This is a genomic window from Arthrobacter sp. 10N410, assembly GCF_056394945.1.
In genome coordinates this window covers 389,080-611,170 of record NZ_JBFTIP010000001.1, presented here as the reverse complement: position 1 = coordinate 611,170, position 222,091 = coordinate 389,080, and the positions used below count along the sequence as shown (strand labels likewise).

Annotated in this window: 217 protein-coding genes and 4 tRNA genes (2 of these 221 running past the window's edge); 69 read left to right on the top strand and 152 right to left on the bottom strand. The window is 67.3% G+C overall.

Going from position 1 to position 222,091, the window contains the following annotated elements:
• The 7 genes from AC1DB8_RS02970 to AC1DB8_RS02940 all read left to right on the top strand — a co-directional run.
• On the top strand, nucleotides 1-799 hold the 3' portion of the coding sequence (locus AC1DB8_RS02970) for a pilus assembly protein TadG-related protein (protein ID WP_476892124.1). 179 nt of this gene lie to the left of the window's left edge; only the last 799 of its 978 coding nucleotides appear in the window; its start codon lies off the left edge, out of view; the stop codon is at nucleotides 797-799.
• Between the two features lie 2 nt (nucleotides 800-801).
• Nucleotides 802-1,578 (top strand): Flp pilus assembly protein CpaB, encoded by a 777-nt coding sequence (gene cpaB / locus AC1DB8_RS02965; RefSeq protein ID WP_441417051.1) that lies wholly within the window; start codon nucleotides 802-804, stop codon nucleotides 1,576-1,578.
• Nucleotides 1,575-2,768 carry a CpaE/TadZ family protein gene (locus AC1DB8_RS02960; protein WP_441417050.1) on the top strand — a complete coding sequence of 398 codons (1,194 nt, stop codon included), beginning with the start codon at nucleotides 1,575-1,577 and terminating at the stop codon, nucleotides 2,766-2,768. The genes cpaB and AC1DB8_RS02960 overlap by 4 nt, the downstream gene beginning before the upstream one ends.
• 225 nt (nucleotides 2,769-2,993) lie before the next feature.
• Nucleotides 2,994-4,283, top strand: a complete 1,290-nt coding sequence (locus AC1DB8_RS02955) for a TadA family conjugal transfer-associated ATPase (RefSeq protein WP_441417837.1) — start codon at nucleotides 2,994-2,996, stop codon at nucleotides 4,281-4,283.
• A 7-nt stretch (nucleotides 4,284-4,290) separates the two neighbouring features.
• Nucleotides 4,291-5,223 carry a type II secretion system F family protein gene (locus AC1DB8_RS02950; RefSeq protein ID WP_441417049.1) on the top strand — a complete coding sequence of 311 codons (933 nt, stop codon included), beginning with the start codon at nucleotides 4,291-4,293 and terminating at the stop codon, nucleotides 5,221-5,223.
• A 7-nt stretch (nucleotides 5,224-5,230) separates the two neighbouring features.
• Nucleotides 5,231-6,112 carry a type II secretion system F family protein gene (locus tag AC1DB8_RS02945; RefSeq protein ID WP_441417048.1) on the top strand — a complete coding sequence of 294 codons (882 nt, stop codon included), beginning with the start codon at nucleotides 5,231-5,233 and terminating at the stop codon, nucleotides 6,110-6,112.
• Nucleotides 6,113-6,254: 142 nt separating this feature from the next.
• Nucleotides 6,255-6,713, top strand: coding sequence for an Hpt domain-containing protein (locus AC1DB8_RS02940; protein WP_441417047.1), 459 nt, complete (start codon nucleotides 6,255-6,257; stop codon nucleotides 6,711-6,713).
• On the opposite strand, the gene AC1DB8_RS02935 is transcribed toward AC1DB8_RS02940, so the two are convergent.
• On the bottom strand, nucleotides 6,710-7,492 hold the full coding sequence (locus tag AC1DB8_RS02935; RefSeq protein ID WP_441417046.1) for a response regulator transcription factor: 783 nt from the start codon (nucleotides 7,490-7,492) through the stop codon (nucleotides 6,710-6,712). The two genes, AC1DB8_RS02940 and AC1DB8_RS02935, sit on opposite strands and share 4 nt — an antisense overlap.
• A gap of 247 nt (nucleotides 7,493-7,739) precedes the next feature.
• Here AC1DB8_RS02935 and AC1DB8_RS02930 point away from each other — a divergent pair, with 247 nt between their 5' ends.
• Nucleotides 7,740-9,428: a sensor histidine kinase gene (locus AC1DB8_RS02930; RefSeq protein WP_476892123.1), complete on the top strand. Its 1,689-nt coding sequence runs from the start codon at nucleotides 7,740-7,742 to the stop codon at nucleotides 9,426-9,428.
• Between the two features lie 121 nt (nucleotides 9,429-9,549).
• Here AC1DB8_RS02930 and AC1DB8_RS02925 read toward each other — a convergent pair whose 3' ends face one another.
• From AC1DB8_RS02925 to AC1DB8_RS02890, 8 genes are all read right to left on the bottom strand, one after another.
• On the bottom strand, nucleotides 9,550-10,440 hold the full coding sequence (locus AC1DB8_RS02925; RefSeq protein WP_441417044.1) for a tRNA pseudouridine synthase A: 891 nt from the start codon (nucleotides 10,438-10,440) through the stop codon (nucleotides 9,550-9,552).
• A 31-nt stretch (nucleotides 10,441-10,471) separates the two neighbouring features.
• Nucleotides 10,472-11,038: a 50S ribosomal protein L17 gene (rplQ, locus tag AC1DB8_RS02920; RefSeq protein ID WP_441417043.1), complete on the bottom strand. Its 567-nt coding sequence runs from the start codon at nucleotides 11,036-11,038 to the stop codon at nucleotides 10,472-10,474.
• Between the two features lie 75 nt (nucleotides 11,039-11,113).
• The gene (locus tag AC1DB8_RS02915; RefSeq protein WP_024366109.1) at nucleotides 11,114-12,124 is read right to left on the bottom strand and encodes a DNA-directed RNA polymerase subunit alpha; all 1,011 of its coding nucleotides are present in this window, start codon (nucleotides 12,122-12,124) and stop codon (nucleotides 11,114-11,116) included.
• A 126-nt stretch (nucleotides 12,125-12,250) separates the two neighbouring features.
• A complete protein-coding gene (gene rpsK, locus AC1DB8_RS02910; protein WP_018773682.1) occupies nucleotides 12,251-12,652 on the bottom strand; it encodes a 30S ribosomal protein S11 in 402 nt (133 codons plus the stop codon).
• Between the two features lie 52 nt (nucleotides 12,653-12,704).
• Nucleotides 12,705-13,079 carry a 30S ribosomal protein S13 gene (gene rpsM / locus AC1DB8_RS02905; RefSeq protein WP_024366110.1) on the bottom strand — a complete coding sequence of 125 codons (375 nt, stop codon included), beginning with the start codon at nucleotides 13,077-13,079 and terminating at the stop codon, nucleotides 12,705-12,707.
• A 184-nt stretch (nucleotides 13,080-13,263) separates the two neighbouring features.
• On the bottom strand, nucleotides 13,264-13,377 hold the full coding sequence (gene rpmJ / locus AC1DB8_RS02900; protein ID WP_009358722.1) for a 50S ribosomal protein L36: 114 nt from the start codon (nucleotides 13,375-13,377) through the stop codon (nucleotides 13,264-13,266).
• 69 nt (nucleotides 13,378-13,446) lie between these two features.
• Nucleotides 13,447-13,668, bottom strand: coding sequence for a translation initiation factor IF-1 (infA, locus tag AC1DB8_RS02895; protein ID WP_009358723.1), 222 nt, complete (start codon nucleotides 13,666-13,668; stop codon nucleotides 13,447-13,449).
• A 181-nt stretch (nucleotides 13,669-13,849) separates the two neighbouring features.
• Complete coding sequence (locus tag AC1DB8_RS02890; RefSeq protein WP_441417042.1) at nucleotides 13,850-14,851, bottom strand: P1 family peptidase; 1,002 nt, start codon at nucleotides 14,849-14,851, stop codon at nucleotides 13,850-13,852.
• Nucleotides 14,852-15,085: 234 nt separating this feature from the next.
• Between AC1DB8_RS02890 and AC1DB8_RS02885 the strand changes: the two genes are divergently transcribed.
• Genes AC1DB8_RS02885 through AC1DB8_RS02875 form a run of 3 tightly spaced genes read left to right on the top strand, consistent with a single transcriptional unit; the run spans nucleotide 15,086 to nucleotide 18,365 of the window.
• Entirely contained in the window at nucleotides 15,086-16,036 is a 951-nt protein-coding gene (locus tag AC1DB8_RS02885) for a carbohydrate ABC transporter permease (RefSeq protein WP_441417041.1), read from the top strand.
• The gene (locus AC1DB8_RS02880; RefSeq protein ID WP_476892122.1) at nucleotides 16,033-16,959 is read left to right on the top strand and encodes a carbohydrate ABC transporter permease; all 927 of its coding nucleotides are present in this window, start codon (nucleotides 16,033-16,035) and stop codon (nucleotides 16,957-16,959) included. The genes AC1DB8_RS02885 and AC1DB8_RS02880 overlap by 4 nt, the downstream gene beginning before the upstream one ends.
• 59 nt (nucleotides 16,960-17,018) lie before the next feature.
• A complete protein-coding gene (locus AC1DB8_RS02875) occupies nucleotides 17,019-18,365 on the top strand; it encodes an ABC transporter substrate-binding protein (RefSeq protein WP_476892121.1) in 1,347 nt (448 codons plus the stop codon).
• Between the two features lie 121 nt (nucleotides 18,366-18,486).
• Here the strand turns inward: AC1DB8_RS02875 and map are convergent, their stop codons facing one another.
• The 23 genes from map to rpsJ form a co-directional block, all read right to left on the bottom strand.
• Nucleotides 18,487-19,314, bottom strand: coding sequence for a type I methionyl aminopeptidase (gene map, locus AC1DB8_RS02870; RefSeq protein WP_441417038.1), 828 nt, complete (start codon nucleotides 19,312-19,314; stop codon nucleotides 18,487-18,489).
• Nucleotides 19,315-19,423: 109 nt separating this feature from the next.
• The gene (locus AC1DB8_RS02865) at nucleotides 19,424-19,993 is read right to left on the bottom strand and encodes an adenylate kinase (protein WP_441417836.1); all 570 of its coding nucleotides are present in this window, start codon (nucleotides 19,991-19,993) and stop codon (nucleotides 19,424-19,426) included.
• A gap of 5 nt (nucleotides 19,994-19,998) precedes the next feature.
• Nucleotides 19,999-21,309, bottom strand: coding sequence for a preprotein translocase subunit SecY (gene secY / locus AC1DB8_RS02860; protein ID WP_175321179.1), 1,311 nt, complete (start codon nucleotides 21,307-21,309; stop codon nucleotides 19,999-20,001).
• A gap of 187 nt (nucleotides 21,310-21,496) precedes the next feature.
• The gene (gene rplO / locus AC1DB8_RS02855) at nucleotides 21,497-21,991 is read right to left on the bottom strand and encodes a 50S ribosomal protein L15 (RefSeq protein ID WP_011692793.1); all 495 of its coding nucleotides are present in this window, start codon (nucleotides 21,989-21,991) and stop codon (nucleotides 21,497-21,499) included.
• Entirely contained in the window at nucleotides 21,992-22,198 is a 207-nt protein-coding gene (rpmD, locus tag AC1DB8_RS02850; protein ID WP_056626615.1) for a 50S ribosomal protein L30, read from the bottom strand.
• Between the two features lie 3 nt (nucleotides 22,199-22,201).
• Nucleotides 22,202-22,882: a 30S ribosomal protein S5 gene (gene rpsE / locus AC1DB8_RS02845; RefSeq protein ID WP_441417037.1), complete on the bottom strand. Its 681-nt coding sequence runs from the start codon at nucleotides 22,880-22,882 to the stop codon at nucleotides 22,202-22,204.
• Between the two features lie 26 nt (nucleotides 22,883-22,908).
• Nucleotides 22,909-23,292, bottom strand: a complete 384-nt coding sequence (rplR, locus tag AC1DB8_RS02840) for a 50S ribosomal protein L18 (protein ID WP_018773674.1) — start codon at nucleotides 23,290-23,292, stop codon at nucleotides 22,909-22,911.
• A 2-nt stretch (nucleotides 23,293-23,294) separates the two neighbouring features.
• Entirely contained in the window at nucleotides 23,295-23,831 is a 537-nt protein-coding gene (gene rplF, locus AC1DB8_RS02835) for a 50S ribosomal protein L6 (RefSeq protein WP_028269576.1), read from the bottom strand.
• An 18-nt stretch (nucleotides 23,832-23,849) separates the two neighbouring features.
• The gene (gene rpsH / locus AC1DB8_RS02830) at nucleotides 23,850-24,248 is read right to left on the bottom strand and encodes a 30S ribosomal protein S8 (protein ID WP_056737814.1); all 399 of its coding nucleotides are present in this window, start codon (nucleotides 24,246-24,248) and stop codon (nucleotides 23,850-23,852) included.
• Nucleotides 24,249-24,328: 80 nt separating this feature from the next.
• Nucleotides 24,329-24,910: a 50S ribosomal protein L5 gene (rplE, locus tag AC1DB8_RS02825; RefSeq protein WP_056425240.1), complete on the bottom strand. Its 582-nt coding sequence runs from the start codon at nucleotides 24,908-24,910 to the stop codon at nucleotides 24,329-24,331.
• Nucleotides 24,910-25,269, bottom strand: coding sequence for a 50S ribosomal protein L24 (rplX, locus tag AC1DB8_RS02820; protein ID WP_066436866.1), 360 nt, complete (start codon nucleotides 25,267-25,269; stop codon nucleotides 24,910-24,912). Before rplX ends, rplE begins: the two co-directional genes overlap by 1 nt.
• 3 nt (nucleotides 25,270-25,272) lie before the next feature.
• Nucleotides 25,273-25,641 (bottom strand): 50S ribosomal protein L14, encoded by a 369-nt coding sequence (rplN, locus tag AC1DB8_RS02815; protein ID WP_003803789.1) that lies wholly within the window; start codon nucleotides 25,639-25,641, stop codon nucleotides 25,273-25,275.
• Nucleotides 25,642-26,196: 555 nt separating this feature from the next.
• Nucleotides 26,197-26,505 carry a 30S ribosomal protein S17 gene (gene rpsQ, locus AC1DB8_RS02810; protein ID WP_056737811.1) on the bottom strand — a complete coding sequence of 103 codons (309 nt, stop codon included), beginning with the start codon at nucleotides 26,503-26,505 and terminating at the stop codon, nucleotides 26,197-26,199.
• Entirely contained in the window at nucleotides 26,502-26,831 is a 330-nt protein-coding gene (gene rpmC, locus AC1DB8_RS02805; protein WP_011692802.1) for a 50S ribosomal protein L29, read from the bottom strand. Before rpmC ends, rpsQ begins: the two co-directional genes overlap by 4 nt.
• Before the next feature lie 2 nt (nucleotides 26,832-26,833).
• Nucleotides 26,834-27,250, bottom strand: coding sequence for a 50S ribosomal protein L16 (gene rplP / locus AC1DB8_RS02800; RefSeq protein WP_138768571.1), 417 nt, complete (start codon nucleotides 27,248-27,250; stop codon nucleotides 26,834-26,836).
• Entirely contained in the window at nucleotides 27,251-28,084 is an 834-nt protein-coding gene (gene rpsC, locus AC1DB8_RS02795) for a 30S ribosomal protein S3 (protein WP_441417036.1), read from the bottom strand.
• Nucleotides 28,085-28,450 carry a 50S ribosomal protein L22 gene (gene rplV, locus AC1DB8_RS02790; protein ID WP_003803798.1) on the bottom strand — a complete coding sequence of 122 codons (366 nt, stop codon included), beginning with the start codon at nucleotides 28,448-28,450 and terminating at the stop codon, nucleotides 28,085-28,087.
• A 38-nt stretch (nucleotides 28,451-28,488) separates the two neighbouring features.
• Nucleotides 28,489-28,770 carry a 30S ribosomal protein S19 gene (rpsS, locus tag AC1DB8_RS02785; RefSeq protein WP_018773666.1) on the bottom strand — a complete coding sequence of 94 codons (282 nt, stop codon included), beginning with the start codon at nucleotides 28,768-28,770 and terminating at the stop codon, nucleotides 28,489-28,491.
• Nucleotides 28,771-28,782: 12 nt separating this feature from the next.
• Nucleotides 28,783-29,622 (bottom strand): 50S ribosomal protein L2, encoded by an 840-nt coding sequence (gene rplB, locus AC1DB8_RS02780; protein WP_024366131.1) that lies wholly within the window; start codon nucleotides 29,620-29,622, stop codon nucleotides 28,783-28,785.
• 29 nt (nucleotides 29,623-29,651) lie between these two features.
• Nucleotides 29,652-29,957, bottom strand: a complete 306-nt coding sequence (gene rplW / locus AC1DB8_RS02775; protein ID WP_018773664.1) for a 50S ribosomal protein L23 — start codon at nucleotides 29,955-29,957, stop codon at nucleotides 29,652-29,654.
• On the bottom strand, nucleotides 29,954-30,574 hold the full coding sequence (gene rplD, locus AC1DB8_RS02770; protein ID WP_441417035.1) for a 50S ribosomal protein L4: 621 nt from the start codon (nucleotides 30,572-30,574) through the stop codon (nucleotides 29,954-29,956). Before rplD ends, rplW begins: the two co-directional genes overlap by 4 nt.
• 4 nt (nucleotides 30,575-30,578) lie before the next feature.
• Nucleotides 30,579-31,229, bottom strand: a complete 651-nt coding sequence (rplC, locus tag AC1DB8_RS02765; RefSeq protein WP_003803812.1) for a 50S ribosomal protein L3 — start codon at nucleotides 31,227-31,229, stop codon at nucleotides 30,579-30,581.
• Between the two features lie 17 nt (nucleotides 31,230-31,246).
• Nucleotides 31,247-31,555 carry a 30S ribosomal protein S10 gene (gene rpsJ / locus AC1DB8_RS02760; RefSeq protein ID WP_038464699.1) on the bottom strand — a complete coding sequence of 103 codons (309 nt, stop codon included), beginning with the start codon at nucleotides 31,553-31,555 and terminating at the stop codon, nucleotides 31,247-31,249.
• A gap of 437 nt (nucleotides 31,556-31,992) precedes the next feature.
• Here rpsJ and AC1DB8_RS02755 point away from each other — a divergent pair, with 437 nt between their 5' ends.
• The gene (locus AC1DB8_RS02755) at nucleotides 31,993-33,432 is read left to right on the top strand and encodes a GH1 family beta-glucosidase (RefSeq protein WP_476892120.1); all 1,440 of its coding nucleotides are present in this window, start codon (nucleotides 31,993-31,995) and stop codon (nucleotides 33,430-33,432) included.
• Between the two features lie 12 nt (nucleotides 33,433-33,444).
• Here the strand turns inward: AC1DB8_RS02755 and AC1DB8_RS02750 are convergent, their stop codons facing one another.
• The 7 genes from AC1DB8_RS02750 to rpoB form a co-directional block, all read right to left on the bottom strand.
• Entirely contained in the window at nucleotides 33,445-33,570 is a 126-nt protein-coding gene (locus tag AC1DB8_RS02750) for a hypothetical protein (RefSeq protein ID WP_441417033.1), read from the bottom strand.
• Nucleotides 33,571-33,711: 141 nt separating this feature from the next.
• Nucleotides 33,712-34,902, bottom strand: coding sequence for an elongation factor Tu (gene tuf, locus AC1DB8_RS02745; RefSeq protein ID WP_003803827.1), 1,191 nt, complete (start codon nucleotides 34,900-34,902; stop codon nucleotides 33,712-33,714).
• A gap of 262 nt (nucleotides 34,903-35,164) precedes the next feature.
• A complete protein-coding gene (gene fusA, locus AC1DB8_RS02740; protein WP_138768566.1) occupies nucleotides 35,165-37,279 on the bottom strand; it encodes an elongation factor G in 2,115 nt (704 codons plus the stop codon).
• A 69-nt stretch (nucleotides 37,280-37,348) separates the two neighbouring features.
• On the bottom strand, nucleotides 37,349-37,819 hold the full coding sequence (gene rpsG / locus AC1DB8_RS02735) for a 30S ribosomal protein S7 (protein WP_026531948.1): 471 nt from the start codon (nucleotides 37,817-37,819) through the stop codon (nucleotides 37,349-37,351).
• A gap of 1 nt (nucleotide 37,820) precedes the next feature.
• Nucleotides 37,821-38,195: a 30S ribosomal protein S12 gene (gene rpsL, locus AC1DB8_RS02730; RefSeq protein WP_011692814.1), complete on the bottom strand. Its 375-nt coding sequence runs from the start codon at nucleotides 38,193-38,195 to the stop codon at nucleotides 37,821-37,823.
• Nucleotides 38,196-38,740: 545 nt separating this feature from the next.
• The gene (locus AC1DB8_RS02725) at nucleotides 38,741-42,640 is read right to left on the bottom strand and encodes a DNA-directed RNA polymerase subunit beta' (protein ID WP_476892119.1); all 3,900 of its coding nucleotides are present in this window, start codon (nucleotides 42,638-42,640) and stop codon (nucleotides 38,741-38,743) included.
• Between the two features lie 105 nt (nucleotides 42,641-42,745).
• Entirely contained in the window at nucleotides 42,746-46,261 is a 3,516-nt protein-coding gene (gene rpoB, locus AC1DB8_RS02720) for a DNA-directed RNA polymerase subunit beta (RefSeq protein WP_138768564.1), read from the bottom strand.
• A 399-nt stretch (nucleotides 46,262-46,660) separates the two neighbouring features.
• On the opposite strand from rpoB, the gene AC1DB8_RS02715 reads away from it, so the two are divergent.
• Together AC1DB8_RS02715 and AC1DB8_RS02710 are read left to right on the top strand one after the other, a co-directional pair.
• A complete protein-coding gene (locus AC1DB8_RS02715) occupies nucleotides 46,661-47,860 on the top strand; it encodes an acetyl-CoA C-acetyltransferase (RefSeq protein ID WP_476892118.1) in 1,200 nt (399 codons plus the stop codon).
• Nucleotides 47,860-48,372 (top strand): aminoacyl-tRNA deacylase, encoded by a 513-nt coding sequence (locus AC1DB8_RS02710; protein WP_476892117.1) that lies wholly within the window; start codon nucleotides 47,860-47,862, stop codon nucleotides 48,370-48,372. The genes AC1DB8_RS02715 and AC1DB8_RS02710 overlap by 1 nt, the downstream gene beginning before the upstream one ends.
• 108 nt (nucleotides 48,373-48,480) lie before the next feature.
• Here AC1DB8_RS02710 and AC1DB8_RS02705 read toward each other — a convergent pair whose 3' ends face one another.
• The 10 genes from AC1DB8_RS02705 to AC1DB8_RS02660 form a co-directional block, all read right to left on the bottom strand.
• Complete coding sequence (locus AC1DB8_RS02705) at nucleotides 48,481-50,313, bottom strand: bifunctional metallophosphatase/5'-nucleotidase (RefSeq protein ID WP_476892116.1); 1,833 nt, start codon at nucleotides 50,311-50,313, stop codon at nucleotides 48,481-48,483.
• A gap of 205 nt (nucleotides 50,314-50,518) precedes the next feature.
• The gene (rplL, locus tag AC1DB8_RS02700; protein WP_441417028.1) at nucleotides 50,519-50,893 is read right to left on the bottom strand and encodes a 50S ribosomal protein L7/L12; all 375 of its coding nucleotides are present in this window, start codon (nucleotides 50,891-50,893) and stop codon (nucleotides 50,519-50,521) included.
• A 75-nt stretch (nucleotides 50,894-50,968) separates the two neighbouring features.
• Nucleotides 50,969-51,568 carry a 50S ribosomal protein L10 gene (gene rplJ / locus AC1DB8_RS02695; protein ID WP_441417027.1) on the bottom strand — a complete coding sequence of 200 codons (600 nt, stop codon included), beginning with the start codon at nucleotides 51,566-51,568 and terminating at the stop codon, nucleotides 50,969-50,971.
• A 291-nt stretch (nucleotides 51,569-51,859) separates the two neighbouring features.
• The gene (locus AC1DB8_RS02690; RefSeq protein ID WP_476892115.1) at nucleotides 51,860-52,978 is read right to left on the bottom strand and encodes a GNAT family N-acetyltransferase; all 1,119 of its coding nucleotides are present in this window, start codon (nucleotides 52,976-52,978) and stop codon (nucleotides 51,860-51,862) included.
• Nucleotides 52,979-53,126: 148 nt separating this feature from the next.
• Nucleotides 53,127-54,239 carry a GNAT family N-acetyltransferase gene (locus AC1DB8_RS02685; RefSeq protein ID WP_476892114.1) on the bottom strand — a complete coding sequence of 371 codons (1,113 nt, stop codon included), beginning with the start codon at nucleotides 54,237-54,239 and terminating at the stop codon, nucleotides 53,127-53,129.
• 95 nt (nucleotides 54,240-54,334) lie between these two features.
• Nucleotides 54,335-55,042, bottom strand: coding sequence for a 50S ribosomal protein L1 (gene rplA, locus AC1DB8_RS02680; RefSeq protein ID WP_441417024.1), 708 nt, complete (start codon nucleotides 55,040-55,042; stop codon nucleotides 54,335-54,337).
• 188 nt (nucleotides 55,043-55,230) lie between these two features.
• Nucleotides 55,231-55,662 (bottom strand): 50S ribosomal protein L11, encoded by a 432-nt coding sequence (gene rplK, locus AC1DB8_RS02675; protein WP_003803853.1) that lies wholly within the window; start codon nucleotides 55,660-55,662, stop codon nucleotides 55,231-55,233.
• 130 nt (nucleotides 55,663-55,792) lie between these two features.
• The gene (nusG, locus tag AC1DB8_RS02670; protein ID WP_441417023.1) at nucleotides 55,793-56,599 is read right to left on the bottom strand and encodes a transcription termination/antitermination protein NusG; all 807 of its coding nucleotides are present in this window, start codon (nucleotides 56,597-56,599) and stop codon (nucleotides 55,793-55,795) included.
• A gap of 112 nt (nucleotides 56,600-56,711) precedes the next feature.
• Nucleotides 56,712-56,996: a preprotein translocase subunit SecE gene (secE, locus tag AC1DB8_RS02665; protein WP_056738571.1), complete on the bottom strand. Its 285-nt coding sequence runs from the start codon at nucleotides 56,994-56,996 to the stop codon at nucleotides 56,712-56,714.
• 79 nt (nucleotides 56,997-57,075) lie between these two features.
• Nucleotides 57,076-57,148 (bottom strand) — tRNA-Trp (locus AC1DB8_RS02660).
• 288 nt (nucleotides 57,149-57,436) lie between these two features.
• On the opposite strand from AC1DB8_RS02660, the gene AC1DB8_RS02655 reads away from it, so the two are divergent.
• The gene (locus AC1DB8_RS02655) at nucleotides 57,437-58,654 is read left to right on the top strand and encodes a pyridoxal phosphate-dependent aminotransferase (protein WP_476892113.1); all 1,218 of its coding nucleotides are present in this window, start codon (nucleotides 57,437-57,439) and stop codon (nucleotides 58,652-58,654) included.
• Between the two features lie 81 nt (nucleotides 58,655-58,735).
• Here the strand turns inward: AC1DB8_RS02655 and AC1DB8_RS02650 are convergent, their stop codons facing one another.
• Together AC1DB8_RS02650 and AC1DB8_RS02645 are read right to left on the bottom strand one after the other, a co-directional pair.
• Complete coding sequence (locus AC1DB8_RS02650; protein WP_441417021.1) at nucleotides 58,736-59,425, bottom strand: LuxR C-terminal-related transcriptional regulator; 690 nt, start codon at nucleotides 59,423-59,425, stop codon at nucleotides 58,736-58,738.
• Nucleotides 59,422-60,786, bottom strand: a complete 1,365-nt coding sequence (locus AC1DB8_RS02645) for an ATP-binding protein (protein WP_476892112.1) — start codon at nucleotides 60,784-60,786, stop codon at nucleotides 59,422-59,424. Before AC1DB8_RS02645 ends, AC1DB8_RS02650 begins: the two co-directional genes overlap by 4 nt.
• Before the next feature lie 125 nt (nucleotides 60,787-60,911).
• On the opposite strand from AC1DB8_RS02645, the gene AC1DB8_RS02640 reads away from it, so the two are divergent.
• From AC1DB8_RS02640 to AC1DB8_RS02620, 5 genes are all read left to right on the top strand, one after another.
• On the top strand, nucleotides 60,912-62,549 hold the full coding sequence (locus AC1DB8_RS02640) for a PspC domain-containing protein (RefSeq protein WP_441417019.1): 1,638 nt from the start codon (nucleotides 60,912-60,914) through the stop codon (nucleotides 62,547-62,549).
• A 1-nt stretch (nucleotide 62,550) separates the two neighbouring features.
• Nucleotides 62,551-62,811 carry a hypothetical protein gene (locus AC1DB8_RS02635; RefSeq protein WP_441417018.1) on the top strand — a complete coding sequence of 87 codons (261 nt, stop codon included), beginning with the start codon at nucleotides 62,551-62,553 and terminating at the stop codon, nucleotides 62,809-62,811.
• A 3-nt stretch (nucleotides 62,812-62,814) separates the two neighbouring features.
• Complete coding sequence (locus AC1DB8_RS02630) at nucleotides 62,815-63,069, top strand: PspC domain-containing protein (protein ID WP_441417017.1); 255 nt, start codon at nucleotides 62,815-62,817, stop codon at nucleotides 63,067-63,069.
• 187 nt (nucleotides 63,070-63,256) lie between these two features.
• Nucleotides 63,257-64,282: a 6-phosphofructokinase gene (locus AC1DB8_RS02625; protein ID WP_175321157.1), complete on the top strand. Its 1,026-nt coding sequence runs from the start codon at nucleotides 63,257-63,259 to the stop codon at nucleotides 64,280-64,282.
• 56 nt (nucleotides 64,283-64,338) lie between these two features.
• Entirely contained in the window at nucleotides 64,339-65,049 is a 711-nt protein-coding gene (locus tag AC1DB8_RS02620) for a GNAT family N-acetyltransferase (protein ID WP_441417016.1), read from the top strand.
• A gap of 35 nt (nucleotides 65,050-65,084) precedes the next feature.
• Here the strand turns inward: AC1DB8_RS02620 and AC1DB8_RS02615 are convergent, their stop codons facing one another.
• From AC1DB8_RS02615 to AC1DB8_RS02590, 6 genes are all read right to left on the bottom strand, one after another.
• Nucleotides 65,085-66,638, bottom strand: a complete 1,554-nt coding sequence (locus tag AC1DB8_RS02615; protein WP_476892111.1) for a DHA2 family efflux MFS transporter permease subunit — start codon at nucleotides 66,636-66,638, stop codon at nucleotides 65,085-65,087.
• Nucleotides 66,639-66,668: 30 nt separating this feature from the next.
• Nucleotides 66,669-67,085: an ankyrin repeat domain-containing protein gene (locus AC1DB8_RS02610; protein ID WP_476892110.1), complete on the bottom strand. Its 417-nt coding sequence runs from the start codon at nucleotides 67,083-67,085 to the stop codon at nucleotides 66,669-66,671.
• Complete coding sequence (gene ygfZ, locus AC1DB8_RS02605) at nucleotides 67,082-68,164, bottom strand: CAF17-like 4Fe-4S cluster assembly/insertion protein YgfZ (protein ID WP_476892109.1); 1,083 nt, start codon at nucleotides 68,162-68,164, stop codon at nucleotides 67,082-67,084. The genes AC1DB8_RS02610 and ygfZ overlap by 4 nt, the downstream gene beginning before the upstream one ends.
• A 22-nt stretch (nucleotides 68,165-68,186) precedes the next feature.
• Nucleotides 68,187-68,945 (bottom strand): flavodoxin family protein, encoded by a 759-nt coding sequence (locus tag AC1DB8_RS02600; RefSeq protein ID WP_476892108.1) that lies wholly within the window; start codon nucleotides 68,943-68,945, stop codon nucleotides 68,187-68,189.
• A 71-nt stretch (nucleotides 68,946-69,016) separates the two neighbouring features.
• Nucleotides 69,017-69,631: a nitrobindin family protein gene (locus AC1DB8_RS02595; RefSeq protein ID WP_441417011.1), complete on the bottom strand. Its 615-nt coding sequence runs from the start codon at nucleotides 69,629-69,631 to the stop codon at nucleotides 69,017-69,019.
• A gap of 177 nt (nucleotides 69,632-69,808) precedes the next feature.
• Complete coding sequence (locus AC1DB8_RS02590) at nucleotides 69,809-70,543, bottom strand: permease (protein ID WP_441417010.1); 735 nt, start codon at nucleotides 70,541-70,543, stop codon at nucleotides 69,809-69,811.
• Nucleotides 70,544-70,906: 363 nt separating this feature from the next.
• Here AC1DB8_RS02590 and AC1DB8_RS02585 point away from each other — a divergent pair, with 363 nt between their 5' ends.
• The 16 genes from AC1DB8_RS02585 (at nucleotide 70,907) to asd (ending at nucleotide 85,183) form a co-directional block, all read left to right on the top strand.
• A complete protein-coding gene (locus tag AC1DB8_RS02585) occupies nucleotides 70,907-71,605 on the top strand; it encodes a winged helix-turn-helix transcriptional regulator (RefSeq protein ID WP_175321149.1) in 699 nt (232 codons plus the stop codon).
• 269 nt (nucleotides 71,606-71,874) lie between these two features.
• Complete coding sequence (mshD, locus tag AC1DB8_RS02580) at nucleotides 71,875-72,894, top strand: mycothiol synthase (RefSeq protein WP_476892107.1); 1,020 nt, start codon at nucleotides 71,875-71,877, stop codon at nucleotides 72,892-72,894.
• A gap of 103 nt (nucleotides 72,895-72,997) precedes the next feature.
• Nucleotides 72,998-75,262, top strand: coding sequence for an RNA degradosome polyphosphate kinase (locus tag AC1DB8_RS02575; protein WP_476892106.1), 2,265 nt, complete (start codon nucleotides 72,998-73,000; stop codon nucleotides 75,260-75,262).
• Nucleotides 75,263-75,273: 11 nt separating this feature from the next.
• Complete coding sequence (locus tag AC1DB8_RS02570) at nucleotides 75,274-76,239, top strand: NUDIX hydrolase (RefSeq protein ID WP_441417007.1); 966 nt, start codon at nucleotides 75,274-75,276, stop codon at nucleotides 76,237-76,239.
• A gap of 79 nt (nucleotides 76,240-76,318) precedes the next feature.
• Nucleotides 76,319-77,977: a hypothetical protein gene (locus AC1DB8_RS02565; protein WP_476892105.1), complete on the top strand. Its 1,659-nt coding sequence runs from the start codon at nucleotides 76,319-76,321 to the stop codon at nucleotides 77,975-77,977.
• Entirely contained in the window at nucleotides 77,974-78,423 is a 450-nt protein-coding gene (locus AC1DB8_RS02560; protein ID WP_441417005.1) for a GntR family transcriptional regulator, read from the top strand. Before AC1DB8_RS02565 ends, AC1DB8_RS02560 begins: the two co-directional genes overlap by 4 nt.
• A gap of 9 nt (nucleotides 78,424-78,432) precedes the next feature.
• Entirely contained in the window at nucleotides 78,433-79,236 is an 804-nt protein-coding gene (locus tag AC1DB8_RS02555) for a thymidylate synthase (protein ID WP_476892104.1), read from the top strand.
• Nucleotides 79,233-79,826 (top strand): dihydrofolate reductase, encoded by a 594-nt coding sequence (locus AC1DB8_RS02550; RefSeq protein WP_441417003.1) that lies wholly within the window; start codon nucleotides 79,233-79,235, stop codon nucleotides 79,824-79,826. The genes AC1DB8_RS02555 and AC1DB8_RS02550 overlap by 4 nt, the downstream gene beginning before the upstream one ends.
• Entirely contained in the window at nucleotides 79,826-80,044 is a 219-nt protein-coding gene (locus AC1DB8_RS02545) for an NF038396 family protein (RefSeq protein ID WP_441417002.1), read from the top strand. The genes AC1DB8_RS02550 and AC1DB8_RS02545 overlap by 1 nt, the downstream gene beginning before the upstream one ends.
• 179 nt (nucleotides 80,045-80,223) lie before the next feature.
• On the top strand, nucleotides 80,224-81,306 hold the full coding sequence (locus tag AC1DB8_RS02540; protein ID WP_476892103.1) for a WXG100 family type VII secretion target: 1,083 nt from the start codon (nucleotides 80,224-80,226) through the stop codon (nucleotides 81,304-81,306).
• A gap of 14 nt (nucleotides 81,307-81,320) precedes the next feature.
• Nucleotides 81,321-81,974, top strand: coding sequence for a hypothetical protein (locus AC1DB8_RS02535; RefSeq protein ID WP_476892102.1), 654 nt, complete (start codon nucleotides 81,321-81,323; stop codon nucleotides 81,972-81,974).
• Nucleotides 81,961-82,380, top strand: a complete 420-nt coding sequence (locus tag AC1DB8_RS02530; protein WP_441416999.1) for a hypothetical protein — start codon at nucleotides 81,961-81,963, stop codon at nucleotides 82,378-82,380. The genes AC1DB8_RS02535 and AC1DB8_RS02530 overlap by 14 nt, the downstream gene beginning before the upstream one ends.
• 161 nt (nucleotides 82,381-82,541) lie before the next feature.
• Complete coding sequence (locus AC1DB8_RS02525; protein ID WP_476892101.1) at nucleotides 82,542-82,922, top strand: hypothetical protein; 381 nt, start codon at nucleotides 82,542-82,544, stop codon at nucleotides 82,920-82,922.
• A 110-nt stretch (nucleotides 82,923-83,032) separates the two neighbouring features.
• Nucleotides 83,033-83,449: a hypothetical protein gene (locus AC1DB8_RS02520; protein WP_476892100.1), complete on the top strand. Its 417-nt coding sequence runs from the start codon at nucleotides 83,033-83,035 to the stop codon at nucleotides 83,447-83,449.
• 82 nt (nucleotides 83,450-83,531) lie between these two features.
• Nucleotides 83,532-83,948, top strand: coding sequence for a hypothetical protein (locus tag AC1DB8_RS02515; RefSeq protein ID WP_476892099.1), 417 nt, complete (start codon nucleotides 83,532-83,534; stop codon nucleotides 83,946-83,948).
• 92 nt (nucleotides 83,949-84,040) lie between these two features.
• The gene (gene asd / locus AC1DB8_RS02510) at nucleotides 84,041-85,183 is read left to right on the top strand and encodes an aspartate-semialdehyde dehydrogenase (RefSeq protein WP_441416995.1); all 1,143 of its coding nucleotides are present in this window, start codon (nucleotides 84,041-84,043) and stop codon (nucleotides 85,181-85,183) included.
• A 15-nt stretch (nucleotides 85,184-85,198) separates the two neighbouring features.
• Here asd and AC1DB8_RS02505 read toward each other — a convergent pair whose 3' ends face one another.
• Nucleotides 85,199-86,314 carry a winged helix DNA-binding domain-containing protein gene (locus AC1DB8_RS02505; RefSeq protein ID WP_476892098.1) on the bottom strand — a complete coding sequence of 372 codons (1,116 nt, stop codon included), beginning with the start codon at nucleotides 86,312-86,314 and terminating at the stop codon, nucleotides 85,199-85,201.
• 109 nt (nucleotides 86,315-86,423) lie between these two features.
• Between AC1DB8_RS02505 and AC1DB8_RS02500 the strand changes: the two genes are divergently transcribed.
• A complete protein-coding gene (locus tag AC1DB8_RS02500; protein ID WP_476892097.1) occupies nucleotides 86,424-86,909 on the top strand; it encodes a hypothetical protein in 486 nt (161 codons plus the stop codon).
• A 37-nt stretch (nucleotides 86,910-86,946) separates the two neighbouring features.
• Nucleotides 86,947-87,429: a hypothetical protein gene (locus AC1DB8_RS02495; protein WP_476892096.1), complete on the top strand. Its 483-nt coding sequence runs from the start codon at nucleotides 86,947-86,949 to the stop codon at nucleotides 87,427-87,429.
• Nucleotide 87,430: 1 nt separating this feature from the next.
• Here the strand turns inward: AC1DB8_RS02495 and AC1DB8_RS02490 are convergent, their stop codons facing one another.
• From AC1DB8_RS02490 to AC1DB8_RS02475, 4 genes are read right to left on the bottom strand one after another with little or no spacing between them, the layout of a single operon-like run.
• On the bottom strand, nucleotides 87,431-88,498 hold the full coding sequence (locus AC1DB8_RS02490; RefSeq protein ID WP_476892095.1) for a UDP-N-acetylmuramate dehydrogenase: 1,068 nt from the start codon (nucleotides 88,496-88,498) through the stop codon (nucleotides 87,431-87,433).
• Nucleotides 88,499-88,551: 53 nt separating this feature from the next.
• Nucleotides 88,552-89,829 carry an MFS transporter gene (locus AC1DB8_RS02485; protein ID WP_441416991.1) on the bottom strand — a complete coding sequence of 426 codons (1,278 nt, stop codon included), beginning with the start codon at nucleotides 89,827-89,829 and terminating at the stop codon, nucleotides 88,552-88,554.
• 15 nt (nucleotides 89,830-89,844) lie between these two features.
• The gene (locus AC1DB8_RS02480) at nucleotides 89,845-90,282 is read right to left on the bottom strand and encodes a MaoC family dehydratase (protein ID WP_441416990.1); all 438 of its coding nucleotides are present in this window, start codon (nucleotides 90,280-90,282) and stop codon (nucleotides 89,845-89,847) included.
• A 3-nt stretch (nucleotides 90,283-90,285) separates the two neighbouring features.
• Nucleotides 90,286-90,756 (bottom strand): FAS1-like dehydratase domain-containing protein, encoded by a 471-nt coding sequence (locus tag AC1DB8_RS02475; protein WP_441416989.1) that lies wholly within the window; start codon nucleotides 90,754-90,756, stop codon nucleotides 90,286-90,288.
• Between the two features lie 149 nt (nucleotides 90,757-90,905).
• On the opposite strand from AC1DB8_RS02475, the gene AC1DB8_RS02470 reads away from it, so the two are divergent.
• Together AC1DB8_RS02470 and AC1DB8_RS02465 are read left to right on the top strand one after the other, a co-directional pair.
• Complete coding sequence (locus AC1DB8_RS02470) at nucleotides 90,906-91,283, top strand: ArsR/SmtB family transcription factor (protein ID WP_441416988.1); 378 nt, start codon at nucleotides 90,906-90,908, stop codon at nucleotides 91,281-91,283.
• Nucleotides 91,280-92,968, top strand: a complete 1,689-nt coding sequence (locus tag AC1DB8_RS02465) for a SulP family inorganic anion transporter (protein WP_476892094.1) — start codon at nucleotides 91,280-91,282, stop codon at nucleotides 92,966-92,968. Before AC1DB8_RS02470 ends, AC1DB8_RS02465 begins: the two co-directional genes overlap by 4 nt.
• Here AC1DB8_RS02465 and AC1DB8_RS02460 read toward each other — a convergent pair.
• From AC1DB8_RS02460 to AC1DB8_RS02440, 5 genes are all read right to left on the bottom strand, one after another.
• Entirely contained in the window at nucleotides 92,958-93,182 is a 225-nt protein-coding gene (locus AC1DB8_RS02460; RefSeq protein WP_441416986.1) for a DUF3188 domain-containing protein, read from the bottom strand. The genes AC1DB8_RS02465 and AC1DB8_RS02460 overlap by 11 nt on opposite strands.
• Nucleotides 93,183-93,234: 52 nt before the next feature.
• A complete protein-coding gene (locus AC1DB8_RS02455; protein WP_441416985.1) occupies nucleotides 93,235-94,185 on the bottom strand; it encodes a DUF2797 domain-containing protein in 951 nt (316 codons plus the stop codon).
• Between the two features lie 29 nt (nucleotides 94,186-94,214).
• Complete coding sequence (locus tag AC1DB8_RS02450) at nucleotides 94,215-95,078, bottom strand: HpcH/HpaI aldolase/citrate lyase family protein (RefSeq protein WP_441416984.1); 864 nt, start codon at nucleotides 95,076-95,078, stop codon at nucleotides 94,215-94,217.
• Between the two features lie 185 nt (nucleotides 95,079-95,263).
• Nucleotides 95,264-96,241 carry an aldo/keto reductase gene (locus AC1DB8_RS02445; RefSeq protein ID WP_476892093.1) on the bottom strand — a complete coding sequence of 326 codons (978 nt, stop codon included), beginning with the start codon at nucleotides 96,239-96,241 and terminating at the stop codon, nucleotides 95,264-95,266.
• On the bottom strand, nucleotides 96,238-97,944 hold the full coding sequence (locus tag AC1DB8_RS02440) for a glycoside hydrolase family 13 protein (RefSeq protein ID WP_476892092.1): 1,707 nt from the start codon (nucleotides 97,942-97,944) through the stop codon (nucleotides 96,238-96,240). The genes AC1DB8_RS02445 and AC1DB8_RS02440 overlap by 4 nt, the downstream gene beginning before the upstream one ends.
• Nucleotides 97,945-98,017: 73 nt before the next feature.
• Here AC1DB8_RS02440 and AC1DB8_RS02435 point away from each other — a divergent pair, with 73 nt between their 5' ends.
• The gene (locus AC1DB8_RS02435) at nucleotides 98,018-99,247 is read left to right on the top strand and encodes an ROK family protein (RefSeq protein WP_476892091.1); all 1,230 of its coding nucleotides are present in this window, start codon (nucleotides 98,018-98,020) and stop codon (nucleotides 99,245-99,247) included.
• A gap of 191 nt (nucleotides 99,248-99,438) precedes the next feature.
• A complete protein-coding gene (locus AC1DB8_RS02430) occupies nucleotides 99,439-102,297 on the top strand; it encodes a M43 family zinc metalloprotease (protein WP_476892090.1) in 2,859 nt (952 codons plus the stop codon).
• 24 nt (nucleotides 102,298-102,321) lie between these two features.
• On the opposite strand, the gene AC1DB8_RS02425 is transcribed toward AC1DB8_RS02430, so the two are convergent.
• The 7 genes from AC1DB8_RS02425 to AC1DB8_RS02395 all read right to left on the bottom strand — a co-directional run bounded on the left by AC1DB8_RS02425 (nucleotide 102,322) and on the right by AC1DB8_RS02395 (nucleotide 109,494).
• Nucleotides 102,322-103,893, bottom strand: a complete 1,572-nt coding sequence (locus tag AC1DB8_RS02425; RefSeq protein ID WP_476892089.1) for a Na+/H+ antiporter — start codon at nucleotides 103,891-103,893, stop codon at nucleotides 102,322-102,324.
• A 132-nt stretch (nucleotides 103,894-104,025) separates the two neighbouring features.
• Nucleotides 104,026-104,685 (bottom strand): SDR family oxidoreductase, encoded by a 660-nt coding sequence (locus AC1DB8_RS02420; protein WP_441416978.1) that lies wholly within the window; start codon nucleotides 104,683-104,685, stop codon nucleotides 104,026-104,028.
• A 161-nt stretch (nucleotides 104,686-104,846) separates the two neighbouring features.
• Nucleotides 104,847-105,698 carry a hypothetical protein gene (locus AC1DB8_RS02415; protein ID WP_476892088.1) on the bottom strand — a complete coding sequence of 284 codons (852 nt, stop codon included), beginning with the start codon at nucleotides 105,696-105,698 and terminating at the stop codon, nucleotides 104,847-104,849.
• Nucleotides 105,699-105,905: 207 nt separating this feature from the next.
• A tRNA-Met gene (locus AC1DB8_RS02410) sits at nucleotides 105,906-105,979 on the bottom strand.
• 62 nt (nucleotides 105,980-106,041) lie between these two features.
• Nucleotides 106,042-106,113: transfer RNA gene (locus AC1DB8_RS02405), tRNA-Thr, on the bottom strand.
• Between the two features lie 270 nt (nucleotides 106,114-106,383).
• Nucleotides 106,384-108,420, bottom strand: a complete 2,037-nt coding sequence (locus tag AC1DB8_RS02400; RefSeq protein WP_441416972.1) for a DEAD/DEAH box helicase — start codon at nucleotides 108,418-108,420, stop codon at nucleotides 106,384-106,386.
• Between the two features lie 426 nt (nucleotides 108,421-108,846).
• Nucleotides 108,847-109,494, bottom strand: a complete 648-nt coding sequence (locus AC1DB8_RS02395; RefSeq protein WP_441416971.1) for an MOSC domain-containing protein — start codon at nucleotides 109,492-109,494, stop codon at nucleotides 108,847-108,849.
• Between the two features lie 54 nt (nucleotides 109,495-109,548).
• Here AC1DB8_RS02395 and AC1DB8_RS02390 point away from each other — a divergent pair, with 54 nt between their 5' ends.
• A complete protein-coding gene (locus AC1DB8_RS02390) occupies nucleotides 109,549-110,736 on the top strand; it encodes an acyl-CoA dehydrogenase family protein (RefSeq protein ID WP_476892087.1) in 1,188 nt (395 codons plus the stop codon).
• An 87-nt stretch (nucleotides 110,737-110,823) separates the two neighbouring features.
• Here AC1DB8_RS02390 and AC1DB8_RS02385 read toward each other — a convergent pair whose 3' ends face one another.
• From AC1DB8_RS02385 to AC1DB8_RS02360, 6 genes are read right to left on the bottom strand one after another with little or no spacing between them, the layout of a single operon-like run.
• A complete protein-coding gene (locus AC1DB8_RS02385; protein ID WP_476892086.1) occupies nucleotides 110,824-111,633 on the bottom strand; it encodes an SDR family oxidoreductase in 810 nt (269 codons plus the stop codon).
• 22 nt (nucleotides 111,634-111,655) lie between these two features.
• Nucleotides 111,656-112,990 carry an MFS transporter gene (locus AC1DB8_RS02380; protein WP_476892085.1) on the bottom strand — a complete coding sequence of 445 codons (1,335 nt, stop codon included), beginning with the start codon at nucleotides 112,988-112,990 and terminating at the stop codon, nucleotides 111,656-111,658.
• Nucleotides 112,987-113,505, bottom strand: coding sequence for a winged helix-turn-helix transcriptional regulator (locus AC1DB8_RS02375; protein WP_476892084.1), 519 nt, complete (start codon nucleotides 113,503-113,505; stop codon nucleotides 112,987-112,989). Before AC1DB8_RS02375 ends, AC1DB8_RS02380 begins: the two co-directional genes overlap by 4 nt.
• A 55-nt stretch (nucleotides 113,506-113,560) precedes the next feature.
• On the bottom strand, nucleotides 113,561-114,838 hold the full coding sequence (locus AC1DB8_RS02370; protein ID WP_476892083.1) for a glycosyltransferase family 87 protein: 1,278 nt from the start codon (nucleotides 114,836-114,838) through the stop codon (nucleotides 113,561-113,563).
• Nucleotides 114,839-114,844: 6 nt separating this feature from the next.
• Nucleotides 114,845-116,059 (bottom strand): cystathionine gamma-synthase, encoded by a 1,215-nt coding sequence (locus AC1DB8_RS02365; protein ID WP_441416965.1) that lies wholly within the window; start codon nucleotides 116,057-116,059, stop codon nucleotides 114,845-114,847.
• 17 nt (nucleotides 116,060-116,076) lie between these two features.
• Nucleotides 116,077-117,462, bottom strand: a complete 1,386-nt coding sequence (locus AC1DB8_RS02360) for a cystathionine beta-synthase (RefSeq protein ID WP_441416964.1) — start codon at nucleotides 117,460-117,462, stop codon at nucleotides 116,077-116,079.
• A gap of 131 nt (nucleotides 117,463-117,593) precedes the next feature.
• Here AC1DB8_RS02360 and AC1DB8_RS02355 point away from each other — a divergent pair, with 131 nt between their 5' ends.
• On the top strand, nucleotides 117,594-118,727 hold the full coding sequence (locus AC1DB8_RS02355) for an SLC13 family permease (protein ID WP_476892291.1): 1,134 nt from the start codon (nucleotides 117,594-117,596) through the stop codon (nucleotides 118,725-118,727).
• Nucleotides 118,728-118,734: 7 nt separating this feature from the next.
• On the opposite strand, the gene AC1DB8_RS02350 is transcribed toward AC1DB8_RS02355, so the two are convergent.
• Complete coding sequence (locus tag AC1DB8_RS02350) at nucleotides 118,735-119,232, bottom strand: VOC family protein (protein ID WP_441416963.1); 498 nt, start codon at nucleotides 119,230-119,232, stop codon at nucleotides 118,735-118,737.
• Between the two features lie 114 nt (nucleotides 119,233-119,346).
• Between AC1DB8_RS02350 and AC1DB8_RS02345 the strand changes: the two genes are divergently transcribed.
• Nucleotides 119,347-120,327 (top strand): DNA-3-methyladenine glycosylase family protein, encoded by a 981-nt coding sequence (locus tag AC1DB8_RS02345; RefSeq protein ID WP_441416962.1) that lies wholly within the window; start codon nucleotides 119,347-119,349, stop codon nucleotides 120,325-120,327.
• 80 nt (nucleotides 120,328-120,407) lie between these two features.
• On the opposite strand, the gene AC1DB8_RS02340 is transcribed toward AC1DB8_RS02345, so the two are convergent.
• Both AC1DB8_RS02340 and AC1DB8_RS02335 read right to left on the bottom strand, forming a co-directional pair.
• Nucleotides 120,408-121,328 (bottom strand): hypothetical protein, encoded by a 921-nt coding sequence (locus tag AC1DB8_RS02340; protein WP_476892082.1) that lies wholly within the window; start codon nucleotides 121,326-121,328, stop codon nucleotides 120,408-120,410.
• Nucleotides 121,329-121,460: 132 nt separating this feature from the next.
• Nucleotides 121,461-123,137, bottom strand: coding sequence for an AMP-binding protein (locus AC1DB8_RS02335; protein ID WP_476892081.1), 1,677 nt, complete (start codon nucleotides 123,135-123,137; stop codon nucleotides 121,461-121,463).
• Nucleotides 123,138-123,249: 112 nt separating this feature from the next.
• On the opposite strand from AC1DB8_RS02335, the gene AC1DB8_RS02330 reads away from it, so the two are divergent.
• Nucleotides 123,250-123,528: a putative quinol monooxygenase gene (locus AC1DB8_RS02330; RefSeq protein WP_476892080.1), complete on the top strand. Its 279-nt coding sequence runs from the start codon at nucleotides 123,250-123,252 to the stop codon at nucleotides 123,526-123,528.
• Between the two features lie 106 nt (nucleotides 123,529-123,634).
• Here the strand turns inward: AC1DB8_RS02330 and trxA are convergent, their stop codons facing one another.
• The 8 genes from trxA to AC1DB8_RS02290 all read right to left on the bottom strand — a co-directional run bounded on the left by trxA (nucleotide 123,635) and on the right by AC1DB8_RS02290 (nucleotide 128,289).
• Nucleotides 123,635-124,042: a thioredoxin gene (gene trxA, locus AC1DB8_RS02325; RefSeq protein ID WP_175321340.1), complete on the bottom strand. Its 408-nt coding sequence runs from the start codon at nucleotides 124,040-124,042 to the stop codon at nucleotides 123,635-123,637.
• 79 nt (nucleotides 124,043-124,121) lie between these two features.
• Nucleotides 124,122-124,667 carry an acyl-CoA thioesterase gene (locus AC1DB8_RS02320; protein ID WP_441416957.1) on the bottom strand — a complete coding sequence of 182 codons (546 nt, stop codon included), beginning with the start codon at nucleotides 124,665-124,667 and terminating at the stop codon, nucleotides 124,122-124,124.
• A 49-nt stretch (nucleotides 124,668-124,716) separates the two neighbouring features.
• Entirely contained in the window at nucleotides 124,717-125,445 is a 729-nt protein-coding gene (locus AC1DB8_RS02315; RefSeq protein WP_476892079.1) for a Type 1 glutamine amidotransferase-like domain-containing protein, read from the bottom strand.
• A 30-nt stretch (nucleotides 125,446-125,475) separates the two neighbouring features.
• A complete protein-coding gene (locus AC1DB8_RS02310) occupies nucleotides 125,476-125,880 on the bottom strand; it encodes a VOC family protein (RefSeq protein ID WP_476892078.1) in 405 nt (134 codons plus the stop codon).
• 21 nt (nucleotides 125,881-125,901) lie between these two features.
• Nucleotides 125,902-126,459 (bottom strand): GNAT family N-acetyltransferase, encoded by a 558-nt coding sequence (locus AC1DB8_RS02305; protein ID WP_476892077.1) that lies wholly within the window; start codon nucleotides 126,457-126,459, stop codon nucleotides 125,902-125,904.
• Entirely contained in the window at nucleotides 126,449-127,612 is a 1,164-nt protein-coding gene (locus AC1DB8_RS02300; protein ID WP_441416953.1) for an EAL domain-containing protein, read from the bottom strand. Before AC1DB8_RS02300 ends, AC1DB8_RS02305 begins: the two co-directional genes overlap by 11 nt.
• Nucleotides 127,609-127,785 carry a DUF1059 domain-containing protein gene (locus AC1DB8_RS02295; RefSeq protein WP_441416952.1) on the bottom strand — a complete coding sequence of 59 codons (177 nt, stop codon included), beginning with the start codon at nucleotides 127,783-127,785 and terminating at the stop codon, nucleotides 127,609-127,611. The genes AC1DB8_RS02300 and AC1DB8_RS02295 overlap by 4 nt, the downstream gene beginning before the upstream one ends.
• 111 nt (nucleotides 127,786-127,896) lie before the next feature.
• On the bottom strand, nucleotides 127,897-128,289 hold the full coding sequence (locus AC1DB8_RS02290; RefSeq protein ID WP_441416951.1) for a DUF7793 family protein: 393 nt from the start codon (nucleotides 128,287-128,289) through the stop codon (nucleotides 127,897-127,899).
• A gap of 146 nt (nucleotides 128,290-128,435) precedes the next feature.
• Between AC1DB8_RS02290 and AC1DB8_RS02285 the strand changes: the two genes are divergently transcribed.
• Nucleotides 128,436-129,149 (top strand): alpha/beta fold hydrolase, encoded by a 714-nt coding sequence (locus tag AC1DB8_RS02285; protein WP_441416950.1) that lies wholly within the window; start codon nucleotides 128,436-128,438, stop codon nucleotides 129,147-129,149.
• A 98-nt stretch (nucleotides 129,150-129,247) separates the two neighbouring features.
• On the opposite strand, the gene AC1DB8_RS02280 is transcribed toward AC1DB8_RS02285, so the two are convergent.
• Nucleotides 129,248-129,329 (bottom strand) — tRNA-Tyr (locus tag AC1DB8_RS02280).
• Nucleotides 129,330-129,479: 150 nt separating this feature from the next.
• Nucleotides 129,480-129,734 carry a hypothetical protein gene (locus tag AC1DB8_RS02275; RefSeq protein WP_441416949.1) on the bottom strand — a complete coding sequence of 85 codons (255 nt, stop codon included), beginning with the start codon at nucleotides 129,732-129,734 and terminating at the stop codon, nucleotides 129,480-129,482.
• 200 nt (nucleotides 129,735-129,934) lie between these two features.
• Here AC1DB8_RS02275 and AC1DB8_RS02270 point away from each other — a divergent pair, with 200 nt between their 5' ends.
• Complete coding sequence (locus AC1DB8_RS02270) at nucleotides 129,935-130,426, top strand: YajQ family cyclic di-GMP-binding protein (protein WP_138768479.1); 492 nt, start codon at nucleotides 129,935-129,937, stop codon at nucleotides 130,424-130,426.
• 120 nt (nucleotides 130,427-130,546) lie between these two features.
• Here the strand turns inward: AC1DB8_RS02270 and htpX are convergent, their stop codons facing one another.
• Both htpX and AC1DB8_RS02260 read right to left on the bottom strand, forming a co-directional pair.
• Nucleotides 130,547-131,419 carry a zinc metalloprotease HtpX gene (gene htpX, locus AC1DB8_RS02265; protein ID WP_476892076.1) on the bottom strand — a complete coding sequence of 291 codons (873 nt, stop codon included), beginning with the start codon at nucleotides 131,417-131,419 and terminating at the stop codon, nucleotides 130,547-130,549.
• A gap of 49 nt (nucleotides 131,420-131,468) precedes the next feature.
• Complete coding sequence (locus tag AC1DB8_RS02260) at nucleotides 131,469-132,755, bottom strand: MFS transporter (RefSeq protein WP_476892075.1); 1,287 nt, start codon at nucleotides 132,753-132,755, stop codon at nucleotides 131,469-131,471.
• Between the two features lie 79 nt (nucleotides 132,756-132,834).
• Between AC1DB8_RS02260 and AC1DB8_RS02255 the strand changes: the two genes are divergently transcribed.
• Nucleotides 132,835-133,302, top strand: coding sequence for a Fur family transcriptional regulator (locus AC1DB8_RS02255; protein ID WP_476892074.1), 468 nt, complete (start codon nucleotides 132,835-132,837; stop codon nucleotides 133,300-133,302).
• Nucleotides 133,303-133,326: 24 nt separating this feature from the next.
• Nucleotides 133,327-134,835, top strand: a complete 1,509-nt coding sequence (locus AC1DB8_RS02250) for a catalase (protein ID WP_476892290.1) — start codon at nucleotides 133,327-133,329, stop codon at nucleotides 134,833-134,835.
• An 85-nt stretch (nucleotides 134,836-134,920) separates the two neighbouring features.
• Here AC1DB8_RS02250 and AC1DB8_RS02245 read toward each other — a convergent pair whose 3' ends face one another.
• The 7 genes from AC1DB8_RS02245 to exaC form a co-directional block, all read right to left on the bottom strand.
• The gene (locus AC1DB8_RS02245; RefSeq protein ID WP_476892073.1) at nucleotides 134,921-135,817 is read right to left on the bottom strand and encodes an ABC transporter ATP-binding protein; all 897 of its coding nucleotides are present in this window, start codon (nucleotides 135,815-135,817) and stop codon (nucleotides 134,921-134,923) included.
• A complete protein-coding gene (locus AC1DB8_RS02240) occupies nucleotides 135,807-136,580 on the bottom strand; it encodes an ABC transporter permease (protein WP_441416943.1) in 774 nt (257 codons plus the stop codon). The genes AC1DB8_RS02245 and AC1DB8_RS02240 overlap by 11 nt, the downstream gene beginning before the upstream one ends.
• The gene (locus AC1DB8_RS02235; RefSeq protein ID WP_476892072.1) at nucleotides 136,577-137,380 is read right to left on the bottom strand and encodes an ABC transporter permease; all 804 of its coding nucleotides are present in this window, start codon (nucleotides 137,378-137,380) and stop codon (nucleotides 136,577-136,579) included. Before AC1DB8_RS02235 ends, AC1DB8_RS02240 begins: the two co-directional genes overlap by 4 nt.
• A gap of 14 nt (nucleotides 137,381-137,394) precedes the next feature.
• Nucleotides 137,395-138,381: an ABC transporter substrate-binding protein gene (locus AC1DB8_RS02230; protein WP_441416941.1), complete on the bottom strand. Its 987-nt coding sequence runs from the start codon at nucleotides 138,379-138,381 to the stop codon at nucleotides 137,395-137,397.
• 273 nt (nucleotides 138,382-138,654) lie between these two features.
• Nucleotides 138,655-140,205 carry an amino acid permease gene (locus AC1DB8_RS02225; protein WP_441416940.1) on the bottom strand — a complete coding sequence of 517 codons (1,551 nt, stop codon included), beginning with the start codon at nucleotides 140,203-140,205 and terminating at the stop codon, nucleotides 138,655-138,657.
• Between the two features lie 175 nt (nucleotides 140,206-140,380).
• Nucleotides 140,381-140,788, bottom strand: coding sequence for a DUF779 domain-containing protein (locus AC1DB8_RS02220; RefSeq protein ID WP_175321362.1), 408 nt, complete (start codon nucleotides 140,786-140,788; stop codon nucleotides 140,381-140,383).
• Between the two features lie 87 nt (nucleotides 140,789-140,875).
• Nucleotides 140,876-142,399: an acetaldehyde dehydrogenase ExaC gene (gene exaC, locus AC1DB8_RS02215; RefSeq protein ID WP_476892071.1), complete on the bottom strand. Its 1,524-nt coding sequence runs from the start codon at nucleotides 142,397-142,399 to the stop codon at nucleotides 140,876-140,878.
• A 375-nt stretch (nucleotides 142,400-142,774) separates the two neighbouring features.
• Here exaC and AC1DB8_RS02210 point away from each other — a divergent pair, with 375 nt between their 5' ends.
• Entirely contained in the window at nucleotides 142,775-146,125 is a 3,351-nt protein-coding gene (locus AC1DB8_RS02210) for a lamin tail domain-containing protein (RefSeq protein ID WP_476892070.1), read from the top strand.
• An 88-nt stretch (nucleotides 146,126-146,213) separates the two neighbouring features.
• Here the strand turns inward: AC1DB8_RS02210 and AC1DB8_RS02205 are convergent, their stop codons facing one another.
• The 4 genes from AC1DB8_RS02205 to AC1DB8_RS02190 form a co-directional block, all read right to left on the bottom strand.
• The gene (locus AC1DB8_RS02205) at nucleotides 146,214-147,641 is read right to left on the bottom strand and encodes a GAF domain-containing protein (protein WP_476892069.1); all 1,428 of its coding nucleotides are present in this window, start codon (nucleotides 147,639-147,641) and stop codon (nucleotides 146,214-146,216) included.
• Nucleotides 147,642-147,754: 113 nt separating this feature from the next.
• On the bottom strand, nucleotides 147,755-148,030 hold the full coding sequence (locus AC1DB8_RS02200; RefSeq protein WP_476892068.1) for a hypothetical protein: 276 nt from the start codon (nucleotides 148,028-148,030) through the stop codon (nucleotides 147,755-147,757).
• A gap of 73 nt (nucleotides 148,031-148,103) precedes the next feature.
• The gene (locus AC1DB8_RS02195) at nucleotides 148,104-149,552 is read right to left on the bottom strand and encodes an amidase (protein WP_476892067.1); all 1,449 of its coding nucleotides are present in this window, start codon (nucleotides 149,550-149,552) and stop codon (nucleotides 148,104-148,106) included.
• A 116-nt stretch (nucleotides 149,553-149,668) separates the two neighbouring features.
• The gene (locus AC1DB8_RS02190; protein ID WP_441416935.1) at nucleotides 149,669-151,129 is read right to left on the bottom strand and encodes an FAD-dependent oxidoreductase; all 1,461 of its coding nucleotides are present in this window, start codon (nucleotides 151,127-151,129) and stop codon (nucleotides 149,669-149,671) included.
• 179 nt (nucleotides 151,130-151,308) lie between these two features.
• Here AC1DB8_RS02190 and rarD point away from each other — a divergent pair, with 179 nt between their 5' ends.
• Nucleotides 151,309-152,358, top strand: a complete 1,050-nt coding sequence (gene rarD / locus AC1DB8_RS02185; RefSeq protein WP_476892066.1) for an EamA family transporter RarD — start codon at nucleotides 151,309-151,311, stop codon at nucleotides 152,356-152,358.
• 29 nt (nucleotides 152,359-152,387) lie between these two features.
• Here the strand turns inward: rarD and AC1DB8_RS02180 are convergent, their stop codons facing one another.
• Nucleotides 152,388-153,260 (bottom strand): universal stress protein, encoded by an 873-nt coding sequence (locus AC1DB8_RS02180; protein ID WP_441416933.1) that lies wholly within the window; start codon nucleotides 153,258-153,260, stop codon nucleotides 152,388-152,390.
• A gap of 190 nt (nucleotides 153,261-153,450) precedes the next feature.
• Here AC1DB8_RS02180 and AC1DB8_RS02175 point away from each other — a divergent pair, with 190 nt between their 5' ends.
• A complete protein-coding gene (locus AC1DB8_RS02175; protein ID WP_476892065.1) occupies nucleotides 153,451-154,284 on the top strand; it encodes an AMIN-like domain-containing (lipo)protein in 834 nt (277 codons plus the stop codon).
• A 116-nt stretch (nucleotides 154,285-154,400) separates the two neighbouring features.
• Here the strand turns inward: AC1DB8_RS02175 and gabT are convergent, their stop codons facing one another.
• Nucleotides 154,401-155,756 carry a 4-aminobutyrate--2-oxoglutarate transaminase gene (gene gabT, locus AC1DB8_RS02170; RefSeq protein ID WP_476892064.1) on the bottom strand — a complete coding sequence of 452 codons (1,356 nt, stop codon included), beginning with the start codon at nucleotides 155,754-155,756 and terminating at the stop codon, nucleotides 154,401-154,403.
• Nucleotides 155,757-155,824: 68 nt separating this feature from the next.
• The gene (locus tag AC1DB8_RS02165) at nucleotides 155,825-157,255 is read right to left on the bottom strand and encodes a gamma-aminobutyraldehyde dehydrogenase (protein WP_476892063.1); all 1,431 of its coding nucleotides are present in this window, start codon (nucleotides 157,253-157,255) and stop codon (nucleotides 155,825-155,827) included.
• 160 nt (nucleotides 157,256-157,415) lie between these two features.
• On the opposite strand from AC1DB8_RS02165, the gene AC1DB8_RS02160 reads away from it, so the two are divergent.
• Entirely contained in the window at nucleotides 157,416-158,858 is a 1,443-nt protein-coding gene (locus AC1DB8_RS02160) for a PucR family transcriptional regulator (protein WP_476892062.1), read from the top strand.
• Nucleotides 158,859-158,958: 100 nt separating this feature from the next.
• Here the strand turns inward: AC1DB8_RS02160 and AC1DB8_RS02155 are convergent, their stop codons facing one another.
• On the bottom strand, nucleotides 158,959-159,495 hold the full coding sequence (locus AC1DB8_RS02155) for a hypothetical protein (RefSeq protein ID WP_441416928.1): 537 nt from the start codon (nucleotides 159,493-159,495) through the stop codon (nucleotides 158,959-158,961).
• A gap of 171 nt (nucleotides 159,496-159,666) precedes the next feature.
• On the opposite strand from AC1DB8_RS02155, the gene AC1DB8_RS02150 reads away from it, so the two are divergent.
• Both AC1DB8_RS02150 and AC1DB8_RS02145 read left to right on the top strand, forming a co-directional pair.
• Entirely contained in the window at nucleotides 159,667-160,533 is an 867-nt protein-coding gene (locus tag AC1DB8_RS02150) for a DUF1206 domain-containing protein (RefSeq protein ID WP_441416927.1), read from the top strand.
• A gap of 126 nt (nucleotides 160,534-160,659) precedes the next feature.
• Nucleotides 160,660-161,241, top strand: coding sequence for a hypothetical protein (locus AC1DB8_RS02145; protein WP_441416926.1), 582 nt, complete (start codon nucleotides 160,660-160,662; stop codon nucleotides 161,239-161,241).
• A gap of 27 nt (nucleotides 161,242-161,268) precedes the next feature.
• Here AC1DB8_RS02145 and AC1DB8_RS02140 read toward each other — a convergent pair whose 3' ends face one another.
• The 4 genes from AC1DB8_RS02140 to AC1DB8_RS02125 all read right to left on the bottom strand — a co-directional run bounded on the left by AC1DB8_RS02140 (nucleotide 161,269) and on the right by AC1DB8_RS02125 (nucleotide 165,636).
• The gene (locus AC1DB8_RS02140; protein ID WP_441416925.1) at nucleotides 161,269-162,258 is read right to left on the bottom strand and encodes a DNA topoisomerase IB; all 990 of its coding nucleotides are present in this window, start codon (nucleotides 162,256-162,258) and stop codon (nucleotides 161,269-161,271) included.
• A 159-nt stretch (nucleotides 162,259-162,417) separates the two neighbouring features.
• Nucleotides 162,418-163,872, bottom strand: a complete 1,455-nt coding sequence (locus tag AC1DB8_RS02135) for an FAD-dependent oxidoreductase (RefSeq protein WP_476892061.1) — start codon at nucleotides 163,870-163,872, stop codon at nucleotides 162,418-162,420.
• A gap of 41 nt (nucleotides 163,873-163,913) precedes the next feature.
• A complete protein-coding gene (cobA, locus tag AC1DB8_RS02130) occupies nucleotides 163,914-165,191 on the bottom strand; it encodes a uroporphyrinogen-III C-methyltransferase (RefSeq protein ID WP_476892060.1) in 1,278 nt (425 codons plus the stop codon).
• A 148-nt stretch (nucleotides 165,192-165,339) separates the two neighbouring features.
• Nucleotides 165,340-165,636: a putative quinol monooxygenase gene (locus tag AC1DB8_RS02125; RefSeq protein WP_476892059.1), complete on the bottom strand. Its 297-nt coding sequence runs from the start codon at nucleotides 165,634-165,636 to the stop codon at nucleotides 165,340-165,342.
• A 271-nt stretch (nucleotides 165,637-165,907) separates the two neighbouring features.
• Between AC1DB8_RS02125 and AC1DB8_RS02120 the strand changes: the two genes are divergently transcribed.
• Nucleotides 165,908-167,968, top strand: a complete 2,061-nt coding sequence (locus AC1DB8_RS02120; protein ID WP_476892058.1) for a hypothetical protein — start codon at nucleotides 165,908-165,910, stop codon at nucleotides 167,966-167,968.
• An 81-nt stretch (nucleotides 167,969-168,049) separates the two neighbouring features.
• Here AC1DB8_RS02120 and AC1DB8_RS02115 read toward each other — a convergent pair whose 3' ends face one another.
• From AC1DB8_RS02115 to AC1DB8_RS02100, 4 genes are all read right to left on the bottom strand, one after another.
• The gene (locus AC1DB8_RS02115) at nucleotides 168,050-168,988 is read right to left on the bottom strand and encodes an ABC transporter permease (RefSeq protein ID WP_441416921.1); all 939 of its coding nucleotides are present in this window, start codon (nucleotides 168,986-168,988) and stop codon (nucleotides 168,050-168,052) included.
• Complete coding sequence (locus tag AC1DB8_RS02110) at nucleotides 168,978-169,703, bottom strand: ABC transporter ATP-binding protein (protein ID WP_476892057.1); 726 nt, start codon at nucleotides 169,701-169,703, stop codon at nucleotides 168,978-168,980. The genes AC1DB8_RS02115 and AC1DB8_RS02110 overlap by 11 nt, the downstream gene beginning before the upstream one ends.
• A gap of 44 nt (nucleotides 169,704-169,747) precedes the next feature.
• Nucleotides 169,748-170,911 (bottom strand): ABC transporter substrate-binding protein, encoded by a 1,164-nt coding sequence (locus AC1DB8_RS02105; protein ID WP_476892056.1) that lies wholly within the window; start codon nucleotides 170,909-170,911, stop codon nucleotides 169,748-169,750.
• Between the two features lie 223 nt (nucleotides 170,912-171,134).
• Nucleotides 171,135-172,301, bottom strand: a complete 1,167-nt coding sequence (locus AC1DB8_RS02100) for an RtcB family protein (RefSeq protein WP_476892055.1) — start codon at nucleotides 172,299-172,301, stop codon at nucleotides 171,135-171,137.
• 161 nt (nucleotides 172,302-172,462) lie between these two features.
• Here AC1DB8_RS02100 and AC1DB8_RS02095 point away from each other — a divergent pair, with 161 nt between their 5' ends.
• Nucleotides 172,463-172,789, top strand: coding sequence for a GYD domain-containing protein (locus AC1DB8_RS02095; protein WP_441416917.1), 327 nt, complete (start codon nucleotides 172,463-172,465; stop codon nucleotides 172,787-172,789).
• Between the two features lie 49 nt (nucleotides 172,790-172,838).
• On the opposite strand, the gene AC1DB8_RS02090 is transcribed toward AC1DB8_RS02095, so the two are convergent.
• The 6 genes from AC1DB8_RS02090 to AC1DB8_RS02065 all read right to left on the bottom strand — a co-directional run bounded on the left by AC1DB8_RS02090 (nucleotide 172,839) and on the right by AC1DB8_RS02065 (nucleotide 179,701).
• Nucleotides 172,839-173,816 (bottom strand): GTP pyrophosphokinase, encoded by a 978-nt coding sequence (locus AC1DB8_RS02090; RefSeq protein WP_476892054.1) that lies wholly within the window; start codon nucleotides 173,814-173,816, stop codon nucleotides 172,839-172,841.
• A gap of 114 nt (nucleotides 173,817-173,930) precedes the next feature.
• A complete protein-coding gene (locus AC1DB8_RS02085; RefSeq protein ID WP_476892053.1) occupies nucleotides 173,931-175,370 on the bottom strand; it encodes a sulfate adenylyltransferase subunit 1 in 1,440 nt (479 codons plus the stop codon).
• On the bottom strand, nucleotides 175,370-176,440 hold the full coding sequence (gene cysD / locus AC1DB8_RS02080; protein WP_476892052.1) for a sulfate adenylyltransferase subunit CysD: 1,071 nt from the start codon (nucleotides 176,438-176,440) through the stop codon (nucleotides 175,370-175,372). Before cysD ends, AC1DB8_RS02085 begins: the two co-directional genes overlap by 1 nt.
• Entirely contained in the window at nucleotides 176,437-177,147 is a 711-nt protein-coding gene (locus tag AC1DB8_RS02075; RefSeq protein ID WP_476892051.1) for a phosphoadenylyl-sulfate reductase, read from the bottom strand. The genes cysD and AC1DB8_RS02075 overlap by 4 nt, the downstream gene beginning before the upstream one ends.
• Entirely contained in the window at nucleotides 177,144-178,889 is a 1,746-nt protein-coding gene (locus AC1DB8_RS02070; protein WP_476892050.1) for a nitrite/sulfite reductase, read from the bottom strand. Before AC1DB8_RS02070 ends, AC1DB8_RS02075 begins: the two co-directional genes overlap by 4 nt.
• 74 nt (nucleotides 178,890-178,963) lie before the next feature.
• Nucleotides 178,964-179,701: a sirohydrochlorin chelatase gene (locus AC1DB8_RS02065; protein WP_476892049.1), complete on the bottom strand. Its 738-nt coding sequence runs from the start codon at nucleotides 179,699-179,701 to the stop codon at nucleotides 178,964-178,966.
• Between the two features lie 60 nt (nucleotides 179,702-179,761).
• Here AC1DB8_RS02065 and AC1DB8_RS02060 point away from each other — a divergent pair, with 60 nt between their 5' ends.
• On the top strand, nucleotides 179,762-180,433 hold the full coding sequence (locus AC1DB8_RS02060) for a trimeric intracellular cation channel family protein (protein ID WP_441416910.1): 672 nt from the start codon (nucleotides 179,762-179,764) through the stop codon (nucleotides 180,431-180,433).
• 13 nt (nucleotides 180,434-180,446) lie between these two features.
• Nucleotides 180,447-180,875, top strand: a complete 429-nt coding sequence (locus tag AC1DB8_RS02055) for a hypothetical protein (protein WP_175321387.1) — start codon at nucleotides 180,447-180,449, stop codon at nucleotides 180,873-180,875.
• 122 nt (nucleotides 180,876-180,997) lie between these two features.
• Here AC1DB8_RS02055 and AC1DB8_RS02050 read toward each other — a convergent pair whose 3' ends face one another.
• The 4 genes from AC1DB8_RS02050 to AC1DB8_RS02035 form a co-directional block, all read right to left on the bottom strand.
• Nucleotides 180,998-181,432, bottom strand: a complete 435-nt coding sequence (locus AC1DB8_RS02050) for an endonuclease domain-containing protein (protein WP_476892048.1) — start codon at nucleotides 181,430-181,432, stop codon at nucleotides 180,998-181,000.
• 760 nt (nucleotides 181,433-182,192) lie between these two features.
• A complete protein-coding gene (locus tag AC1DB8_RS02045) occupies nucleotides 182,193-183,293 on the bottom strand; it encodes a polyprenyl synthetase family protein (protein WP_441416909.1) in 1,101 nt (366 codons plus the stop codon).
• Nucleotides 183,290-184,630, bottom strand: a complete 1,341-nt coding sequence (locus AC1DB8_RS02040) for a geranylgeranyl reductase family protein (protein WP_476892047.1) — start codon at nucleotides 184,628-184,630, stop codon at nucleotides 183,290-183,292. Before AC1DB8_RS02040 ends, AC1DB8_RS02045 begins: the two co-directional genes overlap by 4 nt.
• 12 nt (nucleotides 184,631-184,642) lie before the next feature.
• Nucleotides 184,643-185,434 (bottom strand): demethylmenaquinone methyltransferase, encoded by a 792-nt coding sequence (locus AC1DB8_RS02035; protein ID WP_441416907.1) that lies wholly within the window; start codon nucleotides 185,432-185,434, stop codon nucleotides 184,643-184,645.
• Nucleotides 185,435-185,521: 87 nt separating this feature from the next.
• On the opposite strand from AC1DB8_RS02035, the gene AC1DB8_RS02030 reads away from it, so the two are divergent.
• The 4 genes from AC1DB8_RS02030 to AC1DB8_RS02015 all read left to right on the top strand — a co-directional run bounded on the left by AC1DB8_RS02030 (nucleotide 185,522) and on the right by AC1DB8_RS02015 (nucleotide 189,595).
• Nucleotides 185,522-186,847: an isochorismate synthase gene (locus AC1DB8_RS02030; RefSeq protein ID WP_476892046.1), complete on the top strand. Its 1,326-nt coding sequence runs from the start codon at nucleotides 185,522-185,524 to the stop codon at nucleotides 186,845-186,847.
• 243 nt (nucleotides 186,848-187,090) lie between these two features.
• Nucleotides 187,091-187,897 (top strand): ABC transporter substrate-binding protein, encoded by an 807-nt coding sequence (locus AC1DB8_RS02025; RefSeq protein ID WP_441416905.1) that lies wholly within the window; start codon nucleotides 187,091-187,093, stop codon nucleotides 187,895-187,897.
• A 104-nt stretch (nucleotides 187,898-188,001) separates the two neighbouring features.
• On the top strand, nucleotides 188,002-188,793 hold the full coding sequence (locus AC1DB8_RS02020; RefSeq protein ID WP_056737689.1) for an amino acid ABC transporter permease: 792 nt from the start codon (nucleotides 188,002-188,004) through the stop codon (nucleotides 188,791-188,793).
• 4 nt (nucleotides 188,794-188,797) lie between these two features.
• Nucleotides 188,798-189,595, top strand: a complete 798-nt coding sequence (locus AC1DB8_RS02015; RefSeq protein WP_175321393.1) for an amino acid ABC transporter ATP-binding protein — start codon at nucleotides 188,798-188,800, stop codon at nucleotides 189,593-189,595.
• A gap of 100 nt (nucleotides 189,596-189,695) precedes the next feature.
• Here the strand turns inward: AC1DB8_RS02015 and AC1DB8_RS02010 are convergent, their stop codons facing one another.
• From AC1DB8_RS02010 to AC1DB8_RS01985, 6 genes are all read right to left on the bottom strand, one after another.
• The gene (locus AC1DB8_RS02010) at nucleotides 189,696-190,649 is read right to left on the bottom strand and encodes a hypothetical protein (RefSeq protein WP_476892045.1); all 954 of its coding nucleotides are present in this window, start codon (nucleotides 190,647-190,649) and stop codon (nucleotides 189,696-189,698) included.
• A gap of 214 nt (nucleotides 190,650-190,863) precedes the next feature.
• Entirely contained in the window at nucleotides 190,864-192,567 is a 1,704-nt protein-coding gene (gene menD / locus AC1DB8_RS02005) for a 2-succinyl-5-enolpyruvyl-6-hydroxy-3-cyclohexene-1-carboxylic-acid synthase (protein WP_476892044.1), read from the bottom strand.
• A gap of 20 nt (nucleotides 192,568-192,587) precedes the next feature.
• Nucleotides 192,588-194,339 (bottom strand): arginine--tRNA ligase, encoded by a 1,752-nt coding sequence (gene argS / locus AC1DB8_RS02000; protein WP_476892043.1) that lies wholly within the window; start codon nucleotides 194,337-194,339, stop codon nucleotides 192,588-192,590.
• A gap of 139 nt (nucleotides 194,340-194,478) precedes the next feature.
• Nucleotides 194,479-196,569: a PhoX family protein gene (locus AC1DB8_RS01995; RefSeq protein WP_476892042.1), complete on the bottom strand. Its 2,091-nt coding sequence runs from the start codon at nucleotides 196,567-196,569 to the stop codon at nucleotides 194,479-194,481.
• 158 nt (nucleotides 196,570-196,727) lie between these two features.
• A complete protein-coding gene (locus tag AC1DB8_RS01990; protein WP_476892041.1) occupies nucleotides 196,728-197,762 on the bottom strand; it encodes an o-succinylbenzoate synthase in 1,035 nt (344 codons plus the stop codon).
• A 9-nt stretch (nucleotides 197,763-197,771) separates the two neighbouring features.
• Nucleotides 197,772-199,052, bottom strand: coding sequence for a glycoside hydrolase family 32 protein (locus AC1DB8_RS01985; RefSeq protein ID WP_476892040.1), 1,281 nt, complete (start codon nucleotides 199,050-199,052; stop codon nucleotides 197,772-197,774).
• Nucleotides 199,053-199,183: 131 nt separating this feature from the next.
• Between AC1DB8_RS01985 and AC1DB8_RS01980 the strand changes: the two genes are divergently transcribed.
• Both AC1DB8_RS01980 and AC1DB8_RS01975 read left to right on the top strand, forming a co-directional pair.
• A complete protein-coding gene (locus tag AC1DB8_RS01980; protein ID WP_476892039.1) occupies nucleotides 199,184-200,107 on the top strand; it encodes a phosphatase PAP2 family protein in 924 nt (307 codons plus the stop codon).
• 182 nt (nucleotides 200,108-200,289) lie between these two features.
• Nucleotides 200,290-201,528 (top strand): aminotransferase class I/II-fold pyridoxal phosphate-dependent enzyme, encoded by a 1,239-nt coding sequence (locus tag AC1DB8_RS01975; protein WP_476892038.1) that lies wholly within the window; start codon nucleotides 200,290-200,292, stop codon nucleotides 201,526-201,528.
• Between the two features lie 4 nt (nucleotides 201,529-201,532).
• Here the strand turns inward: AC1DB8_RS01975 and AC1DB8_RS01970 are convergent, their stop codons facing one another.
• The 8 genes from AC1DB8_RS01970 to hisD form a co-directional block, all read right to left on the bottom strand.
• Nucleotides 201,533-202,747: an MFS transporter gene (locus AC1DB8_RS01970; RefSeq protein ID WP_441416895.1), complete on the bottom strand. Its 1,215-nt coding sequence runs from the start codon at nucleotides 202,745-202,747 to the stop codon at nucleotides 201,533-201,535.
• 58 nt (nucleotides 202,748-202,805) lie between these two features.
• Nucleotides 202,806-203,540, bottom strand: coding sequence for a GAF and ANTAR domain-containing protein (locus AC1DB8_RS01965; protein ID WP_441416894.1), 735 nt, complete (start codon nucleotides 203,538-203,540; stop codon nucleotides 202,806-202,808).
• A gap of 16 nt (nucleotides 203,541-203,556) precedes the next feature.
• On the bottom strand, nucleotides 203,557-204,819 hold the full coding sequence (locus AC1DB8_RS01960) for a MinD/ParA family ATP-binding protein (RefSeq protein ID WP_476892037.1): 1,263 nt from the start codon (nucleotides 204,817-204,819) through the stop codon (nucleotides 203,557-203,559).
• A gap of 259 nt (nucleotides 204,820-205,078) precedes the next feature.
• On the bottom strand, nucleotides 205,079-205,894 hold the full coding sequence (locus tag AC1DB8_RS01955; RefSeq protein ID WP_441416892.1) for an MBL fold metallo-hydrolase: 816 nt from the start codon (nucleotides 205,892-205,894) through the stop codon (nucleotides 205,079-205,081).
• A 136-nt stretch (nucleotides 205,895-206,030) separates the two neighbouring features.
• Entirely contained in the window at nucleotides 206,031-206,867 is an 837-nt protein-coding gene (locus tag AC1DB8_RS01950) for an amino acid ABC transporter ATP-binding protein (protein ID WP_441416891.1), read from the bottom strand.
• Nucleotides 206,860-207,513: an amino acid ABC transporter permease gene (locus AC1DB8_RS01945; protein ID WP_476892036.1), complete on the bottom strand. Its 654-nt coding sequence runs from the start codon at nucleotides 207,511-207,513 to the stop codon at nucleotides 206,860-206,862. Before AC1DB8_RS01945 ends, AC1DB8_RS01950 begins: the two co-directional genes overlap by 8 nt.
• Before the next feature lie 87 nt (nucleotides 207,514-207,600).
• The gene (locus AC1DB8_RS01940) at nucleotides 207,601-208,416 is read right to left on the bottom strand and encodes an ABC transporter substrate-binding protein (protein ID WP_476892035.1); all 816 of its coding nucleotides are present in this window, start codon (nucleotides 208,414-208,416) and stop codon (nucleotides 207,601-207,603) included.
• Nucleotides 208,417-208,443: 27 nt separating this feature from the next.
• Nucleotides 208,444-209,763 carry a histidinol dehydrogenase gene (gene hisD, locus AC1DB8_RS01935; protein ID WP_441416888.1) on the bottom strand — a complete coding sequence of 440 codons (1,320 nt, stop codon included), beginning with the start codon at nucleotides 209,761-209,763 and terminating at the stop codon, nucleotides 208,444-208,446.
• A gap of 171 nt (nucleotides 209,764-209,934) precedes the next feature.
• On the opposite strand from hisD, the gene AC1DB8_RS01930 reads away from it, so the two are divergent.
• Nucleotides 209,935-210,867 (top strand): LysR family transcriptional regulator, encoded by a 933-nt coding sequence (locus AC1DB8_RS01930; RefSeq protein WP_441416887.1) that lies wholly within the window; start codon nucleotides 209,935-209,937, stop codon nucleotides 210,865-210,867.
• Nucleotides 210,868-210,876: 9 nt separating this feature from the next.
• Here the strand turns inward: AC1DB8_RS01930 and AC1DB8_RS01925 are convergent, their stop codons facing one another.
• From AC1DB8_RS01925 to pdhA, 3 genes are read right to left on the bottom strand one after another with little or no spacing between them, the layout of a single operon-like run.
• On the bottom strand, nucleotides 210,877-212,493 hold the full coding sequence (locus AC1DB8_RS01925) for a dihydrolipoamide acetyltransferase family protein (RefSeq protein WP_441416886.1): 1,617 nt from the start codon (nucleotides 212,491-212,493) through the stop codon (nucleotides 210,877-210,879).
• 2 nt (nucleotides 212,494-212,495) lie between these two features.
• Nucleotides 212,496-213,608, bottom strand: a complete 1,113-nt coding sequence (locus AC1DB8_RS01920) for an alpha-ketoacid dehydrogenase subunit beta (RefSeq protein ID WP_476892034.1) — start codon at nucleotides 213,606-213,608, stop codon at nucleotides 212,496-212,498.
• Nucleotides 213,605-214,864, bottom strand: coding sequence for a pyruvate dehydrogenase (acetyl-transferring) E1 component subunit alpha (gene pdhA, locus AC1DB8_RS01915; protein WP_441416884.1), 1,260 nt, complete (start codon nucleotides 214,862-214,864; stop codon nucleotides 213,605-213,607). Before pdhA ends, AC1DB8_RS01920 begins: the two co-directional genes overlap by 4 nt.
• Before the next feature lie 159 nt (nucleotides 214,865-215,023).
• On the opposite strand from pdhA, the gene AC1DB8_RS01910 reads away from it, so the two are divergent.
• The gene (locus AC1DB8_RS01910; protein WP_441416883.1) at nucleotides 215,024-215,485 is read left to right on the top strand and encodes an Lrp/AsnC family transcriptional regulator; all 462 of its coding nucleotides are present in this window, start codon (nucleotides 215,024-215,026) and stop codon (nucleotides 215,483-215,485) included.
• A gap of 24 nt (nucleotides 215,486-215,509) precedes the next feature.
• Here AC1DB8_RS01910 and galU read toward each other — a convergent pair whose 3' ends face one another.
• The 7 genes from galU to paaA form a co-directional block, all read right to left on the bottom strand.
• Complete coding sequence (galU, locus tag AC1DB8_RS01905) at nucleotides 215,510-216,400, bottom strand: UTP--glucose-1-phosphate uridylyltransferase GalU (protein WP_441416882.1); 891 nt, start codon at nucleotides 216,398-216,400, stop codon at nucleotides 215,510-215,512.
• Nucleotides 216,401-216,493: 93 nt separating this feature from the next.
• Nucleotides 216,494-217,276 carry an enoyl-CoA hydratase/isomerase family protein gene (locus AC1DB8_RS01900; protein WP_476892033.1) on the bottom strand — a complete coding sequence of 261 codons (783 nt, stop codon included), beginning with the start codon at nucleotides 217,274-217,276 and terminating at the stop codon, nucleotides 216,494-216,496.
• Between the two features lie 24 nt (nucleotides 217,277-217,300).
• A complete protein-coding gene (paaE, locus tag AC1DB8_RS01895) occupies nucleotides 217,301-218,527 on the bottom strand; it encodes a 1,2-phenylacetyl-CoA epoxidase subunit PaaE (protein WP_476892032.1) in 1,227 nt (408 codons plus the stop codon).
• A 15-nt stretch (nucleotides 218,528-218,542) separates the two neighbouring features.
• The gene (gene paaD / locus AC1DB8_RS01890; RefSeq protein WP_476892289.1) at nucleotides 218,543-219,097 is read right to left on the bottom strand and encodes a 1,2-phenylacetyl-CoA epoxidase subunit PaaD; all 555 of its coding nucleotides are present in this window, start codon (nucleotides 219,095-219,097) and stop codon (nucleotides 218,543-218,545) included.
• 41 nt (nucleotides 219,098-219,138) lie between these two features.
• Entirely contained in the window at nucleotides 219,139-220,068 is a 930-nt protein-coding gene (gene paaC, locus AC1DB8_RS01885) for a 1,2-phenylacetyl-CoA epoxidase subunit PaaC (protein WP_441416879.1), read from the bottom strand.
• Entirely contained in the window at nucleotides 220,065-220,370 is a 306-nt protein-coding gene (paaB, locus tag AC1DB8_RS01880; RefSeq protein WP_028265291.1) for a 1,2-phenylacetyl-CoA epoxidase subunit PaaB, read from the bottom strand. Before paaB ends, paaC begins: the two co-directional genes overlap by 4 nt.
• Nucleotides 220,367-221,410, bottom strand: a complete 1,044-nt coding sequence (gene paaA, locus AC1DB8_RS01875) for a 1,2-phenylacetyl-CoA epoxidase subunit PaaA (RefSeq protein WP_476892031.1) — start codon at nucleotides 221,408-221,410, stop codon at nucleotides 220,367-220,369. Before paaA ends, paaB begins: the two co-directional genes overlap by 4 nt.
• Nucleotides 221,411-221,579: 169 nt before the next feature.
• Here paaA and AC1DB8_RS01870 point away from each other — a divergent pair, with 169 nt between their 5' ends.
• Nucleotides 221,580-222,091, top strand: partial view of an LCP family protein gene (locus tag AC1DB8_RS01870; protein WP_476892030.1) — the beginning only. 550 nt of this gene lie beyond the right edge of the window; 512 of the gene's 1,062 nt are visible here — the first part of the coding sequence; the start codon lies at nucleotides 221,580-221,582; its stop codon lies beyond the right edge, outside the window.

The following is a 222,091-nucleotide window of genomic DNA, read 5'->3' as shown; positions in this document are numbered from 1 at the left end:
ATGTGCCAAGAATCCGAATGATGTGGACTGCTCGGACACCATGACTTCGCCAGTGATTCTCGCCAGGACGCTTGCCAATGCGAACGCCGTTGACGGTCAGAGCAATGTCAAGACCATCGTCTTGGATAAGGCGAACCGCAAAGCCACGGTCACCACGAGCGCCAAGGACAGTGGGGGCGCCCTCAACTCCGTACCCGACCTTTTTGCCCGCGCACTGGGCTTTTCGAACTCTGAGGTCGCGACAACTTCGAATGTTCAGTGGGGGACGCCGTCCAAGGGCACCGTCATCGTCCCTTTGGCCATCGCCGAGTGCAAATTCTCCCCCGACCCCTCCTTCGTGCAGGTCCTCAATATGAGTGCGGGCGGATGCGCAGGGATCCCCGGAGGTTTTGGATGGATCACGGACCCCAATGCGGCCGATTCTGCGTGCAGCGTTGTGATCAGCGCCGGCGCCTCGAATGATCCGGGCATCTGGTTCAGCAGCGACACCGGCGCCTCCAGACCCTCGGTCTGTACGCCCGGGGACATCAGCGCTTTGAACGATCAGACCGTTCTCCTACCGCTCTACGCCGTGGCCACGGGCACCGGGTCAGGCGGCAAGTACTACATCAAGGGTTTCGCAGCCTTTCACGTCACCGGCTACCGCTTTTCGAGTGACACCTGGAATTCCAGCGGGCTGGCCAACAAGTCCATCCGCGGATACTTCGTGAAGTTCGTGTCCCTGTCACAAGCCCTCGAACTCGGAAGTACAGCCGATTACGGCGCGTCAGTCGTCCGCCTCACCATTGGAGCCCCCTAGTAATGAAGTCACGCCTATTGGCAGGACTGGCCGCAGTCGTGCTGGCCATCGTCGGCGCCGTCCTCGTCGTCAGCTATGCACAGGGCGCCGATACCCGTGCAGTCCAGAACCTCAACCCCGTCAGCGTCATGGTGGTGCAAACGGCCATCCCCGCCGGCACCCCGGTAGCGCAGCTAACAGCCTTCGTCACCGCCCAGGAACTCCCCGGCAAAGCCGTGTCCAAGACTGCGCTGAAGAATCTTGACGGCTTGGCCGGCAAGGTCACCGCCGTCGACCTGTTGCCGGGTGAGCAGCTCGTCGCCGAGCGGCTGGTCGAGCCGGAGGAGCTGAAGACGAGCGGATCCGTGGAAGTTCCAAAGGGGCTGCAGGAGGTGTCTTTCCAGCTTGAACCCCAGCGCGTCGTCGGCGGTCGCATCACGGCCGGGGACCATGTGGGCATCTTCATCAACCTCAAGGAGGGCGGCATCGAGGGAAAGCCTGACCAGCAAACCACGCAACTGACCGTCCACAAGGCCCTCGTGACGGCGGTGCAGCGCGCACCCGTTACCACCCCCACTCCGCAGCCCTCGGCGAGCGGCTCCGCCGCTCCCGCCGAGGACACCTCGCTCCCCGTCGGCTCGATGATTGTGACCGTTGCCGTCAACGACGTGGCCGCCACGAAGATTGTCTACGCCTCGAACTTTACGGACGTGGCGAGCATCTGGCTGAGCCGGGAACCGCTCGACGCAAAGGACAGCGGCCGCCCCGGAATTATTACCCGACCGGAGGTCTACAAGTGAGCCGCTTCGTCCTCATCACTCCCAACGCCGACTTCGATGCGCGCGTCCGCCAGGCGGTCGCGGGCGGGTTGCCCGGCGGCGTCCAGACCTTTGCCTTCATCAATCCCGCCAATCCCGGTGAACTTTTCGCCAACCTCAACCAGGAGCGTCCCGAGGTGCTGATCCTCGGACCCGACGTTCCGATTGAGGACGCCCTGCGGCTCGCCACGGTGTTCGACGTGCAGCTGCCAGAGTTAAGCGTGATCCTGGTGGGCGAGCCCGAACCGGAGTTTGTGCTGCTGGCGATGCGTGCCGGGATCCGCGACATCCTCAGCCCCGCATCTGACCCGGCCCAGATCCGGGTGCTCCTGGAGCGGGCCTGCCAGTCCTACGCCAGCCGGACCCGGGCCACGGCCGTCCAGCAGCCGGATAACAATCCCAAAGGCCTGGTGATCGGAGTCTTCTCCCCAAAGGGAGGAGTCGGCAAGACGACCATTGCCACGAACATCGCCATCGGTCTGGGCCAGGTTGCACCGATGGGCGTCGTCATCGTGGACCTGGACCTGCAGTTCGGCGACGTGGCCTCCGGCCTGTACCTGAATCCGGAACACACCGTCACCGACGCCGTCTCGGCGTCGGCCAGCCAGGACTCGCTGGTCCTCAAGGCGTTCCTCACCGTGCACCCCAGCAGCATCTACGCCCTCTGCGCGCCCCGGACCCCGGTGGAAGCGGACGACATCACGCCCCAGCAGGTCAGCCGGCTGATCGAACAACTCGCGGAGCAGTTCCAGTACGTCGTCGTGGACACCGCCCCCGGCCTGCCCGAGGTGGGCCTGGCCGCCATGGAACAGTGCACCGACGTCGTCTGGGTCAGCGCCATGGACGTGCCCAGCATCCGCGGCCTCCGTTCGGGGCTGGAAATCCTCCGCCGGCTCGACCTGCTTCCGGAAACCCGCCATGTGGTCCTGAACATGGCGGACTCCAAATCCGGGCTCAGCGTCCAGGACGTCGAGGCCACTATCGGCGCGCCAGTGGACGTGAGCATTCCGCGCTCCCAGGCGGTGGCGTACTCCACCAACCGCGGGATCCCGGTCCTGCAGGACGGCCGCAAGGATCCCGCAGTGAAGGGCCTGCGGCAGCTGGTGACGCGCTTTGATCCGGCCTGGCGGGCCACAGCGCAGAAGAAACTGCACCGACGGGTGGTGGTCTAAGTGAAACTCTCCGAACGTCTCTCCGCAGCGGAAGCCGGCCCCCAAACGCAGCCGGCACCGCCGTCGTCGGCCCCGCTAACGACGGCGACCGCCCCGTCGGCCCGGCCACCCCGGCTCTCCCCCCACCTCGAAGCAGCGCGCTCCGAGCCGTCGCGCCTCGCCGCGGCGGCCGCGCCGTCGTTCGCAGAACACCCCGACACGGCCCGCGCCAAGGGGCAGCAACCGGTGGATGCCTTTGCCGCGCTCAAAGAGCGGGCAGCCACCGCCCTGTTTGAGCGGATGGGCACCCGCTTCAACGATTCGGCGGTCAAGGAAGAAGAGCTGCGTGCCACCGCGCGCGACGAATTGACCCGCATCATCGACGCCGAACAGGTGCCGCTGTCCACCGAGGAGCGCACCCGGCTGGTCCGCGACGTCGCGGACGACGTGCTGGGGTACGGTCCGCTCCAGCGGCTGCTGGATGACCCCGCGGTTACCGAGATCATGGTCAACCGGATGGACCAGATCTACGTGGAACGAAAAGGCCAGCTCACCCTGACCGAGTCGCGCTTCAGCTCGGAGGACCACCTGCGCAAGGTGATCGAACGCATCGTCTCCAAGGTGGGCCGCCGGATCGACGAGTCATCCCCGCTCGTGGACGCCCGGCTCGAGGACGGCTCCCGCGTCAACGCCGTCATCCCCCCGCTGGCAGTCGGCGGCTCCTCGCTGACCATCCGAAAGTTCAGCAAGGTCCCGCTCACCGTGCGCAACCTGATCGATTTCGGCACGCTGACACCGGAAATGGCCGAACTGCTGAACGCCTGTGTCCGGGCCAAGCTAAACATCATCGTCTCCGGCGGCACCGGCACCGGCAAAACCACCCTGCTGAACGTCCTCTCCTCCTTCCTGCCGCACGACGAGCGCATTGTCACCATCGAAGACGCGGTGGAACTCCAGATCCAGCAGGAGCACGTGGTGCGGCTTGAAAGCCGGCCGCCGAACACCGAAGGCAAGGGCGAGGTCACCATCCGCGACCTGCTGCGCAACTCCCTGCGCATGCGGCCGGACCGGATCGTGGTGGGCGAGGTCCGCGGCGGCGAGTCCCTCGACATGCTCCAGGCCATGAACACCGGCCACGACGGCTCCCTCTCGACCGTCCACTCGAACTCGCCGCGCGACGCCGTTGCCCGGCTCGAGACCCTGGTGCTGATGGCCGGAATGGATCTTCCGCTGCGCGCCATCCGGGAACAGATTGCTTCGGCGGTGAACTTGATCGTGCAGATCTCCCGTCTGCGGGACGGAACCCGCCGGATCACCCACGTGACCGAGGTGCAGGGCATGGAGGGGGACATTGTCACCCTCCAGGATGCCTTCATCTTCGACTACTCGGCCGGGGTGGACGCCCACGGGAGGTTCCTCGGCAAACCGGTGGCCACCGGGATCCGGCCCCGATTCATCGACCGCTTCGAGGACATGGGCATCTACGTTTCCCCCAACGTCTTCGCGGCGCCGCTGGCACCGGCCGGCAAGGCGTGAGCCGGCCATGACACTGACTATCGGCGCCGCCTTCCTGGCCACCGCCCTCCTCCTGCTCGCCGTCGCGGTCCTCTTGCCGGGGACCGCCCGCGTTCCACTTGACCGACGGCGGCCGGTCCAGGCCGCACCGGACTCCTCGCTCAGCCGGTTCGCGGGATCCGCGGTCAACCTGGCGGACGGCTTCTTCGCACAACGGAAGGTCCGGCTCTTCAACCGGGAGGCTTTGGAACAAGCGGGACTGCGCATGGGCCAGGGCGACTTCTACGTGCTGCTGGCGGTCGGCGCCTTTGTGGGGGCCCTGGCCGGCTTCGTCGTCGGCGGCGTCCTGCTTGCCCTTCTGCTGGTCCTGCTCGCCCCGGTGGCCGGTCACCTGGCCCTCACGGTCCTGGCCGGAAAGCGTCGTGCCAAGTTCGACGACCAGCTGGGCGACACCCTGCAACTGCTTTCCGGCGGCCTGCGGGCCGGGCACAGCATCCTGCGCGCCATCGACGCCGCCGGGAGCGAATCGCAGAGCCCCACCGCGGAGGAAATGCGCCGCGTCATCACCGAAACGTCCCTCGGCCGCGACCTGCTGGCCTCGCTCAGCGACACCGCCGAACGGATGCGCAACGAGGACTTCGTCTGGATCGCCCAGGCCATCCAGATCAACCGCGAGGTGGGCGGCAACCTCGCCGAAGTGCTGGACCAGGTGAACGAGACCATCCGCGAGCGCAGCGAGATCAAGGGCCACATCAAGTCCCTCGCGGCCGAAGGCAAGTTCTCCGCCTACATCCTGATGGCCATGCCCATCGGCATCGTGGTCATGCTGATGCTGGTCAACCCCGGCTACATGAACGTGATGTTCACCAACCCGCTGGGCTGGGCCATGATGGCGGCCTCCGTGATCCTGATGACGATCGGTGGTCTGTGGATGCGCAAGATCATCGACCTGAAGTTCTGAGGCCCGGATGAACCCCCTGATCCTGTGCTCCCTCCTGCTGGTCAGCCTCCCCTCGGCGTACCTGACGTGGTCCGTCCTCTCCGTCGACCGGAAATCCCAACGCGCCATCCGGGAGATGCTTTCCCTGGGCACCGGACCCGCCGAGTCCGCCGGGCCCAAGGAGACGGCCCTGCTCGAGCGGATCGGCCACCGCCTGACGCCTCCCGCCTATGTCCGGAAACTCGACCGGCTGCTGTCCTTGGCCGGACGTCCCGCCTCGCTCCCGCTGGGTCGGGTTCTGGCCGCCAAACCGCTGCTGGGACTGCTGGGCGCCCTCCTGGGTCTCTGGCTCGCCGGCACGCCGGCCCCGCTCCTGAAGCTGGTGGGCTTGTTCGTGATGCTCCTGGGCTACTTCATCCCGGACCTGCTGCTCTACAGCAAGGGCCAGGAACGCCAGAAGATCATGCAGCTGGAACTGGCCAACACGCTGGACCAGATGCTGATCTCGGTCGAGGCCGGATTGGGATTCGAGGGGGCCATGGCGCGGGCCGGTGAAAACGGCAAGGGACCGCTCGCCGAGGAACTGGTCCGAACCCTGCAGGATATGCAGGTGGGACGCAGCCGGCGCGAGTCGTACCAGGCGCTGGCGGCACGAACCAACATCCCCGAGCTGCGCAGCTTTGTCCAGGCCGTGGTGCAGGCCGACACCTACGGCATTGCCATCAGCCGCGTGCTCCGAATCCAGGCCAAGGTGATGCGCGTCAAGCGGCGCCAGCGAGCCGAGGAGAAGGCCATGAAGCTGCCGGTCACCATCCTGTTCCCCCTGCTGTTCTTCATCTTTCCGGTGCTCTTTATCGCCATCCTGGGGCCCGCCGTGATCAATGCCATAGAGACCTTCAGTGGACACTAATCGGCCCATAAGTTTGCGGCGAACGGCCTGCACGGACGCCGCTAGTTGGCCCATAAAAGTGCCGGACAAGGATAGCCGCAAGGTTTCCGCAGGATACTCCGCCGCCTCCGGCGCCGGTCCGGACAGCTAGTACCGTAGAGCCATGTCTCTCTTAGCTGCCTGCCCCGACGACGCAAACGCGGGGTCCTTGCTCGCCGCCGATGCCCCCGCAGGCGGGGCCGGACTGACGGCGCCGTCCTCCGGCGCGGCCCCGCTCGTGGACCCCGCGGCCCTCCAGGACCTGGGCGAGCAGCTGAACAGCGCCGCCGTCGCCAAGGGCTTCGCCCGGGACTACGCAGAGATGTGGGACCAGCGCTATGACTCGCTGGCCGGGGCCCTGGAACGCCGAGACCAGGCAGCCGCGCTGGACGCCGTGCTGAGCCTCAAGACGTCCTCGTCGATGGTCGGCGGCCTGCGCCTGGCCGAACTCGCCGGCGAACTCGAGGAATCGATCCGGGGCGGGGACCTCGGAAGGGCCGCTTCCCTGCTGGACGATGTCGCCGCCCGCGGCAGCGAAACCGTGGACGAGCTGCAGTTCAGCTACATCCTCTGGGAGCGCTAGGAACGTTCAGCGTACTGGGAGCGCTCAGGCGCCAGCCGGTAGCCCACTCCGCGCACCGTCTGAAGCCAGCGCGGTTGCACCGAATCCTCCCGGAGCTTCCGGCGCAGGTTGCCGATGTGGACCTCAACGGCCCGTTCATCGGACTCGCTGATGTAGGCGTCGGCGCGGTAATACTCTCCCCGCACCACACGGACCAGCTCGGTCTTGGACTTCACCGCGCCGGCGCCGCGGAGGAGCGCATGCAGGAGGTCGAACTCACTGCGGGTCAGGGCGAGCGGTTCGCCCTCGACCGTCACCGAGCGCATGTCGGGATTCAGTGCCAGCCCGTTGTGGCGCAAAACATTGTCCGGCACGGCAGCGTCGCCGGCCGGCCGTGCCGACGCCGCAGTCAACGCGCCCTGGCCGTCATGCCGGGGCCGGCGCATCATCGCGGCCACCCGGGCCCGTAGCTCTCGGGGCCGGAACGGTTTGGTCAGGAAATCGTCGGCGCCGGTGTGGAGCGCAGTCAGCGTGTCGAGCTCGTCCGTCCGTGCGGTCAGCATGACGATGTAGGCGTCACTGAACTGGCGGATCCGGCGCAGCACCTCATAGCCGTCAATGTCGGGAAGACCCACGTCCAGTGTTACGACGCTGGCCTCCCGGCGCCGGACAACCTCGACGCCCTCCCGGCCCCCGGCCGCTGAATGCACCTCATAGCCGGCCTGCCGGAGCACTGCCTCCACGAGGTTGCGCACATCCGCATCGTCCTCAACAACGACGGCCACCCCAAGGTCAGTCATGCCACCCTCACATCCGATGCTGCTCTGCCGGCCGGCGATGACCGTGCATACGCCGCCGCTGTAAATCCGGGCCTCATGCCCCGATGCCCACGCCGTGCCCAAGGGACACGGCCTACACATGTCCTGCCACCATACCTACCAAGGGCCCCAATTTCGGTCTCCGGCGCAGTAACACGGGCAACAATAATATGTTTAGTGTCAAGTAGGTGTGACAGCAATGTAAACTCCAGTTGCGAGGAAGGGGCGCTTGTCATTGGGTGAACAGCGGCTGTTTCGTGGCGCGGGCGTGGACCGCCGCCTGGGCGCCCTGCACCCGCGCGCCCGTGTGCTGCTCAGCCAGCTACCACTCACCCTGTTGTTCGGCGCCGGCCTGACGGCCGCGCCGGCCGCTTGGAGCCTCCACTTGGCCAACGGCTGGGGCCAGATCTCCCTCGCCCTTCATGCCGCACTTCTCCTGGCCTGCCTCCTCGTGCCGTGGCAACGGTTCGGGCCGCTGGCGCCCCTGGCGATTCCGGTCCTGGACCTCGCCGCGATCGGACTCAGCCGGGTGGCGGCCGCCGAGGAACTACCGGGCCTCGGAGTGCTGTCAGTGCTTCCCGTCGTCTGGATCGCCGCCTCGCAGCTCTCCCCCGCCGTCATCGCGGCCGTCAGCTTCCTGGGGCCGCTGCTGGCAGGTCTGCCCTGGTATTTTGCCGCCGGCGCCGGGGACAGCCCGGGGCGCGGCGCCACCGTCGTGCTCCTGGCACTGATGACCCTGGCAGTCGCCCTGGCCATGCAGTTCGCCAGGGCGCAGCTGTGGCGCCAGCAGCGCAAGGTCGAAGCCAAGGAGGCGGAGTTGCAGGCCCTCCTCGCGGAAAGCCGGGAGCGTGAACGGCTGCTGAATACCATCCTGGACACGGTCGACGTCGGCATCGTCGCGATCGGCGCGAACGGCCGCCGACTGCTCACCAACAGCTGGCAGGCACGGCTCGAGGCGGCCGCGGCGATTCCCGGGCCTGCCGGGCCCGCGGATCCGGGCTGGGAAGACCAACTGCTGCTAACCGGGCGGGACCAGACCACGCTGCTCCCGCCTGCCCGGCGCCCGCTCCGCCGGGCGCTGGAGGGCGAGTCCTTCGCGGACCACCTTGTCTGTTTCGGGGAAGCGCCGGGCAGCCGGGTTGTGTCCACCGGGGCGAGGCCGCTGAAAAACGACGACGGCGGCTTCGGCGGCGCCGTCGTCGTGTACAACGAGGTCACCGGGCTGGTCAATGCCCTCGCTGCCAAGGAAGACGTGGTCGCGACCGTCTCGCACGAGTTCCGGACACCGCTGACGTCGATCATCGGCAACCTGGACCTGGTCCTGGGCGATGAACTGCCCCTGCCGGTGCTGCGCCGGATCGAGGTGGCGCAGCGCAACGCCGAGCGGCTGCTGGCGCTCGTCTCCGACCTGCTGATGTCCGCCAGCTCAGCGGTTCAGGTCCACCCAAGGAAAACCGACCTGGCCGGCCTGGTGGAGGCGAGCCTCGGCTCGGCCCAGGCGCATGCCCAGTCCTCGCGGGTGTCCCTGGCGATGCACGTGCCGGCGCCGCTGTGGGCGAATGTGGACCCGCTGCGGATCAGCCAGGCGCTGGACAACCTGGTCTCCAATGCCATCAAATACTCGCCGGATGGCGGCGCGGTGACTGTCTCGGCCTGGGCCGACGACGGCCGTGTGCTGCTGCAGGTGGAGGACAGCGGCATCGGCATGACCGCTGCCGACGCCGAAAGGGTCTTCACCCGCTTCTTCCGGAGTCCGGCCGTACGGGACGGCGCAATCCCCGGGGCCGGGCTGGGCTTGCCCATCACCAAGGCGATCGTGGAGGGCCACGGTGGCTCCATCACCTGCAGCACCCTCCCCGGCTGCGGGAGCACCTTTACCGTGGACCTGCCGGCAGACGGCCACCCTGCCGCTTTCTAGTGCCTCGGGTCAGTCGCCGGTCGGAACTCCCCAACTTCGGCGCCGTGGCCCGGCGTGTTGCGCCGACCCGCCGTCCTTGCCGGCTTTGGTGCCGTCAAAGACGGGGAAACTCGGCCGCGGGCTATTTGCGAAGGGCGCGCGTCAGCTCGGCCCGTGCCAGCAGCCCGCTAGCGGAGGGGTACGCCACCTCTTCAAGGACCAGCGGGTGCGGGGCGGCAAGGACGGACCGGGCATCCCGCTGGCGGGCGATCAGCCGCTCGTAGAGCCACCCGGGCTGCTCGACGCCGGCTCCGACGTAGAGCGCCGATCCCACGAGCGAACGGACCATGTTGTGGCAGAAGGCGTCAGCCTGGACCGTGGCGACGATGACGCCGTCAGCGCCCCGGGTGAACTCGAAACGCTGCAGTTCCCGGATGGTCGTGGCGCCTTCGCGGGGCTTGCAGTAGGAACGGAAGTCCTGCAGCCCCAGCAGCTGGGAGGCGCCTTCGTTCAGCAACGCGGTGTCCAGCTGCTCCTTGTGCCAGAGCGTCGAGTACCGGCCGAGCGGATCCCACAGGGCCGCCCCGTCCGCGATCCGGTAGCTGTAGCGCCGCCACAGCGCGGAGAACCGGGCATCGAAGCCTTCCGGCGCCAGGGCAACCCGGTGCACTTCGATCGCGCCGCTGAGCTCGCCCAGCCCGCGGCTCAGCGCGCCGCGCAGCCGCCGGAGCAGGGCCGCAGCAGGGTCGAGTTCGGCCCCGCGGTTCAGCCCCTGCCATTCCGCTTCACTCAGGTCCACGTGCACCACCTGTCCGCGCGCGTGCACGCCGGCGTCGGTGCGACCGGCGACGGTGACGCGGACCGGCCGGCGGATCAGCAGGGCGAGGGCCTCTTCCAGGACGCCCTGCACGGTACGGCGGCCGGGCTGCAGGGCCCAGCCGCTGAACGGGCCGCCGTCGTACGAAAGATCCAGCCGGATACGCAAAAACCCGCCGCCCCCCATAACGGGGGCAGCGGGTTTGAGCTCGTTCATAGACTTAAGTCTATAAGAAGGTTCTAGCGAATTACTTCGCGTCCTTCTCGGACTCTGCAGCAGCTTCCTCGGCGGCCGGAGCCTCTTCGGTCTCGGCGACCTCAGCTTCGGGAGCCTCTTCGGTCTCGGCAGCTTCAGTCTCGGCGACCGGAGCGGCTTCAGCCTTGTCAGCGTCCTTCTTGTCGGCATCGCGCTTCGCAGCGGAAGTAGCCTCGGCTACCACGGCCTGCTTGGCGGAAACCGGCTCGAGAACCAGTTCGATGACAGCCATGGGAGCGTTGTCGCCCTTGCGGTTGCCGATCTTGGTGATACGGGTGTAGCCGCCGTCGCGGTTCTCCACTGCCTGTGCAATGTCGGTGAACAGCTCGTGGACGATGCCCTTGTTGCTGATCAGGCCGAGTACACGACGGCGGGAAGCGAGGTCACCGCGCTTGGCGAAAGTCACCAGGCGCTCGGCGTACGGCTTCAGGCGCTTGGCCTTGGTCACCGTGGTGGTGATCCGCTTGTGCTCGAACAGTGCGGCGGACAGGTTCGCGAGCATAAGACGCTCGTGAGCCGCTCCGCCTCCGAGGCGCGGACCCTTAGCGGGGGTAGGCATTATAGTTTCTCCTCATATGGAAGCCGGCGGGCTGCGCACGCTGCGGTGCGTCCAGCCTGCTGGCCAAGATCTGTTTTAGAGCTCGTCGTCGCTGAAAGCGGCGTCGTCCTCTTCGATGGCTGCGGCGCGGGCTGCGAGGTCGAAACCGGGAGGGGAGTCCTTGAGGGACAGACCCAGTTCAACGAGCTTCGCCTTGACCTCATCAATGGACTTCGCACCGAAGTTACGGATGTCCATCAGGTCAGCCTCGGAGCGGGCAACGAGTTCACCCACGGTGTGGATGCCCTCACGCTTGAGGCAGTTGTAGGAACGGACGGTGAGGTCCAGATCCTCGATCGGCAGAGCCATGTCTGCTGCCAGGGCAGCATCCGTCGGCGACGGGCCAATCTCGATACCTTCAGCTGCGGTGTTCAGCTCGCGGGCCAGACCGAACAGTTCCACCAGGGTGGTACCGGCCGAAGCAACCGCATCGCGCGGGGCGATGGCCTGCTTGGTCTCAACGTCGACAATCAGCTTGTCGAAGTCAGTGCGCTGCTCAACACGGGTAGCTTCCACGCGGAAAGTAACCTTCAGGACCGGCGAGTAGATCGAGTCGACCGGGATGCGGCCGATCTCGGAGTCGCCGGACTTGTTCTGAGCTGCCGAAACGTAGCCGCGGCCGCGCTCGATGGTCAGTTCGAGTTCGAACTTGCCCTTCGAGTTCAGCGTGGCAATGTGCAGATCCGGGTTGTGGAATTCGACGCCGGCCGGAGGAGCGATGTCCGCGGCGGTGACGACTCCCGGGCCCTGCTTGCGCAGGTAAGCAACAACCGGCTCGTCGTGCTCGGAGGAGACCGACAGGTTCTTGATGTTCAGGATGATCTCGGTGACATCTTCCTTGACACCCGGAACCGTGGTGAACTCGTGCAGCACGCCATCGATCCGGATGCTCGTTACAGAGGCACCGGGGATGGAGGAGAGCAGGGTACGGCGGAGGGAGTTTCCGAGGGTGTAACCGAAGCCCGGCTCCAGCGGTTCAATGATGAAACGGGAGCGGTTATCGGAGACGACCTCTTCGGAGAGGGTGGGGCGCTGTGCAATGAGCACTTAGGTTTCCTTTCGGCGAGCATCCGCTATATGACGCAACACAGGTGGTGGAAAGATCGGTCTGAAGACTTAACGCGGCTGGGCTTGCCCGGACCGGCGAGGGTCCGGGCAAGCTCCGGCTAAGACTTAGACGCGGCGGCGCTTCGGCGGGCGGCAGCCGTTGTGCGCGCTGGGGGTTACATCCTGGATGGATCCAACCTCGAGGCCAGCGGCCTGCAGTGAACGGATTGCGGTCTCGCGTCCGGATCCCGGTCCCTTGACGAATACGTCAACCTTGCGCATGCCGTGCTCCTGAGCGCGCTTTGCGGCGGCTTCGGCGGCCATCTGGGCTGCGAACGGGGTGGACTTACGTGAGCCCTTGAAGCCAACCTCACCGGACGAAGCCCAGGAGATGACAGCACCGTTCGGATCCGTGATGGAAACGATGGTGTTGTTAAAGGTGCTCTTGATGTGCGCCTGGCCCAGCGCGATATTCTTCTTGTCCTTCTTACGCGGCTTGCGAACCGCGCCACGAGTCTTCGGGGGCATTATTTCTCCTACAGAAAGTTATCGGGGGGAAGACGAGCTAATCCCGAGGGATTTAGCGGGTCTTCTTCTTGCCTGCGACGGTGCGCTTCGGGCCCTTGCGGGTGCGCGCGTTCGTCTTCGTACGCTGTCCGCGCACTGGCAGGCCCTTACGGTGGCGAATACCTTCGTAGCTGCCGATTTCAACCTTGCGGCGGATATCTGCTGCTACTTCGCGGCGAAGGTCACCCTCAACCTTGTAGTTGCCTTCAATGTAATCACGCAGCTGGACGAGCTCGGCGTCGGACAGGTCCTTGACCCGAACGTCCGCGCTGATGCCGGTGGCAGCCAGGGTTTCGTGTGCACGGGTCTTGCCCACGCCGTAGATGTAAGTAAGCGCAATTTCCAACCGCTTTTCGCGGGGAATGTCTACGCCAGCGAGACGAGCCATAGTGGCAGTGCTCCTTGAATAAACCGGAGGTCGTAGGCAGTACACCCGTACAGTCCGTACGGCCCCAGCCTCCGACCGGGGGTTAGCTGTCCGGACTCGTTATTGCTCAGTGTCCCAGATCAGCTTGTGCTGCCTTTTTATTTACTTGCGTGGGTTAGCAACCCAGGGTTTCCGGTGAAGGAAATTAGCCCTGGCGCTGCTTGTGGCGCGGGTTCTCGCAGATCACCATGACCCGGCCATTACGGCGGATCACTTTGCACTTTTCGCAGATCTGCTTGACGCTCGGCTTGACCTTCATGGCGTTCCTTTGCGTGTTGCAGTTGGTCAGCTGGACCGGCCTTTGGCTAATGCCCTGGCCGGCCAGTGTTTACTTGTAGCGGTAGACGATACGACCACGTGTCAGGTCGTACGGGCTCAGCTCCACCACTACCCGGTCCTCAGGGAGAATCCTGATGTAGTGCTGGCGCATCTTTCCAGAGATGTGTGCCAGAACGATGTGCTTGTTGGTGAGCTCAACGCGAAACATCGCGTTAGGCAGCGCCTCGGTCACAACGCCCTCGATCTCAATGACCCCGTCCTTCTTGGCCATACCCTCCGCTAACTGTTGTTGCCACAGCCCCTCCGGCTTGCACCGACGATCACTGCGGACGATTTTAATTGCTTGTTTTGCTAGCTTGCCTGCTGCCACCAGGCCACAAAAGGGCACAACAGGGCAGACAACCAACAGTCAACACTACGGCATTGCGGGCCGAATGTTAAATCCAGCCATGCTAGCGCACTCCGTCCCCGTATGCACGAAAGCGCCCCGCCGGGGTCTCCACCTCCGCCGCCGCGGCGATCCCGTCCAGGATGGCCAGCCGGACGACGTCGGCTGCCGCGCTCTGCAGGTTTATCAGGCTCAACTGCCGTGCGGCGTCGGTACTGCGGTCCAGCGCGACGGCGCCAGTGGAGAGCGCGAACACCGTGTCGCCGTCGGCCAGCGTATGGCTTGGATTCAGCGCCCGGGCGAGGCCGGCGTGGGCTGCCGATGCTGTCCGCTTGCACTCGGCCTTGTCCAATACGGCGTTGGTCGCGACGACGACGAGGGTTGTGTTGAGGGGCGGCGCGGCATTCGCCGACGTGGAATCGGGAACCCGGAAGCGCGCGTCTAAGGGAGGAACGACCGAGCGCGCGGAGGGTTCGGGATTTCCCGTAGGCACCACAAATGGGAGTCCCAGCGCGTTGACTACAGCAAGCGCCCCGACGACGACGCCGTTTTCCAGGGTGATCGAGGCCGTGCCTACTCCGCCCTTGAATTGGCCCCGGCCGATAGCTGCGCCGGTGCCGGCTCCCACGTTGCCTCGTTCGACGTCGTGCCCCTCCTGGTGTGCGGCGGCATCGGCGGCGGCGGCATAGCCCATGGCCTCGTCCGGGCGGGCGGCGAAGTCGCCGCCGCGGCCTAGGTCGAAGATGGCCGCCGCGGGGACAATCGGCACCACGCCGCCGGGCACGGGGAAGCCCCTCCCCTGCTCCTCACACCAGCGCTGGGCGCCGTGGGCAGCCGCCAGCCCGAAGGCGCTGCCCCCGGTCAGGACCACGGCGTCGACGGCGGTGCTCAGCGTGGTGGGGTCGAGCGCGTCGGTCTCGTGCGTACCGGGACCGCCGCCCCTGACGTCCACCGAGCCTGCCGTCCCCGGGGGCGGCAGGACCACCGTGACACCGCTCTGCCAGCCCTCCCCGGTCCGGGCGGCATGGCCCACGCGGATTCCGGGCACATCCGTAATCGCCGTCATGGCTCCATTGTGCGCCCCGCCGCCGGGAAACCAGGCGCCGCGATCTCCCCGCCCGCAAACGAACGTTGTGGAATACTGCAACCAACAATAGGTAAACGGGCAAGGAAGCCTGACATAACAAAGCTCTGACAAGGCCTTGTGCGGGGTTCCGCCCACCCAGCGTGTGGTGAAGTGTTCTTGATCCCCCGCCCAACTGCCTGCCCTCGGCAGGCCCGGATCCGTTAGAGACGCCCTATGACTAGACAATTGACGGACAGTCCCGTGGCTACCGCCGGGACCGTCACGCGGGACCAGCGCCGGGGACGCTGGTCTGCCCGGACGCGCAGGGACTTCATCGTGTTCCTTGCGCTGGCCCTGCCGAACCTGGCACTGATAGCGGTGTTCACCTACCTCCCGCTCATCAACAACATCTACTACTCCACGCTGGACTGGACGCTGGGCTCCGCCTCCGCCACGGTCGTCGGCTTCGACAACTACATCAACTTCTTCACCAGCGCCGACGCCCCCAAGGTGCTGGGCACCACGGCCATCTTCACCGTCATCACGGTCGGCGGGTCCATGGTCCTCGGACTGCTGGTGGCCCTCGCCTTGAACTCCAAGGTCCGCGGCACCACCTTCGCCCGGTCCGCCGTTTTCGCCCCCTACGTGCTAAGCGGGGTCGGCGTCGGACTGGTCTGGCTGTTCATCTTCGACCCCGGCTACGGGGTGCTGTCCTGGCTGCTCCGCGGGATCGGCCAGCAGAGCCCGCAATGGATCAACGATCCGCAGCTCTCCCTGGTCATGGTGATCACGGTCTACATCTGGAAGAACCTCGGCTACTGCGCCGTCGTCTACCTCGCCGGCCTCCAGTCGCTGCCCCAGGACGTCATGGAAGCGGCGTCGCTGGACGGCGCCAACGGGTTCCGCCGCTTCGTCAGCATGTCGGTCCCGCTGCTCTCCCCCACCACGTTCTTCCTGCTGATCACCACGATGCTCAGTTCGCTGCAAGCTTTCGACCTGATCCGGATCATGACCCCGCTCGGCAACGGGACGTCCACCCTGATCTACGAGGCGTACCTGCAGGCCTTCGGGGCCTTCAACCGGGCCGGCTACTCGGCGTCCATTTCCGTGGTGCTCTTCGCCATCCTCCTGATCATCACCGTGCTGCAGGTGCGGTTCGTAGAACGGAAGGTGCACTACTCGTGAGCACACTCTCCCCCGTGAACCCCGATCCCGCTGCCAACGCCGGACCCGCCGCCGGCCCCGAGGTTCCACCGCAACGGCAGCGGCCGTTTTCCCGCGCAAACCTGGTCCAGACAATCGCCGCCGGCTACGTCCCGCTCATCCTCGCCACCCTCGTGGTGGTGCTGCCGCTGCTCTGGATGGTGCTGAGCTCCTTCAAGCAGCCCGGCGAGATCGTCACGACGGACCTGAAGATCCTGCCGGAAAGCGTGAACCTGGACAACTACCACGTAGCGATGACGACGGTGCCCTTCGCCAGGTTCTTCCTGAACAGCCTGATCGTCACCACGGTGGGCGCCACCGTGAAGGTGATCCTGGCCATCCTGACGGCCTACGCCCTGGTCTTTGTCCGCTTTCCGTTCAAGAACGTCATCTTCATCCTCATCCTGGTCGCGCTGATGGTGCCGCCGCAGGTGTCCATCCTGCCCAACTACATCCTGATCGCGGGCCTGGGTGGCAAGAACACTCTCTGGGGCATCATCCTGCCCGGGCTGGGCACCGCCTTCGGCACCTTCCTGCTCCGCCAGCACTTCATGACGCTGCCCGGCTCCATCCTGGAAGCTGCCGAGATCGACGGCGCGGGGCACTGGCGCCGGCTGTGGCAGGTCGTCGTCCCGGTCTCCGGCCCGTCAATCGCCACCGTCGCCCTGGTCACCGTCGTGAGCGAATGGAACGACTACATCTGGCCGCTCATCATCACCGACCGGCCGGAAACCATGACGCTGCCCGTGGGCCTGACCCTGTTGCAGAACTCTGAAGGCAACGGCTCCGGCTGGGGCATCCTGATGGCCGGCGCGGTCCTGGTGATTGTTCCGATCCTGCTGGTCTTTGCGGCGCTGCAACGCTACATCGTGGCCGGCCTCACCCAGGGCAGCGTCACCGGGTGACGCCGCCTCCGAACGCACCCCACCATCACAACAAGTCAACACTTTTGAGAGGATCCACCATGGCAACGAATCTTGGCCGCAGACACTTCCTTGGCCTGGCCGGCGCGGGCGCAGGGGCCGCGGCCCTGGCGGCCTGCGGCGGCCCGTCCACGGGAGGCGGCACCGGGACCTCCGGCGCGGCGGACATCGACTTCAGCGGCGTGAAGCCGGCCTCGTCGATCGATTTCTGGACCAACCACCCGGGCAAGTCCCAGGACGTGGAAAAGGCGATCATCGAGAAGTTCCAGGCCAAGTTCCCGGACATCAAGGTCAACCTGATCACCGCCGGCGCCAATTACGAGGAAATCGCGCAGAAGTTCCAGACCTCCCAGGCAGCGAAGTCGGCCCTGCCCGGCCTTGTGGTGCTCTCGGACGTCTGGTGGTTCCGGTACTACACCAACGGCAACATCATCCCGCTCGACAACCTGATAAAGCAGTTGGACATCAAGGTTGACGACTTCCAGAAGTCACTCGTCGCCGACTACCAGTACGCCGACAAGCAGTGGGCCCTCCCCTACGGCCGCTCCACCCCGCTGTTCTACTACAACAAGGACCACTTCAAGGCCGCCGGCTTGCCGGACCGGGCGCCCAAGACTTGGCAGGAGTTCGCCGAGTGGGCCCCGAAACTGAAGGCCAGCTCCGGCGCCCAGTACGCCTACATCTATCCCGCACTGGCCGGATACGCCGGCTGGACCCTGCAGAACAACCTCTGGGGCTGGGGCGGCAGCTGGTCCAACGAATGGACCATCAACTGTGATTCCGCCGAGTCGGTGGAGGCGCTCCAGTGGGCCCAGGATTCGATCTACAAGGACAAGTGGGCGGGTGTCTCCTCCAAGGAGGCCGCGGACGACTTCGCGGCCGGCATCACCTCCGCCACGATCGCCTCCACCGGCTCCCTGCTGGGCGTGCTGAGCTCCGCCAAGTTCAACGTGGGCGTCGGCTTCCTCCCGGGCGGCCCGAAGAAGGAAAGCGGTGTCTGCCCCACCGGCGGCGCCGGGCTCGGCATCCCCAGCGGTGTCAGCAAGGAAGTCCAGCTCGCTGCCGCGACATTCCTGAAGTTCATGACCGAGCCGGAGAACACCGCCGCGTTCTCCGCCGCGACCGGCTACATGCCGACCCGGACGTCCGCCGACATGACCGCGGTGCTCGCCAAGACGCCTCAGATCAAGACGGCCATCGACCAGCTCGCGGTTACCCACGTCCAGGACAACGCCCGGGTGTTCCTGCCGGGCGCGGACCAGGAAATGGCCAAAGCCGCCGCGAAGATCCTCACCCAGCAGGGCGACGTCAAGGCCACCATGACCGAGCTCAAGACCACCCTCGAGGGCATCTACACCAAGGACGTGAAGCCGAAGCTCAAGAGCTGACGCTGCGCTCACTGCCTGAGGATACGACGAATCCCTGGCGACGCTGGAATACCAGCGTCGCCAGGGATTCGTCGTATCACAAGCCGCCAAGCGCATCGCTAGGGAGCCGCGAAAGAAACGCTTAGGGAATCGGGACGGGGACGACGCCGAGCGGCGCCAGTTTCGCGGCTCCGCCGTCGGGCGCCGAAAGCACCCAGATGCCCTTCTCGTGCACCGCCACGGAGTGCTCCCACTGGCAGGAGCGCTTCCCGTCGGTGGTGACCACGGTCCAGTCGTCGTCGAGGGTGGCGGTTTCGATGCTGCCGCGGACCAGCATGGGTTCGATTGCCAGGCACAGTCCGGGCCGGATCTTGGGGCCGCGGTGGCCCGTACGGTAGTTCAGCACGTCCGGGGCCATGTGCATCTCGGAGCCGATCCCGTGGCCCACGTAGTCCTCCAGGATGCCCAGCGGCTTCCCGGGCACGGAGGAAACATAGTCGTCCACAGCGTTGCCGATGTCGCCGACGAACTTGCCGGTGGCCAGCGCCGCGATGCCGTGCCACATGGCCGCCTCGGTGACGTCGGAGAGCCGCTGGTCCTCGGGGTCCGCCGTCCCGACGATCACGGTACGGGCCGAGTCGGAGTGCCAGCCGTCCACGATGGCGCCGCCGTCGATCGAGATGATGTCCCCGTCCTGCAGGACACGGTCGCCGGGGATGCCGTGCACCACTTCCTCGTTGACCGAGGTGCAGATGGTGGCCGGGAAGCCGTGGTAGCCGAGGAAGTTGGACTTCGCTCCGGCGTCCTGGAGCACGCCGGCAAAGACGGCGTCGAGGTCGCGGGTGGTCACTCCGGGGACGGCTGCCGCCACGGCGGCGTCGAGCGCGCGGCTCAGCACCAGCCCGGCCTCGTGCATGGTCCGCATCTGGGCGTTGGTCTTGTATTCAATGCGGGTCTGGCCGAATGCCATGCTCAGCGTCCTTTCGGTGGTGCCGCAGCCGCCCTGCAGGGGGTGTGCGGACAAATGGCTGAGGCTCCTCCCGGCACTGCGGGAGGAGCCTCAATAGTCACGGGCCGGATCAGGCGGACTGCGCCGCTTTGATGGCCTGCATGACGCGGTCGGTGACCTCGTCGATGCCGCCGATGCCGTCGACCTGGGTGAGGATGCCGCGGTCGGCATACTTGGCCACCACGGCTTCCGTCTGGCCGTGGTAGAGGTCCAGGCGGTGGCGGATCACGGCTTCGTTGTCGTCGCTGCGGCCGGTGTCCTTGGCGCGGCCCAGGAGGCGCTTGACGAGTTCCTCGTCGTCGGCCGTGAGCTGCAGGACGACGTCGAGCTTCTGGTCGGCGTCGGCGAGGATCGCGTCGAGGTAGTCCACCTGCGCGGTGGTGCGCGGGTAGCCGTCCAGCAGGAAGCCGGCTTCGACGTCGTCCTCCGTGAGGCGGTCCCGGACCATCTTGTTGGTCACGCTGTCCGGGACGAAGTCGCCCGCGTCCATGTACTTCTTGGCTTCGATGCCGAGCGGCGTCTCACCCTTGACGTTGGCACGGAAGATGTCGCCGGTGGAGATCGCAACGACGCCGAGTCGCTCCGAAATGCGTTCCGCCTGCGTTCCCTTGCCGGAACCGGGAGGTCCGATAATCAACATTCTCGTCATCGCAAAAGCCCTTCGTAGTGACGCTGCTGTAGCTGAGCATCAATCTGCTTGACGGTCTCCAAACCTACGCCCACCATGATCAGGATCGAGGTGCCGCCGAACGGGAAGTTCTGGTTGGCGTTGATCAGGACCAAGGCAATCAGCGGGATCAGGGCCACAAAGCCCAGGTAGATCGCGCCGGGCAGGGTGATCCTGGAAAGCACATACTGCAGGTAATCCGCGGTCGGCTTGCCGGCACGGATACCCGGAATGAAGCCGCCGTACTTCTTCATGTTGTCAGAAACTTCCTCAGGGTTGAAAGTGATCGCAACATAGAAGTAAGTGAAGAACACAATCATGGCGAAGTACAGGGCCATGTAGATGGGGTGGTCACCGCGGGTGAGGTTGTTGTTGATCCACTCAACCCACGGCGCGACGGGCTCGCCCGGCGCAGGCCGGTTGAACTGGGAGATCAGGCCCGGCAGGTACAGCATCGAGGACGCGAAGATGACGGGCACGACGCCGGCCATGTTCACCTTGATGGGGATGTAGGTGCTGGTTCCGCCCACGGTGCGGCGGCCGATCATGCGCTTGGCGTACTGCACCGGGATCCGGCGCTGGGACTGCTCAACGAAGACGACCAGGGCCACGGTCAGCAGGCCGATGACGAGGACCATAAAGAAGGTGCCCGGGCCCTGCGCCTTCCAGATGGCGCCGAGGGACGTCGGGAAGCCGGCAGCGATCGAGGTGAAGATGAGCAGCGACATGCCGTTGCCCACACCCTTCTCGGTGACGAGCTCGCCCATCCACATGATCAGGCCGGTGCCGGCCGTCAGCGTGATGATAATCAGGATCGTGGTGATGATGCTCGCGTCCGGAATGATCGGCAGCTGGCAGTTCGGCAGCAGCTGGCCGGAGCGCGCCAGCGACACCAGCGTCGTGGCGTTCAGGAGGCCCAGGGCGATCGTCAGGTACCGGGTGTACTGGGTCAGCTTGGACTGGCCCGAGGCGCCCTCTTCGTAGAGCTGCTGGAACCGGGGAATGACCACGCGGAGCAGCTGGACGATGATGCTTGCCGTGATGTACGGCATGATCCCGAGCGCGAAAATTGAGACCTGCAGCAATGCACCGCCGCTGAACAGGTTGACGAGCTGGTAGATCCCGCCCGAGGTCTGACCGTTCTGCAAGCATTGCTGGACATTCTGGTAGTTCACACCAGGCGAGGGGATGAAGGCACCCAAGCGGAAGATTGTGATGATTCCCAGCGTGAACAACAACTTGCGTCGCAGATCAGGCGTGCGAAAGGCCCGGCCAAATGCGCTAAGCAAGCGTCCTCCTGAGTAATAAGTAAATTCGTGTGAGATAGGTCAAATAAACCCAACAACCGAGTCTAACGGGTGGATGCGCCCGGCGAACAATCGGCATGGCCGGGAAACAGAAAAAACTCCCGGCACCGGGGGCCTGAGCCCCACGGTGCCGGGAGTTTGAACAACGGGCAACTGCCCCGCCGCCTCTTTAGAGGGCGGTGGTGCTTCCGCCTGCTGCGGCAATCTTTTCTGCGGCGCTGGCCGAGAATGCGTGGACGGTGACGTCAACCTTGACGGTGATGTCGCCGGTGCCCAGCACCTTGACGGGCTGGTTCTTGCGAACGGCACCCTTTTCGACCAGGTTCTCCACGGTGACTGCGCCACCTTCCGGGAACAGCTCGTTGAGCTTGTCCAGGTTTACAACCTGGTACTCAACCCGGAACGGGTTCTTGAAGCCGCGCAGCTTCGGCAGGCGCATGTGCAGCGGCAGCTGGCCGCCGGCAAAGCCAGCCTTGATCTGATAGCGGGCCTTCGTACCCTTGGTACCGCGACCAGCGGTCTTACCCTTGGAACCTTCACCACGACCAACGCGGGTCTTGGCGGTCTTGGCACCCGGGGCGGGACGCAGGTGGTGAACCTTCAGTGCGTTCTGCTTCTCAGCAGCGGCGCCCTGTGCCTTCTCGGCGGTGTTCTTCTCTGCCATTTACTTCGCCTCCTCTACCTTTACCAGGTGCGGAACCGTGTTGAGCATCCCGACGGTCACGGCGTCGGCGGTGCGGACAACGGTGTGTCCGATCCGCTTCAGGCCGAGGGAGCGAAGGGTGTCGCGCTGGTTCTGCTTGCCGCCAATGGCGGACTTGATCTGAGTGATCTCCAACTGAGCGTCGGAGGGAATCAGGTTCTTAGCCATGACTCAGACACCTGCCTTCTGGTTCAGGAGCGCCTTCACCATTGCCGGCGGAGCGACCTCGTCGAGCGGGAGGCCGCGGCGTGCTGCCACTGCTGCCGGCTCTTCGAGGCGCTTCAGCGCATCAACGGTCGCGTGAACGATGTTGATGGCGTTGGAGGAACCGAGCGACTTGGAGAGGATGTCGTGGATGCCCACGCACTCCAGTACTGCACGGACCGGACCGCCGGCGATAACACCGGTACCGGCGGAAGCCGGACGCAGCATGACAACGCCTGCAGCGGCTTCGCCCTGCACGCGGTGCGGGATGGTGCTGCCGATGCGGGGAACGCGGAAGAAGGACTTCTTGGCCTCTTCAACGCCCTTCGCGATGGCGGCGGGAACTTCCTTAGCCTTGCCGTAGCCGACGCCGACCATACCGTTGCCGTCACCGACGACGACGAGGGCGGTGAAGCTGAAGCGACGACCACCCTTGACGACCTTGGAAACGCGGTTGATGGTTACGACGCGCTCTACGAACTGGCTCTTCTCGGCTTCGCGGCCGCCGTCGCGGCCACCACGGCCACCACGGTCGCCACGGCCCTGGCCGCGGTCGCCACGCTCGCCACGACGGGCGCCACCACGGCGGTCGTCAGTGGTAGCAGGCGCAGCGGTCTCAGTTGCCGGAGCAGCTACAGCTTCAGTCACCTGAATGTCCTTTTCGTTATTTTCGGTCACAGTGCCAGCCCACCTTCACGTGCGCCGTCAGCGACGGCGGCGATCCGGCCGTGGTACTTGTTACCACCGCGGTCGAAGACAACAGCTTCGATACCGGCAGCCTTGGCGCGCTCGGCGACGAGCTCGCCAACGCGCTTGGCCTTGGCGGTCTTGTCACCGTCGAATGCACGAAGGTCGGCTTCCAGAGTGGACGCGCTCGCTACGGTCAGGCCCTTGGTGTCATCGACAACCTGGACGAATACGTGGCGTGCGGAACGGTTGACGACCAGACGCGGACGTACAGCCGTACCGGAGATGCGCTTGCGGATACGAAGCTGGCGGCGGCTGCGCTGGGCAGACTTGCTCTTGTTCGTACGCTTCTTGTTAATTGCGATGGCCATGGTTACTTACCAGCCTTTCCGACCTTGCGGCGGATGACTTCGCCGGCGTAGCGGATGCCCTTGCCCTTATAGGGGTCCGGCTTCCGCAGCTTGCGAATGTTGGCAGCAACCTCGCCGACCTGCTGCTTGGAGATACCTGAAACAGAGAGCTTGGTCGGGGTCTCAACTGCAAAGGTGATGCCGTTCGGAGCCGAGACGTTGACCGGGTGGCTGTAGCCCAGAGCGAACTCAAGGTCAGAACCCTTGGCCTGGACGCGGTAACCGGTACCGACAATCTCAAGCTTCTTCTCGTAGCCTGCGGTAACGCCCTGGATCATGTTGGCGATCAGGGTGCGGGTCAGGCCGTGCAGCGAACGGGAGGCGCGCTCGTCGTTCGGGCGGGCGACAGTCAGGGTGCCATCTTCCAGGGTGACCTCGATCGGGCTGGCCACAGTGTGGCTCAGCTCGCCCTTGGAACCCTTGACGCTGACGACAGAGCCGTCAACCTTGACCTCAACGCCGGCAGGAACGGTGATGGGGAGACGTCCAATACGTGACATTATTCTCTTCCTTTCCCGTTACCAGACGTAAGCGAGGACTTCGCCGCCCACGCCCTTCTTGCCGGCCTGCTTGTCAGTCAGGAGGCCGGAAGAGGTGGACAGGATTGCGATACCCAGGCCACCCAGCACGTGCGGCAGGTTGGTGGACTTTGCGTAAACGCGCAGTCCCGGCTTGGAAATACGACGAACGCCAGCGATGGAACGCTCGCGGTTCGGACCGAACTTGAGCTCGAGGGTCAGCTTCTTGCCAACCTCCGCGTCTTCTTCCTTCCAGGAGGCGATGAAGCCTTCTGCCTTCAGGATGTCAGCAACGCGTGCCTTGAGCTTGCTGTAAGGCATAGACACGGAATCGTGGTATGCCGAGTTTGCATTGCGCAGACGCGTAAGCATATCTGCGACAGGATCTGTCATAGTCATGTGGGCTCTTGCCCTTCCTCATAACGGTTTCCGCTGTCCTGGAAACAAAGCCAGGCAGCCGGACCTTTTACGTAGCTAGATTAATCTTCGGTCTTGAACGGGAAGCCAAGCGCCTTGAGCAGCGCGCGGCCTTCGTCGTCGGTCTTGGCAGTGGTCACGACGGTGATGTCCATGCCGCGAACGCGGTCAATGGAATCCTGGTCGATCTCGTGGAACATAACCTGCTCGGTCAGACCGAAGGTGTAGTTGCCGTTGCCGTCGAACTGCTTGCCGCTGAGGCCCCGGAAGTCGCGGATACGCGGCAGTGCCAGCGTGACCAGACGGTCCAGGAATTCCCACATGCGGTCGCCACGCAGAGTTGCGTGCGCACCGATCGGCATGCCTTCGCGCAGCTTGAACTGTGCGATCGACTTGCGGGCCTTGGTTACCTGCGGCTTCTGGCCGGTGATCAGGGTCAGATCGCGGACAGCGCCGTCGATCAGCTTGGAGTCCTTGGCGGCATCTCCAACACCCATGTTCACAACGACCTTCACCAGACGGGGAACCTGGTTGACGTTCTCGTACTTGAATTCCTCAACGAGCGAGCTCTTGATGGAATCCGCGTACTTGGTCTTCAGACGAGGAACGATCTTGCTTGCCGGAGTCTCGAGAGTCTCAGTCATTAGATGTCCTTCCCTGAGCTCTTGGCCACGCGGACACGCACTTCACGCTTCACGCCATCGCGCTCAACGGTCTCGGTGCGGAAACCGACGCGGGTGGGCTTCTTGGTGGAGGGGTCAACCAGAGCCACGTTGGAGATGTGGATTGAAGCCTCAACGACCTCGATGCCACCGGTCTTGGTGCCGCGCTGCGACTGACCGACCTTGGTGTGCTTGGTTACGCGGTTAATGCCTTCAACCAACACGCGGTTGGTCTCCGGGAATACGCGCAGAACCTTGCCCTGCTTGCCACGGTCGCCGCCGCGCTCAGCCTTGGCGCCAGTGATGACCTGAACCAGGTCACCCTTTTTGATCTTAGCCATGGACTAGAGCACCTCCGGAGCCAGAGAAACGATCTTCATGAACTTCTTGTCGCGAAGTTCACGACCAACCGGTCCGAAGATACGGGTACCGCGGGGGTCACCGTCGTTCTTCAGGATCACAGCTGCGTTCTCGTCAAACTTGATGTAGGAACCATCCGCACGGCGGCGTTCCTTCTTGGTACGGACGATGACAGCCTTGACGACGTCGCCCTTCTTTACGTTGCCGCCCGGAATTGCGTCCTTGACGGTAGCGACGATCACGTCGCCAATGCCTGCGTAGCGACGGCCAGATCCACCGAGAACGCGAATGGTAAGGATTTCCTTAGCACCCGTGTTGTCGGCGACCTTGAGTCGCGACTCCTGCTGAATCACTATTTACTCCTTGCGTCGCGCCGGTTCTCAGACCGAAAATCTTCCTACGGAATGAGCCTTGCGGAACGGTTGATCGGGGTGTCTCTTGACCTGCCTGGATTTTGCCAGACCAGGCCTAAACGCCCGTGCCAAAAACAGTTGCTTCCCGGGAGCGCGAGGCGCGAGGGGGCACTATGCCGTGGCACGATTGTTTACGAGGTTGATGATGACGCACGAAAGGCGCCATACAAACTCAAAATCTTAGCACGTTTCCGGCGCATCCCCATATCACAGCTGCCGGCCCCCTGCCCACGGCGCGCGAAGGGACACTTAGTGGGCGCGGGCGGGGTGCGGCCGGCCCTCAGCGGCCGACGTCGTCGCTCACGGCAGTCTCTTGGCCCGCCTTCCGCCCCCTCCCCCGCGAACTGAGCCCGCCGGCGTCGGACACCCGCTGAAACTCTGCGCGGCGTGACGTGCCGGCGACGCCACAGGCCCCCGCCGGGAACGAGGAAACCCCCGCTCCCAGAAGGGAACGGGGGTTTCGGCGCAGATTCCCGGGCGGGGAAGCTGCAGGTGTTACTTGGCCTTCTCGAGGATCTCCACCAGGCGCCACCGCTTGGTAGCGGACAGCGGGCGGGTCTCGGCGAGGAGAACGAGGTCGCCGATGCCGGCGGAGTTCTCTTCGTCGTGAGCCTTGATCTTCGTGTTGCGGCGCATAACCTTGCCGTAGAGGGCGTGCTTCACGCGGTCTTCGACCTGGACAACGATGGTCTTTTCCATCTTGTCCGAGACGACATAGCCGCGCTTCGTCTTACGGTAACCGCGCTCGTCAGCCTTGGCTGCGTCGGAAACAGTTTCCGTCACGTTCTCGTCCTTTTCACTCACTTGGCGTCCTCCTCGGTCTCAACCGTTTCAGCCTTGTCAGCCTTCTTGGTTGCAGCCTTCTTGGACTTCTTTTCTTCCTTGGCTTCCACAACCGGTGCGGCAACCTCGGCACGAATGCCCAGCTCGCGCTCACGGAGAACGGTGTAGATGCGTGCGATGTCCTTCTTTACCGCGCGCAGACGACCGTGGTTCTCCAGCTGTCCGGTGGCGGACTGGAAACGCAGGTTGAACAGCTCTTCCTTGGCCTTGCGGAGTTCTTCAACGAGACGCTCGTTGTCGAAACCGTCCAGCTGTGCGGATGCAAGTTCCTTGGATCCTACTGCCATTTCTACTCACCACCTTCGCGACGCACAATGCGTGCCTTCAACGGCAGCTTGTGGATTGCCAGGCGCAGGGCCTCGCGAGCTACCTCTTCACTGACACCGGAGAGTTCGAAGAGAACCCGGCCCGGCTTGACGTTTGAGACCCACCATTCCGGAGAACCCTTACCGGAACCCATGCGGGTTTCGGCCGGCTTCTTCGTCAGCGGACGGTCCGGGTAGATGTTGATCCAGACCTTTCCGCCACGCTTGATGTGGCGGGTCATCGCGATACGGGCAGATTCGATCTGACGGTTCGTGACGTAGGCCGGGCTCAGAGCCTGGATACCCCACTCACCGAACGAGACCTCGGTGCCGCCCGTGGCAGCGCCGGAACGACCCGGGTGGTGCTGCTTACGGTGCTTTACTCGACGCGGGATAAGCATTTAAGCCTGTCCTCCTTCTACTGCCGGTGCAGCTGCTTCGACAGCCGGAGCGTCGGCAGCAGCGGGTGCAGCCTCGGCCGGGCGGTCGTTACGACGACGGCGGTCACCACGGTCAGCGCCACCCGGGCGGCCCGGACGATCGCTGGCACCACGGCCGCGGGACGGAGCAGCAGCTGCCTGCTGAGCCAGTTCCTTGGCGGTGACGTCACCCTTGTAGATCCAGACCTTCACGCCGATGCGGCCGAAGGTGGTCTTGGCCTCGTAGAAGCCGTAGTCGATGTTCGCGCGGAGGGTGTGCAGGGGCACACGGCCTTCGCGGTAGAACTCCGAGCGGGACATTTCTGCGCCACCCAGTCGACCCGAGCAAGCGATACGGATGCCCTTGGCACCAGCGCGCTGCGCGGACTGCATTGCCTTCTTCATTGCACGGCGGAAGGCCACGCGGGAAGTCAGCTGCTCTGCAACGCCCTGGGCAACAAGCTGGGCTTCCATCTCGGGGTTCTTGACCTCGAGGATGTTCAGCTGGACCTGCTTGCCGGTGAGCTTTTCGAGCTCGCCGCGGATGCGGTCTGCCTCGGCGCCGCGGCGGCCGATCACGATGCCCGGACGTGCCGTGTGGATATCCACGCGGACACGGTCGCGGGTGCGCTCGATCTCAACCTTGGCGATGCCGGCGCGCTCCATGCCCGTGGACATGAGCTGGCGGATACGGATGTCTTCGCGAACGAAGTCCTTGTACCGCTGGCCGGCCTTGGTGCTGTCGGCGAACCAGTGCGATACGTGATCGGTGGTGATACCGAGTCGGAACCCGTGCGGGTTAACTTTCTGTCCCACTTAGCGAGCCTCCTCTTTCTCCGGGGTAGCGACTACCACGGTGATGTGGCTCGTGCGCTTCTTGATCTGAAATGCACGACCCTGGGCACGCGGCTGGAACCGCTTCATGGTCGGGCCTTCATCAACAAACGCTTCGCTGATGATGAGGTCACCTTCGTCAAACGCCACGCCGTCGCGGTCCGCGAGGACCCGGGCGTTGGAGATTGCCGACTGAACTACCTTGAATACCGGCTCAGAAGCTGCCTGCGGGGCAAACTTCAGAATTGCCAGAGCCTCGTTCGCTTGCTTACCACGAACAAGGTTGACGACGCGCCGGGCCTTCATAGGCGTTACGCGGATGTGACGCGCAATTGCCTTGGCTTCCATTGCTTTCCTTCTCTCGTCTTTGACGTAAGTGCAGGCGCCTAGCGGCGCTTGCCCTTACGGTCGTCCTTGACATGGCCGCGGAATGTCCGCGTGGGAGCGAATTCGCCGAGCTTGTGCCCGACCATCGACTCAGTGACAAACACCGGGATGTGCTTGCGTCCGTCGTGCACGGCGATCGTGTGGCCGAGCATGTCGGGGACGATCATCGAACGGCGGGACCAGGTCTTGATGACGTTCTTGGTGCCCTTTTCGTTTTCCCTGGCTACCTTCACAAAGAGGTGCTGGTCAACGAAAGGACCTTTTTTCAGGCTGCGTGGCATGTGTCCAGGCTCCTATCGCTTGTTCTTGCCAGTACGACGGCGACGAACAATAAGCTTGTCGCTCTCTTTGTTGGGACGGCGGGTGCGGCCTTCGCGCTTACCGTTCGGGTTGACGGGGTGACGTCCACCGGACGTCTTACCCTCGCCACCACCGTGCGGGTGGTCGACCGGGTTCATGGCGACACCACGGACGGTCGGGCGGACGCCCTTCCAGCGCATACGGCCGGCCTTACCCCAGTTGATGTTCGACTGCTCGGCGTTGCCGACCTCGCCGACGGTTGCGCGGCAGCGCACGTCAACGTTGCGGATTTCGCCGGAAGGCAGACGCAGCTGGGCGAAACGGCCTTCCTTTGCAACGAGCTGGATCGATGCGCCGGCGGAGCGGCCCATCTTGGCGCCGCCACCCGGGCGCAGTTCAACTGCGTGGATTACGGTACCGACCGGGATGTTGCGCAGCGGCAGGTTGTTGCCGGGCTTGATGTCAGCGTCGGCACCTGCTTCCACGGTGTCACCCTGGGCCAGCTTGTTCGGGGCGATGATGTAACGCTTGGTGCCATCAACGTAGTGCAGGAGGGCGATGCGAGCCGTGCGGTTCGGATCGTACTCGATTTCGGCAACGCGGGCGTTGACGCCGTCCTTGTCGTGACGACGGAAGTCGATCAGACGGTACTGGCGCTTGTGGCCACCACCCTTGTGACGGGTCGTGATCTTACCGGTGTTGTTACGGCCACCCTTTTTCGGGAGGGGACGTACCAACGACTTTTCCGGCGTCGACCGCGTGATTTCGGTGAAGTCCGCTACGCTCGAGCCACGACGGCCCGGGGTAGTCGGCTTGTACTTACGGATTCCCATAATTTATTTCCTCGTTAAAGTGGTCTCCGCTACGAGAGCGGACCGCCGAAGATGTCGATAGTGCCTTCTTTGAGGCTCACAATGGCACGCTTGGTGTTCTTGCGGGTACCCCATCCGAATTTGGTGCGCTTGCGCTTACCGGCACGGTTGATGGTGTTGATCGATTCGACCTTGACGGAGAAAATCTTCTCCACGGCCAGCTTGATCTCGGTCTTGTTCGAGCGGGGGTCCACCAGGAAGGTGTACTTGCCCTCGTCGATCAGGCCGTAGCTCTTTTCCGAAACGACGGGTGCAAGCACGACGTCGCGCGGGTCTTTGATGGTGGCTGCGCTCACTTGGCATCCTCCTCGTTCTTTGCAGCCTTGTCAGCAACGAATGCTTCGTAGGCAGCCTTGGTGAAGACTACGTCGTCAGAAACGAGCACGTCGTAGGTGTTCAGCTGGTCTGCGTACAGAACGTGAACATCCTGGAGGTTGCGCACGGAGAGTGCAGCAACATCGTTGGCGCGGTCGATGACAACGAGCAGGTTCTTGCGCTCGGAGACGCCACGCAGCGTTGCCAGTGCGTCACGGGAAGACGGCTTGGTGCCTTCGACCAGATCAGCAACGACGTGGATGCGGCCGTTACGGGCGCGGTCAGAGAGAGCGCCGCGCAGTGCAGCAGCAATCATCTTCTTGGGGGTGCGCTGGCTGTAGTCACGCGGCGTGGGGCCGTGGACGATGCCACCACCGGTCATGTGAGGAGCACGGATTGAACCCTGACGGGCGCGGCCGGTGCCCTTCTGCTTGAACGGCTTGCGACCGGCGCCGGAAACTTCGGCGCGGGTCTTGGTCTTGTGGGTACCCTGGCGAGCAGCAGCGAGCTGTGCAACGACGACCTGGTGCAGCAGCGGCACGTTGGTCTGTACGTCGAAGATCTCTGCAGGCAGGTCAACCTTGACAGTGCTAGTCATTGAACTAGGCTCCCTTCACGGCGGTGCGTACGAGTACGACCTGGCCGCGGGCGCCGGGGACGGCACCCTTGATCAGGAGCAGCGACTTCTCGACGTCAACCGCGTGGACCGTGAGGTTCAGCGTGGTGTGACGAACGGCGCCCATGCGGCCGGCCATTTTCATGCCCTTGAAGACGCGGCTCGGGGTGGATGCGCCACCGATAGAACCGGGCTTACGGTGGTTCTTGTGGGCACCGTGGGAAGCTCCAACGCCGTGGAAGCCGTGACGCTTCATAACACCGGCGAAGCCCTTACCCTTGGTGGTGCCAACGACGTCGATCTTCTGGCCGGCTTCGAAGAGCTCTACGGAGAGCTCCTGGCCCAGCTCGTAAGAGTCAGCATCTGCAGTGCGCAGTTCTACGACGTGGCGGCGAGGCGTGACGCCTGCCTTTTCAAAGTGACCAGCCAGCGGCTTGGTGACCTTGCGGGGGTCGATCTGGCCGTAGCCGATCTGAACGGCGACGTAGCCATCAGTCTCTGCATTGCGCAGCTGCGTGATGACGTTCGAGTCAGCCTGGACCACAGTGACGGGGATGAGCTTGTTGTTCTCGTCCCAGACCTGGGTCATGCCGAGCTTCGTGCCCAGCAGGCCCTTTACGTTACGGGTTGCGGTCATAGTCTCTCAGCACCTCCCTACAGCTTGATTTCGATGTTCACGTCGGCCGGCAGGTCGAGACGCATGAGCGAATCAACAGCCTTGGGCGTGGGATCGATGATGTCGATAAGACGCTTGTGCGTGCGCATTTCAAAGTGCTCGCGGCTGTCCTTGTACTTGTGCGGAGAGCGGATTACGCAGTAGATGTTCTTCTCCGTCGGCAGCGGCACGGGGCCAACTACAGTTGCGCCTGCGCGCGTGACCGTCTCAACGATCTTCCGTGCTGAAACGTCAATGACCTCGTGGTCATATGACTTCAGCCGGATGCGGATTTTTTGTCCCGCCATGTCGCCTGACTCTCTTTCAGTCTGTGCTTCCCCTGTTTAGGGCTGCCCTGTTTACTTACTCGTTGTGTGGCTGCCGAAGCATTTGAAGTCGTAACTACCACCCGCCGCACAAGCTGAATCCGGATGAATCCGGGTTCCTCAACCTGCCGGCGCAACCGACCCCCGCGGTCGGGCGTGTCGCGCTTTGCACGCGTACTCGTCCGCAGTTCCTTGGGAAGTGGGTTATGTTTGGGCTCTTACTTGGACCCTGGCACCCGGCATTATCCGGATCGGGACGCGAAAGAGCGCTTGAACAACTCATCTAGTATGCCGGAATTAATCGGCAGAAGCGAATCAGCGCCGACAGGACCTGCCCCTGGCTCCCCGCTCCTCTCGACTCTTGGTCCTGCCGGCGCCCGGTCATTGCCTTCAGCAACGGTCGATACGAAGATAGGGGCATGACCGTGCAGGATTCCCCCGCCGTCCAGGCCCTCGCTGCCAAGCTGCGGCCGGGCTTCATGCTGGGGGTGGCCTCCGCCGCCTTCCAAATCGAAGGTGCCCTCGCAGCCGGGGGGCGAGGACCCTCAGGCTGGGACGCCTTTGCCGAGAAGCCCGGCAGCATCCAGGACGGGCACTCCCCCGCCGTCGCCTGCGATCACTACAACCGTACGGACGAGGACGTCCGGTTGATGCGCGAGCTGGGCATCGATTCCTACCGGTTCTCGATTTCCTGGCCGCGGATCCAGCCGGACGGCACGGGCCCGTTCAACGCCGAGGGCCTCGACTTCTACGACCGGCTGATCGACCGGCTCCTCGAGGCCGGAATCTCGCCGATGGCCACGCTGTACCACTGGGACACCCCGCTTCCGTTGGAGCACCGCGGAGGCTGGATGAACCGGACGACGGCGGAACGCTTCGCCGACTACAGCGCCGCCGCCGGCGCCCGGTTCGGGGACCGGGTGACCCAGTGGGTGACGTTGAACGAACCGGCCTCCGTCACCCTCAACGGCTATGCCCTCGGCGTGCATGCGCCCGGCCACGACCTGCTCTTCGACGCCCTGCCGTCGGTGCACCACCAGCTCCTGGCCCACGGACTCGCGGTCCAGGCCCTGCGGGCCGAGGGCGTTACCGGGGCGGTCGGCGTCACCAACCTGCACTCCCCCGTCCGGCCGGCCACCGGGTCCGTCACGGACAAGCTGCTGGCGAAGGTCTTCGATCTGGCACTGAACCGGATCTACGCCGATCCGATCCTGTTGGGGAGCTATCCGAAACCGCCGCTGCTGGCCAGGCCCTGGTTCCGTGCCCTCGCCAGGATCTCCGACGCGGACCTGCGCAATATCCACCAGCCGCTGGATTTCTACGGGGTGAACTACTACTACCCGGTGAAGGTGGCCACCGGCCGCGGCCCCGCGGACAGCCCGGTCGGCTCAGCGGAGGCGATGGTGAAACTGCCGTTCCACTTTGCCGCATTCCCGGAGTATGAAACCACCGGCTTCGGCTGGCCGGTGGCGCCGGACCACCTGGGTCCGCTGCTTCGGGAAATGAAGGACCGGTACGGCGAGGCCCTCCCCCCGCTCTACATCACCGAGAGCGGAGCGAGCTTCCCGGAACCGGACCATGTGGACGGGCCGATCGCTGACGCGGGCCGGATCAGCTACCTCGCCGACCATCTGGGCCACGCACTCGCCGCGACGGCCCCCGGCGGCATCGCCGACGACGTCGAACTCCTGGGCTACTACGTGTGGACGCTGATGGACAACTTCGAATGGGCGGCCGGCTACTCCCAGCGCTTCGGCCTGGTCCACGTCGACTTCGACACCCAGGCGCGGACCCCCAAGGAGTCCTTCTATTGGTACCAGGCCCTCAGCAGGGCCAGGCAGGACCAGTCCGCGCGCTAGATCACTGCCCCGCTACTTGTTCTTGTTGGCGCGGTCGATGCGTTTTGCACGCTCGATCTCGTGCCGGAAGTATTTCTTGGCCCACAGCCCGCCACCGACGCCGGCGGCAATTACCACCAGGAAAATGATCCATTCCATGCCGGTCTCCTCTCTTCACCTGCAACCGTAGCAGGAACTTAAAAGGAACAGCCCCGCTGCAGTGCAGCGGGGCTGTTCCTTTTCGTCACGGAGGCCGCCAGGCGGCCGCCGATCAGGAGTTCAAGCTCGGATCAGCAAGGACTACTTGATGATCTTGGTGACGCGTCCCGAACCAACGGTGCGGCCGCCTTCGCGGATTGCGAAGCCGAGGCCCTCTTCCATTGCGATCGGCTGGATGAGCGCAACGGTCATCTCAGTGTTGTCGCCGGGCATAACCATTTCCGTGCCTTCCGGCAGGGTGATAACGCCGGTTACGTCCGTGGTGCGGAAGTAGAACTGCGGGCGGTAGTTGGAGTAGAACGGGTTGTGACGTCCGCCTTCGTCCTTGGAGAGGATGTAGACGTTAGCCTCGAAGTCGGTGTGCGGGGTGATGGAACCCGGCTTGACGACAACCTGGCCACGCTCGACATCGTCGCGCTTCAGACCGCGGAGCAGGAGGCCACAGTTCTCGCCGGCCCATGCTTCGTCGAGCTGCTTGTGGAACATCTCGATACCGGTAACCGTGGTCTTCTGGACCGGGCGGATGCCGACGATCTCGACCTCAGAGTTGATCGCGAGGGTTCCACGCTCGGCGCGGCCCGTAACAACGGTGCCACGGCCGGTGATCGTGAAGACGTCTTCGATCGGCATCAGGAACGGCTTGTCACGGTCACGTACCGGGTCCGGAACGGACTCGTCGACAGCAGCCATCAGGTCCTCAACGGACTTGACCCACTCCGGGTCGCCTTCCAGAGCCTTCAGGCCCGAAACGCGGACAACCGGTGCTTCGTCGCCATCGAAGCCCTGCGAGCTCAGGAGCTCACGAACTTCCATTTCGACGAGGTCGAGGAGTTCCTCGTCATCGACCATGTCAGCCTTGTTCAGTGCCACCAGCAGGTAGGGAACACCAACCTGGCGAGCGAGCAGAACGTGCTCGCGGGTCTGGGCCATCGGGCCGTCAGTGGCGGCAACCACGAGGATTGCACCGTCCATCTGAGCAGCGCCGGTGATCATGTTCTTGATGTAGTCAGCGTGACCCGGAGCGTCTACGTGTGCGTAGTGGCGCTTCTCGGTCTGGTACTCAACGTGGGAGATGTTGATGGTAATGCCGCGCTGACGCTCTTCGGGTGCAGAGTCAATCGACGCGAAGTCACGCTTCTCGTTGAGAGTCGGGTACTTGTCGTACAGCACCTTGGAAATGGCGGCCGTCAGCGTCGTCTTACCGTGGTCAACGTGACCAATGGTACCGATGTTAACGTGCGGCTTAGTCCGCTCGAACTTTGCCTTTGCCACAGGTTCCTCCTAGAACGTTTTCAAATGACTTACCCTTCGACCGCGCTTGTCGCGGCTGAAACTCCAGTAAGTCTACTTGGGGGGCTTTGGATTGGTGAAATTGCAGATTCAGGAACTAATACTAGTCCCTCGAGCCTGTTCGTGCTGGCGGCCGGTGCCCGGCTGGACTGCGTCCGACCGGGGCCGGCCGCCAGCACCAGGTGAATCTCCTATTGAGGAAACGCACCCGAGTGTTTTCGCTGCTGCGGGAAGTCCTTGCGGACTACTCGCCGCGGCTCTTCTGGATGATCTCGTCGGCAACTGCCTTCGGGACCTCGGCGTAGCTGTTGAACGTCATGGAGTACACAGCGCGGCCCTGGGTCTTCGAACGCAGGTCACCGATGTAGCCGAACATGCCGGACAGCGGGACGTGCGCGCGAATGACCTTGACGCCCTGGGCATCTTCCATGGACTGCATCTGGCCACGGCGGGAGTTGAGGTCACCGATAACTTCACCCATGTATTCCTCAGGGGTGCGGACCTCGACATCCATCAGCGGTTCAAGCAGGACGGGGTTCGCCTTGCGTGCGGCTTCCTTGAAAGCCATACGGCCGGCGATCTTGAACGCCATTTCCGAGGAGTCAACATCGTGGTAAGCGCCGTCAATCAGCGTCGCCTTGATGCCGACAACCGGGTATCCGGCCAGGACGCCGTCGTTCAGCGCATCCTGGATACCAGCGTCAACGGACGGGATGTATTCGCGCGGAACGCGGCCACCGGTGACCTTGTTCTCGAACTGGTACATCTCGCCTTCGGACGTGTCCAGCGGCTCGATGGCGATCTGGATCTTTGCGAACTGGCCCGAACCACCGGTCTGCTTCTTGTGCGTGTAGTCGTGACGCTCTACAGCACGCTTGATGGTTTCGCGGTAGGCAACCTGGGGCTTGCCCACGTTTGCCTCGACCTTGAATTCGCGGCGCATGCGGTCCACCAGGATGTCCAGGTGGAGCTCGCCCATGCCGGCGATGATGGTCTGGCCGGTGTCTTCGTTGAGGGAGACCTGGAAGGTCGGGTCCTCAGCGGAGAGCTTCTGGATGGCCGTGGAGAGCTTCTCCTGGTCGCCCTTGGTGTTCGGCTCGATCGCGACCGAGATCACGGGCTCCGGGAAGCTCATGGACTCGAGGACGATCTGGTTCGAAGAATCGCACAGGGTGTCGCCCGTGGTGGTGTCCTTCAGGCCGATCGCTGCGTAGATGTGGCCAGCGGTAGCGCCGTCAACCGGCATTTCCTTGTTGGCGTGCATCTGGAACAGCTTGCCGATGCGCTCCTTCTTGCCCTTGGTGGAGTTGACCACCTGTGCGCCTGCTTCCACGTGACCGGAGTACACGCGGATGAAGGTGAGCTGGCCGAAGAAGGGGTGCGCGGCGATCTTGAACGCCAGTGCGGAGAACGGCTCGTCAGCGGAAGGCTTACGGGTCAGTTCCTTCTCTTCGTCGCGAGGATCGTGACCGATCATCGGGGGGACGTCGAGCGGGTTCGGCAGGTAGTCCACGACGGCGTCGAGCATCGGCTGGACGCCGCGGTTCTTGAACGCGGAACCACAGAAGACCGGGTAGAGCTCGGAGTTGATCGTCATCTTGCGGATGCCGGCCTTGAGCTCGTCGATCGAAATCTCTTCGCCCTCGAGGTACTTCTCCATGAGCTCTTCGGAGGACTCTGCAACGGTCTCAACGAGCGTTGCGCGGTACTCTTCGGCCTTTTCCTTGAGGTCAGCCGGGATCTCCTGGATCTCGTACTTGGCACCCATGGTGACGTCACCCTTGGAGTCGCCGGGCCAGACCAGTGCACGCATGTACAGCAGGTCGACGACGCCGATGAAGTCGTTCTCGGCGCCGATCGGCAGCTGCATGACGAGCGGCTTGGCACCGAGGCGGCTGACGATGGTGTCGACGGTGAAGTAGAAGTCAGCGCCGAGCTTGTCCATCTTGTTGACGAAGCAGATGCGCGGGACGTTGTACTTGTCGGCCTGGCGCCAAACAGTCTCGGACTGCGGCTCCACACCTTCCTTGCCGTCGAACACGGCGACTGCACCGTCGAGGACGCGCAGGGAGCGCTCAACCTCAACCGTGAAGTCAACGTGGCCGGGGGTGTCAATGATGTTGATCTGGTTGTTTTCCCAGAAGCAGGTCACGGCGGCAGACGTGATGGTGATGCCGCGTTCCTTCTCCTGTTCCATCCAGTCGGTGGTCGACGCGCCGTCGTGCGTTTCGCCGATCTTGTGGTTCACACCCGTGTAGAACAGGATGCGCTCGGTAGTAGTGGTCTTGCCGGCATCAATGTGGGCCATGATGCCGATATTGCGGACCTTGCTAAGGTCGGTAAGCACGTCCTGTGCCACGGTGTCTCCCTTTCGGATGGACTGCACGTTCGCCGCCGACTCGGTTGAGCCGGCGGCGTCCGGGAAGTATTACCAGCGGTAGTGTGCGAAGGCCTTGTTGGACTCGGCCATCTTGTGGGTGTCTTCGCGACGCTTCACAGCGGCTCCGAGACCGTTCGAGGCATCCAGGATTTCGTTCTGGAGGCGCTCGGTCATCGTCTTTTCGCGGCGGGCCTTGGAGTAGCCAACCAGCCAGCGGAGGGCGAGGGCCGTGGAACGGCCCGGCTTGACCTCGACGGGAACCTGGTAGGTGGCGCCACCGACGCGGCGGGAGCGGACCTCGAGGGAAGGCTTGACGTTGTCCATGGCCTTCTTGAGGGCTGCAACCGGGTCGCCGCCGGACTTGGCGCGCGCGCCTTCGAGTGCACCGTAGACGATGCGCTCTGCGGTGGACTTCTTGCCGTCAACCAGCACCTTGTTGATCAGCTGAGTGACCAGCGGGGAGCCGTAAACGGGATCTAGTACTAGCGGCCGCTTGGGGGCCGGACCCTTGCGAGGCATATTACTTCTTCTCCATCTTTGCGCCGTAGCGGCTGCGGGCCTGCTTACGGTTCTTCACACCCTGGGTATCGAGGGCGCCACGGACGATCTTGTAACGGACACCCGGAAGGTCCTTAACACGGCCGCCACGGACGAGCACAATGGAGTGCTCCTGCAGGTTGTGGCCAACACCGGGAATGTAGGCGGTGACTTCAACGCCGCCGTTGAGGCGCACGCGGGCAACCTTACGGAGAGCCGAGTTCGGCTTCTTCGGGGTCGTCGTGTAAACGCGGGTGCAGACACCGCGGCGCATGGGGCTGCCGTTAAGCGCGGGAGCCTTGGTCTTCTTGACCTTAGGCGTGCGGCCCTTGCGGACCAGCTGGTTAATCGTAGGCACTCTCGTGTTCTCCGTTTTATCCGGAGCGGTCGTTGACGGCCGCTCTCTTGTCGCTTCGCCTCGCCGCTCGAGCTTTGAAGTTCTCTCCAGAGCAGCTGAGGCGAAGCCTTAATAGTCGGACCGCATACCGGGCCTCCGGACTCTCATCCTGGACTGCCCCTAGGCATGCGAAAATGTGGCATACGTTGCACAAGAACCCTGCAAACCGGAAACGTCGTCCTGATTGAACCTTTCGGCTGCAACCGGCGCACTCATCCACTGCCACAATAACAATTAGTCTCAAGTCTAACACGGACGGCCCCCAGCCCTTAATCGGCGGGCTTTCGGGCCCATCCGCCGCCGGCCGCCTCCCGCCGTCGAGTGCTGAGATACGGCCGTTCCGGAGCCCGAAAAGGGCGGCATCGGAGCAACCGACTGACCAAGGGCCGGAGGCGCTGGCACCGGGGACGCGGCAGGCTGCGGGTTAAACGGGGATGGTCCCGCACCTTGCGGTGCGGGACCATCCCTGGCAGAGCTACGACGGCCCGGAGGGGCCGCCGTGGCGGTTAGCGGAAGTCGCTGCCCAGATCGTAGTCATCCAGCGGGATGGCGTGGAACTCAGGAGCTCCGTCGCCGCCCAGGGAGTCGTAGGAGAAGTCGCTGAACGCGCTCGGGCCGGTGAACAGATTGGCCTTCGCTTCTTCAGTCGGCTCCACCGTGACCTCGGTGTAGCGCGGGAGACCCGTGCCGGCCGGGATGAGCTTACCGATGATGACATTTTCCTTGAGGCCGAGCAGCGGATCGCTCTTGCCTTCCATGGCCGCCTGCGTCAGGACGCGGGTGGTCTCCTGGAAGGAAGCTGCGGACAGCCAGGACTCGGTCGCCAGGGACGCCTTGGTGATACCCATGAGCTCGGGACGGCCGGAGGCCGGCGTCTTGCCCTCGGAGACCACGCGGCGGTTGGCATCCTCGAAGCGGCTGCGCTCGGCGAGCTCGCCGGGCAGCAGATCCGATTCACCGGACTCGATGACCGTGACGCGGCGCAGCATCTGGCGGACGATAACCTCGACGTGCTTGTCGTGGATACCGATGCCCTGGCTGCGGTACACGCCCTGGACTTCGTCAACCAGGAACTTCTGCGCGGCACGGGGGCCCATGATGCGCAGAACCTGCTTGGGGTCGACCGGACCGTTGATGAGCTTCTGTCCGACACTGACGTGCTCGCCGTCTTCGATGAGAAGACGTGAACGGCGCAGCACCGGGTAGGCGATCTCTTCGGACCCGTCATCCGGGGTGATGACCAGGCGCATCTGGCGCTCGGACTCTTCGATGGTGATGCGGCCGGCTGCTTCAGCAATCGGTGCGACACCCTTCGGAGTACGGGCTTCGAAGAGCTCCTGGATACGGGGCAGACCCTGGGTGATGTCGTCGCCACCGCCGGCGGAGACAGCACCACCGGTGTGGAAGGTACGCATGGTCAGCTGGGTACCCGGCTCACCGATGGACTGTGCGGCGATGATGCCCACGGCCTCGCCGATGTCCACGGTCTTGCCGGTGGCCAGCGAACGGCCGTAGCACAGGGCGCAGGTGCCGACGCTGGACTCACAGGTGAGTACGGAGCGGACCTTGACCTCGGTAATGCCGGCTGCGAACAGTTCGGCAATGACGACGTCGCCGCAGTCAGTGCCGGCCGCCGCCAGGACCTTGCCCTTGGCGTCAACGACGTCCACGGCCAGGGTGCGGGCGTACGCGCTGTTCTCGACGTTTTCGTCCAGGACCAGCTCGCCGTTGGCGTCAGCCACCGCGATCGGGGTAACGAGGCCGCGTTCGGTGCCGCAGTCCTCTTCACGGACGATGACGTCCTGCGAAACATCCACCAGACGACGGGTCAGGTAACCCGAGTTGGCGGTACGCAGTGCGGTATCGGCCAGACCCTTACGGGCACCGTGCGTGGCGATGAAGTATTCCAGCACCGACAGGCCCTCGCGGTAGGAGGACTTGATCGGACGCGGGATGATCTCGCCCTTCGGGTTGGCCACCAGGCCACGGATACCCGCGATCTGACGGACCTGCATCCAGTTACCACGGGCACCGGAGGACACCATGCGGTTGATGGTGTTCATCGGGGACAGGCTGTCACGCATCGCCTGGGCGATCTCGTTCGTTGCCTTGTTCCAGATCTCGATCAGTTCCTGGCGACGCTCGTCGTCGTCGATCAGGCCCTTGTCGTACTGGCCCTGGATCTTGGCGGCCATGGTCTCGTAACCGGCGAGGATCTGCGGCTTGTCCGTGGGCACCTCGATGTCCGAGATGGCGACCGTGACGCCCGAGCGGGTTGCCCAGTAGAAACCGGCGTCCTTCAGGTTGTCCAGCGTTGCCGCCGTGACGACCTTCGGGTAGCGCTCGGCGAGGTCGTTGACGATCCGGGACAGCTCGCCCTTGTCGGCAACAGCCTCAACCCACGGGTAGTCCGCGGGCAGCGTCTGGTTGAAGATGACCTGGCCGAGGGAGGTTTCGACCAGTGCGGTCTGACCCGGCTCCCAGCCTTCGGGAGCTTCCCAGCCGGCGTAAGGAACGAAGTCCTCGAGCCGGATCTTGACCTTGGAGTTCAGGTGCAGCTCGTGCAGGTCGAACGCCATGATGGCTTCCGAAACGGAGGAGAAGATCCGGCCTTCGCCAGCTGAACCGACACGCTTGGTGGTCAGGTGGTAGAGACCGATGATCATATCCTGCGAGGGCAGGGTCACCGGGCGGCCGTCGGACGGCTTCAGGATGTTGTTCGAGGACAGCATCAGGATCCGGGCTTCGGCCTGGGCTTCGGGGCTCAGCGGCAGGTGGACTGCCATCTGGTCGCCGTCGAAGTCGGCGTTGAAGGCGCCACAAACCAGCGGGTGGAGCTGGATTGCCTTGCCTTCAACAAGCTGCGGCTCGAACGCCTGGATGCCGAGACGGTGCAGGGTAGGTGCACGGTTCAGCAGCACGGGGTGCTCGGTGATGATCTCTTCGAGCACGTCCCAGACCTGCGGGCGGTAGCGCTCGACCATGCGCTTGGCCGACTTGATGTTCTGTGCGTGGTTGAGGTCAACCAGGCGCTTCATCACGAACGGCTTGAAGAGCTCCAGTGCCATCTGCTTCGGCAGGCCACACTGGTGCAGCTTAAGCTGCGGGCCGACGACGATCACGGAACGGCCCGAGTAGTCGACGCGCTTACCCAGGAGGTTCTGGCGGAAACGACCCTGCTTGCCCTTGAGCATGTCGCTCAGGGACTTCAGCGGGCGGTTGCCCGGTCCGGTGACCGGACGGCCGCGGCGACCGTTGTCGAAGAGGCTGTCAACAGCTTCCTGAAGCATGCGCTTCTCGTTGTTGACGATGATCTCCGGGGCACCGAGGTCAAGCAGGCGCTTGAGGCGGTTGTTGCGGTTGATCACGCGGCGGTACAGGTCGTTGAGGTCGGAGGTCGCGAAGCGGCCACCGTCCAGCTGGACCATCGGACGCAGTTCCGGCGGGATCACCGGGACGGCGTCCAGCACCATGCCGAGCGGGCTGTTGTTGGTGGTCAGGAACGCGTTGACCACCTTGAGCCGCTTCAGGGCGCGGGTCTTGCGCTGGCCCTTGCCGTTGGCGATGATGTCGCGCAGCAGGTCCGACTCGGCCTGCATGTCGAAGCTCTCAAGACGCTTCTTGATGGCCTCGGCACCCATGGAGCCTTCGAAGAACATGCCGTAGCGGTCACGCAGTTCGCGGTACAGGCCCTCGTCACCTTCGAGGTCGGCGACCTTGAGGTTCTTGAAGCGGTCCCAGACCTGCTCGAGGCGCTCGATCTCAGCATCCGCGCGCTTGCGGACGTTGGCCATCTGGCGGTCGGCGGAGTCGCGGGCCTTCTTCTTGTCGGCGGCCTTGGCACCTTCACCCTCGAGCCGCGCGATCTCGTTTTCGAGGTCGCGGGCGATCGTGGCGATGTCGGAGTCGCGGTTGTCGATCAGCTGCTTCTTCTCGATGTCGTGCTCAACCTGGAGGTTGGGCAGTTCCTCGTGACGGGCATCAGCGTCGACGCTGGTGATCATGTAGGCGGCGAAGTAGATGACCTTTTCGAGGTCCTTCGGCGCCAGGTCAAGGAGGTAGCCCAGGCGGGACGGGACACCCTTGAAGTACCAGATGTGCGTGACCGGGGCGGCCAGCTCGATGTGGCCCATGCGCTCACGGCGCACCTTGGCACGGGTGACCTCAACGCCACACCGCTCGCAGATGATGCCCTTGAAGCGCACGCGCTTGTACTTACCGCAGTAGCATTCCCAGTCGCGGGACGGGCCGAAGATCTTCTCGCAGAAGAGGCCGTCCTTCTCGGGCTTGAGCGTGCGGTAGTTGATGGTTTCCGGCTTCTTAACCTCGCCGTAAGACCAGCCACGGATGTCTTCCGCGGTGGCGAGGCCGATCTGCATGAGGCCGAAGGAGGATTCGCTGGACATATGGTCCCTGTTCTCTCTTGTTCTCTAAATTCTGAAGTCTTGGGTTACGGGAAGAGGGAGGTGGCGTCCGACGGCGGGTGGTGACCCGCCGTCGGACCCCGCCTGCTAAACCTCTTCTACGGAACTGGGCTCTGCACGAGACAGATCGATGCCCAGTTCTTCCGCAGCCGTGAAGACTGCGTCATCAGAGTCACGCATTTCAATTGTGGTTCCGTCCGTGGAAAGAACTTCCACGTTCAGGCACAGCGACTGCATTTCCTTGATCAAGACCTTGAAGGACTCAGGAACGCCCGGCTCCGGGATGTTCTCGCCCTTGACGATGGCTTCGTAGACCTTCACACGACCGTGGATATCATCCGACTTGATCGTGAGGAGCTCCTGGAGCGTGTAGGCGGCGCCATAGGCTTCGAGCGCCCACACTTCCATTTCACCGAAGCGCTGGCCACCGAACTGTGCCTTACCACCCAGCGGCTGCTGCGTGATCATGGAGTACGGGCCGGTGGAGCGCGCGTGGATCTTGTCGTCCACCAGGTGGTGGAGCTTCAGGATGTACATGTAGCCGACCGAGATCGGATCCGGGAACGGCTCGCCGGAGCGGCCGTCAAACAGGCGGGTCTTGCCCGAAGAGTTGATCAGGCGGTCGCCGTCGCGGGTGACGTTGGTGGAGTCGAGCAGGCCCGTGATTTCCTCTTCACGAGCACCGTCGAAGACCGGCGTTGCGACAGTGGTCTGGCCACTCTCACGCGGCAGGTTCGGCAGCTGCTTGACCCACTCGGGCTCGCCCTCGATCTTCCAACCGGTCTTGGCAACCCAGCCGAGGTGCGTTTCGAGCACCTGGCCGACGTTCATACGGCCCGGAACACCCAGCGGGTTCAGGACAATATCAACGGGGGTGCCGTCGGCAAGGAAGGGCATGTCCTCGATCGGAAGGATCTTGGAGATAACACCCTTGTTGCCGTGACGGCCGGCGAGCTTGTCGCCGTCGGTGATTTTGCGCTTGGCGGCCACGTAGACGCGCACCAGCTGGTTGACGCCCGGGGGCAGCTCGTCGTCGTTGTCGCGGTCGAAGACGCGGACACCGATCACGGTGCCGGACTCGCCGTGCGGAACCTTCAGCGAGGTGTCGCGCACTTCGCGGGACTTCTCACCGAAGATGGCGCGCAGCAGGCGCTCTTCCGGGGTCAGCTCGGTCTCGCCCTTGGGGGTGACCTTACCTACCAGGATGTCGCCGGCTTCGACCTCGGCACCGATGTGGATGATGCCGCGCTCGTCCAGGCCTGCCAGGACTTCCTCGGACACGTTCGGGATGTCACGGGTGATTTCCTCGGCACCAAGCTTGGTGTCGCGGGCGTCGATCTCGTGCTCCTCGATGTGGATCGAGGACAGGACGTCCTCGGCCACGATCCGCTGGGACAGGATGATGGCATCCTCGAAGTTGTGGCCTTCCCATGACATGAATGCCACGAGCAGGTTCTTACCGAGGGCGAGCTCGCCCTGGTCCGTTGCCGGGCCGTCAGCGATGATGCCGCCGACCTCCAGGCGCTGGCCTTCGTTCACCAGGACACGGTGGTTGTAGCAGTTGCCCTGGTTGGAGCGGGCGAACTTGTTGATCCGGTAGTTGGTCTCCGTGCCGTCGTCGTTGAGCATGATGACGAGCTCGGCGGAAACCTCGGTGACCACACCGGCCTTCTTCGCGATGACTACGTCACCGGCGTCGACGGCGGCGGCGCGCTCCATGCCGGTGCCGACGAACGGCGCCTCGGAGCGGACCAGCGGGACAGCCTGGCGCTGCATGTTGGCACCCATGAGTGCACGGTTGGCATCGTCATGCTCGAGGAACGGGATCAGGGCGGTAGCCACGGACACCATCTGGCGCGGGGAAACGTCCATGAACTCGACGTCGGCGGCGGGAACCAGCACGGGCTCGCCTCCACCACCGCGGGCACGGACCAGCACGGTCTCTTCGGCGAAACGCTTGTTCTCGTCCAGCGGGGCGTTGGCCTGTGCGATCAGCACCTCGGCCTCGTCGTCGGCGGTGAGGTACTGGACCTCATCGGACACGACACCCTCGGAGACCAGACGGTACGGGGTCTCGATGAAACCGAACGGGTTGATGCGTCCGTAGGAAGCCAGCGAACCGATCAGACCGATGTTCGGGCCTTCAGGAGTTTCGATGGGGCACATACGTCCGTAGTGGGACGGGTGCACGTCACGAACTTCCATGCCGGCACGGTCACGGGACAGACCACCCGGACCAAGCGCGGACAGGCGGCGCTTGTGGGTGAGGCCCGAGAGCGGGTTGTTCTGGTCCATGAACTGTGACAGCTGGGAAGTTCCGAAGAACTCCTTGATGGCTGCCACGACGGGGCGGATGTTGATCAGGGTCTGCGGCGTGATGGCCTCGACGTCCTGGGTCGTCATACGCTCGCGGACAACGCGCTCCATGCGGGACAGGCCGGTGCGGACCTGGTTCTCGATGAGCTCGCCGACGGCGCGGATGCGGCGGTTGCCGAAGTGGTCGATGTCGTCGATCTCGACGCGCAGCTCGTGGTCCTGGCCGTCGCGCTTGCCCATGAGGGTCTTCTCACCGGCGTGCAGGGCTACCAGGAACTTGATCATGGCAACGATGTCTTCAACGTGCAGCACGGATGCTTCCTTGTCGCCAAGGGAGCGGTCGATGCCGAGCTTGCGGTTGATCTTGTAACGGCCAACCTTGGCCAGATCGTAGCGCTTGGAGTTGAAGTACAGGTTGTCCAGCAGGGACTGGGCAGCCTCAACGGTGGGCGGCTCGCCCGGTCGCAGCTTCCGGTAGATGTCCAGCAAGGCGTCTTCGCGGGTTTCGGTGGCGTCCTTCTCCAGCGTTGCGCGCATGGAGTCGTACTGGCCGAACTCTTCGAGGATCTGGCCTTCGGTCCAGCCGAGGGCCTTCAGCAGCACCGTGACGGACTGCTTGCGCTTGCGGTCGAGGCGAACGCCGACCTGGTCGCGCTTGTCGATTTCGAGTTCGAACCAGGCGCCGCGGGACGGGATGATCTTCGCGGTGAAGATGTCCTTGTCGCTGGTCTTGTCCGCGGTGCGCTCGAAGTAGGCGCCCGGGGAACGGACCAGCTGGGACACGACGACACGCTCGGTGCCGTTGACGACGAAGGTGCCCTTCTCGGTCATCAGCGGGAAGTCACCCATGAACACGGTCTGCTGCTTGATTTCGCCCGTGTTGTTGTTCATGAATTCGGCCTTGACGTACAGCGGAGCCGAGTAGGTAGCGTCCCGGTCCTTGCACTCGGCCATGGTGTACTTCGGATCAGCGAACTCCGGCTCGGAGAAGCTCAGGGACATGGTGCCCTGGAAGTCCTCGATCGGGGAGATCTCTTCGAAGATGTCAGACAGGCCCGAAGTGGTGGCGACGCTGAGGTCGCCTTCTTCGACGGCCTTCGCGACGCGTGCCTGCCAGCGTTCGTTTCCGACCAGCCAGTCGAAGCTGTCGGTTTGCAGGGCAAGCAGATTCGGAACGTCAAGCGGTTCGTGAATCTTTGCGAAGGAGAGCCGGCGGGTTGCACCGTCGGTGCTGTCGGCATTGATAGCGGTAGCGTTGTTTACATTAGAGGTGCTCGAGGCGACCAAGAGGGATCCTTCCACAGACCTTCAGGCGTTTTCAGATCTCCCCCGTTATGCACCCTGCGAAGTGACTTCGCAGTGCTACCAGTCCGGTTCCGCTATATGACCCGGGACCCGGCTGCCCATGCTGGTGCGCGTTGTAGACGGCACATTGATGGAGCAGCTGTCAGGCTAAGCCCACCGCTATATGAAGGCTGAAGGTAAACAGGGAAGACGCAAATATCTACGATACGGCAAAGCAACCTACTTGTCTACCCCACTTGCGGCGTGAATGCAAGCACGGCCCCCGCTCCCCCACGGCCTCGCCGCGGGCCCACCCACAGCCGGGACGATTCCGCGGAATGGCTCCGTGATGGGGCTCACGATAGCCTTGGAGGACATCGTTAGAGATCGGAAGAGATAACCATGAGCAACTCCGCGGACAACAATGATGTTGTCATCCTCGCCGCCGCCCGCACCCCGCAGGGGCGGCTCAACGGGCAGTTGGCCAGCTTCACCGCCGTCGAACTCGGCGCCCACGCGATCCGGGCGGCCCTGGCCGCCAGCGGAGTGAAGCCGGACCAGGTCGACTCGGTGGTCATGGGCCAGGTCCTGCAGGCCGGCGCGGGCCAGAACCCGGCCCGGCAGAGCGCCATCGGCGCCGGCATCGGCTGGAACGTCCCCACCGTCACCATCAACAAGGTCTGCCTCTCCGGCCTCACCGCCGTGATCGACGCGGCCCGGATGATCCGCAGCGGCGACGCCACGGTCGTCGTCGCCGGCGGCCAGGAATCCATGAGCCGGGCGCCGCACCTGCTGCCCGGCTCGCGGCAGGGCTGGACCTACGGCTCGGTCCAGGCACTCGACGCCGCCGCCCACGACGGCCTCACCGACGCCTTCGACGGGCAGTCGATGGGCCTGTCCACCGAGAGCAAGAACGTCACGCTCGGCATCGACCGCACCTCCCAGGACGAAGTGGCGGCGGCATCGCACCAGCGCGCCGCCACGGCGGCGAAGGACGGGGTGTTCGACGGCGAAATCGCCCCGATCAGCGTCAAGCAGCGCAAGGGCGACCCGATCGTGGTCGGCACCGACGAGGGGATCCGCCCGGACACCTCCGTCACATCCTTGGCGGCCCTGCGCGCCGCCTTCGCCACGGACGGCACGATCACCGCCGGCAACTCCTCCCCGCTCTCCGACGGCGCCGCGGCCCTGGTCCTCACCTCGCGGAAGTTCGCCGAGGACCACGGCCTGGACTACCTGGCCGTCGTCGGCAAGCCCGGGCAGGTCGCCGGACCGGACAATTCGCTGCACTCCCAGCCCTCAAATGCGATCAAGAACGCACTGGACAAGGCCGGCTGGTCCACCGGGGACCTGGACTTCATCGAGATCAACGAGGCCTTCGGTTCCGTGGCCGTGCAGTCGCTCAAGGACCTGGACTACCCGCTGGAACAGTGCAATATCCACGGCGGCGCCATCGCCCTGGGCCACCCGATCGGCGCCTCGGGGGCCCGGCTGGCCCTGCACGCGGCCCACGAGCTGAAGCGGCGCGGCACCGGCAAGGCCGCCGTGTCGCTCTGCGGCGGCGGCGGCCAGGGCGAAGCCCTGCTGCTGTACCGCGACTGATGAGCGAGCTCGTCTCGGGCCAGGACCGCGGCGGCGGTGCCGGCAGGAAGCGTTTCCTCGCCGACGCCGCCGCGCGCGGACTTGAGGTGGAGCTGGTTGAGCGGCTGGCCGCCAGCAGCCTGGAGGAGGCCGCCGGTATCCTCGGGATCGCCCCCGGCGACATCGTGAAGTCACTCGTGGTCAAACACAAGGACGGCAGCTTCCTCTTCGCCCTCGTTCCCGGCGACCGCCAGATCTCCTGGCCCAAGCTCCGCCAGCTGGTCGGCGTCAACAAGCTCTCGCTGCCTGGCGCCGACGTCGCCCCCGCGGCGACCGGCTACGAGCGCGGCACGATCACCCCGCTCGGCAGCACCTCCCCGTGGCCGGTCTACGCGGACAGCACCATCACCGGCCGGCGGATTTCGATGGGCGCCGGCGAACACGGCTACAGCGCGTTCGTCGACGCCGACGCGCTCACCGCGGCGCTTGGCGCCGTCGTCGCGGACATCACCGAGCCGATGCCGGCCGTCTAATACACCCGGGTTAAAACCAACGCGGGGTCACTTCCAGCCCATCCGAGGCCAAAGGATGGGCGAGAGGTGACCCCGCGTTGCTGTTTCCGGCGGAAGGGTCCGTAGGAATCAGGCGGTGACGGTCAGCGGCGCCCCGTTGACTGTGAGCCGCCAGTTGCTTTGGCTGAATACGGCCGCGTCCAGGGTGCCGAGGTCCACGACGTAGTCAATGATGCGCTGCCGGATTTCCTGCTGGCTGTTGGAGAGCACCGGCGCGGTCTTCACGGCCGGGAAGTTCCCTCCGCCGCTCTGCCGGTAGTTGTTGATCGCCATCGCGAATTCCTGGCCGGCCGGGACGGGCGCCCCGCCGTACGTCAGGTTCATGATCCGGTCCCCCACCGGGCGGGCGAGGTCGATCTCGTAGTCCAGCGGGGCGTCCAGGCCGTAGACGACGTCGTAGTTATAGTCCGGGGTGCCGTTCGGCGCCATCGCGGTGGCCGCGTTCGTGACGTCCTGGGCGCTGGCCGTTGTGCCGGAGACCGGCTTGAAGTACTGCGCGGACCATTCGAGGTAGGCCTTGACCTGGGCGCCGGTGACCTTGATGGACAACAGCGTGTTGTCGAAGATGTACAGCCCGGCCACGTCGCGGATGGTCAGCGGGCCCGCCTTGACGTCCACCGCCCGCGAGAACGCCGCCGCGATGGAGAGCACCGGGAGCCCGGCTGCCGGCCCGTTGGCCAGCTCCGCCTTGATAGTGCTCGCCTGGACATAGTTGATCGCGTCGATCGCGGCCGAGTCGCCCCAGCAGGCGGTCGCCGTGCTCAGCGGCGCGGTGGACGTGCCGATCACCTGGTTCACGTACTTCACGGTCGCCTGGTGGCCGGCCTGCACGGCGCTGACGACGGCGGCGTCGGCATCGACGGTCTTGGCGTCGAGGAGGTGGGAGTGCGCCGAGACGACGCTCCACTGCCCCCGGTCCTTGGCGAGCTGCAGGTCGATCACGGCGACGCGCATCCCCCACTTGAGGGGTTCAGTCAGGAGCACCTGCCGGCCGGTGGCCTTGTTGGTGACGAAGCGTTCCGGAATCTCCAGGTGGGCGTGCCCGACTAGGATCGCATCGATCCCGGGGACCTCCTCGGCGAGCTGGGTGGAGGCGTTCTCGGGGAACGGCAGCGCATCGCCGTAGGAAGAGCCCGGCGTCGCACCGGAGTGGCTGGAGACGATGACGACGTCGGCTCCGGCCGCCTTCATCTGCGGGATGACGGTCTTGGCCTCCTCGACGATCCCGTTGAAGTCGAGCTTGCCCTGGACGTTGTCGCGGTCCCAGAGCGCGCAGCCGGGGGTCACGAAGCCGACGAGTCCCACGGTCAGCCAGCCGTTCCCGGTCTTGACGCGCTTGAGGATGTACGGGGTGAAAGCGCGCTGGCCGGTGACGGCGTCGTGCACGTTCGCGCCGAGCAGCGGGAAATCCAGCTGCTTTTCCCAGGTCCGCAGCAACGGGATGCCGTAGTTGAATTCGTGGTTGCCGAGCGCGACGGCGTCGTAGCCCACGGCGTTCATGGCCAGTGCCATGGGGTGCTTGACGGTGTCGGAGATGGGGTTGACCTTGGCGAAGTAGTAGGCCAGCGGCGTGCCCTGGATCGTGTCCCCGGAGTCGATGGTGAGGGTGTTGCCGGCGCCGCGTTCTGCCCGGACCGCCTTGATCAGGGTGGCGGCCTGCGCGATGCCGATCTTGTTTCCTGCGTTGTCCGAATAAGGCACGTCCTTGAAGTAGTCCCAGTTGAAGACGTTGTTGTGCAGGTCGGTGGTGCCGAGCACGGTCAGCTGGAACTGCTTCTTCCCGTTGGCCGGCGCGGCCTGGGCCGCCGGGGCGCCGGAGAGGGCGGCAGCGGCAGCGCTGCCGCCGACGAAGGCCGCGGTGAGCATGGCGCGGCGGGAGAACGAAGGATTCGGATCGGTCATTGGGTGGACTCCTCAGGGTTTGGCGGCCGGTCGGCACAGAGCCAAAGTCTAGGGGCCGCGCACGCTCCTGAAAAGGAGAGCCCCCAATCATTTACAAAAGGTTCACCTGGGCCGTATCCGACCCGGAACGCAGGAAACCCCGCCCACCGGAGTGGACGGGGTTTCCCGAAGCTGGAAAGCTGAATGCCTTCCGGAGCTGAGAGTGTTACTTGAGGGTAACGGTGGCGCCGGCAGCCTCGAGCTGCTCCTTGGCCTTCTCTGCAGCTTCCTTGGTGGCGCCTTCGAGGACAGCCTTCGGTGCACCGTCGACCAGGTCCTTGGCTTCCTTGAGGCCGAGGGAGGTGATGGCGCGAACTTCCTTGATCACTGCGATCTTCTTGTCGCCAGCAGCTTCGAGGATGACGTCGAAGTCGGTCTTCTCTTCAACCTCTTCAGCGGCGCCGCCGGCGGGGCCAGCAACAGCAACCGCAGCAGCGGTAACTTCGAAGGTCTCTTCGAAGAGCTTGACGAACTCGGAGAGCTCGATGATGGTCAGTTCCTTGAAAGCTTCAATGAGCTCTTCGTTGGTGAGCTTCGCCATGGTTGGCGTCCTTCCTATAGTGGTGCTTGGCGGCCGGGGCCGTGCCTTCGCACCGGAGTCTGGTTTGAAAGAGAGTTAGTTCTCTTCGGCAGCTGCGGCTTCGGCCGGAGCTGCGGCTTCGGCGTTAGCCTCGGCTGCGGGGGCTTCTGCTTCTTCAGCGGCGGGCGCTTCGGCAGCTGCCGGTGCACCGTTCTCTTCTTCAAGCTTGAGGCGCAGTGCGTCGATGATGCGTACAGCAGCGGCAGCAGGAGCCTTGAGGACGCCTGCAACCTTGGCGAGCTGCAGCTCACGGGACTCGAGTGCTGCCAGGGCAGCAACTTCGCTGGCGTTCAGTGCCTTGCCTTCGAAGTAACCGGTCTTGATAACCAGCTGCTTGTTGGCCTTGGCAAAATCCGTCAGGCTCTTGGCAGCGGCAACTGCGTCACCCTTGATGAACGCGATTGCAGTGGGGCCGGCGAGCTGACCGTCGAATGCTTCGACACCAGCTTCCTTGGCTGCAATTGCGGTCAGGGTGTTCTTGACGACCGAGAACTTGGTTTCCTGGCCGAGAGAAACACGCAGCTGCTTGAGCTGTGCAACGGTGAGCCCACGGTATTCGGTCAGGACAGCGGCGTTCGATTCCTTGAAATCGTTAGTGATCTCAGCTACTGCTGAAACCTTGCTAGGCGTTGCCATAACCCTCCTTCCGGGGATAGTGCCGGTTTGTCCGGGTCCCCGCTCGGATGAGCTAAAACTAAAAACGCCCCGCGCAGATGCACGGGGCTTGGCTCAACGCGATCATGTCGCGGAGCTTTGCTTCGTTCACCTGCGCCGGCCGCCCTATGTCAGGGTCCTTCGTCTGGAGATCCACTGGCCCTCCCGGCGCAGCTGCAGAATTGAGCCTTGCTTGGGAGAGTGGATTTCCAACAACCGACGGTCTTTGGTCCCATCAGCTTACGGGAAGGGCACCGTGTGCTCCAAATCGGCTCAGCTGACACTGGGCCGGAAGTCCGGCAGCTCCTTTTGCCAGATGCCCGTCACGCCCGCGGTGGTGAACCCGAGCTGCTGGTTAACGGTGAGGAGGTAGCGGTTTTCCGGAGCGTTCCAGGTATAGAGCACACGCGCGTCCGGGAACTGTTCGGTCAGCCTTTCCATGTTCGCCACCTTAATCAGCAGGCCAAGCTTGTTGCCGCGGTGCTCGCGCAGCACAACGGTGTCGTCCTGGAAGACGACGTCGGGGCGCAGGGCCAGGACGCTGATGGTGGTCAACCCCACGAGCGTTCCGCTGGCGATGTGCTCGACGGCGGTGACCACCGTCCGACGTCCCTGCGCGATGGCGACGTCCTCCGCCTCACGGAGGATGCCGCCGTCGAACACCAGAGCCCCGTCGTCGGCGCCCGGGATACCATCCTCTCCGGCCTGGTTCTCCAGCGCGGCGACAGCCTCGAGCCACTGCTCCGGGCAGCGGTCCGTCCAGTGGTGCAGCCGGTAACGTCCGGCGTTGGCTTCTTCCGCCTCGGCCTGCAGCTCGGCGACCAGCTTGCTGTCCAGCGGAAGGGTGCAGGAGCTGAACTGTTCGATGTGCTGCAGGGTGTAGCCGGTGTGCTGCGCGAATTCCACCTCCCGGCTGTTCAGTGGCACGAACCCCATCCCGGTACCGGGAATCAGCTGCCCTGCCTTGCTGTCAGCGAGCGTCGCGCCGGGGTGGTTCGTGTCGATCAGGATGATGCGCCTGCCCTCCTCCCGGGCCAGGTGCTCCGCGGCTTCCAGCAACTGCCGCCCCACGCCGCGGCCCTGGAACTCCGGCAGGATGTCGAGGGTGAATTCGGCGAGGTCCAGGTTGTCCGCGAGCGGCAGGGCAATATCCACGGTTCCGACGATCTGGTTGTCGACCTTGGCCACCAGGATCACCTGGCGTTCATAGGGGTCCGCCAATTCCAGCAGCTTCTCCAGCGGCGCGTAGGCCAGGTCATCGCTCCCCCACGTCTGCATCCGGACTTTCCGCCCTACTTCGACGGCGGCAAGGAAATCTGCTGCATCCGGTCCGTCCAGCGAATCCGGGATCCAGAGCTGCTCGACCCGTACCTCGTGTGCCTTAGCGGGCATGTTCCCAGCCATCCTGCCGCCCAATGCTCTACCGCCCCATGCGTTGCCCGGCCCGCGCCGGGCTTTCAAGCGTCAGCATATGCCCGTTTGGGTCCGCATTCCATGGCCGGCACCGGGATGTTTGCGGGCAGCCTCGATGCAGGCGGGGTCACTCGGACGCCGCTGCTGTCCCGGACGTGACGGAGCGTTGCCATTCCCCGTCCCAGCCGGCCGGACGGAAGCCGAGGGCCACGTTGATGGCCAGCATGTGGTCGTTTTCGGCGGCGTTGAAGGTGGTGACGCGTTCGACGCGGGGGTAGTCCGCCAGACGGCGGAGGTTGGCGATCTTGACCAGCATGCCCAGGCGGTGGCCGCGGTGGTTGGCGGCCACCAAGGTGTCATCCTGCTCGGCAAGCCACGGCTTGCTGGGCGCCAGCTCGAGGACGGAGTAGGCGGCCAGTGCGCCGCTCTCCCGGTGCCGGGCCGCAGCCACGAGCGAGACGTTGCCGGCCTGTTTCCAAGTGTCCTCCACATGCCGGACGCGTGCGGCGTCCCAGGTTTCCTCGTCAAAGCTGAGGCCTCCCGTGGGCGCGTCCGTGCTCATCCGTGACATCAGCACGGCAAGCTGCTCCACGTGTTCGTCCGGGCAGCGGTCCGTCCAGGTCAGCAGCTCGTACCCGGCGGCCCTGGTCCGCGCGTCCCGCTCCAGGCCGTCCAGCGCCGGCGCCGCGGCAGCGAGGTCCAGGCTGCTGAACCGCTCCACCTGCTCGAGCTGGTAGCCTGCCGCCGCGGCGAAACGAACGCCGCGGGCCGCCGCCGGCAGGGCGCCGGTCCCGGTCAGCGGGGCGATCACGTCCGGGCCGTCGGCGTCGAAGTCCGCCGGGTGTTCCGTGAAACTCATCAGGACGCTGCGGCCGTCAGCGGCGGCCAGCTCCTCCGCGTGCTGCAGCAGCGCCCGGCCGATCCCGCGGCCGGCATACGCCCTGAGCACGGCGACGTGCAGGAGTGCCCGGCCAAGGTTCTCCTGCTGCTCGAAGCGGATCCAGGACTTCGCCGCCATCCGGCCGTCAACGCGGACAAAGAAGATCCGCATCCGGGTGTAGGCGTTGTCGCGCCAAAAGCGCAGCCGCGCCGGGGGCGCCGTCGCCCGGTCCAGGCTTCCCCAGGTTTCGAGGGTCAGCGCGTCACAGAGGCGACCGAATTCGTGGAAGTCCGCGGCGTCCGGGGCGTCGATGGTTTCCGGGAGGGTCAGGGGTTCGATGAGGTACGTCGCTGGAGTCACCGGGACAGCCTAACCGGGGTCCGGAATGCAGAAAAGACCGCCCCGCGGACGCGGGACGGTCTTTTCGCTGCTTACTACGGCAATCCGGGAGGGGATTAGACCTCGGTCAGGACCTTGGTGACGTTGGGGTCAACCGAGATGCCCGGGCCGAACGTGGTGGCGACGGTGGCCTTCTGGATGTAGCGGCCCTTGGAAGCGGACGGCTTGAGGCGAAGGACCTCTTCCAGAGCGGCTGCGTAGTTCTCGGCCAGCTTGATGGCGTCGAAGGAAACCTTGCCGATGATGAAGTGCAGGTTCGAGTGCTTGTCGACGCGGAAGTCGATCTTGCCGCCCTTGATGTCGTTGACAGCCTTGGCGACGTCAGCGGTCACGGTACCGGTCTTCGGGTTCGGCATCAGGTTGCGCGGGCCGAGGACCTTACCGAGGCGGCCAACCTTGCCCATGAGGTCAGGGGTGGCGACGGCGGCGTCGAAGTCGGTCCAGCCGCCGGAGATCTTCTCGATCAGGTCGTCGGAACCGACGAAGTCGGCGCCGGCTGCGATTGCGGCCTCAGCCTTGTCGCCCGTGGCGAAGACGAGGACGCGGGCGACCTTGCCGGTGCCGTGCGGCAGGTTGACGGTGCCGCGGACCATCTGGTCGGCCTTACGGGGGTCGACACCGAGGCGGAACGCGACCTCAACGGTGGCGTCGAACTTGGACGGGTTGGTGTCCTTGGCGAGGGTCACTGCCTCGAACGGCGCGTAGAACTTCTCCGCGTCGATCTTGGCGGCGGCTGCCTCATATGCTTTGCTGCGCTTTGCCATGCTGCTTATTCTCCTTGTGCAGTTGTGGTCTGCGGACCGCGCTGGGTCCTGCCACAGTCGGATGCCGAACGGTTGATCCGTTCCTGGTTCCCGACATTTCAATGTTTAGGTGGTGCCGGTCGCCCGGCGGTGCTGTCCGTCGTCGGTTTCGGTTTCCCGGACCCGGCGCCGCATCAGCGGTGGGGGAATTAACCCTCGACGGTGATACCCATGGAACGGGCGGTGCCGGCGATGATCTTCGCGGCGCCTTCCAGGCTGGTGGCGTTGAGGTCTTCCATCTTGGTGGAGGCGATCTCGTTGACCTGGGCCTGGGTCAGCTTCGCAACCTTGACGGTGTGCGGGGTAGCCGAACCCTTGGCGACGCCTGCAGCCTTCTTGATGAGCTCTGCAGCCGGCGGGGTCTTGGTGATGAACGTGAATGAACGGTCTTCGTAGACGGTGATTTCAACCGGAATAACGTTGCCGCGCTGGGCTTCCGTCGCAGCGTTGTACGCCTTGCAGAATTCCATGATGTTGACACCGTGCTGGCCAAGCGCAGGACCGATCGGCGGGGCCGGGTTAGCGGCACCTGCCTGGATCTGCAGCTTGATGAGGCCGGTGACCTTCTTCTTGGGAGCCAATGTAGGGTCCTTCTCTCAATTACGTCCTGGGACACAGGAGCGTGCCTCAGGTTGTTGGCCGCCATGGCGAGGCGGCCTGCCGCTCCAAGGCTGCTAAGCGGGCAGCCCGGGGCGAATTCTGTCGGTGTTGCTAGATCTTGCTGACCTGGTTGAACGCCAGCGTGACCGGGGTCTCGCGCTCGAAGATGGAGACCAGCACCACGAGGGTCTGCGAATCCACCTTGATCTCGGAGATCGTGGCGGGGAGGGTCTCGAAGGGACCTTCCTTGACGATAACGGATTCGCCGACCTCGAAGTCGACGTCGACCGCGGCGGCTGCGTGCTTGACCGGCTTGCCCTTCTCGGCCTGCTCTTCTTCGAAGACCGGGGCGAGCATGGAGAAGACCTCGTCGAGGCGCAGCGGCACGGGGTTGTGGGCGTTGCCCACGAAGCCGGTGACGCCGGGGGTGTGGCGGACGGCGCCCCACGAGGCGTCGGTCAGGTCCATGCGGACCAGTACGTAGCCGGGGATGCGGACGCGGTTGATGACCTTGCGCTGAGCGTTCTTAATCTCAACGACTTCCTCCATCGGGACCTGGATTTCGAAGATGTAATCTTCCATGTCCAGGGTCTGGATGCGGGTCTCAAGGTTTGCCTTGACGCGGTTTTCGTAGCCGGCATACGAGTGGATGACGTACCAGTCACCCTCCTGGCGGCGCAGCTTGGCCTTGAATTCGTCGGCGGGGTCGACCTCGGCCGCGGCGGCGGCAGCCGCGAGGGCGTCGCCTTCCTCGCCGGTTCCGGTTTCCTCGGCAGCTACGGCCTCGTCAGCAGTCTCATCGGCGGCGTCGGATTCGGGCGCAGCAGACACAGCCTCGGACTCTTCCGTGGCTTCCGCCGCGGCGTCCTGGCTCTTATCCAGCTCAGTCTCAGTTACCTCGAGCTCCTGCTCAGACACTTGGTCTCCTGCTTCCTCATTGCCTAACATGCCTATTTAAATGACTCAATTCCGCACACCCCGCGGAAGCTCCGGTTTCCCGGAGGTCCACGCAGTCTGCGGACCGGTCGCCTTAGCGGTCCGTGGCGCCTGTTCCGCCGAATACCCAGCTCACTCCGGTCCCGAAGGCCAGGTCCAGCAGGGTGACGATCACCATCATGATGACCACGAACACCAGCACCACGAGCGTGTAGTTGATCAGTTCCTTGCGGGTGGGTGCAACGACTTTCTTCAGTTCACCGATGACCTGGCGGACGAAGAGTGCAATCCGAGCGAAGAATCCTGCCTTAGGGGCATTCTTGGCGGGGCGGCCTTTGGAGCTGCTGGCAGCTGTTTCGGTCACCTGATCCTCACTCATCCTCGCGATGTCGGATACCCGGCTCTGGACTGAACCATGGTTGCTGCGCTGGTTCCGATAAACCCCGGAACAGCTTGCGCAGGGCAGACAGGACTCGAACCTGCAACCTGCGGTTTTGGAGACCGCTGCGCTACCAATTGCGCCACTACCCTATGGATCGAAAACCGGTCAGACCGCGCATTTCCGCAGGCTTCCCTGAGGCGCACGCCATCATCGTGTTTTCAACACCGGAGAACCAGTCTACGCAACAACTGCGTCCACGTCGAACCGGCTCCGTCCGGACCCCTGGCTGCCTGCGGAAACGGCGGACCCGAAAGCCGCTTTCCCGCTCTGGGTCACATTCATACCCGGCACCCCGGAGGATCCGCTGAACAGCATAGAGTAGATTTCGTCGAATCCCCTCATCCAGCCACGAGCTGAACGCGAAGAACGGACCCGCAATGCCTGCCGCCCGCATTTCCCAGCGCATTTCCGCCATAGCCGAATCCGCCACACTGGCTGTCGATGCCAAGGCGAAGGCGTTGAAGGCGGCCGGCCGGCCGGTGATCGGCTTCGGCGCCGGCGAACCCGATTTCCCGACTCCCGGCTACATCGTCCAGGCAGCCATCGAGGCCGCGGGCCAGCCGAAGTACCACCGGTACTCCCCCGCCGGCGGGCTGCCCGAGCTGAAGCAGGCCATCGCGGACAAGACCTTCCGGGACTCCGGCTACAAGGCCGAGGCATCCCAGGTGCTCGTCACCAACGGCGGCAAGCAGGCTGTCTACAACACCTTCGCCACGCTGCTGGATCCGGGCGACGAAGTGATCGTCCCTGCGCCGTTCTGGACCACTTACCCGGAGGCGATCCGGCTGGCCGGCGGCGTTCCGGTGGAGGTCTTCGCCGGCCCGGAACAGGGCTATCTGGTCACGGTGGAGCAGCTGGAAGCGGCCGTCACGGACCGCACCAAGATCCTGCTCTTCGTCTCCCCGTCCAACCCCACCGGCGCTGTCTACTCCCCGGAGCAGGTCCGCGAAATCGGCCAGTGGGCGGCCGCCAAGGGCCTCTGGGTGGTCACCGACGAGATCTACGAGCACCTGACGTACGACGGCGTGCCTTTCACCTCGATCGCCACGGCCGTCCCCGAGCTCGGCGACAAGGTGGTCATCCTCAACGGCGTCGCCAAGACCTACGCCATGACCGGCTGGCGGGTGGGCTGGATGATCGGCCCGGCCGACGTCATCAAGGCCGCCACCAACCTGCAGTCGCATGCCACCTCCAACGTTTCCAACATCATGCAGATCGCTGCCCTCGCGGCAGTTTCCGGCCCGCTCACGGCGGTCGATGAGATGAAGGTGGCCTTTGACCGCCGCCGGAAGGCCATCGTGGCCGGGCTCAACGCGATCGAGGGCGTGGACTGCCCCACGCCCAAGGGCGCCTTCTACGTCTACGCCGACGTCCGGGGGCTGCTGGGCAAGGAGTTCCCCACCGCGAACGGCCCGGTCCGGCCTTCGACGTCGGCCGAACTCGCCGCGCTGATCCTCGACGAGGTGGAAGTCGCTGTCGTGCCCGGCGAGGCCTTTGGCCCCTCCGGTTACCTGCGCTTGTCCTACGCACTGGGCGACGAGGACCTCGCCACCGGCGTCGGCCGCCTCCAGGACTTCCTCGGCAAGGCCAAGTAGCGGCCCGAACCTCTGATGCTCTCTCACATAGGGTCCCCAAGCCGCCGGCTTGGGGACCCTATGTGACGGAGCATCTTAGGGTTAGAGGAGGCGGCGCTCCGCGGCCCAGCGGGTCAGCTCGTGCCGGCTGGAGAGCTGGAGCTTGCGCAGTACCGCCGAGACGTGGGTTTCTACTGTCTTGATCGAGATGAACAGCTCCTTGGCCACTTCCTTGTAGCTGTAGCCCCGCGCGATCAGCCGCATCACCTCAAGTTCGCGGGCCGACAGCCGGTCCAGTTCATCGTCGGCGATGTCCGCCGGGGCGGTGCCGAAGGCGTCGAGGACAAAGCCCGCCAGCCGGGGTGAGAAGACGGCGTCGCCGCCCGCCACGCGGCGCACCGCGTCGCTGATCCCCGCCCCTGAAATGCTCTTGGTGACGTAGCCCCGCGCTCCGGCGCGGATTACGGAGACGACGTCCTCGGCGGCATCCGAAACGCTCAGCGCAAGGAACCTGGTGCTGCCCAGCAGCGCCGCGGAGCCGGCCAGGACCTCGCGTCCGCCGCCGCCCAGTCCGCCAGGAAGATGGACGTCCAGCAGCACGACGTCGGGACGCGCCTCGGCGATGACGGCGACGGCTTCTTCTACGGTGCCCGCCTCGCCGACCACGAGGATGCCGGGATCCAGGTCGGCCTTCAACCCGGAGCGGAAGATGGCGTGGTCATCGACGATCACCACGCGCGTGGCCACGGGAGGGGTCCCGGCCCCGCTGCTGGCCAAGGGCTGGGTGCTCATGGTTGGTCCTCTCCGTTGGTTCTGGTGCCGTTGCCGGCGGCTGTGTTGTTGGTGGTGGCAGCGAGCGGCAGCCTGAGCCGCACCTCGGTACCGTCGGGGCCGCTGGCGATGGCGGCGGTGCCTCCGTGGCGCCGCATCCGGCCGATGATGGATTCCCGGACGCCCAGGCGGTCGGCGGGGATCGCGCCCGGATCGAACCCCGGCCCCCGGTCCTTGACGAAGACCTCGGCGGCGTCATCGGTGACTTCCAGGTACACCGAGACGGCGCCGCCGCCGTGGCGGGCCGCGTTGAGCATGGCCTCGCGGGCTGCCTGGACGAGGGCCTCGCGGCGTTCTGTCATGGCGCAGTCCCCCACGGTCACGACTTCCACGGCGTGCCCCAGGGAGTCCTCGACGTCCGCGGCGGCAGCCTTGAGCCCGGCGGAGAGCTGGCCCGAGTCCGGCCCGGGGTCGCGGTAGAGCCAGCCCCGCAGCTCCCGTTCCTGGGCGCGGGCGAGGCGGACGACGTCGTGCTCGTTGGCGGCGCGACGCTGGATCAGCGCCAGCGTTTGGAGCACGGAGTCGTGCAGGTGGGCGGCGATCTCGGCCCGTTCGGTGGCACGCACCCGGCCGGCGCGCTCGGCCTCCAGATCACGCCAGAACTTCAGGCCCCAGGGCAGCAGCACCAGCGCCACGCCGCCCAGGACGGCCACGGAGGCCAGCAGCGCGAGCCAGGTCTGCTCCCAGGAGCCCGAGCCGGACACCATCAGCAGCACCCCGGCCACCACCAGGGCGAGCCCGGCCGCGAGCCTTGCCCAGCCCCCGGCTTGGTCGGCCTTGGTCTTGTCCACGAGGCCGGCCCGCCGCGTTTCATCCAGCTGCATCCAGGCGATGGCCGCGCCGCCCAGGATCGCGGCAACCGGGATAAGTGTGCCTAGCGGCACGTCCAGGCCAAAGAGCCGGGCGATCAGGATGCCGGCCGCCAGCAGCAGCCCGGCGCCGAGCAGGATTTCCTTGCCGTACGGCATGCCCGGGAACCGCGTCCGCCAGGCCCCTGCCGGGACGCCGGCGCCGGCATCCACGCCGACGCCGCTCCCCCCGCCTACCGCGGGACCGCCTACCGCGGGCGCGCTCACCGCGGGAGCGATCGGCGACGCCGGCTGACGGGCGTTGCGCTTAGAGTTCTCGTCCGCGGTGGGCACCATGATCCAAAGCCAGGCATAGAACGCGACCCCGGCGCCGCCCGCGAGCGCCGCCACCACCATGCCGATCCGGACCATCCGCACCGGCCAGCCCAGATGATGGGCCAGGCCCGCGCAGACGCCGGCGATCACGCGGTCGCTGCTGCGGACCAGCGGCGGGCGGGAAACGGCTGTCGTCATGGGTCAATCCAAACACGGACCGGGGTTTCCCGGAGCCGTTTTCGGTCGGAACCGGGGACCGCTCAGGGGCCGTTCAGGGTCTTCCCCAGTAGAGCGCCGGGCCCCCTGGGCGGGAGGATCGAGGTATGAACCCGCACACTCCGCACCCAGATGAGGACCCGAACGCTTCGGGCCGTCCGGATAGCACTCCGGACGCCACTTCCGGCGGCCCCGCCGACACCACTGCGGCGGCCGGCGAACCAGCGCAGGAGGCTCCGCCGCTTTACCCGCCGGGCGGCCCGTACCCGTCCGGCCCCGGGGCCACCCCTCCCCCGTACACCGGCGCCCCGCCGGCCCCGGGCGTGCCGCCGCAGAACTTCTTTGACTGGATCCGCAGCCACGGGATCTACCGCGGCCGTCAGCGCTGGGTCGGCGGCGTCGCCAGCGGCATTGCCCAGCGGCTCGGCGTCGACCCCTTGATCGTGCGCGGCATCCTGATCGTTCTGACCGTGTTCGCCGGCGTCGGCGTCCTGTTCTACGGCCTGGCCTGGGCGCTGCTGCCGGAGCCGGACGGCCGGATCCACGTCCAGGAGGCGGCCGCCGGCCGCTGGAGCTCGGGCATGACCGGCGCCCTGATCACCACCATCATCGGGTTCCCCAGCCTGGGCAGCGGCGTCTGGGGCTGGGACCGCTACGGCTTCGGCGCCTTTGTCTGGACCGTGTTCTGGGTGGGCGGCGCCATCTACGTCATCTACTACCTGACGCAGCGCAACAAGGCCCGGGCCGGCGGACCCCCCGCGTCCCCAAGGCCGGGGACGGGAGGTGCCGGCTGGAGCGCGGCGGGCGCCGGCACCTACGGCACCATGTCCGGCACCGGCACCGGCACCGGCCCGGGCAACCCCGCCACACCCGGCGACAGCGCCCTCGACGGCACCTACGAGAGCACCTACGAGAGCACCTACGGCGGCACCGGACCGAACCCCACCGGCACCAACCAGACCCTCCCGCTGGAAGGACTCCCGGCGCGGAATTGGGAGGACCATTCCGGAGCTGCCCCCGGCTGGGCGGTACCGCCCGCCGCCGGCCTCACCCCGCCCTACGGCGGCGGTTACGGACCCGTGCCGCCGGCCGCGCCGGTGCCGGCCCCCAAGCCCCGCAACCTGGGCCCCGGCGCTTCTGCCGTGGCGGTAACCGCCGGCATCGCGCTCCTGGTCGGCGGCGGCATCAAGGCCCTCGACGCCGCCCACGCGATCAACCTCGGCACCGCGGGCAACGCCGTCGTATGGGCCAGCGCCGCGGCGGTGCTGGGTCTGGGGATCCTGGTCTCCGGGCTCCGGGGCCGGACGGCGGGCATCCTGGGGTTCTTCGCCGTCGTGGCACTGATCATCGGCGGGATCTTCAACCTGGTGCCCAACGCCGACCGGGCCCGCTTCCAGAACATCGACTGGGCCCCGGCGAGCATCGAGCAGGCCCGGGACGGCTTCGACATCACGGGCGGGACCGGCACGGTGGACCTGACCAAGCTCAACCTGAACCCGCCGCTGGGTTCCGACGTCGTGGTCCGGCTGGATGCCACGGCGAGCAATGTCACGGTGGCCATCCCCACCAGCGTCCCGGTCCAGGTCCAAGCGGACATGACGATGGGAAACCTCAGCGACAGCCGCGGCAACCACGGCGGCATGACCACCCAGCAGAACGACTACAACACGGACAAGCCCGGCAGCCGCCTGATCGTCAAGATCTCGGGGACCCTGAGCAACGTCACCGTGAAGGAAGGGAACTGACATGAGCAGCTACGACCCGGCGGACACGCCGGCGGGGCCCTCGACCGACGGCGGTCCGCGGGCCCGCGTGGGAACCGTGGTTTGGGGGCTGATCGTGCTGGCGCTGGCCGCGCTGATCATCATCTCCCGGCTGGGCCTCGTCGCCCTGAACGGAACCTATGTGCTGATCGGCCTGATGATCGGGGCCGGCGCCGCGCTGGTGGTCGGCGGATTACTGTCCGCCCGCAGACGTGACAAAGACACTACGACAGGGAAGTCTTGAACCATGGATAAGTTCTTCAGCATCGTCCGGGGCCTAGGCCTGAAACGCGGCCCGCAGCGCTGGCTGGGCGGCGTGTGCGGCGGGATCGCCGCCAAGCTGAACGTCGACGTCGCGTACGTCCGGATCGGATACCTGCTTTTCGCCCTCATCCCCGGCCCCGCCTTCGTGTTCTACCTGGCAGCCTGGCTGATCCTGCCGGACCAGCGGAACGCGATCATCCTCGAGTCCTTCCTGGAGAGGCGCGCCGGTCGGCCCTGAGCCGGCCCTGAGCCGCGGCGGCAGCCGCCTGCCCCACCACGAACGCGCAGTGCCCCCGCCGACTCCGGCGGGGGCACTGCGCGTGGGTCACCGTTTGTGTGCTGCCCCACATCCGCGATTACACTTCTAGGTGAGCTCAGCGTGGCGCTCTGCCTGTACCCCTTCGAACCAGGATTTGAGCCGAGACATGAAAATTGGAATCCTCACCAGCGGCGGAGACTGCCCCGGACTGAACGCCGTGATCCGCGGTGCCGTCCTGAAAGGCATCGCCGTCCACGGCCACGAATTCGTGGGGTTCCTGGACGGCTGGCGCGGCGTGGTCGAAGGCGACATCATCGACATCCCGCGCGCGCTGGTCCGCGGCATCGCCAAGCAGGGCGGGACCATCCTCGGCACCTCCCGGACCAACCCGTTCGAGAACAACGGCGGCCCCGAGGTCATCAAGGCGAACATGGACCGCCTCGGCATCGACGCCATCATCGCCATCGGCGGCGAAGGCACCCTCGCCGCCGCGAAGCGCCTGACCGACGCCGGGCTGAAGATTGTCGGCGTGCCCAAGACCGTCGACAACGACCTCGACGCCACCGACTACACCTTCGGATTCGACACCGCCGTCGAGATCGCCACCGAGGCCATCGACCGCCTGCGCACCACCGGGGAATCCCACCACCGGACCATGATCGCCGAGGTCATGGGCCGCCACGTCGGCTGGATCGCCCTGCACGCCGGCATGGCCTCCGGCGCCCACGCCATCCTGATCCCGGAGCAGAAGGCCTCCATGGAACAGATCACCGAATGGGTCATCTCGGCCCGCGACCGTGGCCGCGCGCCGCTGGTCGTCGTCGCGGAGGGCTTCGTCCCCGAGGGTCAGGAGTCCCCGCACTCCGAGCGCGGACTGGACACCTTCGGCCGGCCGCGCCTCGGCGGCATCGCCGAACTGCTGGCCCCCGAACTGGAGGCCCGCACCGGCATCGAGACCCGGGCCACGGTGCTGGGGCACATCCAGCGCGGCGGTGTCCCCACGGCTTTCGACCGGGTGCTGGCGACCCGCCTCGGCATGGCGGCGATCGATTCGGTGGTGGAGCAGCGCTGGGGAACCATGGTGTCGCTGAACGGCACCGACATCGTCCATGTCGGCTTCGACGCCGCCTTGGGCAACCTCAAGAGCGTGCCGCAGCACCGCTACGAGGAAGCGGCCGTTCTCTTCGGCTGAGGCGTCCCCGGGCTGGGCTTTCCCGGCTGGGCGTTGCCGCTGGGTAGGGTTGAGGCATGACTCTTGCGCCCGGTTCCGCTGAAATCATCCAGCTCGCGTGGGCCCGCCGGCTGGGGCTCGACGACGGCGCTTTTGCCACCGCCGCGGGTCGCCGCCTCACCCGGGTGGACGACGCGGCCCGTTCCCTGCAGTTCGTCCGCCTGTTCGGCAGCTCCGCCCTGGTCGGGCCGGGATGGGCCATCGACGCCGCGGCCGGGTACTCCGAGGAGGAGCTGGCGCAGCACGTCACGCTGCTGACCATCACGCGCGGGCACGGCGGCCACGGCCTGGGCGCCGCCGCACTCTTCTTCGCCGACGACCTGCCGCTGCAGCAGCCGGCCGAGGAGCTGACCGTCTCGCAAGGGAACCCGGAAGCGATCGAACTCGAAGCACTGTGCCCGCCGGACGACGTCAACGAGGTCGGCCTCGCGGACCTCGAACACCGCTTCACTATCATGCACGTCGAAGACGGCCGGCGGACGCCCGTGGCCTGCGGCGCCTACACCGAATGGGAAGGCATCTTGGCACAGCTTGGCGTGCTGGTGGCCCCCGAGTGGCGGCGCCGCGGCGTCGGCACCCTGGCCGCCTCGATTGCGGCCCATGAGGCGCTGGCCTCGGGGTTGACGCTGCAGTGGCGCTCCGATGTCAGCAACAAGGGCTCGCTGGCCCTGGCCCGGAGCCTGGGCTTCACCGCCGGCGGCATCCAGACCAGCGTGCTGCTGGGCTAGTCGGGCCGGGTCCGGTTGCGCCCGGCCGCGTTGCCCTAGCCCCGCTGGGCGTCGGCGTCCTCCGTGACGGTGGCCTCCGTGACGGTGGCCCCGCCGGTTGCTGCCGCCGGAACCGTGCCGGGGGTTCCCCAACCCTCGTGCGGCTGCGGCTTGGCGAAGAACAGCGCCACGGCAGCGCCGAGCAGGATCACCGCCGCGGGCAACAGGATGGACTGGCCCATCGCCGTCGAGAATCCCTCGTGCAGCGCCTCGGGCAGCCTGCCGCCGAACGCCATCGGGTTTGACTCCCCGGACGCACCCGGGGCTGCCGGGAGTTCCGCGGCAAGCCGGGCCTGGATCAGCACGGCGATGGCAGCGCTGCCCAGGACCGCACCGATCTGGCGGGTGGTGTTGTAGACGCCGGAGCCGGCCCCGGCCTGGCGCGGCGGCAGGTTCCGGGTGGCGGTGGAGCTCAGCGGCGCCCAGATGCCGGCGTTCGCGAATCCCAGCACGGCGCTGGGCAGCAGGAAGAGCCAGATGGGGGTGTCCGGGTGCATCAGCGAGGCGTTCCAGAACAGCGCCACTGACATCAGGACCAGGCCGCCGGCCGTGATGAACTTCGGGTTGACCCGGTCGATGATCTTGCCCACGACCGGTGCCAGGCCGCCGGAGATCACGGCCATCGGAACCATCATGAGCGCGGACTGCGTCGGGGTGAGGCCCCGGACCACCTGGTAGTAGAAAATCAGCGGCAGGCTGAAGGCGGTCACGGTGAAGCCAACCGTGGTGATGCCCACGTTGGCCAGCGAGAAGTTGCGGTCCTTGAACAGGCCGAGGGGCAGCAGCGGTTCGCCCTTGTTGAACCGCTGCCAGGCCACGAAGGCGACGAGGACAACGACGCCGCCTATGATCAGGCCCCAGACGGTGATGGGGCCGGTGATGGTGCCCCAGTTGTAGGTTTCGCCTTCTTGGATCCCGAACACCAGCAGGAACAGTCCGACGGCGCTGAGCAGCACGCCGGGGATGTCGAACTTGTGCGGGTGCGTACTCAGGGCCGGAACGAAGCGCAGGGCCAGGATAAAGCCGGTGATGCCGACCGGAATGTTGATGAAGAAGATCCACTCCCAGCCCAGGCCGTCCACCAGGACCCCGCCCAGGATCGGCCCCACCAGGGTGGCAACCCCGGCCGTGGCACCCCAGATGCCCATGGCGGCGCCGCGGCGGTCCGGCGGGAAGATCCGCGTGATGACGGCCATGGTCTGCGGTGTCATCATCGCGGCCCCGAGGCCCTGCAGCACCCGGGCCTCGATCAGGGTGTGCACGTCGCCGGAGAGCCCGCACCACAGCGAGGCAAGGGTGAAGACCACCAGTCCGGACAGGTACAGCTTCTTCGGACCAAAGCGGTCGCCCAGCCTGCCCGTGATCAGCAGCGGGACGGCATAGGCCAGCAGGTAGGCACTGGTTACCCAGATCACCGAATTGATGTCAGCGTTCAAGCCCTCCATGATCCGGGGGTTGGCCACCGAGACGATGGTGGTGTCGATCAGGATCATGAAGAATCCGATCACCAAAGACCAGAGGGCGGCCCACGGCCTCGCTACGTTTTCCATTCGGTTCCTTAGGGTGCGTGGGTGGCCGGTTCAGGCGAGGAGCGCCAGAATATCGTTCCGGGCAAACATTTGGGCGGCTGCCCGGGCGGAGGGACTTCCGGCGTCGGGGTCGGCGCCCGCGTCCACGAGGACCTGGACCACATCCGGGTAGCCCTTGAACACGGCCCCGGCCAGCGGTGTCTGGCCGCGGTCGTTGGCTGTGTTGGCGGCGCCGCCGTGCGCCAGGATCAGCCGGACGGAGTCCGCGTGGCCATGGTAGGCGGCAAGCATCAGCAGGGTATCGCCGGCCGCGGTGGTCAGCGTGGCGGGCGCCCCGGCGGCGAGGTAGCTGCCGAGCAGGGCGGAGTTGCCGTCGCGGGCGGCGTCGAACAGCGCGTGGGCGAGGGCGAGGGTCTCCTCGTCGGGGGCGGCCGGCTCGGAAGCGGCCGCTTCCGGCCCGCCGCTCACCGGGTCCCCCGGAGGAAGCCGGTCTGGCGTCCCACGACCTGACCGGCGTCGGGCGCCACAATGAGTTCCTGGGCGGCGGTGTACGCTTCGTCGCCGTCCATCACGGTGAGCACCTCGTCCGGGGCGACGGAGCGCTTGATGACGGCCAGGGCCACCGGACCCATTTCGTAGTGCTGCGCCACGGAAGTCAGCGTGCCGACCTTCCGCTCGCCGGCCCGGACTTCGCTGCCGACGGCGGGCAGCGTGTGCTGGGACCCGTCCAACTGGAGGAACACCAGCCGCCGCGGGGGATGACCCAGGTTGTGCACCCTGGCGACTGTTTCCTGTCCCTTGTAGCAGCCTTTCGCCAAGTGCACTGCCGTGCGCAGCAGGTCCAGTTCGTGCGGGATGGTCTTGTCGTCGGTCTCCGACCCCCAGCGGGGGCGCCACGCGGCGATGCGCAGCGCCTCGGCCGCCAGGACACCGGCCAGCGGGCGTTCCGCCACGGTGGCCTCAAGCTCTGCAGCCGGCACGAGGTATTCGAACCACGGCCGTTCCAGGCCAGGGTGGGTGTCCTCGCCCACCACGGCGTAGGAGTACCCGCCGGCGCCGACGTGCGGCCAGGGATCTTCCCAAACACGGAGACCGGACCACTCCGGAACCGGCCGGGTGGCGCCCAGCACAGCCCAGTCCGCCGAGACGTCGGCGACCTCGACCCGGAGCATGAACTTCATCCTGGTCAGCCATTCGGCCAGCGGCGCGGCCTCGGCCGCCTCCACGATCAGCCAGGTGGTCTCGCCGTCGTCCAGCACCCGCGCGTCGAACTCGATCCGGCCCTGCACGCTGAGCAGCAGCAGTTCGGTGGACTGGCCGGGGGCCAGGGCCGTGAGCTGCTGCGAGGACAGGGTGTTGAGCCAGCTCAACCGGTCCGGCCCGCTCACCGTGACCACGCCGCGCTGGGACAGATCGACGACGGCGGTGCCGGCAGCCAGGGCGCGCTGCTCGCGCAGCGGTTCGCCGTAATGGGCGGCGACGCCGGCGTCGGCACCGGCCGCGTCGACGGCGCCCGGGCGCGACAGCAGGGGGCTCTTGGTAGTCATATGAAGTAGAAGTCCTCAGCGCTCAGCGGTATTCCGGATTTTCGAAGTCGAATCGGGTGCCGGCTTTCCAGCCTTCGGGCAGGTTGCCGTACGCGGGGATGCCGCCGGCATCCTTGAGCATCCGGGCCAGGTGCAACAGGTTCCACGTCATGAAGGTGGTGTTGCGGTTGGTGAAGTCACTTTCCGGGCCGCCGGAGCCTTCGTCAAGGTAGCTCGGCCCCGGTCCCACAGCACCGATCCAGCCCGCATCAGCCTGCGGCGGGATGGTGAAGCCGATGTGCTGGAGGCTGTAGAGCACGTTCATGGCGCAGTGCTTGATGCCGTCCTCGTTGCCGGTGATGAGGCAGCCGCCCACCTTCGGATAGAACGCCCACTGGCCCTTGGAATTCAGCTCGCCGGAGTGCGCGTAGAGACGCTCGATCAGTTTTTTGGTCTGGGACGAGTTGTCCCCCAGCCAGATCGGGCCCGCCACCACCACAATGTCCGCTTCCTGCACCGCCGGGTACAGCGCGGGCCACTCGTCGCTCGCCCAGCCGTGCTCGCGCATGTCCGGGTAGACGCCGCTGGCAATGTCGTGGTCCACCGTCCGGATGACGCTGGTGGCGACGCCCTGCTTCTCCATGATCCTGCGGCTGATCTCGATCAGGCCCTGCGTGTTGGACGTCTCCGGGGATTTCTTCAGGGTGCCGTTGAAGAAGACTGCCTTGAGGTCGCCGTACGTGCCGGGTCTCGCCGCGTCAGTGCCGGTTTCATTTGCGGTGCCACTTGCTGTGTCGTTCACTGTGGTGCTCCCTGCGTTCGCTGCGGACAACGGAAATCCAGTGAGACCCCGGCTTCGGCCGGACGTGCGGTTCAGCCGACCTTGCTGAGGATGGCGGAGGCGTGCGCTTCCAGGCCGCCGCCCGGCGTCGAGCCCTTGCCGGCGGCGACGTCCCAGCGCCAGAGCAGCTTGCCGTCGACCAGGCCGAAAATCCGTGTTGCCGCGGTGTACTCCTTGGAGTGGCTGCCGCGCATCACCATGTCGGTGCTGAGCTGGATCTGCGGTCCCTTGATCTGGCCGTAGTAGAGCTCGGAGATCCCGCCCGGATGCGAGATGGAAACGGAAATGTCGAAACCGCCCTCGCTGTTGCGCAGTTCCTCGACCTCGTCGGCGCTCTTGAGCACCGGGACGATGTCGGCCGGAATGAGCCCGGGGCCGCCGTCCTCCTCGCGCTGCTTGCGCTCAAGGGCCCAGAAACCGGTCTCCACGGTCAGCGGCCGGAGTTTGGTTCCCTCGTCGTCCGTCAGCCACGATTCGGCCCGGTACTGCAGGTACGGCAGGCCGTTGTGGGTGAAGGAGACGTGCTGGAGGAAGTGCTCCGAGTCCTCTTCCCCGGCGCCGAGCCGGCCGCGGCCCTCCCACTCACCAATGAGCCAGGACAGCGGAACAAGTTCGGGGGTCAGATCTGTAGGAATTTCAATCGGCACAGCAGCTACCTCTGGAAACTACGGGTTCTGGACGCTTAGCGGCTTTTTACTTCTGGCCCTTGAAGAGCCGGTACACCACGAAGCCGGCAAACCAGGCCATGGAAAGGCCGGCGACGGCAAGCAGGACAAGGAAGAAGATCTCAAATGCAAGTACGGACATGATGCCATCCTAACGCGTTAGTGGAGGAGTAGTTTGTCTATGAAGTAAGCCAGCGAACCGACCGCGGAGACGGGCGCCAGGCCCATGCTCAGCACGGCCGGCAGGTTCAATGTAGCGCCCCGGATGATCACCAGCCGGCGGAAGCTGACCAGGACGGCCCCGACCACGATCCCGACGAGGGCGGCCGGCAGCACGGCGATGTCGGAGAGCACGAGGCCGGCCAGCGGGCCGGCAAGCCCTGCCCCGACGATGCCGAGCGGAGCGACGATCCGGTCCGGCCAGCGGATCAGGCCCGCCATCAGGGCGATCGCCGCGCTGATGGCGGCAACGAGCAGCATTTCCCTGACCCCGTTGAAACGCGAGCAGGCGATCCAGCCGGCGCCGAGGCAGGACAGCAGCACGCCGGCGCTGGACCCCAGGGTGGACTCCAGCCGCTGGGCCTGGCCCGTGCCGCGGATCAGCTGCATGACGAAGATGGCCATCACCCCGGCCGCCACGAATGCTGGCGTCCAGTTCAGGAACCCCGGCGCGGGCAGGTAGGTGGCGGCCACAGCGGAGCCGATTCCGGGGAGGCCGATCAGGGCGGCGAGGGTCTTCTTGGCCGGGATGCCGAGGAAGTGCGGCCAGCCAATGCCGACGCAGGCCGCGGTGAGCACCGCGACGGCCAGCAGGACCTCAGGCGCGGAGTAAGCCCCGGCAATGATCGCGGCGAGTCCGGCCAGGCCGATGACGCCGACACTCCAGGACTTCACAGTTCCCCCTCCAACGTCTGTCTCAAAGCCCTCCCCAGCAGGGCACCCGGAACGCGGTCCCCCACGATCAACTTAGCCACGATCAACCGGTACCTTCGCTCACTGCGGACCCGTTGGGCCTGCTCGACTCGCCGGGCTGGAGGCCCTGACGGATCAATCCTGCCCTATATGAACGTTTTGTGTCGCAAAAGGGCCAAGCTGGAGCGGCGGAACAGTGCCTGTCGGGGGCCGTTTGGGTATACTCAAAGCTCAGCTACGCTTCCTCCGGCAGCCGCAGGCAGGTCACCGTCCGGAAGCTCAGTACCGGCCGGTGAGAGCCCGGCTCAGACGCCCAATGATGCGCGGACACCCCTTGGAGGAACCATGTCGCACATCCTGCTACTGACGAACAGCACCGGGTCATCGGTGGATGTCCTGCCTGCGCTGGAACTGCTTAATCACCGCGTCCACATTCTTCCCGCCGAGCCCACGGCCCTGCTCGAGACCGACCCGTGCGACATCGTGCTCCTCGACGCCCGCAAGGACCTGGTCGGCGCCCGCTCCCTCACCCAGTTGCTCAAGGCGACCGGGCTGAGCGCACCCCTCATGCTGATCCTGACCGAAGGCGGCATGGCAGCGGTCTCCTCGGCCTGGGCCGTGGACGACATCCTGCTGGAGTCGGCCGGGCCCGCGGAAGTCGAAGCCCGCATCCGCCTCGGCGTCGCGCGTGCCCTGCCGGACCAGGACGACACCCCCACGGAGATCCGGGCGGCCGGCGTCGTCATCGATGAAGCCAGCTACACGGCCCGGGTCAACGGGGCGGCGCTCAACCTGACGTTCAAGGAATTTGAACTGCTCAAGTACCTCGCCCAGCACCCCGGCCGCGTCTTCACCCGGCAGCAGCTCCTGACCGAGGTCTGGGGCTACGACTACTACGGCGGCACCCGCACCGTGGACGTCCACGTCCGGAGGCTGCGGGCAAAGCTCGGCGCCGACCACGAGAACCTGATCAGCACCGTCCGCAATGTCGGATACCGCCTGACGCTGGTCCGGCAGCCGGATGAGGAACTCACCGAGGCCTGAGCGGCTCCGCCCACCGGGCTGGCCCGTTTCGGACAAAGAAAAGCCCCGGACTCAACAGTCCGGGGCTTCCTTACGCCGCTTGGCGCTGCAGTGGAGGACATACGGGTCGAACGTATCGAGGCCACCCCAGTGGTGGATCCCCCTCGCATCCATTCAACGTTTCGAACCGTTGAGCCGGATGAGATAACGACTATACGTGCCCCGAACGGATGCATCAAATCGACGCGGCCCCCACCCGCCGGCGGGCAGCGGACGTATAGCCTTGCATCATGAGTCCTGCGCATCCGGAAAACTGGCCCGTACTCACCCTGCAGGGAGCTGTGGACGAACAGCTGCTGCGGGACGTCAAGACGCTCGTGGCGGCCGCCGAGGAGTCCGACGGCAACCCGCCGCTGTCCGAGCAGACCCTCGTGACGCTCCGCGCCGCGGGCGCGGGCCCGCATTCCGTGCTGGCCTTGGCCCTCTACTCCCCCGACTATTCCCGCGAGGACTCCGGCGTGGATGCCGCTGCCCCCGGCCACGCCGGATCACCACACCCGGGCCGGGGCAACGACTTGGCGGGCTTCGCCGTCGTCGTCGAGGAGGCGGACGGCACCGGGGTGCTGGAGGTGGCCGTCCATCCGAGCTACCGCAACCAGGGCGTCGCAGACCGGCTGGTCGGGGAACTCCGGAAGGTGCGCGGCTTCGCGGGCCTGAAGGCGTGGTCACACGGCAACCATGAGGCCGCCGCTGACCTGGCCGCCCGCTACGGCTACGCCCCGGTGCGCGAGCTGTGGAAGATGCGGCTCGCCACCGCGGCCTCGGAACTGCCCGACGTCGCCCTGCCCGACGGCGTGTCGCTGCGCAGTTTCGTGCCCGGCCGGGATGAGGAGGCCTGGCTGGCGGTCAACCGGGCCGCCTTCGCCCACCACCCGGAACAGGGAAACATGAGCCGCGCGGACCTGGACGCCCGTATGGCCGAGCCGTGGTTCGACCCGGCCGGTTTCCTGCTCGCGGTCGACGCCGACGGCCGGATCCTCGGCTTCCACTGGACCAAGGTGCACCCCCGTCACGGCGAGCACCCGGCAATCGGCGAGGTCTACGTGGTCGGCGTCGCCCCCGAGGCGCAGGGCACCGGCCTGGGCAAGGCCCTGACCGTGGCCGGCATCAAGCACCTGCAGCAGCAGGGCCTGCACGCCGTGATGCTCTACGTCGACGCCGACAACATTCCCGCCGTCGCACTGTACCGGCGTCTGGGCTTTTCACGCTGGGATGTGGACGTCATGTATGCCCCGCTGGAAGGGCAGTAGCCGGGCCGGCGGCCGGGCACCCGGCCGGGGTCGAAACCTGGGCTCATCCGGATCTGATTCCTTGTAAGGTTGAAGCTAAATCGCGCCAGCATTAGGAGAGACCATGCAACGGGAATCTGCCCGGACAGCCACGTCTGAAGCCGCTACGCCGGACAAGGCTGCGCGTCCCGTGCGGGCGCGGTTCGGTTCCTCCGAAGTGCCCGCCTCCCGCGCCACCCAGGACCGGATCGACATCCCCGAGTTCGCCCCCAACCTGGAACCGGAAGGCGACATCAGCCCGGACCGCTTCCTGGACCGGGAGCTGAGCTGGCTCGCGTTTAACTCACGCGTCCTGGAACTCGCCGAAGACCCCAACCTTTACCTGCTGGAACGCGTCAGTTTCCTCTCCATCTTTGCCTCCAACCTGGACGAGTTCTTCATGGTCCGCGTCGCCGGCCTCAAGCGCCGCATCGCCACCGGCCTGGCGGTGCCCTCCCCCGCCGGACTGAGCCCCATGCAGGTCCTGGAACAGATCGGCGACGCCGCCCACCGGCTCCAGCAGCGCCACGCCAGGGTCTACGCGGAACAGATCCGCCCCGCGCTGGCCTACGAGCACATCCACCTGATGCACTGGGAAGAACTCGACGGCCAGGCCAAGGACCAGCTCAGCGCCATGTTCGCGGAAAAGGTCTTCCCAATCCTGACGCCGCTGGCCGTGGATCCGGCCCACCCGTTCCCGTACATCTCCGGGCTCTCGCTGAACCTCGCCGTCGTGGTCCGCAACCCGGTCAGCGACAAGGAGCTCTTCGCCCGCGTCAAGGTCCCGGACCAGCTGCCGCGGCTGATCTCCATTGACGGCCCGCGCGCCGGCTCCGTGCCCGGGCGGGTGGCCCGCTTCATCGCGCTTGAGGAAGTCATTGCCGTCCACCTGGACCAGCTCTTCGCCGGAATGGAGGTGCTGGAACACCACACCTTCCGCGTTACCCGCAACGAGGACGTCGAGGTCGAAGAGGACGACGCCGAGAACCTGCTGCAGGCCCTGGAGAAGGAACTGCTGCGCCGCCGCTTCGGCCCGCCGGTCCGGCTCGAGGTCACCAACGACATCAACCCCAACATCCGGGCGCTGCTGATCCGCGAACTCGGCGTGGAGGAATCCGAGGTCTACTCCGTCCCGGCCCCGCTGGACCTGCGCGGGCTCTCCGTGATCGCGGGGATCGACCGCGCGGACCTGCACTACCCCAAGCATGTGCCGCACACGTCCCGGTACCTCAACGAGTCGGAGACCTCCAAGGCAGCGAACGTCTTCGCGGCCATGCGGCGCCGGGACATCCTCCTGCACCACCCCTACGATTCCTTCTCCACCTCCGTGCAGGCCTTCCTCGAGCAGGCCGCCGCGGACCCCAAGGTGCAGGCCATCAAACAGACCCTGTACCGCACCTCCGGCGACTCGCCCATCGTCGACGCCCTGATCGATGCCGCGGAGGCCGGCAAGCAGGTGCTCGCCCTTGTGGAGATCAAGGCCCGCTTCGATGAGCAGGCCAACATCTCCTGGGCCCGGAAGCTGGAGCAGGCAGGGGTGCACGTGGTCTACGGCATCGTGGGCCTCAAGACCCACTGCAAGCTCTCGCTCGTGGTCCGCCAGGAAGTCGACGGGCTGCGCCGCTACTGCCACATCGGCACCGGGAACTACCACCCGCGCACCGCGCGCTATTACGAGGATCTCGGCCTGCTGACGGCCAACGAGCAGGTGGGCGAAGATCTGTCGAAGCTGTTCAACCAGCTTTCCGGCTATGCACCCAAGTCCACCTTCAAGCGGCTGCTGGTTGCTCCAAGGTCGGTGCGCTCCGGGCTGATTGACCGGATTGAAACGGAAATCCGGAACGCCCGGGCGGGAATCGCCGCCCGCGTCCAGATCAAGGTGAACTCGATGGTGGACGAAGCCATCATCGATTCCCTCTACCGTGCCTCGCAGGCCGGGGTGCAGGTGGACGTCATTGTCCGCGGCATCTGCTCCCTGCGTCCCGGCGTCCCCGGACTCAGCGAGAACATCACTGTGCGCTCCGTCCTGGGCCGATTCCTGGAACACTCCCGCGTCTTCGCCTTCGCCAACGCCGGAGACCCGGTGGTCTACATCGGCTCGGCGGACATGATGCACCGCAACCTGGACCGACGGGTGGAGGCCCTGGTGCAGCTCAGCAGCGGGGACGACACCTCGTATGTCCTGGACATGCTCCGCCGCTACATGGATCCGGGTACCGCCAGCTGGCATCTGGACAACAGCGGCGAATGGGTCCGCCACCACCTCGCGGAGGACGGCACCGCCCTGCAGGACGTCCAGTCATGGCTGCTCGCATCGCGTTCGCGGCAGCGCTCGGCGAGCCTGCGCTAGGGCCTCCGGTTGTGAGCAGCGATTCACTGGTCGCGGACCAGACCGACCATCCCGGCGAGGCCATAGCCGTCGTCGCGGCCGGCGCCCTGCCGTGGCGCGTCAACAAAGACAAGCTTGAGGTCCTGCTGATCCACCGCCCGCGCTACGACGACTGGTCCTGGCCCAAGGGCAAGCTTGATCCGGGCGAGACCGTTCCCGAGTGCGCCGCCCGCGAGGTGGAAGAGGAAATCGGCCTCAAGGCTCCCCTGGGCATCCCGCTCCCGCCCATCCATTACCACGTGGCAGCAGGCCTGAAGGTGGTGCACTACTGGGCGGTCGACGTCGACGGCGCCCCGCTCCGCCCGGATGGCAAAGAGGTGGACAGCGTCATGTGGTGTTCGCCGGAGAAGGCCGCCGGCCTGCTCAGCAACCCCAGCGACCGGGCCCCGCTGGAGCACCTCGCGGCAGCACACTCCCGCGGCGAACTGGACACCTGGCCGCTGCTGGTGTTGCGTCATGCCAAAGCCAAGCCGCGCTCGTCCTGGTCAAAGGCCGAGGGCGACCGTCCGCTGGCTGCCACCGGGACACGCCAGGCCCAGGCCGTGGGCCGGCTGCTCCAGGCCTGGAGCCCGTCGCGGGTGGTGACGAGTCCCTGGCTACGCTGCGTAGCCACGGTCGCGCCCTATGCCAAGGCCGTCGACGCCAAGGTGAAGCTGCATGAATCACTGACCGAGCACCTGCACGGCCGGAGCCCGCACAAGACCGCCAACGTCGTCGAATCCCTGTTCGACAAGGGGCGCCCGGTGGCACTGTGCACGCACCGCCCCGCACTGCCCACGGTCTTTGCGCAACTGGGCAAGCACATGAACTCCCGGCTGCGGGCCCTGCTGCCCTCAAACGATCCATTCCTCTCGCCCGGGGAAATCATCGTCTGCCATGTCTCGCACAGCAAGGGCAAGGTCGTGGCCGTGGAGCAGTTCCGGCCCTTCGACGACTAGGGTCCTTGACCCCGGCGCCCCCCGGCCCTAGTTTGTATCAAGTACTTGGTACATAACTGCGGGATCTTTGGGGGATTTCATGCCGGGCGAGTTCTACTTTCCATCGATGCTGCTGTTCGGCCCGATCATCGCCGCCGTGCTGGTCTACGCCGTGCTGCGCTGGGTAATCTGGGCGCCGGATACAGGCACCTCCCCGGCATCGGTGTCGGAACACGCATTGTGGGTGGGGGTCATCGGCTGGCTGGCGAGCTCGCTGCAGGGCGCCATGAATCTGGGCATCATTCCGGCCGACCCTTCCGCCGGCGGCGCCATGACGACCCCCGCGACGATCCTGCCGGCCCTTACCTGGCCGATCCTGGGTTGCCTGGGCGTACACGCGCTCGGCCAGGTCAGCTATCCGGGGCCGCGGCGAATGCGGCGGCAGACCGTCCTGTCGGTCCGGCGGATCCGCGACTTCCTGCCGCACCGGCTGGCCGCGGTCACGGCGGCCGTCTTTGCCGCCGCCGGCGCGCTCATCGCGTGGACCGCCACGCTCCCGGGGTTCGCACCCGTGCCGCCCACAACCGGGGCGGACGGCCCGTACACCCGGCAGACGCTGGGCGTTGACGGCCGTATTCCCGGGGTTGAGCTAGCCGCCTGGCTGGGCGGAGCCCTGGCCGTCCTGGCCGCCGGGACGATGCTGGTGCTGTGGCTGATTGCCAGCCGCCGCCAGCTGGAGGCCCTCGACGCCGGCGACAATGCGGTGCTGCGCACCATCGCCATGAACCGCCTGCTGCGGACCGCTTCCATAGTGGCTGCGGGGCTGGGCGTGATCGCAGGCAACTTCGCAGCGCGGCCGGACCCGTCAACCGGCGTCTCGTCCTGGACGAATGCGGCCGGCCTGGCGGGCATGGGTGTCCTCTTGATGATGTGGTTTTGGGGGCCGCCGCGGCTCGCGGCCGCCGGGCTGGGCGCGCGCAACCGGCCGCCTGCAGGACTGCAGGCCGGCGGCCAGCACCCCGCGGCCCGGCTGGTCTCGTCGCTGGGTCCGCTGCTGGGACTCGCGGCGGCGGTGCCCCTGCTGGCGGGGGTCTTCATCGTCCCCGGATTGACCGCCGCCGCGGCGGGCTTCGGAATGGCGGGCTTCGCTACCCTGATGGCGGCCGCGGTGCTGGCGGTCATTGCGGCCGGCGAGCTGCTCCTGCAGCGCAACTACGGCGACCCGGGAGCGCCGCGCAACTGGCCGCGGCAGCCGGTTAGCCCGGCAATGCTGACCACCGCCGTCCTGGCCCTGCTGTCGTTCCTGCTGGCCCTGGCAGTCACGGCGGTCGGTCAGGAACGGCTCTATGGCGAGCCGGACTGGGTTCCGCCGGCCCTCCTCGCGGCCGGCGGCGCGCTTGCCTCGGTGCCGGCTTTCCTCGCCGCCAGGCACCGGCAGGGGGTCCCCGGTCTTGCCGCCGGCATGGACGCCGCGCTGCGCGCCGTCGCGATCCACCGGACCGTGCGGACCCTCGCGGCCCTGTTCACCGCCCAGGCCGCCGTGTTGCTGCTGACCCAGGGGCCCGCGTGGGCTGCCTTGTTTGCCGCCGAATCCTTCGGGGGACCATTCAATCCCGACGCCAACACGTGGTGGCCGGCGACCCTGGCCGGAGCGGTCCTCGGCACCCTTGCCACCATCATCGCCGTTATCCCCGTCGCCGGCCCCGCGCGCAGCCCGGCCGGACCCGTGCCGCGGCGGGACAAGGAGCCCGCCGCGTGACCGCGGGAATCTCCATCGACCTCCGCTCGGCCACACCGCCGTACGAGCAGATTCGGGCGCAGATCGCCTCGCTGATCGTCATCGGGGCGCTGCCGCCGGGAACCCGGTTGCCGACCGTCCGGCGCCTCGCCGCAGACCTCGGCATTGCGGCCGGAACCGTCGCACGTGCCTACAAGGAGCTCGAACAAGCCGGGCTGATCCAGACCGGGCGCCGCAACGGAACCGTCGTCGCCGGCCCGGTCGGCGGGGACGGCCCGGGTGGCGCCCTCGGTGATGCTGTCCCGGCGCGGCCGGCGGCCGGACCGAACGCCGCGGTGATCGCCGCCGTCGACCGCTGCATTGCCGCAGGCCGCGCGGCCGGCCTCGACGACGGCGCGTTGCTCGCCGTGATGCGCGCCCGGCTCGGCCAAAGCCATGAATACGGCGAGCAAGACTCTTCTCAGTAGACTGGGAGCGTGAGCATCCCAACGCCCTACGAAGACCTGCTGCGCGATGTCTTCGAGCACGGCACCCACAAATCGGACCGCACCGGGACGGGCACCCGCAGCGTGTTCGGCCGGCAACTCCGCTTCGACCTGGGCAAGAGCTTCCCGCTCATCACCACCAAGCGCGTGCACTTCAAGTCCGTCGCCGTGGAACTCTTGTGGTTCCTGCGCGGGGACAGCAACGTGAAGTGGATGCAGGACCAGGGCGTCACCATCTGGAACGAATGGGCCGACGCCGACGGCGAACTCGGCCCGGTCTACGGCGTCCAGTGGCGCTCCTGGCCCACGCCCGACGGCGGGCACATCGACCAGATCGCGGAACTGGTGGAGAACCTCAAAAGCAACCCCGATTCACGCCGCCACATCGTCTCGGCCTGGAACGTGGCGGAGCTCAAGAACATGGCCCTGCCCCCCTGCCACGCCTTCTTCCAGTTCTACGTCGCCGACGGCAAACTCTCCTGCCAGCTGTACCAGCGCTCCGCGGACACCTTCTTGGGCGTGCCCTTCAACATCGCCTCCTACGCCCTGCTGACCTGCATGCTGGCCCAGCAGACCGGGCTGGAACCGGGCGAATTCGTCTGGACCGGCGGCGATGTCCACATCTACGAGAACCACCTGGACCAGGTCCTCACGCAGCTGGGCCGGGAGCCCTACGAATATCCGCAGCTGAGGATCACCCGCCAGCCGGAGTCCATCTTCGACTACACCCTCGAGGACTTCGAGGTCGTCGGCTACCAGCACCATCCAACGATTAAGGCCCCGATAGCCGTATGAGCAACGAGACCAGCAACCCCACGGATCCCGTCGATTTCACCGAGCAGCTCCGCGGCACCGTCACCGGCCTCGGCCTGGTGTGGGCGCAGACCAGCACGGGAGTGATCGGCCAGGCCGGGACCATGCCGTGGCACCTTCCAGAGGATATGAAGCACTTCAGCCGGCTCACGGCCGGGCACCCCGTCATCATGGGGCGCAAGACCTGGGATTCCTTCCCGGACAAGTACCGGCCGCTGCCCGGCCGGACGAACATTGTCATCACCCGGCAGGAAGGCTGGGGCGGGACGCCGGAGGCCGACGGCGCCTTGGCGGTCAAATCCCTCGACGACGCCTTGCTGGAGTCGCAGTTCGCGTCCGGTCCCGAGATGGTCTGGATCATCGGCGGCGGCGAGATCTTCACGCAGTCCCTCGACCTCGCCGACGTCGCCGTCGTGACGACCATCGACACCGCGACGGAGGGCGACACCTTCGCCCCGGAACTCGGCTACGACTGGACCGCGGAGGCCAGCCTCCCGCCCGACGGCTGGCTGACTGCCGCGAACGGCACGCGGTACCGCATCACCCTGTGGCGGCGGACGGAGGCCAAATAGTGCTGCGTAAACCGGAAATCCTCTTTGTCCTCGGCTACATGCTGCTGCCCCTGCTGGCGCTGCTGTCCGCGATCGTGGGACTGACCATGATCCTCGGCGGCAACAAGATCGCGGGCGCGATCGTGCTCGTCGTCGTCACGCAGCTGTTCGCTTTCGGCGCCATGTTCGCCCTGCGCCGGCGCAAGAGCGCACTGCTGGCGGAGCCCGACGGCGAGTAGCGGCACCGGCCGCGGCTCCCGCCGGTGCCGGCGGATGGGGAGACCACCCCATCGCGCGATCCCGGCGGCACGGCTAGATTGGGGCCGGTCAGATTCTTTGGTCTGGCTGTAATGAGCTGGAATGCACTTGGTCTTGGCAGTGGCCCGTTAGGCTGTTGCCCGTAAGGGGGGATGCCATCATGGCAGGTAACGTGTGGGGCGCCGACGTCGCCCAGCTTCGGTCGCTCGCGCAGCACTTCGGCAAGACGTCGGAAACGCTACTGCAGCAGTCCTCGGTCCTCACGTCCACGATCAACAACAACACCTCGTGGAAGGGCGCCGACGGCGCGCGCTTCAAGTCCGACTGGAACGACACCCACCGTGCCTTGATCCAGCAGACCGCCCGGGCGCTGAAGCAGCAGTCCAAGGCACTCCTGACCCAGGCCGACGAGCAGGAGAAGGCCAGCAACGCCGCCCCGGGCTCCGGCGGCGGCCCGCTGGGCCCCCTCGGCCACGGCGCCGGCCCCGGGGCGTGGGCCGTGGCCGGCGGCATCCTCGCCGGCGGAGCCGCCCGCCTCAAAATGTTCATGGGGATCCAGAAGAACTTCAAGACCCCGCTCACCCTGGCCAAGCACCTCGGACAGTACGGCTGGGTCTTGAAGAACGAGCGGGATGCACTGTCCAAGGCGTTCTTCACCACCGGCCGCCACCGGTTGGGGGGACCCGGATTCACCGCAAGCAACCTCTTGCGCAGCGACCCGCTCAAGGAGCTGCTCACGGCATCGACGAAGTCCAGCAGGGCCCTCGGCCTGATCGACAAGGCCTCGGACATCGCGTCGCTCAAGGACCTCAACAAGCACATACCCGGGCTGTCACGTCTGGCGCCGCTGCTCGAAGAGCGGCAGCTCTTCGGGGCCAACAAGAGCTGGGACTGGCTCGGGAAGTCCGGACTGTCCCGCACTCTCGGCTGGGCCGGAGTCGGATTCAACGCCGTGGACACAGTAAAGAGCTTCGCGGACGGCGACCTCAAGGGTGGTGCCGCCAGCCTTGGCAAAACGATGCTCGGCGTCGGATGCTTCATGCCGCCGCCTGCCGGGACCATCTGCCAGGTGGCGAGCGTGGGCGTAGCCGTTTACGAGAACTGGGACACCATCAGCAGCGTCGGCAAGAACGTCGGCGAAGGCATCGTCGACGCCGTCAAGGATCCGGGCAAGTTCGTCAGCGATGCCGCTGACAGCGTCAAGGATGCCGGCGAATCCGTGGCACACTTCTTCGGCTTCTAGATTAGGAGAATCACATGACAGTTCAGGATGAAACTGCCTACGAGCCCCGGCTCGGCGTCGATGTCATCGGCTTCGGCATCGGGGAAATCGCGTACCTGCTTGATGTTTTCGAGGGACCGGCCCGTGACCGTTCCGTCAGCGTCTTCCGGGCTGAAGAGATGGTGGACGACGTCACTCTGGCGACCGCCGGCGCCTCCTCGCTCCTTGCACGGGACCTGGCCACGGTCAACGAGGAGGGAGAGCTCGGCGTGACCGGTGTCGCCGCCGCCGTCGCGTCCGCTTTCGGCCACGCAACCCACTGGACGGAGGTGTCCCTCCTGGCACCCGAGTCGATGGACAACGTGTTGCTCATCGAAGCCCCCGACGTCGCGCTGATGCTGCAGCCCCGGCTGCTGGGCACCTGGTTCGTGTTCGCGCAGGACCCCGCCATCAGCTCGGCCGAGGCTACGCTGCGGCTGGTCAAGCAGCACGCCGCAGAAACCCCCGGCGGCTCTGCCTATTTCGTGTTCAAAACCCTCACTGCCGAGACCCGTCTGCTGGTGCGCCGGGAAGGCGAAACGTGGACGACCGGCGTGCCCGACTTCGAGACGGATGAGGTCGTGGAAACCGCAGGCCTGGACGACGCCGCGCTGCTGCGGGCGATTGAGGAGTCCCGTGGACAGGCATAATCAGAACACCCCCCAGGATCCCGCCCGCGACGGCGCGCAAGGAGAGCCTGAGCGGGGAGCCGGGCCAGAGCGCCCGATCCGCCGCAGGGCGGACAACGGGGATCTTGTCGCTTACAGCGCCGAAGAGTACGGGGTCCGCAAGGATGAAGGCCTCGGCGTGATCAAACCCGTCAATAGCGCCAACGGCATTCTCTTCCTGGCTATCCTGCTGACGATCGGAATGGGAGGGCTGGTCTACTTCGTCGTCCAGATCATCAGGCAGGACGCCTGGCACATCGCCGGCGAGGTCTGGTGGGTCTTTCCCGCCTGCATCTTCCCCTTCGCCGCTGCCTGGTTCAACTACTTCAAGGAACGCAAGGCCGAAAAGCTCCGCAAGGCCGGCAACCTGCCGCGGCCGGTCGAGTAGCGTGACGGAGGCACCGCCGCTCCCCTTTCAGTCGCGGAGCATGCTGAATTTTCCCGACGTCGCCGAGGGTCCGACGATCTCGTCGAATGCTGCGCAGGCCTACGGCACCGGAGGTAATCTCCTGAAGCCGCGAGGGTCCCGTGGCGAGGCGTAGCCGGGACGTGCCCCAGGAACGCGGTTACACACCGCCGCCGGCCCCGGAGGCGCCCGTGAAGCACCGGATGGCCGAAAATGGCGAAATTGTCAGCTATACCGACGAGGAATACGGCGTACGCAAAGACGACGGGCTGGGCATCATCAAGCCGTTGAACGCCTCCGGCGGCCTGCTGTTCCTGGCCCTGTTGATAACCGCCTTCTTCGGACTGATGCTCTACGGCGTGGTCCAGATGGCCGTCACCGACCAGTGGCACATCATGGGCGAGATCTGGTGGATGTACGTGCTGGTACTCTATCCACTGTTCGCCGGCTGGACCGGCTACTTCAAGGAACGCAAAGCCGAGAAGCTGCGTAAGGCCCGCAACCTGCCGAGGCCGGTCAAGTAGCTTCTCCGCAGGTAAAAAGTTCCGTGGCCCGGTGGGCGCGACGGCGTCATCTGAAGGGCCGCTGGCAACCGTCTTCCCGAGCAGATCCGCACCGTTAGTCAGGACGAACTGTGAGCTTCGATCGCGAGCGTGAACGCCGCAACGACGACGTCAATGCCGAGCACAAGGAGGCGCTCGCGCGGGGCGAGAAGCGCGTGCTGCGAAAGACCGACACTGGCGAACTGCACAGTTACCCCGCGGACGAAATCGGGTTTTCCCCCGGCCGCGGCCAGGTGCAGGTCCGGTCCTGGTGGGGCATGGGAATCCTTACCGCCGTCATGGGGCTCTTAGTCATTCTTTCCGGGGTGATCCTGCTGGCCCCCGTGGGCCGCGGTGAGCAGCCTTTCTGGGGAGCACTGTTCCTGACGGCATTCGGCGGTTTCGGAGCCTGGTATACCTTCGGCATGGCAAGTGACGAGTACCGGGCCAAAAAGCTACGGACGGAGCGGCAGGCGCCCGAGCCTGGAGCCGGGCACATCTCGCAGTAGTTCGCAGGGCCGGGCATCGCTCGCTCGCATAACGTACCCGACTGCGAATGCGTCATCCACACCATCCAGAAGGTAGAACCACGTGCCTACAGACACTGACAACCACCAGCACGACGAAGAGATCCGGGCCCGCCATGAACGGGCAGTGGCTGCCGGGGAGAAACGGTTCCTGACCAGGACCATGGACCACGGGCGACTGCAATCCTACGCCGCGGACGAGATCGGCTTTGCCCGCGCCGGGTCCGGCCCGATCGTCGCCACGGCGTCCGGGATGGTCCTTCTGGCGGCCGTGTTCGCCGCGGTGACCGTGTTCTCGATTTTCCTCGTCGCCGCCCCTACCTCGCGGGGCGAAAGCCCGCTGTGGGGCGCTCTCGTGCTGACCGTGATCGGCGCCTCGGGTGTGCTCTACGCTGTTCGGCTCGCCGTCTCCGAATTCAAGGCCAGGCGCATCCGCCGCGAGCGCGGCCTTCCGGAGCCCAGCCCGCGCCAGCTGAACTGATACGGGACGTTGCCGAGCCCTGCGGGAGGGCCGACGTACCCACGTGACGTAACCGGCTGCGGGCCAGGCACCGCAAAGTCTAAACTGGCCCAATGACTACAGCAGCTACCCCGTCCGTCGGACTGGTCGGTTGGCGTGGCATGGTCGGCTCCGTCCTGATGCAGCGTATGCAGGACGAGGGCGACTTCGCCAACATCAACCCGGTCTTCTTCTCCACCTCGAACGCCGGAGGTGCCGCCCCGGCCATCGCCGGTGCGGCGGCAGGCGCTGCCGGCAAGCTCGAGGACGCGTTCGACGTCGAGACGCTGGCGAAGCTGCCGATCATTGTGACCGCCCAGGGCGGCGACTACACCAAGCGGGTGCACGGCGAGCTGCGCAGCCGCGGCTGGGACGGCCTGTGGATCGACGCCGCTTCCACCCTCCGCATGAACGACGACTCGATCATCGTGCTGGACCCGATCAACCGCGACGTCATCGACGCCGGCCTCTCCGGCGGCGTGAAGGACTACATCGGCGGCAACTGCACGGTCTCCTGCATGCTGATGGGCCTCGGCGGCCTGTTCAAGAACGGCCTCGTCGAATGGGGCACCTCGATGACCTACCAGGCCGCGTCCGGAGGTGGTGCCCGGCACATGCGTGAACTGCTGAGCCAGTTCGGCACGCTGAACGCCGAGGTCAGCAGCGAACTGGACGACCCGGCGTCGGCGATCCTGGAGATCGACCGCAAGGTCCTGGCCCACCAGCGCACCGACATCGACGCCACCCAGTTCGGTGTGCCGCTGGCGGGCTCCCTGATCCCCTGGATCGACGCGGACCTCGGCAACGGCCAGTCGAAGGAAGAGTGGAAGGCCGGGGTGGAAACCAACAAGATCCTGGGCACCACCGGCGCGGACCGCGTCATCATGGACGGCCTGTGCGTCCGGATCGGCGCCATGCGCTCCCACTCCCAGGCGCTCACGCTCAAGCTCCGCGAAGACCTCTCCGTCCCCGAGATTGAGAAGCTCCTGGACGCGGACAACGAATGGGCCACCGTGGTGCCCAACACCAAGGAAGCCTCGATGGCGGACCTGACCCCGGTGGCGGCGTCCGGCACCCTGGATATCCCGGTGGGCCGCATCCGCAAGCTCGAAATGGGCCCGGAGTACATCAGCGCGTTCACCGTCGGCGACCAGCTCCTCTGGGGCGCCGCGGAGCCGCTGCGGCGCATGCTCAAGATCGCCACCGGCACGCTCTAGGAACTGCGGGTCCGGTCAGGTTCGGTCGAGGCCGAGGAACCGGCGGTACTTCGCGGCCTGCAGCTCAAAGGATTTCCGAGCCGCAGGCCGCAGCCCGTTAACGCCGTCGAACGGTTCGGGCACGACGGCGCCGGACCGGCCGTTGCCGGGCGCCGCCCAGGTCCCGACCACGGCGCCCCCGGCCACGATCGTCTTCTTGAACACGCCGTTGCCGCCGGGGACGATCTTGTCCGCGTGCTGCGCGTGCAGCGCGATGGACCGGTCGGTGTAGCCCAGGAGGAACTCGTCGAATCCCGGCAGCGCCAGCACGGTGCGCTGGCCGGGGACGGCGCAGTCGAGCAGGGCCGCCGTCTGCGGGGAGAGCCAGTAGGTTTTTCCGTCAAATTCCAGCTCCGCCAGCCGGTCGCGCACGTCCGCCAGCGCAGCCCGGACCTCGGTCAGCGGGACGCCGGACCACCAGGCGAAGTCACGTTCGGTGGCAGGGCCGTGGCTGTAGAGGTAGCGCAGCAGCCACTCGGCGATCCCTTCCTCGCGTCCCAGCCGCCGCGAGTCCTTGATCCAGTCGTCAAACGCCACCACCAGCTGCTGGTTGCCGGCGAGCGGGCCCAGCACCAGCAGGCCGCGCTGGCACAGGGTCCCCAGGAGATGGATGCCGCGCTGGCCTGCCGTGGACTGGCCGGCTTGTTCGAAGGCCTGGAACAGCTCCGCCCGGCTGGCTGCTGCCCCGCCGGCGACCCGCTGCAGGGCGGCATCCGCGGCGGCGTCGACGTCCGCGGCAGAGATGCCCAGTTCCCGGTGCCGCCCCGCCAGGCCTTTGATGAGGCGGGCGGAGGTGATGTCCAGGACCCATTTCAAGTCCTCGGGCGCCAACAGGTGCAGCGTGCCGCGCATCGGCCAGGACCGGACGATTTCGCCGCGGTCCAGCGAAGCGCGGACATCGGCCGCGCGGGAGCCCGGCACGCGCTGTCCCACCGCCCACAGCGCAGCCTGGAGGTCCTGCGCCTGCATGGCGGTCATGCCCCGGACGGCGCCGGGAACAGACTCGAAAGCCGGGCCGGCAAGCCCTTGGGAGACCAAGCGGAGCCGGCCCATGACGCTCCGGCTCAGACGCGTGCGCACCACTGCTGCCATGACAACATCCTAGGCCGGGCTCAGCCGCCCCGGTGGAATCCGGCCGGTGCGCGGCCACCGCCCGGTCCTCTCCCAGCCTGCGTCCAGCCGGCTTCATTACCGTGGATGCATGACTTTGGGTGATGTGTGGCCTCTCCTGCGGCCCCTGTGCAGGAGGCTGGCCCTGCTGGGCTGGGCCTCCAGCGCGGCCGGCATGGCGGCAGGCCTGGCCGTCGCCATCGCCAGCGGCACCCGTCTCTCCCCCATGATGACAACGTTCCAGACGGTGTCCGCCGCGTCCATGGCGGTAGCCGTGGTCAGCTTTGTCACGGCTGCGATGATCCAGCCGCGGTCTCCGGCGTTGCAGAACGCCGACCGCGGGGAAGCCGACCCGGATCCCGGCGCGGAGTTTCCCGCCACGGTGCACAGTTTCCTCCTCGGTTCGCTGGCACTGCTGGCCGGGGCGGTGGCTTTCGCCTGCGCCGGGCTCCTGCTGCGGAGCGGGCCCAGCGCCCAGTCCGTGGCGTTCTGCCAGGTCTTCCTGCTGGGCGCCGCGGCGTCCGGCTTCACCTTCATGCTCTTCAGCAAGGTGGTCCCCCGCCGCGGGAGGAGCTAGTCCACAAGCACCGGACAGCCTCCGCTAGGCTGGCCGGATGACTTTGGGGAGTTTACTGAAAGTGCTGGACCGGGGCCGGCTCCGCTGGATGCTGCTGGCAAGCTTGGCTGTGCTGGCCGGAACTGCATCGATGGCGGGGGCCCTCCTCAGCCAGGCGACGGGCAAGGACGCCGAGCCTTACCTGACGGGTGGAGTCCTGGGACTAGCGGCCGGCTACGCAGTGTCAACCTTGGGAGCCCTCGCGGCAAGCAGCCTGGGAGTCAGGGTACGGCTGCTGCGCGACTGGGGCCGGTACCCGGCTGTCGTCCGGCTCGCGGTGGTGCTGACGGCCGTGGGGGCCCTGGCGTCTGCGGCATCCATGCTCATGTCGGCGACCGGCGTGCTCGGCCCACTGCGGCCCACGAGCCTGGCATCGGCCTTTTTCTATCCGACCATGGCCACTCTGGGTTGGGCCCAGGCGCTGGCCGCAGCGGCACTGCGCCAATCGGCCTCCGCCGTCAAGGCCTCCGTCGGCCCCTGACTTAGAGCTCGACGCCGATCAGCAGCGGCTCGGGGTGCAGCTCAATACCGAAGCGTTCGACGACGCCGCGGCGCACCTCGCGGGCAACCGCCAGGAGATCTGCCGCGCTGGCGCCGCCCCGGTTGGTGATGGCCAGGGTGTGCTTGGTCGACAGCGAGGCCCGGCCGCCGGAGACGCTGCCCGGCTCAAGCCCGAAGCCCTTTCCGTAGCCGGCATGGTCGATCAGCCAGGCCGCGGAGAGCTTGGTCAGGCCCTCGGCGCCGCCCGGGTAGCGGGGGGCATCCTCGGGCAGCCCCGCGGCAACCTCGACGGGCACGATCGGGTTCGTGAAGAAGGATCCGGTGGAGTACGTATCCCGGTCCGCCGCATCCAGCACCATGCCCTTGGAGGCCCGGAGCCGGAGCACCTCGCGCCGGACGTCGTTGGAGTAGGCCCGCTGGCCGGTCTCGACGCCGAGAGCCCGGGCCAGTTCGGCGTAGCGGATCGGAGCGCTCATCCGGCCCAGCGGCAGCTGGAATTCGACCGTGAGCACCACGTACCGCGGAGAGCCGTTGGTGGTGGTCTGTTTCAGCACGGAGTCCCGGTAGCCGAACTTGAGCTCCGAATTGGTGAACGTCTGGACGGCATTGCGTTCCCGGTCCCAGGTGCGCACCGCGGCGATGGTTTGCGAGACGTCGGAGCCGTAGGCTCCGACGTTCTGCACCGGCGTCGCGCCGGTGGCGCCGGGGATCCCGGACAGGGCCTCTACGCCCGACCAGGCATGCTTGACGGCATGCTCCACGAGGGCGTCCCAGTTGTGCCCGGCCTGGACCACGACGGCGACTCCGCCGCAGGAATCCTCAGCATTGACGGTGAATCCTTCCGACGCGATTTTCACGACGGTTCCAGGGAAGCCTTGGTCGCCGACCAGCAGGTTGGAGCCCCCGCCGATGATCAGCAGCGGCTCGCCGGCGGCGTCGGCCGTGCGGACAGCGTCGATGATCTCCGCTTCGGTGCGGGCTTCGACGTAGTTGGCGGCGGGGCCGCCGACGCCGGCCGTGGTCAGGGCGGAAAGCAGTGTCTGGGTCACCCCACCAGCCTAGCCGGGTTCGGCGTATGCCCGGAAAGGCGGCAGGGCCGGGCCTAGGCAGCCTTGCGCGCCACCGGGGAGAGCAGGAAGCTGACGACGAGCATCACCATGACGGCCAGCAGCGAGTGCAGGATGCCGACGTGCTCGGCCAGCAGGCCGAGCAGGGGCGGTCCGCAGAGGAACGCCCCGTAGCCGATGGTGGAGACCACCGAAACGCGTGCGGCGGCCTTGACGGGGTCGTCCGCGGCGGCGGACATGCCGACCGGGAAGCCCAGCGAGGCGCCCAGCCCCCAGACGGCCAGGGCGACGTAGGCCAGCCAGGGAACCGGCGCGAAGACGAACAGGCCCAGTCCCGCCACGGCCAGCGCCGCACACCAGCGCATCACCGGGACCCGGCCGTAACGGTCCAGCACCAGGGTGCCGGCGAAACGGCCCACGGTCATGAAAGTGACGAAGAGGCCGTAGCCGGCGGCTCCGGCGGCGTCGGACTGGCCGTGCCCGTCGGCGAGCGCCAGCGCCACCCAGTCCCCCGCCGCGCCCTCGGCCAGGGCGAGGCCGAGCACCAGGACGCCGAGCAGCAGGGTCCGGCGGTCCCGCCAGGCCTGCGCGATCTGCCGTTTGTTATCCAGCGGTTCTTCCGGGCCCTGTGTGGCCTGGCTGATGATGGGCAGCGGACCGGTGGAGGGATCCTCAAAGGTGTCCGGCCCGGACGGGGTGAAATCCTTCTCGGCCTCGACCGGGGTGATGTCGGCGCGGAACCAGCTGGCGGCCGTGGCCACGGAACCGGCGACGAGCAGTCCCACGGCGGCCAGGTGCCAGAAGACCGGCACGCCGGCGCCGGCAGCCCAGGCCCCCGCGCCCGCGCCCGCGACGGTGCCCAGGCTGAACGCGCCATGCAGCCGCGGCATGATGTGCCGGCGCACCGCGCGCTCGACGGCGGCGCCTTCCACGTTGGACGCCGTGTTCCAGCTGGCCGTGCCGAGGCCAACCACCACGAGCCCAGCCGCCACCGCCAGCGGGTTGACCAGGACCGACGTCCCGAACCCGGCGAGGACCAGCCCGGCGCCCACCATGATGCTGCCGATCCGGATGGTCTGCTTGGAGCCGAAACGCAGCACGATCAGCCCGGACGCGGAGACCGAGACGAAGGAGCCCAGCGTCATGCAGAGCAGCAGCAGGCCGACGTTCCCGGGCGTGAGGTCGAGTCCGTCACGGATGGCCGGAAGCCGGGACACCCAGCTGGCGAAGGCTATCCCGCTGAAGGCATAGGCCACCACGACGGCGTTGCGCCACCGGGTCACCTCGGCGGACTGGGCCACACGGACCCTCACGGCTGGATCATTCGGTCAGGCCAGCCTGACGACGGCCTGGGCCTTCATGAGGACCTTCTGCCCGCCTGCGACGACGGTGAGGTCCACGCGGGCGGTGCCCGCGTCGGCGTCGAGCGCCCCAATGGCGCCGCTGACCTCGATCACCGCGCCGGCGTCCGGGGTACCGGTGGTGTCGGCCACCGGGACCGGCTTGCTGAAGCGGGTCTGGAAGTCGACGACGGCGGCCGGGTCACCGGCCCAGTCGGTCACGAGCTGGACGGCGGCGCCCATCGTGAACATGCCGTGGGCGATCACGCCGGGGAGGCCGACGCCGGTGGCGAAGGCCTCGTTCCAGTGGATCGGGTTGAAGTCACCGGAGGCGCCGGCGTACTTGACGAGGTCTGTGCGTGTGACCTCGATGCTTCGGCTGCCGAGGTCCTGGCCGACCGTGAGTTCTGAAAATGTGGGGGCCATGGCTTACTGTCCCTCTCCGCGGACCAGGATGGACGAGGTGGTGGTGGCGACGGCTTCACGCGGGGCGGCCGCATCGCTGCCGGCGAGGGCGAAGATCTCGGAGCGGGTGGTGATCATGGCGCCTCCCCCCATGGCGCGGACGCCGTCGACGTGCAGTTCGGCCACGAGCCGGTCCCCGGCGACGATCGGGCGGTGGTGGACGAAGCGCTGGTCGGCGTGGACCACGCGGGAGAAGTCGATGCCGGAATCCGGGTCCTCGATCAGCTGCGCGTCGGCGCGCTGCGCGACGATGATCGCGAAGGTGGGCGGGGCCACGAGGTCGCCGTGGCCCAGGGCCCTGGCGGCGTCCACGTCGAAGTGGGCGGGGTGGGTGGCTTTGACCGCGCGCGCGAACTCGCGGATCTTCTCGCGGCCGACGTCGTACACCTCTGCGGCAGGGTAACTGCGGCCCTGCAGATCCGGATTGATAGTCATGGTTCCAGCCTAGCGCCCTGCCTTCGGATGGCTTTCCCCGTTACACGGCCCCGCGGCGCTTGCACCCGAACGATATGATGGAAACATCAATTCATAAATCCACGGTGTGGGCGGTGCCCGTCCGCAGGCCAAGAGAGCGCAGGACCGCCATGATTTCCGCAGCGCAGACCCCCTTGTACGAAATCAAGGCCAACCTGTTCAAGGCCCTCGCCCACCCGGCGCGGATCCGGGTGCTGGAACTGCTGGCGGCGGCCCCGGACGGCTCGGCTCCGGTCAGCTACCTGCTGGCCGAGACCGGCCTGGAGGCCTCGCACCTGTCCCAGCACCTGGCCACGCTGCGCCGGCACCGGGTGGTGACCTCGGTCCGGACCGCCAACGCCGTGACCTACCGGCTGGCCCACCCGAAGATTGCCGAGCTGCTCGCCATTGCCCGGATCTTCCTGCTGGACAGCCTGGCGGATTCGGGCGAACAGCTCCGGCTCGCGCAGGAACTGCCGGTCGCGCACCTCCAGGGGTCCGCCTCGTGACCGCCGCGACGGCAACGACGGCGGCCCGCGGCGTCCGGGGCTACCTCGCCCGCTTCCTGCCCTCCCGCCGCGACTACGACGGGCTGCGCGGGTCGTGGCGGACGGACTTGCTCTCCGGCATCACGGTGGGCATCGTGGCCCTGCCGCTGGCCCTCGCCTTCGGGGTGAGTTCCGGGGTGGGTGCCGAGGCGGGGCTCATCACGGCAGTGGTCGCGGGACTGGTTGCCGCCGTCATGGGCGGCTCCCACGTCCAGGTTTCCGGGCCCACGGGCGCGATGGTGGTGGTCCTGGCCCCGGTGGTCGCCGCGCACGGCGCCGGCAGCATCGCCCTGGTCTCCGTGATGGCCGGGCTGCTGGTCATCATCCTCGGCGTCAGCGGCCTGGGCCGGGCGGTCGCGTTCATCCCGTGGCCCGTCGTGGAGGGCTTCACCCTGGGCATTGCCGCCATCATCTTCCTGCAGCAGGTGCCGATGGCCACCGGCACTGAGGGAGTACCGGGCCACAACACCGTGCTGGCCGCCGTCGAGAGCGCCGCCACGGCGACGGCCCCCACGGTGCTGCAGACCCTGGCTATCGTGGCGGGCGTCGCCGCGGTGATGTTCCTGCTGCCCCGGCTGAACAAGGCCATCCCCGCCAGCCTGGCCGCCGTGTTGCTGGCCACCGTGGCCGCCGAACTCCTGGACCTGCAGATCCCGCGGATCGGCTCACTGCCGCATTCCCTCGCCGCACCGTCCATGCCGGCACTGGACCCGTCGGTGCTGGGTGGCCTGCTCATGCCCGCCGTCTCCATCGCCACGCTCGCGGCCATCGAATCGCTGCTGTCCGCGCGGGTGGCCGCCGGCATGGTCGGCCCCGACGGCCGGCCCACCGGGACCTACAGCCCGGACCGCGAACTCACCGGCCAGGGCCTGGCGTCGGTAGCGGCGGGTTTCTTCGGCGGCATGCCGGCCACGGGCGCGATCGCCCGGACCGCCGTTAACGTCCGCTCCGGGGCGAAGACCCGGCTCGCGGCGATCGTCCACGCCCTCGTGCTGCTGGCCATCATCTACCTGGCGGCGGGCCTGGTGGGCAGGATCCCGCTGGCGGTCTTGGCCGGGATCCTGATGGTCACGGCCACCCGCATGGTCTCACGGCAAACCGTGGCGGCGGTGATGCGCTCCACCCGGGCCGATGCCTTCGTCTTTGTCCTGACAGCACTGATCACCGTCGCGTTCGACCTGATCGTGGCGATCGAGATCGGGCTGGTCGCGGCGGCGGTGTTCACGCTGCGCAAGTTCGCCTCGCTCAGCGGGGTGCAGCGCGAAGACATCCCGGGCCCGGCTGTACCCGGTGACAGGCACATCGCCATCTTCCGGCTCGACGGCGCCATGTTCTTCGGGGCTGCGGAACGGGTCCTGCAGGAGATCAGCCGGGTCAAGGACATCCAGGTCGCGATCATCCGGCTCTCGCAGGTGCGGATGCTCGACGCGACCGGGGCCCACACGCTGGTGGACGTCATCTCGGCGCTGGAGCTGCGCGGAGTCACGGTGCTGCTCAAGGGCGTCCAGCCTCAGCATCTGGACCTGGTGACCAATGTCGGCGTGATCCGCTCGCTGCGGCACCACAAGCATTTGTTCGCCAGCCTGCCGGACGCCGTGGAGCACGCCCGCAGCCACGTGGTGCGGAACGCCGCCGCTAGCGCTTGAGGTTTTTCCGGATTGTCTGGCCGCGGACCACGATCCCGGCGATGTGCAGGATGAGACCGACGCCGATGACGGCCAGCGAGGCCAGGGCCAGGCCTTGGTTGCCCGTGTTGTTGCCGACCAGATTGAGGATGATGCCTGTGGCGATCAGGCCCATGGCGCTGAAGACGAGCACCTTGTAGGTGGTTGACGCGGTGGCCCAGAATTCGTTCAGCACCGTGCCAGTCTACCGGGGACCCCTGCACCCGCCGTCGTGGGCGGACCCGGGCTCAGAACAATGCCTCCTGGACAGCGGGGACCTCGGAGCCGTGGTCGCCAAGCTCGATGGTCCGCGCTTTCAGCTCGCCGAGGTTGACGACGAATTCAAGGTCGGCGCCGTCGAGCCTGGCCAGCGCGACGCTGCCGCTCAGCGACGCGAGCCGGAAGCCGTGGGCGTCCGAGCCGAGGTCGTGGGGGTAGGCGTGCCGGGCGCCCGGGGTGCAGGCCGCGTCGGCCAGCGCGGGACGCAGCCACCGTTCGTCCACGACCTCAAAGCCGTCCGTATTGGCACCGCCCAGCAGGTTCCGGACTCCGGCTGCGAGCCGGCTGTTGAGGGCCTCCAGTGCTGCGGCGGGCGGCGGCGCGGTGAGCCCGGCGGCCTTCGCCGCCGAGCGGACCTGCTGCGGCAGCCCGGCGTCGCGCGTGACCAGATCCTCCAGCACCCTGACCACCCGCCCGTCGTCGGCGCGGGCGACGTAGCGGGCCACGACGGCACCCTGCTCGGCAAGCCGGTGCCACTTGCGCAGGTTCGAGGCGGTGCCCACCTTGCTGGCGCCATTGGCGAAAGTCGCGACATAAAGCCAGTGCGGCTGCATCAGGTAGGCGCGCAGCCCCGGCGGGACCCGGCCGCCGCGGTGGAAGTCATGGATCAGCCGCGAATCGTCGACGGCGAAGCACGGCCCGCACTGCTTTCCTCGGGCGGCCGGGGCACGGTCCGGGCAGACCATGTGGTCCCGGTCCGCGGGTCCGTGCACTTTGTGGTGGCCCAGGCAGTGCTTCCCCCGCGAGGCGAGCCGGAAACCGAGGCGCGTACCGGCGTCGAGCACCAGTTCGGTGAACGCACCCGCGGGGTCCTGCAACCGCAGGACGGCCCGGCCGGCGTCGGGCTGGCCAGGAACCGGCGAGGCCGGCTGCAGACCATCCCAAAAGACCCCGTGGACCAGATAGCGGGTATCGGTCACGGGGTCTCCTTGCTTGGGCCGGGAACCGGCTACAGTGCCGGCTGCACCCCAAAGGCTACAGCGAGCTTCATGATCTTTTCGGCTCGGCCCAGGCGCGGCAGGTCGGAGCCGTCCCGGATGACGCGGCCGTTGGCCTCGAAGTCGGCCATGAAGTCGGTGGCCCAGGCGACGTCGGACGGCGTCGGGCTGATGACCTCATTGATGACGCTGGTCTGGTCGATCGCGAGGCAGAGCTTGCCGGTCATGCCCATCATCACGGTGATGCCGGTCTGCTCGCGCAGGATCGGGTGGTTGGTGCCGACGGTGGGGCCGTCGATCGGCCCGGGCAGGTTGCCGACGCGACTGGCGACGACGAGCTTGGCGCGCGGGTAGGCCATGGCCTCCGGGGTGGCGGCCATGCCGGTGTCGCGGCGGAAGTCACCGGAGCCGAAGGCCAGCCGGAACGCGCCCTGGGCCTTGGCGATGTGGTTGGCTTCCTCGATGCCGACGGCGGACTCGACCAGCGGGATGACCGGGGTCTTGCCGTCCATGCGGTGGTAGCTCTCGGTGACCTGGTCCGCGGACTCGGTCTTGGCGAGCATCACGCCCAGCAGTCCCGGAGTGCCGCGCAGGCCGGCGAGGTCATCGGCCCAGAAGGGGCTCGTGGCGTCGTTGATCCGGACCCAGGCGCTGCCGCCGGCGGTCAGCCAGTCCACAACGTGCTCGCGGGCGGCATCCTTCTGCGAGGGATCCACCGCGTCTTCGATGTCCAGGATGATGGCGTCCGCGCGGGACTCCGCCGACTGGCCGAAGAGTTCCGGCTTCATGGCGTTGACCAGCAGCCAGGAGCGGGCGATTTCGGCCGGGACATTGCGCTGGGGCCGGACGATCCCGGCGGTGGTGGTAGAGGTCATGCCTCTACGCTAGCCGCCCGGGGCCGCCCGCCGCCAAGTAATACCCCTGTTTAGGGCGACCAATACGACCAAAATCACCCCGGCGCGCGAAACTGGCTCGCAGTTGTTGTCGTTTGAAGCGCTCATAACGACAACAACTGCGAGCCAGTTGGGCGGGCACGACGGCCGGCGCGGCCGGTGCGTGCCTAGGGGATGTTGCTGCCCCGGGCCGTGATCCAGAGCCGGTACCACTCGGTGCGCGTCATGGCCGAGGCCACCTTGGCGGCGCCGGCGCAGGCCCGGATCCGGTCCGGCTTGGCGGTGCCGATCACGGGGGCGATTCCGGCCGGGTGCTTCATCAGCCAGCCCAGCAGCACTGCCTCGCCCGTGGTGCCCTTCTCCGCGGCCAGCTCGGCGACGAGTGCCGCGGCGGCCTCCTCCGCGGCACTCGGGCTCGCCGCCGGCGCCCCGGTATAGAGCCCGCGGGAGAGCGCGCCGTAGGCCTGCAGGGTGATGCCGTGCCGGACGCAGTGCTCCACGGTACCGTGCGGGAAGCTGTAGTCCGTGCCCTCGGCGTGGTTGACCAGCACGGTGCTCTCCAGCCAGGCCCGCGCGGAGAGGCTCATTTCCAGCTGGTTGGCCACCACAGGCACCTCGAGCCGGTCCTGCAGCAGCTCGATCTGCGGGGCCGACATGTTGGAGACCCCCACCGCGCGGACCTTGCCCTCGGCCATGAGCTGCCCGACGGCGGACGCCACCTCGGCAGGGTCCAGCAACGGGTCCGGGCGGTGCAGCATCAGCACGTCCACGTAGTCCGTCCGCAGCCGGTCCAGGCTGTCGTTGACCCGGTCCAGAATGCCGTCCCGGCTCAGGTCGTAGAACGCATCGAGGCCCTCTTCGCCCAGCCGGATGCCGCATTTGGTCTGCAGCCGGACCCGTTCCCGCAAGCCGGGCGTCTGCGCCAGCACCTCGCCGAAGACCGCCTCGGACTTGCCGTTGCGGTAAATGTCGGCGTGGTCGAACAGGGTGATGCCGGCGTCCAGGGCGGCGTCGACGGCCGCGGCCGCCTCGTCCACGTGCGCGGACGAGTACGGTTCCGCCGACCAGCTGCCGCCCAGGCCCATGCAGCCATAAATCAGTTCCTGGGTGGGGAACCCTCCGGGCTTAGGGGGCGCGGAACTCACCGAAGCCAGACGGTGGTGTTGCCCGGGAGCAGCTGGCCGTCCAGCGGGCCGCTGCTGACCAGCATCTCGCCGGCGGGCAGTTCGACGGCGTCGTCCCCGAAGTTGGTGACGGACTGCCAGCCGCCGTGGCGGCGGAAGTGCAGCACGTCGGCGCGGCCGGTCTCCAGCCACTCCAGTTCCTCCGAGGTCTGCAGCTCGCGGCGCAGCTTCAGGGCCTTGCGGTAGAACTCCAGCGTGGAGCCTTCGGTCCCGTCCTGGGCTGCAACGGCGTAGCGGCTGAACCATGCCGGCTGCGGCAGGTGGGCGCCGCCGTCGCCGAAGCCAAAGGAGGAGCCTTCCGGGGCCCAGGGCAGCGGCACCCGGCACCCGTCGCGGCCGATCTCGACACCCTTGTTGCGGAAGAAGGTGGGGTCCTGGCGTTCGGCGTCGGGGATCTCAGCGACCTCCTGCAGGCCCAGCTCCTCGCCCTGGTAGAGGTACGCGGAACCGGGGAGGGCCAGCATCAGCAGGGTCGCGGCACGGGCGCGGCGCAGGCCCAGTTCGACGTCGAGTTCCTCGGCCGGGGCGCCGGCCAGCAGCCAGCCCTTGCCGTCCTGGCCCTTGGCGTGCCGTCCGCCGCCCTTGGGCAGGCCGTAGCGGGTGGCGTGCCGGACGACGTCGTGGTTGGAGAAGACCCAGGTGGAGGAGGCGCCGGACTCGGTGGCCTCGGCGAGGTTGCGGGTGATGATTTCGCGGAACTCGTCGGCGTCGAAGTCGGCCTGCAGCAGGTCGAAGTTGAAGGCCTGGCCGAGCCCCTCCGGGCTGGCGTAGCGGGCGCGGCGGGACGCGTGCACCCAGGCCTCGGCGACGGCGGTGCGCGGCGGGTTGTACTCGTTGAAGACCTCGCGCCATTCGACGTAGATCTCGTGCACCTCGTCGCGGTCCCAGAACGGGTGCGAGCCGTCGTCGAAGCCGTCGGTGCCGGAGTTGGCCTCGCTCAGCTCGACCTTGGACAACAGCGGCTCGGTGAGGTCCTTGGTCAGGGCGTGCGCGACGTCGACGCGGAAGCCGTCCACCCCGCGGTCCGACCAGAAGCGCAGGGTCTTGAGGAAGTCGTCGCGGATCTCGCGGTTGGACCAGTTCAGGTCCGGCTGTTCCTTGGCGAAGATGTGCATGTACCACTGGCCGGGGGTGCCGTCCGGCTCGGTGATGCGCTCCCAGGCCGGGCCGCCGAAGACGGACTCCCAGTCCGACGGCGGGAGCTCTCCGTTTTCGCCCTTGCCGTCGCGGAAGATGTAACGCTCGCGGGCGGCCGAGCCGCGCGGGGAGGCGAGGGCTTCCTTGAACCATTCGTGCCGGTTGGAGGAGTGGTTCGGGACGATGTCGGCGATCAACTTGATGCCTGCGGCATGCAGCGCGGCGGACATCTCGTCGAAGTCTTCCAGGGTGCCGAGCTTGGGGTCGACATCGCGGTAGTCATCGACGTCATAGCCGCCGTCGGCGAGGGCCGAGGGATAGAACGGGGAGAGCCAGACGGCGTCGATGCCGAGTTCCTTGAGGTACGGGACCTTGGCGGTGATGCCCTTGATGTCGCCCAGGCCGTCACCGTTGGAGTCGGCGAAGCTGCGCGGGTAGATCTGGTACACGGAGGCCTGGCGCCACCAGTTGGGGTCTGCGGCGAGGTCGGAACCGGACAGGGTTGCCAGCGTGGCGGTGTTCGACAAGGTGAATCCTTCGGGGCTGGGGAGCGGTGTCTGACAAAAGCGGGTCTGATAATTTAGATACAAGCTAAATCTATTGCAGGTTCAATTATGGGTCCGCACTTACAGGGAGGTCAAGATTCCGAAGCCGCAGGCAGCCGCCACCCCCCAACTGCTGCGCCGCGTCAACGCCCAGGCGGTGCTTGCCGCTATCCGGGGCACCGAGGTGGCCACCGGCACGGAACTGATGGCGGGAACCGGGCTCACCCGGGCTTCGGTGATTGCCGTCTGCGAGGACCTGATCCGGCGCGGCTGGATCCGCGAACTGGACGCCCCGCGGAAGGACGCTCCCGCCGCCGGACACCCGCAGAAGGGACGGCCTGCCCGGCGTTTCGAGCTCCGGGCGAGGGCCGGCGTCGTACTCGGCATCGACATCGGCGCCGCCACCACCACCGCGGCCGTCGCGGACCTCCGGGGCACAGTCCTGGGCCGCGCCAGCGGGAGTTTCCGTGCCGCGGACATCCCCGCCGCGGAGCGGATCGGCGTCGTCGACCGGGCCTGCCGAGAGGCGCTGGAGGCCGCCGGCGAGGCCCCGGGCAAGATTCTGGCTGTGGGTGCCGGCATTGCCGCTCCGGTGGACCGCGGCGGCAATGTGCTGGCCGCCCAGCACTTCTGGAGCCTGTTCGACGTCGGGCTCCGCTCGGCCCTGCAAGACCTCCACGGCTGGACCGTGCTGCTGGAGAACGATGCCAACCTGGCAGCACTCGGTGAACGCTGGCGTGGATCCGGCGCAGGCGTGGATGACCTCGTGGTGCTCCTGGCCGGCGAGCGGCTCGGCGCGGGCGTGCTGGAGTCCGGACGGCTGTTGCACGGCCGCGGCGGCGGCGCCGGTGAAATGGGCTTCCTGGACATGGTTGAGGGCGTCGGCTCCAGCGACGGCATCGCGAGCCTGGCCCGGCAGTGGCAGTCAGCGGGCGGCGGCCCGGCCGACGGCGGCGAAGCGAGCGCCCGGCGCGTGTTTGAGGACGCCGCCGCGGGGGACGCCGCGGCCCTCGCGATCCTGGGCCGGCTCTCGGAGCGGATGGCCCGGGTCATCGCCGCCATCGCAAGCTTGATCAACCCGGAGCAGGTGGTGATCGGCGGCGCCGTCGCGGATTCGGCCGGCGCACTGGTGCCCGGCATCACCGCCGCGCTGCCGCGTTTCACCGCCACTCCCCCGCGTGTCACGGTCTCGCCGCTGGGCGACAAGATCGTTACGGTGGGAGCCATCCGGCACGCCTTGGATTTCGTCGAGGCCAACGCCCTGGAAGTGGAACTGGCCGGCTGACGGCCGCCCAAGCAGGCCACTTTTCCAAGGAGCCGAATCTCAAGATTCGGCAACGATTGGATACCCAAGTCGAAAGTTTGACGCAGGTTTCCTTTTATTCTTCTCTCTCATCCGTAGACTGGCGTCACTCTGGTCACTTGCGGCCGTCCAGCTGACCCGTCGGCCGGGCGGCGGTCTCATGAAAGATAAACGTGAACTCTTTACGGATGAAGGCCGCGTTCTTTGCCGCGCTTGTCCTTGCCCTGGCGTCGGTCCCAACAACCGGCACGGCACCTGCACACGCTGAGCTGACGCCGGCACCTGTCGCGACCGCCACGGCAACACCGACTCCTAGCGCTCCGGCCGCGGCAACGCAGACGGCGACCGCCACCCAGACGGCAACACAGACGCCGACGGCGGCGCCCACCGCGGAAGCCCCGGCTCCGGGCGCGGACGCCGTCCAGCCGGCGCCGACCCCCTCCGCTACTGCCGGCACCAGCCCGTCCCTCACGACGGTCGAATCGCTGCCCCCGGAAAACTCGGGCGAGCCCTTTGTGGCACACACCTTTGAGAATCCGCCCCCGGCCGGCGTGAAGGGGGCACCGGCCACGGCCAGCGCGGGCATGCTGTCCACGGAGTCCTATTCGCTTGCCCGCCAGGGTGACATCAAGGTTCGCCTCGTCCTGGTCCAGTTGGCCGACAAGAAGGCCACCATCTCGCAGACAGCGGCTAAGGCCTCCATCACCACCAGCAGCAATTACTGGAAGACCATGTCCAACGGCCGCCTGTCGATGAGCGTGGCGACGGTGGAGAGCCGCACCAGCAAGGCCACCTCGACGCAGCGCTACCCGGACATGATGAACACCATCGCCACCGAGCTCAAGTGGACGCCGAATCCCTACACCGCACTCGTCGTCTTCGTGTCCACGCCCACGCTCTCCGACGGGGCGTACGGCGCAGGCTGGAGTTACAGCGGCACGAGCGGGCGGGTCATCATGCCGCTCCCGGCCACCCTGACCAACAGCGTGCTGACACACGAATTCGGGCACGTGCTGGGCCTGATGCACGCCAACAGCTTGCAGTGCGGCAGCGGCGCGCAGGACGTCGCCACCAAGTCGGACGGAACGTTCGCCGACTCCACCTGCAGCATCCGTGAATACGGCGACAGCCTGGACCTGATGGGCGTCTCCCAGACCACGCAGCCCGCCATCAGCTCGACCCTCTGGACCTATGGAGGATTCGGCCGCGGGGACGAGGTTCTCGACGCCGGGATCCTCAAGGACGTCAAGAAATTCACCTTGAAGGCCTGGGCCGGCACCGATGCCAGACGCGCCGTGAAGTTCACCGACCCGGTGAGCGGCGAAGTCTATTTCCTCGAGTTGCGCCTGCCGGTCAGCTACGACACCGCGAAGGCCGTGAACCTCAACAGCGGCGTCAAGATTGTCCAGCAACTGGGGGCGGGCTCGCTGATCCTGCTGCCCGACTCACGACCCTTCTCCGGGTACTACAACCCCAGCCAAACCTGGCAGGCCGGCCAGACCTTCAGCACCCATGCCGGCACCCGGGTGAAGATTGATTCCATCTCGGCTACCGCCGCGGCCATCACCATCACCGCCGCCAACGCCGTGACCGGAGTGTTCCGGGACGCCTGGCTGCAGGCCGGCGGGGAAACCAGCCTGGGCTACAGCACCAGCGACGTGACCTGCCCGTACGGCGCGGCGGCCACCACCACTTGCCACCAGACTTTCCAGCGCGGCGTGGTCTACAGCACCCCGGGCGTGGGCACCTATGCCGTCTCGAACACCTACATGTCCGGGTGGAAGGACGCCGGCTGGCAGCAGGGCATCGGCTACCCCACCGGGACCGCGAGCTGCGGCCTGTACGGCGGAGGCTGCTACCAGCCCTTCCAAAAGGGCAACATCTACTACTCCACAGCGTCGGGCGCCCACGCCGTCGTCGGCGTCTATTGGAATGCCTGGCGGGACGCCGGCTGGCAGCCCGGCATCGGCTACCCCACCGGAGCACCAAGCTGCGGACTCTACGGCGGCGGATGCTTCCAGCCCTTCCAGAAGGGGAACATCTACTACTCCACCGCATCCGGCGCCCACGCGGTCATCGGCGCCTACTGGAACGCCTGGCGGGAAGCCGGCTGGCAGCCCGGCATCGGCTACCCGACAGGCGAACCCGTCTGCGGGCTCGCCGGCAGCGGCTGCTCCCAGTCGTTCCAAAAGGGCAATGTCTACTTCACCACCGCCACCGGCGCCCACGCCGTGAGCGGTGTTTACGCCACAGCCTGGGCAGCGGCCGGACTCCAGCCGGGCCTCGGCTACCCGACCGGCGCACCGGCGTGCGGGTTGTACGGCGGCGGCTGCTACCAGCCCTTCCAGAAGGGGAACATCTACTACTCCTCCGCCTCCGGCGCCCACGCGGTCATCGGCGTCTACTGGAACGCCTGGCGGGAAGCCGGCTGGCAGCCCGGCATCGGCTACCCCACGGGCGAACCCGCCTGCGGGCTCGCCGGCGGCGGCTGCTCCCAGCCGTTCCAAAAGGGCAACGTCTACTACACGCCCACCACCGGCGCCCACGCCGTGAGCGGCGTCTACGCCACGGCCTGGACGGCGGCCGGACTCCAGCCTGGCATCGGCTACCCCATCGGAGCTCCCAGCTGCGGGCTCTACGGCGGCGGCTGCTACCAGCCTTTCGAAAAGTCCAACATCTACTACTCCGCCGCGTCCGGCGCCCACGCCGTCACCAGCCGGTACTTCAACTCCTGGCGTGCGGCCGGATGGCAGAAGGGCGTGGGGTACCCCACGGGCCCGGAAAAGTGCGGGTTGTGGGGCGGCGGGTGCTACCAGCCCTTCCAGACCGGCAACAGCTATTACACCGCCGCGACCGGCGCGAACATGATCGGCCAGCCCTACCGGGAAGCCTGGCGGCTGGCCGGCTGGCAGTCCGGCGGACTGGGCTACCCGCTCGGCGCAGCTGTGGCCTACAACGGCTACCGGACGGTGCCGTTCCAGGGCGGTTCCATGATCTACAGCTCGACGGGAGTCAAGGTCGTCCGTAAGTAACGGACTTACCGGTGGGCCGGTGCGTCACTCCGGCATGATCATGGTGCGCAGATCCAGCTGCCGCAGCACCCGGTCCGCGACCTCCGGGTCCATCTCGGGTTCGTTCCGGGCCGCCACAACCTCCTGACGCGCGGCGTCGAGGGCGATGGTCTGGACGGCAATGGCCAGCTCGCGGCCGCGCTTGCGTTTTTCGGTGACGCTCTCGTTCCGCAGGCTGCCGTCCAGGAGTTCGGCGTGTAGCCGGGTCATCTTCTCCTTGACCAGGGCCACCTTTTCCTGCGGCAGCTCCTTCATAAGCTCGTGGTCCTTCAGCGCCGCAATGGCCGCCTGCTGCGCGCGGGAGGCCAGCAGCCGGGCGGCGTCGCGCTCCACGGACCCGTCCTCCGAGGCCCTCAGGACCCGCATCAGCCACGGCAATGTCAGACCAGGCAGCACGAGCGTGGCCAGCAGCACGGCGCACGCAATCACCAGCAGCTCGCTGCGGGCCGGGAACGGGGTCCCGTCGGCCAGCGTGGCCGGGAGGGCCAGCGCCAGCGCCAGGGTGGCCAAGCCGCGCATGCCGCACCACGTCAGGATCAGGACCTCTTTCGTGGAGGTGGGGCGCAGCGTGTTTTTCTTGCTCCGCGCCAGGCCCGACATCATCGCCAGCCAGCCGAACCGCACGGCGAAAACCAGCACGCAGACCACGGCGGCTGTTCCGGCCATTCCGATCACCGCGGTGCCCTCGTCGTGGATGACCTGGCGGATCTCCAGGCCCACCAGCCCGAAGGCGAGGCCCGTGGCGAGCAGCTCCACCACGTCCCAGAACGCCGTGCGGGTGACCCGCTCGGCGGCCTCCTGCGGCCGTGAATGCCGCTGGATCTCCAAGGCCGTGACGACGACGGCGATCACGCCGGAGGCGTGCACCTCCTCAGCGAGGATGTAGGCGGCAAACGGGACCACTAGCGTGACCGCGCTGCGGGCCACCATCGAGTGCACCAGACGCGTGATGAGGCGCGTGAGCCAGCCCATCCCGATCCCGACGCCGACGGCAAGGGCCGCCCCGACGGCGAACTGGAGCACGACGTCGGGCCCCACCCTGCTGCCGGCAACGGAGGCCGCGACGGCCGCCTGGAAAATGACGATGGCGGCCGCGTCGTTGAACAGGCCCTCGCTCTGCAGGACCGTGATGAGCCGGCGCGGCATGTGGACCCTGCCTGCGATGGAGTCCACCGCCACGGGATCGGGCGGGGCCACCATGGCACCCAGGGCGATCGCGGCCGGGATGCCGATACCCGGGATCATGAGCCAGGCGGCGCCTGCCACGACGGCGGTGGAAACCACCACAAGCGCTACGGCGAGCATCAGCAGCGTCCGCCAGCGCACCCGGAAGACGGCCCAGGAACTGCGCTGCGCGGTCGCGAAGAGCAGCGGCGGCAGGAAGATGGGCAGGATCAGTTCCGCCGGAATGTCCACCTCCGGAAAGCCCGGGATAAACGTCAGCGACGCGGCGAGGATCAGCATCAGGACCGGGTATGGCAGGCGGAGCCGGTCGCCCAGGCCCACCGCCACCACGGTGGCCAGAAGAAGTCCGATGATGAGGGCCAGCTGGTCCATGTGCACTCTTTCCCCGGGGTGACGGCGACCAGTCCCCGGCCATCGACGCGCCAGCCGCCCCCACCACCCTATCGGGGCACTGGTTCGCCGGGGCCGGCCCGGCCGACTACCTCACGGGTCCAGTTCGCCGGTTTAGCTCACGGGACCGAGGGCCGCGGCGAGCGGCAGGGTTCCGTCGCGGAACTCGATTGTCCGCCCTGCGGTCTGCGGCAGACCCAGCACCGCGGCGGCGACGAGCGCCACGTTGGAGCGCGAGGTGCCGGTGCCGTCAGAGGTATCGGTGGGGTTGACGTCCAGCAGACCGTTGCCGGGGCCGTCGGTCAAGGCTCCCGGGCCCAGGATGGTCCACTCCAGGCCGCTGCCACGCAGGTGGGCGTCCGCGGCAGCTTTGGCCTCGGCGTAGGCGTGGAAGCTGTTGTCCGCGGGGACGCCATGGTCCGGCCCGGCCCCGAGGTAGGAGACCATAACGTAGCGCCGGACGCCGGCGTCGCCCGCGGCGTCGATCGACCGGATGGCCGCGTCCCGGTCCACGGCATAGGTGCGTTCCGGGCTACCGCCGCCCGCGCCGGCGGACCATACCACGGCGTCGTGGCCCTTCAACGCTTCGGCGATTTCCGCCGTCGTCGATTTCTCCACGTCGAGAACCAGCGGTGTGGCGCCGGTGGCGGCGACGTCGTCGCGATGGTCCGGGTTGCGGATGATGGAGGTCACCTCGGCCCCGTCCTTCGAGAGGATGCCGGACAGTTCCATAGCCACTTTTCCGTGGCCGCCGATGATTGCGATTCGCGTCATCGTCCCATTCTGTCCCACGAGTGCTGTCCCCGCACCCGGTACGTGGCCATTCGAGCGCGTTGCGCTATCACTTCGGGCGGTTGTGGGCGCGGCAGAACAGCCATAAGTGACAGAGCAACGGCGGAACCCGGACCGCCCCAACCCGGGTGGCCGCGTAGTAGTTACCCGATGGTGTAGCCGTTGAAGCCGTGGCCGATCTGCACGCGGTGCTTGAGTCCGCGTTCACTCGCGTAGAGCCACAGCCCGCCGTGGTTGTCCGTGGCGACGAAGTCGATGTAGCCGTCCACGTTCACGAAGTCGCCGTCCTCGACTATGCTCCTGTACTTGCCCCAGCCGGAACCGTAGTTGAACGGCGACCGGTGGACGTGCGGCCCGTAGTGGCTGTCGTAGGTGAAGTAGTAGGGCCAGAGCGTGCCGTGCGTGTCCCGGGCCAGGAAGTCCGAGTCGTTGTACCCGCGCGAGGCGACCAGCATGTGTCCGGCCCATCCGGCGCCGAGCCGCTGGCGGGTCAGCCAGTGGATGCTGTGCGATCGGACCTCATACGGATACCGCCACAGCGTGCCGGAGCGGTCGATTGCCAGGAGCGCGGGTTCGTGTGAGGCGGGGATGATGCTGGTCATCTGGTTCCAGCCGCCGCCGGTGCGTATCCGTTTGAGCCAGCCGCCGTGGCCGTTGCTCGGGATCGCCCAGAGGGTTCCTTCGCGGTCCCGGGCGAAGACGCCCGTATATTGGGCCGGACCGGGCACCACCCCTTCCAGAATGGGGGTGTAGTGCCACCCCGTGCCGGACCTAATACGCGGTTTCAGATGGCCGTCCCCTTCGTTGGGGTAAAGCCAGAGTGTGCCGTGGCTGTCCTGCGCGAGCAGGTCCGGACGGCCGTCGCAGGTGAAGTCGCGAACACCGGACCCACACGGCGCCGGTTGCAGTGCGGCCTGCGCCGGGGCGGCGAAGATGCCCGCGGCCAGGAGCAATGGCCAGGTGATGCTGATCAGAAGACGCAGGCTTGCTTTCATGGCCCGGAGCCTAGACCCGTGTGCCATTGTGCACACGAGTATCAAAACCCGTGACTAGTACGACCCGTACGCAAGTAGCGGCTGCCGCCCTCGGCGCTCACCTGGTTCCGCGGATATGAAACGCAGCTAGCAGGATCCCCACGAGCTGCTTCTTCGTGGCGGTTAAGACAAAACGACCCCGCAGGCCGGGCCTGCGGGGTCTTTCTGTAGCGGCGGGGAGGCTCGATCTCCCGACCTCACGATTATGAGTCGTGCGCTCTAACCAACTGAGCTACGCCGCCACGAATGAGAAAAACCTGCGCCAAGCCGGTCAAAAACCGCCTTGACGCAGGCCCTCATTCAGAGCCCCCCACCGGAATCGATCCGGTGACCTCGTTCTTACCAAGAACGCGCTCTACCACTGAGCTAGGGGGGCAACGAGTAAATACTCTACCGGAAGATTCGGCTCCCAACAAATCGGCCGGCCTCCCCTGCCGGCGGTGCCAAAATCCGCGCGATTTCGGGGGTATCCCGGGCCTTCGGGCATCCCCCGCGGGCCCATTCCGGCCGGTCCGCACCCCGGATGTGACGAAGGCGACTCACGGGTCCGGAGCGTGCCAGGAACTGCGCACGCTCCGGACCTTAAAGCAGGACGGGCCGGCTCAAAGAGAGCCGGCCCGTCCTGGCACTGCCTAGTAACTAGGGGTTACCACTTGTTGCGGGGCTTGAAGCCGCCTTCGGTGCGGGGCTTGCGGGTGTCGGTGCCGACGCTGCGCTCGTTGCGATCGCTGAAGGAGCGGCCGCCGCGGTCAGCCGAGGAACGCTCGCCGTCGTTCTTGCGGAACTCGCGCTTGAAGCCGCCGTTGCCCTTGAAGTTGCCGCTGCCACCGGAGTAACCGCCGCGCTCGCCGCCACGGTTGCCCTGGTAGGCGCCCCGGTCGCCGGAGGGCTTGCGGCCGTTGTCCAGCTCGAGGTGGATCAGCTCGCCGCCGATCCGGGTGCGGGACAGTGCCTTCAGCTGATCCGGGCTCAGGTCCGCCGGGAGCTCCACGAGGGAGTGGTCCGAGCGGATGTCGATGCCGCCGATCTGGGCCGAGGAGATGCCGCCTTCGTTGGCAATGGCGCCCACGATGGAACCCGGCATGACGCGCTGGCGGCGTCCGACGGCGATCCGGTAGGTGGCGTTGCCCTCGGTCAGGGTGCGGGTCGGGCCACGGGAGCCGAACCCGTCCTTGGAGCGCTCGCGCTTCTGGAATTCCGGCGCGGCGGGCAGTTCCTTGACCAGGAGCGGCTGTCCGCCCTGCGCCATGACGGCCAGTGCGGCGGCAATCTCGGCGGCCGGAACGTTGTGCTCTTCCTCGTAGGAAGCGATCAGGTCGCGGAACGCCGAGACGTCCTCAGATTCGAGGGTTTCGGTGATCTTCTCGGCGAACTTGCCCAGGCGCAGGGTGTTGACCGTTTCCGCGGTAGGCAGGTGCATCTGCTCCACCGGCTGGCGGGTGGCCTTCTCAATGGAACGCAGCAGGTACTTCTCCCGCGGGGTCATGAACAGCACGGCGTCGCCGGAACGGCCCGCGCGGCCGGTGCGGCCAATGCGGTGCACGTAGGACTCGGTGTCGTGCGGGATGTCGTAGTTGATCACGTGGCTGATGCGCTCGACGTCAAGGCCGCGGGCGGCAACGTCGGTGGCGACGAGGATGTCGATCCGGCCCTCCTTCAGGGCCTCGACCGTGCGCTCACGCTGCTGCTGCGGGATGTCGCCGTTGATGGCTGCGGCCTGGAAGCCACGCGAGCGCAGCTTGTCGGCCAGGTCCTCGGTGGCCATCTTGGTGCGGACGAAGGCGATGACGCCGTCGAACTCTTCGACCTCGAGGATGCGGGTCAGTGCGTCGAGCTTGTGCGGGCCCATGACCTGCAGGTACCGCTGACGCGTGTTGGCGCCGGTGGTGGTCTTGGACTTGACCTGGATCTCGGCCGGGTTGTTCAGGTACTGCTTGGAGAGGCGACGGATCTGGCTCGGCATGGTGGCAGAGAACAGTGCAACCTGGCGGCCCTCGGGGGTCTGCTGGAAGATCTGCTCCACGTCATCGGCGAAGCCCATCCGCAGCATCTCGTCAGCCTCGTCCAGCACAAGGTACTGGAGTTCGGACAGGTCCAGGGAACCCTTGGCGATGTGGTCGATCACACGGCCGGGGGTACCGACGACGACCTGGGCGCCGCGGCGCAGGCCGGCCAGCTGGGGTCCGTAGGCGGAGCCGCCGTAGACCGGCAGGACGGTGAAGTCGTCGATGTGCTTTGCGTAGGAGGTGAAGGCCTCCGCGACCTGGAGCGCAAGCTCGCGGGTCGGAGCCAGGACCAGGGCCTGCGTCTTGCGGGAGGGGCCGTTCAGGTCGTGGAGTTCGGCCAGCCGGGACAGTGCCGGTACTGCGAATGCTGCAGTCTTACCGGTACCGGTCTGGGCCAGGCCCACAACGTCGCGGCCTTCAAGCAGCACCGGGATGGTCGCTGCCTGGATCGGGGACGGCTTCTCGTAGCCGACGTCCTGCAGGGCGGCAAGGACGCGGGCATCAATGCCGAGGTCGACGAAGCGGAGACCGGTTTCGTCGTCACCGGCATCGTTCGGGGTGTTTTCGGCCGCGGTTTCCACCGGCGTGGTGGCTGCTTCGGCGGCAGGGGTTTCGGTGATCTCGACGTCGGCCTGGGTGTTTTCAGTGTCGACGGAGTTGTCCTGATTTTCGGGCATAGGGGAATCTTCCTCATCCATAGGGGCCAGGCGGCACAACCCGAGGTGAGCGGAGCCGCAGTACACGTGCCGTAATTGCCGGGCATACGTTGACCGGCCGGTCACATAGAAGCCCGGCGCTTTCGCAATCCCGTGGCAGGACTTCCCGCTGCAACTCTTGGCTGCTATCCCAGCAGTCTGTACAGCGTTTTCTTTAGCCGGCTCTCCCTATGAAAATGCCCGCATCACAGTAGCGGGCCCCAACACTTGCCAGTCCTGCCTCAAAAATTGGGCAGGAATAAGGGATTTCCGGAGTGGGGGATATTTCAAGTGTAAGGCATGCACACCTGCAGGTGGTAACGCAGGGGCCGACGGCGGCGGTGAGCTTGCGCACATGCCGCACCGCCCGGGCCTGTGCGGGCCCCGGACCGCGCTCCGGCGGGCGTGCTAGTCCGCCGGCTGCAGCTTCGCAAATTCCTGGTGGTACTCCGGCTGCAGCCGGATCAGGCCATCGGCGTCGGCATCCCGCAGCGCCTCCATGTCCTGGACCGTGGGGTCGGAGAACCATTTGCCGATCGTCACGCCGTGCGCCGGGACGTAGAGCCGGTGGATGTGGTCCCCCGCCTGGATGCTGCCGGTGCGCACCACGCGCAGATAGGTGCCTACAAGTCCGGCCTCGGTGAACCGCTTGACCCAGTGGGGTTCGTTCACGCGCCGCTGGAAGGTGCTGCACGGCCGGCGGGGCGAGGTGACTTCCACTTCGACGTCGAGCCCGATCTTCCAGCGTTCGCCGATCACCGCGTTGGTGGCGTCGATGCCGGCAACCCGGAGGTTCTCGCCAAAGTATCCGGGCGGGATGTCCCGTCCAAGTTCCGCGGCCCAGTAGTCGGCGTCGGCCTGGGAATAGGCGTACAGCGCCTGGTCTTCGCCGCCGTGGTCGATCCGGTCGGCCTGGATGTCACCGCGGAGGCCCAGCCGGTGGACTTTCACGGGTCCGTCCACGGGACGCTTGTCGATGGCGGTCACGCCCAGTCGTCCCTCGTCGCTGAGCAGCTGGTGCACCCGGCAGACGGCAAGCACAGAAGCGGTGTTCATGGCACCAGTGTAGGCCTGGGGCAGCGTCCGGGCGGCGGAACGTAGGATGCTCCCATGAGCAGTGTTGGAGCAACAGACGTGTCCGATGTCCTGGCGATCGATTCCCTGCTGAGCGCCGAAGAGCTGGCTGTTCGGGAAAGGGTCCGCGATTTCACCAGCCAGCGGATCCGGCCCGGGATCGCAGCCTGGTATGACGACGGCGTCTTCCCGCTCGAACTGGCAGCGGAACTGGGCGAGCTGGGCGTGCTCGGGATGCAGCTGGAGGGCTACGGCTGCCCGGGCCGCTCCGCCGTCGAGTACGGCCTGGCCGCGATGGAGCTCGAGGCCGGCGATTCCGGCATCCGCACCTTCGTCTCGGTGCAGGGTTCCCTCGCCATGACCGCCATCCACCTGTGGGGCTCGGAGGAGCAGAAGCAGGCGTGGCTGCCCCGGATGGCCGCGGGCGAAGTGATCGGCTGCTTCGCCTTGACCGAGCCCACCGCCGGGTCGGACCCGGCGGCGATGCAGACCTTCGCCCGGCGGGACGGTACGGGCGATGACGCCGGCTGGATCCTGGACGGGGCGAAGCGCTGGATCGGGCTCGCCTCCGTCGCGGACGTGCTGGTGGTGTGGGCAACGACCGACGACGGCGTGCGCGGCTTCCTGGTGCCTGCCGGCACGCCGGGGGTGACTGCCACGCCGATCGGGCAGAAGCTTTCGATGCGCGCCTCGATCCAGTGTGATGTGGGCTTCGACGGGGTCCGGCTGGGCCCCGAGGCGCAGCTGCCCGCCGCCCGCGGGCTGCGGGGACCGTTCAGCTGCCTGAACGAGGCACGCTACGGGATCGCCTGGGGCGCGATGGGCGCCGCCCGGGACTCCTACGAGGCTGCGCTGCGGTACTCGCAGGAGCGGCTGCAGTTCGGCAAGCCGCTGGCCGGGTACCAGCTCACCCAGGAGAAACTGGTGAACATGCTGCTGGAAATCCAGAAAGGCACCCTGCTGGCGCTGCAGCTGGGCCGGCTCAAGGACGCCGGGAAGCTGAGGCCGGAGCAAATTTCGCTGGGCAAACTGAACAACGTGCGGGAGGCCATCGCGATTGCCCGCGAAGCCCGCACCATCCTGGGCGGGAACGGGATCACGCTGGACTATTCACCGCTGCGGCATGCCGCCAACCTCGAGTCGGTGCGCACCTATGAGGGCACCGACGAGGTGCACACCCTGGTCCTGGGCCAGCACATCACCGGGCTGGCCGCCTTCCGCTAGCGGCGCGGGGTGAGATGACAGTTCGCGGCAGTGTTGCCGCACCACACTGCCGTGAACTGTCATCTCGACGGCGGCGATGGCGCGGCCTCAGGCGGAGAAGCCTCCGTCTGCCTTGACCAGCTGCCCGGACACCCAGCGGCCCTCGGGTGAGAGCAGGAACGCCACCGTCCCGGCCACGTCCGCGGGGGTGCCGAGCCGGCCGCCGGGATGCCGGCGGGCCAGGTCCTCGCGCAGTTGCGGGTCCATCCAGCCGGTGTCCACCGGCCCCGGGTTGAGCACGTTGGCGCTGATGCCCTGCGGGCCCAACTCCCTCGCGGCCGCGATCACGATCCGGTCCAACGCGCCCTTGGACGCCCCGTACGGCAGGTTGAACGCGGTGTGGTCGCTGGTCAGCGCCACGATTGCACCGCCTTCAGCCGGCGCCTGCCGGGCAAATGCGGCGATCAGCTGCCAGCTGGCGCGGGTGTTGACGGCGAAGTGGCGCTCAAAGCTCTCCAGGGACGTGTCCAGGATGCCCGAGTCCACGGATTCGGCGTGGCTCAGCACCAGACCCTGCAGGGTGCCAGCCTCTTCCGCCACTGCGGCCATCAGCCGGTCCACGGCCTGCGGATCCTCGAAGTCGGCGGGCACGGCCAGCACGGCGGCGCCGGTCGCCTGCAGCTCGGCGGTGAGGCGTTCGACGTCGTCCGGCTGCACGCCCCAGGGCATCCGGGTGTCGTAGTCCTGCCAGTAGGTGAGCACCAGGTCCCAACCGTCCGCTGCGAGCCGCCGCGCAATGCCTGCACCGATGCCGGCGAGCCTTCCGACGCCGGTAACCAGGGCCGTCTTGCGCTGCACCGGCGGGGCATCGGCGGCCGGCGTGTCCGGGTTATCTGGCCTGGGCGGGGTGGAAACCATGGTGCCCAGCCTAACGTCCGGCCTAGGCCGGGACCGGGACGGCCGCCTGCTTTCCGGTGTCCTTGCGGATGGTCGCGCTGATGACGGCGGCGATGGTGCACATCGCCGCGGCGGCGAACCAGGCGTACGTGTACTGGCCGGTGGCGTCCCGGACGGCACCGGCCGCCAGCGCTGCCGCGGCGGCGCCGAGCTGGTGCGCGGCGAAGACCCAGCCGAACACGACACTGCCGTCCGCGCCGAACACCTGGCGGCAGATCGCGGCCGTCGGCGGGACGGTGGCTACCCAGTCCAGGCCGTAGATGACCACGAAAACGATCATGCTGGGCTGGATCTCGGCGCTGAGCAGCAGCGGCAGCACCAGCAGCCCGATGCCCCGGAACTGGTAGTAGACGGCGAGCAGGATCCGTGGATTGAAGCGGTCCGTCAGCCAGCCCGAGGCGATGGTGCCGAGAATGTCGAAGATGCCGACGACGGCGAGCAGGCCGGCGGCCGTGGTTTCGGCCATGCCGTGGTCGTGGGCGGAGGGGATGAAGTGGGTGCCGATCAGTCCGTTGGTTGTGGCTCCGCAGATGGCGAAGCCGGCCACGAGTGCCCAGAACGTCCGGACCCTGCTGGCCCGCTTGAGCACCTGGAGCGCCCGGACGGCGGCATTCCGGCGGGGCCCGGCCGGGACGGCCGGCTCCCCCGGCGTTGCGGTCCCGCCGGCTGTAGCCTCACCCTCCGCGGACTCGGTCTCGGCGCCATACGGCAGCGCACCGACGTCGGCCGGTGAGTTCTTCAAGAACTTCAGCACCAGCGGCACCACCGCCAGGGCACCGGCGGCGATCAGCAGCGAGGCCTGCCGCCAGCCGGGGCTCTGCGCGAGGGCGGCGATGAAGGGCAGGAACACCAGTTGCCCGGCCGCGCTGCCCGCGGTGAGGATGCCGATCACCAGCCCGCGGCTCTTCACGAACCAGGTGTTGGCGACCGTGGCGGCGAACACCAGTGCCATCGATCCGGTGCCGAGTCCGATCAGCAGCCCCCAGGTCAGCAGGATCTGCCACGACTGGTTGACCAGGACGGTCAGGGCGCTGCCTGCCCCGATCAGCACCAGCGCCACGGCGGTCACGGCGCGGATGCCGAAGCGCTCCATCAGGGCCGCGGCGAACGGTGCCGTGAGGCCGAACAGCACCAGGTTGATGCTGACCGCGGCCGAGAGGACAGTGGTGGACCAGCCGAACTCGGTCTGCAGGGGCACCATGAGCACGCCCGGGGCGGCCCGGAAACCGGCAGCGCCGACCAGTGCCAGGAACGCGACGACGGCGACGATCCAGGCCGGATGGATGCGTCGCCGGGTGGAGAGGCGGGGCTCACTCATGCTGCGGTTCCGTTCTTCCGTGTCGCCGGAGCGGTGGCGAGGGGGACCGGGCCGGCGGTCCGGGTGAGGCTGTGCCAGCTGGTGTTTTCGGCCGTGAGCCGTTCGCCGCAGGCCGTGCAGCTGTCCGCAGAGGAGGTGCGCTGCCCGCAGCCGCTGTGGACCACAAACATGTGCGCCTGTTCGGACGGCGCGGCCAGGTGCTTCTCGGACCAGATCACGACGGCGTTGAGCACCGGCAGGGCGTCCTCGCCTTTGGCGGTGAGCACGTACTCCTGGCGGCGGCGGCCGCCGTCGTCGTCGTAGGGGCGGCGGGTGAGCAGGTCGGCGTCGACGAGTGCTGCCAGCCGCCGGGTGAGGACCGAGTCAGCAGCGCCCAGCCGGGCCTTCATGGCGTCGAAGCGTCCGTTGCCGAAGAAGACTTCGCGCAGGACCAGCATGCCCCACGGGTCGCCGAGGATGTCCAGGCCGCGGGCCATGCTGCAGTTGCGCCGGGACCAGTCGGATCGAAGTGCCATACCGGCAGATTAGCTGGCTTTCTTCAAGATAGCTAGAGGCCGCAGCTGGCGGGATCTAGAGGTGCGGGCGCAGCCCGGCGCGGGACGGCCGGTAGGCCAGCGCCCAGTACGCCAGCATCGCCATCCCGCAGACCACGCCGAGGCTGGCGACCGTGAGCTGCCACTGCGTAGTGGGATCCTTGCCCCACTCGTGTGCCCCGGCCATCACCGCGAGGTACTTGGGGGTGAGGTAGAAGGCGACGGCGGAGGCGGCGACGATGGTCCAGCCGGCCAGCCGCATTTTGCCGTCGCGCGAGGGGACTCGGTGGATGGCGAACCCCATGCACGGCAGCGCCACGGCCATCCAGACCCAGTGGTGGGACCAGGACACCGGGCTGATCAGCAGCATCAGCAGCGCGGTGGCGGACACAGCCACGAAGTTCTCCTCCGCGTCAACCGCCCACTTGATCACCAGCGCGGCGACGGCGGCGAGGCCCAGCGCGAGCACCAGCCAGACCACGGAGGTCAGGGACGAATCCGGCATCCCCAAGTGCAGCAGCAGGCCCTTGACCGAGAGGTTGTCCACGTAGGCCGGCCCACCGATCCGTCCGGTGTCCGGCAGGATCTTGGTCCAGAACGTCACCGAAGCGGTGGGCAGCATGGCCCAGGCCAGCGCGATCGAGCCGAAGAACCCCGCGGCCATCCAGCCCAGGGCCTTGAAGTCGCGGCGGACCAGGAAGTACAGGCCGAAGGCGAGCGGGGTCAGCTTGATCCCGGCCGCGATCCCGATCAGCAGGCCCGCCGGCCAGCGGAACTCGCCGGCCCGGGATTTTCCGTAGAGTGCGAAGTCGGCCAGGATCAGGCCCATCAGGATGATGTTGATCTGGCCGAAGTCGAAGGTATCCCGCCACGGGCCCATCAGCAGGATCGCCGCGGTGCCGGCCAGGGCGACGGCCCGGAACCGCCAGTCCGCGACGGCGTCGCGCCAGCGGCCCAGCCCGAAGTAGTGCCGGGTCAGCCAGGCGGACACGACGGCTGCGCCGAGCAGCGCGGTGGCAGTGAAGACAAAGCCGCCGGCGCTTTGGCCCAGGGTGGCGAGGGCGGCGAAGATCAGCGCGGCGAACGGCGGGTAGGTGAACGGAAGCCCGTCGCGCGGGGCGTAGAGCTCGTTCACGCCGGCTTCGCCGGTTTGCAGCACCCGGTTTCCGCCGTAGAAATAGACCTCGAAGTCGTTCAGCAGCGGGATGTAGGCCGAGTACAGCACCACCAGGGCGGCGACGACGGCGGCCGCGCCGGCCGCCGTCGCGATCCAGCCGCGGATGGTGGAGCTGGCTGCCCTGGAAGTGCTGGTCACCGGAGGCTAGCTGCCCGTCTCAATGCGCGCGAAAGCCTGCTCGAGGTCCGCAATCAGGTCCTCGACGTCCTCGATGCCGCAGGAGAGCCGGATCAGGTTCTCCGGGACTGCCAGTTCGGTGCCCTTGACCGAGGCGTGGGTCATCTCGGAGGGGTAGTTCATCAGCGATTCGATGCCGCCCAGGGATTCCGCCAGCGTGAACACGGAGGTGGATTCGGCCACCTTGCGTGCCGCGGCCTCGCCGCCCTTGAACTGCACGGAGATCATCCCGCCGAACTTCTTCATCTGCTTCTTTGCCAGTTCGTGGCCCGGGTGGGAGGGCAGGCCCGGGTACAGCACGGCCTCCACCTCGGGGCGCTGCAGCAGCCATTCGGCCACGGCCTGGGCGTTGTCGCTGTGCCGGTCCATCCGCACGCCGAGCGTCTTGAGCCCTCGGGTGGTGAGGAACGCGTCCATCGGCCCGGACACGGCGCCGACGGCGAACTGCACGAAGCCGATCTTCTCGGCCAGCTCGGGGTCGTTGACGATGATCGCGCCGCCGACGACGTCGGAGTGCCCGCCGATGTACTTGGTGGTGGAGTGCACCACGACGTCGGCGCCGAGGGCCAGCGGGTTCTGCAGGTACGGCGAGGCGAAGGTGTTATCCACCACGAGGAGGGCGCCGGCGTCGTGCGCCACCTTGGCGAGCGCCTCGATGTCGGTGATCTTCATCATCGGGTTCGACGGCGTCTCCACCCAGACCAGCCGGGTCTTGCCGCCGGCCGCGCCGCCGTTCGATCCGCCTGCGGCGACGGCCTTCGCGACGGCGTCAAGATCGGACATGTCCACCGGGGTGTTGCCGATCCCCCACTCGCCCAGGACGCGACTGATCAGCCGGTACGTCCCGCCGTAGGCATCGTTGCCGAGCACGATGTGGTCTCCGGGCCGGGTGAGGGCGCGGATCATGGAATCCTCGGCGGCCAGGCCGGAGCTGAAGGAGAACGCCGCTGCGCCGCCCTCCAGCGCGGCGAGCTGCTCCTGCAGGGCGTCGCGGGTGGGATTGGTGCCGCGGCCGTATTCGTAGCCTGCCCGGAGGCCGCCGATCCCGTCCTGCGCATAGGTGGAGGAGAAGTGCACCGGGGGCACCACGGCGCCGGTGCGCGGCTCGAAGGCCTGGCCGGCGTGCACGGCCCGGGTGTTGAAGCCGGCGTTGGCCGTGGAAGAGCTTTCTGGCTGGGACATGGGACTCCTTGAACTGGTCAGTTGCTGAGGTAGGCGAGGAGGTCGTGGCGGGTCAGGATCCCCACCGGAGCGCCGACGAACGTCACCATCAGGGTGTCGGTGTCGGAGAGGAGTTCGCGGGCCGTCGAGATCGATTCGAGCGAACCGATCACGGGCAGCCGTGCCTCCATGTGTTCGGAGATCTTGTCGGTGAGGTTCGCCTCGCCGCGGAAGAGCTTGGCGGTCAGGGTGCGCTCGTCGACGGCTCCGAGCACCTCGCCCATCACGACCGGCGGTTCCTGGGACAGCACCGGGATGTGGGAGACGCCGTACTCGTTCATGATGTTGATGACGTCCCGCACGCTCTCGTTCGGGTGGATATGCACCAGGTCCGGCAGCTCGCCGGTCTTGGACTTGAGCACTTCTCCCACCGAGGCTTCGTCGCCGCCGGCGAGGAAGCCATAGGAGCGCATCCACTGGTCGTTGAAGATCTTCGCCAGGTAGCCCCGGCCCGAATCGGGCAGGATCACCACGACGACGGCGTCGGCGGGCAGGTCCTTGGCGGCCTGCAGCGCGGCGACGACGGCCATGCCGGAGGAACCGCCCACCAGCAGGCCCTCTTCCCGGGCCAGGCGGCGGGTCATGGCGAAGGACTCGGCGTCGCTGACGGCTATGACCTCATCCGGAACGGCCTTGTCGTAGTTGGCGGGCCACATGTCCTCGCCGACGCCCTCGACGAAGTACGGCCGGCCGGTGCCGCCGGAGTAGACCGAACCGGCCGGGTCGGCCCCGATGATCTTGACCACGCCGCCGTCGGCCTCGGGCCGGTCCGCGGAGACTTCCTTGAGGTAGCGGCCGGTGCCGGTGATGGTGCCGCCGGTGCCGGCGCCGATCACGCAGTGCGTGACTTTGCCGTCCGTGTCCTTCCAGATCTCCGGGCCGGTCGACTCGTAGTGGCTGGCCGGCGCGGCCGGGTTGGAGAACTGGTCCGGCTTGTAGGCGCCCGGGATTTCAGTGACCAGGCGGTCCGAGACGCCGTAGTAGCTCTGCGGGCTGTCCGGCGCGACGGCGGTGGGGGTAACCACCACTTCGGCGCCGTAGGCCTGCAGCACGGCGCGCTTGTCTTCGCCGACCTTGTCCGGGACCACGAAGATGCAGCGGTAGCCCTTCTGCTGCGCCACGAGCGCCAGGCCCACACCCGTGTTGCCGGACGTGGGCTCCACGATGGTCCCGCCGGGCTGGAGCTTGCCGCTGCGTTCGGCCTCTTCGACCATCTTGGCGGCGATGCGGTCCTTGATCGAACCGCCGGGGTTCAGGTATTCCAGCTTCACCAGGACCGTGGCGGCGATGCCGTCGGTCACGTGATTGAGTTTGACGAGCGGCGTGTTGCCGATGAGGTCCAGGACGGACTGGGCGTACTTCATAGGTACAAAGTTACCGTCTCCGGGACGGCGGGCACGTCGCGTCGCCGGCGCCGCGGTCCGGGTGCGACGATAAGGCAGTGAAGCGAAGGACCTGGTTGAAGACGCTGAGGAGCTACCTCGTCCCCGGCGGGATGCTCCTCGCCGGGGTGGCGGTGCTGGGCACCGGGCTGTTGCCCTGGCCCGCATTCGAGGAGCTCACCGGCCGCACGGTGCCCGTACTGGGCTTCGTGGTGGCCATGTCCCTGGTGACGGAACTGGTGGATGACGCCGGGCTGTTCCGGGCCGTCACGGACCGACTGGCCGCACTGGGCCGGGGCAGCGTGCTGCTGCTCTGGCTGCTGGTGATCGCGCTGGCAACGGTCTCCACCGTGTTCCTGTCGCTGGATACGACGGCGGTGCTGGTCACGCCCGTCGTCGTACTTCTGGCCGTCCACGCCCGGATCCCGCCGCTGCCCTTCGCGCTGACTACCATCTGGCTCGCGAACACGGCCTCGCTGCTGCTGCCGGTGTCCAACCTGACCAACCTGCTGGCCCAGTCCCGGCTGGGTCTCAGCCCGGCCGCCTTCGCCTCGCTGGTCTGGGCCCCCGCGCTGGTTGGGATCCTGCTCCCCCTGGCTCTGCTCTGGCTGGCCTTCCGGAAGGATCTGCGGGGCCGCTACGGCCCCCAGCCGGTCCACCGGGTGCGTGACAAGGTGCTGCTGTACGCCTCGGCTGGCGTGATGCTGCTCCTGCTCCCGGCCCTGGTGTCCGGAGTGCCGGTACAGATTCCCGCCGCTGCCGCGGCCGCGGTCCTCCTGGGGCTGTTCCTGTGGCGGCGCCGCTCGGCCCTCCGCTGGGCCATGGTCCCGTGGCGGCCGCTTATGCTCACCGTCGGCCTGTTCATGGTGGTCGAGGCGTTGCACGCCAACGGCCTGACCAAGGTCCTGGCGGGCGTCGCCGGGTCCGGGGAGAGCCTTCCCGCGCTGCTCCAACTGGCGGGGCTCGGCGTGGGAGCCGCGAACACCGTCAACAACCTGCCGGCCTACCTCGCGCTGGAACCGGCGGGCGGCTCGCCGGTGAGGCTCGCGGCCCTCCTGATCGGCGTGAACCTTGGCCCGCTGGTGAGCCCCTGGGCGTCCCTGGCGACCCTGCTCTGGCACGAGCGCCTGCGGGCCCTCAACGTCGAGATCCGCTGGGGCGGCTTCGCGCTGGCCGGCCTCGCCGCCGTCGTCCTCACGGTTCCCCTCGCGGTCGTGGCCCTCTGGCTGGCCAGCGGCATGCACTAGGCGCGGGTCAGGCCCCGATGTCGTTTCCGGCGGTTTCGCCGCTGCCGCCGGCCGGAGCCGGTGCCGCGGGCGCGGCGTTCTGCCACAGCCCCACTACGTTGCCCTCGGTGTCCGTGAAATACGCGTTCCAACCGGACCCCGGCACCTCCATCTTTGCCCGCTGCACCGAACCGCCCCGGGCCACGATCTGCTCCAAGGCGGCGTCGATGTCGTCGACGTCGACGGTCACCACCGGGGCGGTGAGCTCGCCGCGGCGGAACAGGCCGCCGTTGATCGACCCGGAGACCGCGGGCCGGCCCTCCTCGTCCATCGGGGTGGTCAGCGCCAGGCTGTATTCCATCTCCGGCATGACCTGGAAACCCCAGCCGAACACCGAACTGTAAAACTCACGCGCACGGTTCTCGTCGTCCGCGGGAAGCTCGAAGTGCACCACTCCACCAGCCATCACACTCTCCTGACCATCAAGGGATCCGATCCCGGGGCGGGCGCGGGAAGTCCGGGCCACAGCCGGAGTCTAGTCCCGTCCGGGGCCGCGGATAAGGGCCGTCCGGTTGCGCGCATCCCTCCGCCCAACAGCCCGGATGTGCCCGCCGTCGGCCGGGCGTGGGAACATATTCGAGTGACCACCGCAGAGCTCCCCGCCGGCGTGCCCGCCGCGGCGGACGCCTCGCTGCGGTGGCACCCGGGCGGCCCGTTCGATCTCCTGCAGACCCTCGGCACGCTCCGCCGGGGCCACGGCGATCCGTCCATCCGGGTCACTGCGGACGGCTTCTGGATGGCGTTCACGACGGCGGCCGGTCCGGCCACGCTGCGCCTGGCGTCCGCGGGTCCGGCGGCCGCGCCCTGGATCGAGGCGCGCGCCTGGGGGCCCGGGGCAGCCGCGGCGATCGAGGCCGTTCCGCGAATGCTGGGACGCGACGACGACTGGACGGCCTTCGACGAACCCGGCTTCCACGCCACGCTCCCCCGGATGGTTGTCGACGCACGACGCCGCAACCCCGCCCTCCGGCTGCCGGCCACCGGGCGGATGATCGATTCCCTGGTGCCTACGGTGCTCGAGCAGAAGGTCACGGTGATCGAGGCACGCCGCGGCTACCGCTACCTGATGTACCGCTTCGGGACAGCGGCGCCCGGCGCCGGCACCGTGGCCCCCGCCAACCTCCTGGTCCAGCCCACGCCCGAGCAGTGGCTGCGCATCCCGTCCTGGGAATGGCACAAGGCCGGAGTCGGCCCGCAACGATCGGACACCGTCATGCGGGCGCTGCGTTCCGCGGCCGCGCTGGAACGGCTGGCGGCGCTGCCGGCGGCCGAAGCGGCCGCGAAGCTGCAGACCCTTCCCGGGATCGGCGTCTGGACGGCGGCCGAGGTGGTGCAGCGCACGCACGGCTGTCCGGACTCGATCGCGGTGGGCGACTACCACCTCGCGGCCTACGTCGGCGCGGCCCTGACCGGGCGGCGGACCGACGACGCCGGGATGTTGAGGCTGCTGGCGCCCTGGGCCGGGCACCGCCAGCGGGTGGTGCGCATGATCGGCCTCAGCGGGTTCCGCAAGCCGGTTTTCGGGCCGCGGATGACCATCCAGGACCACCGCGGCCACTGACCGGCGCCGCTGAAGCAACGCGGGGTCACATCCGGCCCATCCGGGGCGCCTTTATAGGCGCGATCTGACCCCGCGTTGCGTTAGACCGAGCGGAGCCGGGTCTTCTTGATCCGGCCAACGAGGGCTTCGAAGCCATCGGCGAGGTCATCGGCGTTGGCCTTGAAGTACGCCCAGCCAGCGCCGCGGAACGCTTCGTCCCGCCGGATGTCCCTGGATTGTTGTTCCCGGGTGAGGTGGTGGGCGCCCTCGTACTGGATGGCGATGCGGTACCTCCGGTAGCCCAGGTCTGCGGCCGGCGAGCGCCGGTCGTCAGGGTCCAGCCTGATCTGAAGCTCCGGCTCCGGTAATCGCGCGTCCATCAGCGCCAGCCGCAGAAAGGTCTCCGGGAACGAATCCGCCCCCACCCGCATCTCGTCCAGGGCCAGCCGGGCTTTCTCGACGCCCTTCATGTTGGGATGCTGGCGGATGAGTAGCCGCAGTCCGTCCTTGTACGCGTAGGGCTCTGAGCGCTGTTCCAGTCCAGGCCGGGGTATCCGAATGATCTGGTCGCCCAGGGCGATGAGGTAGTTGAGAGGCAGGCCCGAGGCGAGATCCAGCCAGGTCCGCGGCGGTGCCGTCACAGGGACGCCGTCGACGTCGGTCAGCTCGCCGGGGATACACCGCACGCGGTGTCCCGTAACCCCGGCCCGGCGGACGCGAGGCAGTTCGTGCGGCTTGCTGAGATGGATGGTGGAACACCCGCCCAGCCACGGCGGCAGTCCGAGCCGGGTGAGCACGGCGGCGGTCTCGTGGGACACCCAGGCGCCGGGCGTGGCTGCGCTGAGTACCCGGGCACGTTCGAAGATCTCCAGGTGCCTGCCGGCCGGCAGATAGATGAGACGGCCGCCGTCGGACAGGTCCTTCGCCCGGAGCCGCTTGGACGTAACGCCGACCGCACGGGAATCGTAGACCGTGAACGGCGTCTGGAAGAGACTTTCGGGGAGCGGCACAATGCGGACCATGGGCACCATTGTGGCCGCGGATTAGGCTCGCTGCCTGAGTTATCCACAGGCCTGCCCAATTCGAAGCATCGCAGGGTCACTTACGGCCCATCCACGGCCCCGCGATGGGCCGTAAGTGACCCCGCGTTGCGGTCAAAGATGCAGTCTGGCGACGGCTTCCTGGCGCATGTCCACCTTGCGGATCTTGCCGGACACGGTCATCGGGAAACTTTCCCGGACGTCCACGTAGCGCGGGATCTTGTAGTGCGCCAGCTTGCCCCGGCAGAATTCCGCCAGCCCCGCGGCGTCCAGCCTGCCGGCTCCGGGCTTGAGGATCACGCACGCCATCAGTTCCTCACCGTACGTGGCGTCAGGGACACCGATCACCTGAACGTCCTGGATATCCGGGTGCGTGTAGAGAAACTCCTCGATCTCGCGCGGGTAGACGTTCTCGCCGCCGCGGATCACCATGTCCTTGATCCGGCCCTCGATCACCAGGTAGCCGTCCTCATCCATGCGCGCCAGGTCGCCGGTATGCATCCAGCCTTCGGCGTCGATCGCCTCGGCCGTCTTGTCCGGCTGGTTCCAGTAGCCCTGCATCACGGAGTACCCGCGGGTGCACAACTCGCCGATCTCGCCGCGCTGCAGCACCTCCCCGGTCACGGGGTCCACGATCCGGTTCTCCAGCTGCGGCATGGTGCGGCCGACGGTCTGCGTGCGCTGGGCCATGGTGTCCCCGTCGCGGGTCATGGTGGAGACCGGAGAGGTCTCGGTCATGCCGTAGCAAATGGCCACGTCGCGCATGTTCATTTCCGAGATCACCCGGTTCATGACCTCGATGGGGCACAGCGACCCGGCCATGACGCCGGTGCGCAGCGTCGAGAGGTCGTAGGAGGCGAAGTCCGGCAGCGCGAGTTCGGCGATGAACATGGTCGGCACGCCATAGAGCGACGTTCCGCCGAAGTCCTGCACTGCCTCCAGCGCGGCGGCCGGCGTGAACCCGCGGCCCGGAATGATGGTGGCGGCGCCGTGGCTGAAGGCGGCCAGGTTGCCGATCACCATTCCGAAGCAGTGGTAGAACGGCACCGGCAGCACCACCCGGTCGTGCTCGGTGTAAGCCAGCAGCTCGCCGATGGCGAAGCCATTGTTGAGCAGGTTGTGGTGGGTCAGGGTGGCGCCCTTGGGAAAACCGGTGGTGCCGGAGGTGTACTGCAGGTTGATCGCGTCGTGCGGGTCCAGTTCGGCCATCCGCGCCTTCAAGCCGGCGTGCGCGACGTCGTCGGCCCGCCTCAGCAGCTCGGCGAATGTCCGCTCCGCCTCATTTTCCGGGACCCCGGCGGTGAGGCCGGGCTGGCCGGAATCGGGCAGGAACACGACTTCGCGCAACTCGGGACATTCCGCCAGCGCCTGCCGGGCCATCACCGTGTAGTCGCTGTTCCGGTCCGACGGCGCCGCCACCAGCATCCGCATGCCGTTCTGCTTGACGACAAACTCCAGCTCGTGGCTGCGGTACGCCGGATTGACGTTGACCAGGATCGCCCCGATCTTCGCTGTGGCGTACTGCAGAATGGTCCATTCGGCGCAGTTCGGGCTCCAGATTCCGATCCGGTCTCCCTTGGCGACGCCGAGCGCCAGCAGCGCGCGGGCCAGCCGGTCGACGTCGTCGTTCATCTTGGTGTAGCTCCACCGCCGGGCCTCCCCGCCGGGAACCGCCGCGGCCTCGATCAGCGCGTCGTGGTACGGGAACCGGGCGACGATCCGCTCAAAGTGGTCGCCGATGGTTTCATCGATCAGCGGGACGTCAGTGTCCCCGGCTGTGTACGCAAGCATGGTGTGACGCTACCAACAGGCCGCCGGCAAGAGAAGGGCAAAGCGTGGAAGTCCTAGGAAATCTTCAGGACATCTTCCGACGCCGGGTCGGCCGCCCGGTAGGGTAAAACCCATGAGCGCACCCATTGACCTGCAGGCCACTTTCATTCCCAACGAGGGCGAATTCTTCCGCGTGAAGCTTGCCCTCGAAATCGCGATCGACGAGGTCGTCAACGAACCCGGCTGCATCCGATATGAGCTGACCGAGGCGAGCGAGGACAAGCTGGTGCTGACCGAGCAGTGGGCTTCCCAGACAGACTTGGACAAGCACTCCAAGGGCACCGCGGTCCAGGACCTGAACGAGTCCCTGAGCGCCTTGCTGGCCGAGCCGGTCAAGCTGGAAAAGCTCTAAGCCCGCCCCGCCTCCGAACACAAACGCGGGGTCACCTCGCGCCGGTAATCCCTCAAGGGATGGGCGCGAAGTGACCCCGCGTTGCTGTTTGTTGCGGCAGTCCGGCTTAGATATCCGGAATCTGGCTGCCGTCCTGCTGGGTTGCGGCGGCCTCGGCCTGGGAACGGGCCACGTGCGCGTGGACCTCCTCCATGTCGAGGGCCTTGACGGCGTCGACCACCTGCTCCAGCTGCTGGGCGTTCAGCGCACCGGGCTGGGAGAACACCAGTACCTTTTCGCGGAAGGCCATCAGCGTGGGGATCGAGGTGATACCGGCCTCGGCGGCAAGCTGCTGCTCCGCTTCGGTGTCCACCTTGGAGAAGACCACGTCCGGGTGCTTCTCCGAAACGGCCGAGTACGTGGGGCCAAACTGCTTGCACGGGCCGCACCATTCGGCCCAGAAGTCTACGAGGACAATGTCGTTGTCCTCGACGGTCGATGCGAACTGTTCACCTGTAATGTCTACGGTAGCCATGCGTCAACGGTACGCGAGCCGCCCGCGAAAGTCCCCTGCGTTTCGCTGATGGCACATCCCGGCGGGCACGGCGCGGAGGTCACGCCCAGACGTGCGGGGCGGGGCGGCGGGCGCCCGGCAGCGCGTTCGTTTCCCGCCACTCGTGGATCCATTCGGGCAGCTCCAGGTCCGCCGGCGGCGCCCCGAACTCGCGGATGATCTCTTCCTGGCTGACCGGCTTGCCCTTGCTGACCAGCCGGGTGGCGATGTGGGCGCGGGCGTAGATTTCGCCGTCGACCACCATGCGCTGCTCAAAGTAGATGGCCTTCTCATCCAGGCCGATGACCTTGGACTCGATGGTGTACTGCTGCCAGAGCTGCAGGGAGCGGCGGAAAGCGATCGTCTCCCCCGCCACCACTGGCGTCCAGCCGCGCCGGCGCATGGCCTTCCAGGTCCCGCTGCGTGCCATCAGGTCGAAGCGGCCCAGGTCCATCAGCGAGAGGTACATGCCGTTATTGACATGCATTGCGATGTCGATGTCTGTCGGGAGCACGCGGAGCGGCAGCGAGGACGTGTCCCAGATGCTCAGCGGCGAGCGCCGGGCGGACTTGATGAGCAGGAGGAGGGTGCGGAGCAGCAGGTGCATGGGACTATGTTACCCGCGGGTAACAAAGGTGCCAAGAAGGGTCGGCCGCTCAGCCGGCGGACAGCACCGCCACCGTGGCCTTGCGGCCGGAGCCGCGGATGGTCCAGCAGTTCCCGGTGCCGAGCACCTCAAGGTCCTCGAGGCCCGCGTGGCGCAGCACCAGCGCGGTGTTCTCGTCCACGGCCACGGCCCGGTCAACCAGGCCCTCCGCCACCGCCGCGACCGCGCGGCTCAGGGTTCCGGCCTGCGCGGTATGGACGTCGACGGCGAACGGCACCAGGCCCAGACCGTCGCGGACGTCGAGTTCGTCAAGGCCTTCGGAGCATTCCTCCGAGCACACCTCGATGCCCCGGACCCGGTATCCGCCCACAAGCGCCCGCTGCGGCGCGATCATCGCCCCCGCGGAGAACCCCAGATAAGGCACGCCCGAAGCGACCGCCTTCCGGATTGCCGCGGCCGAGGCCTGCAGGCCGGCCAGATAGTCCGGGGCGGGGCCGCCTCCGACGAGGATCCCGTCGACGTCGTCGAACGCCCCCGGGTCCGCCGGCTCGTGGGAGCGCAGCAGGATCGGTGTCAGCTGGCAGGGCGTGCGGCTCTGCAGCGGCTCCAGGTACGCGGGGAGGAAATACTCCGAGCTGCCTTCGCGGTCGAACAGCACGACGACGATCCGGGGAGGCCGGCTTCCCCCGCCGCGGTTCCGGACATCCTTGACGAAGCGGTCAAAGATAACCGGGGTGGTGACGGTATCGGGGCCCCCGCCCACCAGGATGATGCTCATGGGTATCACGGTACCCGCCCGGCCGCCGGGTCAGCCGGTGGCGACCAGCTCGACTTCGAAACCGTCCGAGTTCACCAGGTAGGCAGCGTAATGTCCGGGGCCGCCGGCGTGCGGATATTTTTCCGGAAACAGCTCGGTCCAGCCGTTGCCGGGGCCGTCCGCGGCCAGCGCGTCCACGTGCTCCGGCGTTCCGCCCCGGAACGCCAGATGGTTCAGCCCGGGCGCGGTGCGGTGGTGGTTCCGGCCGTCCAGGTCGGGTGACTCCTCGACGACGATGTACGTGGCGCCGCGCCGCCAGCTCCGCCCGCGGGGCCAGTCCTGGAACTGCCCGTAGCCGAGCCTGGTCAGCAGCCAGCCCCATTCGTCCCGGGCCCGCGCAAGGTCCGGCACCCAGAGCTCGACGTGGTGCAGGTCGCCGAAGGATTCGTCAGTCACTGTGTGAGTCTCGCACGTGCCTCAGTGCAGGATGCGCTGGAACAGGAGATGGTCCTGCCAGGCGCCCGCAATCTGCAGGTACTCCGGGGCATGTCCGATCTGCTGGAACCCGGCCCGCTGCAGCACCCGCTGGGAAGCGGCATTGTGCGGCAGCGTGGCCGCCTGGATCCGGTGCAGGCCCAGCGCGGTGCTGGCGGCTCCGACAACATGGGCGACGGCGGCCGATCCGATGCCCCGCCCGTTGAAGTCCTGATCCACCCAGTACCCGAGGTTGGCGCTGAGGAAAGGCCCGCGCACGATGCCGCTCAGCGTCATCGTCCCCACGGCCTCCCCGCCGGCCAGCAGGACCCACGGAACGCCGGTTCCGGCGCCGAACATGGCGAGTTTGCCGCCGATGTTGGCGCGCTGCCCCTCCGTGGTGAAGAACTCGGCGCTCCGGGCCGGTTCCCAAGGCGCAAGATGATCCCGGTTCCGCCGGTACGCGGCCCCCAGCCGTTCGGCGTCGGAACCGCGAAGCAGCCTGATGCGGAGACCGCCGGGCAGCTCTCCCGCCAGCGCGCTTGGGGCGTCAGTCGTCACGTGCCCCTGCCGTCCCGGTGAGCGCAATGATCATCCGCTCCATCCTGGCAACGCCGGCGAAACGCCCCGCGTTGTCCGTCACCAGGAGCGAGTCGAACCTCTGGTTCTTGGGCCTCGTCATGGCCCGGGCCAGGGCCTGGCTGAGCGGGGTATCGAGGTTCACGCGCATCCCGGGGCTGACCACGCCCAGTGCGGACGCTCCGGCGTCCAGCACCGCGACCGGCCGCAGGTGCTCGCCGAGCAGCACGACGGCCTCCAGCGCCGGGTTGGCCGCGAAGGCGTCAGCGGCCTGGGTGACGCTGCCGGCCGTCGTCGCCGGTTCGACGACGTCGCGGATGACCGTCTTGTGTGCCACCGGACGGGCGCTGGCGAGGCGGTGGGCCAGGTCAAGATCAATGCCGGCCCAGGGCGGGGCGGGCCGGGCGAGGTAGTAGCCCTGCACGAGCGGGACGCCCAGCGAGACCAGTGCCTCGAGCTCCTCCGCCCGTTCGACGCCCTCGGCCAGGATCCAGGCGTCGACCTGACTCGCAAACGCGCCGAGCATCCCGATGAGGGCACGCTTCGCCTCATCACGGTCGACGTCCTGGATCAGGTCCCGGTCGATCTTGATCAGGGCGGGGCGCAGGGCCAGCAGGTGGCGCAGTCCCGCGTAGCCGGCTCCGGCGTCGTCGACGGCGATCAGGGCACCGGCGGCGCGCAACTGGTTGAGGTCCGGTTCCAGCTCCACGTACGAGTCGATCGGTGTTTGCTCTGTCAGTTCGACGATCAGGCCGCCCAGTTTGCCCTCGTCGCGCCAGACGCTGCGGATGCATTCCGTGGTCAGCAGCTCCGGTGAGACGTTGAGGGTCAGGAAGCAGTTGGCCGGCAGGGCGGCGCGGGCCTTGAGCGCGGTGCGCAGCGCGGCCGCTTCGAGTTCAGCGGCTTTCCCGTGTTGACGCGCAGCGGCGAACCAGACTTCGGGGTTCTTCTCGGCATAGCCGGGAAACCTGGCGAGGGCTTCATAGCCCACCACCGCTCCCCGCGCGGTATCAACGATGGGCTGGTAGGCAGCCGCCAGGCCTTCGCCGCGGCAGGCCGAGGCCAGCAGCCCATCCCAGTCCGGCGGTGCAGTGGCGCCGGACCCGGAAGGTGGACCGCCCGCCGCAGGAATCAACTAACCGGGTGGATTGCTTTGTGCACCGAGTCGACGAGCTCGGCGGGAAGCTCGGTCAGGCCGTGCACGGACGCGGCATGGGCGCCGACCTGGACCAGGATTTCGTCATCGGTGCTGCAGACCCAGCGGGCTTCACAACCGGGAACAACGTCACCACATGCAAACGATTTCATGTCAACTCCTCAGGCTCATTCGATCAACGCGCCTAACCCTACTCCGCAGTAATGCCGGATCGGCCGATTATCCGCCCGGGTGTCGCCGGAGCCTCCGGTGCCGCGGAAGGATCAGCCGGCGACGCTCTGCGGTTCGTCGCTGGCGGCCAGCTCACCCAACCACTCCAGGGCGTCGGCGCGGGAGGTGAAGTAGCGTTGCGGGCAGTCGTTTCCGCGGCGCATCCACGCGGCGACAACCCGGTCCACGTTCGATTCGCCGACGAGTGCCACGGAGGAAACGAAGCGGCTCTCCAGGTAATGGTTGCGGGCTCCGGCGGTCAGCTTGACGTCGCTGATGTCGATCAGCAAGGGCAGCATCCGCCCGGCGCTGATTTTTGAAATGGCAACGACGGAATCGACGGCGTCCGCCGTATCGAGCATGGACCCGGAGGCCCAGGCCAGCCGAAGAATTCCGCTCTCATCCAGGTTGAGCGTCCCCTTGCCAGCTGCCAGGACTATCTCCATGTGATTCCCCCTCCTGCGACAGAGTAGCGCCTCAGCGGGCCAAGATGTGACGCCGGGCACGTTTTCGACCGGAAAATGACGTTCGACGGCGGAAACCCCCTGCGTTGCGCGCCTTCGCCAGCGGCCGGACCGCGTAGGGTGCCGTCATGGACATCATCCTGGTTCCCGGTTTCTGGTTGGACGCGTCGTCGTGGTCGGAGGTCACGCCGCCGCTGGTCGCCGCGGGGCATCGGGTCCACCCGCTCACGCTGCCCGGGCTGGAGTCGGCTGACGCACCGCGCGCCGGCATCGGCTTGCGCACCCACATCGACGCCGTCGTGGCCGCCGTAGACAGGGTGGATACCCCGGTGGTCCTGGTGGGCCACTCCGGCGGCGGGGCGATCATCCATGGCGCCGTGGATGCGCGACCGGACCGCGTTGCCCGCGCCATCTACGTGGACAGCGGCCCGCTGGGGGACGGCGGCGTCGTCAACGACCAGCTGCCGGCCGACGGCGACGAGGTGCCGCTGCCGCCATGGGAATTCTTCGAGGACGAGGACCTCGTTGACCTGGACGAGGAGCTCCGGTCCGCCTTCCGGGCCCGCGCCGTCCCGGAACCCAAGGGCGTTGCCTACGACCAGCAGAGGCTCCACGATGACCGCCGCTACGACGTTCCGGCAACTGTCATCGCCTGCGAATTTCCGACGTCGGTGCTGCTCGAATGGATTGCCGCGGAGCAGCCGTATGTCGCGGAGCTGGCACGGATCCGCGACGTCGAATACCTGGACCTGCCGACCGGGCATTGGCCGCAGTTCACCAGGCCCGCGGAACTGGGTGCTGCCATCGTCGCCGCCGTGGACCGAACGCCGATTGCTCCATAACTGCCGTTTTCACGTCCCGTAACGGCACCTACGGAGCAGTCGCGCAATAAAACAAAAAAGCCTCCGGAACCGTTTGGTTCCGGAGGCTTTCTCGAGGGTGGCAGATGAGGGATTCGAACCCCCGTAGGCGTTGCCAGCTGATTTACAGTCAGCCCCCTTTGGCCGCTCGGGTAATCTGCCGAACTTCAAAAGAAGATCACTCGCGGCTTCCATCTGCCGAACGCCTGTTTCCAGTCCGTTCCGCTTCCAGCAACCGCGGGCAAGACAACTTTACAGAACTTCCGCCGAAGAATCGAATCGGCGCCGCGTGGCCCCGGGTGGCCCGGAATATCAGGCTTCTCCGAGGATGCGGCCGGCGAGTTTGGCCTCGAACTTCGCCGCCTGCTCGGCGGTGACCTGGTTCAGCTGCACCGCCCGGGCCAGGTCCGCCTGCACGCCACCGAGGCGGGCGGAAGCGTCTGCGGCCGGGCTGAGGATGATGGAGGCCGCCAGGGCCGCGGCGGCCACCGACGTCACCGCCGTCGTGATGGAACCCGCGGCTGCGGCGGTGGTGCTGCTGACGTTACGGATGGCCCTGCGGTTCATGTGCCCTGCCTTTCAAGCGGCTCTTCCAACGGTCCCAACTCTCCCGGGCCAAGCTTCGTTCCCCCCGGGGTTCAGCTTTGAGCCAACTGTGAAGACCGGCCGCCCCGCGGCACCTTCACATCCGGAGCATCCGTACTAGGCTGGAATGCAGAAAACACCGCCCTCCAGCAGGGCGTCCGGACAACATCAGGAGGACAGTCATGGCAGGCGAATCCACATTCGACGTCGTCAGCAAGGTCGACAAGCAGGAAGTCGCCAACGCGCTGAACCAGGCGCAGAAAGAGCTGGCGCAGCGGTACGACTTCAAGGGCGTCGGCGCCGAGGTCGACTTCAGCGGCGAGAAGATCCTGATGAAGGCCAACTCCGAGGAGCGGGTGCTGGCCGTCCTCGACGTGCTGCAGTCCAAGCTGATCCGCCGCGGCATCTCGCTGAAGTCCCTCGACACGGGCGAGCCCTACCCTTCCGGCAAGGAATTCCGCCTCGAGGCCACCATCAAGGAAGGCATTGCCCAGGACCTCGCGAAGAAGATCAACAAGTTGATCCGCGACGAGGGCCCCAAGTCGGTCAAGTCCCAGATCCAGGGCGACGAGCTGCGCGTGACGTCCAAGTCCCGCGACGACCTCCAGGAAACCATGAACCTGCTGAAAGGCTTCGACGAGGCCGATCTCCAGTTCGTGAACTTCCGCAGCTAGCTGCGCTCCGCGTCGGGCACTACCCTGCGACGCACAAAAGGGCTGGCGCCACCGGTATTCCGGCAGCGTCAGCCCTTTTGTGCGTCATGGAACCAGGTGCGCGTCGTCGGGCCGGCGGGCCTAGCCCAGCTGACGCCCCGCCATCCGCTCAAGCCGGCCGATCCGTTCGCTCATCCGCGGGTGCGTGGAGAACATCCGCGCCATGCCGCCGCCGCGGAACGGGTTGGCGATCATCAGGTGCGAGGCGTTGACCAGCCGCTGGTCCTGCGGCAGCGGCGCGAGCTGGACGCCCTGCTCGATCTTGCGCAGGGCCGAGGCCAGCGCCAGCGGGTCGCCGGTGAGCGCCGAACCGTCCTCGTCGGCGTCGTACTCGCGGGTCCTGGAGATGGCCATCTGGATCAGCGACGCGGCAAACGGCGCCAGCAGGGCCATCGCGAGGAGGGCGAGGGGATTGCCGTTGCGGCGGTCGCCGCCCCCGCCGAAGAACAGCAGCATCTGGCCCACCGAGGTGATCACGCCCGCGACGGCGGCGGCCACCGACGAGGTGAGAATGTCCCGGTTGTAGACGTGCATCAGCTCGTGGCCGAGCACGCCGCGGAGTTCGCGGGCGTCGAGCAGCTGCAGGATGCCCTGCGTGCAGCAGACCGCGGCGTTTTGCGGATTCCGGCCGGTGGCGAAGGCGTTGGGTGCCATGGTCGGTGAGATGTAGATCCGCGGCATCGGCTGGTTGGCGCGGGCGGAGAGCTCCCGGACGATCTGGTGCAGCTCCGGCGCCTCGGCCTCGGTCACCGGATAGGCCTGCATGGACCGGATCGCGATCTTGTCGCTGTTCCAGTACCCGTAGGCGGTGGTGCCGACGCCGATCAGGGCCATGATCCAGATGGGCGCCGAACTCCGCATCCCGGATCCAATCACCGCGCCCAGGCCAAGCAGCACCGCCCAGAGCACGCCGAACAGGGCCGCCGTCTTCAAGCCGTTGTGATGGTTATGCACTGATCCTCCCAAGCCATGCCGTCGATCGGGTGTCCCACGGGTCACCCATCTAAGAAACGAACCGATAGGGAACCGGGTTCCGCGCGTCGTACTTCAGGAACCCGGACTGCCAGCGCGCCACGAGCCAGGCCACCACCGCGCACAGCACCCCGCCGGCGAGCAGAACCCAGCCTTCACTGAGCAGCTTAGTCGCGCCGCCGGCCAGCATGTCCCCCACCCGGGGGCCGCCCGCGACGACGACCACGAAGACGCCCTGCAGCCGGCCGCGCAGGTGGTCCGGGGTGGCCGATTGCAGGATGGTGGTGCGGAAGACCGCGCTGACGGAGTCGGCGATACCGGCGAGCGCGCAGCACACGGCGGCAGGCACCAGCCAGGGGGTCACGCCCGCGGCGCCGGACCGGCCGGCGAGCACGACGACGAGGCCCATCCCCGCGATGGAGGCGCCCCAGCCCATGACAGACCAGACCACCGCCGTGCCCTGCGCCCGGACCGCACCGAGCGGGCCGGAGAAGAGCCCGGCCAGGAACGCGCCGACGGCAGTTGAGGCCAGCAGCACGCCGACCGTGGCTTCGCCGCCACCGATCATGAGTGCGGCGATGGCCGGCAGCAGCGCCCGCGGTTGCGCCAGGATCATGGCCACGAGGTCGATCACGAAGGTCATACGCAGGTTCGGCCGCGTGCCGAGGAAGCGGAAGCCCTCGACGACGGAGCGCAGGCCGGCCCGGTGCGACTCATGCCCTGGCGGCATGGGCGGCAGCTTCAGCAGGGCCCAGACGACAAACGCGAAGCTGGCCACATCGATCGTGTAGGTCCAGGCGAAGCCGACCGTGGCCACCAGCACGCCGGCCAGCAGCGGACCGGCGGTCATGGTCAGGCCGAAGATCATCATGCTCAGGGCATTCGCCGCGGGCAGGAGCTCTTTCCGGACCAGGACCGGGATGATGGCGCTGCGGGCCGGCTGGTTGATGGCCTGCGCGCCGCTCTGCACCGCGACGAGCAGGTACAGCAGCCAGACGTTGCCCAAGTGCAGCCACGCCTGCAGCGCCAGGCCGACCGTAGTCAGCCACAGCACCGCGGAGGCGAGCAGCGCGACCTTGCGGCGGTCGTGGGCATCCGCGATGGAGCCGCCGAGGAGGCCGCCGAACACCAGCGGGACCAGGGCAAAAATGCTCAGCAGCCCCACGTACAGGCTGTCCTGGGTGAGCCGGTAGACCTCGAGGCTCACGGCCACGAGGGTGAGTTGGCTGCCCAACGCCGAGGCGGCGGATCCCAGCCACAGACGGCGGAAGGCCGGGCTTTCGCGTAACGGCGTGATGTCCGCCAGGAATTTCCCCACCCGGCAACTCTAGTGGGCCACAAAGGAAATAAGCCGAACCTTATTGTGACCAGCTCAAAATAAGTGCTTGAATGGGGCCATGACGGATTCGGTGGGCGGCAGCGAGGCATGGACCGCCGCCCTGCATGCCCACGGCCGCCGGGTCACTAAGCAGCGGCTGGCCGTGCTGGCCGCCGTCGAACGCCACCCGCATTCGCCGGCGGAGAGCATCCTTGCCGCAGCCCGCGAGGAGCTGCCCGAACTTACGGCGCAGTCCGTCTACGTGGTCCTCGGCGACCTGACCGAGCTGCAGATGCTGCGCCGCTTCGAACCCCCGCACTCGCCCGCGCTGTATGAGACGCGTGTGGGGGACAACCACCACCACGCCGTCTGCATCAGCTGCGGCCGTGTGGAGGACGTTGAATGCGCCGTCGGCCACGCGCCGTGCCTCACCCCGCACTGGGAGTCGGGCTCCAAGCCCATGACCATCCAGATCGCGGACGTCCTGTACCAGGGCATCTGCGAGGACTGCCAGCGCACCCAAAAACTCCCCGCCGACCGTAACTAAGTTAGAAACAGAAATAGGAGAATGATGACTCAGAACATCTCTGCGCCCGCAGTGTCCACGACACAGTCCGGTGCCCCCGTCACTTCCGACGCCCACTCGCAGTCCGTCGGTGCTGACGGCGCGATTATCCTGACCGACCACTACCTGGTGGAGAAGCTCGCCCAGTTCAACCGCGAGCGCGTGCCGGAGCGTGTCGTGCACGCCAAGGGCGGCGGCGCCTTCGGCACGTTCACGACCACGGGGGATGTCTCCCAGTACACCAAGGCCGCGCTGTTCCAGCCGGGCGCCGAGACGGACATGCTCATCCGTTTCTCCTCCGTCGCCGGCGAGGCAGGCTCCGCCGACACACTCCGCGACCCGCGCGGCTTCGCCGTGAAGTTCTACACCACCGAGGGCAACTACGACCTCGTCGGCAACAACACCCCGGTGTTCTTCATCCGCGACGGCATCAAGTTCCCGGACTTCATCCACTCGCAGAAGCGCCTCCCGGGCACCCACTTGCGGGACGCCGACATGCAGTGGGACTTCTGGACCCTCTCCCCCGAGTCCGCCCACCAGGTCACCTGGCTCATGGGCGACCGCGGCCTGCCGGCCTCCTGGCGTGAAATGCAGGGCTACGGCTCGCACACCTACCAGTGGATCAATGCAGCGGGCGAGCGCTTCTGGGTCAAGTACCACTTCAAGTCCAACCAGGGCGTCAAGTCCCTGACGGGCGACGAAGCGGAAGAGCTGGCCGGCGCGGACGCGGACTTCTACATCCGCGACCTGCAGGAGAACATCGACGCCGGCAACTTCCCCTCCTGGGACCTGCACGTCCAGGTGATGCCGTACGAGGACGCCAAGACGTACCGCTTCAACCCGTTCGACGTCACCAAGGTATGGCCGCACGGCGACTACCCGCTGGTCAAGGTCGGCACCATGGAGCTGAACAAGAACCCGGAGAACTACTTCGCGCAGATCGAGCAGGCCACCTTCGCGCCGTCGAACTTCGTGCCGGGCATCGCCGCCTCCCCGGACAAGATGCTGCAGGCCCGCATCTTCTCCTACGCCGACGCGCACCGCTACCGCGTGGGCACCAACCACGCCCAGCTCCCGGTGAACCTGCCCAAGAGCCAGGTCAACAACTACAGCCAGGACGGCGCGGCGCGGTACCACTTCAACGCCCCCTCGGTCCCGGTGTACGCGCCGAACTCCTTCGGCGGTCCCGCCGCCGTGGAACCGCAGAACCCGGCCGGCGGCTGGGAGAACGACGGCGAGCTGACGCTCTCCGCGCACTCCCTGCACGCTGAGGACGGCGACTTCGGCCAGGCCGGCACGCTGTACCGCGAGGTGTTCGACGACGGCGCCAAGGCCCGCCTGCTGGACACCCTCACCGGTGCGGTGGGCGGCGTCAAGGACGCTGGCATCAAGGAGCGCGCCATCCAGTACTGGACCAACGTCGACGCCGAGCTCGGCGCGAAGCTTCGGGCCAACCTGGGTGCCGCCGCCGGTGCTGCCACTTCGGACGCAGAGGCTGCCAACAAGATCGGCTAGCCTTTCCCGGCAATGAAAGAACACCCCGCCGCGGAGAACCGCGGCGGGGTGTTCTTTTCGTCCGGCGCCCGGACCGGCGGGACAGCTAGGCGCCGCTGGCGCCGGGGTCCGCCGCCGGGGCCGCCGGCGCCGACGCTGCCGCGGTAGCTGCTGCCGGCGCGCCCGCCGCTGCGGGGCGGTGGCCCCTCTTGGCGAGCTGGATCTGCTCGTAGACGTGGTGGCGGAGCTCGGTGAACCGGGGCAGGGAACGGGTCTCCAGCTGGTCCCGCTCGGCCGGAAGGTCGATCACGATGTCCTCCTGCACCACGGTCGGGGAGCTCGAGAGGATGATGACCCGTTCACCGAGGTAGACCGACTCGTCGATGTCGTGGGTCACGAAAAGCACGGTCACGCCGAGCTTCTTCCAGACCACCCGGATCAAGTCCTCGAGGTCCGCGCGGGTCTGCGCGTCGACGGCGGCAAACGGCTCGTCCATCAGCAGGACCTCGGGCTGGTATGCGATGGCACGGGCGATCGCCACGCGCTGCTGCATGCCGCCGGAAAGCTGCCAAGGGTAGGAGCGCGGCACGTGGGCCAGGCCCACGGCCTCCAGGGCCTCGTCGACGAGTCGGTCGCGTTCGGCCTTGGGCACGCCCTGGTTCTTCAGCGGCAGTTCCACGTTGTCCCTGACCCGCATCCAGGGGAACAGCGAGCGTCCGTATTCCTGGAAAACCACCGCCATCTTCTTCGGCGGCCCGGACACCCGCTTGCCGTCCAGGAGCACTTCCCCCTCGGTGGGGGTCATCAGGCCCGAGATGCACTTGAGCAGGGTGGTCTTGCCGGACCCCGAAGGGCCCACGAGGCAGGCCAGTTCACCGGCGCGGAGATCGAAGGTGAGGTTCCGCACCGCTTCGACGTCGCCGCCGTCGGTCTGGTAGACCTTCTTCAGTCCGCGGACGGAGAGCATCGCCTCCGGGGCCGCTTGCGCTGCACTAGGCTGCATTTTCTACCTCTTTCTGGCCGTGGTACCAGCGCAGGATGTTCCGCTCGGCCCACTGGAAGATGAATGACATGGCCACGCCCAGCAGTCCGAGGACCACGATGCCGGACCACATTTCGGGGATGGCGAAGGACCGCTGGAACTGGACAATCGTGAAGCCCAACCCGGAGGACGAGGCGAACATTTCGGAGATGACCATCAGGATCAGCCCCAGGGACAGCGACTGGCGCACGCCGGCGAGGATCTGCGGGCTGGCCGAGGGCAGCACCAGGTAACGCACACGGGCCCAGCCGTCGATGCCGTAGGTGTGGGCCGAATCCGAGAGGACCCCGTCCACGGCGCGGACGCCCTCAATGGTGTTCAGCAGCACCGGCCAGACACAGCCGGAGATGATGACCGCGATCTTCATCGAGTCGGTGATGCCCATCAGCAGGATCAGGACCGGGACCAGCACGGGCGGCGGGATGGCGCGGAAGAATTCGAGCGTCGGTTCCAGCAACGCCCGGAGCCATTTGACCGAGCCGATCAGCACCCCGCCCACGACGCCGATCACGATCGCCGCGACCACGCCGATCAGGAGCCGGGCGATGCTGGGCAGCACATCCGAGAAGAAGCGGGGGCCGAACCAGACCTCGCCGAACTTGTTGACCAGGGCGGCCGGGGTGGGGACGAAGAAATTGACCGTTCCGAGGGTGGAGGCCCACCAGGCCAGGACGAGCAGAACTGGCAGCGCGAGCAGGTAGGCCGCCGTTTTCAGTGCTTTCATACGATCACCTCAGAACGGACCGAGGAATGCCAGGACAGGGTCTTCTTTTCGATGAAGCGCATCAGGACGTTGATCAGCACACCGATCAGCCCGGTGGCGAGCACCAGGGCGTACATGCCCGAGATGGCGCCGCCGGATTGCGCGAGCGCGATTTCACGGCCTAGCCCCGGCGAACCGATCACGAGTTCCGCCGTGATGGCCAGGACCAGCGCCACCGTGGCTGCGAGCCGGACACCGGTCATCAGGTAGGGCAACGCGGTGGGGAACACGACGTAGCGGATCCGCGCCATCCACCCCAGCCCGTAGGTCTTGGCGGTGTTGTTGGCGACCATGTCGACGTCGGCCACCCCGTAGAGGACCTGAATGAGGACCTGCCAGAAGGCGGCATAGGTGATCAGCATCAGTGACGACTCGATCTTCACGCCGAAGAGCAACACGGCCAGCGGGATGAGGGCCACGGACGGAATCGGGCGCAGGAACTCGACGGTGGAGTTGGTGGCTTTGCGCAGGAAGCTGCTGGATCCGATGATGAAGCCCAGCAGCACGGCGAGGGCAACCGCGATGATGAGGCCCAGGAACCAGGCCTTCATGGTTTCACCGACCGAGACCCAAAACGCCGTCAGGCCGAAGTCGAGGGCCAGGGCGGAAATGACCTCGCTGGCGGGCGGAAGGTAACGTTCGTCGATAATTCCCAGACGCGGAATGAGCTCCCAGGTTCCCAGGAACCCAATTATCCCGACCACACCGAGCAACTGCTTCACCGGAAGTTTGTGGCCGGACGCCACAGCGTCGGAACTCATGGAACTTACGGAACTCACGGGAGGAGGTCGCCTGCGTTCGGGGCCTTGGACAGCGTCCCGTACTTGGCGGCAGCATCACCGAGGGTCTTGAAGGCGTCCTTGTTGAACTCCACACGGTAGCGGGGCAGGACAATCTTGGCCCGGGTGGCTTCGTCGATCTTGGTGTAGGTGCCCACGATGTCGCGGACTTCCTGCGGGTGCGCCTGGGCATATTCGAGCGACTTGTTCATGGCCCGGGTGAACTTCTGGGTCAGCTCGGCCTTGCCCTTGATGGTGTCCGCCTTGGTGAAGTAGCCGGCGATGTCCAGCTCAGGGCTCATGTCCACGAAGTTGGAGGAAATGATCTTGCCGCCCTCTGCGACGGCCTTGGACAGGAAGGGCTCCAAAATCCAGGCCGCGTCCACCTGCTTGTTGGCCAGCGCGGCGGGGGCGTCCGGGAAGGCCACCTCCACGAACTTCACGCTCGAGGGGTCGCCACCGGCCTTTTCGACGACCGACTTGATGGTGGTGTCCCCGATATTGGAGAGGTTGTTCACCGAGACGGTCTTGCCCGCAAGGTCCTTCGGGGACTGGATGCTGGACCCGGCCGGGACGACGACGCCGCCGATGTCCTTGCCCTTCTCGCCCGTGGTTGAGGCGCCGTTGGCGACGAATTTCAGGTCAAGGCCCTTGTCCTTCGCCACCATGACGGAGATCAGGTTGGAGAAGGCGAAGTCGAAGCTGCCGCTCACCACGCCGGGGACGATCGCCGCACCGCCGGTGGCCGTCTGGATGTCCAGCTGAAGGCCTTCGTCTTTGAAGAATCCCAGCTTGTTGCCCAGGTAGATGGGGGCGCAGTCGACGATCGGGATGACGCCGACGCTGACCTTGGTCAGATTTCCGCCGCCCGTTGCACCGCCGGATGCGCTGCCCCCGCCGGTGGAACTCGGCGATCCGCTGCCGCAGGCCGAGAGGGCCAGGACCGATGCGGCCGCCAGCACGGCGATAATACGACGTTTCATGTTCACTCCTATGTGCGCATTGGCGTGGGCGTGACAAGCTCCCAAGCCCCAAAGTTCGCTCTCCGAACAAGCGTTCAAAATCAAGTCTGACCTAAGGCTACTGTGAGGTCAACCACATTAGGCGCATTGTTACAGCTCCGAGACGAGCGCGGAAGAGGCCGCGGCAATACCTCCCGCAACGCAGCAACGCGGGGCCCCTACGCCCGTCCGGACAGGCCGGACGGGCCGTAGTGACCCCGCGTTGACTAACCGCGTGGAAGTGCAGCGTTGCAGCTACGAGCGGGTGAGCGACTCCGCATCCTCGTCCGCAACCGGATCGGCGGCCGGGCCGTTGACGGCGGCCCTTGCCTCGGCGAACTTCTCGTTGAGCCGGGAGTGGCGCTGGCCGTAGGCGAAGTAGATCGCGATGCCGATGACCAGCCAGATCGCGAAGAAGATCCAGGTCTCCACCGCCAGGTTCGTCATCAGGTACAGGCACAGGACGGCCGAGACGACCGGGAGCACCTTGCCGAACGGCACGCGGAAGGCCGGCTTAAGGTCCGGCCGCTTCCGGCGCAGCACCAGGATGCCGAGGCTGACCATCACGAACGCGGAGAGCGTGCCGATGTTGATCATTTCCTCGAGCAGGTCCACGTTGGTCAGTCCGGCCACGACCGCCACGGCCGTGCCGCAGATGATCTGCAGGCGTGCGGGGGTCGCCCGGATGGTGCCGGTCTTGGAGAGCGAGCGCGGCAGCAGGCCGTCGCGGCTCATGGCCAGGACCACACGCGAGAGGCCCATCAGCAGCACCATGATCACCGTGGTGAGGCCCACGAGGGAGCCGAAGGCGATGACCTTTGCGGCGTCGGTGTTCCCCACGGCCTCGAAGGCAGTGGTCAGCGTCGGGTTCTTCGCCTCGGCCAGCTTGGTGTAGGACACCATGCCGGTCAGGGCCAGCGAGACCAGGATGTAGAGCACGGTGACGATCGCCAGGCCGCCGAAGATGCCGCGGGGCAGCGTCTTCTGCGGGTTCTTGACCTCCTCGGCGGAGGTGGCGACGACGTCGAAACCAATGAAGGCGAAGAACACCAGGGCGGCGCCGGCGAAGATGCCGAGCGTGCCGTACTGGGCCGGGGCCGCGCCGGTGAGGAAGCCGAAGAAGGACTGCTTGAGCACGTCCGTGGCGCCGGTACCGCCGGTGGGTTCGGAGGCAGGGACGAACGGGGCGTAGTTCTCAAACTTCACGTAGCTGAAGCCGACGACGATGACGAAAAGCACGACGGCGATCTTGATCAGCGTGAACACGTTGCCGACACGGGCGGACAGCTTTGTCCCCAGCACCAGCAGCACGGTGAACACGGCAACAATCAGGAAGGCGCCCCAGAAGAGGTCGACGCCGGCCACGGAGATCGACGGCGGGACGTCCAGTCCCATCAGCGCGAACACTTTGCTGAGGTAGATGCCCCAGTATTTGGCGATCACGGCGGCGGCGGTGAAGAGCTCGAGGATGAGGTTCCAACCGATGATCCAGGCGAGCACCTCCCCCATGGTGGCGTAGGTGAAGACATAGGCTGAGCCGGCCACCGGGATGGCGGTGGCGAATTCGGCATAGCACATGATCGCCAGGGCGCAGGTGACGGCTGCGATGGCGAACGAGATGGTGACGGCGGGGCCGGCGAAGTTGGCGGCAGCCTTGGCCCCGACCGAGAAAATGCCTGCGCCGACCGCAACGGCGACGCCCATGATCATCAGGTCCCAGGTGCTGAGCGAGCGTTTCAGCTTGCGTCCGGGCTCATCGGCGTCGGCGATCGACTGCTCGATGGATTTGGTCCGGAAAAGGTTCATAGGAAAGTCCAAAATCTCGGTAGCTGGTTGGAAACAGACCTATTAATAGTAGTGTCCATCCACTGGACGGCCGCTTTTATCCCACATCGTGAGACGCAAAAGAGCGCGAACATACCCTTGGGGGCCCCGGCCGCGGGGCCCCCAAGTGAACGTTCGCGCCCAGGGCTTCAGTGGCTCAGGCGGGCCAGTCCATCAGCGTCGAGCGGATCAGGAAGCGCTTGCCCTCGGGAGCCTCGACGGAGAAGCCGCTGCCGCGGCCGGGGACGACGTCGACCGTCAAGTGGGTGTGGCTCCAGTAGTTGAACTGCTCCTTGGACATCCAGAATTCCAGCGGCTGCGGCTGCAGGCCGTCCGAGATGTCGAACAGGCCCAGCAGCACATCGGAGTCTCCGGTGAGGAACTCCCCCGCCGGGTAGCACATGGGCGAGGAGCCGTCGCAGCAGCCGCCGGACTGGTGGAACATGAGCGGGCCGTGCTGGAGCCAGAGCTTGCGCAGCAGCTCAACGGCTTCGGGGGTGAGCGCCACGCGGGAAAAGTCCTCGCCGGCCTGTGTCACGGCGGCGTCGAGCCTGGTCTGGGTCATCGGAGCTTCTCCTGCAAGTAGGGACGGCTGTCACGGGCGGGACGGGAAGGCGGGGCGGACCGGTCCGGTCCGCCCCGCCGCAACGGCTTAGAAGAAGCCGAGCTTGTTCTCGCTGTAGCTGACCAGCAGGTTCTTGGTCTGCTGGTAGTGGTCCAGCATCATGGCGTGGTTCTCGCGGCCGATGCCGGAGGACTTGTACCCGCCGAACGCGGCGCCGGCCGGGTAGGCGTGGTAGTTGTTGACCCACACCCGGCCCGCCTGGATTTCGCGGCCGGCGCGGTAAGCGACGTTGCCGTTGCGGGACCAGACGCCGGCGCCCAGGCCGTAAAGGGTGTCGTTGGCGATGCCCATGGCGTCGTTGTAGTCGCTGAAGCGGGTCACCGAAACCACCGGCCCGAAGATCTCCTCCTGGAAGATCCGCATCTTGTTGTGTCCCTCGAAGATGGTGGGCTGGACGTAGTAGCCGCCGGCGAGGTCGCCGGACAGTTCGGCGCGGGCGCCGCCGGTAAGCGCTTTGGCGCCCTCCTGCTTTCCGATGTCGATGTAGGAGAGGATCTTCTCGAGCTGGTCGTTGGAGGCCTGCGCGCCGAGCTGCGTGTCGGTGTCCAGCGGGTTGCCCTGGATTATCTTCTGGGTGCGGGCCAGCGCGTCGGCCATGAAGGAGTCGTAGATGCCTTCCTGGACCAGGGCGCGGGAGGGGCAGGTGCAGACCTCGCCCTGGTTGAAGGCGAAGAGCGTGAAGCCCTCAAGAGCCTTGTCGTAGAAGGCGTCGTTGTTATCCGCGACGTCGTTGAAGAAGATGTTGGGGCTCTTGCCGCCGAGCTCCAGGGTGACCGGGATCAGGTTCTGGGACGCGTACTGGCTGATCAGGCGGCCGGTGGTGGTCTCGCCGGTGAAGGCGATCTTGCGGATTCGCGGGCTGGAGGCGAGCGGCTTGCCGGCTTCGACGCCGAAGCCGTTGACGACGTTGATGACGCCCGCCGGCAGCAGGTCGCTGATCAGCTCCATCAGCACCAGGATCGAGGACGGGGTCTGCTCGGCCGGCTTGAGGACGACGGCGTTGCCGGCGGCGAGCGCGGGGGCCAGCTTCCAGACGGCCATCAGGATCGGGAAGTTCCACGGGATGATCTGGCCGACGACGCCGAGCGGCTCGTGGTAGTGGTAGGCGGTGGTGTCGTCGTCGAGCTGGGACAGCCGGCCCTCCTGGGCGCGGACGGCGGAGGCGAAGTAGCGGAAGTGGTCCGCGGCGAGCGGGATGTCGGCGTTGAGGGTTTCGCGGATCGGCTTGCCGTTGTCCCAGGACTCGGCGACGGCGAGCATCTCGGTGTTCTCGTCGATCCGGTCGGCAATCTTGTTCAGGATGGCCGCGCGCTCGGCGACGGAGGTCTTCCCCCACGACGGGGCGACCTTGTGCGCGGCGTCCAGGGCCAGCTCGATGTCCTCGGCGGTGCCGCGGGCGACCTCGCAGAAGGCCTTGCCGGTCACCGGGGTGATGTTCTCGAAGTACTGGCCCTTGACCGGGGCAACCCATTCGCCGCCGATCCAGTTCTCGTAGCGGTCCTTGAAGGTGACCTTCGAGCCCTCGGTACCGGGCTGTGCGTAGACAGTCATTGGTAGCTCCTTTGCTGTGCAAGATTGGTGGCGGAAGCGGCCAGGATCTCTGCGGCCGCCGCTGGCACCAGCCTAGGAGCCGGGAGGTTGCGAGCAGGTTGCAACCATGTGAGCCGGATCACGCGGACTCTCATTGCGCTGGGCTCGTTCAGGAATGCGGCCACTATCCAGGCAATGGGCCCGTGTTCTGGTACTTACCTCCACCCCGCAATACCTATGGACACCGCTGGAGCCCCCTCCGATACTCAGCGTGACGCCGCAGGCTGTTGCGGCGTGGGCGTCCAGCTGCTCACCAACGGCGCTCACACCTTCATTGAGGGGGCTCTTGGCATGGTGGTAAAAACGGCAACAAAAGCAGGAGGAAGAGGCTGGCGGATGGCGTCGGCCATTGCATTGGCTTCGGCGATGGCCAGCACCTTCGTGGTCTCGCAGGCTGTCCCGGCGAGTGCGGCGACGTCGGGCGGGATGGTGATCTCAGAACTCAACTACCATTCCGGATCGGATCTGGATACCGACGACTTCCTGGAACTGACCAACACATCAGGCGCTCCGCTGGACATCTCGGGATGGTCCTTCACCGCCGGCGTCACGGCCGTCTTCGCTGCGGGCACCGTGGTTCCCGCCAACGGCTACTTTGTGGTGGCGAAGGATGCCGCCCAGTTCCAGACCACATACGGGTTCGCCCCGAACGCCGTCTACGGCGGAAACCTGAGCAACGGCGGCGAAGCGGTCACGCTGGTCGATGCGGCGCTGAACGTCGTGGACACCGTCACTTACGCGGACGTCGCGCCCTGGCCATCGACGCCTGACGGGACGGGCCCCACCCTCGAACTGCGCGACCTGACCTTGGACAACACACAGCCCGACAGCTGGGGCGCGAGCCTGGCAGCGGGCGGCACCCCCGGGGCCAAGAACTCGCTCGACGGGACCGGGCCGGCGCCGGTCGTCGCTGAGCTGAAGGCGACCCCGGCGCGGCCGGCCGCCGGTCAGCCGGTGGCCGTTACGGCCCGGCTCCGGACCGGCTCCACAGCTCAGCTCACCTACAAGGTGATGTTCGGCGCCGACGTCGTGGTTCCGTTCGTCGATGATGCGGCCAGCCCCGGAGGGGCAGGCGACGGCGTGTATTCCGGAACCATCCCGGGTCAGAGCGCGGGCAACCTGATCCGCTACCGGGTCGATGCCTCCGCGGGCGGTACCGGCTACTCGGAACCTGCGGCAGGTGACTCGGTGCGCTACCGCGGCGTGGTCGTCCTGAACTCCGCGGTCAGCAGCTCGCTTCCTGTCATCGAGTGGTTCATGGATGACGCCGTGTACAACGACATTCTGGCCAACCACCGCTACGACGACTACCAGGGCGCGGCGGTCTGGGCCTACAACGGCCAGGTCATCGACGGCGCCCTGATGAACGTGCGCGGCAACACCTCCCGGAGCAATGCGAAGGTGAGCTGGAAGGTCGAGCTGCCCAAGGGTTACATCTTCGATCTTGGCGGCAAGCTGCCCTATCCGCTGGACGAATTTGCGCTCCAGAACTACGCGGACAACTTCGCAGACGTCGGCTGGGCGACCGTGAAGGCCGGCGGCGACCGGGCCCTGAACATCGTCCCGGTCCGTACGCAGCGCAATGGCACCTTCTGGAGCCTGGGCCGGATCATGGAGACCGAGGACGGCCGCTGGCGGGATGACCAGGGCGTGTCCAACTGGGCGATCTACAAGGGCGACGGCGGCAGCGTGGGCGCCACGTCGTCTCCGGCCGCGCTCCAGGCCTCGGGCTGGCTGGACAAGAAGACCCGCAAGGACGAGGACTTCTCCGACGTCTGGACCCTGTCCAACTCGGTCGACGCCTCGCCCTCAGCGGCGCAGCAGGCCTGGATCTACCAGAATGTGAACATGCCGGAGCTGGTCAACTATATGGCGATCAACTCGATCATCCGGCACCAGGACAGCGGCTGGTACAACTGGTGGCTGGCCCGCGACACCGACGGGACCGGCCGGTGGGAGATGTGGCAGTGGGACCTGAACTGGATCTTCACCACTCCCTCCTCGGACGGCAAGGGCGTCTTCCTGACCCCGGACACCTCCAACAATTTCACTCAGGCCATGCTGAGCTACCCGGAGATCAAGGAAATGTTCTACCGGCGGCTGCGTACCCTGGCCGACCAGTTCCTTCCGGCCGGGCAGTACGAGGCGCAGTGGGACGCGATATCGGCCCAGACCACGCCGGACTGGAACCTGGACCGCGCTAAGTGGGGCGGGTACACGCCGGCGTCGGCGCGGACCGCGTTCCTGGCCGGCCTGGCGGATCGCCGCAACACGATCAACGGCAACACGGGCCCGGGCCTGCCGGTGCCCACCACACAGGCGGCCGACGCGAACGTGGTGGTCAATGAGATCCAGTACCACCCGGCCGGAAGCGGTGGGGAGTACATCGAGCTGGCGAACCCCGGCAGCACGGCCGTGGATATCTCGGGCTGGACGATCGATGCGGTCGGCCTGAAGATCCAGCCCGGCACGGTGATCCCCGCCGGCGGACGCGTGGTGTTCGTGGCGAATGACAAGGCGTTCCGCCTCGCTTACACCGGGGCGAACCGCTTTGTGGGCGGCACGTTCACGGGCACTCTCGACGACGCCGGCGAAGCCATAGTGCTGCGCGACGGCAGCCGGGTGGTGGACTCCGTGACCTACTCGAACGCGGCGCCGTGGCCGACTGCAGCAGACGGCGCCGGCCCTTCGCTGGAGCTGACCTCGCCGACGGCGGACAACTCCGTTGCGTCGAACTGGACCGCGGTGTCCACCACCGGCGGCACACCGGGACTGGCAAACACGAAGGGGACTCCGCCGTCRAATGTGGCGCCTGTTGCGGCGTTCACGAGTGGGGTGAGCGGGTTGACGGCGAACGTGAACGGGGCCGGTTCAACGGACTCGGACGGCACGATCGCCTCGTACGCCTGGGACTTCGGTGACGGCGGGACCGGGACCGGGGTGACGGCGAGCCACACCTACGCTGCCGAGGGGACGTATACGGTCACCCTGACCGTAACGGATAACGGCGGCGCCAAGGGCACGGTCAGCCATTCGGTAAGCGTTGCCGCGCCGCCGGCGGGCAGTGTCCTGGCTCAGGACACGTTCACCCGCACGGTCACCGGCGGTCTGGGGACGGCGGAAACGGGCGGGCCCTGGACATTGTCCGGGACAGCCTCGAACTTCGCCGTCAACGGCAGTGCGGCCACGATTGCCAGCCCCGCTGCCACCAACCGCTACGCCTACCTTGACGGTGTCTCCTCCACYGACACGGAGGTGCGGGCAACGATCGGCTTCAACCGGCCGACCGCCAGCAGCATCTACACCGGCCTGATCGGCCGCCGGGTGGGTGCGGATACCTACGGTGCACGGGTGGTGGTTAATTCCGCCGGCGCGGTGAGCCTGCACCTGACCCGCAGCACGAATACGAACATGAGTGCCGCGACAGTGTCCGGGCTGACCTTCAATACCGGGGACCGGCTTCAGTTCCGGCTGCAGGTTACCGGAACCGCACCGACCACCATCCGGGCGAAGGTCTGGAAGGTGGGCACCGCGGAACCGGCGAACTGGCAACTGAGCACAACCGACAGCACGGCCACGCTGCAGAGCGCCGGTGGAATCGGCATCTACAGCTACCTCAGCACCACCGGAACGCCGACCCCGTTGACCGTCAGCTTCGACGACCTCTGGGCCGGGCGCACCAACTAGCGATACTCGGCAAAGAAGTCCCCGCCGGCGCAGACGACGCCGGCGGGGACTTCTTTGTGCGCCATGCAGCGCCGAGAGCGCGTCCTGCTCAGGCGCCGAATTCGGCTTCGAGCCGCTCCAGGTCCGCGACGACGGCGGCGCGCCTGGGCGAGCGCGGCGGCAGCAGCTTCAGCGCGGCGGTGCGGACCTCGACGTCGTCCCGCGCTTCCGGCAGTTCGGCATATTTCAGCAGCGATTCGGCGCTGCCGTCGGTCAGTACGGCCTCGCGCAGCAGGGACGAGACGCGGCTGCGGAGCTCGGTGATCCCCGGCGCCTCGGAGCGCGGCAGGACTGCGCCGCGGTAGATTTCCAGCGCGATCCGGTGCGCGCCGCGCTGCAGGCAGCTGAGGACCTGGCCGGAGTCCGGCACGAGGTCCACCGGGAGGCGGTACGGCCTGGACTCCGGGACGGCGTCCGGATTGAGCTGCTGCAGGACCTTGCGCAGCCGCACCATCTCGGCGCGCAACGTCATGGTGGAGCCGTCGCGCGGGTAGAGCAGCGAGCTCAGCTCCTCGGCGTTGAGGCCTTCCGGATGCGTGCTCAGCAGGGTGAGGATTTCGCTGTGCCGGGCCGAAAGCGTGACGGTGCGGCCGTCGATGCTCAATACGGCCTGATCGCGGCCGAGCAGCTGCAGGCTGTTGCGGTACAGGCTGCCGGGCGCCCTGGAGCCCGCCCGGGCGGGCCGCGCTCCGCCGGACGCGGCGTCGGACCCGGCGTCGGACCCGGCGCGAGACGCGGCGGCGGTCTGCCGGCGTCGAACCGGGGCGGCCTGCCGGGCGGCGGCAAGCTGGAGGCGCTCCACCCGCAGGTGCGCCTGCGCGGCGGCGACGGTCGCCTCGACGAGGGTCAGGGTGTGCGGCGCGACGGCGGATTCGGTGCCGGTGATGTCGACGACGCCCAGCAGGGCCCCGGAATCCGGGTCGTGGAACGGCACGGCCGTGCAGCTCCAGGGGTGGACGGAGCGTTTGTAGTGTTCGGCGCCGGCGATCTGGATGCCGCGGCCAAGGGCGAGCGCGGTGCCGGGGGCGCTGGTGCCCACGGTGGCCTCGGACCAGTCTGCGCCGGGGACGAACATCATCCCCTCGGCGCGGCGCTGCATGGCGGGGTCCCCTTCGACCCAGAGCAGCCGGCCCACCTCGTCCCCGACGGCCACCAGCATGCCGCTGTCGTGGCTGGGCAGGACCAGCAGTTTGTGGATCACGGGCATGATCGCGGCCAGCGGGTGCTGCCGGCGGTATTCCTCGAGTTCCTCGCGGTCCATGGCCAGCGGGGCTTCGGGGTTGTCCGGGTTGGCGTGCAGTTGCGCGGAGCGCTGCCAGGATTCCCGGATCAGGCTGCGGAGCCCGGGCGGCTGCTCACCGGCCAGGCCTATGGAGTCCAGTTGCTCGTGCCCCGCGTAGGCATACTGCTGGCGCAGCTCCGGGCTCAGGCCGTGGCCGGAGCCGCGCGGGGCCGTCTGCTCGACTGGATTCCTCATTGAACTCCCACCTGGCTGGCGCGCTCTTGAGCGCGCGACGGCGTGCCGGAGGCAGCGTCGTCCGGCCCAGTCTAGTTCCGTGCCGGGAGATTGGGAATGCACCCGCCCGGGCCTCAGCCGGTGGCGTCCGACGGCAGAACGTAGCTTTGAATCTCGCCAAGAGCCCGGATCTCGGGGCTGGGCAGGCCGGCGTCGGCAGTCATTTTCCGAAATTCCGCGCTGCTGCTGAAGCCGTCAAAAACCTCCCTGCTAGGGCAGGTATCCAGGACAGCGATGCCTTCATCGGTCTGCACGCAAAGATGTAATTCCAGTTGGCCGGCGGGCAAGAGCGCCAGCATCCGGTCGTGTGCTGCAAGGAGCTCCGCCGGGTTCCCGCGGAAGCTGTACATTCCCAGATACATTGCCTGTCTCCTTTGCATTGATTGCGGTGTTTGGTTTCTCCGGCGCGGTCCTCGCGGAGGCTCACCGCGCAGTGGTTGCGGGCCGTCGCCCGGCCCAGGGTCTGGCCTGTTCAAGCTGGGCAGCAAGCCTGAAGAGACTTGCTTCGGCGCCGAAACCCGCGAGGAAAGACATCCCGACGGGCAGCCCGGCGGAATCCGTGCCCAGCGGAATGGACATGGCCGGGTTGCCTGTGACGTTTGCGTACTCGCCGTCGAACATCAGGAAACGGCCGGCCTCCTGCTCCCCGCGGAGGGGGTTCTCCGGAGTCGCCGTGAGCGTGCCCAGCGGAAGCGGCGGCCAGCCGACCGTCGGCGTCAGCCAGAGATCGTACAGCTCGAAGAAGCCGGCAACGCGGCGGCTGAAACGCTGCAGTTCCTCCACGCCCTGCAGGTAGTCCCCCGCGCCGACGTTCCGGCCGCGCCCGAACAGGACTTCGGTGTAGAGCTCCAGCTCGCCCGGTTCGGGCCCCCGCCCCAGTCGCCGGGTCCAGTACCCCTCGATCCAGGCCGCTGCAGCAGCGTACACGTCGCGGAGGGCCCGGCGTCCGGCCCGGTCCAGCGGCGCCGGGCGCCCTTCCTCGAGCTCGTGACCGAGGTCGCTCAGCAAGTCCACGGTCGCGTCGAAGACCCGTAGATAGTCAGGATGAACCGGCTGGCCGCGGTTGGGGGTAGCAGTGGCCGCGATCCTCAGCCGTCCCGGTGGTGTCGCGGTTTCGGCCACATAGGGACGGAGCTGCGGCGGGGCCCGGTAGGGGTCCCCCGGAGCCGCACCCGCGACGGCGTCGAGCAGCGCCGCCGCGTCGCGGACCGTGCGGGTCAAGGCGAATTCGGCAGCGAGGCCGCCAACAACGTCGCCGTATTCCGGCCCCAGCGGCACACGGCTGCGGGTCGGTTTGAGACCGAACACTCCGCACCATGCCGCCGGATAGCGCAGCGACCCGCCGAGGTCGTTGCCGTGGGCCATCGGAACGATCCCCGCCGCGACTGCCGCTGCCGACCCGCCGCTCGATCCGCTCGTGGACAAGGACAAGTCCCACGGGTTGCGTGTAGCCCCGTGCAGGAGCGGTTCGCAGTGCGGGCTCAGGCCGAACTCACAGGTGTTGGTCTTGCCGATGACGGCCAGTCCGGCGCGGCGGAAGCGGCGTGCGAGCTCCTGGTCGTGGCGGGAGACGTTCCCCGCAAGCCAGCGGGAGCCTTCGGAGAAGGGCGTTCCGGCAATTTCCAGCGCCAGATCCTTGACGAGGAACGGCACGCCGGGGAAAGGAAGAGCATCGGAGAAGACGTCACCGGGCTGGGCGCTGCCGGTGTTGGGAGCGTCCCCGTCCAGCTCGACAATCACGGCATTCAGGGCTGGGTTCAGTACCCTGATCCGTTCCCTCGCCTCGGCGAGGAGTTCTGCCGCACTAACCTGGCCGGAGCGGACCAGATCGGACTGCCCTGTCCCGTCCATCCACCGAAGTTCGTCATCCACGGCTGCCTCCCGGAGGGGGACCCGGGGCTATGAGCGAGCCGTTGCAGTCCCCGCGGGTGAATTCTACGTCCGGGCGCAGCGCAGGAACAGGTCAACGCCTACTGCGGTTCGGCGGTTCAGTCCCGGGAAATCCGGATCATCTCTTCCCGCGGCACGACCTTGATGCGTTCGCGCACCACGCCGTCGTCCGGATGGGAAGCGGTCCACGCCGCGCCGAGGGCCAGCTCGTGGGCGTCCAGCTTGTTCCAGCCTTCCCAGGTGGTGTACTGGATGCCGCGCTCTTCGAGCAGGTCGATGATGGCCTGCGGATCCGGGTTCTGGGCCGGCGGAAGGGTCAGCCGGTCCTCGAGCAGGAAGCCGATGGTCTCCAGCGCATCTCCCTTGGTGTGGCCGATCAGGCCGACCGGGCCGCGCTTGATCCAACCCGTGGCGTAAATGCCGGGCACGGGCTTGCCGTCGGCGCCGAGCACGCGGCCGCCTTCGTTGGGGATGACGCCGCGCCGCGCGTCGTACTCCAGCTCGTCGAGCTGGGAGCCGTGGTACCCGATGGCGCGGTAGACGGCCTGGACCGGGTAATCGACGAACTCGCCGGTGCCCTTGACGTTGCCCGTGCCGTCCAGCCGCATGCGCTCGAACTTGATGCCCGTCACCTTGCCGGGATGCGCAGCGTCGCCTGTTTTTTCGCCGAGGATCTCGACCGGATTGTGCAGGAAGTGCAGGTGCAGCCGGCGGGAGGACGGTTCCTCGGCCTCGGCGTGCTCCTCGACGAGCCAGTTGCCAAGGGTGCTCACCATGGTCTTGATCTGGTTGTTCGTGCGGATGGCCTCGTCGGAGGCTTCGTCGAATTCGAAGTCCTCCGGGTAGAGCACGATGTCCACATCCTTCGCGTGGCTGAGCTCGCGCAGCTCCAGCGGCGTGAACTTCACCTGCGCCGGTCCACGGCGGCCAAAGACGTGCACGTCCGTCACCGGCGAATTCTTGAGCCCCTGGTAGACGTTGTCCGGAATCTCGGTAACCAGCAGGTCATCTGCGTGCTTGACCAGCATCCGGGCGACGTCCAGGGCCACGTTGCCGTTGCCGATCACCGCGATTTCTTTGGCCTCCAGCGGCCAGTCGCGGGGAACGTCCGGGTGCCCGTCGTACCAGGAGACGAAGTCGGCCCCGCCGAACGAGCCTTCGAGCCCGACTCCCGGAATGTCCAGGTCCGCGTCCTTGATGGCGCCGGTAGCGAAGATCACGGCGTCGTAGAAAGCGCGGAAGTCGTGCAGGGTCAGGTCCCGGCCGTAGCTGACGTTGCCGAGGAAGCGGATATCGCCGCGGTCCAGCACCTTGTGCAGGGCGTTCACGATCCCCTTGATCCGCGGGTGGTCCGGCGCCACGCCGTAGCGGATGAGCCCGTAGGGCGCCGGGTAGGCCTCGAACAGGTCGATGCTGACCTCGAAGTCGCCGTCCTTGACCTCGTTGGACTTGGTCAGGATGTCCGCGGCGTAGACACCGGCCGGTCCGGCGCCGACAATCGCAACGCGGAGGGGACGTTTGGTCGTTCTTTCAGGCGAGGTTTCGGCCGAGTTGGACACCGGGAGCCCTTCTGAGTCTTGGCGGGTGCGCCGGCAGATACAGCGCACAGTCCCCTATTCTAAATGCCCCCGCGGTGGGGTGGTCCCCGGTAAGGGAGAACGCAGGTGACGGACATCGCAGACGCCGCGGCCGCCCTGCCGGGCTCCGCGGCAGGAATAGCCGCGCCGGGGGTGGTGTTATGGGTCTTGTGCCTATCTCCGACGGATCCCCCGCTCCCGCATCCCTGACTTCCCCGGGCGGCGTTGCCCCCGCTGCCGGAGCCGCCGGTGACGCCGCTGGCCCCGCCGCGGCACCTGGACTCAAGGCAGTGGACAAGGACACGACGGCGGGGATCCTGTTCGGCATCGGCGCCTACGGCTTGTGGGGCCTGCTCCCGCTGTACTTCTTCGTGCTGCACCCGGCCAGCGCCGTCGAGATCGTGGCCAACCGCGTGGTCTGGTCCCTGCTCTTCTGCGTCCTGCTTATCACCGTCACCCGCGCCTGGCGGGTGATCGGCGCCGCGTTCCGGAACCGTACCGTGATCGGTCCGCTGGCCCTCGCGGCCGTCCTGATCGCGATCAACTGGCTGACCTACACCTACGGCGTGACCACCGGCCAGGCCGTCGAAACATCGCTGGGCTACTTCATCAACCCGCTCGTGTCCGTGCTGCTGGGCGTCTTTGTCCTGAAGGAAAAACTGCGGCCGCTGCAGTGGGCCGCCGTCGTCGTCGGTTTCATCGCGGTGGGCGTACTGACATATTCCTACGGCAAGCTCCCGTGGATCGCCCTGACCCTGGCGTTCAGTTTCGGCCTCTACGGCTTCGTCAAGAAACGTGTGGGTCCGCGGGCGGACGCGATCACCAGCCTGTCGGTGGAAACCATCGTGCTGGCGCCGATCGCCGGCGTGACCATGATCGTCCTGGCCCTGACCGGCGCCGCCTCGCTCACCACCAACGGCGCCGGACACTTCTGGCTGCTTGCCGCGTCCGGCGTCATCACCGCTGTCCCGCTGCTGTTCTTCGGCGCCTCCGCGCGGCGGCTGCCGATGACCACGATCGGGCTGCTGCAGTACTTCGCCCCGGTACTGCAGTTCATCGTGGCGCTGGTGGTGTTCAAGGAGGCCATGACCCCGGAGCGCTGGATCGGCTTCAGCGTCGTCTGGCTCGCGCTGTTGCTGCTCACGGCGGACATGCTGCGGACGGCCCGGAAGAACTCCGTCACCCGCAGGCTGGCCCGCGCCGCCGCCTAGGGCAGGCCAGCCCAGGCGGCGGCGCCGGCTTAGTCGTCCGGGCTGGTGTCGATGCGCACGTAGTCGCGCGGCACTACAACCATGGGGACCGGCAGGGCGCGGAGCACCTTGTTGGCCGTGCTGCCGATGAAGAGCTTGTTCTTCTCCGCCAGGCGGGACGAACCGACTATCATAATCTCCGCGTCGTCCCAGTCGAGGTCATCGATGGCTTCCTCAATGGTCCGGCCGTGCGCGACCTCCACGGTGACGTGGTGTCCCGCCGGCAGGCGCTCGGCCGCGGCCTTCAGGACGGTGTTCGCGTGGACATGCGCGGCGTTGACGTTTTCGCCGCCGTCGCCCTCGGCGTCAAGTTCGACGAGCGAGACCAGCCGCAGCGGCACGCCGCGGCGCTCGGCCGACTCAATCGCGACGTCGATCGCCGCCTCCGCGCCGGTACGCTGGCCGACGGCGAGGGTCAGCCGGGTGATGGGGTCGGTGTTGCGGTAGCCGCGGGGCGCCAGCGCAACCGGCACCGGTGAGGCATGCAGCAGGGCGTTGGCCACGCTGCCGACGCTGTACCGCTTGAACAGGCCGCTGTTCGCGGCACCCACGACGATCAGGCCGGCGCGGTATTCCTTGGCGGCGTCGATCAGTCCCGCGGCGAAGGAATCAGCCTGGCGCACGTGGAACCTGGCCTCCAGGCCCTCCGGTACCAGGGACAGGCCCTGCCGCTCCGCCGTCAGCACGGACTGCTCCGCGGCACTGACGCGGTTTCCCTGCGGGTTCAGCGCGACATAGGGTGTGTTCCGGTCCACCACATGAACCAGGTCCAGGTGCGCGCCCTGGGCGCGGGCCATGGCGGAAGCCAGGGCGACGGCGTCGGCGCCGCGGTCGTTGGGTGTGTAGCCAACTACGTATCGCATGTAAGAACCCCTTATGGGTCTGGGGCAGAATCCAGCTTGGCTCCGGGGTTCCGGGCGACGTCGGCCGGTCTGCGTTCCTGCAGTGGTAGGAACGACTCTAGCCCAGCGTTGCGGGGAATAGTGGGTGACTTTTGGCCCTGCGGCACGCAAATTTCCGCGACTACGCTGAAGCCGTGGAGGGGAGCTCACCATGAGTCTGACCAGGAACACCGGGTTCGCGGCAAAAACGAGCGGGCTGGGAGTGCTGATCTTCCTGTTCGCGCTGACCGGCTGCACCCCTTCTTCGCCCCAACCCTCCGGGAGCAGCCCCGCGTCGGCGACGGAATCAGCGACGGCATCGGCGACGTCGACCTCCACACCTTCCGGCACTGCGACGCCCTCATCCACCGCCTCGGCGACGCCGTCGGCCTCCGCGACGCCGTCTCCGGATTCCGACGAGACCAAAGCCCCGCAGGACGGCGACCGCGTGATCTCCTCGACTATTACCCATGACTGGGCCTGGCCTGGAGCGAAGTCGCCGTTCAAGACCACGCACAGCAATCCCGTACCGTTGGCCCCGCCGCCGGCGGAGCCCCTGCCCACGCTGTACGCCATTGGCGCCGGCCAGCACCCCTCGGACACCCCGCCCTATGACCAGCTGAGCTTCCGGTTCAACGGTGCCTTTCCCAGTTACGACATCTCGTTCGTCCCCGAACTGATCGCCGACGGCAGCGGCCTGCCCGTGCCGATGCCCGGGACGGGCGCCATCCTGAAAGTTGTCTTCCACGGCGCCCAGGCGCACACCGCAGACGGGAAGGGCAGCACCGTCAAGAGCAGCCCTGCCCCGTCGATCGGCTACCGGGCACTCACCCGCTACGCCCCGGCCGGGGACTTCGAAGGGGTCCTTAGTTATGGGATCGGCGTCGGCCGCCCGGGTACCGCCGTGCAGCAGACCAAGGTGCGGGTCTACGAGGTGGAGAAGATCGAGCAGGGCCGGCACCTGTACGTCGTCGCGATCCAGCTCGACGCCAGCTCCTGGAAGTAGGCCCGGACGCGAACGAGCCGCGGACTTCTCGGTCCGCGGCTCGTTCATGTTGCTCTGTGGTGTCCCGCTGGGGGTGTCCCGCCGGGGTTGTCCCGCTGGGGTTGTCCCGCCGGCGCTTAGGCGTTGGCGCGGACCGCCGCGGCCAGCACCTCGAGTCCGTCCAGCAGCAGCTCGTCGCTGATCACCAGCGGCGGCAGCAGCCGGATGACGTTGCCGTAGGTGCCGCAGGTGAGGATGATGACACCCTCTTTGAGGCAGGCGGCGGCAACGGCCTTGGTCAGTTCCGGGTTCGGTTCCTTGGAGCCGGCCTGGACCAGTTCGATCGCGAGCATGGCGCCGCGGCCACGGATGTCACCGACCACGGTGAGCTCGGACGCGAGCTCCCGCAGCTTGCCCAGGGCAAGTTCCTCGATGTGGCGGGCCCGGGCGTTCAGGTCGTACTGCTCCATCGAGCCGATGGCCGCCAGCGCCGCGGCACAGGCCACCGGGTTGCCTCCGTAGGTGCCGCCGAGGCCGCCCGGGTGGACGGCGTCGAGCAAGTCGGCGCGGCCGGTGATGGCGGAGAGCGGCATGCCGCCGGCGATTCCCTTGGCCATGGTGACGATGTCCGGGATGACACCCTCGTGGTTCACGGCGAACCATTCGCCGGTGCGGCAGAACCCGGACTGGACCTCGTCGGCAATGAAGACGATGCCCTTCTCCTTGGCCCAGGCGGCAAGGGCCGGCAGGAAGCCCTCGGCCGGGACGATGAAGCCGCCCTCGCCCTGGATGGGTTCGATGATGATCGCGGCCACCGACTCGCCACCGATCTGCTTCTCGATCATGGTGATGGCACGCTTGGCGGCCTCGGCGCCGGTGATCTCCGGGTTTTCCTCGCGGTACGGGTAGCTCATCGGCATCCGGTACACCTCGGGCGCGAACGGGCCGAAGTTGGTCTTGTACGGCATCGCCTTGGCGGTCAGCGCCATGGTGAGGTTGGTCCGGCCGTGGTAGGCGTGGTCGAAGGCGACGACGGCGTCCCGGCCGGTGGCGAGGCGGGCCACCTTGACGGCGTTCTCCACGGCTTCGGCGCCTGAGTTGAACAGCACGGTCCGCTTCTCGTGGTCGCCCGGGGTGAGCCGGTTCAGCTGCTCGGCGACGGCGACGTAGCCCTCGTAGGGCGTCACCATGAAGCAGGTGTGGGTGAAGTGCTCCACGGCTTCCTTCACCGCGCCGACGACGGCGGGATCCGAGGCGCCGACGCTGGTCACGGCGATGCCGGAGCCGAGGTCGATGAAAGAGTTGCCGTCGACGTCCTGGATGATGCCGCCGTCGGCGTCGGCGACGTAGACCGGGACGCTGGAGGCGACGCCGGACGCGACGACCGCCTTGCGGCGCTCGGTCAGGGCCACGGACTTGGGGCCGGGGAAGTCGGCCTGGACGCGGCGCTTCTGCTCCAGACGGTAGGTGAGGTCGTTTGCTGTGGTGGTCATGGGGAAGGCCTTTCTAAACGTGTATGGGTCGGCGGGGCCGGGTCTGGCGGGAGCGTTAGGCAGCCGCGTCAGGCATCGAGCGCACTCATGACGTGCTTGATGCGGGTGTAGTCCTCGACGCCGTACATCGAGAGGTCCTTGCCGTAGCCGGACTGCTTGAAGCCGCCGTGCGGCATCTCGGCGGTGAGCAGGATGTGGGTGTTGATCCAGACGGCACCGAAGTCCAGGTCGCGGCTGACCCGCATGGCGGTGCCGTGGTCCGTGGTCCAGACGCTGGAGGCGAGGGCGTATTCGACGTCGTTGGCCAGTTCGATCGCCTCGGCCTCGGTGCTGAACTTCTGCACCGTGATGACCGGGCCGAACGTCTCCTTCTGGACAATGTCGTCGGTCTGCTTGGCGCCGGTGACAATGGTGGGCTCGAAGAAGAAGCCCTTCTCCCCCGCCCGGTGGCCGCCGGTCTCAATCTTGCAGTTCGCCGGCAGGTGCTCAACAACGTTGGTGACCGCGTTGAAATGGTTGACGTTGTTCAGCGGGCCGAAGTAGTTGTCTTCGTCGTTCTGCGAGCCGGTGTGCAGGGTCTTGGTGTGTTCCACCATGGCGGCGACGACGTCGTCGTGCACGGAATCCTCGACCAGGACCCGGGTGATTGCCGTGCAGTCCTGGCCGGCGTTGAAGAAGGCGAACTCGGCGATGGCCGCGGCGCTCTTCTTGATGTCTGCGTCCTTGAACACGATCGCCGGTGCCTTGCCGCCGAGCTCCAGGTGCGCGCGCTTGAGCCCTTTGGCGGCGCCGGTGGCGACAGCAATGCCGGCCCGGACGGAACCGGTGATGGAGACCAGGCCCGGGACCTTGTGCTCCACCATCATGGCGCCGGTCTCGCCGGTGCCGAGGACGACGTTGAGCACGCCGGCGGGGAGGATCTCGCCGGCGAGGCGGGCCAGGACCAGGGTGGATTCCGGCGTGGTGTCGGAAGGCTTGAGCACCACGGTGTTGCCGGCGGCCAGTGCGGGGCCGATCTTCCAGATCGCCATCAGGAACGGGTAGTTCCAGGGGGCAACCTGCGCTACGACGCCGATCGGTTCGCGGCGCACGTAGGAGGTGTGGCCCTCGAGGTATTCACCGGCGGACTTGCCCTCCAGGATCCGGGCGGCACCGGCGAAGAAGCGCAGCTGGTCTGCCCCCGCGGCAACCTCCTCGGCTGCGATCAGGGAGCGGACCTGGCCGGTGTTGCGGTGCTGGGCCTCGACGAGTTCGTCACTGTTGGCTTCGACGGCGTCGGCGAGCTTGAGGAGCATGAGCTGGCGCTGGCCGGGGGTGACGTGCTTCCAGCTGGCGAAGGCGTCCTTCGCGGCGGTCATGGCGGCGTCGACGTCGGCCTGCACCGAGACCGGCGACTTGGCCACCACCTCCCCGTTGGTGGGATTGACAATGTCCAGCAGGGCGGTCCCGGCGGGGGTGACGAACTCGCCGTTGATGAAGTTCTGCAAGGTTTGAACCACGGTGTACAACCTCTTTCGTGCTGGCCTCGGAAAGGCAGGTATGAGGGGATCTGCGACTGCTCCGAGCCTATGCCAGGCACGCAAGGCAGGGAATAGGCAGCTGCACACCGAAGCAGCGCGACTTTAGTGCGGTTGACCAGCCCCCGGCTATCCTGATTCCATGGCAATTTCACTCGCGGCCCTGCTGGGGGTTCCGTCCCTCAAGCTGACGAAATCGGGCCTCGCGGAGACCACCTGGCACCAGGACATCCACTGGGTCGCGGTGACGGAGCAGGAAGACCCGCAGCGCTTCCTCAACGGCGGGGAACTGGTCCTCACCACCGGGATGCGGCTCAGGACCGCCCCGGAGCAGCGCCGCTTCGTCCGCCAGGTCCAACGCGCCGGCGCCGTGGGCATCGGTTTCGGGATCGGGCTGACACACGACGCGGTGCCGCCGGCCCTGATCGCCGAGGCCAACCGCTGGGGCCTTCCGGTGGTGGAAGTGCCCTACGAGACACCCTTCATCGCCATCGGCAAGCTCGTGGCCGACGCCCAGTCCGCGGACCACTACGCCAAGCTGGAGCGCCTGATCGCGGGGCACCAGGTCTTGGCCCGCGCCCTGCTGACCGGCGGCGGCCTCGCCGAGCTGCTCAGGCACCTCGGCTCCATGCTGCGCACCGAGATCGTCCTGACCCAGTTCACCGCGCAGCTCTACAACAGCGCCGCCGGCAACCCCTCCCCCACGTCGGACGGCTGGGCCTCGTACCCGATCCCGACCGGCCGCCGCGACGCCTGCACGCTGTGGGTCAGGCACCCGTTCGAAGACTCCGGAATCATCGGCTATGCGCAGAACCTGATCAGCGTCGAGCTCAACAACATGGTCAAGCAACGCCAGTCGCAGCGCGCCCTGGCCGGGCAAGTGCTTGAGGACGTGATCCACGGGACCCTCGATGCCACCGAAGCCACCCGCCGGCTCGCCGGCATCGGCGTCAACAGCACCCGCAAGAACGTGGTCCTGCTGGCGGAATCGGCCGCCCACGCCAAGCAGCTGGGCAGCTCCTCGCTGCCTCAGCCGCTGGCGGCGGCGGTGACCGCCGTCGTCGGCAAGGACCTGGTGGTGCTGGTGCACGACGACGGCAGCGGCGCCGGCGCCCTGGCCCGGAGCCTCAGCGACCACCTCGCCGAGGCGGGCATCCACGCCACGATCGGCATCGGCGGGGCGTACACGAAGCCGAACGGCCTGCGCTGGAGCTACTTCGAGGCCCGCGACGCCGCCAGCCACGGACTGCCGGTCAACGAGCCGGAGCGGCTGAGCCTGACCTCGCTGCTGCTGGCCAGCGAGGACGTTCCGCTGGCGGACATGGCGAACGAGTCGCTGAACCCGCTCCGGAACTTCGACGCCGCGCACGGCGCCGAACTGATGACCACACTGGAGAGTTACCTGAGCAACAACGGTTCGGTCGCCGCCGTCGCCGAGGAGCTCACCCTGCACCGCAACACGGTCCGCTACCGGCTGGCGCAAATCACCGAATTGACCGGCTACGACCCGGCGCAGACCGCGGACCGGGTCCAGCTCTGGCTGGCGCTGGCCGTGCAGCGGCTCAGCGCCCGGCAGCCGCGCTGACGCACCAGCCCCCGCCTCCAACAACGCGGGGTCAGACCGCGCCCATCCGGCAATTGCCGTGGGAACGTTCTGACCCCGCGTCGGAGTGGAACCAGCGCGGCTAGCGGGAGAGGCCCTTGAAGACGTTCTTCGGCCGCTGCATTTCGCCGTGCTTGGCGCCCAGGACGATCACCCACCCTGCGAAGACCGGGATGGCCCACTGCAGGATCTTCAGCTGCTGCTGGGCAGAGCGAAGTTCCTCCGAGGCGCCCGGCTTGGGCTCGGTGGCGCCCTCGGCACCCTCGGCGGCGAGCTTGTCCACCTTCGCGCCCTGCAGTCCGGCGTACAGGGTCACGGCTGCACCGGCCAGGGTGACGATCGACTTGTAGATGCTCAGCCGGGTCACGCCGTCCTGCTTGGTCATCCGGCCCTTGTTCTCCCACATGATGGCGAGGCCGGAAAGGAAGTGCGCGCCGAATGCGGCCGTCTGGTACGGGGCCCACTTCTTCCAGCCCAGGCTGGACAGACGGGTGCGCTCGGCGGGATCCTTGGCCTCCGCCGTCGCGCCGTTCAGCCCGATGGCGCCCATCAGCGAACCGCCAAACCACGCGCCGGCGGTCAGGTCGTGGATGGATCGGGCAACAAGATTACCTGCCATGGTGAGCTTCCTATCGTGTGAATTCGAATCCGGAATGGTGCGGCCACATGCGACGCCGCACCCCGGACATAGTAAGCACACTTACCAACAAGTTGGTAGTCCCGGTTTCGGGCCGCCGACCGCCGGACGGAGCTTCCAGGCAGCCGATCCGTTACGCGTAAGCTCGAAGCAATGGAAGAAATCAGCAGGGAGCTCCCGCAAGGGCAGGCCGTGCCGCGCCACGCGGCTGGCATCGGCGAAGCCGCCGATGCCGCAGAGGCCGCCTCAAACAGCAGGGTGCTCGACGTCGTCGCGCGGTGGGGGTTCGCCGTGATGGCGTTGCTCCACATTGTCATCGGCGTGATCGCCGTCGCGCTGGTCCTGGGGGCGCCGGGCCAGGCCGAGCCCACCGGAGCGATCGAGCAGCTCGCCGCCAACCCCTGGGGTCCGGCGGTGTTGTGGCTCTGCTTCACCGGCTGCGCCGGACTCGCCCTGTGGCAGCTGAGCGAGGCGACCCTGCGGGCCAGGCACCTGCCCCGCGGTGAACGGCTGGGCAAGCTGGTCTCCTCGGGCTTCCTGGCCATCGCCTACGGCAGCGTCGGCTTCACCTTTGCCAGCTTCGCCCTGGGTTTCCGCAGCGACTCGGGGGATTCCACCGCGGCCTTCAGCGAAGCCCTGATGAACCGGCCGCTGGGCGCACCACTGCTGATCGGACTGGGACTGACCGTGGGTGGGATCGGCGTTTTCTTCGTGGTCAAGGGCCTGGGCAAGAAGTTCAAGGAGGAGCTGCGCCACTTCGAAGGCACGCACCGCGGCCACCTCATCAGCGGCCTGGGCGTGGCCGGCCACGTGGCCAAAGGCCTGGCGCTGGTCCTGACCGGTCTGCTGTTCGTGATGGCCGCGGCCACCAATGACCCTGGCTCGTCCACCGGGCTGGACGGAAGCCTCAAGGCGCTGCAGCACCACCCGTTCGGGCCATACTTGCTGCTGGCCATTGGCGCAGGGTTTATGGCCTACGGGGTTTTCGCCCTGATCCGCGCCCGGTTCGGCCGGATGTAGCGCAGGTTTCCTCCCTTGTTGCCGAGCGGAGCCGGGGATATCGTCTTAGCTACCCGGCACGGCGTTCCCTTCTCTTCCGACAAGTGCCGCGCACGCCCCCGGTGGTCGGTTCTTCGAGGTATGGCCATGAGCTACGTCCCAGTCAGCAGGCGCACCATCCGGCGCCACCGTGAGTCCGAGCGGTCCACCCGGCGCCTGGTGATCGTCCTGTCCGCGGCGGCGGCAGTGGCGTGGCTGCTTTCGGTCACGATGTCCACGGCGGTCCGGGTGGGCGGCTACGCCCACGACCTGGCCGTCGTCCTGCACGTCCTGTCCCTGGTGGTGTCTTTCGGCGCCATCATCCTGGTCGACTGGCACGGCTTCCTGTGGCTTGTCGGCCGCCGCAAACTGGCTGAAACCATCCGGCTCGACGGCGCTGCCACGCCGCTGATCTGGGCCGGTCTCGCCGGCCTGCTGGCCACCGGCGTGTTCCTGAACCCGCACCTGACCAACCCGATGACAGACGTCAAACTGGCCGCCGTGCTGGTTCTCAGTCTGAACGGCATCATGCTGATCCCGCTGATGCGGCGGCTGGTTCATCTTCCTCCGGAAACCCCGTTCCGGGGCCTAAGCGCCGGTCAGCGGACCCACCTGCTGGTCTGCCTGGTTATCTCGCAGGCGTGCTGGTGGACGGCGATAATCATCGGATTCATCAACGCCGAGTTCTGACGCGCCGGGTCCTGAGCGTCACACCGGTCAGCGCAGCGGGACGACCGCACCCTCCTGGTACAGCAGCGCCCGGATCTCCGATTCGGCCGAATCCAGCCGCTTCGGATCGATGGTCTCCCCCGCCGCGAAGTGGTCCAGCAGGCGCGGATCGACGTAGCTCTTTCGGGCGATCGACGGCGTGTTGCCCAGCACCGCCGCGGCGTCGACCATGGCGCGGCTCACGGCGCGCTTCCGGGCCGAGACCTTGGCCTGCGGGCCGCTCTTCGCCAGGCTCACGGCCGCCGCGACGGTGCCGCGCAGGGTGCGGAAGTCCTTCGCGGTGAAGTCCGCGCCGGTTCGTTCCTTGACGTACTCGTTGATCTCGGCGCTGGTGACCGGATGCCAGCTGCGGCCGTTCTTGTAGGCCAACAGCCGGGCGTTGCCGCCGCGGCGCTTGAGCGAGCGCACGACGGCGGCGAGGTCGGCGTCGTCGATCCGGGACTCCCAGGTCTTGCCGCTCTTGGCCGGGAAGCTGAGCCGGAGTTCGTCTTTGCGCACGTTCACGTGGGCGCAGAGCAGGGTGGCCAGTCCGTGGCTGCCGTTCTCGTTGGTGTACCGCTCGGAGCCCACGCGCAGCGATCCGCTATCCAGCATCCTGAAGGCGGCCGCGAGCACGCGCTCCCGCGTGAGTCCTTCGGAGCGCAGGTCCAAGGTCACCAGGCGGCGCGCGGACGGCAGGGTTTCCGCGAGTTGGAGCGAACGGTCGAACTTCAGCCGGTCCTTCCGCTCCCGCCAGCTTGGGTGGTAGATGTACTGGCGCCGGCCGACGGCGTCGACCCCGGTGGCCTGGATATGCCCGTTCTCATACGGCGCGATCCAGACGTCGGTCCAGGCCGGCGGGATCCCGATGCTTTCCAGCCGCTCCCGCACCGGGCCGGCCGGCAGGGTCGACCCGTCCAGGTCCTTGTAGCTGAACCCGCTCCCGGCGGGAACCCGGCGGTAGCCGCGGCCGGACGCGTTGCTGTGACGGAGCCTCATCGGCCGGATCCTGGGTGCCTGGCAGTGTCCATGACGGTAAGCCTACTGACTACCCGCCGGGAATGCGCCGTTAACAACCAACGCGGGGTCACTTCGCGCCCGTCCCGGAGGGGATTTTGGGCGCGATGTGACCCCGCGTTGCAGTTGTGAGGCGGCCGCTCAGACCTCCGCAGCGACTCCGCCGCGGGAGATCTCCACCATGTCCTCGCGCGGGACCACCTTGATGCGTTCGCGCTGGACGCTGCCCGCGCCGGCGCTTGCCTTTTCGCCGAGGGACCGCTCGTGCGCGTCCAGGGCCAGCCAGCCCTCCCAGCTGGTGTACTGCACGCCCCGGTCTTCCAGCAGTCCGACGATCGCCTCCGGCGCGGGTGCCGCCGCCGGCGGCAGGCTGCCGCGGTCCTCCAGCAGGTAGGTCACGGTTTCCAGGGCGTCACCCTTGGTGTGCCCGATCAGGCCCACCGGGCCGCGCTTGATCCAGCCGGTCGCGTAGATGCCGGGCACGTGGGCTCCGGAGGCGTCCAGCACGCGGCCGCCGTCGTTCGGGACAACGCCCTTGCTGTGGTCGAACTCGACCTCGGGCAGGGCCGAACCGAAGTAGCCGATGGCGCGGTAGACGGCCTGGACCGGGTAGTCGATGAACTCGCCGGTGCCGCGGGCGTTGCCCGTGCCGTCCAGTTCGGTGCGCTCAAACTTGATGCCGGCGACGCGGCCGGGGGCGGCGGCGTCGTCGAAGATCTCGACCGGGCTGTGCAGGAAGTGCAAGTGCAGGCAGCGGGACGCGGTGAGCTCGGAGAGATCCTCCGGCTGCTCGGCGATCCAGTTGGTGAGCGTGCCCACCATGGTCTTGGTCTGGTTGTTGCTTTGGATCTGGCGGTCAGATTCGGCGTCGAACTCGAAGTCCTCCGGGTAGAGGACAATATCGACGTCCTTAGAGTGGGAGAGTTCGCGCAATTCCAGCGGGGTGAACTTCACCTGCGCCGGGCCGCGGCGGCCGAAGACGTGGACGTCGGTGACCGGGGAGTCCTTCAGCGCTCGGTAGACGTTGTCCGGGATCTCGGAGACCAGCAGGTCATCGGCGTGCTTGGAGAGCATCCGGGCGACGTCCAGGGCCACGTTGCCGTTGCCGATCACGGCGATTTCCTTGGCCTCCAGCGGCCAGTCGCGGGACACGTCCGGGTGCCCGTCGTACCAGGAGACGAAGTCGGCCCCGCCGTAGGATCCCTCAAGCTCGATGCCCGGGATGTTCAGGTCCGCGTCCTTGATGGCGCCGGTGGCGAAGATGACGGCGTCGTAGTGGGTCCGGAGGTCCTCGAGCGTGAGGTCCGTGCCGTAGTCCACGTTGCCGAAGAATCGGATGTCGCCGCGGTCCAGGACCTTGTGCAGGGCGTTCACGATCCCCTTGATCCGCGGGTGGTCCGGCGCCACACCGTAGCGGATGAGCCCGTAGGGCGCCGGGTAGCGGTCGAAGAGGTCGATGCTGACGGTGAGCTCGCCGCTCTTGACGGCCTCGCTTTTGGTCAGGATGTCCGCGGCGTAGACGCCGGCGGGGCCGGAGCCGACGACGGCGACGCGCAGCGGGCGGGCGGCGGTTCCTACAGGGGTGTTCGTTGACACGGCTGTGTTCCTTTGGTTCGATCCGGGTGCTGCGGGTGAAACTAGCGGGCGGCGACGCGCGGGGCGTTCGGGGAGGTGGTGCTGTAGTCCGCGGTCTTAAAGTGCGACGGCGCGAACGGGCTGACGCGGACCACGTCGCCGATCACGATCACGGCAGGATTCGCGACGCCTGCTGCCTCCGCCTGGTCCGCGATGGTTTCGAGCGTTCCGATGGTCACCCGCTGGTTGGGCAGGTATCCATTCTCTACGATGCCAACAGGCGTCCCGGCTGGCAAACCGGCGCGTCCCAGCGAGGCCGCGGAATCGCGCAGTTGTGCTACGCCCATGAGCAGAATCACGGTGTGGTCGGAGCGGGCGGGCACCTCGGAAAGCTCCTCGTGGCCGGTGACTACGCTGAAGCCCTTGGCGAGTCCCCGGTGGGTGACCGGGATGCCGGCGGCGGCGGGGACGGAGATCGCCGAGGTGACGCCGGGCACCACTTCAACCTCGACGCCGTGCTGCCGGCAGAATTCGGCTTCCTCGCCGCCGCGGCCGAGGACATAGGGGTCGCCGCCCTTGAGCCGGACCACCCGGTGGCCGGCGAGGGCTTCGTCGACGAGGATCCGGTTGATTTCGGACTGCGGGACCGGGTGGTGGCCGGGGGTCTTGCCGACCTCGATCACGCGGACGTCGGGGGCCAGTTCGGCCAGGAGCTCACGCGGGCCGAGCCGGTCGGCGACGACGACGTCGGCCTGGCCCAGGAGCCGCCGGCCGCGGACGGTGATGAGTCCGGGTTCGCCCGGCCCGCCGCCCACGAGCGCCACCGTGCCGTCCCCGGCGCCTGGGCCCGTGCCCGAAGCGCGGTGTCGGCGCAGCGGCAGGTCTCCCGCGGCCAGGGCGGTGGCGACGGCGTCGCGCAGGGCCATCGCCCGGCGCGGGTCTCCCCCGGCGTTGACGGCGATCTTGACGTCATCCACGACGGCGACGGCCGGCGTCCAGGCGGCGGAGGCCTCGTGGTCGGAGGCGTTGACGCACCAGATCCGCTGCGCCTCGGCGTCGGCGGCGACCTGCGCGTCCACGTCGGCGTCACCGGTGGCGGTCTGGACGAACCAGACGCCGTCGACGTCGGAGCTGCGGTAAGGGCGGGGCTGCCAGCTGAGGAGCCCGGCGTCGACCAGGTCGTTTAGGGCCGGGCAGGCAAGCGGCGCCACGACGGTGACTCGGGCGCCGGCGTCGAGCAGTCCCCTGGCGCGGCGTGCGGCGACGGGTCCGCCGCCTACGACCAGCACGGGCCGGCCGAGCAGGCGCAGCGCGGTGGGGTAAATGTCCTGAATTGCCATGCATCGACGATAGGGCGGCGTCCGAGAGCGGAACAACGGTGCGGAAACACCCGTTCACGCAGGGTAACGGGGCGTAACCTGGGGCTCCGCCGGCTGGCAGTCCGGCCGATGTTTGGGTGAGGCGACGAGTTCTGAATAGCCCTCGTCCCTACTTCACCGCAATGACTTCGACCAGTTTGATGTCAGGATCCTTGGCCAGCAGCTCCGGGCCGTGTTGGCCGAGGGCAGCAGGAATGGCCCCGTTGAGGTGGGCCTGCCGGTCCTCCTCGGTGTCAAAAGTGTCGAAAATGCCGAAGGTGTTCTCGTTGACCCGGAACGCGTACCAGGTCCTAGTGCCCGGCTCGGTGAGCACGATCTCCCTGCCGCCGTTGAGGAAGTCCCAGACTTCCTGTTCCTTCCCCGCTTTCGCTTCGACCAGTGCCAGCACTCCAAATTTCGGTGCCACGGCTACCTCCTTGGAATTGGGATGGTTTGGCCGGCAGCCCGGCCTATAGCCGTGAGTGTAGGCACGCGGTCGGGGCGGAGCAAGGGGGTGGCGGCGTTAGAGCGATGTATCGGTCCAGGGCAGGCAGTGGCTGCCCTCTGCGGGTGCATCCGCTCATTGTCGCCACTCCCCAATACAATTGCTCCGACCGGGCTAGCCGGTCCCGAAATGGGGGAAGGGGACTTAGTTGTCTCTGCACGAAAACGTCCGTACTCGGACGCGCCCTGGCCGAATGACCAGGGCAGTAGCCACAGCCGGGAGCATCGCACTGCTTGCCGGTCTTCTGATGGCTCCGGCAGCGCAGGCGCTGCCGATGGAAACTGACATCATCGCCGAACAGCCGACACCCGCACCGGCACCTGCGGACACGCCTGCCGAAACACCGCCGGCGGAAATAACACCCGTCGAAACACCGCCGGCGGAAGTAACGCCCGCCGCTCCGCAAAACGTCAGCCCGCCGGTTATCGAGGGTGACCCTGTCGCGGGAGGCACACTCACCTCGACAGGCGGCCAGTGGAACGGCGCCGGCTGGATCAAGTACAGCTGGATCGTCGAAGGTGTCACAGTTCAAGCCGCCGACCACGCGGTTGGTGAAGCTGACGTGCTGCACCTTGACCCGTCCATGGCAGGCAAATCGGTCCAACTGACGGTGATGGCCTCACTGGAGGCCCAGGGACCCGGCACCGAGCTGGCGGCGACGCCGGTAACGGTTCGTCCGGGAACTTTCGCGGGGGTCAGCTGGAACAACGCCGTAGCCGGCAAACCCGTCGTCGGGCAAGCGCTGTCGCTGAGCGCACCGACGTGGAGCGACGCCGCCGTCCAAGGTGCAGCAATCGGCTACCAGTGGTACCGCGGACTTGACCCCATCACTGGTGCGACGGGGCCGAGCTACACTGTCGCGGCCGCCGATGTCGCACAGAAGCTGTGGGCCAAGGTGATGCTCTCCGCACCGGGCTTCACCTCAGTGGAACTCACTTCCGCCCAAGTCACCGCCGGCAACGGAAGCTTTGTGGCCGCGCCGGTTCCGACAGTCAGCGGTGTAGCGAAAGTGGGCCAGTTGCAGAGCGCCAATGCCGGCACGTGGGCGCCGACCGGGGCCACGCTGTCCTATCAGTGGTATCGCGGAACGGGAGCCATCGTTGGCGCAGTCGGCCGCACCTACGCCACAACTGCACTCGACTACAGGAAGACGCTCAAGGTCAGGGTGCGTGCAGCCAAGCCTGGCTTCACAACGCTGGACCGCTACTCCGCCGCCCGGTCGATTGCTGCCGGAACCATCGCGGCCACCCGGTCGCTCACGGTAACCGGAACCCACCGCTATGGGCAGACGGTGAGAGTTTCTCAGGGTTGGACTGCCGGTTCGACCATCCGATACCAGTGGTACCGGAACGGCGTCGCTCTCAGGGGAGCTACGGGGTCCGCCCTGCGACTCGGCGACGGCCACGTCGGCGCTCGGGTCGCTGTGAAGGTGACCGTCACGAAACCGGGCTATGCCGCCCGCACCGCCGTCACCAAATCCGTGGTGGTTGGTAAGGCGCTCATGACGGTCAGGTCCGTCCCGAGAATCAGTGGCGGGCGCGGGCTGGGCGGCACGCTGACAGCGGCGCCTGGTAGCTTTGCTCCGGCTCCGACGTCCTTCGCATACCAGTGGTACCGCAATGGAGCTTCCATCCCCGGCGCCAGGTACCGCACCTACAGGGTGGCTGCAGCGGACAACGGTCGGTCCATTTCCGTGAAAGTCTGGGCGGCCAGGCCTTATTACGAAACCCGGGCCGCCTCTAGTGCAGCAATAAAGCTTCCCGTCTGGGCTGTCACCGTGCTTCGCGGCGACGGCACGTACCGTGTCGGAGTCAACATCAGGCCAGGCCTGTACAAAGCTACGGGGACGGGCAGTGGATGCTACTGGGAGAGGCTCAGCGGCTTCTCCGGAAAACTCAGCCAGATCAAGGCCAACAACTATGGATCGGCGCGGACTTACGTCCAGATCGTTCCAGGAGATGTTGGATTCAGCTCGGACGGCTGCGGCTCCTGGACGACCGTCCCGTCCACCGGCGCCCGGTCCAGCCGGATCACTACCGACGGCACCTACCGCGTCGGCATCGATATCCTGCCGGGCACCTACTACGGCTACGGGGCAGGGAAGTCCTGCTACTGGGCCACGCTCCGCGGTTTCCGGGGTACGTTGAGCGATATCATCGACAATTACTACGGTGCGGCCAGAACGATCGTCACCGTCCCCGCCGGAACTAGTGGCTTCGAAGTCAGCGGCTGCGGCACGTTGACGCGTCGCTAGTACCTCACCACCACGACACCAGAAAGCCCGACGGCGAGTATCGCCGTCGGGCTTTCTTGTTCAGTCTGGGGCGCCAGAGACCTAACGGGTGCTGCCGGCGAGGAGGCCGCGGCGGCGGAGCAGGCGCTTCTCGATCGGGGCGAACACCAGCAGTTCGATCAGGATCCCGACGCCGAGGATCAGCAGGATGGCGGACATGACGATGGTCATGTCGGAGAGGACGCGGCCCTGGTCCAGCATCGAGCCGAGGCCGAAGCCGATGGTGCCGCCAACGGCGATGATTTCCGCGGCCATGAGCGAGCGCCAGGAGAACGCCCATCCCTGTTTGAGGCCGCCGAGGTAGCCCGGCAGGGCCGCCGGCAGGATGATCTGCAGGGCCAACTGGAGTCGGGAAGCCCCCAGTACTTTTCCGACGCTGCGGTACTGCGGTGGAATCTGGTCGACGCCCGAGACCAGCCCGTTGATGATCGACGGGATGGCACCCATGAACACCACGAAATACACGGTGGCATCAGTGATCCCAAACCAAAGAATGGCGGCCGGCACCCAGGCCACAGACGGCAGGACTTGCAGGCCCGAGATCAGCGGCCCGAAGGCGCGCCGCAAGGGTGCCACCTGCGCCAGCACGAGCCCCACCGGCGTCGCAATGACCACGCTGATCAGGAAGCCCAGCACGCCGCGCTGCAGCGAGGTCCAGACAGCCTCCTGCAGCTTGCCTTCGCTCCAGAGGGTGCCGACCTGGCCGATGACATCCAGCGGCCCGGGCACGACGTCGCGCCGCTTGAAACCGAGGGATACGTACAACTGCCAGAGGATCACCAGCACCGCGAGCGCAGCCACCGGCAGCAGGATCCGGCCCCAGTCGATACGGGCCCTGCGGAGGGCGTCGGACTGCAGGGAATCGAGGCCTGCTTCGAGCTCGCGCAGGTCTTCCTTTCCGCTGGAGGAACGGGTCAGGGCGGCGGTGACCTTGCGGGTCTCGGCCGGAGCTACCGCCACGGGAAGTTGGCTATTTGGCATGGCGACGGATTTCCTCTCGCAGCCGGGCGGTGATTTCGCCGGTGAGCTGGCCGGCCAGGCCGGCGTCGGTGCGGTGTTCCTCGCTGACCTGCCATTCGCGCACCACGCGGCCGGGCCGGGAGGAGAGCAGCAGCACGCGCTGGCCCAGGCGGACGGCTTCCCGGACGTTGTGCGTGACAAAGACGATGGTGCGGCCGGTTTCCTTCCAGATCCGTTCCAGTTCGTCGTGGAGCAGGTCGCGGGTTATCGCGTCCAGGGCCGCGAAGGGCTCGTCCATGAGGAGCAGTTGCCGGTCCTGGGCCAGGGAACGGGCCAGGGATACCCGCTGGCGCATCCCGCCGGAGAGTTCGTGGGGCCGTTTGTCGCCGGCGCCGCCCAGGTGCACCAGGTCCAGCAGCTCCCCCGCCCGGGTCCTGCGCTCGGCTTTCCCGATGCCTCGCAGCTTCAGGGCCAGCTCGATGTTTTCCCGCGCGGTCAGCCACGGGAAGAGTGCCGCGTCCTGGAACATGAACGCCGCGCCGTCGCTGGGCACTTCGAGCGCGCCCGACGTCGGGGCTTCCAGTCCCGCCATGATGTTGAGCAGGGTGGACTTGCCGCAGCCGGACGCACCGAGCAGGGCGACGAATTCGCCCTGCCCGATGGCGGCATTGACGTCGTCCAGTACCGGGGCGCCGTCGCCGAAGCGCTTGCCCAGGTTTTCCAGTACGACTGGCATGGTCGGGTCCTTACTGTTGTGGCGGGTGGCTGGAGGCTAGGGAGCTAGTCCTTGCCTAGCCCTCCGGCGGAGATCTTTTTGCCGGCCGCAGTCTCGCCCAGGACACTGTTGAGCGACGTGAGGTCGAAGATGCCGTTGATGTCGGCCTGCTTGGTGGTTCCGGCGTCGACGCCGTCCTGGAGCAGTTTCTTGTAGGTCCCGGCGAGCGGGTCGGTGGTGAAGACGATGTTTTTCAGGGACCGGTCGATGACATCGGCCGGCAGCGCCTTGCCGGCGGCTGCCTTGAGTGCGTCGTTGAGGACGGTGGCTTTCTCGGCTGCGGGAGCCGCGTTCAGCCAGTCGACGGATTCAACATGGCCCTTGAGGAGCGCCTGCACGGTGGCCGGGTGCTCGGCCGCGAACGTCTTGTTGACGATCAGGACGGTGGTGACGAACTCACCCTTCTCCCACAGGTCCTTTTCATCGACCAGGACCTTCGCGCCGGCCTGGAGCACCAGGCGTGACGCCCACGGCTCCGGCAGCCAGGCGCCGTCGAGCTTGCCGTCCTGGAAGAGTTTGAGGGTCTGGGCGTTCTCGGTCGGGTTGATCGTGACGTCGCCGCTGCCGTCTGTGGAGGTCTTGAACCCCTGATGGCCGAGCCAGGCGCGCAGGGCCACGTCCTGGGTGCCGCCGAGCTGCGGCGAGGCGAGCGTCTTGCCTTTGAGGTCGGCGGCCGAGTTGATGCCGGGTTTGACCACCAGTTGCGCACCGCCGGCCGTGGCGCCGGCGATGATGCTGATGGATTCGCCTTTGCTCTTCACGTAGGAGTTGATCGCCGGGTTGGGGCCGATGTAGGTCGCGTCGATCGCGCCGGCGTTGAGCGCTTCGATCGCGGCGGGGCCGGCGTTGAAGACCTGTGTGCTGAGTTTGGTTTGGCCCAGTTCCTTGGCGATGAACCCCTTGGTGACGCCAATCAGGGCCGGGCCGTGGGTGATGTTGCCGAAGTAGCCGAGCCGCAGTTCCGCCGCCGGGGCGGTGCCGGCGGCCGGCGCTGCACCGGCGTCGTTGGTGCGGGACACCGTCGAGGCGACGGCTGCGCCGGCGCCGATCAGCAGGGCGAGGCCGACGGCGACGCCGATTTCGACGGTGCGCCTGCGTTTCGGCCTGGCCGATTCGCCGGCGACGATCCGGGTGGTGCCGGGGGTGGGGTTCTTGGGCGTGGATGACATGGGAGGATCCTGTTCGTGGGGTGCGGGTGGGCCGGGCGGGTGGTCAGCGCCGGCGACATCGCCCCTGGAGTGCCCTGAGGGAGGGGCTGTTGAACCGTTCCGGAGTAGTCATGGACTCACCCTAGGGAGGGTCACGAACCGGGTTCAATGGTGCGGAAACCCGGGGTCACGCAAGTTCATGCAGCGTCATATGCGGACCCTGCATTCGCACCCGGCCGGGGGCTCAGTCGCCTTTGATGTTCACGAGCTGCCGGAGCTTGTGCCGCACGCTGACCAGGTCAGCAGAGTCGCGCATCACCAGGTCGATGGGCTTGTATGCGGCCGGGATCTCGTCGATGAAGGCCTCGCGGGGCCGGAATTCGATGCCCTGCATGGCGGTCTTCAGCTGCGCGAGCGAAAACGCTTTCCGCGCGGCGGTGCGGGAATACTCCCGGCCGGCGCCGTGCGGTGCGGAGTTCAGCGACGCCTGGTTCCCCCGCCCGACGACGATGTAGGACGCCGTGCCCATGGACCCGGGAATCAGCCCGGGATCCCCGGCCTGGGCCCTGATCGCGCCCTTGCGCGAGACCCAGACGGACTTACCGTAATGCGTTTCCTGCGCGGTGAAGTTGTGGTGGCAGTTGATCCGTTCGAGTTCCCGGACCGGGCCGCCGACCCAGGACTCGAATTGCTGGACCACCCGGTCCATCATTTCCTCACGGTTCAGCAAGGCGAAGTGCTGCGCCCAACGCAGTTCCCGGAGGTACCGGAGGAATTCGGGGGTGCCTTCCTCGAGGTAGGCCAGGTCCCGGTCCGGCAGGGCGATGTGCCGGCGCAGGGCCATGCTCCGGGCTTCGGCGATGTGCCGCTGCGCGATCTTGTTGCCCACCCCGCGGGAGCCCGAATGCAGGAACAGCCACACCGCGGCGTTCTCATCCACGCACACCTCGATGAAGTGGTTGCCCGAGCCCAGCGAGCCAAGCTGCAGCTCCCAGTTCGCCGCGTACTTGGCCGGGTCAAAGCCCGCTTTCGCCGCCAGCCGCCGCAACTCGGCGAGCCGGGGTCCGGCGGTGGCAGAGATCCTGCGGTTGAAGTGGCCGGCGGACAAGGGAATGGCGCGCTCGATTGCCTCGCGCAGCCGCTGCAGGTCCCGGGGCAGCTCCTTGTGCGCGTACTGGGTGCGGACGGCGATCATGCCGCAACCGATGTCCACGCCCACGGCGGCCGGGATGATCGCGCCCACGGTGGGGATGACGGAGCCCACAGTGGCCCCCTTGCCCAGGTGGGCGTCCGGCATCAGCGCCAGGTGCGGGTAGATGATGGGCAACTGGGCCGTGGCGAGGGCCTGCCTGCGGGTCTCGTCGTCCAGGATCGATGCCCAGCTGAAGAGACGGCTGTTGATGGCTTCCAACGCTCTGCCCTCCCACGACGATGATGGTCCGCCGGGGGCCGGGTGGCAAGGGACGACCGTTTCGGCGACTTGGCCGGCTTTGACGGGCCCCGCGGCCATTGCTGGCCACGCAGCCGACTGCCATTCTTACTGAACCGGGACACGCAGGAAAGGACGAGACGATGCCCCTCTATCTGTCGAAGTTCAGCTACACACCCGAGACGTGGGCGAGACTGATCAGCAAACCGGAGGACCGCAGGAAGGCCGCCCAGGCCTACATCGAATCGGTGGGCGGGAAGCTCCACGGCTTCTGGTATGCCTTTGGCTCCCACGACGGCTACAACCTGTGGGAGGCGCCGGACAACGTATCCATGGCCGCCGTTGCACTCGCAATCAGCGGAGGCGGCGCACTTAGCTCCTTCGAGACGACCGTGCTCCTGACGGTCGACGAAACAATGGAAGCACTGGCCAAGGCCGAGCAGATCAAGTACCGGCCGCCGGGCACCTGATTGTTTCGGGTGCGGCAGGCTCAGTCCTGCATACGCTCCAGCCGGTACGTCAGCTTCGCCTCCCGTTTGGGGTCGCCGCCCAGGGACTTGGTCCGCGCAATGTAGTCCGTTCCCCACGTCTTGAGCAGGAAGTCGTCGGCAATCCGGACGTGGCCGGCGGGGAATTTATAGTCCATCCGCTTCGCCACGCCGGACCAGTCGGCGGCACCGAACAGCTTCTCGGCGTCGGCCACGGTCCGCACCCCGTTGGCCGCCAGCACGTCCCCCAGCCAGCCGTACTGCCGGGCTGGCTTCGGGGGTGTTCGGGGAGCAGCCGCGCAAGCATGTCGTGGAGGATGTCCCCGGTGAGCTCGGTGGCGGGATTCGCGGCGAACTCGGCCGTGCTTTCGGCCTGGCGGCGTTTGACGATGTCGTTGATTGCCGAGAACTGGGCGTCGGCGAGTTCGATCAGGGTCGACGCCATGGTGAACGCCCGGTCCACTTCCGCGTTGGCCTCCGCGAGTCCCTTGTACCGGATGTCATGCTCGAAGGCCGCCCAGGCGTGCTGCAGCACCGTCCGGATCTGGACTTCGAAGCGCTCCCCGATGAACGTGTGGCAGCCCACCGGCACGTTGCCGGCAGGGACTTCGAGGATGAGGTGCCGGCCGGCGTAACCGATCTGGCCGTTCCGCCGCTGGGAGCTGGTCTTGTCGTCGTCCTCGCGGCAGTCGAATTGCCCCTTCAGCGCCGTGGCAACGTCCGCGATGTCGGGTTCCAGGAACATGATGATCCGGACACCGATGAGGTCATCGAGCTGCTCGAGCCCGCGCTCGTATTTGAATCTGCCGTCGGCGGTGAGGCGGTCCAGCTTTTCCTTGACCGAGCCTGGGTCCTTGACCCGGGCCTGCACGGTGTGGTGGTTGAGACCATCGTCGCGGAGCCGGGCGCGGATGGCATCCCCGATCGCGTCCGAAGCCGCATTCAGCCGGGGCAGCAGAACACTGTATTGCTCCAGGGACCTGGCAACAACGGAATCATGGTCTTCCAACCGCTCCCCCTCGGATCAACGCGCAGCGCCTCTACTCAGCAGGGTATCCAAGGGCGCCGGTTTGAGCTATCGCAAAGCCTAGGACAGCAGGACGGCGTCCCGGATCGGTCAGCCTCAGATCGAGTAGCGCTCGTCCTCGTGGTCGCCCGGGTGGTCCTTGACGAGGCCGGCGGCAAGCGTGTTGCCGTCCTGCGGGTCGATCACCAGGAAGGCCCCGGTCCGCCGGTGGTGCAGATAGTTTTCCAGCGGCAGCGGCGCTGCGAGCCGGAGCTGGGCGTGGCCGATGTCATTGAGCTCCAGCGTGCTGGTGGGCTCAAGCTGGAAGTTGGCGAGGTCCAGCTTGCCCGTCACGTTGCGGACCAAGGCCTGGACCGTGCGGGTGCCGTGCTTCACCAAGACCTTCGCGCCCTCGCGGAGCGGCTTGGGCGAGAGCCAGCACAGCGCCGCGTACAGGTCGGCGGAGGAGCCCGGTATTTCGCCCCCGGCGGGCCCCGCGGCCGCGATCGTGTCGCCGCGGGCGACGTCGAACTCGTCCGCGAGCCGGAGCGCTACGGACTGCGGTGCCACGGCCTCGGTAAGTCCGCGGCCCGCAAAGTCGATCCCGGTGACGGTGGTGGTGCGCGGCGCCTGGCCCGGGGTCAGGACACTGACCTGATCCCCCACCTGTACCGAGCCTTCGGTGATTTGTCCGGCGTAGGCCCGGTAGTCACGGTAATTCTCGACGTCGAGTCCGCCGGCGACGGCGTCGGGCGCCAGTGCACCCTGCGGCCGAATGACCAGCTGGACCGGGAAACGGAAGCTCTCCAGGTGGCTTTCGAGTTCGTCGGCGGCGGGCAGCGTCTCGAGGACCTCCAGCAGCGCCGGGCCCCGGTACCAGGGGGTGCGGTCCGAGCGGTCGACGACGTTGTCGCCGTCGAGCGCGGAAACGGGGATGACCAGGAGGTCGGTGATGCCATCGGCGCCGAGCCCCAGTTCGCGGCCGACCTTCTGCACGTCGGCCTCGATCCCGCGGAACACGTCCTCGCTGAAATCCACCAGGTCGATCTTGTTCACGGCCACGACCACGTGGGCCACACGCAGCAGTTGCAGCACGGACAGATGCCGCCGGGTCTGCTCCAGGACACCCTTGCGGGCGTCGATGAGCACGACGACGGCGTCCGCGGTGGACGCGCCCGTGACGGTGTTCTTGGTGTACTGCACGTGCCCGGGGCAGTCCGCGAGGATAAAACTGCGCCGGTCCGTGGCGAAATAGCGGTAGGCGACGTCGATGGTGATACCCTGTTCCCGCTCGGCCCGCAGGCCGTCGGTCAGCAGCGCCAGGTCAATCGCTTGAACACCGGCTGCGCCGGCCCCGCCGAAGCCACGGTCCGCGGAGGTGCGGGCAACGGCGTCGAGCTGGTCGGAAAGGATCGCCTTCGAGTCGTGCAGCAGCCGGCCCACCAGGGTGGACTTGCCGTCGTCGACCGAGCCGGCAGTCGCGAACCTGAACAGTGAAGCGGATGAGAGCCCGAGGCTTGCTGCGGCGGATTCAGGCACAGTTGCGGTGGTGCTCATTAGAAATAGCCGTCCTTCTTGCGGTCTTCCATGGCGGCCTCGGAGATCCGGTCATCGGCCCGGGTGGCCCCACGTTCGGTGATGGTGGAGGCTGCGACTTCAATGACGACGTCGCGAACGGTGGCGGCCGCGGATTCCACGGCGCCGGTGCAGGACATGTCGCCGACGGTCCGGTAGCGGACCGTCTTGGTGATGACTTGCTCATTCTCGCGCGGCCGGGAGACCTCACCGACCGCGCGCCACATGCCGTCGCGGGCGAAGACCTCGCGCTGGTGGGCGTAGTACAGGCCCGGCAGCTCGATGTTCTCGCGCTCGATGTAGCGCCACACATCCAGTTCGGTCCAGTTGCTGATCGGGAACGCGCGGACGTGCTGGCCCACGGTGTGCCGGCCGTTGTAGAGGTTCCACAGCTCGGGGCGCTGGTTGCGGGGGTCCCACTGGCCGAACTCGTCGCGCAGGCTCAGGATCCGTTCCTTGGCCCGGGCCTTGTCCTCGTCCCGGCGGCCGCCGCCGAAGACGGCGTCGAACTTGTTGCGCTGGATCGCGTCCAGCAACGGCACGGTCTGCAGCGGGTTGCGGGTTCCGTCCGCGCGTTCGGCCAGCTCGCCCGAGTCGATGAACTCCTGGACACTGCCGACGACGAGCCTGAGGCCCAGCCGGTCCACCGTCCGGTCACGGAACGCGATCACCTCCGGGAAGTTATGCCCGGTGTCCACATGCAGCACCGGGAACGGCACCTTCCCGGGCCAGAACGCCTTCGTAGCCAGGTGCAGCATCACCACAGAATCCTTGCCGCCGGAGAACAGCAGCGCCGGCTTCTCAAACTCGGCAACCACCTCGCGGATGATGTGAATGGCCTCGGACTCGAGGGTGTCCAGGCTGGAGAGCCGGGCGGGCGCCGAGACGCCGATTGCCGCCCCCGCCCCTGCGCCGCGCGGCTGATCTTCGATCAGCCCAGCGCGCGGCTCCGACAGGCCCGATGCCACTCCCGGGGCGGCAATCGGCGTCCCGGCGGCGTCGTGGTCCAGCCCGGACAGCTCCAGGTCCTCGTTGGTGATTTGAGTGCTCATACGTGTAGTCCGCATTCTGTCTTGTCGGTTCCTGCCCAGCGTCCGGCGCGGGGGTCCTCGCCGGGCGCCACCTTGCGGGTGCAGGGCTGGCAGCCAATGGACGGGTAGCCCTGGGTAAGCAGCGGGTTGACGGGCAGGAGATTGTCATCGGAGTACTGCACCAGCTGGTCGAAGCTCCAGGCCGCCACCGGGTTGACCTTGACCAGGCCGTTGGCTTCGTCCCAGGTGACCAGCGGGGTGTTGGTGCGGGTGGGGGCCTCGTCGCGGCGGACACCGGTGAACCAGAGCTCGTAGCCGGCGAGGGTGCGGCGCAGCGGCGCCACCTTGCGCAGGGCGCAGCACTGGGCGGGGTCGCGGGCGAAGAGGTCCTTGCCCAGGAGCCGGTCCTGCTGCTCCACGGTGGTCTCCGGCAGCACGTCGACGACGTTGACGCGCAGGTTCGCGGCCACTTCTTCGCGGGTGGCGTGGGTTTCCGGGAAGTGGTAGCCGGTTTCGAGGAACAGTACGTCGACGCCGGGGAGCTGGTCTGCGACCAGCGCCGGCAGGACGGCGTCCGCCATGGAGCAGGCGACGGCGACGGCGGGCAGCTCGAAGTTGCGGGCCACCCAGGCGATGACCTCGCCAGCCGGGGCGTCCCAGCCGAGCTCGGCGGCACCCGTCGTGGCGAGGGCCTTGAGCTCGTCGCGGGAACGGAGGGCCGCCGTCATTGCAGATCACCCTCATCGGCGGCGAAGGCCCACTCGGCGAAGGTCTGGCCCTCGACGTGGTCGGACACGAATTTCCGGACCACACGCTCCACATAGTCGGGCAGCTCTTCGGCCGTGACCTTGAGACCGCGCACCGTGCGTCCCAGACCCGCTTCCTCGCGGCTGTCCGAAGCCAGCCCGCCGCCCAGGTGGACCTGGAAACCCGGGGTGGGGTCGCCGTCGGGCGTGGGAAGCATCATGCCCTTGAGGCCGATGTCCGCGGTCTGGATCCGGGCGCAGGAGTTGGGGCAGCCGTTGATGTGGAGCGACAGGGCCTGCGGAAGCTGCTTAGTCTCAACCAGGTCGGCGAGGCGGCGTTCCAGCTCGGCCACGGCGGTGGCGGCGGTGACCTTGGTTTCCACGATGGCGAGCTTGCAGAACTCGATGCCGGTGCAGGCGATGGTGCCGCGGCGGAACACCGACGGCCGGGCGGAGAGGCCGAGGGCGTCTAGTTCGGCCACGAGCGGTTCCACCTCGTCCTTGGGCACGTCGAGGACTACGAGCTTCTGGTGCGGCGTGGTGCGCAGCCGCTGCGAGCCGCGGGCCTCCAGGGTGTCGGCGAGTCTCACAAGCTGGCTGCCGGAGAGCCGGCCGGCCACCGGGGTGGCACCGATGAAGAACTTGCCGTCCTTCTGCTCGTGCACACCGACGTGGTCGCCGGGGGTGGCGGGCTTAGGCGCCGCGGGACCGTCGGAGAGTTTGTAGCCGAGGTATTCGTCTTCGAGGACCCGGCGGAACTTCTCCGTCCCCCAGTCGGCCAGCAGGAACTTCAGCCGGGCCTTGGTGCGCATCCGCCGGTAGCCGTAGTCGCGGAAGATGCTGGTGACTCCGAGCCAGACGTCGGCGGCCTGGTCCGGCCGGACGAAGGCGCCGAGCCGCTTGCCCAGCATCGGATTGGTGGAGAGGGCGCCGCCCACCCAGAGGTCGTAGCCGGCACCGAGCTCGGGGTGGACCAGTCCCACCAGGGCGACGTCGTTGATCTCATGGACGACGTCCTGGCTGGGGTGGCCGGTGATGGCGGTTTTGAATTTGCGCGGCAGGTTGGCGAGCTCCGGGTCGCCAATGAACCGTTCGGCGAGCTCGTGGATCAGCGGCGTCGGGTCGATGATCTCGTCCTTGGCGATGCCGGCGACCGGGGAGCCAAGGATGACGCGGGGCACGTCACCGCAGGCCTCCGTGGTGGACAGACCCACGGATTCGAGGCGGCGCCAGATTTCCGGCACGTCCTCGACCCGGATCCAGTGCAGCTGGATGTTCTGCCGGTCGGTGAGGTCGGCCGAGCCGCGGGCGAAGTCCACGGAGATCTGGCCGATAACGCGCAGCTGTTCGGTGCTGAGGGCGCCGCCGTCGATCCTGACGCGGAGCATGAAGTACTTGTCCTCGAGCTCGTGCGGCTCGAGCGTGGCGGTCTTGCCGCCGTCGATCCCGGGTTTGCGCTGGGTGTAGAGGCCCCACCAGCGGAAGCGCCCGTGCAGGTCGGTGCCGTCGATCGAGTCGAAGCCGTGCTTGGCGTAGACGGACTCGATACGCTCGCGGACGTTGAGGCCGTTGTCTTCCTGTTTCCAGGTTTCGTTGGCATTCAGTGGGGCGGTGCCGTCCACTTTCCACTGCCCGTGCGGCTTGGCCGCGGGGCGGGCGGGTCGTCTGGCGCGGCCTGCGTCAGCCTGGTCCGGGGACGCTCCGGCTAGAGCTGTATCAGTCATGGATCGACTGTAGGGGTGGCCGCAATGGCGTCACAAAGGGTCAGAAACGCGGGGTCACCTAGGGCAACATTTCGTCATGAAGCGCTGCCGGCGACCGCCGCGTCATAGCGGTCCAGGGCGATCTCGGCGAGCACCGGGGAGGGCAGCAGCGGCGCGGTGACCAGGTCCGCGCCGGCCTTGGCGAGCTGATCATGGAAGAACCCCGGGGCCAGCAGGTAGGACGCGATGACCACCCGGCCGCCCAGGTCCACCGCCCCGGCGGACAGCCCCGCGCCGGCGCCTCCTGCCGCTTCCTCGCGGAGCATGGCGACGGCGTCCGGCACCGACGGCGTCGCCGAGGCGCCGTATGCGGCCACGATCCGGTTGGAACGGAGCGAGCGCAATTGGCCCGCGAGTTCCTCGACGTTTTCCGCGGCGGTGGCGTCGGAAGATCCCGCGGCAGCGAGGATCACGGCGTCGTTGTCGGTCACTCCGGCCTCGCGCAGCCGCTGGTCCAGTAGCGCCGCGAGCCGCGGGTCGGGGCCCAGCGGCGCCGCGGCGAGGGTGCCCGGCCGGCTCTTCACGGCCCGGGCGATGTCCACCTTGACGTGGTACCCCACGCTCAGCAGCAGCGGCACGACGACGGCGGTTTCCCCCGCCGGGAGCCCCGCCACCACGGCCGGCAGCTCGGGGTCCTGAACATCGACGTAGGCTTCGCGGACGTCGAGCCCGGGGCGCAGCGCGGCGATCCCGGCCCGCAGGGCATTGACCTCCGCGGCCCCCTGGGTGCTGGAGGTGCCGTGGGCGCAGGCGATCATGATGGGGCTATTCATAGCCGTTAGCGTAACCTTGGAGCCGCCCCATCCGCCCCCTGCAACCGACCGGGACGCCCCATGACATTCTCCTTTAGCCTCGTTATGGTCTGGCTGGACCTGGCCGGCGTTTTCTTCTTCGCGGTCTCCGGTTCGCTGCTCGCGGCGCGGAAGCAGTTCGACATTGTCGGGTCCCTGCTGCTGGCCTCCGTGGTGAGTCTGGGCGGCGGCGTCATCCGCGACATCATCATCAACGCGGGGCCGCCGGCGGCCTTTACCAACCCCGCGTACCTCGCTCCCCCGCTGCTGGCCACGGTGTTGGTGTATTTCCTGTTCTCCAGTGTCCAGCGCTTCACCTCGCTGCTGGTCCTGTTCGACGCCGGCGGGCTGGCCCTGTTCTGCATCACCGGAAGCCTGAAGGCCCTCGCCGCGGGCATGCACCCGGTGGCGGCGGTGCTCCTGGGGGTCACGACGGCGGTTGGCGGAGGCTTGCTGCGGGACATCACCGCCAACGAAGTGCCGCAGCTCTTCGACCCCAAGGACATCTACGCCCTGCCGGCGTTTGCGGGGGCCGCGCTGACGGTGGCGTTGTCCGTCTCCGGGGTGTTCACCGCGGTGACGGCGAGTGCGGTGGCGGCCGTGGTTTTCGCCTTCCGCGTAACCGCCTGGCGGCGCCACTGGTACGTGCCGCTGGCGGTCCGCGGCTGGCACCGCCTGGGCCTGGACGCGGCCGAAAGTGGACCCCGGGATTAGCTAGGATAAGAGCATGACTGACATGTTCCTCGAGAAGTTCCGCGCGCTTGTTCCGAAGTATCTCGAAGACGAATGGCAGGAAGAGGACGGGCTGCCGGCAGACGAGCTGGATGCGGCCCTGGCCGAGCACCAGTTCCAGGTTCCGCTGGTCCTCCGGGAGTTCTACCTGGCCCTCGGCGGCTGCGAGGACCTGATGGAGGCCTACCACTACTTCTGGGACCCCGAGGAACTTGAGGTCGACGACGAGGGCTTCCTGATGTTCCTCGAGGATGAGGAAGAACAATTCACCTGGGGCTTCCGTGTGGGCGATCTTAGCGTCCCGGACCCGATCGTGTACCGCCGCAACAACGCCCGCGGCCAGTGGAAGAGCGAGGAAGGCACCTTCTCCGAGTTTGTCTTCGACATGTTCGAGTGGGCCTTCAACGAAGAGGACGAGGACTAGAGCCCCCTCCCGGCTGCCCACGCCCCGGGGCGCCGAGTTTCCCCAGGTTTGAGCCGGCCGGCCGGCGTGTTGCGCAGAACCGCCGGTCCATTGCGGCCCTTGCTGACCAAACATGGGGAGATTCAGTGGACGACCCTGCCGCGCAGCACCTGCCACACTTCCGCGACGATCTTCTCCGGGTTGAAAACGACGTCCTGGTAGCCATACCTCAACACCGCGTACCCGGTAAGGGTGCTGGCGTTGTTGCGCCGACGGTCTTTCTTGGCCTGCGCCGGTTCCAAATGCGTGCCGCCGTCGATCTCCACAATGAGGAACCCTTCCAGCAGGAAGTCCACGATCCCGATCCCCGGGAGATCGACCTGGGTCTGCGTGAAGATCCCTTCGCTCCGGAACAGGAGCCTGGCTACAACTTCTATCGCGGATCCTGCCGAACCGTCCACCAATTCCAGCGCCGCCCGGGCCGAACCGTTGCGGTTGCCGGGAAGATGCCCTCTGAGATATTCGAGAGTGGTTCGACCCTGCAGGAGGGCGCTTTCCACCATGACCACGGATTCCATGGGCGGCCGACATCGCAGGGTGTGCAGCAGAGTATCCGTCAGCCCAGCCACGGGCCGCGGGAACTCCGGCGGGACCACACTGCCCCGGTGGACAACCACCCCGAAGGCCGAACCATGGCGGCAGAAAAGGTGCAGCTGCGCCGGTTCGTGGAGTCTCCAGATCCTGTGGTGTCCCGCCGCCGAGACACAGGACAGCAAGCCATTAGCCAAGACTGCGGCCACCAGGTCCGGCGCCGCACCCGGCAACGCAACGACACCATGGCGCAACCGCAGTATTTCCCCGGAGGTAAGCGAGTTGCGGATACTCCGTTCCGAGAACCCAGCCTGAAGCAGCGTTCCGGTCCGTGCGACCGAGCCGGCAAATTTCAGGTAGGTCGTGACATCCATGCGTCCAGCAGACCTGCCCACACCCACAGCGGGGAGGCTGCCCGGCTGCTATGTGGACAACTGGCGGGCTGCTTCTCCCCAACTTCGGAGACGCCCGACGGCGGGTCGTCGCGACTTGCCGGTAATCCGACGTCCGCGGCGCCCAAAACCGGGGAGAGTCCCCCGCCCCGGCCGCCCAGCAAATCCGTGACAGGCAATTTACAGAATCACTAGACAACATGACACGACTGTCATAAAGTTGTTCATGGGTTCACCAAATGCCTCCGGTGAATCTGATGCGAACGGAGAAATGGCCCCGGTTCCGCACAACGGACGACTCGTAACGTTGTGAGGAACCGGGGCCATTCCGGTTTAAGACTCAGGCGGGATACCGCTAGCTGCTGCGGTCCACCACGGCGTGCGCGAAGCTGGTCAGCGAATCCTTGACCACGCCCGCGGGCAGCGGCGCGAGGGCGGCAATGGCCTCGTCGGCCCAGGCCCGCGCCACAACCCAGGACTCGGCGGTGACGGGGTGTTCGCGCAGCCCGGCGACAGCGGCGGCGAGGGCCTCGTCGGAGCTGAGGTCGCCATCGATGAGCTGCAGCAGCTCCACGGCGGACTGGTCGCCGTCGGCCGCGGCCTTGCGCAGCAGCAGGACCGGCAGCGTCGGCACGCCCTCGCGCAGGTCGGTGCCCGGGGACTTGCCGGACTTGACCTTGACGCCGGTGACGTCAATGACGTCGTCGGCGAGCTGGAAGGCGACGCCGACCTTTTCGCCGTACTCCACCAGCAGCGCCTCGTAGGATTCATCCGCTCCCGAGAAGATCGCACCGAGCTGGCCGGAGGCCGCCACCAGCGAACCGGTCTTGTCCGCGATCACCGAGAGGTAGTGCGCCACCGGGTCCTCGTCCGGGCGCGGCCCCACGGTCTCGTGCAACTGGCCCAGGCAGAGCCGCTCGAAGGTGCGGGCCTGGATGCCGAGCGCCCGCGAACCGAGCTCGGAGACCAGGATGGAGGCCCGGGCGAAGATGAGGTCGCCCGTCAGCACGGCAACGGAGTTGCCCCAGACCTCGTGCGCGGTGGGGGCGCCGCGGCGGAACGGGGCGGAGTCCATCACGTCGTCGTGGTACAGGGTGGCCAGGTGCGTCAGTTCGACGACGACGGCGGCCTGCACCACGGCCGGCAGCGAGGCATCGCCCAGGTGGGCGCAGAGCAGGGTCAGCAGCGGCCGGATGCGTTTGCCGCCGGCTTCCACGAGGTGGCGCGACGTTGCGTCAGCCAGCGGATCCGAGTTGGCGATGGCCTCGCGCAGCTTCTTCTCCACGCGCGCGAGGTTCGTGGTGATGGCCGGGCCGAGTTCCGGGTCCCCGGCGATGGCCGCAAAACCGGCCGGCAGCTGCAGGCCGGTGGCGATGGCGGTGGTGTTGAGGCTGGGTTCGGAGCCCGGCAGGCCGTGTCCGGCGTGCGTCCAGCTTTGGTCTGCAGAGTTGGTCACGGGTTAACCCTAACTTTTTGTTGCGGAATCCGCGGATTTGAGTCTGGAACGGGCCGGGTATTGGAGGTGGCCGGGACCAGGGCTTCCAGGACCCGGATCATCCGGTCCTCGATCCCCTTGGCCGAGGGGTCGGTCAGGTTGGCCAGCAGCCGGACGACGAACTTCATCAGCACCGGAAGGGGCATGCCCGTCCGGAGCGCCAGTTTCATCACGGCCGGCCTGCCGATCACGGCAGCAAAGGCCCGGCCCAGGGTGAAGTGCGAACCCCACTCATCCCTTACGAAGTCGGCGTAGCCGGCGAGGTGGGCGTCGGCGTCGGCCCCGCTCCAGCCCGCCGAGGCGGAGCGCGCCGCGGTATCGATGATGAACTCGGCCGCGAAACGGGCCGATTCCATGGCGTAGGAAATGCCCTCGCCGTTGAACGGGGAGACCATGCCGCCGGCGTCGCCCAGCAGCAGCAGGCCCGGCGAATAGTGCGGGGTGCGGTTGAAGCCCATCGGCAGCGCGGCGCCGCGGATCTCGCCCACCTGGTTCTCCGGCGTGAAACCCCAGTCCGCGGGCATCGCGGCGGTCCACTCGCGCAGCACCTGCTTGTAGTCCAGCTTGCCGAATTCCTTGGACGAGTTCAGGATGCCCAGGCCCACGTTGGAGGTGCCGTCGCCGACGCCGAACACCCAGCCGTAGCCGGGGAGCAGCTTGCCGTCGCGGCCCGGAAGCTCCAGCCAGCCTTCCATCCAGTCGTCGTCGTGCCGCGGGCTCGTAAAGTAGGTGCGGACGGCCACACCCAGGGGCCGGTCATCGCGCTTGTGGATGCCGAGCGAGACGGCGGTGCGGGTCGAGTTCCCGTCCGCGGCGAGGACGACGTCCGCATTAAAGTCCCGCGTTTCGCCGGTCTTGCGGCCGTCGTCGTCAAGCAGCGCGGCGCGGACGCCGGTGACCCGGCCGTCCTCGGAGCGCAGCGCCTCGGTGACGCTGTGGCGTTCCAGCACGACGGCGCCCGCCGACTGCGCGTGCCGGGCCAGCTCCTCGTCGAAGCCGAGGCGGGTGCGGATCAGGCCGTACTGCGGGAAGTCGGAGACCTCGGGCCAGGGAAGTTCGATGGTGCGGCCGCCGGCAATGAGCCGCAGGCCCTTGTTCCGCCGCCAGCCCTCGCTTTCGGGGTGCGGCAGGCCAAGCTTCTGGATCTCCCGGACCGCGCGCGGGGTCAGCCCGTCGCCGCAGACTTTTTCCCGCGGAAAGCTTGTCTTCTCCAGCACCGTGACGTCGAGGCCGGCCTGGGCAAGGTAGAACGCGGCGGTGGATCCTGCCGGACCAGCGCCGACGATCAGTACTTTCACGGCAGCTGTCGGCTAACGTTCGGGCCGGGTGATGTTGCGGCGCAGCTTGGCCACGGGGCCGGTGTGGTTGGCCAGCGCGGCGGCGCCCGCAGCGGGTCCGGCAGCCGGGCCCGCGGGCTTCTGGGCGCGGTGGACGGCGACGATGCCGCCACTGAGGTTGCGGTACGTGACGGACTCCCAGCCGGCTTCCTGCAGCCAGGCGGCGAGGTGGTCCTGGTCCGGCCAGGCGCGGATGGATTCGGCAAGGTAGACGTAGGCGTCCGGATTGGAGGAGACCTTGACGGCGATCGCGGGCAGCGCGCGCATCAGGTACTCGGTGTACATGGTGCGCCAGAGCGGCACCACCGGCTGGGAGAACTCGGCGATGACCAGGCGGCCGCCGGGCTTGGTGACCCGGAGCATCTCGGCAAGGGCCTTCTTGGGCTCGTTGACGTTGCGCAGGCCAAAGGAGATGGTGCTGGCGTCGAAGGTGTTGTCCGCGAACGGCAGTCGGGTGGCGTCACCGGCGATGAAATCGATGTCCGGGCGGCGGCGCTTGCCGACCTTGAGCATGCCGAGGGAGAAATCGCAGGCGATCACGTCGATGCCGGCGTCGGCGTACGGCTCGCTGGACGTACCGGTTCCGGCGGCCAGGTCCAGCACGCGCTGGCCGGGCTTCACATCCATGGCTTCAACGACGACCCTGCGCCAACGGCGCGTCTGTCCCATGGACAGGACGTCATTGACGACGTCGTATTTGGGGGCGACGTCGTCAAACATCGTGGCTACTTCGTCCGGACGCTTATCCAAGGATGCTCGGTTCACCCCGTTATTGTCTCAAATCTTCGACGCACCCCCTAACCACGGGCCGGGCCGGGGCGCGGCGCGAGGCGGGAGTAGTGTTATCTCATCATGACGAGCGCGTTCCAGACCAGAATTATCAGGACCCTGACAGTCCCCCTCGATGCCGATTCGTTCCCCGGGGGGCTGCCGTCGTTTCTGGTCCGTGACGACGTACTCTGCTGGACCCGACGCGAGGCCGGCCTGGTCGGCTTCGGCGAGGTGGCCCGGTTCAGCGCCACCGGACCCGAGCGGTTCCTCGAGGCGGACATCTGGTGGCGGCACCTGGTCCTCGAGGCGGACATCACCGACGCCGTCGGCTGCCCCGGCACCGGCCCGGTCGCCTTCGGCTCCTTCGCCTTCTCCAAAGTTTCCGAACACGCCTCCCGGCTGATCGTCCCCGAAATCGCGGTGGGCCTGCGCGACGGGAAAGCCTGGCTCACCCAGCTCACGTTCGACGACGGCGAGCTCACCGAGGCGGGCGCCCGCGCCGCCCTGCGGCGCTGGCTCGACGTGGACGGCGCAGCGGCGCCGGGGCAGACGCCGTCGCGGGAAGCCAAGCTCAGCACCGGGTCCCTCACCGAGGCCGACTGGATGGCCGCCGTTGCCGAGGGCGTCGCCGAAATCCGCACCGGGGCGCTGGAGAAGCTGGTCCTGGCGAGGGACATTGTGGCCACCCTGCCCGACGGCGTGGACGCCGCCGAGATCCTGCGCCAGCTCGCGGTCCGGTACCGCGAATGCTGGACCTATGGCGTGGACGGGCTGGTGGGATCCACCCCCGAAATGCTGATCCAGGTCGAGGGCCGCACGGCTCAGGCGCGCGTCCTGGCCGGGACCCTGGACCGGCGCGACGCCGAGGGGATGGCCGGCTCGCCGATGGAGTTTGCCGAGCGCGTGCTGGCCGGGTCCGAGAAGCAGCGGCATGAGCACGACATTGCCATCCAGTCGCTCACCACGCAGCTGGCACCGTTCTCCGAGGCCATGAACGCGCACAGCGAGCCGTTCATCCTGGAACTGCCGAACGTCTGGCATCTGGCCTCGGACGTGAAGGCCGAACTGACCGAGGTGGAAGGCCATGTGCCCACCTGCCTGGCCCTGATCAACGCCCTGCACCCCACGGCCGCGGTCTGCGGCACCCCCACCACCGTGGCCGGAGCCCTCATCCGCAAACTTGAGCACCTGGACCGCGGCCCGTACGCCGGCCCGGTCGGCTGGCTCGACGCCGCCGGCAACGGCGAGTGGGGCATCGCGCTGCGCGGCGCGGTCATCGAGGGGCCGGACACCGTCCGGCTCTATGCCGGCTGCGGCGTCGTCGAGGGCTCCGTCCCCGAGGCCGAACTGGCAGAGACGTGGGCCAAGTTCCGGCCGATGCTGGAATCCCTCGGCATCAGCAGCTAGCCATCAGCAGCTGGCCCTGGGCCCCGACGGGCCGCTTGGCCCGCTTGGGCCGCCTCGGCGGGGCCGCCCCGGCCCGCGCGGGAATCCGTAATCACAGACAACCGCCGGGTGCGGCCCCTTGATATTTGGCGGCAATTAGTTATCCAATAGTGAAACTAAGTTTCCTGTGATGCACATCTCTTATTCGGCGATAGACTACAAGTCGTTTTGGACTCGCATGCCCCTGCAACAAAAGGTAAAGAAATGCTGATCTCCCGTTCCTTCCTGGCCGGCTCCGCGGCCAAGGCGGCTGCCCTCGTGGCCGTCGGCGCCCTTGCCCTGACCGGCTGCAGCTCTTCCGGCGGCTCGACGACCACCGATTCCGGCGTCAAGCTGATTGAATCCGGCAAGCTCACGGTCTGCTCGGACATCCCCTACGAGCCGTTCGAGTTCGTCAAGGACGGCAAGAACGTCGGCTTCGACATGGATCTGGCATCCGAGATCGCCAAGGATCTCAAGGTTGAGCCCAACGTCCTGACCGTGGCCTTCGAGGGCATCCAGTCGGGCCAGGCCCTGAACACCAACCAGTGCGACGTCGCCATCTCGGGCATCTCCATCACCGATGCTCGCAAGACCGTCATGGACTTCTCCACCCCGTACCTCGACGACGACCTCTCGCTGCTCGTGACCAAGGCGTCCGGGCTCAAGACCCTGGCCGACCTCAAGGGTAAGAAAGTCGGCGTCCAGCAGGGCACCACCGGCGAAGAATACGCCAAGTCCAAGGGTCTGGAGACCATCCAGTACGAGAACACCGGCCTGCTGATCCAGGCGATCAAGACCGGCGGCGTGGACGCTGCCATCAACAACCAGTCCGTTCTGGGCTTCGCCGCCAAGGGCGACAACAGCCTGGTCTTCGCAGAGACCTACAAGACCGGCGAGAAGCTGGGCGTCGCGATCAAGAAGGACAACAAGGCCATGACCGAGTCCGTGGACAAGACGCTCAAGCGCCTTGCCGACGACGGCACCATGACCAAGCTCAAGACCACCTGGTTCGGCGAAGCCGCCAAGTAACCCACCCGCCCGGACCGACCACAGCAGGGCGGTTCCGGATCAGTCGTTGGCTCCGGCCGACTCCTGGCCCGGAACCGCCCCGCAACATGTAAAAGGCAAATCACATGGCAATGACTGTTCGCCAACGGGCCCGCGTCAGCCGGTCCGTTCAGTACGGACTGCTGGCACTCGCCGTCGTCCTGTTCATCCTCTTCGCCGACTGGGCCTCCATCGGCAAGGCGTTCTTCAACTGGGATTCCGCGGTCAAGCAGTTCCCGGAGATCATCACCCTGGCGCTGAAGAACACGCTGATCTACACCGCCCTGAGCTTCGTGGTGGGTCTCTCCGGCGGCCTGCTGCTGGCGCTGATGAAGCTGTCCTCGGTGGCCGTTTGGCGCTGGATCGCCACGCTGTACATCGAGTTCTTCCGCGGCGTCCCGGCCCTGCTGGTCTTCATTGCCTTCGGCTTCGGCATTCCGACGGCGTTCGGCGTTCGCTTCGACATCTACGTCACCGTGATGCTCGCACTGGGCATGGTCGCCGCGGCGTACATCGCCGAAACCCTGCGGGCCGGGCTGCAGGCCGTGCCGAAGGGGCAGCTCGAGGCCGCCCGCTCGCTGGGCATGCCCCACTGGCGCGCCATGGTTTCGATTGTCATCCCGCAGGCGTTCAAGATCGTCCTGCCGCCGCTGACCAACGAGGTCATCCTGCTCACCAAGGACTCCTCCCTGGTCTACCTCCTGGGCCTGGCAGCGTCGCAGTACGAACTCACCAAGTTCGGCCGCGACGGCATCACGCAGCCCAACGCCGGCCTGACCCCGCTGGTGATCGCCGGCGCCTGCTACCTGATCATCACCGTTCCGCTCGGAATTCTGGCCCGCCGCTTTGAATCCCGCACCGCCAAGACGAAGGGCTAGGACCATGACTGAATCAACGTCATCGGCTGCCGCGAAGCAGATCCAGGCCGCCGGGGTCTCCATCAAGGACCTCCGCAAGTCGTACGGCGCCAACGAGGTCCTGAAGGGCATCGACCTCGAGGTCGCTCCCGGCGAAGTCGTGTGCCTGATCGGGCCTTCGGGCTCCGGCAAGTCCACCCTGCTGCGCTGTGTCAACCTGCTGGAGAAGCCCAACGTGGGCACCATCCACGTCGGCGGATTCGAGTCGACCGACCCGGACGTGGACATCGACAAGATGCGCCGCAAGGTCGGCATGGTGTTCCAGCAGTTCAACCTCTTCCCGCACCTGAGCGCGCTGCAGAACTGCACGATCGCGCAGACCAAGGTGCTTAAGCGAAGCCAGGCCGACGCCTCCGACGTGGCCCGGAAGAACCTGGCCCGCGTGGGCCTGGACCACCTCGCGGACAGGTTCCCGGACCAGCTTTCCGGCGGCCAGCAGCAGCGGGTGGCCATTGCACGGGCGCTGAGCATGGACCCCGAACTGATGCTGTTCGACGAGCCCACCTCGGCCCTGGACCCGGAGACCGTGGGCGATGTGCTCGCCGTCATGCGGAACCTGGCCAAGGAAGGCATGACCATGCTGGTGGTGACCCACGAGATGGGCTTCGCCCGCGAAGTCGCCGACCGGGTGGTCTTCATGGACGGCGGCGTTGTGGTGGAGGAAGGCGCAGCCGAGCAGGTCGTCAGTGCCCCCACCCAGCCGCGCACCAAGGAATTCCTCCGGCGCGTGCTCGACCCGACGCACATCGACATCGCGGAGTAAAGCGGCGGAATCCGCTGGGCGACGCGCAAAAGCCCCTGCGCTACCGGAATTCGGTAGCGCAGGGGCTTTTGCGCGTCGTGGGATGGTTTGCGCATCACCTTCAGCATGCGGAGCGCGCACGACGGCGGGGCACGCCGGCGGCTGCCAGCTTTCGTTCCAGCCGGGCTGGCTCCATCAGGTCCGACCAGACCCACCGGACCACGCCGTTTCCCTGTGCCCGGATCCGGTTCTCCCTGTCTTTCTCGGCGACGACGGCCTGCGACGGGGTCCGGCCCAACAGAAACTCGGGCTTGACGTACTTCTCCACGCCGTCGAACTCGCCGGCAACCCGGACTCCGCCCCAGAAGTAGTCCGAGTAGCCCACGAGGCCCGCACCATCGCGAATCGCATACTGGAGTTCCGGCGCCTGGAACCCGGCTATCCGCATGAGCGCCCGGCTATATGATTCGCCTGCGGATCCGGATCTCGGATCCGCAAAATCCAGTCCCTTCAGGATCCGCCGCCGTGCCGCGGCCGAGTAATTTCCCTCGATTCCGGCCGAAAGCTGCTCCTTCGTCAAGGCTGGCAGGCGCTGTTCGACGTCAGGCCTAAGCACGTGGTCAAGCGGCACCACTGCCTCGGCAAACGGTGTAAAGGCGGCAATGTCCAGCACTGTGCGCACCCTTCCGGTCACCAATAGCCCGTCCCGTTCGACGTACTCCAATCCGGCCAGCGGCGCATAGTGCCGCAGCACGCCGGCCCGGGAGCGGCCGCCGTCGTTCTGCAGGGTTAAGGCGTGAACGGGGTGCCGGAGTCCAATAGTCGGAATCCTCCATACTGAAGCGGCGGAATGCCGGGCAAAGATCGTCGGCGCAATAAACGTCTCCGCGGCCGCACTGACCCGGACCCGGTATTGGTCCCAGGGACTCAACGCCCGCCAGGCACCCCCATCAACGTAGACGCCCTGGCGCACCCGGACCAACGCACCCGACCGGCAGCGGCTAGCCAACTCCTTGGGAGCCATTCCCCGCTGGATGTGATCGCGGGTGAGGATCAGCCTGGGCAATTCATTCATGGATCGACGGTCCCAGTCCTGCGGCGGCCGCACCATCCCGCGGCGCCAGCATGTGGACAACACGACGCGCTTCTCGTTCCGCGCTGCGCAAAGCAACTGGCGCTGCTGGTATTCGGGCCTCGCAAGGTATTTCGCGCGTCGCCATGCTCGGTGCGCGTCGCCAGGCTCGGGGCGCCGCGCCGGGCCGACGGCGAGTCGTAGCGAAAACCGGGTGCTACCGGCCCAGGACCCCGGCCACGGCGGCGGAGACGGCAGTGCGGATGCGCCCGTGCAGCTCGCGGAGGCCGTGGCGGTCCGTCCGCACTTCGATGATGCTGCGGCCCACCACGGGCTCCCCGAGTGCCGCCGCAAGGTCCGCCGTCGTACTGACCGCGCGGTGCGCGACCCCGTACGCGGCGGCGAGGGCGGCAAGGTCAACCGTGTGCGGGGTGCCAAAAAGGCGCTCGACGGCGGTGCCGTAGCGCCCGGTCCGTTCGACGGCGCCGTGCTCCAGGAGCCCGAAGATGGCCCCGCCGGCGTCGTTCAGGACCACGATCCGCAGCGCCGGCACGGTCTCCCCCGCGCCCAGCAGCAGCCCGCCGGCGTCGTGCAGGAAGGTCACATCGCCCAGCAGCACGGTGGTTTCCTGCCGGCCGCCGACGGCGATGCCGGTGGCTGTGGCGAGGGTGCCGTCAATCCCGGCCAGGCCCCGGTTGGCGAACACCGTGGCCTGGGGCTCCTGGGGCGGGGCGCCTGCGAGGTCGACGTCGCGGATCCCGTTGGAGGAGCCCAGCACGAGCTGCCCGCGGACGTGTTCCCAGACCAGGGCGCCGACCGCCGGGCCGGTGGCGGCGGGACCGGTGAGCACCAGGTCCAGGGTGTGCTGGGCGGCGGCGCCGGCCAGCAGCCAGGCATCGAGCCAGGACGCCGGGCCCCGGCCGGCGAAGTCGGCCAGGTCGGCGAGGGTCTCCAGCGGCAGTTCGGTGCGGCGGCCGGGCTCGTACCAGGCCACCGGAACGGGCTGGTAGAGGGCGGACGGGACGTCGGCGCGGGCGAGCAGGGCCGACACCGGCCGGGACAGCGTGGGGCGCCCGAACAGTACAACCCGTTCGATCGGCTGGGCGGACTCCGGGCCGAAGTGCTCCAGCAGCAGCCGGTAGGGGCCCACCGCGTTCGGACCAAACCTGGCGTTGGAGGAGGGCTCGGCGAGCAGCGGCAGGCCATGGGCGCGGGCGAACGCCTCGGCGACCGGGCCGGCGTCGTGCCCGGCCAGGACCACGGTGCGCCGCTCGGGCAGCGCCGCGGACGCGGCCGGGAAATCCAGGGCGAGCGGATGCCGCGCGGCCTGGTGGATCCTGCGGCCGGACGCTTCCCCCAGGCCGTCGCCGGCGGCCGGGACCAGCGGGTCACGGAACGCCAGGTTCAGCTGCACCGGCCCGGGCGGGATGTCCTCGAAGGCTCCGGTGGCGGCGCTCAGCGCGGTCTCGACGGCGCGGAGCGGATTGTCGCCCGCGGGCACGTCGGCGGCGAAGCGCACATGCTCGCCGAAGAGGTCCGGCTGGACGGTGGTCTGGTTGGCCCCGGTGCCGCGGAGTTCCTCGGGCCGGTCGGCGGAAAGGACCACCAGGGGCACGGCGGCGTGGTTGGCCTCCATCACGGCCGGCAGCAGGTTCCCGACCGCCGTGCCGGAGGTGGTCAGCACGGCCGCGGGGGCGCCGGTGGACAGGGCCAGGCCCAACGCGGTGAAGCCTGCGTCGCGTTCGTCGATCCGGACCAGCAGCTCCACCCGGCCGGCGGCATCGGCCTCTGCCAGGGCATAGGCCATCGGCGCCGACCGGGACCCCGGGGCCACCACGACGTAGCGCACCCCCGAGCCGATCAGGGCCGCGACGGCCACCCGTGCGGCCTCGACCGCCCCCAGCCCGCCGCCCGCAGGCACGGCCGGTTCCCCGGCCGGGCTCACATGTTCTCCGGCGTCTCGATGCCCAGCAGCTCCAGGCCGCTGGAGAGCCGCCGCAGGACCAGTCCGCACAGGGCCAGCCGCGATTCCCGGACCGTTTCGTCGGCCTTGAGCACGGGGCATTGGTCGTAGAAAGAGGTGAAAAGCTGCGCGAGCTCGAAGAGGTAGGCGCACAGCCGGTGCGGTTCGAGCAGTTCGCCGACTTTCTGCAGCGTCGCGTCGTATTCGAGCAGGTGCAGGGCCAGGGCGCGTTCGGCGGGTTCGACGACGGCGATCGCCGCCGCGGGCGCTGCGGACGCGGCGGCGGCGCCGTCGAGGTGCTGGTCCAGGGCCCCGGCCTTGCGCAGGATCGAGCGGATCCGGGCGGCCGCGTACTGGACGTACGGGCCGGTGTTTCCGGTCAGCGCGAGCATCCGGTCGAAGTCAAAAACGTACTCGGTGTCGTGCCCGGTGGAGAGGTCGGCGTACTTGACGGCGCCGATGCCCACCTGCCGCGCCGTGACCGCCCGTTCGGCGTCGCTGAGCTCGGGCCGGCTGGCGTCGATGACGGCGCGGGCCCGGTCCACGGCCTCCTGCAGCAGCGCCATCAGCTTGACCGGGTTGCCGGCGCGGGACTTGAGGATTTTGCCGTCCTCGCCGAGCACGTTGCCGATCTGGACGTGGGTGGCTTCGACCGTGTCCGGCAGCCAGCCGGCGTCGCGCGCGGTGGCCATAACCATCCGCAGGTGGACGTTCTGCGGCGCGCCCACGACGTACAGCACCCGGTCCGCCTCCAGTTCGCGGACCCGGTACCGGATCGTGGCGAGGTCGGTGGTGCCATAGCCGTAGCCGCCGTCGGACTTGCGGATGATGAGCGGCAGCGGATCGCCGTCCCGCCCGGTGAAGCCGGCCGGGAAGGTGCAGAGCGCGCCCTCGCTGATCCGGGCGATGCCGCGCTCCTCGAGTTCCTGGCACAGCTGTGCCAGGTGCGCGTCGTAGGAGCTTTCGCCGGCAATGTGGTCGTCGGTGAGGCTGATGCCGAGCATCGCGTAGATCGCGTTGAAGTAGCGCTTCGACTGGGCCACGAGCCGTTGCCAGACCGCGAACGTCTCAGGGTCCCCGCCTTGCAGTGCCACCACGCGGAGCCGGGCGCGGGTGGCGAAGCCGTCCGGGTCCGTGGCGGAGGCGTCGAACTTCGCCCGCGCGGCCTGGTAGAAGGCGCTCGGGTCATCGACCAGCAGGGCGGCCTCGGGCGAGTCCTCGCCCACCTCGAGCCAGTGCTCGATCAGCATGCCGAAGGGGGTGCCCCAGTCGCCGATATGGTTCTGCCGGATCACGGTGTGCCCCAGCGCCTCGAGCACGCGCACGATGCTGTCCCCCACCACGGTGGTGCGCAGGTGCCCGACGTGCATTTCCTTGGCCACGTTCGGGGAGGAATAGTCGACGACGACGCGGTGCAGTGGCGCGGGCTGCGCACCCCCGCCGGTGGGGGCCGGAGCGTTGAGCAGCTCCTCGATCCAGGTGCCGTCGAAGGTGAGGTTGATGAAGCCTGGCCCGGAGATCTCCACCAGGCTGCAGACGCCGTCGAGGTCCAGGGCCTCCACGATCCTCGCCGCGGCGTCGCGGGGCGGCAGGCCGACTTTCTTGGCAAGGGCCATGGCGGCGTTGATCTGGATGTCCGCGAACTGCGAGGGCCGGATCACCGGGTCCGTCTGGCGGAACTCCTCGCCGAACGCGTGGGCAATAGCTGCCTGGACTCTGGGGACAACCATTTCGGCCGGATTATTCACACTGTTCAAATTATCAGTTCCCGCCATGCCCGGACGCTCCCGCAGAAGCAACGCGGGGTCACTTCGCGCCCATCAGGCCCCCCGGAATGGGCGCGAAGTGACCCCGCGTTACTTTGAGGGGCTAGTCGTCGGCCCGGAAGACCTGGACGACTGAGGGACGCGGGATCCGGGCCTGGCCGGGCTTCGGCGTCGCACCGGCGGCGACGTAGTCCGGGAAGCGGGAGTTCTGCGCCTCAAAGCTGCCGTCCTCGCCCGGGTGCTGCACGGCGACGAAGACGTGCCGTTCCTCATCGTGGATGATGGGTCCGCAGGTCTCGGCGTCGCGCGGCACGGCAAGGAACTGCTCCACGCGGCCGCGCTCCGCACCGGCCAGGGTGACCTTGAAGAGACCGTCGGCGTAGCCGGTGGTCGAGGGCGCGCCGTCGGTGGAAATCCACAGGTTGCCGACCGAGTCGAAGGCCAGGTTGTCCGGGCAGGAGATCGGCGAGACCTGGCTGGCCGGGAAGCCGGCGAAGTACGCGGACGTGTTCTTGGCCGGATCGCCGCAGACCATCAGCAGGTTCCAGTTGAACTTCGTGGACGTCTGGTCGCCGGTCTCGGTGATTTCCACGATGTGGCCGTCACGGTTCAAGGTGCGCGGGTTGACCTCGGTGGCGCCCTCCTTGCCGGTCTTGCCGCGGTCCGTGTTGTTGGTGCACGCGACGTAGACCTTGCCGGTATGCAGGCTCGGCTGGACGTCCTCGCAGCGGTCCATCTTGGTGGGGCCGACCTTGTCCGCGGCGAGGCGGGTGTAGACCAGGACTTCCTCGACCGACATCCCGGACACCGTGGACTTGCCGCCCACCACCAGCGGGAGCCATTCCCCGGCACCGTCGAAGGCGCCGTCCGCGGGCAGCTTGCCGGAGCCGTCGATCTCGGCCGCCGGGGAGTCGCCGCTGAATTTGGCGACGAAGAGGTCGCCCTCGGAGAGCAGGGCCATGTTGTGCCGGCGGTCGGCCGCGGTCGTCCCGGGACGGTACTTGTCCCTGGAGACGAACTTGTAGAGGTAGTCGAAGCGCTCGTCGTCGCCCATGTAGGCGACGACGTGCCCGGAGGCGGCCACGATCACGTTGGCGCCTTCGTGCTTGAAGCGGCCCATCGCGGAGTGCTTCTTCGGCGTCGACGTCGGGTCCTGCGGGTCCACCTCCACGATCCAGCCGAAGCGGTTGCTTTCGTTGGCGTAGCCGGGGTTGCGGGTATCAAAGCGGGGGTCATCGAGCTCCCACTGGCGGGCCGTGGGCTTGCTGGTCAGGCCGTAGCGCTTGTCCGCGGCGGACGTTCCGGCGGAGACGAAGTAGCCGTTGAAGTTCTCCTCGCCGGAGAGGATGGTGCCCCACGGAGTGGTGCCGCCGGAGCAGTTGCCCAGGGTGCCCTTGATGGTCCGCCCGCCCGGGTCGGCAACGGTGGTGACGAGCGCGGTGCCGGCAGCGGGGCCGGTGAGTTCGTAGCTGGTGTCACTCAGGAAACGGCGGTTCAGCGGGGCGCCCTGGACGTAGCGCCACGGCTGGTTCTTGTTCTTGCGCTCCAGTTCGACGACGGTGAGGCCGTGGGCGGCGCGCCCGATGGCCCGGGTCTCGGCGGCGTCGAAGCCGGCCGGGAGCATGATGCTCTCGTTGGTGTACTCGTGGTTGGTGAAAAGCACGGCACGGCGGCCCTTGGCGTCGAGCGGCAGGATGTCCGTGTAGTCGTTGTTGTAGCCGAACTGGCGGACCTGCGCGGCGGCGCTCTGGCGGTCCACGTCGAAGGCGGGCGAGTCGTTAAAGAGCGGGTCGCCCCAGCGGATGATCGGCTGCCAGCTGAAGCCTGCCGGCACCGTGAACGCGTCGACGGCGGCGTCCACCGGGGCAATGGCGGTGAACTGCAGCTTGGACTTGCCGAAGCCGGACTTGGCGGCCGCGGCCAGGCCGGGGCCACCGGCGGCGGCCGGTTCCGCAGAGGTCACGGCGTTGCCGAAGACGACGGCGAGCGCGCCGGCGGCGCCGAAGCCGAGGGCGGCGCGGCGGGACATCGTGGCGGAGGCAATGTCGCGGAAGTAGCCGTTCGAGCTGCTGTTGCAGACCTCGCCGGAGCAGGCGTTGTCGCACTTGAGTGCACAGGTCACGGGGCTGCGCTTGCCCTTGGTGTGGCCCAGCATGGGCAGCAGGGAGAACTTGCGTCCGGAGGAGACAGACATGGGTGGGACCTTCCAGGGCAGAGGGATGCGTCCCCCCACCCTGCCAGCGCCGGACAACGCGGAGCAGTCCCCAAGGTGAAAATCGGGTGAACGCTCTCGGTTCCCGCGAAGCCCGCCGGTTGCGTCGTAAACGCCCTTTTCGGCGCCGATAAGGGCCGTTACGGAGCAGTCGTTGCTGCCAGGAGGGCGTAGACGCGCCGGAGCCGGTCCAGCCACCAGTCCCTCCGCTCCGGCGCTGCGGCGTATTCCGACAGCAGGCCCGGGTCGACGGCGACGTCGCGGAGGCGGATGGCGCCGTCGTCGGGGACCAGGGAGTCACGGGTGACATCGGCGGCGAGCAGCGACACGGTCCCCAGCCCGCAGGCGTAGGGCAGTTCAGGCAGGGCGGCGGCGAGCGCCAGCCCGGCGCGGATCCCCACGGAGGTGTCCAGGGCGGAGCTGACGACGGCGGGCAGGCCGGCCCGTGCCACGATGTCGAGGGCACGCCGCACTCCCCCCAGGGGTGCCACCTTCACCACAACCAGGTCCGCGGCGCCGGCGCGGGCCACCTTGAGCGGGTCTTCCTCCTTGCGCACGCTCTCGTCCGCGGCGATCAGCACCGGAACGCCGGCGGCCCTGAGCCGGCGGCGCACCTCCGCGAGGCCGGCGATGTCCGGCACCGGCTGCTCGGCATATTCCAGTCCGACGGCGGCCAGCCGGGTCAGTGCCTCGACGGCCGCGGGGACGTCCCAGCCCCCGTTCGCGTCGACCCGGATCGCGGCGTCCGGCAGCGCGGCGCGGACGGCGGCCACCCGGGCGGCGTCTTCGTCGAGCGTCTGGCCGGTCTCGGCGACCTTGACCTTGACGGCGTCCACCCGGCCGAAGCGGGCCAGGATGTCCGGCACCCGGTCGGCAGCGACCGCGGGAACGGTGGCGTTGACCGGGATGCTGTCCCGCAGGGGTTCCGGGAAGCCCTGCCAGCCGGCCTCGACGGCGGCGTAAAGCCAGCGGGAGGCCTCGGCGTCGCCGTACTCGGGGAACGGGCAGAACTCCCCCCAGCCGAGCGGGCCCGGGAGCAGCAGGGCCTCGCGCTCCATGATGCCCCGGAATTTCACCCGCATCGGCAGGGTCACCACCCGGGCCAGGTCCAGGAGCTCCTCCACGCCGCCGGGATTCAGGCCGGAAGGGGTGGGGCGGTCGGCAGTGATGGGCATGGCTGTACTCTACCCGCGGCTCCAGCTGCCGCCCTCGCGCCGGACGGTTCCGGGCTGCTCGAGGTCCCAGACATCGGCAGCCGCCCCGTGCGGCAGTTCCAGGCGCCATTCCTCACCCGGCGCCGGGTAGGCGCGCACCGTCGCCGGAACCGAGCCGTGACGGTAGACCTCTACGATCGATCCGTCCACGAAGATCCGCAGTTCGTCCCCGCCGGCCACGGTGTCCGCGAAGACTGCCCGGACCTGCTCGGTCGAGGCCAGGACCAGCCGGATCCGGCCCTCCCCGCCGGTGACCGCGGTTTCCGTCTGGCCGGGCAGTCGCAGGGTTCCCGCGGCACCCTTGGCGCGCTGGCGGCCCCGGTAGCCGCGCAGCTCCGGTGCCGGTTCGACGGCGAGTGCGTCCCCGTGCACCGCCAGTTGCCGGGGGAAGGTCAGCAGGCCGGCCCAGCCCGCGGCGTCCGCGGCCGGCTGGCCGCGGCCCGTGCGGCCGTCCGGGCCCGACACCTCGTCGGACCAGCCCCACAGCAGGGCACGGTCCGGCAGGGCCAGAATCTGCGGGGCGTAGAAGTCCGGCCCCAGGTCCGCCTTGCCGCCCCGCGCCGGGGTGAAGACCGGCAATCCGCTGGCGGTGTCCTCGGCGAGCGATCCCAGCAGGTAGCCCACGCCGCCGGCATGGTGGCGTTCGTCCGGGGCGGGCCGGAGCGAAGCCATCAGGAGCCAGGTCTCGGCTCCGGAGGAGTCCGGCACGCGGACCAGCTGCGGGCACTCCCAGATTTCGGCCGGCAGGTGCTTGGCGGCCAGGGTGTCCTCGGTGGTGAACCAGATGCCCTCATACCGCCAGTCGTGCAGCTCGTCGGGGCGGTAGAGCAGCACGGCCGCGTGCCCCGAGGCCAGGCCCGCCCCCCGCAGGGCAAAGCGCCGGCCCTGGAAGGTGAAGAAGGACGGACCGCGCACCGCGGTGACGTGGGGATCCGGCGGCACCCGCGCCGCGTTCTGCCCGTCCTGCCGCCAGTCGTCCGTTCCCGGGAGCCGGGGCCGGAGCGCGACCGGGTGTTCCTCCCAGCGGAGCAGGTCCGGGGAACTCAGGTGCCCCCAGCAGACCAGGCGGGGCAGCGCCGAGTCCGGGTTGAACTGGAAGAACACGTGGTACCGGCCGTCGAGGAAACACAGGCCGGCGGGACCGCCGACCCAGCCCTGCGCCGGCCGCGGATGGAAGCGGGGAAAAGCAGCGTCCGGGTGGCGTGCCGCAACCACCGCGGCGGTGGGTCCGCGGCGCTCCTGGTTGTTCATGGCATGACTCTCGTACCGTTCGCGGCGCCGGTCAATCCTCCCCGACACCGCCAGCTTCCCCTCAGAAGCCTCGCAGCGTTCTGTGGGAACCTGTAGGGGTGAGTTTTCGGCAGACACGCAGCATTCAACCCATGTCAGCGGGTGCACCGGACGTGAATCCCGCGCCCGGCCCGGCGCCCCGCGGACCGGGCAGGGCCACCGGATTCCTCTTCCTGCTGGGCACCCTTGGCTGCGTGGCTGCCCTCGCCGCCACCTACTACTTCTTCGTGCGCACCACCACCGGCCAGTTCATCGACGAATCCGCGCTGGTGGAGGCCGTGGAAATCCACGGCGCGGCCGGGAAGGCGAGCAACAAACTCCTGGACTGGCTGCCCGCGCTTTCGGCGCTGATCGCGTCCGTGGTGGTCATCTTCGTGACCGTGGCACGCCGCCGCTGGGCGGCCGCGGGCATCGCCATCGCCGCCGCTGCGGGCGCCAACGTCGCCACCCAGGTCCTGAAGGACCTGGTCCCGGTGCGGCCGTTCCGCGGGATCGAAACACTGGAATTCAATTCCCTTCCGTCCGGACACACCACCCTGGCCGCCTCAGCCGCGGCCGCGGTGTTCCTGATGGTCTCGCCGCGCTGGCGGCCGCTGGCCGGCTTCCTGGGCGGCAGCTTCGCCGTCGCCACCGGGGTCTCCACGCTCATCAACCAGTGGCACCGGCCCGCCGACGTGGTGGCCGCTTTCCTGGTGGTCGGGGTGTTCATGCTGCCGGCTGGCTGGCTGATCATGCGCAAGGGTCCCAGGTGGAACGTGTGGGACGGCTACAACGGTCACTGGGCCTCCGCCCGGCTGTGGGTTGCCGTCCCGGTGCTGGCGGGGCTCACCTCCGCAGCGGTGGCCACGTACTCGCTGCTGAAGATCGCCCCGGGACCGGGGCAGGAGGGCAGCACAACGAACTACTTCTGGGCCGGCACCTCGCTGATCGTCATCACCGGCTACCTCGCCACGGTCGCCGGTGTGTGGCTGTTTGGCCACGCCGCACGACGCCGACGCGCGGCCTCCGGCGCCTGAGCGCCCGCCCCACGCCGGGGGCCGTACCGGCCGGCAGGCCCGGTGCTGCCGCCGTCGTTCCCTTTACAACCGTCCGGGGCAGGCCCAGAATGATCACCTCCGGAGTCTCCACGGGCTCAGCAGCGCCCTGACTCCTTTCGGTTTTGCTTGCCTTCATCCTGCCCAGACCAAGGGGACGCGCCATGAGCTACAGTGATGCATCACCGGCATCCCGGCGGGCCACACGGCTGGCCTCTGTACCCTCCCAACTGCGGATCAACGCCTACCTCACAGGCTCCGTGTACGCCCGGCGCCAGGACGACCCGGGGGTCTGCGACTTCACCTTCGGCAACCCCCACGAGATGCCCGATGAAAGCTACGTGGACGCGCTCCGGGAGGTCATCACCCCGCGCAATGAGAAGTGGTTTGCCTACAAAACCAACGAAACCGCGGCCCGGGCCGCCGCGGCCGACTCGCTGCGGACGCATGTGGGGGTGGACTTCGGAACGGAAGACATCTTCCTTACCACCGGCGGGTTCTCCGCCATCAGCGTGGCCCTGAAAGCCGTCGGCGATCCCGGTGACGAGGTGATCTTCAGCCTGCCGCCGTGGTTCTTCTACGAACCCCTCGCCGTGGAGGCCGGGCTGGTGCGGGTGAAGGTCCCGATCGACGCGGACAGCCTGGACCTGGACCTGGCGGCCATCCGCTCGGCCGTCACGGAGCGCACCCGCGCGGTGATCGTGAACTCCCCGAACAACCCCACCGGACGGATCTATCCGCCGTCCCTCCTGGCGCAGCTGGCTGAGCTGCTGGAGGCCGAGTCGTCCCGCATCGGGCACCGCATCTACCTCGTGTCGGACGAGGCTTACAACCGCATCATCTTCGACGGAGCCCGCTTCCACAGCCCGGCCGAATACTATCCCCACACCCTGCTGGCCTACACCTACGGCAAGACCCATCTGGCCCCGGGGCAGCGGATCGGCTACCTCGCGGTGTCCCCCGCCATGCCGGACAGCGCCGCGTTGCGCGGGGCCATCGCGGCCTTGCAGATGGCCGGCGGCTGGGTCTTTCCGAACGCCGTCATGCAGTACGTCCTGCCGCGGCTTGAGCAGTTTTCAATCGACATCGGCCGGCTCCAGCGCAAGCGGGACGTGTTTGTGGACGCGCTCACCGCGATGGGCTACCGGCTCCGGCCGCCCGAAGGCACGTTCTACCTTTTCGTGCGCACCCCCGGCGGGGGCGACGACGACGCATTCGCCGACGCGCTCGCGGAGGACGGGGTTTTTGTGCTGCCCGGCACGCTGTTCGAGACGCCGGGGTTCTTCCGGATCTCGCTCACCGCGAGCGAGGAAATGATCGAGCGCAGCCTGCCGCTCTTTGCCGCCGCGTTCCGGCGCGCAGGCGGCGCCGGCCCCCTGCCGGCGTCCCCGGCGAGTACCTGACACCTCAGTAGTTGCGGCGGTGTTTGAGCCGCGGAATGGTGATGGCGAAGACGGCGGCCGCGGCGAAGCCGAGCACGCCGGTGGCGCCCACGCCGGCGCCCAGCGACGCCGCGGCCGTGACGCCGGAGAGCAGCACCGGCCCGCCGGTGGCGCCGGCGTCGGCCATGAACCGCCAGATACCCAAGAACTGCCCGCGGCCGTTGTCCGGCGAAAAGTCGGCTCCGAGCGTCATGTTCAGCCCGGAGCTGATGCCGTTGCCGAAACCGATCAGGAGTGCGGCGAGCAGCAGGCCCACGAATCCGGTGCTGAGTGGGATCAGCAGCATGGCCGTGCCCATGATGAGCGTGGAGGGCACCGCCACCCATTGGCGGCCCTTGCGGTCCATCAGCTTTCCGGCAGGGTAGAAGACCAGCATGTCGATGGCCCCGGAGATGCCATAAATCAGCGAGGCCTGGGTGGCGTCCATGCCCAGGTGTTCGGCCCACAGCGGGATGACCACTTGGCGGGACGCGCGCAACGCGCTGAGCAGCAGGACCCCGACGCCGACGCTCAGGAACACACCGGCGTGGGAGGCCGCGACGCTGCGCAGCGTGGGTTGCGGGGCCGGGGTGCCGGCCGTCGGCCCGGCCGCCACAACGAGGTCCGGGATGGTGACGGACAGGCATGCCGCGGCGGCCATTGCCACGACGCCGGCCCAGTAGGCGGCGGTGATGCCGCCGAACTGCATCACCGCGGCGCCGATGAAGGGGCCAATGAAGATGCCGATCCGGTTGACCCCGCCGAGGGTCGAAAGGGCCCGGGCGCGGAGGATGACCGGAACGGCTTCGGTCAGGTATTTCTGCCGGGCCAGGCTGAAGACGCTGGCGGCCATGCCGACCACCACCATCGCCGCGGCCAGCAGCCAGATCCCGGCCGGCACCAGCGGGGAAACAGCGGCGGCGGCGAGGGCGACGGCGCTCGCGGCTGCCGCCCCGACGATCGCCCAGCGCTCGCCGAACTTCAGGGTGATCAGTGACGCCGGCAGGTTAAAGAACCACGAACCGAGTCCAATGAGCGTGACGACCAGGGCCGCGACCGCGACCGAGGCGCCCAGGTCCCGGGCAGACAAGGCCACCACGGGCAGGATCGCGCCTTCGCCGATGCTGAACAGCAGTGCCGGGCCGAAGGCGGGGACGGCGATGCTGCGGAGGCTGAAGTCGGCGGGGCGTGTCGTGGTCATCCCTTCCATCCTAGGTCCGGCTGTGCCCAGCCGGCCGGAGGTTCAGCCGGACGGAGGTTCAGCTGTCGAAGTGGGTGTGGATTTCGCCGCCCGTGACGTTCTTCAGCACATCCGCCGCGACGTCGCGCAGCTTCTGGTTCCGGTTGCTGGAAACCCGGGTAAGGATGGCCATCGCCTCGTCCTGCGAGCAGCGGTTCTGCGCCATCACGACGCCGCAGGCCAGGTCGATGGAGGTGCGGTGTTCCATGGCTGCCTGCAGGTCCTCGGCTCGGGCCTGGGCGGTGCCGATCCGGACGGCCAGGCGCAGCGCCCGGCCGGCGAGGTCCGCGAACCCCGAGGCCTCGGCCACGATTGCCGCGGTGAAGACTCCGGTCGAGGACGCGAAGAAGTTCAGCGCGGCCGCCGAGTCCTCGCCGATTTCCAGGGGTACGCCGAGGGTGCTGCGGCAGCCGTGGGCGGCGAGCTGCTGCTGGTATTCGGGCCAGCGCGGGTCCGTGTCCACATTGGCCAGGAGCACGATGCCCCGGGTCCGCAGCGCCTCGATGCAGGGGCCGTCGCCCAGGCTTTGCTCGATCCGGTCGAGCATGACGGCGTTGCTGCTGCTGCCGGCCACGGTCATGGTTTTCTTCCGCCGCTGCAGCGTCACGCCGCATTCGATGTCCGCCCCGACCGAGTGGCTCAGGGTGGACGCGGAAAATTCCGCGAGGCGGTCGAGGAAGTCCTCGACGTTCTCGGTGCCCACAATGAGGTCCTGCAGCTGGATGGCGGCGTCGTTCCCGGCGTACTTGCTCATGGCCTAAATGTAGCGGCTAAACGTAGCCGTCGACGATCGCGGCGGCAATCTCCCGGTATGCCCGGCGGGTCTCGGGCCGGAGGGAATCGAGCGTGACGAGGTCGCCGTCGGCCACGCCGCGGTCGTGCGGGACGGCGATCAGCTGGCGGCAGATGCCGGAGAGGTGGTCCTCGATGGCGTCCTTGTCCACGCGCGAGGAGACTTCGTCCTTGTCCGTGATGACCACGACGGCGTTCCGTGCAAGGTCCTCGTAGCCGTGGCTGGCGAGCCAGTGCAGGGTGCTACGTGCGCGCTTGGCGCCGCTGACGGCGTAGCCAGCGGCGATGATCAGGTTGTCCGCGGACTGCAGGATCCCGCTCATCGCGTTGTGCGTGACGCCGGTGCCGCAGTCGGTCAGGGCCACGGAGTAGTAGCCGGAGATGAGCTTGCGGATCCGCAGGTACTCCTCCGCGGTGAGCGAATCGGACACCTCCGGATCCTGTTCCCCGGCGATCAGGTGCAGGCGGCCGGCATGGTGCATGTAGCGGGCCAGGGCCGTCAGCGAGTCGATGGATTCGACGTTGCGGAGCAGGTCGCTGATGGTCCGCGGGGCCTGCTGCTGGTAGATCCCCTCGCCGAGGGCGCGCTCCACGAGGTCGCCCGAGTCCGGGTTGGCGTCGATCGCGCAGGGCGGATCGCCGCGGTATTCGGCCAGGGTCAGTCCGACGCCCACCGTGGTGGAGGTCTTGCCGATACCGCCCTTGAGGCTCAGCACGGCGGTGTTGTAGCTGCCCTGGAGCTGGCGGGAAATCCGGCGCGCGAGCTCGTCCTCCTCGCGTTGCCGGGCACTCGGTCCGAGGTTCAGGCTGCCGCCCGTGAGGTTGTAGAGGGCGCCGCGGAAGCCGCCGACCGGACGGGGCTTCTGTTCGCGGACAAAGAGGCCTGGCGAGCTGATGAAGTCCGGCATCGGCGCGTCGGCCAGGGCGGCGGCACGGCTGGCCGAGCGGGTGGCGCGGGTGGGCTGCGGCGGCACGGAGGCGGCTGCGGCGTCGGGGACGGGGACGGCCAACTCTTCCGGCTCCTGCGGCACTGCCGGCGCCGCCGACGTCGGCGGGGCGACGGGCGGCCGCGGCGCCGCCGGGACCTGGCTGATCACCGGAGTGGCTCCGGTAGCAGGGTTTCCAAAGCGTTCATCGGCGGCCTCGGCGGCCTGGGCCCAGGAGCTGCTGCGCGGCGGGGCCGGACGGGCAGGGGCTTCCGAGGGCTCCGCGGGGATGCTGCGGGGGTTGACGACCGGCATGGTTCCTGTCCGGACAGCTGGATTCTCACCATCGGCACGACGCAGGTCGCGGCGACGGCGAAGTTCAGGCTGTCCTGAGTTTTCAGCAGTGGCAGCTGAGTTGTCTTCCACCGATTCGGGCATCTTTTGGTTTCTCCCCCAGGACTCACAGCGGAGCACGCTGCGGCGCTTGTTGTGACTTCTTTCAAAGAGCCAGTCTAGGCGCAGTCGCCAGCACGCTTAGCTTCGGCCGGATCCGTGGCCCGTCTTGGGGCCCGCCTCAGTGGTGGGCGCGGGTCTCCTGCAGACGCCGGATGAACCACCGGGACTGCTCCGGTCCGTACGGAAGGATCGGTACGGCTTTGGTGGCGTCGTTCGGCGTCTCGCGGGTGGCCTGGGTGGCCTGCCGCACGGCGGTGCTCATGGTGTTGGCCATGGTTTTGACGAACTGGTCGCTGCACGGTTCGCCGTGGCCCGGGATCAGGAATTCGTAGCGGTGCCGCAACGCGGACAGGTGCCGCAGGGCATCGGCCCACTCCTCCGGGAAGGAATCCTCGAAGGACGGGTGTGCGCCCTGTTCCACCAGGTCACCGGCGAACAGCGTGGTGCCCGTCCCCACGAGCAGGTCGCCGTCGGTGTGCCCGCGTCCCAGGTAGAACAGTGTTGCCGTCTGGCCGCCCAAGTCCACCAGGACGGGCTGGTCCTTGACGATCGCGTTCGGCACCACCAGCTCCACCGAGCTGCCCTCGCCGGCAGCCATTTCCGGTTCCGCCGCCGCGACGAAGTGCCGCTGGGCGTCGCCGTTCTCTTCGATGTCCGCCGCGCAGTTTTCGTGCCCCCAGAACTCGGTCACGCCGTCGTCAGCGAAAATGGCGTTGCCGAAGAAGTGGTCGTAGTGGGCATGCGTGTTGACGACCACCAGCGGCAGCTGCGTCTTTTCGCGCACGGCATCGAGGATCTCCCGGCCCTGCCGGGGCCCGCCGCCGGTGTCGATCACCATGGCTCGTTCGGTGCCCACAACCAGGCCGGTGTTGAGCAGGGATCCTTGGGTGGTCAGTACGTAGTTGTCCTGACCGACCTCGAGCCATCGTGACATGAAATCTCCGTATTCCGGCGGTGCGCCGGCATGGTTGGTGCGATGTTCTGGCCTCGATTCTACCCGCGGGGCAAACGGAAAGCCCGGAAGCGGCACCCGTCCGCGTCCGGCAACTTGCCCCCTGGGATCCAGCTGTCTAGGCCGGCAGGATGCCCGAGCGGCTGAGGAGCGCCCGTGTTTTCGGATGCTGCGGCGCGGTAAAAATCCGGCTGGGCGGCCCCTCTTCCACGATGACTCCCTGATCCATGACAACGATCCGGTCTGCTATGTCCCGGGCGAACTGCATCTCGTGGGTGACGATCACCATGGTTGTGCCCTGCTGGGCGATTTTCTTGATCACGGACAGAACCTCGCCCACCAGCTCCGGATCCAGGGCGGAGGTCGGCTCGTCGAACAGCATGACGCTCGGCTCCATGGCCAGGGCCCGGGCAATGGCCACCCGCTGCTTCTGGCCTCCGGAGAGCTTGCTGGGGTAGTTGTCCATCTTGTCGCCCAGGCCCACCATTTCGAGGTTGGGGACAGCCACTTTCCTCGCTTCCGCCGCTGAAAGCTTCTTGACGTCGCGTAACGGCGCCATGACATTCCCCAGCGCCGTCTTGTTCAGGAACAGGTTGAAGTGCTGGAATACGAAGCCGATGTCCGTTCGCTTCTGCGCGGTGATGGACGCCTTCTCGGCGATGAGTTCGCCACCGCGCTCCTCGTAGCCGATCAGGTGGCCGTTGACGTAGATGCGTCCCGCGTCGATGGTTTCAAGCTTGTTGATGCAGCGCAGCAGGGTGCTTTTGCCGGATCCGCTGGAGCCCAATATGGCGATGGTTTCGCCGCGGTGCACCACGAGGTCCACGCCTTTGAGGACTTCCACCCGTTTCTGCACGTGCGGTTTGCCGGAAAGCCTTCTCCACAAGGTCGGTTTCGTCTCGGAAACGAACGTCTTGTGGACGTCGCGGACGTCGATGATGGTCTCGTCAGCCATTGGCCCGTGCCTTTCGTTCAAGCACCACCACGACGCGTGAGAGTGGGAGGCTGATGATCAGATAAAGAAGGGCCGCGGCGGTATAGATGGCCGTGGTCTGGAATGTCTGGCTGTTGAGGATGTTGGCGGTCTTCAGGATCTCCGTCACGGCGATCACCGACGTCAGTGCGGTGTCCTTGATCATCGCTATGAAGTAGTTGCCAATCGGCCCCATGGAGACCACGAAGGACTGCGGAATAACCACCTTCCACAGCGTCTTGGAGGGCGTGTAGCCCAGGGACAGCGCGGCTTCGGTCTGGCCATGCTCCACGGAGAGGATCGCGGAGCGGAAGACCTCGGACAGGTAGGCCGCGTAGTTGAGGCCCAGGCCCAGGATGCCGGCCGGGACAGGTTCGATGCTCACGCCGATGCTGGGAAGGACGAAGAAGATGTAGACAAGCTGCACCAGCAGCGGAGTCCCCCGGATCACTTCCAGGTACACCGTGGCGATGCCGCGGAGGATTTTGATCGAGGAGATCCGGGCCAGGGCAATCAGGAGGCCCAGCACGAGGGCCAGCGCCATGGCGCCAAGCGCCAGTTGCACGACGACGGGAACGGCCTGCAGGAGTGCCGGGAACACGGCCATGGTGTTGGTAATAAAGTCCACTGAAAATCCCTAGGTTAGGGTCGGGCGGGGCCGGCGTGCTCCGCGGTTGCGGATCGCACGCCCGCCGGCCCCGCATGAAGCTGGAACTTATTTGACGGCGTTGGCTTCGGTCAGCCCGTATTTCTTGAGGATCTCCAGGTACTTGGGGGTCTTCTTGAGGTCAGCCAGCCCGGAGTTCAGGTCCTGCAGCAGCTGCGAATCCTCTTTGCGGACGCCGGCCCCGATGATGCCCGGGTAGAACGGCTTATAGGGTGAGACGAGCTTCAGCTTGGGGTTCGGCTTCTGGACCAGGCTGTAGCCGATCACGGCGCTGTCGGTGAAGACCGCATCAACCTGCTTATTTTCCACGGCCGCAAGCAGTGAAGCCTGCGAGTCGAACAGCTTGACCTGGCTGCCGCCAAGGCTGTCAACGAGGTCCTTGAACACGGTGCCCGTCTGGGCGCCAAGAACCTTGCCCTTCACGTCGTCGCGTGAGGCCAGCGTTGAGTCTGCCGGGACCACCATCGCTTCACCTTCTGTGTACCAGGGGTCGGTGAAGTTGATCTGCTTCTTGCGGTCGTCGGTGATATACATGGCGTCCACGATCACGTCGGCTTTTTTGGCGTTGAGTGCGGCGATCAGGGTCGCGTATTCGGAGGTGAAGACTTTGATCTTCCAGCCCTTGGCCTGGGCGATGGCGTTGATCATTTCCCCGTCAATGCCCTTGAGCTCGCCGGAGGCTTGGTCTGTGAAGGAGAAGGGGGCGTCGTTGGACGTGGCGATGGTGATGGTCTTCTGCTCACCGCCGCCGCTGGCCCCGCCCCCGCCGCCTCCGGAGCCACAGGCGGTCATGGCGAGGGCCACAGCAACGCCCATGGGCACCAATGCAGCGAAACGCTTGCGGAGGATTTTTGTATTCATCATGAGGCGCCTTTTGCTAGTGATGGATTTCTACCGGTTGAAGCGGTCGAGCCGCAGAGTGGCAGTGGCCTTATGGGCTGCCATTCCCTCGGTGTCGGAGATCGTGGTGACGTAGTTGGCCAGCCGCGGGGTTGCACTTTTTTCGACCCGCTGGAAGGTAAGGGGTTTGAGGAACCGGGACACGGAGAGCCCGGCGGAGGACCGGGCGCCGCCTCCGGTCGGAAGCACATGGTTCGTGCCGGAGGAGCCCTTGTCCGAGTAGGCCACCGTGGACCACGGGCCCAGGAAGATGGAGCCGTAGTTCTGCAGGTTCTGGTGGTAGTAGACGTCGTCCGAGGTCTGGATTTCCAGATGTTCCGGTGCCAGCAGGTCCATGATCCGCACTGCCGTTTCCCGGTCCTCGGCCACATACACGGTGCCGTAGTCCCGCCAGGCCGGCCCTGCAATGTCCCGTGTGGCCAGCGTCCGCAGCTGCTTGCTGATGTGCCTGATGACCTCTTCTCCCAGCTCGTGGGAGGTGGTTACGAGGGAAGCCGGCGACTGCGGGCCGTGTTCGGCCTGGCCGAGGAGATCAGCGGCCACGAGCTCCGCATCGGCAGATTCGTCGGCGATCACGGCGACCTCGGACGGACCCGCCAGCAGGTCGATGCCGACACGTCCGAACAGCTGCCGCTTGGCCTCGGTCACGTACGCGTTGCCGGCGCCGACCAGAATGTCGACCGGTTGCTCCCCCAGGAGCCCAAAGGCCATGGCGGCCAGGGCCTGCACCCCGCCGAGGGCAAACGCCCTGTCCACGCCGGCCAGGTACGCGGCGTACAGCACTGCGGGGTTGCCCCCGCCCTGGGCGGTTGGCGGCGTGCAGGCCAGGACGTTGGGAACGCCGGCGGCCTTGGCGACCCCCACCGTCATGAAGGCGCTGGCAAGGATCGGAAACCGTCCTGCCGGGAGGTAGGCGCCGACGCGCGCCACCGGCACGTACTTTTGTCCGGTAAAGACTCCCGGGATGAGCTCGACTTCAAAATCGGTGAGGTGTTCGCGTTGCTCTACCGCGAACAGCCTGGTCCGTTCGGCGCTGGCCAGCAGGGCCTCCCGAAGCTCCGGGGAGAGCGACTCACCGGTCTTTGCCAGCTCGTTTTGGCTGATCTCCAGGTTCGTGCCCTGCCACCCGTCCAGGTCCCGGGCGTACTCGGTGACCGCGTCCATTCCGCGGGCCTCGATCTCGCCGAGCATCGCGGATACCGTTGCCACCACTTCGGGAAGCCTTTGCGCTGGCACGTCCTCGATGGCGGGCGCCTTGAGGGTGGTGAAGTTTCCCGGAATGTGAGCCTTGTCACGCTGGGTGATGTGCATGGCCTAAAGCTACTGACGCGTGTGCCATCGCACAACGGGACCCAAACATGTGCCTCATACAGGGTGGCCCTATGCTTAAGCCAGCTGATTTTGCCCGCGCCACCCGAGCGGTCCACCCCGCACCATTGTCCGCAAACCTGCCGAATGTCTTACTGAGAGCCAGGGTTAGCCATGACACTCGCGCAACTCCGGGCCTTCTTAGCGGCCTACGAACTCGGTTCCTTCACCGCTGCGGCACGAAAGCTGGAAACAAGCCAGGCCTCCGTCTCCGAACTCATCAGCCGGCTCGAACATGAGCTGCAGCACAGCCTGTTCACCCGCGGCGGCCGGCGGCTCATTCCTACCACAGCGGCTGTGGAACTGCGGGTCCACGCACTGCAATCGGTCACCTCGTTCGACAACGGAGTCGAGGCGCTGAGGTCCATGTCGGCGCTGGAGGGAGGCGTCTGCACTTTTGGAGTGCTGCGGTACGGAGCCCACTACGACCTCGCCGACCTGGTGCAGCGCTTCCACCGCCGGTACCCCAAGGTCAGGGTGCGCCTCGTCGGGTTGAACTCGGTGACCGTGGCCGAGTCCGTGGCGTCGGGAGAAATAGAGGCCGGGCTGATCGTGCTGCCGGTGGCGGAAACGGGCCTTCAGGTTCGGCCGCTCTTCCGGGACGAAGTCTTCTTCGTGTCGGCCACCCGGCATCCTTCACGCGGCCCGGTCACCATTGAGGAGCTCGCTGAGTCGAAACTGGTCCTCTATGACGCCTTCGCCGGCTGGCGTGACCCCACCCGCCGGCAGATTCTGGAACGCGCCCATCTCAAGGGGCTGAAAATCGATCCGGCCATCGAGGTGGAACATGTCGACACCGCCCTGGGCCTGGTCGCCGCAGGGGCGGCTGACTCTTTTGTCCCCCAGGCGATTGTCAGAGGACCCGGTTTTCCGAAAAACGTCCATGCCGTCCCTTTCGCCGAGCCCTTGTTCGACACGATCGCCCTCATCCAGCGGGAGGGCGCCTACTTGTCGCCGGCGACCCGGAAGATGGCCCAGATGGCAGCGCGGACGTTGCTGTCCAAAGTGCCGCCGGGCCAGGTCCCGGGCCGCGGCACCGTGCACTAGCCGGCAGTCTCAGAGATCGGCCAGCACGGCCCCCGGGTTCTCGATCGCATCGGCGACGTAGCGCAGGAAACCGCCGGCGGTTCCGCCGTCGCACACGCGGTGGTCGAAGGTGAGCGTCAGCTCGGTGACCTTGCGGACGGCAAGCTCCCCGTTGACCACCCACGGCTTGTCGATGATGCGTCCGACGCCGAGGATGCCCACCTCGGGGTGGTTGATGATTGCCGCGGAACCGTCCACGCCGAAGACGCCGTAGTTGTTCAGCGTGAAAGTGCCGCTGCCCAGCTCCGCCGGCGTGGCTTTACCGTCGCGGACGACGGCGGTGAGCCGCCGGATCTCCGCATCCAGTTCCCGGGCGCTGAGTTTGTCCGCGTTCCGCACGGAGGGGACCATCAGACCCCGGTCCGTCTGCGCCGCAAACCCCAGGTTGACGCCGTCGAAGGCCACGATTTCCTGGCTGGCCCCGCCCGTGGTGTCCTCGGTGGTGACGATCCGGGTGTTCAGCTCCGGGAACTTCTTGAGCCCGGCGGTGACGAACCGGGCAATGAACGCCAGCAGCCCCGGGGCGTGGTGCGGATCCGTCTTCTTCAACGCGGCACGAAGCTCCACGAGCGCCGTGGCGTCCACGTCCACCCACACGGTGGCTTCGGGAATCTCGGAACGGCTGCGGCTCATGTTCGCGGCCACGGCCTTGCGCACGCCCCGGACCGGGGTGCGCCCGGAAATGCCCAGCCCGGTCCGCGCATCGGTGCCACCGGCGGCGGGCAGCGCCGTTTCCGCCGGCTGCGCCGCGGGTCGCCCAGCTGCCGGAGCCGGCTTGATCAGGGCCTCGACGTCGCGGCGCATGATCAGCCCGCTCGTCCCGGAACCCTGCAGCTCCCCTAAATCAACCCCATGGTCCCGCGCCATCCGCCGGACCAGCGGAGAAATGACGGCCCCCAGCTTCCCCGGAACCCGCGTCCGCATCAGCAAGAGATCGTCCGCAGCCTTCTCCGCCGCAGACACCTGAGCCACAGGCTCGGCCAATACGGCCCGCTTAGGTGCCCGCGTCCGCCGAGCAACCCCGTGCCCGCCCGGAGTCCCATACCCAATCAGCACATTCCCGGACCCGGCTTTCTCCTCCTCGCGGTACACCTCGGCAGCTACTGCGGCCGGCGAGTCGGCAACAACGGCCGGTGAGTCGACAGCGCTACCGGCCGACGCAGGCAATGCCGCCCCGGGAGTGGCATCGGGCCTGTCGGAGCCGGACGGCATGCTGCTTGCAGCAATGCCGTCCGGCGAAGGGGCGGGGGCGGCATTGCCTGTGGCGGCGCCACTGGCGGCATCATCCGCGCCGGCCTCCCGGGCACCCGTACCGGGGGCCCCACCGCCGGACACGGAGACACCAACAGGAGTCACAGAAATCAGCGGCTTGCCGACGTCGAGCGTCTGGCCGGGCTCGCCGTGCAGCACGGCGACGGTGCCGGCGTACGGCGAGGGGACCTCGACCATGGACTTGGCCGTCTCCACCTCGGCGATCGGCTGGTCGACGCGGATCTCGTCACCCACGGCTACGAGCCAGCTGACGAGCTCGGCTTCGGTGAGGCCTTCGCCGAGGTCCGGCAGGAGGAATACTTTCGGTTCGGTCATGGTCAGTCTTCCCACTGGAGGTCGTCAACGGCGTCGAGGATGCGGTCCACGCCGGGCAGGTAGTAGTGCTCGAGTTTCGGCGCCGGGTACGGCACGTCGAAGCCGGTGACGCGGCGGATCGGCGCGGCCAGGTGGTGGAAGCAGCGTTCCTGGACCCGGGCCACGATCTCGGAAGCCACGGAGGCGAAGCCGTGGGCTTCGGCGATGACAACGGCGCGGCCGGTTTTGCGGACCGAGGCGCAGACGGTCTCGTCGTCGAACGGCACGATCGAGCGGACGTCGATCACCTCAAGTGAGCGGCCCTCCTCGGCGGCGGCGGCCGCGGCGGCGAGCGCCGTCGGGACGGACGGGCCGTAGGCGATCAGCGTGGCGTCGGTGCCGGGACGGGCGACGGCGGCGCGGCCCTCGGAGGAGGTCCCGCGTTCGGCGTTCGCGGCGTGCTCGGCCCGCAGCGCGTCCAGGTCCACCTGGTCCTTGGACCAATACAGCTTCTTGGGCTCCATGAACATCACCGGGTCGTCCGAGTCGATGGCTTCGCGGAGCATCCGGTAGCCGTCGGCCACGGTGGCCGGGGTGAAGACCTTGAGGCCAGCGGTGTGGGCGTAGTAGGCCTCGGAGGAGTCGCAGTGGTGCTCCACTCCCCCGATGCCGCCGGCGTACGGGACGCGGATGACGATCGGCAGCTTCACGGTGCCTTTGGTGCGGTTGTGCATCTTGGCGACGTGGCTGACGATCTGTTCGAACGCCGGGTAGGCGAAGGCGTCGAACTGCATCTCGATGACCGGGCGCATGCCGTTCATGGCCATGCCCACGGCCATGCCGACAATGCCGGATTCGGCCAGCGGGGTGTCGAAGCAGCGGCTCTGCCCGAAGGTCTTGGTGAGCCCGTCGGTGATGCGGAAGACGCCGCCGAGCATGCCGACGTCCTCGCCGAAGACCAGGACCGAGGCATCGGCGTGCATGGCGTCGGCCATGGCGGTGTTCAGCGCCTTGGCCAGGGTGATGGTCTGCGGGCCGGTCTTTTCGGCTTCTACGGCGGCCTTGGCTGCGGCCCGGGCCGTGGCGGAACTGACGTTGTTGTTCGCCTCGGAGGAGGTGGTGACGGTGGGGCTCATTGTGCGGACTCCTCGGAAGTCGTGGCGGAGGCGGCGTCGCGTGCCAGTTCGTCGGCGAGCATGGCGGACTGTTCCTTCAGCTGCGGGGTCGGGGCGGAGAAGACGTACTTGAAGAGGTCCTGGGGATCTACGGGGACATCCTCGCCCAGGCCCTCGCGCAGCTGCGCGGCTACGGTTTCGGCCTTTTCCGCGATCCGGGCGGCGCCGTCGTCGTCGAGCAGTCCGCGCTCCGTCAGGTAGGTTTTCATCCGGCTCAGCGGATCCTTGGCGACCCATTCGGCCACTTCGCTGTCCTGACGGTAACGGGTGGCGTCGTCGGCGTTGGTGTGGGCCTGCATCCGGTAGGTGTGCGCTTCCACCAGGAGCGGGCCGGAACCGTCGCGGGCCAGTTTCACGGCCCGGCCGAGTACGGCCAGGAGCGCAACAATGTCGTTGCCGTCCACGCGTTCGCCGGCCATGCCATAGCCGACGGCCTTGTGCGCGAGCGACGGCGCGACCGACTGGTGCGCGAGCGGCACGGAGATGGCGTACTGGTTGTTCTGGACGAAGAAGACCACCGGGAGGTGGAACACGGCGGCAAAGTTCAGTGCCTCGTGGAAGTCGCCCTCGCTGGTGGCGCCGTCGCCGCACATGGCCAGGACAACGGTGTCCTCGCCGCGGAGTTTGGCCGCGTGGGCGACGCCGACGGCGTGGAGCAGTTGGGTGGTCAGCGGCGTGCACTGGATGCCGACCTTGTGCTTGGCGGGGTCGTAGCCGCCGTGCCAGTCGCCACGGAACAGCGTCATGGTCTGGACCGGGTCCACGCCGCGGGCCATCACGGCCACCGAGTCGCGGTAGGTGGGGAACATCCAGTCCCCGTCGGAGAGGCAGAGCGCCGCCGCGACCTGGCAGGCCTCCTGGCCGTGGCTGGAGGGGTAGACGGCCATCCGGCCCTGGCGGACCAGCGCGGAGTTTTGGTCGTTGACGCGGCGGCCGACGACTAGCTGCTCGTAGGCGGCCATCAGTTCCGCGTCCCCCGGGAGGCCGTATTCGTGGCCGGGCTGGGCGCCCTGCTCCGTGTGCGCGTTCGGCGCGCCGTCGGGTCCCACGATCTGGATCGGGTGCCGGGCGGGAAGCATGTAGTCCTCGACCGTGATGCCGAACTTGCGCACGGCCTCGCTGGCGGGATTTTCCGTCGCGGCGGAGGCCGCTTGCCCGGGGGCCGGCTGCTGCGCGGCCACAGGCTGCTGCGCAGGGTGGTCTGCGGAGATCGTCATTGGTCCGTCTTTCTGTAGCCACTATTCGCTCCCAGTATGGTCCCGGGGACCGTTTCGTATCCACCCCCGGGCGGAATCATGGAGAAGTCCCGGATTTTGCCCTAACCTGAAAGACAAAACGTAAATGTGAGCTGGATTACCGGCGGAGGTTGTGGACAAATGGCAGAGGCGGAAGCGGACCAGGCGGTACCGCTCGACGACGTGGACCGGAACATCATCGCCGAACTGACCCGTGACGGCCGGATGTCTGTGACCCAGGTGGCCGAGAATGTCCACATTTCCCGCGCCCACGCGTACACCCGGATTGCCCGGCTGACCGGCGAGGGGGTCCTTACCAAGTTCACGGCGCTCGTGGATCCGATCAAGGCCGGGCTGAAGTCATCCGCCTACGTGACGCTGAAGGTGCGCCAGCATTCCTGGCGGGAGCTTCGGGAACTGCTCCGCGCGATTCCCGAGGTGCACCACATCGCCCTGGTGGGCGGTGACTTCGACGTCATTCTGCTGGTCCGCGCCGTGGACAACGTGGACCTGCGCCGGGTGATCTTCGACCAGCTGCAGTCCATGCCCGGGGTCCTGGACACGCAGACGTTCCTGGTGTTCGAGGACCTGGATACCCGCTAGCCGCCCCGAGCCGCAGGGCTCCGGTCAGTTCACGAAACCCTTGAGCCAGATCTTGAGTTCTTCGCCGAACTCAACGCGCTCGCAGGCGATGGTGATGACGGCCTTCAGGTAGCTGAGCTTGTCTCCGGTGTCATAGCGCCGGCCCTTGAAGACCACGCCGTAGACGCCGGAACCTTCGCCCTCACCGACGGCCAGGGACTGCAGCGCATCCGTCAGCTGGATCTCGCCGCCGCGCCCCGGCGGGGTATCCTCCAGGACGCCGAAAACAGACGGGTGCAGCACGTAGCGGCCGATCACGGCAAGGTTCGAGGGCGCCTCGCCGGCGGCCGGCTTCTCAACCAGGCTGTTCACCCGGACGAACTCCTCGCCCTCGATGGCCGTAATGTCCGCGCATCCGTAAGCGCTGATCTGCGAAGGATCCACCTCGATCAGGGCAATCACCGATCCACCCGTCTTCTGCTGCACCTCCATCATGGTGGTGAGCAGGTCCTCGGCTTCATCTATCAGGTCATCGCCCAAGAGGACGGCAAACGGCTCGTCGCCCACATGCTGGCTGGCGCACAGCACAGCGTGCCCCAGGCCCTTGGCCTCTCCCTGCCGGACGTAGTGGATGGGTCCGAGGGCGGAGGCCTCGTGAACCGCGGCCAGGCGCTCCGTGTCGCCCTTGAGCTCCAGCGTCCGCTCGAGCCCGGGCGCCCGGTCAAAGTGGTCCTCCAACGCGCGCTTCTGCCGCCCCGTAATCATCAGCAGGTCCGTGAGCCCGGCCCTGACAGCCTCTTCGACCACGTACTGGATGGCCGGCTGGTCCACCACAGGCAGCATTTCCTTAGGCATCGCCTTCGTTGCCGGCAGGAAGCGGGTGCCCAGTCCAGCGGCAGGAATGACAGCCTTAGTTACAGATTTCCCCAAAGTCATAACCGAACATTACAAGCGCGTTCCGGAAATGAGAATGCTTCGTAGCAAAGACGAGTACTAGCGCAGCCAGGGCTTGGTAAGGCGCAGGAGCGGCTATCTGCCCTTGAAAACCGGGGCGCGCTTCTCCTGGAAGGCCAGGAAACCCTCGGCGTAGTCCTCGCTCTTGCAGAGGCGGGCCTGCTCGGCGTTCTCCTCCTCCATAGCCTCCCAGAGGCCAAGGCGCTGGTCGCGGATATGTGCCACCAGTTCCTTGCTGGCGTTGAACGCTCCGGTGGCGCCGGCGGCCACCCTGGCGACGATGGCCCGGGTGTTCTCCAGCAGCTCCTCCGCTGGCATGGCGCGGCTGAACAGTCCCTGCGCCACCGCCTCGGCGCCGCTCATGAGCTCCGCGGTGTAGATCAAATCGAGGGTGCGGTGCATCCCAAGCCGTTCGGTGAAGTACCAGTGCCCGCCGGAGTCCAGCGTGGCGCCGAGCTTGGCGAAAGGGGAACCGAACTTGGCCGTGTCCGCGACGTAGACCACGTCCGTGGCCAGCAGCAGCCCGAGCCCCACCCCCAGGCAGGCGCCCTGCGCTGCGGCGAAGGTGGGTGCCGGGAAGGAGCTCATCTTCTTTAGCAGCGGCTGGACGAGTCCGCCCAGGTAGGCCTGGGCGTCGTCGCTCTCCGGAGTCACGCCGGCGATGTCCCTGCCCGCGCAGAAGGCACGGCCCTCGCCGCGCAGCAGCAGTGCCCGCACCTCCCCGCGCGCGGCGGCGTCGGCGGCGTCGTCGTACGCCTGTGCCAAATCCTGCAGCGCCTGCTCGTCCAGCGAGTTCAGCTTCTGCGGCGCGTCCAGGACAACCTCGGCGATGCCGTCGGCGATGGTCAGGGAAATCATGCGGCTCCTTGGATGGGTGAAGGCTTAGACGTCGAAGTCGACGGTGACTTCGGCGGTGGTGGGATGGGACTGGCAGGTCAGCACGTAGCCCTTGTCCAGTTCGTCCTGCTCCAGCGCGTAGTTCTCGTCCATCGTGACCGAGCCGCTGACCACCTTGGCGCGGCAGGTGCCGCAGACGCCGCCGGCGCACGCGAAGGGGACGTCCGGCCGGACCCGCAGGGCCGCGTTGAGGATCGATTCGCGGGCGTGTGTGGGGCTGGCGACCTCGCCCTGCAGTCCGTCGAGCTTGAAGGTGATCTTGTACGTCTCTTTGGACTCGTCCGCGATCACCGGCCGGCCGATGTTGCCCTCGGGGCGGTCCGGTTTGCCGGAGCTGAACAGCTCGAAGCGGACGTGTTCCGGCTCCACGCCCCGGGCCGCAAGGGTGTCGCGGCACAGCTGGACGAGCTCGAACGGTCCGCAGAGGAACCATTCGTCGACGTCGTCGGCGTGGATCGCGGTGCCCAGCAGCGCCTGGAGCTTTTCGGCGTCGATCCGGCCGCTGAGCAGCGGCGCGATCCGCTGTTCGCGCGAGAGCACATGGTGCAGCGCCAGGCGCGACGGGTACTTGTCCTTGAGGTCCGCGAGTTCCTCAAGGAACATCACGTCCATGGCGGCCTTGTTGGCGTAGATCAAGTCGAAGCGGGTATCCGGGTGGGCAGCGAGCAGCGTCCGGGCGATCGCGATCACGGGAGTGATGCCGGATCCGGCGGCGATCGCGACAAACGATCCGGGCTCCCCCGCCAGCTCTTCCGGATGGTTCATGGAGTTCATGACGTTCTGTTCCACGGGCTTGCCGTCGCGGCCGTGCTTGGACACAAAGGCGCCCATCGGGCTCATCACGTCCAGGACGTCGCCGGCCTTGAGCTCGGAGTTGGCCCAGGTGGAGAAAAGGCCGCCGAGGTCCTTCTTGATGGCCACACGGATTTCGCTGCCGCCGTCCGCGAAGCTGCGCGGCTCCGCGCAGATCGAGTAGCTGCGGCGGATTTCCTTCGGCTCGCCGGACTCGTCCGGAAGGGTGGTTCGCAGGGCGACGTACTGGCCCGGGAGGTAATCGAACTGGCCGGCGAGTTCAGCCGGAACGCCGAAGGTCACCTCGATGGCGTCATCGGTGAGCCGGCGGACTTCGTCCACCGTCAGGGCGTGGAAGGACGCACGACGGCGGCCGGTGGCTGCGGCCGACTCGGCGGCGGTCTGGCGGACAACAGTCATGGAGGCACCTGTTCCTTACAAAACTTTGAAGTAGTCGAACGGTTCCTTGCAGTCCTGGCAGACGTACAGCGCCTTGCAGGACGTGGAACCGAAGCGGGTGAGTTCCTTGGTGTTCAGCGATGAACACTGCGGGCATTTGACGGCGAGGGACAGGCGGATCGGCCCGGCGTGCCGGACGGCGTTGGAGTGGCCGGAAGGCGGGGCGATCCCGTACTGCTCCAGCTTGGCCTTGCCGGACTCGCTCATCCAGTCCGTGGTCCATGCCGGGGAGAGAACCAGCTCAACGTTGACGCTGGGATAGCCCTCCCGGTTGAAGGCGGTCACGAGGTCGTCGCGAATGGCGTCCATGGCAGGGCAGCCCGAGTAGGTGGGCGTGATGGTGACTTGCACGGCCGGGACCATGCCGCCGTCGTCTGCGTTTGGTTCCTTCGTCACCCGGACGTTGCGAAGGATCCCGAGGTCCTCGATGGTGAGGACGGGGATTTCCGGGTCGCAGACCGTGGCGGCGACGTCCCAGGCTTTCTGATCCGCAGTCTTCTGGTCTGCGGTCTTCTGCTGCCCGGGTGCCATGGAATCGGCCGTGGGGTGGCTGACGTACATGTCCGGCATGGTTACCAGCTCGCTCCGGGGAATTCGCGTGCCAGGACCTGCATTTCGGAGAGGAGGTAGCCCAGGTGTTCCGAGTGGAGTCCGCGGCGGCCGCCGCCCGGTGCGGGCTGGACCTGCGGGACTTCCAGTTCCGCTTCCGCGAGCACCGCGCCGGTGAGGCGGTCGAAGTCGGCGCGCAGGCTGGAGGGCTCGACGGCGGCACCGGACTCGCTGAGGCGGTGGGTAAGCTCATCGTCGCGGAACAGCTCGTCGACGTAGGGCCAGATGACCTTGAAGCCGTGGATCATCCGCTGGCGGGACTCGTCCGTGCCGAGGGCCAGGCGCAGCACCCACTGGGCGCTGTGGTCGCGGTGGTAGTCCACTTCCTTGACGGCCTTCGCCGCAATGCCGGCCAGGGTGGCGTCGGTGGAGTCCACCAGCCGGCGGTACAGCTCGAACTGGTAATAGCTCACGACGAACTGCCGGGCGATCGTGACCGCGAAGTCGCCGTTCGGGATTTCGAAAATCTCGACAGACCGGAACTCAGGCTCGCGGCGGAAGTACGCAAGATCGTCCTCGCTGCGGCCGTCAAATCCGCCGGCGTAGCTGAGGAAGGAGCGGGCATGGCCCAGCTGGTCCAGGGCGATGTTGCCCAGGGCGATGTCCTCTTCGAGCTCCGGCGCACGGGAGATCCAGTGGCCCAGGCGCTGGGCCAGGACCAGGGCGTCGTCGCCCAGGCGGAGGGCGAATTCGGCGGCGTCTTCGCTGGGCTTGGCGGTGCCGCGGCTGACGGCCAGGGCAATGTCCTCCGGGCGGAGGGCATTTCCGGGGGTGATCCGGGTGGCGCTGGCCATGCCGTCGCCGCCGGCTCCTGCCCCGGTGACGCCGACGGAGATGTCCCCGTGGCCCGCGTCGTGGGCGTTTGCTTCAGTCGTTGCTTCGGGGGTGCTCACAGGTGCTTCACGCCTTCGCTCTTGGTGTAGTACGTCGCGTGCCGGTAATCCTTGCCCTGCGGCGACTCGAAGAAGGAGCCCTTTGAATCCGGGTCGCTTGAGGCGATGGCGTCGGCGGGGACCACCCAGATGGACACGCCCTCATTGCGGCGGGTGTAAAGGTCCCGCGCGTTGCGCAGGGCCATCGCGGCGTCCGGGGCATGCAGGGATCCGGCGTGGACGTGGGAGAGGCCGCGGCTGGAGCGGACGAAGACTTCCCAGATGGGCCAGACGTTGCCTGCGTGGGGTTCGGGGGTTGTCATGCTGCGGATTCCTTCTCTGCGTGCTTTTTGGCCTGCTTTTCCGCGTAGGCGGCGGCGGCTTCGCGTACCCAGGCACCGTTCTCGTGGGCTTCGCGGCGTCGTTCCAGGCGCTGGGCGTTGCACGGTCCGCGGCCGGCCAGGACTTCGTGGAACTCATCCCAGTCAAGCGGGCCATGCTCCCATTTCTTGGTTTCTTCGTTGAAACGGATGTCCTTGTCCGGGAGGGTGAGTCCCAGGACCTTGACCTGCTCCATCATCATGCCGACGAAACGGTTGCGGAGCTCGTCGTTGCTGAAGCGCTTGATGTTCCAGGCCATGGACTGCTTGGAGTTGGGGGAATCGTCATCCGGCGGGCCGAACATCATCAGGGCCGGGGCGTACCAGCGGTTCACGGCGTCCTGGGCCATCTGCTTCTGCTCGGGGGTGCCGTTCGAGAGTTCGAGCAGGATCTCGAAGCCCTGCCGCTGGTGGAAGGACTCCTCCTTGCAGACGCGGACCATCGCGCGGCCATAGGGGCCGAAGGAGGCCCGGCAGAGCGGCACCTGGTTGGCAATCGCAGCGCCGTCAACCATCCATCCGATGGCACCCATATCCGCCCAGGTCCGGGCCGGGTAGTTGAAGATGGAGGAGTACTTGGCCTTGCCGTCCATCAGGTCCTGCATCATCTGGTCGCGCGGCTGGCCAAGGGTCTCGGCGGCGGAATAGAGATAGAGGCCGTGACCGGCCTCGTCCTGGACCTTGGCCATCAGGATGGCCTTGCGCTTGAGGCTCGGGGCACGGGAGATCCAGTTGGCCTCGGGCTGCATGCCGATGATCTCCGAGTGCGCATGCTGCGAGATCTGGCGCAGCAGGGTCTTGCGATAGGCCGGCGGCATCCAGTCACGGGGTTCGATCCGGGAGTCCTCCGCCATGACCTTGTCGAAGTAGGCCTGCCCCTCGGCATCACGGCGGGCCGCGTCCTCCGGGCTCATTTCATGCCGCGTTTCGTGCCGTGCCGGGGATGGCTCGGCGGGCACTGACTGCAGGGTCTGCGATGCCATGGTTGCTCCTATGCATTTCCGATAAATAATTACCGACCGTTCGTTCAGGATATGCGGAAGGCAGGAAGGGAGTCAAGCACCGCGGCGCTGGCCGCGGCAGCCGACACGCGGGGCCCCGGCGGCCCGGAGGAGACGGACCAGCCATGGCCGCCGGTGATATTGTCCGGTCATGGCAACGCCGGAAGCAGCAGAACCACCAGCAGCACCACCCCCGCCACCGACGGGCCGGCGGCGCCGCCGGATCCTGTTCGCCGCCCTAGGGCTGCTGCTGACCGCCGGCATTGCCGCGGCCGCCTTCCTGATGGCACCGCGGACGGAGAACGCGGCCCCGCCGCAGACCCCGGCCCCGAGCGCCACACCAACGGCGACCAAGAAGCCCAAGCCCACCCCGCCGCCGGAGCCTCCGCCCACCGCGCTGAACATCCTGCTGGTCGGCAGCGACAGCCGGGTCAACCAGCGGGCCGCGGCCGCTGCGGGCAAGCCGTCGACCCAACTGGCGGACAGCATCGTGTTCCTGCACATCCCTGCCAACCGGAAGCAGGCGTACGGCATCTCCCTGATGCGTGACCTGTGGGTGGACATCCCCGGCCACGGCCAAGCCAAGATCAACTCAAGCCTGCTGCTGGGCGGCCTCCCCCTGGTGACGCGGACCGTCGAGTCCCTGCTGGGCCAGCACGTCAA

What these genes read in the sequence shown, in the direction of transcription:
- cpaB (WP_441417051.1), top strand. Translation starts at nt 802, where the DNA reads ATGAAGTCACGCCTATTGGCAGGACTGGCCGCAGTCGTGCTGGCCATC.
- AC1DB8_RS02950 (WP_441417049.1), top strand. Translation starts at nt 4,291, where the DNA reads ATGACACTGACTATCGGCGCCGCCTTCCTGGCCACCGCCCTCCTCCTG.
- AC1DB8_RS02945 (WP_441417048.1), top strand. Translation starts at nt 5,231, where the DNA reads ATGAACCCCCTGATCCTGTGCTCCCTCCTGCTGGTCAGCCTCCCCTCG.
- AC1DB8_RS02940 (WP_441417047.1), top strand. Translation starts at nt 6,255, where the DNA reads ATGTCTCTCTTAGCTGCCTGCCCCGACGACGCAAACGCGGGGTCCTTG.
- AC1DB8_RS02935 (WP_441417046.1), bottom strand. Translation starts at nt 7,492, where the DNA reads ATGACTGACCTTGGGGTGGCCGTCGTTGTTGAGGACGATGCGGATGTG.
- AC1DB8_RS02925 (WP_441417044.1), bottom strand. Translation starts at nt 10,440, where the DNA reads ATGAACGAGCTCAAACCCGCTGCCCCCGTTATGGGGGGCGGCGGGTTT.
- rplQ (WP_441417043.1), bottom strand. Translation starts at nt 11,038, where the DNA reads ATGCCTACCCCCGCTAAGGGTCCGCGCCTCGGAGGCGGAGCGGCTCAC.
- rpsK (WP_018773682.1), bottom strand. Translation starts at nt 12,652, where the DNA reads ATGCCCCCGAAGACTCGTGGCGCGGTTCGCAAGCCGCGTAAGAAGGAC.
- rpsM (WP_024366110.1), bottom strand. Translation starts at nt 13,079, where the DNA reads ATGGCTCGTCTCGCTGGCGTAGACATTCCCCGCGAAAAGCGGTTGGAA.
- rpmJ (WP_009358722.1), bottom strand. Translation starts at nt 13,377, where the DNA reads ATGAAGGTCAAGCCGAGCGTCAAGCAGATCTGCGAAAAGTGCAAAGTG.
- infA (WP_009358723.1), bottom strand. Translation starts at nt 13,668, where the DNA reads ATGGCCAAGAAGGACGGGGTCATTGAGATCGAGGGCGTTGTGACCGAG.
- AC1DB8_RS02890 (WP_441417042.1), bottom strand. Translation starts at nt 14,851, where the DNA reads ATGACGGCGATTACGGATGTGCCCGGAATCCGCGTGGGCCATGCCGCC.
- AC1DB8_RS02885 (WP_441417041.1), top strand. Translation starts at nt 15,086, where the DNA reads ATGACTAGACAATTGACGGACAGTCCCGTGGCTACCGCCGGGACCGTC.
- AC1DB8_RS02875 (WP_476892121.1), top strand. Translation starts at nt 17,019, where the DNA reads ATGGCAACGAATCTTGGCCGCAGACACTTCCTTGGCCTGGCCGGCGCG.
- map (WP_441417038.1), bottom strand. Translation starts at nt 19,314, where the DNA reads ATGGCATTCGGCCAGACCCGCATTGAATACAAGACCAACGCCCAGATG.
- AC1DB8_RS02865 (WP_441417836.1), bottom strand. Translation starts at nt 19,993, where the DNA reads ATGTTGATTATCGGACCTCCCGGTTCCGGCAAGGGAACGCAGGCGGAA.
- rplO (WP_011692793.1), bottom strand. Translation starts at nt 21,991, where the DNA reads ATGGCAGAGAAGAACACCGCCGAGAAGGCACAGGGCGCCGCTGCTGAG.
- rpmD (WP_056626615.1), bottom strand. Translation starts at nt 22,198, where the DNA reads ATGGCTAAGAACCTGATTCCCTCCGACGCTCAGTTGGAGATCACTCAG.
- rplR (WP_018773674.1), bottom strand. Translation starts at nt 23,292, where the DNA reads ATGGCCATCGCAATTAACAAGAAGCGTACGAACAAGAGCAAGTCTGCC.
- rplF (WP_028269576.1), bottom strand. Translation starts at nt 23,831, where the DNA reads ATGTCACGTATTGGACGTCTCCCCATCACCGTTCCTGCCGGCGTTGAG.
- rpsH (WP_056737814.1), bottom strand. Translation starts at nt 24,248, where the DNA reads ATGACTATGACAGATCCTGTCGCAGATATGCTTACGCGTCTGCGCAAT.
- rplE (WP_056425240.1), bottom strand. Translation starts at nt 24,910, where the DNA reads ATGACTGAGACTCTCGAGACTCCGGCAAGCAAGATCGTTCCTCGTCTG.
- rplX (WP_066436866.1), bottom strand. Translation starts at nt 25,269, where the DNA reads ATGGCTAAGATCAAAAAGGGTGACCTGGTTCAGGTCATCACTGGCGCC.
- rpmC (WP_011692802.1), bottom strand. Translation starts at nt 26,831, where the DNA reads ATGGCAGTAGGATCCAAGGAACTTGCATCCGCACAGCTGGACGGTTTC.
- rplP (WP_138768571.1), bottom strand. Translation starts at nt 27,250, where the DNA reads ATGCTTATCCCGCGTCGAGTAAAGCACCGTAAGCAGCACCACCCGGGT.
- rplV (WP_003803798.1), bottom strand. Translation starts at nt 28,450, where the DNA reads ATGGAAGCCAAGGCAATTGCGCGTCACATCCGCGTAACGCCTATGAAG.
- rpsS (WP_018773666.1), bottom strand. Translation starts at nt 28,770, where the DNA reads ATGCCACGCAGCCTGAAAAAAGGTCCTTTCGTTGACCAGCACCTCTTT.
- rplB (WP_024366131.1), bottom strand. Translation starts at nt 29,622, where the DNA reads ATGGGAATCCGTAAGTACAAGCCGACTACCCCGGGCCGTCGTGGCTCG.
- rplD (WP_441417035.1), bottom strand. Translation starts at nt 30,574, where the DNA reads ATGACTAGCACTGTCAAGGTTGACCTGCCTGCAGAGATCTTCGACGTA.
- rplC (WP_003803812.1), bottom strand. Translation starts at nt 31,229, where the DNA reads ATGACCGCAACCCGTAACGTAAAGGGCCTGCTGGGCACGAAGCTCGGC.
- rpsJ (WP_038464699.1), bottom strand. Translation starts at nt 31,555, where the DNA reads ATGGCGGGACAAAAAATCCGCATCCGGCTGAAGTCATATGACCACGAG.
- AC1DB8_RS02755 (WP_476892120.1), top strand. Translation starts at nt 31,993, where the DNA reads ATGACCGTGCAGGATTCCCCCGCCGTCCAGGCCCTCGCTGCCAAGCTG.
- AC1DB8_RS02750 (WP_441417033.1), bottom strand. Translation starts at nt 33,570, where the DNA reads ATGGAATGGATCATTTTCCTGGTGGTAATTGCCGCCGGCGTCGGTGGC.
- rpsG (WP_026531948.1), bottom strand. Translation starts at nt 37,819, where the DNA reads ATGCCTCGCAAGGGTCCGGCCCCCAAGCGGCCGCTAGTACTAGATCCC.
- AC1DB8_RS02725 (WP_476892119.1), bottom strand. Translation starts at nt 42,640, where the DNA reads ATGTCCAGCGAATCCTCCTTCGGCCTCATGCAGATCGGCCTCGCCACC.
- AC1DB8_RS02715 (WP_476892118.1), top strand. Translation starts at nt 46,661, where the DNA reads ATGAGCAACTCCGCGGACAACAATGATGTTGTCATCCTCGCCGCCGCC.
- AC1DB8_RS02710 (WP_476892117.1), top strand. Translation starts at nt 47,860, where the DNA reads ATGAGCGAGCTCGTCTCGGGCCAGGACCGCGGCGGCGGTGCCGGCAGG.
- AC1DB8_RS02705 (WP_476892116.1), bottom strand. Translation starts at nt 50,313, where the DNA reads ATGACCGATCCGAATCCTTCGTTCTCCCGCCGCGCCATGCTCACCGCG.
- rplL (WP_441417028.1), bottom strand. Translation starts at nt 50,893, where the DNA reads ATGGCGAAGCTCACCAACGAAGAGCTCATTGAAGCTTTCAAGGAACTG.
- rplJ (WP_441417027.1), bottom strand. Translation starts at nt 51,568, where the DNA reads ATGGCAACGCCTAGCAAGGTTTCAGCAGTAGCTGAGATCACTAACGAT.
- AC1DB8_RS02690 (WP_476892115.1), bottom strand. Translation starts at nt 52,978, where the DNA reads ATGCCCGCTAAGGCACACGAGGTACGGGTCGAGCAGCTCTGGATCCCG.
- rplA (WP_441417024.1), bottom strand. Translation starts at nt 55,042, where the DNA reads ATGGCAAAGCGCAGCAAAGCATATGAGGCAGCCGCCGCCAAGATCGAC.
- secE (WP_056738571.1), bottom strand. Translation starts at nt 56,996, where the DNA reads ATGAGTGAGGATCAGGTGACCGAAACAGCTGCCAGCAGCTCCAAAGGC.
- AC1DB8_RS02655 (WP_476892113.1), top strand. Translation starts at nt 57,437, where the DNA reads ATGCCTGCCGCCCGCATTTCCCAGCGCATTTCCGCCATAGCCGAATCC.
- AC1DB8_RS02650 (WP_441417021.1), bottom strand. Translation starts at nt 59,425, where the DNA reads ATGAGCACCCAGCCCTTGGCCAGCAGCGGGGCCGGGACCCCTCCCGTG.
- AC1DB8_RS02645 (WP_476892112.1), bottom strand. Translation starts at nt 60,786, where the DNA reads ATGACGACAGCCGTTTCCCGCCCGCCGCTGGTCCGCAGCAGCGACCGC.
- AC1DB8_RS02640 (WP_441417019.1), top strand. Translation starts at nt 60,912, where the DNA reads ATGAACCCGCACACTCCGCACCCAGATGAGGACCCGAACGCTTCGGGC.
- AC1DB8_RS02635 (WP_441417018.1), top strand. Translation starts at nt 62,551, where the DNA reads ATGAGCAGCTACGACCCGGCGGACACGCCGGCGGGGCCCTCGACCGAC.
- AC1DB8_RS02630 (WP_441417017.1), top strand. Translation starts at nt 62,815, where the DNA reads ATGGATAAGTTCTTCAGCATCGTCCGGGGCCTAGGCCTGAAACGCGGC.
- AC1DB8_RS02625 (WP_175321157.1), top strand. Translation starts at nt 63,257, where the DNA reads ATGAAAATTGGAATCCTCACCAGCGGCGGAGACTGCCCCGGACTGAAC.
- AC1DB8_RS02620 (WP_441417016.1), top strand. Translation starts at nt 64,339, where the DNA reads ATGACTCTTGCGCCCGGTTCCGCTGAAATCATCCAGCTCGCGTGGGCC.
- AC1DB8_RS02615 (WP_476892111.1), bottom strand. Translation starts at nt 66,638, where the DNA reads ATGGAAAACGTAGCGAGGCCGTGGGCCGCCCTCTGGTCTTTGGTGATC.
- ygfZ (WP_476892109.1), bottom strand. Translation starts at nt 68,164, where the DNA reads ATGACTACCAAGAGCCCCCTGCTGTCGCGCCCGGGCGCCGTCGACGCG.
- AC1DB8_RS02585 (WP_175321149.1), top strand. Translation starts at nt 70,907, where the DNA reads ATGTCGCACATCCTGCTACTGACGAACAGCACCGGGTCATCGGTGGAT.
- mshD (WP_476892107.1), top strand. Translation starts at nt 71,875, where the DNA reads ATGAGTCCTGCGCATCCGGAAAACTGGCCCGTACTCACCCTGCAGGGA.
- AC1DB8_RS02575 (WP_476892106.1), top strand. Translation starts at nt 72,998, where the DNA reads ATGCAACGGGAATCTGCCCGGACAGCCACGTCTGAAGCCGCTACGCCG.
- AC1DB8_RS02565 (WP_476892105.1), top strand. Translation starts at nt 76,319, where the DNA reads ATGCCGGGCGAGTTCTACTTTCCATCGATGCTGCTGTTCGGCCCGATC.
- AC1DB8_RS02550 (WP_441417003.1), top strand. Translation starts at nt 79,233, where the DNA reads ATGAGCAACGAGACCAGCAACCCCACGGATCCCGTCGATTTCACCGAG.
- AC1DB8_RS02540 (WP_476892103.1), top strand. Translation starts at nt 80,224, where the DNA reads ATGGCAGGTAACGTGTGGGGCGCCGACGTCGCCCAGCTTCGGTCGCTC.
- AC1DB8_RS02535 (WP_476892102.1), top strand. Translation starts at nt 81,321, where the DNA reads ATGACAGTTCAGGATGAAACTGCCTACGAGCCCCGGCTCGGCGTCGAT.
- asd (WP_441416995.1), top strand. Translation starts at nt 84,041, where the DNA reads ATGACTACAGCAGCTACCCCGTCCGTCGGACTGGTCGGTTGGCGTGGC.
- AC1DB8_RS02505 (WP_476892098.1), bottom strand. Translation starts at nt 86,314, where the DNA reads ATGGCAGCAGTGGTGCGCACGCGTCTGAGCCGGAGCGTCATGGGCCGG.
- AC1DB8_RS02500 (WP_476892097.1), top strand. Translation starts at nt 86,424, where the DNA reads ATGACTTTGGGTGATGTGTGGCCTCTCCTGCGGCCCCTGTGCAGGAGG.
- AC1DB8_RS02495 (WP_476892096.1), top strand. Translation starts at nt 86,947, where the DNA reads ATGACTTTGGGGAGTTTACTGAAAGTGCTGGACCGGGGCCGGCTCCGC.
- AC1DB8_RS02480 (WP_441416990.1), bottom strand. Translation starts at nt 90,282, where the DNA reads ATGGCCCCCACATTTTCAGAACTCACGGTCGGCCAGGACCTCGGCAGC.
- AC1DB8_RS02475 (WP_441416989.1), bottom strand. Translation starts at nt 90,756, where the DNA reads ATGACTATCAATCCGGATCTGCAGGGCCGCAGTTACCCTGCCGCAGAG.
- AC1DB8_RS02470 (WP_441416988.1), top strand. Translation starts at nt 90,906, where the DNA reads ATGATTTCCGCAGCGCAGACCCCCTTGTACGAAATCAAGGCCAACCTG.
- AC1DB8_RS02450 (WP_441416984.1), bottom strand. Translation starts at nt 95,078, where the DNA reads ATGACCTCTACCACCACCGCCGGGATCGTCCGGCCCCAGCGCAATGTC.
- AC1DB8_RS02425 (WP_476892089.1), bottom strand. Translation starts at nt 103,893, where the DNA reads ATGGACCAGCTGGCCCTCATCATCGGACTTCTTCTGGCCACCGTGGTG.
- AC1DB8_RS02420 (WP_441416978.1), bottom strand. Translation starts at nt 104,685, where the DNA reads ATGACGCGAATCGCAATCATCGGCGGCCACGGAAAAGTGGCTATGGAA.
- AC1DB8_RS02415 (WP_476892088.1), bottom strand. Translation starts at nt 105,698, where the DNA reads ATGAAAGCAAGCCTGCGTCTTCTGATCAGCATCACCTGGCCATTGCTC.
- AC1DB8_RS02400 (WP_441416972.1), bottom strand. Translation starts at nt 108,420, where the DNA reads ATGCCCGAAAATCAGGACAACTCCGTCGACACTGAAAACACCCAGGCC.
- AC1DB8_RS02395 (WP_441416971.1), bottom strand. Translation starts at nt 109,494, where the DNA reads ATGAACACCGCTTCTGTGCTTGCCGTCTGCCGGGTGCACCAGCTGCTC.
- AC1DB8_RS02390 (WP_476892087.1), top strand. Translation starts at nt 109,549, where the DNA reads ATGAGCAGTGTTGGAGCAACAGACGTGTCCGATGTCCTGGCGATCGAT.
- AC1DB8_RS02385 (WP_476892086.1), bottom strand. Translation starts at nt 111,633, where the DNA reads ATGGTTTCCACCCCGCCCAGGCCAGATAACCCGGACACGCCGGCCGCC.
- AC1DB8_RS02380 (WP_476892085.1), bottom strand. Translation starts at nt 112,990, where the DNA reads ATGAGTGAGCCCCGCCTCTCCACCCGGCGACGCATCCATCCGGCCTGG.
- AC1DB8_RS02375 (WP_476892084.1), bottom strand. Translation starts at nt 113,505, where the DNA reads ATGGCACTTCGATCCGACTGGTCCCGGCGCAACTGCAGCATGGCCCGC.
- AC1DB8_RS02365 (WP_441416965.1), bottom strand. Translation starts at nt 116,059, where the DNA reads ATGTCCCAGCCAGAAAGCTCTTCCACGGCCAACGCCGGCTTCAACACC.
- AC1DB8_RS02360 (WP_441416964.1), bottom strand. Translation starts at nt 117,462, where the DNA reads ATGAAGTACGCCCAGTCCGTCCTGGACCTCATCGGCAACACGCCGCTC.
- AC1DB8_RS02355 (WP_476892291.1), top strand. Translation starts at nt 117,594, where the DNA reads ATGCTCCTCGCCGGGGTGGCGGTGCTGGGCACCGGGCTGTTGCCCTGG.
- AC1DB8_RS02340 (WP_476892082.1), bottom strand. Translation starts at nt 121,328, where the DNA reads ATGGTCCGCATTGTGCCGCTCCCCGAAAGTCTCTTCCAGACGCCGTTC.
- AC1DB8_RS02335 (WP_476892081.1), bottom strand. Translation starts at nt 123,137, where the DNA reads ATGCTTGCGTACACAGCCGGGGACACTGACGTCCCGCTGATCGATGAA.
- AC1DB8_RS02330 (WP_476892080.1), top strand. Translation starts at nt 123,250, where the DNA reads ATGAGCGCACCCATTGACCTGCAGGCCACTTTCATTCCCAACGAGGGC.
- trxA (WP_175321340.1), bottom strand. Translation starts at nt 124,042, where the DNA reads ATGGCTACCGTAGACATTACAGGTGAACAGTTCGCATCGACCGTCGAG.
- AC1DB8_RS02320 (WP_441416957.1), bottom strand. Translation starts at nt 124,667, where the DNA reads ATGCACCTGCTGCTCCGCACCCTCCTCCTGCTCATCAAGTCCGCCCGG.
- AC1DB8_RS02315 (WP_476892079.1), bottom strand. Translation starts at nt 125,445, where the DNA reads ATGAGCATCATCCTGGTGGGCGGGGGCCCCGATACCGTCACCACCCCG.
- AC1DB8_RS02295 (WP_441416952.1), bottom strand. Translation starts at nt 127,785, where the DNA reads ATGAAATCGTTTGCATGTGGTGACGTTGTTCCCGGTTGTGAAGCCCGC.
- AC1DB8_RS02290 (WP_441416951.1), bottom strand. Translation starts at nt 128,289, where the DNA reads ATGGAGATAGTCCTGGCAGCTGGCAAGGGGACGCTCAACCTGGATGAG.
- AC1DB8_RS02285 (WP_441416950.1), top strand. Translation starts at nt 128,436, where the DNA reads ATGGACATCATCCTGGTTCCCGGTTTCTGGTTGGACGCGTCGTCGTGG.
- AC1DB8_RS02275 (WP_441416949.1), bottom strand. Translation starts at nt 129,734, where the DNA reads ATGAACCGCAGGGCCATCCGTAACGTCAGCAGCACCACCGCCGCAGCC.
- AC1DB8_RS02270 (WP_138768479.1), top strand. Translation starts at nt 129,935, where the DNA reads ATGGCAGGCGAATCCACATTCGACGTCGTCAGCAAGGTCGACAAGCAG.
- AC1DB8_RS02255 (WP_476892074.1), top strand. Translation starts at nt 132,835, where the DNA reads ATGACGGATTCGGTGGGCGGCAGCGAGGCATGGACCGCCGCCCTGCAT.
- AC1DB8_RS02250 (WP_476892290.1), top strand. Translation starts at nt 133,327, where the DNA reads ATGACTCAGAACATCTCTGCGCCCGCAGTGTCCACGACACAGTCCGGT.
- AC1DB8_RS02245 (WP_476892073.1), bottom strand. Translation starts at nt 135,817, where the DNA reads ATGCAGCCTAGTGCAGCGCAAGCGGCCCCGGAGGCGATGCTCTCCGTC.
- AC1DB8_RS02240 (WP_441416943.1), bottom strand. Translation starts at nt 136,580, where the DNA reads ATGAAAGCACTGAAAACGGCGGCCTACCTGCTCGCGCTGCCAGTTCTG.
- AC1DB8_RS02235 (WP_476892072.1), bottom strand. Translation starts at nt 137,380, where the DNA reads ATGAGTTCCGACGCTGTGGCGTCCGGCCACAAACTTCCGGTGAAGCAG.
- AC1DB8_RS02230 (WP_441416941.1), bottom strand. Translation starts at nt 138,381, where the DNA reads ATGAAACGTCGTATTATCGCCGTGCTGGCGGCCGCATCGGTCCTGGCC.
- AC1DB8_RS02225 (WP_441416940.1), bottom strand. Translation starts at nt 140,205, where the DNA reads ATGAACCTTTTCCGGACCAAATCCATCGAGCAGTCGATCGCCGACGCC.
- AC1DB8_RS02220 (WP_175321362.1), bottom strand. Translation starts at nt 140,788, where the DNA reads ATGACCCAGACCAGGCTCGACGCCGCCGTGACACAGGCCGGCGAGGAC.
- exaC (WP_476892071.1), bottom strand. Translation starts at nt 142,399, where the DNA reads ATGACTGTCTACGCACAGCCCGGTACCGAGGGCTCGAAGGTCACCTTC.
- AC1DB8_RS02205 (WP_476892069.1), bottom strand. Translation starts at nt 147,641, where the DNA reads ATGAGGAATCCAGTCGAGCAGACGGCCCCGCGCGGCTCCGGCCACGGC.
- AC1DB8_RS02200 (WP_476892068.1), bottom strand. Translation starts at nt 148,030, where the DNA reads ATGTACAGCTTCCGCGGGAACCCGGCGGAGCTCCTTGCAGCACACGAC.
- rarD (WP_476892066.1), top strand. Translation starts at nt 151,309, where the DNA reads ATGGGTCTTGTGCCTATCTCCGACGGATCCCCCGCTCCCGCATCCCTG.
- AC1DB8_RS02180 (WP_441416933.1), bottom strand. Translation starts at nt 153,260, where the DNA reads ATGCGATACGTAGTTGGCTACACACCCAACGACCGCGGCGCCGACGCC.
- AC1DB8_RS02175 (WP_476892065.1), top strand. Translation starts at nt 153,451, where the DNA reads ATGAGTCTGACCAGGAACACCGGGTTCGCGGCAAAAACGAGCGGGCTG.
- gabT (WP_476892064.1), bottom strand. Translation starts at nt 155,756, where the DNA reads ATGACCACCACAGCAAACGACCTCACCTACCGTCTGGAGCAGAAGCGC.
- AC1DB8_RS02160 (WP_476892062.1), top strand. Translation starts at nt 157,416, where the DNA reads ATGGCAATTTCACTCGCGGCCCTGCTGGGGGTTCCGTCCCTCAAGCTG.
- AC1DB8_RS02155 (WP_441416928.1), bottom strand. Translation starts at nt 159,495, where the DNA reads ATGGCAGGTAATCTTGTTGCCCGATCCATCCACGACCTGACCGCCGGC.
- AC1DB8_RS02150 (WP_441416927.1), top strand. Translation starts at nt 159,667, where the DNA reads ATGGAAGAAATCAGCAGGGAGCTCCCGCAAGGGCAGGCCGTGCCGCGC.
- AC1DB8_RS02145 (WP_441416926.1), top strand. Translation starts at nt 160,660, where the DNA reads ATGAGCTACGTCCCAGTCAGCAGGCGCACCATCCGGCGCCACCGTGAG.
- AC1DB8_RS02140 (WP_441416925.1), bottom strand. Translation starts at nt 162,258, where the DNA reads ATGAGGCTCCGTCACAGCAACGCGTCCGGCCGCGGCTACCGCCGGGTT.
- cobA (WP_476892060.1), bottom strand. Translation starts at nt 165,191, where the DNA reads ATGGCAATTCAGGACATTTACCCCACCGCGCTGCGCCTGCTCGGCCGG.
- AC1DB8_RS02120 (WP_476892058.1), top strand. Translation starts at nt 165,908, where the DNA reads ATGACCAGGGCAGTAGCCACAGCCGGGAGCATCGCACTGCTTGCCGGT.
- AC1DB8_RS02115 (WP_441416921.1), bottom strand. Translation starts at nt 168,988, where the DNA reads ATGCCAAATAGCCAACTTCCCGTGGCGGTAGCTCCGGCCGAGACCCGC.
- AC1DB8_RS02110 (WP_476892057.1), bottom strand. Translation starts at nt 169,703, where the DNA reads ATGCCAGTCGTACTGGAAAACCTGGGCAAGCGCTTCGGCGACGGCGCC.
- AC1DB8_RS02105 (WP_476892056.1), bottom strand. Translation starts at nt 170,911, where the DNA reads ATGTCATCCACGCCCAAGAACCCCACCCCCGGCACCACCCGGATCGTC.
- AC1DB8_RS02095 (WP_441416917.1), top strand. Translation starts at nt 172,463, where the DNA reads ATGCCCCTCTATCTGTCGAAGTTCAGCTACACACCCGAGACGTGGGCG.
- AC1DB8_RS02085 (WP_476892053.1), bottom strand. Translation starts at nt 175,370, where the DNA reads ATGAGCACCACCGCAACTGTGCCTGAATCCGCCGCAGCAAGCCTCGGG.
- cysD (WP_476892052.1), bottom strand. Translation starts at nt 176,440, where the DNA reads ATGAGCACTCAAATCACCAACGAGGACCTGGAGCTGTCCGGGCTGGAC.
- AC1DB8_RS02075 (WP_476892051.1), bottom strand. Translation starts at nt 177,147, where the DNA reads ATGACGGCGGCCCTCCGTTCCCGCGACGAGCTCAAGGCCCTCGCCACG.
- AC1DB8_RS02070 (WP_476892050.1), bottom strand. Translation starts at nt 178,889, where the DNA reads ATGACTGATACAGCTCTAGCCGGAGCGTCCCCGGACCAGGCTGACGCA.
- AC1DB8_RS02065 (WP_476892049.1), bottom strand. Translation starts at nt 179,701, where the DNA reads ATGAATAGCCCCATCATGATCGCCTGCGCCCACGGCACCTCCAGCACC.
- AC1DB8_RS02060 (WP_441416910.1), top strand. Translation starts at nt 179,762, where the DNA reads ATGACATTCTCCTTTAGCCTCGTTATGGTCTGGCTGGACCTGGCCGGC.
- AC1DB8_RS02055 (WP_175321387.1), top strand. Translation starts at nt 180,447, where the DNA reads ATGACTGACATGTTCCTCGAGAAGTTCCGCGCGCTTGTTCCGAAGTAT.
- AC1DB8_RS02050 (WP_476892048.1), bottom strand. Translation starts at nt 181,432, where the DNA reads ATGGAATCCGTGGTCATGGTGGAAAGCGCCCTCCTGCAGGGTCGAACC.
- AC1DB8_RS02030 (WP_476892046.1), top strand. Translation starts at nt 185,522, where the DNA reads ATGACGAGCGCGTTCCAGACCAGAATTATCAGGACCCTGACAGTCCCC.
- AC1DB8_RS02025 (WP_441416905.1), top strand. Translation starts at nt 187,091, where the DNA reads ATGCTGATCTCCCGTTCCTTCCTGGCCGGCTCCGCGGCCAAGGCGGCT.
- AC1DB8_RS02020 (WP_056737689.1), top strand. Translation starts at nt 188,002, where the DNA reads ATGGCAATGACTGTTCGCCAACGGGCCCGCGTCAGCCGGTCCGTTCAG.
- AC1DB8_RS02015 (WP_175321393.1), top strand. Translation starts at nt 188,798, where the DNA reads ATGACTGAATCAACGTCATCGGCTGCCGCGAAGCAGATCCAGGCCGCC.
- AC1DB8_RS02010 (WP_476892045.1), bottom strand. Translation starts at nt 190,649, where the DNA reads ATGAATGAATTGCCCAGGCTGATCCTCACCCGCGATCACATCCAGCGG.
- argS (WP_476892043.1), bottom strand. Translation starts at nt 194,339, where the DNA reads ATGGTTGTCCCCAGAGTCCAGGCAGCTATTGCCCACGCGTTCGGCGAG.
- AC1DB8_RS01995 (WP_476892042.1), bottom strand. Translation starts at nt 196,569, where the DNA reads ATGTCTGTCTCCTCCGGACGCAAGTTCTCCCTGCTGCCCATGCTGGGC.
- AC1DB8_RS01990 (WP_476892041.1), bottom strand. Translation starts at nt 197,762, where the DNA reads ATGCCCATCACTGCCGACCGCCCCACCCCTTCCGGCCTGAATCCCGGC.
- AC1DB8_RS01985 (WP_476892040.1), bottom strand. Translation starts at nt 199,052, where the DNA reads ATGAACAACCAGGAGCGCCGCGGACCCACCGCCGCGGTGGTTGCGGCA.
- AC1DB8_RS01980 (WP_476892039.1), top strand. Translation starts at nt 199,184, where the DNA reads ATGTCAGCGGGTGCACCGGACGTGAATCCCGCGCCCGGCCCGGCGCCC.
- AC1DB8_RS01975 (WP_476892038.1), top strand. Translation starts at nt 200,290, where the DNA reads ATGAGCTACAGTGATGCATCACCGGCATCCCGGCGGGCCACACGGCTG.
- AC1DB8_RS01970 (WP_441416895.1), bottom strand. Translation starts at nt 202,747, where the DNA reads ATGACCACGACACGCCCCGCCGACTTCAGCCTCCGCAGCATCGCCGTC.
- AC1DB8_RS01965 (WP_441416894.1), bottom strand. Translation starts at nt 203,540, where the DNA reads ATGAGCAAGTACGCCGGGAACGACGCCGCCATCCAGCTGCAGGACCTC.
- AC1DB8_RS01960 (WP_476892037.1), bottom strand. Translation starts at nt 204,819, where the DNA reads ATGCCGGTCGTCAACCCCCGCAGCATCCCCGCGGAGCCCTCGGAAGCC.
- AC1DB8_RS01955 (WP_441416892.1), bottom strand. Translation starts at nt 205,894, where the DNA reads ATGTCACGATGGCTCGAGGTCGGTCAGGACAACTACGTACTGACCACC.
- AC1DB8_RS01950 (WP_441416891.1), bottom strand. Translation starts at nt 206,867, where the DNA reads ATGGCTGACGAGACCATCATCGACGTCCGCGACGTCCACAAGACGTTC.
- AC1DB8_RS01940 (WP_476892035.1), bottom strand. Translation starts at nt 208,416, where the DNA reads ATGATGAATACAAAAATCCTCCGCAAGCGTTTCGCTGCATTGGTGCCC.
- hisD (WP_441416888.1), bottom strand. Translation starts at nt 209,763, where the DNA reads ATGCACATCACCCAGCGTGACAAGGCTCACATTCCGGGAAACTTCACC.
- AC1DB8_RS01930 (WP_441416887.1), top strand. Translation starts at nt 209,935, where the DNA reads ATGACACTCGCGCAACTCCGGGCCTTCTTAGCGGCCTACGAACTCGGT.
- AC1DB8_RS01925 (WP_441416886.1), bottom strand. Translation starts at nt 212,493, where the DNA reads ATGACCGAACCGAAAGTATTCCTCCTGCCGGACCTCGGCGAAGGCCTC.
- AC1DB8_RS01920 (WP_476892034.1), bottom strand. Translation starts at nt 213,608, where the DNA reads ATGAGCCCCACCGTCACCACCTCCTCCGAGGCGAACAACAACGTCAGT.
- pdhA (WP_441416884.1), bottom strand. Translation starts at nt 214,864, where the DNA reads ATGACGATCTCCGCAGACCACCCTGCGCAGCAGCCTGTGGCCGCGCAG.
- AC1DB8_RS01910 (WP_441416883.1), top strand. Translation starts at nt 215,024, where the DNA reads ATGGCAGAGGCGGAAGCGGACCAGGCGGTACCGCTCGACGACGTGGAC.
- galU (WP_441416882.1), bottom strand. Translation starts at nt 216,400, where the DNA reads ATGACTTTGGGGAAATCTGTAACTAAGGCTGTCATTCCTGCCGCTGGA.
- AC1DB8_RS01900 (WP_476892033.1), bottom strand. Translation starts at nt 217,276, where the DNA reads ATGATTTCCCTGACCATCGCCGACGGCATCGCCGAGGTTGTCCTGGAC.
- paaE (WP_476892032.1), bottom strand. Translation starts at nt 218,527, where the DNA reads ATGACTGTTGTCCGCCAGACCGCCGCCGAGTCGGCCGCAGCCACCGGC.
- paaD (WP_476892289.1), bottom strand. Translation starts at nt 219,097, where the DNA reads ATGGCACCCGGGCAGCAGAAGACCGCAGACCAGAAGACTGCGGATCAG.
- paaB (WP_028265291.1), bottom strand. Translation starts at nt 220,370, where the DNA reads ATGACAACCCCCGAACCCCACGCAGGCAACGTCTGGCCCATCTGGGAA.
- paaA (WP_476892031.1), bottom strand. Translation starts at nt 221,410, where the DNA reads ATGGCATCGCAGACCCTGCAGTCAGTGCCCGCCGAGCCATCCCCGGCA.